The sequence below is a fragment of the Pararhodospirillum photometricum DSM 122 genome, from assembly GCF_000284415.1.
In the GTDB taxonomy this organism is placed as follows: Bacteria; Pseudomonadota; Alphaproteobacteria; order Rhodospirillales; family Rhodospirillaceae; genus Pararhodospirillum; species Pararhodospirillum photometricum.
In genome coordinates this window covers 3432584-3663269 of sequence record NC_017059.1, presented here as the reverse complement: position 1 = coordinate 3663269, position 230686 = coordinate 3432584, and the positions used below count along the sequence as shown (strand labels likewise).

The window sequence follows — 230686 nt, the reverse complement described above, 5'->3', positions numbered from 1 at the left end:
GGCCCCCTGGGGTCCGGGGGGCCGAGGTCCTCCGATGTTTCTTTTCCCGACACGCGGGTCTGTCATGAGCGCTTATTTGCTGCGCCGGCTTTTGTTGATCCCGGTGACCTTGTTCGGGATCATCCTGGTCAACTTCGTGATCGTGCAGTTCGCCCCGGGCGGCCCCATCGAGCAGGTGATGGCCGAGATGCGCGGAACGGCCGGGTCGGCCACCGGGCGCTTTTCCGGCGAGGCGCAGGGCGAGGCGATTGGCCCCGTGCGCTCCGATCCGACCCGGGGCGGCGAGAGCCTCTATCGCGGGGCTCGGGGGCTTGATCCGGCCTATATCAAGCGTTTGGAAGAACAGTTCCACTTCGATCGGCCGGCGCCCGAGCGTTTTGTGCGCATGGTGGCCGATTATGCGACCTTTGATCTCGGCGAGTCCTTCTTTCGCGGACGGCCCGTTTTGGATCTGGTGTTGGAGAAGCTCCCGGTTTCCTTGTCGCTTGGGTTGTGGAGCACCCTGATCATTTATGTGGTCTCCATTCCTTTGGGGATCTTCAAGGCGGTGCGCGATGGCTCGCGGTTCGACATTCTGTCCAGTTGGGCCATTATCATCGGCTATGCCGTTCCGGCCTTTTTGTTTGCCGTGCTGCTGGTGGTCGTTTTCGCCGGGGGGCAGTACCTGAATTGGTTCCCCTTGCAAGGGCTGGTCTCCAGCGATTGGCACACCTTGTCCTGGCCCGAGCGGGTGATTGATTACCTCTGGCACATGGTGTTGCCGGTCACCGCCATGGTCATCGGCGGCTTCGCCAGTCTCACCTTGCTGACCAAGAACAGTTTTCTCGACGAAATCCACAAACAGTACGTGGTGACAGCCCGGGCCAAGGGCTTGAGTGAAGGCAAGATCCTGCGCCGCCACGTGTTTCGCAATGCCATGCTCCTGGTCATCGCCGGCTTTCCCGCCGCCTTGGTGTCGATGCTGTTCACCGGTTCGGTCCTGATTGAAGTCATCTTCAGTCTCGATGGCCTGGGGCTGCTTGGCTTTGAGAGCACCATGCGCCGCGACTATCCGGTGATGTTCGGCACCCTCTATCTCTTCAGCCTGATCGGCCTGGTCCTGGCCCTCATCAGCGACCTGACCTACCACCTTGTCGATCCGCGGATTGATTTCGCGAGCCGGGAGACCTGACGTGCGCCGTCTTCGTTTGCCGCCCCTCTCGCCCCTGGCCCAGCGCCGGCTGGCCGTTTTTCGCGCCAACCGGCGGGGTGTGGTGTCCTTGTGGATGTTCCTGGCCCTGTTCGGCCTCAGCCTGGGCGCCGAGTTGATTGCCAACGATCGGCCGTTGCTGGTGCGCTACGACGGCGCCTTTTATCTGCCGGTGGTGCGCGATTATCCCGAGACGACCTTCGGCGGCCTGTTCCCCACCCCCGCCGATTACCGCGATTCCTTTGTCCGCGAGGCCATCGAGGCCAAGGGTTGGATCGTCTGGCCCTTGGTGCGCTACAGCGCCCAGACCGTCAACCGCGATACCAGCACTCCCTTCCCCTCCCCGCCCAGTTGGGAAAACCCGCTGGGGACCGACGACCAGGGCCGCGATGTCTTTGCCCGCCTGCTCTATGGCTTTCGCTTGTCGGTTCTGTTCGGCCTGATGCTGACCATCACCTCGTCGGCCGTTGGGGTGGTGGCCGGCGCCGTGCAGGGCTATTTCGGCGGCCTGATCGACCTCCTGGGCCAGCGCTTTCTCGAGATCTGGGGCGGGCTACCGCAACTGTTCGTGCTGATCATCGTCGCCAGCCTGATCCAGCCCGGCTTTTGGACCTTGTTGCTGGTGCTGTTGCTGTTTTCCTGGACCTCGCTGGTCGGGCTGGTGCGTGCCGAGGTCTTGCGCACGCGCAATTTCGATTACGTCCGCGCCGCCCGGGCGCTCGGCCTCTCCAACACCCGCATCGTGCTGCGCCACGTTTTGCCCAACGCCATGGTCGCCACCTTGACCTTTGCTCCCTTCTTGCTCTCCGGTTCGGTGACCGCCCTGACCGCCCTTGATTTTCTCGGTCTCGGCATGCCGCCCGGCGCTCCTTCTTTGGGCGAACTGCTGCGCGCCGGCAAGGAGAACTTGCAAGCGCCTTGGCTGGGCCTCACCGGTTTTATCGTGCTGGCCAGCCTGCTGACCTTGCTGGTGTTTATCGGCGAGGCGGTGCGCGATGCCTTCAACCCGCGCCAGGGAGGCCGGCGATGAGCGACGCCCCCCTCCTGCGCGTCGAAAACCTGTCGGTGTCCTTCGAGACCGGCGTGTCCTCGGTGGCGGCGGTGCGCGACGTCTCCTTCAGCGTCGCGCGCGGCGAAACCCTGGCCCTGGTCGGCGAAAGCGGCTCGGGCAAGTCGGTGAGCGCCTTGTCGCTGCTGGGCCTCCTGCCGCCCCAGGCCCGGACCCAAGGCGCCGTCTGGCTGGAGGGCGAAAACCTTCTCACGGCCTCCGAACCGCGCTTGCAGCAGATTCGCGGCGACCGGGCCGCCATGATTTTTCAAGAGCCCATGACCTCGCTGAACCCGCTGCACGGCATCGGGCGGCAGATTGGCGAGGTCCTGACCCTCCATAAGGGCCTGAGCGGGGCGGCGCTGCGCACGCGCGTCGCCGAGTTGCTCCACCTTGTCGGTCTGGAGGCCCTGGAGACCCGCCTCTCTGCCCTGCCCCACGAGTTGTCGGGGGGGCAGCGCCAGCGGGTGATGATCGCCATGGCCTTGGCCAACGATCCCGCCTTGCTCATTGCCGACGAACCAACCACCGCCCTTGATGTCACCATCCAAGCGCAGATCCTGGCCTTGCTCGACGACCTGCGCCGGCGCTTCACCATGGGGCTGTTGTTCATTACCCACGACCTGGGGCTGGTCCGCCGGCTCGCCGACCGGGTGGCGGTGATGAAGGACGGGGCAATCGTCGAAACCGGCACCACCGCCGAGGTCTTTGCCCGGCCCCAGGCCCCCTACACCCGAACCCTGTTGGCCAGTCGCCCCAAGGGCCTGCCGCCGCCGCCCGACGCCTCGGCCCCGGTGGTGCTGGAGGCCCACGATCTCAAAGTCCACTTCCCGGTCAAGGGCGGCCTGTTCGGGCGCCCCCGGGCCTGGGTGCGTGCCGTCGATGGCGTGTCGTTCCAGGTCCGGGCCGGCCAGACCGTGGGCGTGGTCGGCGAAAGCGGCAGCGGCAAGACCACCTTGGGGCTGGCCGTACTGCGTCTGGTCGCGGCCCAGGGGCGGCTCGTGTTTCTGGGGCGGTCGCTGGAAACGCTGTCGGCCCGCGCCTTGCGCCCCGTGCGCCGGCACATGCAAATCGTGTTTCAAGATCCGTTTGGGGCGCTGTCGCCCCGCTTGTCGATTGGCGAGATCGTCGGTGAGGGGCTGATGGTCCACGGCCTTGCCCGCACGCCGGCCGAGGTGCGGGCCCGCGTTTCCCAGGCGCTGCAAGAAGTGGGACTCGATCCCGAGGCCCAGGACCGCTATCCCCACGAGTTTTCCGGCGGCCAGCGCCAGCGCGTTTCGATCGCCCGCGCCCTCGCCCTCACGCCGTCGCTGATCATCCTCGACGAGCCGACCAGCGCCCTGGATGTCACCGTCCAGGCCCAGATCGTGGACCTGTTGCGCGCCCTTCAGGACCGGCACAAGCTGGCCTATGTCTTCATCAGCCATGATCTTCGGGTGGTGCGAGCCCTGGCCTCCGAGATCATGGTGATGAAAAACGGCCAAGTCGTCGAGGCCGGCCCCGCCGAAACCCTCTTCACCCGGCCTGCCCACCCCTATACCCAAGCACTCCTTCAGGCCGCTCTTGATCCTGATCTTGCGACGAGTGTGCGGGAAGGGATGAAAATTTAACGCGGGGCTGGCATGATGCCCTCGAAGACGAGTCCTTCCCAAGACGGGATCGAGCAATGGCCGACGATCAAGACGACAAGCGCCTGCCCAAGGAAGCGGTCTACTCCGTTCCCGTGGAAATCTCTGTGGTGCTCGGCAAGGCCGTGCTGCGGGTTCACCAGCTCCTTAAACTGGGCCGTGGCGCCGTCGTTGAACTGGAGCAGAAGATCAACGAGCCCGTCGAGGTCTACGCCAACGATGTTCTCATCGCCCGGGGCGAGGTCATCATCACCGATGGCGACAAAATCGGCGTGACCTTCACCGAATTGGTCCGCTCGGTCGCCCAAAAGCCCCGCGACTAAGCACTCGAGGGGTCTGGGGAGGCCGCGCCTCCCCAGCCTTTTTAAAAACAAGAAGACTGGGGAGGCGCGGCCTCCCCAGACCCCTCGATTCTTTTAAAGGTCGCTCCACTCGACGATGTGGTCTTCCAGGGGGCCAGCGTCGAGTTCGCTGACGGCGCGGCCGCGGGCGCTCATGCCGGCGCGGTGGACGCTTTCTGGGTCGCCGGTTTCCAGGGGATGCCAAGGCGGTAGGGGCTCGCCACGGGCTAGCAGGCGATAGGCGCAGGTCTCGGGCATCCAGGCGAGGCGGTGCAGGAGCCGGGGGGTCAACTTGACGCAGTCAGGGACCGTGTCCCAGCGTTTGACGTAGTCCGCGCACTGGCAAGAGGCAAGGTCCAGGAGTTCACAGGCCACATTGGTATAGTGAATGTGGCCCGTGTCTTCTTCCTGGAGTTTATGCAAGCAGCACTTCCCACACCCGTCGCACAAACTCTCCCACTCCGTTTCCGTCATCTCCGTGAGGCGTTTGACCTCCCAGAACCTCGGCGTGGCCGTGCGAGCCAGCGGCAGCGGGGGGAAGGACGCGGCCCGCCGCCGCGAAATCCGCTTCGATAATAAATTTGCGCACATGGGGCAGAATGTCCTCGCGCCAGCGGCGCCCATTGAAAATACCGTAGTGGCCTACTTTGGGCTGAAGATGGTGCTGACGCAAGGACGGCGGCAGGTTGGCGCACAGATCGTGGGCGGCGCTGGTTTGGCCGGGGCCGGTAATGTCGTCGCGTTCGCCTTCAACGGTCATCAGGAAGACATCGGTGATGGCGCCGGGATTGACGCGGCGGTTGTCCACCACCAGCTTGCCTTCGGCCAACTCGTGGTTCTTGAAGATACGCTCGACCGTTTCCAGGAAAAAGTCGGCGGACAGATCCATGACCGACAGATATTCGTCGTAGAAGGTCCGGTGCTGATCGGCGCTATCGCCGTCGCCTTCGACCAAGTGGTTGAAATAATCCAGGTGGGCGTTGACATGGCGGTCCATGTTCATGGCCATGAAGCCCGACAACTGGAGAAAGCCCGGATACACCTCGCGTCCCCGCCCCAGATACTGGCCCGGCACGGTGTGAATGAGGTTCTTGCTGAACCACTCCATATCGTGGCTGTCGGCGAAGCGGTTGACCTCGGTCGGGTTGACTCGGGTGTCGATGGGGCCGCCCATCAGCACCATGGACGCCGGCCGGCACGGGTCGTTGTCCTCGGCCATCAGTGAAACGGCGGCCAGCACCGGCACACTGGGCTGACACACCGCCAGAATGTGGGTGCCGGGGCCCAGGACCGTCAGGAAGGTGCGCACATAGTTGACATAGGTATCAAAGTCGAAGCGCCCTTCGTCCGGCGGCACCTCACGGGCGTTGACCCAGTCGGTGATGTAAATGTCGTGATCGGGCAGCAACGCCTCCACCGTGCCACGCAGCAAGGTCGCGTAATGCCCCGACATCGGCGCCACCACCAGCACCCGCGGCTGGCCCGGCGCCTCAAGGCCCCGCTTGAAATGCACGAGATCGCAAAACGGCAGATCATACACCGTCACTTCCTCGACCCACGTGCGGTGCCCGTTGACCTCAATGTGATCGAACCCAAAGCGCGGTTTGCCATAGCGCCGCGTCATGCGCTCGAACAAGGCGGCACCGGCCGCAATCTGCCGCCCGACCCGGGTGTACGACGCGGGGAGCCATGGGTTGGTGTACAGCCCGTGCATGGTGTGGGCCATGAAGCGCCAGGGCGTCAGGGCCGCATGTTGCATTTCGTGAAGGTCATAAAGCATTCGCGTCTCCCGGTACTCGGCTTGGGCGAGGAAGTGTGGCGTGGCCCGGTTGGCGAGCTCTGTCGTCCGGCTTCGCGACACAAAAGTGCGTGAAACCTCCCTGTTTTGAAAAGATCTTATCTTTCGGCGGTGCCAACGCAAGGGGAAACCCACGCCGACGTCAGAAAGAGGGCGGGAGAGCCGTGCCGGGGGGAGAGAATAGGTATTGTGGTGCGCAAATTAAAGGGGGAAAGGGGCGTTGGGCCTTTCCGGCGCACGAAATGCGCGGCGACTCGGCGGGGGGGAGGGAGGGAAAAGGGAAGGCTGGGGAGGCGTGGCCTCCCCAGACCCCTCGATTCCAGGAGGGGGTTAGGCGCTGGGGGGTTCGGTGGCGCGCATCGAGGGGCGGGTTTGGACCTCGGCATGCCACGCGGCCAAGCCGGGGCGGGTGTCCGGCCACGCGTCCCCGGAATAGCGGAAGCTGAGGTAGGAGAGCGCCACCGCGATGGTCAGGGGGCCGACCGAGAACGGCGCCGCCGCCAAGGTGTCGGCCTCGGCTTCCAGGACGTCGAGGGTGGCCTGAATGGAGGTAATCTGGCGGTCCAGCCACCACGCTTGCTGGGCGTCGGCAGCGCGGTAGCGGCCCTCGATGATGCGGGTCACGCACGCCGTCAGGATGCCGTCGCCCAGGGCCAGCCAGCGCAGGGCCGCCACCCGGCCCTCGCCCTCGGGAAACAGGCGCGGTCCGGTGTGCAGGTGGTCGAGGGTGTCGCAAATCAGGGTGCTCTCGGCCACCACCAAGCCATCGGGCATGATCAGGGCCGGGACCTTGCCCAAGGGCGTGTCGCGTCGGACATCGGTTTCGGGGTGCCAGACATCGGTGGGTAGAAGCTCGATCCGGTCGATCAGGCCGGTTTCGTGGGCGAACACCATGACCTTGCGGACAAACGGCGAGGTCGGGGAGTAGCGCAGGCGCAAACGGGGCTCGGACATGTCAGAAGTGATCCTTGCGGTGACGGACAGTGGCAAACACGGTCACAGGGTCGGCGCCAGCCAACCCCAGGGCGCGCAGCAAAACCGGATCATCGGCGCGCAAAAAAAGGATTGAGGGCGCGCTCGTCGGCGAGGCGGGAAGGCACCGAGGGCTGGCCTCGGGTGCGGCGTGCCTTGAGGTCGGCGGCATGGGCGTTGAGCGCCGGCGAGGCGGGCTCCAAGGCGAGGGCAAAGCGCACATTGCCCTCGGCATAGTCGTGCCCGCAATACACCAAAGTATCGGGATCCAGGGCGCGCAGCCGGGCCAGGGAGGCCCACATCTGCGCCGCCGTGCCCTCGAACACCCGGCCGCAGCCCATGGTGAACAGGCAATCCCCGGTAAACACCACCCCCGCGGCGGGGAAGTGGAAGGCCAGATGCCCGTGGGTATGGCCCGGGGTCGCCAGAGCCACCCCCTCGACCGCGCCGACGTGCACCCGGTCGCCATCGGCCAAGCCGTGGGTCAGGGGTGGCAGGCGGGCCCGATCCAGCGCCGCCCCCAGCACGGCGCACTCCGTCGTGTCGTGGATTTCCTCCACGCCATCGGTATGATCCGCGTGGTGGTGGGTGAGCAGGATCTGATGCAAAGGCCAGCCCAGCGCTCGGGCGTGGGCCAGCACCGGCGCCCCCGCCCCGGGATCGATGACCGCGCCCTGGCCGGTGGCCCGGCACCGCAGCAAGTAGGCATAATTGTCGGCGCGCAAGGGAATGATGGCGATGTCCAGGGTCTCCAAGACACGGTCCTCCAGGCGAGCGCCGGGCCGTCCCCGGATCGGGCGGCTCCTCGCTCGGGATGATGCCGGAGCGACGTGGTCTTGTGCAAGCACGCGCCGGACCTGTTATACTCGGCCCATGTGGACCGACGTGATGGACCTGGGCAGCTTTTATGCAAGCCGGCAGGGGCGGATGGCCCGGCGGCTGATCGGTCAGGCCTTGCGTGGCCTGTGGCCCGATGTCCGGGGCTGCCGCGTCGCCGGTTTGGGCTACGCCCCGCCCTTTTTGCGTCCGTTCCAGGCCGAGGCCGAGCGCGTGATCGCCTTGATGCCCGCCGGCATGGGTGCGCGACGCTGGCCTGCCCATCAGCCTTGCCTCGCCTCGGTGGTGGACGAGCGCCTGTTGCCCCTGCCCGATCGCTCGGTGGATCGGCTGTTGTTGGTGCACGCCCTAGAATACACCAGCGCCTTGCGCGAGGTCCTGCGGGAATGCTGGCGGGTCCTGACCGACGACGGGCGCCTCGTTGTGGTGGTTCCCAACCGCACCGGCCTATGGGCCCGCCTGGAGCACTCGCCCTTTGCCAGCGGCCGGCCGTTTTCCCAGGGGCAACTGGAAAAGCTGCTGCATGACAGCCTGTTTACTCCGATTCATTCCTCCACGGCCTTGTTCCTGCCTCCCGTGACCGGGCGGGCCCTGCTCGGCTCGGCGGCGACGGCCGAGCGCTTGGGTCGGCGCTGGTGTCGTGGGTTTGGCGGCGTGGTGGTGACGGAGAGTATGAAGGAAATTGCCGCTCCCGTCCTGCGCCCCACCCCTGCCCGTCCGGTGCGCCTTTCCCTGGCCTCGCCGTTGCGGGGGTCGTCGCGGGGGGTGCCCTAAAAGCAGGCAAGGCTGGGGCGGCGGGCCTCCCCAGGCCCCTCCGTTCCTGGGGAGGGAGGGCGTGCTGTCTCTTGCCTGGGGGGTGTCATGGGTTTATCATTTTCTCATTCGGGAAAATGATGGCAGTGTTGGGTGCATGCTTGAGATCTTCGAAATCGTTGCCAAGGCGGTGGCTGACCCGACCCGGGTGCGGCTGTTGAAGCTGCTGGAAGGCGGCGAGCTGTGCGTGTGCCAGATCACCGCGGTGCTGGACCTCGCCCCGGGCACCGTCTCCAAACATCTGAGCGCCCTCAAGGGGGCCGGTCTGGTGCAGCAGCGCCGGGACGGCAAGTGGGTCTACTACCGGCTGGCCGAGCGGGCCTTCAACCCCTATGCCCGCGCCTTCTTGGCGCTGGTGGCCACCAGCCTGGCCGACGATCCCACCGTGAGCGCCGATGCCCGGATCCTGGACCAGGTGACGGCCACCCCGGTGGCCAGCGTGTGTGCGCTGGGGCGGGCCGCCCTGCCCCCGGAGGCTCAAGCCGTTGCCAACCCATCCCACGGGGAATGCCATGGCTGATAAAATCTATACGGTCTTGTTTTTGTGCACTGGGAACTCGGCGCGAAGCATTCTGGCCGAGAGCCTTCTCAATCGTGAGGGCGCCGGCCGGTTTCGGGCCTTGAGTGCCGGCAGTCATCCCAAGGGGGCCATCGATCCCCAGGTGTTGGCGCTGCTCACTCAAACCGGTTTCCCGACCTCGGGCCTGCGTTCGAAATCCTGGGACGAGTTTGCGGCCCCGCACGGCCCCGCCTTGGATTTCGTCATCACCGTCTGCGACAGCGCGGCCGGCGAGGTGTGCCCGGTGTGGCCTGGGCAGCCGGTAACCGCCCACTGGTCGTTGCCCGATCCGGCGGCGTTTGTCGGTCCGGTGGCCGAGAAGAATGCCTTTTTGGGCGAGGTCATGCGCACGCTTCAGGCGCGCCTGAGCTTGTTCCTGGCCCTGCCGATTCCTGCGTTGGACCGTTTGTCTTTGCAAAGTCGCTTGGATGCGATTGGTGCGGTTCGGGAGGGGGAGCCGCCGGCTTGAGCGGTCCCTAAAGGAGGGCTGGGGAGGCGGGCCTCCCCCAGACCCCTCGGATTTTGCACGGAGGCCTGGAGTATGAGTCTGTTTGAACGGTATCTGACCCTATGGGTTCTTTTGTGCATCGGGATCGGGGTTGGCCTGGGGCATCTCTTTCCCGCGCCGTTCCAGGCCTTGGCCGGGCTGGAGGTCGCTCAGGTCAACCTGCCGGTGGCGGGGTTGGTTTGGGTGATGATCATTCCCATGCTGCTGAAAATTGATTTTGGTGCGTTGCACGGTGTCCGCGCGCACTGGCGGGGGATCGGTGTTACCCTGTTTGTCAACTGGGCGGTCAAGCCCTTTTCCATGGCGTTTCTGGGCTGGGTGTTCATCAGCCACCTGTTTCGCCCCTGGCTGCCCGCCGACCAGATTGACAGCTATCTTGCCGGGCTGATTTTGCTCGCCGCCGCGCCCTGCACCGCCATGGTGTTCGTGTGGTCCTCGCTGTGCCGGGGGGAGCCGCATTTCACCTTATCTCAGGTGGCGCTCAACGATCTGATTATGGTGTTTGCTTTCGCCCCTTTGGTTGGGCTGCTCAACATCTTGAAGGCGGTGGAAACACAGCCGATCTCATCGGCCAGCGCGGTACCGGGCAACAGGAGCGCCAACGCGACAGCCAACCCCCTGCCTCGTTTTGTCCAAAAACTAAAGTCATGTTCGCTCCCCGACTCTGGCGGAGTCTGACCTCCGCGCCAAAGGAAAAAGGACCGGGTTCCGTGAGAACCCGGCCTTCATGACTTGGGGCGAGAGATGGGACTCGAACCCACGACCTCATGGACCACAACCACGCGCTCTAACCAACTGAGCTACACCCGCCGTCGATGTGGGGCGCTTTTTACTGGGTTGGCCCGAGGGCGTCAAGGGCTTTGTTTCACGGCTGCGTCGCTTTGTTGAAAAACCGCCCCAGGCGGGCCAGAGCTTCGTCGAGATCGGCATCGCGCTTGGCAAAACAGAAGCGCACCAAGTGGGCGGGAGGCGGAGAATCGGAGGTGTCCTGCGCATAAAAGGCACTGACCGGCACCAAGGTGACCTTGGCCTCGGTGGTCAGCCAGCGGCACAGTTCGGCATCGGGCCGATCCACGCCAAGCGGGCGAAAGTCGGCACTGAGAAAATAAGTCCCTGCGCAGGCCAGCACGCCAACTCCCAGCGCCTCCAGGCCCCGGGCCAGCCGATCACGCCGGGCCTGCATATCGGCCTTGAGCCCGTCGAAATAGGCGTCGTCCTTGCCCAGCCCGTAGGCGACGGCGCGCTGCAAGGGAATCGGAGTGGTAAAGGTGAGATACTGATGAGCCTTGGCAATGGGCTCCAGGAGCGCCGGCGCCGCCACGATCAGGCCAACCTTCCAGTTGGTCAGCGAAAAGGTCTTGCCGGCCGAGCCGATCCGCACGCAGCGCTCGCGCATGCCGGGCACGGTCATCAGCGGCACATGGGGCCGACCATCGAACACCAGATGCTCGTAAACCTCATCGCAAAGGGCATAGGCGTCGTGGCGCTCCAGCAGGTCGGCCAGGAAGACCAACTCCTCGGGCGAGAACACCTTGCCACAGGGGTTCATCGGCGAGTTCAGGATCATCAGCTTGGTGCGCGGCCCAAAAGCCCGGGCCAGGGCCTCGCGCGGCAAGTCCCAGTGCGGCGGCTCCAGGCGCACCAGCCGGGGGATACCGCCGGCACGGCGCACGATGGGCAGGTAGCTATCATACAAAGGCTCAAGAAGCACGACCTCGTCCCCCGGCTCGATCAAGCCGAACAGGGCATCGGCCAGAGCCTCGGTCGCGCCCGAGGTGACCAGGACCTCGCGCTCCCAATCAATGTCGAGGCCATAAAAGCGCGCCTCGTGAGCAGCCACGGCCTGCCGCAACACCGGCTCTCCCATCATGGGGGGATACTGATGCGGTCCCGCCGTCAAGGCCGCGCGGGCCGCCTCGATGACGTCGGGGGGCTCCAGGCCCTCGGGGAATCCCTGCCCCAGGTTGATGGCGCCATGCTCCTGGGCCAGACGCGACATTACGGTAAAGATGGTCGTCCCAAGGGACGAAAACAGGGCGTTCGCCGCCTTCATGCCGAGTCCTCCTGACATCCCAGGGACTTGGGTCCTGGGCGGCCTCCAGGGTAACGCGCGTTGATTTCAAAAGCATGCCCAAAGAAGAAGCATCGTGCCCGTACCAAAGGCAGTAAAGCTTGCGTCAGGACGCCGTCGGGGGTAAAAAACCGTAAATTTAATCAGTCTGTTACCTGGAGATTGAACAGGTGGCACGGGACATGATAAGCATCCCGCCAAGCGGCCCGCGAGGGGCGCGCCCCGACCCATCCAGCCGGAGCAACCGCAGCCCATGAAAAAAATCGAAGCGATCATCAAGCCCTTCAAACTGGACGAGGTGAAGGAAGCGCTTCACGAAATCGGCTTGCAGGGGATCACCGTCACCGAGGCGAAGGGGTTTGGCCGCCAGAAGGGCCACACCGAATTGTATCGCGGCGCCGAGTACGTGGTTGACTTCCTGCCCAAGGTCAAAATCGAGCTGGTGATCGAGGATACCCTGGTGGAGCGCGCCGTCGAGGCCATCCAGCAGGCTGCGCAGACCGGTCGCATTGGCGACGGCAAGATCTTCATCTACCCCATTGAGGAAGCCATTCGCATCCGAACCGGGGAACGGGGCAGCGACGCGATTTAATAAGGGCGTCGCAGGGGACGCTCTCGCGGACGTTGACCCTCACCAGGCTTTGCCACCTGCCGGCCCGCTCCCCGGGATCGTCCGATGGACCCAGGAGCAGGAAAAGGTGGCCCGGCACAGTCCGCCGGTTGTTCGCCGGTGACCCCTTCCAGCAGGACCGGGCCGCCGCAGTTTTAGACAAGTCTCATGACAACGGGAACTCAAGGTCATGTCCGACGCCAAGACCATTCTCGAAATGATCAAGGAAAACGACGTTAAGTTCGTCGATTTCCGTTTTACCGACCCGAAAGGCAAGTGGCAGCACACAGCCCAGTACGTCTCGACCATCGACGAGGACGCCCTGAACGAGGGCATCATGTTCGACGGCTCGTCGATCGCGGGTTGGAAGGACATCAACGAGTCGGACATGATCCTGAAGCCGGATCTGAAGTCCGCGGTGATGGATCCGTTTGCCGCCCAGCCCCAGCTGATCCTGTTCTGCGACGTCTACGAGCCCTCGACCGGGCAGCCCTATGACCGTTGTCCGCGGTCGATCGCCAAGAAGGCACTTGCCTACCTGGCCTCCTCGGGCGTCGGCGACACCGCCTTCTTCGGCCCCGAGGCCGAGTTCTTCGTGTTCGACGACGTCCGCTACGACGTGTCGATGAACCGCTGCATGTTCGAGATCGACAGCGAGGAAGGCCCCTACGTCACCGGCAAGGTGTTCGACGAAGGCAACTACGGCCACCGTCCGCCGATCAAGGGCGGCTACTTCCCCGTGCCGCCGGTGGACAGTGCCCAGGACCTGCGCGCTGAGATGGTTTCGACCATGGCCGAGATGGGCATGCCCGTCGAGAAGCACCACCACGAAGTGGCGCCCTCGCAGCATGAGCTGGGCATTCGCTTCAACACCCTGATTGAAGCCGCCGACGACATGCAGAAGTACAAGTATGTCGTTCATATGGTCGCCCACGCCTACGGCAAGACCGCGACCTTCATGCCCAAGCCCATCGCCGGCGACAACGGCTCGGGCATGCACACCCATCAGTCCATCTGGAAGGACGGCAAGCCTCTGTTCGCGGGCTCGGGCTATGCCGACCTGTCCGACATGGCGCTGTACTACATCGGCGGTATCATCAAGCATGCGAAGGCCCTGAACGCCTTCACCAACCCGCTGACCAACTCCTACAAGCGCCTGATCCCCGGCTTCGAGGCCCCCGTGCTGCTGGCCTACTCGGCCCGCAACCGCTCGGCCTCCTGCCGCATCCCCTACGTCGCTAGCCCCAAGGGCAAGCGCGTTGAGGTTCGCTTCCCGGATCCGGGCGCCAACCCCTACCTCGCTTTCGCCGCCATGATGATGGCTGGCCTCGATGGCATCGAGAACAAGATCCATCCGGGCGACCCGATGGACAAGAACCTCTACGACCTGCCCCCCGAGGAACTGGCCGGCATCCCCACCGTCTGTGGCTCGCTGCGCGAAGCCCTGGACAGCCTGAACGCCGACCGCGACTTCCTCAAGAAGGGCGGCGTGTTCTCGGACGACATGATCGACGGCTACTTGGCTCTGAAGTGGGAAGAAGTGTACAACTTCGAGCACGCGCCGCATCCGATCGAGTACAAGATGTACTACTCGGTGTGATCTAAGCTCTGAACATTAGGGGGCACCGCGCCTATCGGGCAAAGTGGCCCCCTTCCGTCGAGCTAGCAAAGAGGACCCTATTGGCGCTAGGTGTCGGTGGGGTCCTCTTTTTTTTGAAGCGCTCTTTAACTCAGAGGATACTTCTCTGTCTCCACTCCCTTGGCGACATCCCCGTATGGTCCTTGAAAGCCTTGCTGAAGTGACTGAGGCTTGAAAAGCCGACCGCGTAGGCTGTTTCCGTGACGCTCCCCCCGTTTCCCAACAAGGTCATAGCCACCTTGAAGCGGATCGAGCGCAGGTACGCATGCAAGGACGCCCCCATGACGTGGCGAAACCCAGCCTGAAGTCGTTTTTCGCTGAGCCCGACGTGGCGCGCTAGCTGTCCGGTACTCCACCGCCTGCCGTAGTCTCCCTCCAGGAGGCGGCAGACCATGGCGATGCGCTTGCGCTCGCGCACCGAAATCGTGACCTCAGGGGACGGAAAACTATCGCGGAGTGCCAGGACCAACAACTCCAGGGCCTTGGCACGCAAAGACAGTTCTTTCAGGAAAGGACCCTCAACAGCCTCGCACGCCAGAATTTCGTTGGCGGTTCGTCGTACCTCGGGGGAGGTGGATCCGACCCGCAGCATCCCCCCGTCAGAGCCCTCGGTCTTGGCAAAAAGGGCTTCGTGCACAACAGTCATTGCGAGATCGGGGGCTCTGGGCAAAAAGATCCGCGGGGGAAAGCGTACATCCACAAAACGCAGCGCTCCTTGTGCCTTCACCACATCGTCGCCATGGGCCGCATGCCCCATGGCGTATAAAACCGTGGTATCTGGCCGCAGCGTCAACGCGGGACCGAGGGCCGGCTTCATGGCCACTTCGCCCTCAAGCAATACCCCCACACAAACCATGGGCGGAGCTTCGCCGGAGATCCCCCACTCCCGTTCCACGGGGCCACTCCAGGTTCCGAGGAGGATGTCTTCTTGAACGTCGTGGAGGCGCAAACGGCGGGCAGCTTCCTCGGCAGGAAGGGGCAACGCCGGCCACAGACAATGGCTCCCCAGAGGGAGAGAGCCCCGATCCGTCAGACCACAGTGGTTCATGAATTTTGCCCTAAAACCACAAAAACTGGCCGGCTACCGTTAGACGGCCTTCCAGGGGTTGAGATTAAATCTCATTGCCACATCGATAAAAGGGGTGTCCAGCCACGCGCCTGTGTCGGGGTGGTGCGTGTCGTATCCGACCGCATCCTTCCTGGAATGGAAAAAGGAGATGGGCTGATGCAGGGGCCTTTTCGCGCCGGTGGCGCCGTTTTACTGATGACGTTGACGTGGCCTGCTTTTGCGCAAGAAACCCCAGACGAAGGAACAGAATCCGCCTACGGTGTCATCATGTTGGCTCCCGTTTCGGTAACGGCCAACAAGCGCGACCAAACGGATTTCGAGGTCTCTGGCAGCGTGGCCGTGAAAACGGGCGAGGCGTTGGCAAAAGACCGGGTGAACAGCACCGATAAGCTCGACACACTGTTTCCCGAGCTGCAATCCATGGGGCGCAGCTCCCGGGTTTACAACAATTTTACATTGCGCGGCCTGTCGTCAGGCGATTTTTATGGGCCGGCGGTCGGCCTGAATGTGGACGGCGTTCCTCAGTTACCGCACGCGTATGCACAAGCCCTGGAAAATGTCGATCGGGTTGAACTCGTCAAAGGTCCGCAAGGCGCGGTTTATGGGCGCGGGGCCCTGGGCGGCGTGATCAATGTGGAAAGCGCCCTGCCCGACGACAAGCCAACGCTGTGGACCGACGTTCAGGCCTTCAGCCGGGGGCACCGGGTGTCGGGCGGGGCCAGCAGTGGTCTTCATGCCGGGTGGGCAATCCAGGGCATGGCCAATGACAGTATGGAGGGAGGCTCGCTCGACGATCCGAGTCGCGGCCTGGAAAACATCGACGACCGCCGCGTGACCAGCGGACGGGTCTCGCTTCATTACCTGCCCTCCTCCCAGCCGTTCAGCGCGCGCTTGAAAATCGGCACCGAGCGCTATCGGTCGGAAGAGGAATACTACGTGTCCTTGGATGATCTGTCGCGCGACAGGGTCAATCCGGTGGTGACAACGCCCAAACTCAACCGCCGCCTTGATGATATCAGCCTGAGCGCGACCCACGAAATCACCGATCGGTGGACAACCACAGGCATTGTCTCCTGGCAAGAAATGTTTCTGGAGCGCACTTTTGGCACCTACGGCATCGACACGGAGGAAGACCAAACGAGCCTGTATGGGGAACTGCGCGCCAATTACAAAGCCGATGACCTGTCCTTGATCGTTGGGTACAGCGGGCAAAGGCAACGCTACAAATACGAGGACGTGGGAGGTGAGGGAAGCATTGGGTCCATGGGCGGCCCCCTCTCCGACAACACCATGATGACCCACTCTTTCTTCGCTGATAGCACGTATCGCTTGGCACCGCGCTGGGAGATCAGCGCCGGCGCCCGTGTGGCCTGGGAAAAGGCTAAGTCCCTCATGAGCATTCCCGACGAAACCGGTGCAATCGGTGACCACCGCAATGAGGCAACGTTTTGGGCCATCACCCCTCACGCGGCCCTTGCCTACCTTCCTTCCGAGGAACATCGCCTTTGGGTGGGCATTGGCCGGGGGTACAAGCCTGGAGGCTTTAACAAAGCCGGTACCACAACTTTGGATACGGCCTCTTATGGCTCCGAGACCGTTCTCAGCTTTGAAACCGGCTGGAAGTATCAGTCACGGGATGGGAGGCTACGCACCGAAGCCACCGTGTACGATATCGAGAGCCACGAGGTGCAAGGCTACAGCGGACCGGCAGGCTTGATGACGCTCTCCAACATGGGGGATGCCCGTAGCCTGGGGGTTGAGGTCAGCGGCACGGCCGTGATTTTTGAGGATCAGGAAGTTTCTGTCGGTGGCATGGTCAACCGAAGCCGGTTTACCAAAGGTCCGTACGAGGGCAACACCACGCCTTATGCCCCGGCCTACAGCCTGCGGGCCTCGTGGACCGGCCATTTCGGTGAAGGTGGCCGTTGGCAGCCCACGGCAACCGTACGCCACGTCGGGGAGCACTATTTCGACGAAAACAACACCCTACGCCAGGGGGCTTACACGGTGGTGGACGCGGGGATGACCTATGAGACCGAGTATGGGGTGAAAATCGGCGTCTATGGCCGCAACTTGTCTGATACTCTTTATCAGGTTTATGCCAACAGCTATGTTGGGGCACAACTCAACGATCCGCGTGAGTTCGGATTGCAGCTATCCGCCCGGTTTTAAGGGCGGAAGACGGTAAAAGAAAGAAAGGCTGGGGAGGCGCGGCCTCCCCAAACCCCTCGTTTCCTTTAAGAGGGTGTTAAAAAGGAAAAAGCGTCTCCAAGATTAACCAGCATCAAGATCCCCGGGGCGGAGGTCAGGCGGCGTCGGGAGTGCGTCTGCCCCCCTGACCCCCCGCCCTGGAGGCAACCCCCTTTTTTCCTTCTCCAAAGGACCGGAGGGGTCTGGGAAGGCCCGGCGCCTCTCCAGCCTTTCCTCTCTTTTAAGCCGCCGCCAGGGCATCCACGGGCACATACGGCCCGAGATAGCCCAGGTCCTTCAGCGCGTCGCGGAAGCTGTCAAGAATCAGCCCCCCCGGTTCGGTCAACGGCGCCTCGGCCCGCCAAGCGAGCAGACTGGCCCGGCGGTTCATCACCGAGGGATCAAGGGTGCCGTTGCTCTGGATCAGGTCGCCATTGGTGTATACCGCCTGCCCCTTACCCTCCAGGAAGTAGGCGATGGAGTCGGGGGCCATGGCGATGGGGTGGGGCTTGGCGCTGTCCCAGGCCAGCAGGGACTCGTTTTCAAACAAAACCGTCACGGTCTGGCCGTTGGACTGCAACACCACCTTGCCCGTGTCAAAGCCGCCGCTGGTATCGGTCTGGACCGCCATCAAGCGCCCGGGCGGCATGATCGGCACGGCCTGGATATGGAAACGCTCGGCCAGAAACTCGATCATGGCATCGGTTGCCGTGATCTGCCCCGCTTGCAAGGCGCGCCCCAGGGTCAGGGCCCGGGCCACGGTGCCCCGGATGGGCAGGGCCTTGTCGAGCAAGGTCGGCGGCATCACCCACAAGGCCAGCCCACCAAACTGACCAAACTGCGGCGCCGCCACGATCGGACGCGTCATCTGCTCGACGATCACCGAAACATCTTGCTGATGCTGCAAGCCGCCGTCTTCGCCATAACGCGGGGTGACATCAAGCTCGACCCGCAGTTCGCCTTGGCTGACCAAAAAAGTCGGGCGCGGACTAACCCCGGCGGCGGCATAGGTCAGCATGGGCAAGGACGGAACAGCGCGACCGGCTCCGTCGCCATCAATCACCTTCAAGCCCAGCTTGGCGGCCACGAGCACCGCCACCACAAAGCCCAGGGCCCCGCTTTCCGGCGGCGCGATGTAGGCCAGGGTCCGTCCCTGGGACACCAAGCGCTGCTGCACGGCCCGGGCGGCTTCCACCGGACCAATGGGATAGGCCACGCTGTTGATGGCTTCGGGCGCCCCCATGTAGGCCACCATCACGGCCTCGCCCTCGGTCGCCTCGGCCACTCCCACGACCTCCACCCGATCGGTCGGGTAATACCGGCCTGGCTTGAAGTGGGCGCACAGGTGCCGGGCCGACTGAACGGTGCCACCGCCCCCACTCCCGAAAAAGGCTCCGCCCAGGAGCAGGGCTTCCATATCGTCCGTGCTCAGTTCGTATCCCATAGGGGTCCCCCTTCTATCCCATGATCTGCGGGTCCTTGTTTCGACCCGGCATGAACTTGCGGGGGAGGAAATGCACATGCTGTGCCATGTTGGAGAGAAAAAAGAAGAAAAGGCTGGGGGGCACGGCCTCCCCAGATCCCTCGGTCTTTGGGGCTTGAGAGCTAGTGATCTGCGTCGGTCGCCAGCAGGGCAAGAGCGCGCTGCACCAAAGGCGGCGCCTCGGACAAGGCCACCCCGCGCAGGGCCCGGGTCAGCAGCTCGGTCCCTGCCGCCGCCCGCCCGGTCTCGCGCAACACCTGAGCCAAGGCCGTGGCAGCCTCGACCCGGGCCGCAACCGAGCCCAGGGCCTGGGCGGTGGAGAGCGCACCGTACAGGTCCTGGCAAGCCTCTTCCTCCTCGCCAAGCGCCCGCCTAGCCCGGGCTCGCACGACGAGAAGCTCGCCAAGATAGGCGCGGTCTTGGGTCTGCATGGCCACCTCAACACCCAAATCAGCGGCGGCCAGGGCCTCCTGGGACCGCCCGGCGGCAAGTAAGGCTAAGGCGCGGTGCCACGCCTGAAAGGAATGGAACAAACGGCCCCCTCGGCGTACCAGCAAGGTATCGTAGCCCTCTTGGATGACGGCCTCGGCCACCCCGGGCTCCCCCTCCCAGCCTTCGTGAATCCCGCGGAAAATCTGACCCACGCCTTGATAGAATGTAAACCCATACTCGCGCGAAAGGGTTTCCAGGGCGCTCCCGTGGGTCCCGGTAGCCTCCCGTTCCTCGAACAGACACGACAACCACGCCGCGCCCTGAAGAGTCAGGGCATGATTGAAGGCATGGAAGCGCTGAGTTTCCAGGCGCCGTACCAGCATCGCCAGGGCTTTGCGGGCTTGGGCGAAGGATCCCAGACGAAAAGCGGCCAAGCCCTCCAGGGTGAGGGCAAGATTGGCCAAGTCAATCCCCTGGCCGCCCAGGCGTTCTTCGGTGCGATCCACGCCCAAAAGCTGGCAGCGGGCAAGACAGGCCAAGGCTTCCTCGGCATCGCCCAGCCAAAACAAGGTATTGGCCAAAGCCACATACGCATCGCCCAAGGCATCGCCCAAGGACTGGCTCAAAGCATGCTGGATCATGTCCTGGGCGCTGGCTCGGGCTTTCACCAGATCCAGCGCCATGAGCTGCGCCCCCCAGATCCCGAACTGGAGATGGGCCCGTTCCAGAGGGTCACCACGCCCCAGGTTCAAGGCGGCCTGGTAGCAGTCCTGGGCCTCGGCACACAACCAGCCGTTGACACTGCGTAAACTGATTCCCAAAAGGCGATAAACATCAAACAACAAGAGGGCCTCTTCCTCGCCCTCCCCGTCCCCCTCGCCCTGTAGCTTCAGACAACGGCGCAAGGTCACGATGGCCTCGCGATAGCGGGCGCTGTCCACCAACAAGCGGGCATCGTCCAGGAGATCGCGCATTCTTTGCAGCGGAGCATCCCGAGACTTCAGCCGGCGCTCGATGACCTTGCGACTCACGCCCAGGACCTTGGCTGCCGCGCTTTTGTTGCCATCACACCGTGCCAGGGCATGATCGATCAGCAGGTTTTCCGCCGCCAGGAGCTTGTCGTCACCGGGCAGGCGCAGCAGGGCCTCGGCGATCTCATCCTCGCGTAGGCGGGGCTCCGGGGCATGGGCCAGGAAGGGCTCCAAGACGGCCAAGCCAATCTCTGGCGTTTCAGCCAACACCCCCAACTGATCAATCAGATTGCGCAATTGTCGGATGTTGCCCGGCCAGGGCTGTTGGCGCAGCAAGGACAAGGCGGCGGGGGAAAAGCTCAGGGGCCGGGGCTGGCGCAGGGCAAAATGCCGCACTAGATCGGGAATATCGCCCCGGCGCTGCTCCAACGTGGGCAACTCCACGGTAAAGACGGCAAGCCGGTAATACAAATCCTCGCGAAAGCTGCCCTCGGCCACCATGGCCCGCAGATCGCGGTGAGTCGCGGCGATGATCCGCCCCTCGAAGTGCAAGGGCTCGGCCGATCCGACCGGCCGAAATAAACGGGTCTCCAAAACCCGCAGCAGCTTGGGCTGCAACGCCACCGGCAACTCGCCGATTTCATCCAGAAACAAGGTCCCCTTGGTCGCTTGGGAAAAGGTCCCGGGGCGATACGCCGAGGCTCCGGTAAAGGCCCCTTTGACGTGGCCAAACAACTCGGATTCCACCAAGGATTCCGGGATGGCCCCGCAGTTCACATCCACAAACGGCCCCTCGGCATAGCCGCTCAGGGCGTGGATGCGCCGGGCCACGACCTCCTTGCCGGTGCCTGTTTCTCCCAAAATGAGCAAGGGACGATCGGTCGGGGCGATCTTGTCGATCAGCGATCGGACGCGTTGGAGAGCCGAGGAACTCCCCACCATATCGGGTGCCCCTTCCGGGGCGGCCTGGGGCGTGAGCCGGGCCAACGTCCTTTTCCCCACCGTGGCTCTCCCGACATCAACGCACCCTCCCGGCGGTCAGGGGGTCTGGGCGCGCCAATTCCTGAAACGTGCACCCTTCGGAAAACCATCGTTCTCCGAGCGCCATTTTTGCCCGCTTAATTTACACTTGGGTCGTCCCCGGTGCAACACGGCAGGGGTAAACCACCGTCTCTTGGATGATTTCGTCCAAGATCCGGGGGAAACTGCGGACGATTTCGTCCACCTCGGATTTTTGAGGAAAAGGACGGGGAGGCCGGACCTTCCGAGCCCGTCGGAGACGGCGCAAAACAAAAAAGGCCCGGTTGTTGCCAACCGGACCCTGGAAATTCTGGTGGAGCCGAGGGGAATCGAACCCCTGACCTCAGCAGTGCGATTGCTGCGCTCTCCCAACTGAGCTACGGCCCCTTTGAGGGGTGGGCGTTGCCTGCCTGCTTTTCCTGGTGGAGCCGAGGGGAATCGAACCCCTGACCTCAGCAGTGCGATTGCTGCGCTCTCCCAACTGAGCTACGGCCCCGCCCTGGAAAAACAACCACTCAACACCTTACTCTAGCCTGACCCATCCTCTGCGGCAATGGCGAGGACCCTGGTGGAGCCGAGGGGAATCGAAACCCCTGACCTCAGCAGTGCGATTGCTGCGCTCTCCCAACTGAGCTACGGCCCCCAAGGGATCAGGGCGCGGAATTTCGCCGGATTGCCCCCGTGAGTCAAGAAGAAAAACACCCTCCGGCCCCTAGGGTCATCGGGGCTCCTGCCCGGCAACGGCAAAAAACAGCCCGCGTCTCTCCAGGCTTCCCTTTTCCTCTCGCCTGCCCCATCCCCGGCAGGACAAGACGTTAGCGGATCTGCCCCATGTCGAGCGCGCCTACCGAAGCCATCAAGGCATAAGAGGCAATAATAACATCAGCCTCGGCCGAGTAGGCATCCGCTTGCGCGTTGTACAGCGCGGTTTCCCCCGACAACAAGTCAATCAAGGAGCGTTGCCCCAACTGCCGCTCGCGGCGGGCCAAATCCAAGAACTCGCCCGCGATGTTGGCCTGATTGGCCAGGATACGCGCGTTGGCCCGCGACGTTTCCAACCGCTGCCACGCGTTGCGCACTTTTTCCTCAACCTGGGTTCGGGTATCGCCTTCGCTATGGCCGGCGGCCTGGGCCTCGGCCTCGGCGGCACGCAACGAGTTGACCGCGGTCATGCCCAGGTTAATGGACCACGTGGCCCGCACCTGCACCGAGGTGTTCATTTTGTCACCCTCAAGGGCATCAACGTTGTGCTTGAGAGCATTGCTAGCGACCAGATCAACCCGGGGGAACAGCCGCTCGCCCATCACCGACCCCGTCATCGCCCGCTGGGCCCCGGCCGCCGCCATGGCGGCCCGCAAGCTGGGGTTGGCGTCGCGAGCCCGGGCGAGGGCCGTGTCCAACGTGGTGGGCAGCACATCGCCCGCTGGGCCCTTGAGCGCCACCAGCCCCTTGGTGCTTGGGGGCACGAAGCCAAAGACCGCCTCAAACCGGTTGCGAGCAATCTGCACCGCGCCTTCGGCCTGCACGCGGCGGGCCTCGGCGCCGGCGAGCTGGGTCTTGGCCTGGAGAACGTCGGTGGACAGGCCGGAGCCCCGATCCACCCGGGCCTGTTCAAGACCCGTCTGCCGGCGCACATTGTCTTCGGACTGCCGGGCGTAGTCGAGAAGACGCTCGGCCCGCAGGAGGTTCACATAAGCGGTCAGCGCTTCTTGCATCAGGTTCTGGCGCACCGCCGTTTCTTCAGACGACGTTTGCTCAAGAACCAGACGTTGGGCTTCGATCCGGCTGTTGGTGCCCCCGAAATCCCAGAGTAACTGGGTCAAGGTCGCATCCGATTGCCATGTATGGTAGCTGGGGTCGGACATCCTTTGCGGTCGCTCGACGTGCTCATAGCCGGTCTGATTTTGCAAGGTCAGGACCGGAAACCACCCCCCCAGGGTTTCCCGGGCCCGGTTGCGCGCGGCCTCCACTCGGCTGTGGGCGGCGGCCACTTTGTCATGGGTGTCGATGATCTGGGGCAAGAGCTCTTGAATGGACTGGGCCCCTGCCAAGGTCGGCATCCCGGCGACCACTGTCACCAGGGCAAAAGCAAGGCTTCGTCTGCATCGTTTCACTGTCGCACGTCTCACTGTCGCACATCCCCCTTGATACCGCGCGCCACTTCTCAAGACGCCGTGAAGTTCCCTCTGCGCCGGCCTTTATTTAGATAGACTATCCTAGACGGTATGCCATCGAAGCTGTCTCGCGTCGAGGCTTCCCTTTCCCTGTGCCTCACAACGCCACCCCTACGACCAGAGGCGGCGAGCCCGGTGGATTGACCACACATCGCCCCCCGGGTAACCGGCGAGTAAACCATCCTCGACGGGCAGCCTCCGCCACCAAGACCGCCGGACGGGGCGCTTGAAAGCCTCGGGGATGGTTTCGACGATCCCCCCCTTGCGCCCAATGGCACAGGTCCGCCGCCAGGGCTCCGTCGTCGAGGGACGTCACCTCGCGGTGCTCCCACGCGAGTCCCAGGGCTTGACGCCCCTCCGAGCCCAGAGCCTGCAAGATCCCCTGGCGATCCAGATCAGCGCGCAGTTCTTCCCAGGTCCCAGCGCGGGACAAATGCTCCAGGGCTTCGCGCAGTACCGGATCGGTCGTGGCGTCACTCATGCCTTATACTCCCAACGGCCTTTACACTCCCAACGACGCCACGGCACGCGACCGGGCGGTCGCCACCGATGCGGGGTCAGGGGTATGCGAACGCCATGCCAACCGGGTGGGCGACGCCTCCAGTCCGGCCTGCCCCCCCACGAGCAGCAGCGGCCGCCCCTCGTCCCCGGGGCGCAGGGCATAAACCCGGCGGATATAGGTCCGCGCGCGGTCGCGGTCCCTCACCCGCCCTTCGGTCAGAAAATGGAAGCCATCGCAATAGAGGACGCCCGTGCCCGCCGGCAACCGGCACTGGGCACGCCGGGCCTCTTGAAGACTGGCAAAAGCAAACGGACGCTCTCCCCGGCCCAACAAAGCCGGCGCCTCCTCGTCCCCCACCGGTTCCGGCTCCCGAACCTCACGGGCGGGCTGGCGGCGCCCCCACAGCCAAAGGCCATGGGCCACCAGAGGCCCCAAGACCAAGACCACGGCCAAAATCATCCAGAGCCCTTCGCCCGAGCCCCCCCAAACGATCCCTCCAACGGTCACCCCGATGGAAGCCAAGGTCCCCAAAACGTAAAAGATAAAGGGTCATCGGCGGGCTCCAGTTGCTGGGCGGCCCGGTGCGGGGGCCGACATCCCTCCTGCCTACGCCGATGCTGTTAACATTCCGCCAAAAGGACACGCAAAGCCAAAGAAACGGCTCTGGAGGCGACCTCCTCAGCCCCTGTCCCTTCAGGCCCCGTTCACCTGCCCGCCGCCTCCAACGCCTTGAGCTTCAGGTAAATCATCCCGGCCATGACCGTGTCTTGAAAGGCATCGTGGGTACGAAAGGTAGGCAGATCAAGGGTCTGCAAAATCGTCGCAAAGCGTAAATCCACATTGCCCGTATACAGGCCATCGCGCCCTCGGGTACGCCAGTCATAGAACATCTCGGAGAGTTCGAGACGCGGGTTGGGCAGGCCGATCCCCAGCCAGGGGCGCGTCTGCCGCTCGATCAGGGCCACATCAAACTCGAGATAATAGCCGACCAAGGGCCGGGATCCGGCAAAGCGTAAGAAGCGCTCGACCGCCTCACGCGGCGCCACGCCCCGCTCCACATCCACCTCGCGCAGCAAATGAATCCGCACGGCGTCGCGGTCAATGGGACGGCTGGGCTTGACCACAAGGTCAAGCTTCTGGCTGGCCAGGATCCGGTTACCGCGCACCCGTACCGCCGCCAAGGTGATAATGTCATCGGTGCGGCGGTTGAGCCCGGTGGTCTCGCAATCGACGCACACCACCTCGTCGGGGGGCGGCGGGTCGAAAAGAAAGGCGAAGGCCGGATCCTTGAGGCGGCGCCGCGCGAGCGCCCGGCGAAGGCGCTGAAGCATCTCAGAACGCCCCCAAGTGGAAATGATGAGACAACAACGCCTTGAACCGCTTCACCACCAGCAAGGCATCGCGCAGGGCGTCATGCTGGGCCTTGCTCAGAGCGCCGGCCTCAATGCGGGTGTCGGCGCCCTCGCGGCCGGCCCGCGCCAAGCGCAGGGTCATCAAGGCCTGGAGCGCCTCGCCGAGATCGGCGGCCACCGTGTCTTCCAGCCGCCCCAAGGCGTTCAGGGCCTTGATGCGGTCGAAGGTGTTGGTTTCCGTCACCCCGTATTCCAGTGCCAGGGCCCGCACCCCATGAACGACCGGGAAAATCCCCCCTTTCTTGACATCCAGCCCGCCGCCCGCCTCCGAACGATCGACCACCAACTGGTGAAAAAAGCCAATGGGCGTATCAAACGCCAGAACAGGGCGGGCAAACAGGCTGAGAAAGGCATTGTTCCCGCGCAGCCGCTCGAACACCTCGTTCTTGAGACCCGCCAACAAGTTCACGTCACCGGCCACCGCCTCGGCATCCAAAAAAGCGGCAAGGTTGAGAAAGCCGGTTTCGCTGGGCTGGGTGATCCACCCGAGGAGATCATGGCGAAAGGCCGTCTCGTCTTGGGTCCAGGCCGGGTTGGACACCATCATGGCCCCGGGACACAGGGGATAGCCAAAGCTGACCATGGCCTCGGTAAAGCGCTGGCACAGGCCGCGCACGGCAACGGGGTCCCCTCCGTCGCGCAGAATCAAGGCGTTGTCTTGGTCGGTTTTGGTGAGTTGCTCGCCCCGGCCCTCCGACCCCATGACCACCAGACAACTCATACCTTCGGCCAGATCGGGCGCCGTCTCGGCGACCAGCAGGGCAAACAGTTTGGTTTGCAGCTTGCGCGACAGGTCGGACACCAGACGGGCCACGTCGCGCACGGGCACGCCCGAGCCGTTCATCCCTTGCACCAGGGGCTCCAGGGCCCGGGCCGCCCCGGCCAGATCGTCAATCGACTGGGCCCGGTCGACGCGCTGGGCCACCAGATGGGCGTGGCTCGACATATGCCCCAAGAGGTCGATCATTTCGAGCACGCCAATGATCTTGCCGTCGCGGCGCACCGGCAGGCGGCGAATGCCGTGGCGGGTCATGAGAATCTGGGCCGAAAACAAGAAATCGTCGGCCTCGACAAACACCGTGCGAAACGTGGCGCACACGCCGACCGGCGCCGTGGGGGCCAAGTCGCGGATAAACACGGCGTCGCGCAAGTCCGAACCCGATAACACCCCCAGCCGGCCGTCCTCGGCCTCGACCAGCAAGCTGGTCGCCCGGTGCTCCTTCATCAGCACCGCGGCGGAGCGCAACGACGTGCTGGCCGGAACGGTCAAGGGGGGATGCAAGTAGGCCTCCTGCACCCGGGCCACCATGAACCCGGCCATGCCCCGCACCTGCTGGGTCTGAGCATGGGCCGCCAGACGATCGCCCAGCGACGTGGCAAAAAAGCGCTCAAACCGGGGATTGGCCCGGCACAGATCAAGCACGAGTTGACGCGGCAAAACGTGGGCAATGGTCTCTTCCTGGGCCTCGGACACGTGGGGCGGCGCACCATGCAACAAGGCCATGGCCCCCACGCAGTCGCCGGCCCCGTGGACGGTCAGCAAATCATCACCGTCCCGTTCGGCCACCAAGCCCTTCAAAATAACAAAAAGCGCCTCACCCGGCCGATCCGGCCCGGTGAGACGCTCGCCTTGCTTAAAATAGGCGATATCCACCCCGCCTTGCAGCTTGTCACGCTCGCTCGGCGTCAAAGCGTCAAAGGGAGGCCCCCCAAAATCAAACGTCCCCATGATCGCACCTCTCCAGGAGTGGAGGGGTCTGGGGAGGCCCCCGCCTCCCCAGCCTTCCTTCTCTTGACTTAGTGGCTAGACGCCTGCTCGGCCCCCAAGCCCGTCTGCGAACGAACATACTGATCGTCGAAGGCCACCGCCTCGGCCCGGGCTTCATCCGAGGTATCCATCTTCGAAACAGCCCAAGCCACCAGGAAGGCGAGCGGCATGGAGAAGATGGCCGGGTTGGAGTACGGGAAGAGGGCTTCCGGGTGGCCCAGCACGCTCTTCCAGATCGGCGGGCCCAGGATCACCAGCACGGTAGCGGTGATAAGACCGGCGAACCCACCAAAGAACGCGCCCCGGGTGCTGAGGCCCTTCCAGAACATGGACAAGATCAGCACGGGGAAGTTGGCCGACGCGGCGATGGCGAAGGCGAGGCCGACCATGAAGGCGATGTTCTGGCTCTCGAAGGCAATGCCCAGGATAATCGCCACCACACCCAGAACCAAGGTCGTGATCTTGGAGACGCGGATTTCGTCGGTCTCGGCGGCGCGGCCCTTGCGGAACACCGAGGCGTACAGGTCATGCGACACCGCCGAGGCGCCCGAGAGGGTCAGACCCGACACCACCGCCAAGATGGTGGCGAAGGCGACAGCCGAGATAAAGCCCAGGAACACGTTGCCGCCCACGGCGTGCGCCAGATGGATGGCCGCCATGTTGGAGCCGCCCTGGATGCCCTTGCCGTCGGCCGCCATGAACTCGGGAACATTGAGCACCATGACGATGGCGCCAAAGCCGATGATGAAGGTCAGGATGTAGAAGTAACCGATAAACCCGGTGGCGTAGAACACCGACTTACGCGCCGCCTTGGCGTCGGCCACGGTGAAGAAGCGCATCAGGATATGCGGCAGGCCGGCGGTGCCAAACATCAAGGCGATGCCCAGAGAAATGGCGTCCACCGGATCCTTGACCAAGCCGCCCGGCTCCATCAGGGCAAGGCCCTTGGCGTGGACCTGGGTGGCCTTGGCAAACAGACCTTCCAGCGAAAAGCCAAACTGGACCATGACCATAATCGCCATGAAGGTGGCGCCCGAAAGCAGCAGCACGGCCTTGATGATCTGCACCCAGGTGGTGGCGAGCATGCCGCCGAACATCACATAGGCGACCATCAAGACGCCGACCAGGACCACGGCAATGGAATAGTCGAGGCCGAACAGAAGCTGGATGAGCTTGCCCGCACCGACCATCTGGGCGATCAGGTACAAGATCACCACCACCAGCGTGCCCGAGGCCGACATGGAGCGGATCGGCCCTTGCCCCAGGCGGAACGACGCCACGTCGGCGAAGGTGTACTTGCCCAGGTTGCGCAAGCGCTCGGCCACCAGGAACATGATGACCGGCCAGCCCACGAGGAAGCCGATGGAGTAGATGAGGCCATCGAAACCCGAGGTAAACACCAAGCCGGCGATCCCCAGGAAGGAGGCCGCCGACATATAGTCACCGGCAATGGCAAGGCCGTTTTGGAAGCCGGTGATGCCACCGCCAGCCGCATAAAAGTCCTTGGCCGACTTGGTGCGGCGCGCCGCCCAGTAGGTGATGCCCAGGGTCGCCACCACGAAGGCCACGAACATGGCAATGGCCGTGACGTTGACCGACTGCTTTTCAACCGCCCCATCCACCGAACCGGCGGCGAAGGCCACGGTGGGCAGAGCGAGGGAAACTGCGGCCGTCGTAACGGCCGCCAGGGTGCGTGCGGGATGGCTCGTCAAATTCGCCGTTGGCTCGGTACACATAGATCCCGGTCAGCAGGAAGGCCGACACGATCACCCCCAAGCCCACGGGAATGCCCACCGTGGTCACGGAGCCCTCGCCCAGCGGCTGGCCCAGGAGTTGGGGCCAGAAGGCGATGACCATCACGAAGCCGTAGTAAATGATCAGCATCACGGCAGCGAGGATCCAGGCAAAGCGCCCGCGCTTCTCGATCAGCTCGTGAAATTTTGGGTTCGCCCGAACCCGGTCATAAATCGTCCGAGACACTTTTACAGCCTCCCACAGAGGTCGGTCGGACGGTTTGCTGTCCGACTCTGTTCCGTTCCCCCGGGCGCCTCGCGGGGAGCTTGTTGCCCCTTCTACGATGCCCGAAATTTTGTGCCAGCGTCATAGCTGGGTTGCGTGCAGACGATACCTTACGCGCGCGGAAACACCAGCGGAATTTTGCCCTGGAGGGCGCCTTTCTGCGGGGCGACCCGGGACCCAAATGCCGCCAAGCGCCTCAAAGAAAAGGCAAAATTACACGGCGAAAGAATCAAACTCTCAACGGATTTTGTGCAGTGCCGTTACGGAAACAAAGAAACAAAAAATGAGCGCGACTTCCTTAGGGGTAAGACGATGTGACGCAACGGCAGGGACCATGAAAGCGAGAATTTCGGGAAATAAAAAAGGGGCGCGGCTTGTTTGGCCGAGCGCCCCGGAACGACGGTTTTCCCGACCACCGGTCGGGGAAGAGCCGGAAGGAAAAAAGGCAAGGCTGGGGAGGCTTGCCTCCCCAGACCCCTCGGCTTGCTAGGGTTTACTCCGGGGGGCGTCCTCCCGGCGGCGCAGGTCGGCCAGAAGGCGGGTGACCTCGGTGGACATGCTCTTGGTGGTTGAAGTGATTTCCCCGGCGCCCCCTAGGACTTGACCGGCCCCCCGGACGTTGTTGTGGGCTGCCTTGGTAATGGCCTCAAAGGTATCCGAGACCTGCCGGGTGCCCTGGGCCGCGCGCTGAACGTTGCGGGCGATTTCCTGGGTAGCGCTGCCTTGTTCCTCGACCGCACCGGCGATCCCCGACGAAATGTCGCACACCCGCTCGATCACCGTCCCGATGGCACGGATGGCCTCGACGGTATGCCGAGTCTCTTCCTGGACCGCCGAGATCTGGCCGGAGATTTCGTCGGTGGCCTTGGCGGTTTGATTGGCAAGGTGCTTCACCTCCCCCGCCACCACGGCAAAGCCCTTGCCCGTCTCGCCGGCCCGGGCGGCCTCAATGGTGGCATTAAGGGCCAGGAGATTGGTCTGACTCGCGATATCGTTGATGAGCTGTACCACCTCGCCGATCTTGTCAGCGGCGGTGGCCAGCCGCTCGACCATGGCATTGATGCGCGAGGTTTCGGCGGCGGCCTGGGACGACACCGCCGCCGCCTCGCCGACTTGGCGGCTGATCTCAAAAATCGAGCTGGAGAGTTCCTCGGCGGTGGCGGCGATGGCCTCGACGTTGCCCGTCACCTGCTGGGCGGCGGCCGCAACCTCGGCCGCCTTCTGAGCCGAGGTTTCCGCTTCGGCCAAGACGGTACGCGCCACCCCTTCCAGGGTTCCCGCCTGAGACAAAACCCGGTCGGTCAGCCCCACGGCGCTGCCTTGGATCTGGTCCGCAACCCGGTTCAGAGCGGCCTGTCGCTCTTCCAGGGATTTGTTGTTGAGAAACTCAAAGTAGGTATGAACAATAATGGCGATCTCTATAAAAAARAGAATCAMAAAAAAACTTCGATCGCCCGATCTTTTGATCCCTCAAAAAGGCTAGCCTCCTTAAGAAGAGACTTCATTGCCTCGGCGGCATAGGCAGGATAAGCCGATGACATATATGAAAATATATCATACTTACTAATAATGGCCTCGATCAGCACCTTTTCTTCAGCAATGAGTGCCTGATCAATTTGGCCGGCGCAGAGCTTTCTTAACTTGTTTCTTTCTTTTTCTACGATAGAGAACGGCAACACCCCAATCGATGGATCAAGAGTGGCGTAACCTTTATTAATTATTTTTTCAAAATGTTTGTTGATCCGATCGAAATTACGTCGGCCTATGTCGATTTTTTCCTGGGGCCACTTTTTAATCAGGTGGTCAAGGGAGGCCATCGGATATTCTCCTCAAGAGAGAGCACACCTCATCCCTAGACGAAGACTATAATATTCTCGCGGTCAGGAAAAGTCCCCCAACCACTCCCGCAGAGTGGTCGGAAGACAGAGGGCGTGCCATCTGGCGGAAGAAAAAAATAACGGAGACTGGGTCGGCATAGCCTCCCCCAAACCCCTCGTTCACGTTGGTCCTGCGCACGAGGCAATGCCCCAGAAATAGGGGGGACTGGGCAGGCGGCGCCGCCCCAGTCTTTATTGTTTTTTTCTTTCCCCACCCCACTTTTCGCGGCCTGCGTAAGCGACTCCATCCCGTCACAACTCGATCGTTTCGCTACCGACATTGGCGCCTGCGTTTGCAGGCCACTCGTTACCACCGAAGAACAAAGGGACGACGGCCCCCTTCAGGCCTCAGGCCTCCGCTTCAGTGGGGGGCAGACGGCGATACAGGGTCGGGTCCGCCAGGGCACGCACCGAGATCGTGCGATAACCTCCCGCCCGATCTCCCTGGCGGATCAGCCGGGCGTGCGGTGGCATGTTCGTGACCTCGATCACGCGGTCAACCACCCAGACACTTTTGGTTTCACCATCGGTCTTGGCGAAGCGGTCCCGGGGTTTAATGTCCCGAAACCAGGAGAAAGGTTTGTTCAGGCCAAACATCCACACGACTTTGCCCCCGTTCGCAAGAGCGCCCCTCGTCTTCCTGCCGCTCGCGTGGGCTGGGTCCGAAAGGCTCTTCTTCTTTTGGCGATCATCCCGCGAATTTGCGAAAGTTTCAAGGCTACGGCCGGTCGTTGCCAAGGCGTTTTATTTTGGCACTGCGGCACGAAGCGAGATAAACTCCGCGATACCCCGTTGTCGCCCCGGGGCGGGCGCGATACCCTAAAGCGCTTCCAACTGGCGGCGGCGGGCAAACCTGTGGGGGACGAGGGCCTGGGGCATGATTGAACCAAAGTATCGGCTGGTGACCCGATCAGACTTTGACGGACTCGTGGCAGCCATCTTGCTCCGCGAGCTAGAGTTGATAGACACCATCACCTTCGCTCACCCCAAGGACATGCAAGACGGCAAGGTGGCCATCAGCGCGCAGGATATCACGACCAATCTGCCCTACGTGGATGGCGTGCACCTCTGCTTTGATCATCACCTGTCGGAAACCGTGCGGGTGGGGCCACGTGATAATCACATTATTGATGCCGCCGCCCCCTCGGCCGCTCGGGTGGTCTACAACTACTATGGGGGAAAGCAGCGGTTTTCCGATATCTCGGATGAGCTGATGGAAGCCGTCGATAAGGCCGATTCAGCGGACTACACCGAGGAAGATATCCTGGCGCCCGATCGTTGGACCCTCCTCAACTTTATCATGGATCCGAGAACCGGACTTGGCCGCTTCAAAGATTTCACAATTTCCAATTATCAACTGATGATGGATCTGGTGATTTATTGTCGCCACCACCCCATTGAGGAGATCCTGACGCTGCCCGATGTGGTGGAGCGCGTCCACTTGTACTTTGAACACCGCGAAAAGGCCGAGCGGCAGATCGTGCGTAACGCCGTGTTGCACGACAAAACCGTCGTCTTGGATCTCCGGGGCGAGGACCCGATCTTCGCCACCAACCGATTTTTGATTTATGCCCTGTTCCCTCAAGCCAGCATGTCCATTCACGTGCTGGATGGGCGCGACAAGAAGAACACCGTGCTCGCCCTCGGCAAGTCCATCCTTGATCGCAGCGCCCGGGCCAATGTCGGGGCGCTCACCCTGCGCTACGGCGGCGGGGGACACGAAGCGGCGGGAACTTGTCAGGTGGACACGCACCAAGCCGATCGGGTCTTGGCCGAACTTCTCGAGCAGATCCGGCGCGACGGTTAAGCAGTTTTTTGCAAAGGAGCCCCCCATGGCCGCGTCCCTGGATCCCCGTACCGCCGTGGCCGTGGCCCGGGCCGGGTTGGAGCGTTCGCGTCGCCCTTCGACCCCCAAGCCCGGCGATCAGCACTGCCAGCGCTGCGGTGCCACCTTTGCTTGGGAGCGCGCCAACGGGAGCGAAGGCTGGGTCATGCGCTTGGTCAAATCGTCCGACAAGTGCGACTGTGGCTATGGCCGTCGCGGCGGTCCCGGGGGGTGAGCGCAAAAGAGCCTGGGGAAGAGGCGGCCTCCCCAGGCCCTCTCGCTGAGACCCCGGTGTGAGGTACGCTCAGGCCTCGGGGCGGCGCCGGCGAGAGGTCGCCGGGACGGTGCGCGACACCAAAGGGGACGGCGCTTCCGGTTCCGGCGACTCCATCAAGTCCGTCAGGTCCATCGGTTCGGCGGATTCATCCCCCTCGGCACAGGGCGTCAGGTCGAGGGGATCTGGCGCGAATAAGGTGCGAACCTTGTTGTCGAGCGCCTGCTCGTGGTGGCGCTCCAAGGCAAGCAAGGTGCTTTCCAAGGCCTCGGCCACCTCGCCACCATCACGCATCAAAGACGCGAAGCGGCGCACGATGTCGTGCTTTTCCGGGGGCAGACGCATCAGCATCTCGGTTGGCATGCTTGGTTCGGGGGACCCCGGAGGCGGCGTGGTCGTTCCGTTGAGATAGGGGACGTAGGCCATGTCCTCGCCCATGATATGCCCCATGATCCAGGTCACCAAAAAATGGCGGACCTTTCCCAGATCAATGGCATCAGGACTGCGCCGATACTGTCGGGCCAAAGCCCCAATCAAAGCCCGGAAATCGGCGTGGGCGCGACGGTGACGGTCAAACTCGGGAAAGTGAGCACTGATCATGAAGCGCTCTTCGCGCTCGAAGTGCTCGGCGGCATAGACCTCAAGGGCATGGAGCGTGGCCGCAACCTCGGCGAGGGACGATCTCCGGCGCTCGTGCTCGGCGATGGCCTCCATGAGATCGAACAGGCTGCTGTGGTCCTTGTCGATGGCCTTGATGCCAGTGGCAAACCGCTGCGACCATGCCATGCTTGTCATGGCGTCCTCCGTGGGTTGGCGCGAGGCCTTATTTTCTTCTTTATCGCCGATTCATCATGGGATCGACAAGACTCCACGCTCCATTGAGCAGCACAAAAGCACCGACGACGGTGACCAATAATCCCGTCAAAATAAAAATTAATTTTATGCTTTTCATCAGTTCGCGGCGCCGGCGCCGCTTGGTCTCGGCGATCAGTCGTTCCCGCTGAACCCGAAGCTTGGCCTGTTGCGCCCGCCGCTTGGCCAGTTGCGCCTGGGTCAGTCGCGTCGCCATGGCTCTTCTGGCCCTCCTTGTGCGTCGGCGGATCTTCCGGCCGGTCCGTGGCTCCCTGGGGTCGGGAGGGGTCTATTTCCCGTGGTGTCCCTGGCGTATAACACGATTTTGTCAGACGGGCGACCCGCGATCATGAGGAACGGGTCCTCCTGGACGAAGGCAAAAAGGGAGGCACGTTTCCAGCCCCCTCCGTCCTGGGGCCGTGTCCCGTCCGAGGGAGGGGCCTGGGATGGTGATTGCGTCCTCCCCCCCGGATCTGGTAGCGATGAAGGGGACAGGATGGGCGAAACGCCGCTGCCGCCTCCCCCCGAACGCCCGGCCACGCAGCCGCAGCGTCGTGTGCCCGCTTTTTAGCGACAGGCAAGGGACACCGGGCAGCAGAGGGTCGAGGTGGACCCGGACAAGGCTTCCGGAAATCGGCCCTCATTTGGCGTCTTTTCTTCCTGGATGGACAGGGCAGCCCGCCGCCTTGTCTCACTCAAGCGTGATCCGGATCCATGAGAACCGCAGAACCCCAAACGATCGACGACCTGGAACATTGGGCCAGGGAGCGTGGGATCACCGAGGTTGAATGCCTGGTCCCCGATACGTCGGGTATCCCCCGGGGCAAGATCCTGCCGGCGCAGAAATTCCTGTCGGGCTTGCGCGATCGCGGCCTGCGCCTGCCCGAGTCGGTGTTCACCCAGACTGTCACCGGGGATTACCCCGAGGATGACCCGATCGACATTGCCGATTCCGATATTTATTTGCGGCCCGATCCCAAGACCATCCGCCGTGGTGCCTTGGTACGAGGAGCCGACCGCCCAGGTCATTAACGACTGCGTTTATCGCGATGGCTCCATGGTGGGCTGCGCCCCGCGCCAAGTGTTGCGCTCGGTGTTGAAGCTCTACGAGGAAAAGGGCTGGCGGCCCGTGGTCGCGCCCGAACTGGAATTCTACCTCGTGCGCATCAATGCCGACCCTGACTACCCCCTGGAACCGCCCATCGGTCGCTCGGGCCGGGCCGAGACCGGACGCCAAGCCTACGGGATCGACGCCGTCAACGAGTTCGATCCGTTGTTCGAGGACATCTACGACTACGCCGAAGCGCAGGAGTTGGATGTTGATACCCTCCATCACGAGTCGGGCACCGCCCAGATGGAGATCAACTTCAACCATGGCGACGCGTTGGAACTGGCCGATCAGGTCTTTTTGTTCAAGCGCACGGTGCGCCAAGCGGCCCTTCGGCACAACCTGTATGCCACCTTCATGGCGAAGCCCCTGCGGGGTCAGCCGGGCAGCGCCATGCACCTCCACCAAAGTGTCGAGGACTTGGTGACCGGGCGCAACGTCTTCACCACCCCGGGCGGCACCGACGCCGACCTGTTTCGCTGGCACATCGGCGGGCTGCAAAAATACCTGCCCCAGTGCCTACTGATGCTGGCCCCCAACGTCAACAGCTACCGGCGGTTCCTGCCCGACCAGAGTGCGCCGATCAACATGCACTGGGGCCTCGACAACCGAACCGTCTCCTTGCGCGTGCCCTATGCCTCGCCTTCGGCCCGACGGGTAGAAAATCGGCTGTCGGGGGCGGATGCCAATCCTTACTTGGCGATCGCCGCCTCGCTGGCCTGCGGCTACCTGGGCATGATCGAGGAGGTGGAGCCCTCGGCCCCCATCACCGGCAGCGCCTACACCCGGGCCCACAACCTGCCGCGCCACCTCCCCGACGCCATTGAGCGCTTTGGCCGGGCGCGTCAGTTGCACGAACTGCTGGGACAGGATTTTGTCCGCGTCCTCATCTCGGTCAAGTGGGCCGAGTGGGATGCCTACCAGCACGTTATTTCCAGTTGGGAACGGGAATATCTCCTTCTCAACGTTTAGACACAGCGGATCCGTTTGATGGACAGCTCGATGAAGGGGCGCTTGTCGCTCGGCTTTTCCTGCGTGGGTCACGCGTTCAGCCACGTTTTTGAACCCGTGTTCTTCGTGGTGGCCCTGACCTTGCCGGCGGCGTTCGGCATTTCCTATGAGGCGGCCCTGGGCCTGATCGTCGTGGGCAAGATCTTGTATGGTCTGGCCTCGCCGATCTCCGGCTGGCTGGGCGACCGCTGGAGCGCCATGGGCATGATGACCCTGTTCTTCCTGGGGGTGGGGGGCAGCGCCATCTGGGCCGGCCTCGCCTCGGGCCCCGCGGAGATGGCCATCGCGCTCACCTTCATGGGGCTGTTTGGCAGCATTTACCATCCCGTGGGCCTTGCCCTTTTGGTCCGAACCGCCGTCAACCGGGGCAAGGCCTTGGGGATCAACGGGGCGTTTGGTGGGTTCGGCCCGGCCGTGGCCGGCATCGGAGCCGGTGCCCTCATCGACTTCACCGGCTGGCGCTCGGCCCTGATCGTTCCTGGGATCTTGTGTGTGGTGTGCGGGTTGGCCTTCTGGCTGGCCCAGGCCCGCGGCTGGGTCAGCGCCGGGGCCGAGAACACCAAGCCCGAGCCCGTCCCCGATCGCCGCGCCATGGTGCGGGTCAATCTGGTGCTGGCCGGGGTCATGTTGCTCGGTGGGATTATCGCCCAGGCCACCCAGGCCGCCATGCCAAAATTGTTTGAAGACCGGATGGGCGATCTGCTGGGGGGCGGCGCGCTGGGCGTTGGCGGCGCGGTGATGGCCGTTTATGGCTTGGCCGGATGCTTCCAGATTTTTGCCGGTCACCTCGCCGACCGCTTTCCCCTCAAGAATGTGTATATCGGCATGTATCTGGTCCAGGGACCGGCCCTGGCGGCGGTGGCCCTGCTGGCCGGCCTGCCGCTCGGCGCCGCCATGGCCATCGCCCTGTGCGCCAGCATCGGCGCCTTGCCGGCGGAAAACGGCTTGCTGGCCCGCTACACCCCGGCCCGCTGGCGTTCGACCGCCTTTGGCTTCAAGTACGTGCTGAGTTTTGGCATTAGTGGTCTGGGGGTGCCCCTGGTGTCGGTGATGCGCGGCGCCACCGGTGACTTTACCGCCTTGTTCCTGCTGCTGGGCGGCCTGACCCTCGTGGTCATCGCCCTGCTGGCCTCCCTGCCCTCGGAACGGCCCATTGTGGCCGAATCCCAGGCAGCCCCGGCCGAATAACATGGCGCTCTGCCTCCACCGGACGGAGCGCGCCCCTGCGATCACCCTGGTGCCGCTGGAAGAAGCCGAGGTTTCAGCCCGCCTCGCCGGCCCGGACGATCCGCTAGTGCCGGCTGTCGTCCTCCACGCCGCCCACCAACGGGCCCTGGCCGGCGTGGCTTGGTATTGGTGCGCTCCTTGCTTGTTCATCGCTCTCGATGACGGAAGCGTGCTGGGCTGCGCCTCCTTTTTGGACGCCGATGCCCCCGAGAACCACTCGGTGGAACTGGGCTACGGCATCTTGCCGGCGTTTCAAGGGCGGGGCGTCGCCACCCAAGGCGTGGCCCTAATGCTGGCGCGGGCGCGCTTGGCCTGTCCTCAGGTAATCGTGACCGCCCGCACCGCTGTGAGCAATCACGCCTCGGCCCGCGTGCTGGAGAAGAACGGCTTTCGTCCCTGGGGCCGAGCCCATGACCCCGACGACGGCGATCTGATCGTCTGGCGGACGGGATAAGGAAACGAGGGGTCTGGGGAGGCCGCGCCTCCCCGGCCTTCCTTTTTACTCCCCTACAGAACCTGCCTCAAACTTGCCGTATTTCCTTGACCGCTCCCAGACCTTGGGTTTTGGTGTGCGCTCTTTATCCGACGTGGCGAAAAGCCCGTTTGGTGCGTGCATCCCCCAGCCGGAGCGGTCTCGATGTCGAAGGTGAAGTTTTTTTCCGGGGAAAACGTCCCTCTGGAAATGCATAAGGTTCGGATTGTCCAAAAGCTGACCCTGCCGCCCATCGAGCGGCGTCTTGCGGCAATCCAGGAGGCGGGCAACAACACATTCTTGTTGAAGAACCGCGACATTTACCTGGATATGCTGACCGACAGCGGCGTCAACGCCATGAGCGACAAGCAACTTGGCGCCATGATGGAAGCGGATGACAGCTACGCCGGCTCCGAGACCTTTTCCAAGCTCCAAGACAAGATCCGCGATATCTTCGGCATGGAGTATTTTCTGCCCGTGCACCAGGGCCGCGCCGCCGAGAACATCGTTTCCAAGGTGTTTGTCCGCCCCGGAACCGTGGTGCCGATGAACTATCACTTCACCACCTCCAAGGCGCACATTGTGCTCAATGGCGGGACGGTCGAAGAGATCCTGATCGACGAGGGGCTGGCGGTGACCAGCACCCATCCCTTCAAGGGCAACATCGATCTCGACAAACTCCAGGCCCTGATCAACACCCATGGGGCCGACACCATCGCCTATGTCCGCCTGGAAACCGGCACCAACCTGATTGGCGGACAGCCCCACTCGTTGCAGAACCTGCGCGAGGTCAGCACCCTGTGCCGGGCCCACGGCATCTTGGTGGTCTTTGACGCCTCGCTGCTGGCCGACAACCTCTACTTCATCAAGACGCGCGAAGCCGCCTGCAAGGACATGTCGCTGCGCGAGATCACCCGCGAGATCTCCGGGCTGGTGGACGTGATTTACTTCTCGGCGCGCAAGCTGGGCTGTGCCCGGGGCGGCGGCATCATCACCAACAGCGAGGACGCCTACCTCAAGATGCGCGAGTTGGTGACGCTGTATGAGGGCTTCTTGACCTACGGCGGCATGTCCATTCGCGAGATCGAGGCCCTGACCGTGGGCCTTGAGGAGACCATGGACGAGGACATGGTGTCCCAGGGACCGCAGTTTATTGGGTATATGGTCGAGGAACTGAGCCGTAAGGGCGTGCCGGTGATTACCCCGGCCGGGGGCTTGGGGTGTCACCTCGACGCCATGCGCTTCCTCGACCATCTGCCCCAGACCGAGTATCCGGCCGGAGCCCTGGCCTCGGCGTTGTATTTGGTCAGTGGGGTGCGCGGCATGGAGCGAGGCTCGGTCTCCGAGCAGCGCGACGCTGAGGGCAACGAGACTTACTCTAACATGGAGCTGTTGCGCCTTGCCGTACCGCGCCGGGTGTTCACTTTGTCCCAGCTCAAGTACGCGGTCGATCGCATTAGCTGGCTTTATGAAAATCGGGCGCTGGTCGGGGGATTGCGCTTTATTGAGGAGCCCAAGATTCTGCGCTTCTTCTTTGGCAAGCTTGCGCCGACCACCGATTGGCAAAGCGCGCTGGTCGCCAAGTTCCGGGCGGACTTTGGCGATAGCCTTTAGAAGAGAAGAGAAGGCTGGGGAGGCTCGCCTCCCCAGACCCCTCTTTTCCTTAGTCCCGTGGCTCGCGCCGCAACAAGTCGAGTTGCTCGGCTCCCGGCTGTCCGGTCAGGGTCCCCTCGTCCTCCACATCCTCCAAGGCGTCGTCGCCATCGCGGGCCCGGGCGCCATAGGCCGCCAACGCGGGGCGGGCATCCAGCAGGCCGGCGGCTTTTAGTTCCTCTACCCCCGGCAGATCCTCCAAGTCGGCGAGGCCGAACTGGTCGAGAAAGCCTTCGGTGGTGCCCCAGGTCAGCGGTCGCCCCGCCGTCTGACGTCGGCCCCGGGGACGGATCCAGCCGGCTTCCAGGAGTTGGTCGAGGGTTCCCTTGGACAAGGCAACCCCTCGGATTTCCTCGATCTCGGCTCGGGTTACCGGTTGATGGTAGGCAATGACCGCCAGGGTTTCGAGGGCGGCGCGCGACAGCCGGCGAGGCTCGGGCGTCACCAACCGCAAATGGGGTGCCAGATCGGGGGCGGTGCGAAAGGCCCAGCGCCCGCCGAGGCCAACCAGGATCACGCCGCCTCCCGCATGGCGGGCCTGGATCTCGGTCAACAACCCGCCAACATCGGCGCCCGGCGGAAGGCGGGTCGCGAGATCGGCCACGGTGAGCGGCTGGGGGGAGGCAAACAGCAAGGCCTCGACCAGCCGGCGCTGGAAGGTCTCGTCCGTGGCCTCGGGAGGCGGCAGGGGGGGAACGTCAGTCATGCAGGGCCATCGGGCGTTTACGCACGAACAGCGGCGCGTCGGGCCCGCCGTCCTGGCGCAGGTCAAGAAGGCCCTGGCGTGTCAACTCCAGGGCGGCGACAAAGGTCGCGGCGACGGCCGAGCGCCGCACCAGGGCCACGGCCGACGGCTCGGGCAAAAACGCGGCGAGCGCCGTCCAGTCTCCCGCCGGCCCCAGCATGGCCTCAATGCGCTTGAGGGCATCATCGACGCTGTAGAGGTCGAAGGGCTCAACGGTCAACACGCGCGGCCGGTCGGCGGCGCGGCGCACGGCGCCATAGGCCCTCAACAGATCGTGCAAGCGCCCCTGATAGACCGGCTGGCGAATCATGGCGAGCCCTTCGGGAGCGCCGCGCGCAAACAGATCGTGGCCCAGGCGGGGCCGCGCCATCAAGGCCTGCCCGGCGTGTTGCATGGCTTCCAGCCGGCGCAACTGGAACTGCAAGGCGGACGCCATGGCCTCGCCCGAGGGCTCCTCGGCACTTTCCTTGGGCAGCGGCAGCAACAAGCGCGACTTGAGATAGGCGAGCCACGCCGCCATCACCAAATAATCGGCCGCCAAGTCCAGACGCAGCCGACGGGCTGCGGCAACAAAGGCCAGATACTGTTCGGCCAGTTGCAAAATGGACAAACGGGTCAGATCCACCTTCTGGTCGCGGGCCAGGGTCAGGAGGACATCAATCGGTCCTTCAAACCCTTGCAGGTTGAGGACCAGATCGATGAGCCGGTCCTCTTCCTCCCCTTGATCAGCCTCAAGGGGCAAGGGGATTTCCGGCGGTGACATAAACCGCCCCCATCAGGGCCCGAACCAGGGGCGTGACGATCCAGCCAAACGGATCGAAGTCCACCCCAAGGACCTGAAAGCCCATGGGCAGCAAAAACAACAGGCCAAACAGCAAGGCCATGCCGGCTTGCTCCAGGCGCATGAAGGCCCGCGCGGCCTTGAGCGGCAGCACTCCCGCCAGCAGCCGGGCACCGTCGAGGGGCGGCACGGGCAGCATGTTGAACACGGCCAGCACGCAGTTGATGAGCACCGACTTTTGCAACAGCGTCCCTAGCCAGCGCAGGGCTTCGTCGGGCAGAGCGAAGACCCCGTGCAGCAACACCGCCGACACCACGGCCAGAAAGACATTCATGGACGGGCCGGCCAGGGCGATCAGGGCCATGTCGCGCTGGGGATGGCGCAGGTTGCGCGTATCCACCGGCACCGGCTTGGCCCAACCAAACAGGAAGGGCGCGTTCAAGAGGAACAGGAGCGCCGGCAACCCCAGGGTGCCCATGGGATCGACGTGGCGCAACGGGTTAAGGGACAAGCGCCCCAGCAAGCGCGCCGTCGGGTCGCCTCGCCAGTTGGCCACGTAGCCATGGGCCGCCTCGTGCAAGGTGATCGCCAGCACAAGGCCGGGCAGCCAGGTCAGGACCTCAAAGATCACGTCACCCATTGAGCAGCTCCCCCAGGCGCGCCAGACCGCCGGCGGCATCGTAGCCGGGATCGGGCAGGCGGCGCTGTTGGCGGGCGGTGTCCCAGCGTCGCTGGGCGGCGGAGTCAAGGGGACGGGCGCCGCGCGCCGCCTGCTCCATTTCGGAGGCATCGCCGTTGCAATGCAACACCAAGTCGCACCCTGCCGCCAGAGAGCGCCGCGAGCGCTCCTCCATGGACCCAGCCAGGGCCTTCATCGACAAGTCATCGGTCATCAGAAGGCCGTCGAAGGCACAGGCGCCGCGAATCACCCGCTCGATGACCGTGGGCGACAAGGTGGCCGGGGCATCGGCATCAAGTGCCGTATACAAAATATGAGCGGTCATGGCGAACGGCGCCTGGGCCAGGGCCCGGAACGGCACCAGATCGTGGGCCACCAGATCATCAAACGCGGTATCGATGACTGGCAGGGCTTCATGGCTGTCGGCCTGGGCCCGACCGTGGCCGGGGATGTGCTTGACCACGGGATAGACGCCTCCCGCTTCCAACCCGTCGATCACCGCCGCCCCCAAGGTGGTCACCTCGTCGGGATCCTCGGAGAAGGCGCGGTCGCCCACGATGTCGTGGGCCCCGGGATGGCGGACATCAAGAACCGGCAGGCAATCGGTATCGATGCCCAGAGCCAACAGGTCGTGGGCAATCAAGCGGGCATTGAGCCATGCCGCCTCGCGGCCCAGGGCCGGGTCGCGGGCATACAGCTGCCCGAACACCTCGGCGGGCGGCGGGGCGCGCCACAGGGGGGGCTTCAGGCGATGGACGCGGCCCCCCTCCTGGTCGATGAGCACGGGCGCGTCGGGGCGACCGACCAAGGCCCGCAGGGACTCGGTGAGGGCGCGCACCTGATCGGGATCGCGGACGTTGCGCCGGAACAGGATAAAACCGAACGGATTGATTTCGCGCAAAAACGCGGCTTCCCAGGGGGTCGGGGTCAGGCCCGACACCCCGAGAATGAGGGCCAAGGGTTCAGCGGACAATGAGGCACCCCTGTCCCCGGGCCGCGAGGGCGTCACACAAGGTCTTGGCGTCGGCGCGCGAGGCTACCCCTTTGGCTCGAAGGCGATAGAACACCCCCTTGTCGCCGAGGTCGGCACGCACCACCTCGTGCTGCAAGCCTCCCACGAGATCGCGATGTTGCGCCATCAGCTTCTGCCAAACCGCCTCGGCTTCCTCGGCGGTGCGCAGGGCCACGAACTGGACCACGGCCGGACCGCCCGCCGCAGACGCCGCGGGGGCAGGGCCCGGCTTGGCCGCAACCTGCTCGGTGGTCTTGGCCGGCGCGGCCTGGGTCGCGGGGGGCTGAACCGGGGCCGGCTGGGCCTTGGCGGGAGCGGTCAAAACCTGTGGCGCCGGCTTGGCCGGGGTCGGCTGGGCCGCGGCTTGGACTGGAGCCGCCGGGGCCGGGAGTGGAGTCGGGGCCGGCTGGACTTTGGCGGTTGGCGGAGCGCTCACGGGGGCGGGAGCCGCAACCGCTGCGGCCGGAGCCGCAACGGAAGCGGGCGAAGGAACACTGGTCACCGGGGCCATGGGCTGCGGACGGCTGGTCAGGGCGGGAGCCAGCGCGGGCCGGGGGCSGAGACCATCGGCGGGCAGAGCCAAAGGCGCTGTCTCGTCGTCGTCAACGGCCGGAGCCGGTGGGGGCGGTGTCACCCCGGCCGCGGACAAAGCCGGAGCGGGAGCCGGGGACGGCAAGCGCGGCTGCTCGGGCTCGGGCAGCAGGGTTTCGGCCGGCAAGCTAGAGGGATCATCCTCGCTGAGGCGACCGTAGACGTGCTTATCCTTGTTCTCGACCTGGAGACCGCCCGGCTCTTCGGGGCGTTCCTTGATGGTCTGGGTCTCGGCCGTAACCAAGGGCACGAGGCTTTCGTCGTCAGCCACCTGGGCAGTCCCACCGCCCAGCAGATACCAAGCGGCCAGTCCGGCCACGAGAAGGCCACCGCCGATCCCGGCCACAATGGCGATGAGTCCGGCCTTGCTTGACGGCGCGGGATCGTCGTCGTCCAGATAGATTTCGTCGGTGTCGCGCAGTTCCTCGGGGAGAAGTTTAAGGAGCTGCTGCTCGTCCAGATCGACCTTGTCGTCGTCGTCGCTGGAGCGGCGGATCACCATCAGCGCATCTCCTCTTTGGGGTGGACTCCGAAGATTTCCAGACCGGAGGCGATCACCGTTGCCACGGCCTGCACCAAGGCGAGGCGGGCCAGGGATGTGGCTTCGTCGTCGGGCAACAGGAAGCGCAACTCCGCGTGTTCGTTACCACGGTTCCAAAGACCATGGAAGGCTGCGGCCAGATCCGCCAGATAAAACGCAACACGATGAGGCTCGTGGGCCTCGGCGGCACTTTCCACCAGCCGTGGCCAGCCTGCGAGCAAACGGATCAGGGCCAACTCCTCGGGAGCGCCCAGTCTGGCAACATCGCAGGTGGCGGCGAGCGTTGCCGGTGAAAGATCGCGTCCGGCGAAGGCCTCGGTGGCATGACGGCGCACCGAGCAGGCCCGGGCATGGGCATACTGAACGTAAAAGACCGGGTTCTCGCGGGTGGTCTCGGTCACGCGGGCATAATCGAAGTCCAAGGTGGCATCGTTACGCCGGGTCAACATGATAAAACGGACCACGTCCTTGCCCACCGCCTCGACCACCTCGCGCAAGGTGATGAAAGTACCGGCACGCTTGGACATTTTCACGGGCTCGCCGTTGTCGAGCAGCTTGACCAACTGGATGAGCTTGACGTCGAGACTGCCCTTGTCGTCGGACACCGCCTTGACGGCGGCGGACAAACGCTTGACATACCCACCGTGATCGGCACCCAACACGTTGATCAAATTGAAAAAACCGCGCTCGACCTTGTCGGCGTGATAGGCGATGTCACTGGCGAAATAGGTCCAACTGCCATCAGACTTGCGCAAAGGCCGGTCCACCTCGTCGCCGTAGCGGGTGGCGCGGAACAAGGTCTGGGGCCGGGGCTCCCAGTCCTCGGGCACCTTGCCCTTGGGCGGCTCCAGCACGCCGACATAGACCAGATCGCGCTCTTCCAGGTCCCCCAGCAGGCGCTCGACCCGTCCCGCCCGCACCAGGGCGCGCTCGGACGTGAAAACATCGTGGTGGACGCCGAGCAAGGCCAGATCCTCGCGGATCAGCTCCATCATGCGGTCGATGGCAAAATCACGCAGCGGAGCAAGCCACGCGGACTCGGGTTGGTCGAGCCAGCGGTCGCCCTCGGCCGCCGCCAGGGCCTCGGCCGCCGGAATGAGGTAGTCGCCGCCATACTCGATGGCCCGCTCGGCCAGCAGGGCCTGGAACCCCTCCTCGCTCAACGCACCCCGGGCCACCCGGTAGCGCGCGTGCAGGGCCCGGGCCAGGGCATCGACCTGGGCGCCGGCGTCGTTGACATAATACTCGCGGGTGACCGCGTACCCGGCCTTGGTCAGCAAGGCGGCCAGGGCATCGCCGAACACGGCACCGCGCCCGTGGCCGACGTGCATGGGACCCGTCGGGTTGGCCGAGACGAATTCCACGTTGACCCGCTCGCCAGCGCCCATTGATGACGCGCCATAGGCCGTCCCCAGGCGCAAGATGGCGCCCACGCTGGCCTGCCACAACGCTGGCTGCAATCTAAGGTTAATAAACCCGGGGCCGGCGACGCTCACCTCCGAAATCCCCGGCGCCTGGGCCAGGGACCGGACCAAGGCCTCGGCCAGGGCGCGGGGAGCAAGACCGGCGGGCTTGGCGAGGACCAGGGCGGCATTGGTGGCCATGTCCCCGTGCTCCGGGTCGCGCGGCGGCTCCACGGTCACGCGCGAGGCGTCGAGGTCGGCCGGCAGAGTCCCGGCGGCCTGAAGAGCCGCCACGGCCCCAAGGACAATCTCTTTGACGTCGTTAAAGATGTTCATGGTCTCACCAAGGGGTCAAACACTCAAGGCATGCTCGTCGAGCGCGAACAGGTCGGTCATGCCGGCGATAGCGTCACACACCTCATGCCCCGTCTGCTGGCACCCCTCTTCGGGCGCCCCCTCAAGTCTTCGACCAGTCGGGTAAAAAGATCCTTGACGACCCGCAAGACTGTGCCGGTCTTTCGGAGAAACAGAGGGTTTTGATTGAGGCTTTAGCGTAAATTCACCTTTAGATCGCAAGACCGCCCGCCCGGCGCGGGTTGAACGGCTCTGGAGTTGCCCCAAAGCCCCCCGACGGCGACCGACGCGGGGGCAAGAGTTTCGTGGATCCCCCACGGGGGCGCAAGACCGTGATCGCATGCCGCGGGGCAATGTCCCCGAGGCCCGGGCCAACGGGTGAGCGGGGCTCCTGGCGGGCGACGGCCAATATAAGGACAGGCTGAGGGAGGCCTTGATCCCTCGGCGTGCCCCTCCCATCTCGCCTTAAGACCAATAGGAGACCCTTTCTAGGAGACCCTTTCCCATGACCCTCGCCGCCCAGACCGCCCCCGCCGGTTCTCTGACCCTTTCCGATGCCGCTGTGGCCCGCCTCAAGGCCTTGCAAGAGGCGAAGCAGGAGCCCGGCCTCCTGCTGCGTGTCAGCGTCAGCAGCGGAGGGTGCCAAGGTTTCTCCTTGAACTTCAGCCTCACCGATGAGCGTTTCGACTCCGACCACGTGATCGACCGTGACGGGGCCCGCGTGGTCGTGGATGCGGACTCCCTGGCCCTGCTCGACGGCGCCGAGATCGACTTCACCGACACCTTGATGAGCCAGTCATTCATAGTGCGCAACCCGCACGCCACCAGCACGTGTGGATGCGGCAGCTCCTTCTCTCTTTAGCGTCTTTCTTTTTCGTATCCTCTGCCTTTTTCGCCCTACGGCCGCCTTGAATCGGCCACAAGACGCGCGCGCCCCCTGTAATGGCTCTGACCAGTATGGTAAGAGAAGGAGCCGCCACTATCCATGCGTCCCATGGCGGCATGKGGGGGGGGGCCCGTCGGATGCTGCGCGTTGCCACGTTCAATGTGAACGGCCTCAAGGCGCGCCTGCCCGCCTTGCTGGCGTGGCTGGCGGCCGAGCGGCCCGATGTTGTTTTGTTGCAGGAAACCAAGTGCCAGGACCTTGACTTCCCCGTGAGTGCCTTCGAGGATGCGGGCTATCAGGTCGCCTTCCATGGCCAAAAGACCTACAACGGCGTCGCCATCGCCTCGCGCCTGCCCCTGGAAGACATCGAGTCCGGCCTGCCCGGCGATGACGAGGATCCCCAGGCCCGCTACCTGGAAGCCCTGGTCGATGGTCGCCTGCGCGTGGCCAGCCTCTACCTCCCCAACGGCAACCCCACCGACGATCCGATCAAGTATCCCTACAAACTGGCCTGGATGACTCGGCTCATCGCCCGGGCCCGGCACCACCTGTCCCAGGCCCCTGACCTCCCCTTGGTGCTGGGCGGCGACTACAACGTGTGCCCGACCGATGACGACGTCTTTGATCCCGTCGGCTGGGCCGAGGACGCCCTGTGCCGCCCCGAAACCCGCGCGCGCTACCGTGCCTTGGTTCACCTGGGCTTCACCGACGCTTTGCGCGTCCGCCACCCCGCGCCCGGCTTGTTCACCTACTGGGACTATCAAGGCGGGGCCTGGACCAAAAACCATGGGCTGCGCATCGACCATCTATTGCTTAACCCAGCAGCCGCCGACCGGTTGCTGGAGGCCGGCGTGGACCTGTCGCCACGCGGCGAACCCAAGGCCAGCGATCATACGCCGGCTTGGATCAGCCTGGACGTGTGAGCCCCCTCCCCGTCTTGACAACGCAAAGGAGAAGACGCATGAACGATCAACCGGCCACCGAAGCCAAGAAGACGCCGGCCCCCAAAGCGAAGGCCAAGGCCGCCCCCGCCGAAGCCGTCGAAGCCCCAGCGACTGAGGCTCCGGCCCCGGCGGCCGACCCCGTCCCGGCGGCCGAACCCGCCCCGGCGCCCGCCCCCGCTCCCGCGCCGGTAGCCGAAGCAGCGCCCTTGGTGGCCACCGACGCCCAGAAGCGCCGCACCATGCTCATCATTTATGCTCTGTTCGCGGCGTCGATGTTCACCTTCGGGATCACGGCGGTGGTCGCCTACGTTCTCTACATTCGCAAGCAGCGCGACGACTTCAAGGGCACGATCTGGGAGAGCCATATCACGTGGCTGGATCGTACCTTCTTATTCTCGGCCGGCGCGGCGGTGTTGGGCGTGGTGTTGTCGTTCGCCGTTGGCGGTCTGATCTTGGTGCTGGCGCTGGCCTACCTGATGTATCGCGTGGTCAAGGGCTTCCTGGCCTACGACGAAAACAAGGCCATCATCGCCCCCAACGCTTATTACTAAGCCCCCGACGTGTTAGCGGCGGGAGAACGCCGCAACACCACCCCCTGATCCCCGTCGCGTCTCTTTGCCTTGCCTTTGTGCCATGGGGTGTGGGAATGGGGTGGGGTCTTTCAAAAGGCAGGACTGGGGGGGCACGGCCTCCCCAGTTCTCTAAGAACGAGCCCCGAAAAGGGGGAGCTCTTTTCGAAGACGTTGAGCGTCAAAACAAAGATCGAGAGCGCCGTCACTGGATCTGATGAAACACACGGTGCCTGAGAGGCACTCCCCCTGATCCAATCCTTGCGAGGATCTCTGTGGGCAGTGCTCTGTATGCTTCGTTTTTTCCCGGACAAGGATGTTCCGATGACCACCGATACCCCTGAAACACCGTCGTCCACCCCGCCGGTCGAGGAAGCCCCCGCCGCCCCGACGCCCAGCGCGTCGAGCGCGACCCAGCGCGGCTATATCATGATCGCGTATGCCCTCTTCGCCGTGGGCATGATGACCGGGCTGGCCATGATGCTGGGGGGGCGAGGCGGGATTTTTCTCGATCTTTTCGCTGCTGCCGGGGCCTTTCTTGTGTATCGCAACCGGGCCGATTTCATTGGCAGCATCTATGAAAGCCACGCCACGTGGCTTGTGCGCACCTTCGTGCTGACTCTGATCGGGTTGGGCGCCGGCTTTGTTGCCTTCTCCTTCACGATCAGCCGTGACTTTGGCGGCCTTGTCCTGTTGGTGGTGGGGCTGTACTATATCTACCGGGTTTTCAAAGGATTCCGAACCTTTGCGCGTGCACGCAAAATCGCCGATCCCCTTGCCTTCGTCTAAAACGACGCCCAAAAAGGAGAGGCTGCACGGCGCCCACCATGATGATGTTTTTTGCTGAGAGGTCTGGGGAGGCTTCGCCTCCCCGGGCCTTCTTGTTTCCATTCTGCCAGAAAGCCGCCGGCTCTGGCCGTTTCTCTTGTCAGTAAGGCCCTTTGACCATGCCCCGGAGCCCCCTTTTTTGCGCTGCCCTGGTCGCTCTTGGCCTCGGCGCCGTGCCCGAGGCCCGGGCCGATCTGCAACAGGTGGGAAGCTGGTTCGTCGTGGACGAACGCCAGCCTGACGGCAGCTTTTCACACTGCCTCCTGCTCAACGTCTATTACCGTGACACCGAGCGGGTCCTGTTGGGACTGTCCCTGGATCCGAGCCGCCACGCCCTCCTGAGCCTCAGCGACCCCGCCTTGACACGCGCTCGCCCCAAGGGAGAGAGGGGCAGCGTGGCGTTCAACGAAGGCTCCCCCCTCACCCTGCGCGCCACGGGGTCGGGATCCTTGCTGCGCCTTGACCTGCCGCCTTGGCCCGACATTGGCCCGCGCCTGCGTCAGGCCCAGACCCTGCGGATCACGGCCCGTGGATCAAGTGCCTTTTTCCGGCTGCACGACATGCCCCAGGCCCTGGCCGCCCTGGAAAGCTGCGCCGCGACAGGAAAACCGCCCCTGTCGTCTCAAACGCCTTTGGGTCCGCGTTAAACGCGGCCGCGTTCATCCCTCAAGGGGATAAAACTCGCGTAAGCGCTCCAAGATAGGGGTTTCGTAGAGCATGAGTGTCTCGAAGCCCCCAATGCCATGCTCTCCGATCACAATTTGGGGAATGGAGCGAGCCTCGGGCAAGCGCTCCTGCATCCGGGAGAAGTCTTCTCCCCGGGTGACGTCGTGCTCATGGAAGGGGATCTGGTGACCTGCAAACCACGCTTTGACGCGACGGCAAAGGACACATCCTTCGCGGGTATATATTTCCACCTTCATGCCAGTTTCTACCACGTCGCCCTTCAGGACTCCCCAGCCCCCGGGCCTTTCCTGCCAAGAGGGGCCGCACTCCCCTCTCTCGGTTTTCACGCCAGCCCCAGAGCGGACCACGCAGGGGCCTGACGGCAAAATGGGCAACACGGGACTGTGGCCCCGAGCCCTCTACGGAGGCATACGTCCTCAGCCTTCCCTCTTTTTTTGTTCCAGAACACCACGGGCCCGCGAACAGAGGCTTGATGGATCAAGGAAGGACTTCAGGAGGATATCGCTCCCTCATTTTAAAGCAAGCGATCGACCACGCCGCCGGGGTCTTTGCGCCCCGAGAACCGGGCATGAACAACGCGGGTATTGGAGTCATAAATGCCTGCCGCATCGCGAGAGGCATAAATCCCCCCCGACAAATAGCGCGCCGCGGGGGCCGTGGTCGGGCGGAGCTGAACCGAAAAAACGATCCGCGAGACATCGTTACTCGCTAAAATGGCCCCCAGGCGGACGGGGGGATACCCCTGGCGGGAGGAGTAATAGGCGCCGTTGTCGTGGCTGGCTGTTTCCTCGCGGTTGGGCAGAAAATTCTTGCTGCCCCACTCATCGTTGCGTAACCCCTGGTCTTTGAGCGAAACTTCTGCCGAGACGGGCGTCTCCGTGATGGGGGAAAACGCTTGCGGCGAGGCGGTCGCACGGATCCCGTCGCCCAACCGCGTATTGGCGGCGGAGGCATAGGTGGTGGTGGAACTTGTCACCTTGGGGGTGACCGCCATAACCCGCCTCCTCGCTTTTAGGTGGTTTCAAATGGAGATTCACGCGGTCATATAACAAACAGCCAGGGCAATTTTCAATATACGCTCGGGTCGGGCGGATTCCCAGCCTCTTGACCTCCCGTCATACGAAAAGATGTCTACAGGCCTGGAATCATCGCGGCCCCTCCCGCCTCTTGCGCCGGGGCGGGGGTTCTGAAAAACCTAAAGCAGATCTCATGGACGGAGGCGGGCATGACCCACACCTTGCGCATTGCCGTTTCTGGCCCCGACCGCACCGGGCTGGTCGCGGCGCTTACGGGCCGCTTGTTTGACCTCGGGGCTGAACTCGCCGACACCAGCTTTGCGACTCTGGGCCAAGCAGCCGAGTTCACCTTGGTTTGCGATCTCCCCGACGCCATCAGCGCCGACGATGTGCGCCAAGACCTCGCCGGTCTGCCGGCGCTGGCCGGCTATTCCTTGTGGGTCGGTCCCTTCGATCTGCCCGAGGAAGCCGGGGTGGGCAGCACCATCACCCACCGCCTCCTGCTCGCCGGCGGCAATCGCCCGGGGTTGGTGGCGCGTCTGGCCGAGGTTTTCGGCGAATTTGGCGCTGGAATCGTCCGGCTTGATTCAAACCGCCTGAGCGACGGCAAAACCCAGCGCTACCTGATCCGCTTCGAGATCAACCTCCCCGACGACCGGGAAATGGCCTGCCTCGCCACGATTAAAAACACGGCCGAAGACCTGGGGCTCACATTCAGCTTCGAGCGCCTCTGATCCCTCCCCCAGGGACCGTGGGGTCTGGGGAGGCCCGCCTCCCCAGCCTTTCTCCTTTTACCTCACCGACAGCGGCCAATTCCCCCGGGAAACAAGACCACCGACAACGAAGCGGTCCGGTTGGTTAAGGGGCCGCGCAAGGGCGCCTCGATCGCCACAGCGTCGGGCGTTTCCGGCAGTTCGCCCGTTTCAAGATGCTCGGTTATCCAGGGACGCAGCCGGGCCCAGTCCCGGTCCAAAGACGGGGTATCCAACACGATCAGGCAGTCGCTCCCCCCCCGGGGTGTCGCCTCCCCAGGCCAGGGAGCGGGTTCCGGCCTCGGGCCAGACCAGCCGGGATCCGGGAAACGCCCCCAAGAGGTTGGCGGCAGCGTCAAGATTTGCGGCAACCAAGGTTCCCCCGGTGAACCCCTCTGCCTGAATCCCCTCGACCCAAGCCGCGACGGGCAGGTCGGTCAAACATCGGTCACAGTGGAGCGGTCGCACGAAGACGGCCACCCCCAAAGTACCAAGGGGCACCAAGGCGCCAAGAATCATCAAGGCGCCGGCCGCGCGATCAAGGGATCGGGGCCCCGGGCGGGCTGCCGCCACCCGCAACGCGGCCCACACGGGCAAGACCAGGGCAACGGGCATCAGATAGTGCTCACGCAACCGCCCTCCCCCGGCAATCAGGGTCACGATCGACACCAGCGCCAGGGCCAGCCCAACATAGACCAGCAGAAGAATCCGCCAATGCGCGCAGGTCTCCTCGTCCTCGCCGCCAGCGCGAGGCAAGCGGCCGGGCCGAACCCCAGGAACCAGCAGCCCCAGCAGGAGCAGCGGCAACGCCACCCCGGCGACAGGATCAAGCCAGCCTGTGCGTAGCAAGTCCCACAAGCGCCCCGCCAAGGACACGGCGTGGGTCTGCACAAGGCCCGGGACATCATCAAGAATGGTCCGCTCCGCCGCCAGAACCCACAGACCATGGGGCAAGACGATAACCCCGGCCACCGCAAGAGTCAGGACCACCCTGAAATCAAGGAGCCGCTCCCGCAAACGGGGATGGGTCATGGCGGCCAGCAACAAAGCCGCCGCAAATATGACAAAGGTATATTTGGCGAGCGTCCCCCCTCCCAAAGCGATCCCGAGGAGCAAGTAAGGCGAGATCCTGCCTTCCTCCGGGGTGTCGAAGCGGGTCAGCACAAAAAGCAAAAAGGCAAAAGCCGCCACCAGCACGAGACTGTGTGTGAGATTGAGAAAGGCGGTGATGCCGAACAACGTGCTGCACAACAAGCCCAGCACAGCCAAGCCTGCCGGCAAGGTGGCGCCCCGGGCCATCGCCCGCGCTGCCAGCCAGACCAGCAAAAAAGTTGCCCCCAGCCCGAGCACACGGATCAGGGCAAAACTGCCCGGCCCCAGACCAAACAGGGCCAAGGCGCCCTGGGCCAGCCAGTTGTGCAAGGGGGGCTGCTGCGGGTCGTAGCCCAACGCCAGGGTTTGGCTCCAGAACACGGACTCCAGCTCGTCGCGGGGCAAGCCGGTGAACACGACGCCGAAAACCAAACCGGTCGCCAGCAGCACAACACCGACCTCCAGGGCGAGGACAACGGGTGTTGCAACCAGCCCTGCGGCCCCTTGAAAGAGCCCTCCCGAGGAGACGAAGCCCCGCGTCACGACGCCACATCCTCCCGCCGACGGGATTTGTGAATCAGCACGAGATTGCGCGCATAGATCACAAGGCCCAGCCCTTGACCGAAAATGAACACCGGATCCTCCTGGTGGATGGCATACACCAGCAACGTCACCCCGCCCAGCACGCTGAAATACCAGAACGCCACAGGCACGACGGACTTGCGGGCTTTCTCGGACTGGAGCCATTGTACCAGAAAACGCAACGAAAAGAAGAACTGCCCCAGGAAGCCGATGGCAGTCCACAGGGAAACGGTGAAGGCGATGAGGCCAAGGTCGATGATCATGGTCGGTCTCGACAGGAGGGCGGGCGGGAGCGTGGGCTGGGGTATAGCATGCGCCGGCTCGGACTCCACCTTTTCTCCCCAGGGCCATCGGGTGAAGAAAAAAGAGACGACGGCTGAGGAGGCGCGGCCACCCCAGACCTCTTCTTTCCTTTGGTCCTGCGCACGGGAACGATGCCCCGTGCCCCTGGTAAGGATCGCGCGTTGACCCGAGGTCGTCAGGGAGCTATGTCAACAGAGTGGTTTGTCCTGATCCCGAGGTCCCCGTCGCCCCATGGAGATCGACTTTGTTTTCGACACGGCTTGCCCGTGGTGCTACATCGGCAAGCGGAGATTGCGACTTGCCCTGGAAGCCCGCAATGGCCTCAAACCCTTGATGCGCTGGCGGCCGTTTTTGCTGAGTCCTGACATGCCGCTGTCGGGTATGGACCGCCGGGCCTATGTGGAACGCAAGTTCGGTGGCCCGCGACGGGCTGCGCGTATTTTGGAGGCGGCCCAGGCCAGCGCCGAACAGGTGGGCCTTGTGCTCAATTTCGATCGCATCACCCGGACCCCCAACACCATCGACAGCCACCGCCTTGTCCGCCTGGGCGAGACCCCCGCCCAACGCGAAGCCCTGCTGGAGCGTGTGTTCGCGGCTTATTTTGTCGAGGGATGCGATATCGGGGACAAGGACGAGTTGGCACGCATCGGCGCCGCCGAAGGCCTGGATCCCGACCGCGTTGCCGCGCATCTCGCCAGCTTCGATGACATTGCCGATATCATCGCCGAGAACGCCCGCGTGCATGCCATCGGCATGAGCGGCGTGCCGGGCTTTATTTTCAACAGCCGCTACGCCATTGCCGGCGCCCAGGAAACCAATATCTTCCTGCGCCTTGTCGATCTCGCCTTGGAAACCCAGGTGCCCGAACCGGTGACCAACCCCTAAAGAAGAAGGTGGGGCCTGAGGAAGCCTCCTCCCCAGCCTTCTCTTTCTCCCCTTACGACCGCCCGGGCCGCTGCCCGATCGACTGCACGTGGCGCACGAGAATCGCCACCGCCGTCTCCGGGTGCCCCTGACGCAACGCGGTCAGAATGGCCCGGTGATCGCGATCCGACGGGGCTTCCCATTCCGAACGCCACCCGGCGAACAAAAAGCGGGCGCTGGCCACGTGCAAATCGTCGATGAGCTGGAGCAAGCGGGGCATGGCGCAGGGCGTCAGCAACACGCGATGAAACACGCGGTTGGCCTCCTCCCAGGCCCGCACCGTCCCCCGCCCGATCGCCGGCCCGGATGGCTTCCTCGGCCTCGTCGAGGATGGCCTGGGTCAGATGGGGGGCGGCGTGACGCAAGGCGAGCGCTTCAAGAGCGGCGCGCATTTCCGCCACCTCGCGGACATCAGCCGGCGAAAAGGTGGCCACCCGCACCCCGCGCCGGGGCTCGCTCACGGCGAGTCCCTGGGCTTCCAACCGACGAAAGGCCTCGCGCACTGGCACATGGCTGGCGCCAAACTCGGCGGCAATGCTGTCCTGGCGCAAGGGGGCCCCGGGAGCCATGCCCCCGGCAATGATCCGCTCGGCCAAGGCCTGAGCGATGCGCAGCGCGATGGGTTCGCGTTTTTCCTCCACGCTATGCTTCCCGCTGTGATTGATCCCGCCGCAGCTTACCTTCCGCGACACCGTTGGGTCCAGGGGCCACAAAGGGGGCTGGACACTCGGGTAAACGAGCCCCCCGGCCGGCGAGGGCAGTCCCCTCCCTTGCTGGGGTATGCCTCACGCGAAGGGCCTGCGTGACCGAGGGGTCTGGGGAGGCCGCGCCTCCCCCGCCTTCTCTTTCCCCCTCGCCTGTTTTCCGCCGTCCTTCCCCCGATGGCCCTGGAACGTTTTGACCTCGCGCTCCTCCCGGGACCGAGGCGCGGCGGGCACGACCGGCTTGCCCTCGCCAACGCGCGGCCCCTTGGCAAAGGCCGGACGCCCAGCAGGAATCAGGTGGCGCTTGGACGGCCCGATGAGATCGGTGCGCCCCATGTGGCGCAGAGCCTCGCGCAGCAAGGGCCAGTTTTCGGGATCGTGCCAGCGCAAGAATGCCTTGTGCAAGCGACGTTGACGCAACCCCTTCGCTGTAACCACCCGCTCCAGAGCGCCACGGGCCACCGGCACCAAAGGATTGCCCTCGGCGTGGTACATGGCGCTGGCCGGAGCCATGGGGGTGGGCAGGAAAGTCTGGACCTGATCGAGCCGGTAATCGTTGCGCTTGAGCCACAGGGCCAGGGCCAGCATGTCCTCGTCGCGGGTGCCGGGATGGGCGGCGATGAAGTAGGGGATTAGGTACTGCTCCTTACCCGCCTCCTTGGAAAACCGCTCAAACAAGGCCTTGAAGCGGTCATAGGCCGCCATCCCTGGCTTGAGCATCAAGCGCAAGGGCCCGGCCTCGGTATGCTCGGGCGCGATCTTGAGATAACCGCCGACATGATGACTGACCAGCTCGCGCACATAGGCGGGGGAGCGCAAGGCCAAGTCGTAGCGCAGACCCGACGAGATCACGATCTTGCGAATGCCCGGCAGGGCGCGGGCCTTGCGATACAAGGCGATCAGCGGGCCGTGGTCGGTTTGAAGGTTGGGGCAGATGTCGGGATGCAGGCACGACCAGCGCCGACAGACCAGTTGCAGCGCGGCATCGCGGCACGACAGCCGCCACATGTTGGCCGACGGCCCCCCTAAGTCGGAGATCACCCCGGTAAACGCCTCGGTCTTGTCGCGAACCTCGGCGATCTCGCGTAAAATGCTGGCCTCGGACCGGCTTTGGATGATCTTGCCCTCGTGGGCGGTGATGGCGCAAAACGAGCAGCCGCCAAAGCAGCCGCGAACAATACTCACCGAATGGCGGATCATCTCCCAGGCGGGAATGCGCTGGCCGCCATAGGAGGGATGTGGGGGCGCGGGCGTAGGGCAGCTCGAACACCCGATCCAACTCGGGGGTACTGAGCGGCAGGGGCGGCGGCGTGATGAGCAGGTCGCGCTCGCCGTACCGCTGCACCAAGGCGCGGGCCGAGCCGGGATTGCTCTCCAGATGCATGAGCCGACTGGCATAGAGATATTGGGTGGGATCGCCGCGCACGGTGTCGAAATCGGGCAGACGCAGGATCCCTTCCTCCCCGGGCCGCGCCTTGAGGCCACGAAGCGGCGGTCCATCAACGCTGGAGGCATCAAAGAGGGTCAGACGCCCGGGAGTGTCCTCCACGGGCTCGGACAGGGCGAGGGCCACACCGCGCAGATCGGTCATGGTGCGCGGCGACTCGCCCCGGGCCAGCCGGTGGGTCATCTCGACCAGAGCGCGCTCGGCGTTGCCGTACAGCAAGATGTCGGCCTTGCTGTCGAGCAGCACCGAGCGGCGCACGGTGTCGGACCAATAGTCATAGTGGGCAAAACGACGCAGCGAGGCCTCGATGCCGCCCAGAATGATGGGCACGTCGCGGTAGGCCTCGCGGGCCCGCTGGGCATAAACAATGACGGCGCGGTCGGGCCGGTGCCCGGCCTCGCCCCCCGGGGTGTAGGCGTCGTCGCGGCGAATCCGGCGATCGGCGGTATAGCGGTTGACCATGGAATCCATGTTGCCCGCCGTGATGCCGAAATACAGGGTGGGCCGGCCGAGGGCGCGAAAGGCCTCGGCGCTGGTCCAGTCGGGCTGGCTCAAGATCCCCACCCGATAGCCCTGGGCCTCCAGAAGCCGGCCGATCAGGGCCATGCCGAAGGAGGGGTGATCGACGTAGGCATCGCCGGTCACCAGGATAATGTCACAGGCATCCCAGCCCAGGGCGTCCATATCGGCGCGTGACATGGGCAAAAACGGGGCCGGTCCCAGGCGGATGGCCCAGTGCGGCTTATACGAAAACAGAGCTTTAGGGGAGGTCATGCCGGCTTCCTGGCGCGAGAAGCCTTTCCGTATAGCATGGAACCATGGGCGTGACAAAGAAGGAAGGCTGGGGAGGCGGGGGCCTCCCCAGACCCCTCTGATCCTGGGCGCCCCGCCAAGGGCTTGTCTTCCTTGCACAGACCGACACACAAGAGTACGAAAAAGAACCGGAAATACGGTTTCCCTGCAAAATCTCCGACGTGAGGCCCCCCGTGAACATCAAGCGCAGAGCGGTGCTGCCCGTGACGGCCATGGCCGTTGTGGTGGTGTCGTCCAACTATCTCGTTCAGTTTCCCATCAACGATTGGCTGACCTGGGGCGCTTTCACCTATCCCGCCGCCTTCCTTGTCACGGATCTGACCAATCGCCTCGTCGGCCCGCGCATGGCGCGTGGCGTCGCCATGGTCGGCTTCGCGCTGGCCGTCGTGCTCAGTTTGTGGCTGGCCGATCCCCGGATCGCCGTGGCCTCGGGCTCGGCCTTCCTGTGCTCGCAGCTTCTTGACATCACCGTGTTCAACCGCCTGCGCCAACGGGTGTGGTGGTTGCCGCCACTGGTCGCCTCGACGGTGGCCTCGGTCCTCGATACCACGGTGTTCTTCTCGCTGGCGTTTGCCGGCACCGGCCTGCCCTGGCTGACCTGGGCCCTGGGGGACCTCGCGGTCAAGCTGGCCTTTGCTGTCTTGCTGGTGGCCCCCTTCCGGGCCGTGGTGTCGCTGGCCGAGACCCGGCGTCTGGCGGGCGTGCGCTAGTCCCCCCCTTGGTTGAGCAGAGGAAGGCAAGGGCATGACAGAACACGTGGACTGTGTGGTGGTGGGCGCCGGGGTGGTGGGCTTGGCCATTGCCCGGGCCCTGGCCCTGACCGGACGCGAGGTCCTGGTGCTGGAAGCCGCCGAGGCCTTCGGAACCCAGACATCGTCGCGCAACAGCGAGGTCATCCATGCCGGGGTGTATTACGCCCCGGGTAGCCTGAAAGCTCGGCTGTGCGTGGCCGGACGCCAAGCGCTCTATGCGTATTGCGCCGCCATGGGCATTCCCCATGTCCGGTGCGAAAAGCTCATTGTCGCCACGCCCGAGGGCGGCGCCCCTGAAATCGAGCGCCTCAAAACGGTTCAGGCCCGGGCGGCGGCGGCTGGCGTTTCCTTGCACTGGCTGGACGCCGCCCAGGCGCAGGCGCTGGAGCCCGCCTTGCGCTGTAGCGCCGCCCTGCACTCCCCCGAAACCGGGATTGTGGACACCCACACCCTGATGCTGTCGCTTCTGGGCGAAGCCGAGGCCCACGGCGCCACCTTGGTGACCCACGCCCCGGTACGCGGTGGCCGCGCCAGCGCCGAGGGGGTGATCTTGGACGTGGGCGGCGCCGACCCCTTGAGCCTTCAGGCCCGCTTGGTCATCAACGCCGCCGGCCATGGTGCCCAGACCCTGACCCGCGCCCTCGTTGGGGCCAGTCCCGCCGCGATCCCGCCGCAGCACTACTGCAAGGGCAATTATTTCAGCTTGTCGGGCAAGCCGCCGTTTTCGCGGCTGATCTACCCGACGCCGGGCGAAGACTCGCTTGGCCTGCACTATACCCGCGACATGGGGGGGACGTGGACGTTTTGGCCCCGATGCCGAATGGATCTCCCCCCCCGGCCCCGACGCCTTCGACTACACGGTGAACGCGGCGCGGGTCCTGCCCTTTATCGAGGCTATTCAACGGTACTGGCCCGACCTTACCCCCGATCGCCTGCATCCCGATTATGCCGGGGTGCGCCCCAAGATTCAGGCCGAGGGGGAACCGGCCCACGACTTTGTTTTGCAAGGCCCGGCCCAAACCGGCGTGGACGGCTACCTCGCCCTTTATGGGATCGAATCGCCGGGCCTGACCTCCTGCCTTGCCCTTGCTGATCTGGTCGCGGAGACAGTCCGATGCCTCTGAAGCCCTTTTCCCGTTTTGCCCTCGGGACCGGCCTCGCGCTGGCCTGCCTCGCGGCGGGTCCGAGTCATGCCCAAGACAGCCACTTGAAGCCGGTGATTATCGACGCCCGCGATATCACGCCCTGGGTCTACAAGGATCCGCCCTACAAGATCCTGCCCACCGACATTCCCGACCTGCGCGCCCCGGTGCGCGAGGTCATCAACATCCTCACCGAGTACGCCCACAAACGTGACCCCAACTTCAAGGTCTTCATCCGGGGGGGCGAGTTTTTAGCCACCCAAACCCAGCGCGACCTTGATCTGGCGGTGTTACGCAGCAAACCGGGCGACTCGGTCACCCAAATGGCGCAACTGCCCCTGGGCACGCCGCACAAGCGCTTTGTGCGCAACATTGCCGGCATCGTCTTGGACCAGCGCTATTGCGCGCCGCCAACCAACACGCTGGACGACGCGGGGCTGGCTCGGCTCAAGGCCCTGGACCTCAAGCTCATCGCCTTCGAGCGCTGTGCCGATGCCAAGGCGGCCGAGGAAGCCCACAAAAAGGGACAAGCGGATGGCGTGTGGGTGGCGACCACCGACCAGAGCGACCATCCTTTTGGTACCGTCCCCCGCGAGCGACCGGCCAACGAAACGGCCGCCAAAATTCAGACCCTAGATCAGGTCCGCTCCTTGCTGGTGGCCCTGGATCCCTACGGCTATGAGCGGATGGAGGACTGGCTCCGGCCGCTGATCAACAACAATTACGATATGCTGATCATCGAGCCCTTCTTTAACGGCAACATGGCCTTGACCAAGGAGCATGTGACACGACTCAAGTCCAAGGCCCTGGGCGGCCAGCGACTGGTCATGGCCCGCCTGACCCTGGGACTGGCGCAAGACACCCTGCCCTACTGGAAAGATGACTGGAAGGTGGGCAATCCAGCCTTCCTGACCGGCTATTTCCCGGGCCAGTCGGGCCTCTACTGGGTCAACATTCAGGACAAGGCGTGGCTGGAACTGATGGGCAAGGGCTTTGCCAGCCTCATGGACCTGGGCTTCGACGGCTTGGTCCTCGATGGCGTCACCACCTTCTTGCGCGACGAAGCCTTGATGCCGATTTAACGGCAGGCACAAGGGCGGGGGGTGACGAGGCCGCACCTCCCCAGCCCGGGCCTCGCTTGATGGCCTTCAGCCAACGCTATTTATCGTCGAGACGAATGATCAGTTCGTCGGGTCGAACGCGGTTGAGCATGCTGCGCGCCCGCTCGTCGAGCAAATCACGATCAAGACTCTCGGGGGAGAGCCGGGTAACCCGGGCCTGAAGGATGGCCTCCTCGGCCTTGCGCTCGTCGAGAATGCTACGGGCGTGCTCGATTTCCTTATTGAGCCGGGCCAAAGCCAGAACCCCCCGGTCCCCCTGAACCGCGTGATAGCCAAAATAGGCGACGACGAGCATCCCCAGCAGGGAGCCCAGAAAGCCGCGGAGCCGACCACGATGGGAATGAGGGGGCGAAGGTGCCATAGCGCCCATGCAACCATGCTCCAGGACGTCGGGTCAAGAACGAGGCGTCGCCTGGGGCACATTTTCCGCCACCCCCAGCCCCCCGACGCCCCAAGGTCAGGACCGCCCGTCCTCCCCGGCCACCGCCCGCAAGGCGGCATCGTCACACACAAAAACATTGGGTCGCTGCTCGACCAAAATGCCCGCCCGACGAAACTCGGCAATCACCCGGCTTGCGGTTTCGGTGGTGACCCCCAGCATGGCCCCAATATCTTCCCGCCCCAAAATCTCGCACAAGGGCTGGCCACCGGCCCCGCGCTCTCGAGGAATGTCGAGCAAAAAGCGCGCGACCCGAGCCTTGGCCGATCCGGTGGACAAGGCCGTGAGCCACGTATCGGCCTGTCGCACGGTGTTGTGCCAGCGCACCATGAGCTGACGATGCAACCGAGGGGTCTCCTGACTGAGGCGAGTCACCACATCCACGGGAATGCGGCACAACAACACTCGGCGCAGAGCAACGGCGGTGTGCTCGTAGCTCTCCCCCAAGGTCGCCTCCAGCCCCAAGGTATCGCCCGGACGCAGCAGCCGGACAATGCGTTGCGAGCCATCGCCCAGGTATTGAACCAGTTTGACCAACCCGGTGCGCACGGTCAGTAGGGCCCGAGCTTCATCACCCGCGTTATACAGCACGGTCCCCGCCTCAACTTCCAACTCGTCGATGGGCAGATGGATAAGGTTGAAGTCGGCCTCCTGCAAGTCGGCGAACAAGGCGAGATCGCGCAAGGAACACCCGGAACACTCGGCCTGGCCTCGCCATGCGGCCTCAATGCGGCTTCGTTTCACGCTGCTTGGCTCTCCCGGGGGCGCCCCTGATTTTCCGACCATGGCGCTATGGTGCCGCCCCCCGTTCCCGGGGTCAAGCCCCGGGGATCCGGGCTTCAGGCCGCCAGGGCGATCCCTGCATAAAAGATCAGCACGACAGCCTCCAACGCCGTCATGAGGCACAAGGAAGGGGGAGAAAGGGAAGGCTGGGGAGGCGGGCCTCCCCAGACCCCTCGGTCTTTTTTTGGGGGTTACTCGGCGGCGAGGCGCGAGGCCTCGACGAGGGAAAGCGGCGGGACCGGGCGGGACGGACGGCGCGGCCATGCGGTCAGCGGCTGCGGACTGTCGAGCTTGGTCATGTAGGGCCGCAGCCGGGGATTGGCAAGAAACTGCCTCATGGCCATCTGATAGCCCGCCTGCCGGCACTGCGTGATGTTCTCGTGGGTCCAGTGAGGCTTGGCGTCGGGCTGGGCCTCAATCACAATCCACTCGACCTCCCGGCCCTGCCGGGCCAGATGATTTTGGGCTTGGGCGATGTCGTCGTCGCCGATGGTGGCAATCATCTCGGTGACTTGCAGGGCGTAGTTGTCGTGATTGCCCTTGTCCAGACTCAGCGTGCCCGTGTCATTGCTGTGCATGATCTGCACGCAAATCAGCACCTCCAGCGACGGCAAGGCATCCAGAGCGGCCGGCGACAAGGTCGCGACGTCGCGCACCGCGCTCTCGCGATACCACGTGTCGTTAATTTTGGTTTCGCCAATCAGCCAGGGCAAATTGCTCGCGGAGGCCAGCCGCCGCCCATCAAGGGGAGCGAAGTCCGGGTGATCAATGCAATTGGTGGCCAGGGACACGCGAGGCTGGCCAACTTCCAGCAGGCTCATAAGATAGAGCGGCGCCTGCTTGCTATAAACGCTGCCCCAATTGACGGCGGGATCAATCCAGCCTTCCGGGTTCTGGGGATCGTACAACTCGCCAAAGGGACCAATGGGGGCGAAGTAGTATCCGCCCATCATGAACCGCATCATCGGATGCCAAACGCAGAAATTCCGCGTCAAAACGCCGAGATTGCGGTCGGTCGGGTGCAGGAGATAGTCCATACCCGCCTTGAGCACATCAGGAAACAGCTCGGGCGCAAACAGATCCTGATAAGCCTGGGGACTCGTGTAGTACTGGGTGAAGCCTCGCATCCAGGCGGCCACCCGCATGGGAAACAGCGGCGGCAAGGGCGCCTTCAGGTAGTCTTTTTCTGCCATCAGGCCCGCCTTGGAGAAGCGGTCGATGTACGCCGTCGGCGCTCCCCCTTCCACCAGGGCCATCAGGTAGAACAGGGCAACAAAATTGCCCACGCATCCAGGCAGCATGGCATCGGGGACAATGCCCAAGTCGTGCATCGCATCAATCACCCCGACTTCGTAGCCGTAATAGGGCCCCCCCCCGAACGGCACGAAAGCCACCTTGGCGGCATCAGCGCGCTGCTTCCACGCGGCGTAGTCCATCAGATCAAGGGCTTTGGTGTCAAAATCCACATCCATGGGACAGACTCCTGTGGGATTCGGCAGGCGCACCGCTGGTCAAGATCTTTCTTCAAAATCGCGCTAAATTGATCATTCCGCGCATTTTTATCAAAGATCATCCATAACGGGCATTAACGGGAGTGTGCCCCACTTCCCTCTCGCTTTCCAGCTTTTTCTTAAGATCGACACTCTTTTTCGTAGTACAATTCTATGCAAAATATTTCATTACATTTTTTCTTTTCTAAGATGACAGGTCTGCTAAAGCGGCTCTTCTTGCAGGACCTCTTCTCCAAGAATAAGGATCACCTCGCCCGACCACGGGCTGGTCTTGAGACCAAGTGTCGGGAGAACTCTGAAGACACTTCTTCCCTCAGTTCATCACCCCCTCCCCTGCCCGACCGGTTAACACCCGGGGAAATGGCAATTCCCTTTTGTTTTTCTCGCTATTCAAGAAAGATTCCCGGGCATGGCACATCGCAGCCCCCGGGAACCGACATGGCGCTCCGCGCCACCGCCAAAGGGTCTGGGGAGGCTTGACCTCCCCAGCCTTCTCGTTGCTCTCGAGTCCGAGGCAAGCCCGGGAAGCGGCCTCAAGCGCCGCCGCGGCCCGCGTCGAGATGCGCCTGATGCAACACACTGACATGGCGTGGCTGGGGCACCGACACGGGGGCGTTGCGCCGGGAACGCGGTTTGAGGCGCCCCCGCAGTTTGGGGCTGGCCAGAAACTGCGCCATGGCTATCTCGTAGCCCTCCCGCCGGCAGCGCTCCATGTTCTCCACAGTCCAGAAGGGCTCGGCATCGGACTGGGCCTCGATCACGATCCACTCCACATCCCGCCCTTGCTGGACGAGGTGGGTCTTGGCCTGTTCGATGTCGTCATCGCCGATGGTGGCGATCATCTCGGTCACTTGAAGGGCATAATTGTTGTGGTTGCCGTTGTTGAGGGTCAGCGTCCCCGTATCGTTGCTGTCCATGATCTGGACACAGATCATGACGTCGAGAGACGGCAAAGAATCCAGGGCCGCCGGCGTCAGGGTCGCCACATCGCGCACGGCGCTTTCGCGATACCAAGTGCCATTGATATTTGTCTCGGCGATCAACCAGGGCAGATTGCTGCCCGACGCCAGCCGCCGGCCATCCAAGGGGGCAAACGCCGGATGGTTGATGCAGTTGGTGGCCTGAACCACCGTTGGCTTCCCCACCTCTAGCAGGCTCATGATATAGATGGGCGCCTTGTCATTATACACATTGCCCCACTGAATGGCCGGCGCGATCCACCCCTCCGGGTTCTGGGGGTCGTAGAGTTCGCCAAAGGGACCGATGGGAGCAAAATAGTAGCCACCCAGGCCAAAGCGGATCAGGGGATGCCACACTGAAAAATTGCGGGTGAAGATTCCCAGATTCCGCTCGGTAGGGTTCAGGAGATAGTCCATCCCCGATTTGACAACATCCGGGAACAACTCGGGGGCAAAGAGATCCTGATAGGCCTGCGGGCTCATGTAATAGCTGGCAAAGCCGCGCATCCAGGCGGCAACCCGCATAGGAAACAATGGCGGGATGGGGGCCTTGCGGTAGTCCTTCTCCCGCATAAGACCCACTTTGGAGAATTGGTCGATATAGGCGGTGGGGGCGCCCCCCTCGACCAACGCCATGAGATAGAACAGACCGACGAAATTGCCGACGCAGCCCGGTAACAAGGCATCGGGAACAATGCCCAGTTCATCCATGGCGTCGATCACCCCCACCTCATAGCCGTAATACGGCCCTCCCCCGAAGGGAACGAAGGCAATGCGGGCGGCGTCGGCCCGCTCCTTCCAGGTTGTATAGTCGCGTAGCGTCAGGTTTTTAGTATCGAAATCGACATCCATGGGGCAGACCTCCTGCTCGTTTGACGGGGGTTCTTGCACCAAAGAGGGCATCCCCTGCTGGGGAGTCCTTCGAAGGGCATGCCGACGATCTTGGAGGAAACGTTTTTCCCTTACCAGATTTGTATTTTTATCGTTTCGCGTCTCATCCCCGGACACTCGGGTGAATGCCGCTGGGACATCGCCTTGCCCGCACAACCAGGCACCGAGGGGTCTGGGGAGGCCGCGCCTCCCCAGTCGTCTCCCCTTCTTTCGCCGCCGATCACGTCCCTCGCACGTGGTTGAGGAAGGCATGCACCTCGGCATTGAGCACATCGCCGTTGCGCTGGAGATTTTGAGCCGCATTCAACACGGTATCCGAGGACACCGAGAGATCTTTGGCGGCCTCGGCCACGTCGTCGATGATGCCCGACAGCGAGGTGGTGCGCTGGGCGACATCCTGGGAACGCCGGGCGATATCCTGGGTGGCCTCCCGCTGGCCGATGACGGACTGGGCGATATCGTGGCTCAGGGTATCGATCCGGCGCATGGTCTCCACCACGCCCTCGATGGACTGGGCCGAGGTTCGGGTGGCCTCCTGGATCGCCTGCACTTGCGCGGTAATTTCGTCGGTGGCTTTGCCGGTCTGGTTGGCCAGGGTTTTGACTTCGTTCGCGACCACCGAGAAGCCCTTTCCGGCCTCACCGGCGCGGGCGGCCTCGATGGTGGCGTTGAGGGCGAGAAGATTGGTCTGGGAGGCAATGTCAGAGATCAGCTTGACCACGGCGCCAATGCGATCGGCGGCGGCGGCCAGGGCCTGAATCTGCTCGTGGCTGTTGCTGGTTTCGCGCACGGCCTGCTCGATCATGCCCTTGGACTGCTGCATGTGATGGCCGATCTGCTCGATCGAGGCGGTGAGTTGGGAGCCCGCGCCGGCCACGGCATTGATGCTTTCCATGGCCACCTGGGCGACCTGGGCGGCTTCCCCGGACTGGGAGGAGGTCCGGCTGGAGTGCCCGGTCATATTTTTGGAGGTGACTTCGAGTTCCTTGGCGGCGCTGCCGACTTGGCCCGAAACGTCGCGAATGGTCGCCTCGAAAGCCTCGATCCGTTTTTCGACCTCCAGGGCCCGTTCGAGCCGGCGCTGTTGCTCCTCGGCCGTTCTGGCGCGTAACGCCTCGCCGTTTTGCAGCTCTTGCTGGAACGAGCGCAACGTATCGGCCATGCGGCCGATTTCGTCGCGCCGCTCGGGCACGTCAATGACCACGGAAAGATCGCCCGCCGCCATTTGCCGCATGCGGGTGTCGATGGTGTTGATGGGGCTGCGAATGTTGCGGGCGATGGCCGTCACCACGGCCACGACCCCGGCCTGGAGAACAACGACAAAAGCGATGATTCCCAAGGTGGTTCGCCAGAAGAGACGGTCTACATCCTCGATGTAGACGCTAGACGCGATGAACATGTTCCAGGGATCGAAGCGCATCAGATAATTTATTTTGGGAAGAGGCTCGCCGCCCCCCGGTTTTTGAAACTTAAACCGATAGGTTGCTTCTTTTTGCTTGCGCATCAACTCGACTTGATCAGCAATAATCAGCCGCCCCGTCGCATCCTTCAGCCCCATCAAGTTACGCCCGACCAAGTTGGGATTGGCCGGGTTGATCATCAGGGTGCCGTCCATGGTCGCGGTGGAGACGTAGCTTTGACCATCGTCGAACCAAAGCTTGTTCATCGCCTCGCGATAGCGGTTTTGGGCCTCTTCCCGCGAGAATTCTCCAGCCACAACCCTATCTTCATAGGATTGTGCTAGGTTTTTGGAGATCTCAACAACAGCTCTTAACTTTAAAAAGCGATCGCTCAACATCTGGTCACGCACCACATACAGCATGACCACCGAGATAAGAGCTGTTGATATCAATCCCAGGCCAACGAGTATTCCGAGCTTTCGCCCCACACTCAAATGGTTCAACATTCTTCGTCTCCGACGCACGGGGAGAAAAGGGCCGGACGGAAGGGGCAAGTTGCGCCTACCGACTCCCCTTCTCCCCGCAGCTCGATGGGTGGTGAGGGTTTGACGGGAAGGTTAATCGGCGAGAGGGTAGTGCCAAACAACACCCTAACACCGCCTCCTCCATCCCGTAAACGTCCCCGAAAGGAATTTGGGCCCTTTCTTGTTGACCAGGACTGGCATTACGGGACCTGCTCGACACTTCGAGGTAAGCTGTTGCCACGATTACTCGCGTCAAACATTTCCCTTTACCTTTTTTTGCCCTCTCCCCCCCCTCTGGCACAGGCTGGGCCGCTTCCCTTATGCACCCGCTACACGGGTGCCTCTTGGGGATGTCACAAACAAGAATCAAGAACAGCTCGCAAATCAACCCTAGCCTTAAGTCGTGTCGCCAGCATGTAGACCCCCGCGAACTTGCGCTGCATAAAAAGGGTATCCATGGGCGGAATGTGCCAGAAATCCCGATCGGCCCCCAGGGCATGACCGGCGTCGCGCATGCGAAGCGCCAGATCATTATCGGCAAAATCGAACGCACCGGGGCGCTTCAGGGGCTCAAAAGACATCTCGACCATCTCCAGCATCAGGCGCTGGTGATGCACGGCAGTGTCCTCGGCAAAAAAGCCGATATCGAGAAGGCTGGCGCGCATCGCCTCACGCCCCCCCGCAAACCCGGCATGCATCAGCCGGCGGAACTGGTCCGCCATCAGGGGACTGAATTCCCGTGTCGCCCCGAAGTCCAGCAGCACAACCCGCCCCGTGGTCGGTTGATAGCGGTAGTTGGCAAAGTTGGGGTCGGTTTGCATGAGCTGAAACTCGAACAATTCGCGAAACAGCAACCCAATCAGCACGGTCATGACGCGGTCACGGGTCGCCTGCGGGGCTTGCACCAAGGTCTCGATCGGCACCCCCCTCGACAAACTCCATAGCCAGAACTTCATGGGTGCTAAGATCGGAGGCGAAGGCCGGCACCACAAAGTCGGGGCTCTCGCGCAACAACTCGGCAAAGCGCACGAGATAGCGGGCCTCGCGCTCGTAGTCTGCTTCCTCATGCAACTGACGCTTGGCCTCCTCCAGCAAGGGAGCCACGTCCAGTTCCTTGGGCACCGCGCCTGAAAACCGCATCAAGGCAGCGACATTGGCCACATCGCTGTCAATGCTGCGCCGCACACCGGGATACTGCACCTTGATCGCCAGATCACGCCCGTCCACCGTGCGGGCGCGGTGCACCTGACCAATGGACGCGGCCGCGATCGGCTGCAAGGGGAAGGTCTCGAAGCGATCAAGCCAACCCGCCCCCCAGTTTTGTTTCAACATCCGGCGCAACTGGCCGCTTGGCATGAAGTGAGCGTCGGCCCGCAGCCGCCCCATGATCTCGGCCAGCTCCGGGGGCAGCACATCCCCCGCATCCATGGAGAGCAGTTGCCCCACCTTCATGGCCGCGCCGCGCAGGTGCGCCAACTGATCCGCCACCTTGCGGGCGTTGGCCGGCGTCAGCAGCAGATCGCTCGCCTTGGGGCGCTTGCCCTGGGCGATCTGCCGCGCCCCGTTCACGGCCACACTGCCCGCCAGAGTCGCGGCCAGCCCCCCAAAGCGAGCCATGCGCACCAGCGGCCCCCGGGGCACGGCCAGGGGACGGGAGGAAGAGGAAGACTGAGTCATGGTGGGGGTCCTTTGTCTGCAAGGGGCACGGCCCGAGCATAGCTCTCGCACGCGCCATCCCTTGTGACATAGGCACACAAGCGGCTCCCGCAAACCAATCAGCGCCGGGCGATGTAGCGATCGGCGCGGTGGTTGATGGCCACAAACAAATTCAAAACCAACGCTCCCACCGCCGAGTAGAAGACGATGGCCGGAGCGGCGACCAGGAACGCCAAGGCCAGGATGGAAAGGTCAAACGCCAGTTGAACCAATCCGGCCCGCCAGCCCAACCGTTCTTGCAGATAGACCGCAAGAATGCCAATCCCCCCCAGGCTGGCCCGGTGGCGATAAAGCGCCAACAGGCCAAACCCCAAAAGAAGCCCGCCCAAAACACTGGCCCAGGCCGGATGGATCCAGGAGATGGTCAACAGGTGGGGCTGAAGGTCGGTCAGGACCGAGGTCACGGCGATGGCCAGAAAACTCTTGCCGCAAAACGCCGGCCCCAGGCGACGGTACGCCAAGTAGGCAAACGGCAGGTTCAGAGAAAAGAACAACACCCCAAAGGGAAGCCCCGTCGCATAATGCAACAAGAAGGCAAGGCCTGCGATCCCCCCCGTCAATAGCCCGACACTGGCCAAAAACGACAGCCCCAACGCCGAGATCAAACATCCGGCGGCCAGCCCCTGCGCATCCTCAAGGGGCGCATGACGGGCCGGGTCGCGGCTCCACATTTCCAGCAAGGGCTTGATGGTGTGGCTCATGGTGACCTCCGGGCAGCGTCATTCCTGCCCCAAAGGTGAGCGCCTCGACGCCGGGCTGCAAGAAAAATACACAAACAATCAAAGCGTTATCAAAAAAGCCTCCGCGCCGCACAATCGTTGCCCAAGCTCCCCAGGATACGCAAGAGCCTGTCTTGAGCGGTTGGGGACTTGATGGGGGAACGCGGGGCTGCCGCCCCTGGCGGGGCCCGGGGCGGTACCCCCCCATCAAGCCCCAACCGTCAGCGCCGGCCGGCGGCTTCGTCGCGCACTTGGCGGATGAGGGCATCCAGCAGGTCCTGGACTTTTTGGGAAGGGCCATCGACCTGTCGGACGAGGGCAACGGCGCTTGCGTAGTCTTGGCGAGTCCAGGCTTCGACGGCCTGAATACCGAGGGCGTGCACTTGCCGGTGGGGTTCCAGGAGATCGCGGAAGGCCTGGGTGCGTTTGAGGGCCTCGGGCGCGGCGGCGTACCAGTGACCCAGGCGGCAGGTGGTATGATCGGACAACTCGCGGGGGTTCAGGGTGACGCGCCCGACCAGCATGTCGGCCAAGTGCTTGCGCCAAATCATATGGTCGGCCTTGGCGCGCAGGAGGTCGCGGGCGGGGAACGGCGTCCTGGCGAGAACCTCGATCTGCTCCTCTGTCAATTTTTCCAAGCGATCAATGGCTTTAAGGATATTCTCTATTTCGTCTACATTTTCGTGCGCGAGCGCAACAATGGACGTGACTCCCTCGGCGATTTCGCCGGACGCGGAGCGTTGCTGCCCCAAGAGATCGAGCACCTCGCCAACCCCGTGGCTGACCGCCTCGGCCCGGTGTTCGATGTCGTGAAGGGAGCGAATGGTGGCGGTAATCACCCCGGCCCCTTGAAGGACCGCCTCGGAGCCCGCGGCCATGGAGGTGCGGATCTTATGGGTTTCTTCCCGCAGGGCCTCAACACGCCGACGAATATCCTCGGTCGCCCGCGAGGTCTGATTGGCCAGATTCTTGACTTCCGAGGCGACCACGGCAAAGCCCTTGCCCGCCTCCCCGGCCCGGGCCGCCTCGATGGTGGCGTTAAGGGCCAGCAGGTTGGTCTGGCTGGCAATATCGTTGATCAGGGTGACCATGCTATCGATCTGCGCCGACGCCTCGGCCATGGCGCCGACCTTGTCGGAGGCGTCGCGCACGGCCGAGGAAATGGCGTCCATCGCCTGAATGGCCCGGTCGGAGTCCCGGCGGCTGTCGCGGGCCAGATCGAACACGCCTTGGGCTTCGACAGCGGTGGTGGTGGTGGCTTCGGCAATTCCTTCGATGGCCGAGGACATTTCCTCGGAGGCGGCCGCCATGGCCTGAACCCGCTCCAAGGTCCCCACCAGTCCTTTCTTGGCCCCGGCGGCGGCGATCACCGTTGAGTTGACGTTAATGGAAAGGAGAACCGATCGTTCCAGGTGGGCTTCAAGAGCGCTGCACAGTTTGTCCGAGAGCAGGGCAATCTCGCGCGTCAGTTCCAGGCTTCCTCCGTGCACATCAACATACCGGCCATCAATCATCACCTGTATCTGCTGGCGGGCCAGGGCATGCTCTGCCTGAAGGGGATCCGGGGAGGGGTCAAACCCCAGAGTTGATTGATCCCCTTTAGAGCGAAACAATGATAAAAGGCTTCCCTGCCCCATCATCCACCTGTTCCTTGCCTTACCTTTTTCATAAAATGATAATAAAGACTGATCTCTCTCGCATCAAGGGAGAGTTTTTCATTCTTATAATCAACTTTTTCGAGGAAGTTTCCCCCCATAAACCATCAACGATGGGGAACCGGGGGGCCGCTTTACAGGGGGATGATTTTCACTATCAACAACCACATCGCCTCATCCCTTCCAGGTTTCCCGCCGTGACAAGCCCCTGCGCCCCATGACACCATCACGCCTCTCTCCCGTTAACCCCAGGAAGACCGTGTTGCCCTCCACGCCCCACCGCCTTTGCGTGGCGCCCATGATGGACTGGACCGACCGTCATGATCGCTGGTTCTTGCGCCAGATCAGCCGCCATACTTTATTATATACTGAAATGGTCACCTCCCAAGCCCTGCGCCACGGTGATCCCGAGCGGCTCCTGGGGCACGATCCCGAGGAAGCCCCGCTGGCCCTGCAACTGGGGGGCAGCGACCCCGAGGATCTGGCGCATGCGGCCCGGCTGGCCCGGCCCTGGGGCTTTTGCGAGATTAATCTCAATGTGGGCTGTCCGTCGGACCGGGTGAGCAAGGGCCGCTTTGGGGCATGCCTGATGGCCGAGCCTGCTCTGGTCGCCGAGTGCCTGAGCGCCTTGGCCGAGGCGGTGCCGGGCCTGCCGGTGACCATCAAACACCGCATCGGCATTGACGACCTTGATACCTACGACCACCTGACCCGCTTTGTGGACCACGTGCGGCGCTCGGGAACCACGACGTTCATCGTCCACGCCCGTAAGGCTTGGCTGCATGGCCTGAGCCCCAAGGAAAACCGTACGGTCCCACCGTTGCGCCATGACGTGGTCCACCGGCTGAAGGCCGACTTCCCCGACCTGACGATCGTCTTGAATGGCGGCATCACCAGCCTGGACGCGGCCCTGGCGGCCCTGACCGAGGGCCAGACGCCCGAGGGCCTGCCCCCGGTCGATGGCGTGATGATCGGGCGGGCAGCCTATGAAACGCCCTATATTCTGGCGGAAGCTGACCAACGGGTGTTTGGCGCCGAAACCCCGGTCCCCGACCGTGCGGCAATCGTGCGGGCCCTGATCCCTTACGGCGAGGCCCTGGTGGCGCGCGGCGAGCCTATCACCCGCCTGACCCGCCATGTGCTGGGCCTGTTCCATGGCGTGCCTGGGGCGCGGGGCTGGCGCCGGGTGTTAAGCGAGGAGGCGTTCCGCCCCGGGACCGATGCCCGGGTCCTGCTGGCGGCTCTGGCCCAGGTGGAGCGGCTGTCGCACGACGAAATGAGGACGTGACATCTCGGAAAAGAGAAAGGAGAAGACTGGGGAGGCGCGGCCTCCCCAGACCCCTCGGTCGTTTGGCACTTGGCCTCGTCCGAGGGACTTCAACAGAATGCGGGGTCTGGGGAGGCCGCGCCTCCCCAGTCTTTTTCCCCAGGAGATCCCTCATGAGCCGTCCCCCTGCCGCCATCACCGCCCACGTCGCTTCTTTAGGCGACCGGGGCGACGGGGTGACCGAACCGGTCGCCGGTCGGCACTATTATGTGCCCGGCGCCTTGCCCGGCGAAGAGATCCGCCTGATCCCGGGACCGCGCCGGGGCGACGGCTGGGCCGCCACCTTGGAGAGCGTTCTCAGCCCCTCCCCCAACCGGGTCGCGCCCCCCTGCCCCCATGCCGCCCAGTGCGGGGGCTGCGACCTGCTCCACCTGGATCCGGCGGCGCAGGCCACCTGGAAGCGGGCCAAGGTCGAGCGCGCCCTGGCCCATCGGGGTCTTGACGATGTCATGGTGCGGCCGCTGCTCTCGGTCGGCCTGGGCACGCGTCGGCGCTTGGCCGTGGGACTGCGCGGGCGCAAGGCCGGCGGCGTGGCCGGATTTCACGAGCGGGCCTCCTCGCGGCTGATTGACACCCCAAGCTGCTGCCTGCCCACCCCCGCCTTGCACCAAGCTCTGGCCGTGCTGCGTCACCACGCCGGGGACTTTCTGGAACCGGGTGAAGAGGTCCAGGCCCTGCTGACCGAAACCGAGACCGGGGTAGATGTGGTGATCGACGCGCCACGGGGCCCGGATCTAGCGGTCCGCGAAGCCCTGGTGGCGCTCGCGCAAACGGCCGATTTCGCCCGCGTTGCCCTGCGTCGCAAAAGCACGGTGGATCCGGTGGCCGAGCGTCGCGCCCCCACCTTGACCCTGGGCGGGCAGGAACTCCGGCTGCCGCCCGGCCCTTTCCTGCAACCCAGCCGCGAAGGCGAGGGCCATCTGGTGGCTTTGGTGCTGGAGGCCCTGGCCGGCCTAGCCCCGGGCAGCCGGGTGGTCGATCTGTTTTGCGGCGTGGGCACCTTTAGTGTGCCCCTGGCGGCGACCGGACTTCAGGTCGAGGCTTACGACGAGGCGGCCACGGCGGTGGCCCCGCTGTCCCGGGCAAGCACTCGGATCCGGGCGCAGGCCCGCGATCTGTTTCGCAACCCCTTGGCGGGCGGCGAGTGGCAAGGAGTGACGGCGGCGGTCCTGGATCCGCCCCGGGCCGGCGCCCAAGGGCAGACCCAGGCCCTGGCCGAGGCGGGGCCGGCTCATCTCGCCTTGGTGTCCTGCGCGCCAGGGACGTTTGCCCGCGACCTGCGGGTGCTGGTGGAGGCGGGCTATGAGGTGGCATGGGTCCAGCCGGTGGATCAGTTCACCGGCTCGCATCATGTCGAGGTGGTAGCCAAGGTAACACGGGGATAAGGGGGAGAAGAGGAAGGCTGGGGAGGCAAGGCCTCCCCAGACCCCTCTCGAGTCTTTTAGGGGTCTTTGCGGGCTTTGGGGACCCAGGGCATGGCATTGACGGGGCGGCCCTTGTGCGAGCGCAAGACGCGGGGGCGCAGCACGGTTTCCAGGGCGGGCGCCGCGTCGGCGTCGTCCGCGCCGGGGTCGTCGCGCAAAGCCGGGGTCTTGCCGGCCTGAAACTGGCCGTAGAAGGCCACCATCGCCTCCTCGGTGATCACGGTGCGCGGTCCTTCGGTCCAGGCATCAACATAAGGGGGGTGGCGGCGCACAGCCCGCGAGAGATGGTCGGCCGAATGGGCGCCAAAGCGTCGCCAAATGCTGTCCAAAACCTGCTTGGCCGCCTCGGACATCTTGACTTCGCTGATCCAGGGGCGTTCGTTCTCAAAGGCGCGGTAAACGTTGGGCTCGAGAGGCCCCATGGCGTCGGCGACAAACACGGCGGGCATCAAGCGCCGCCCGTTGTGAGCTACGGCGCAATAAGCCTGGGCCAGAAACATCAGCCGATGCAGCTTCTGGGGCTGGAGGTATTCCCCATCGTTGAGGGCGCGGTCAAGAAACCAGTTGACCACATCGAAGGTCGAATCGACCAGGGGAGATCGGATCGAAGTCATGCGTCCCGCCTCGTGCTGCTCACTCCGCCCGAGAGGACGCTTCCGCCCGGGCGGTCTTCCCTGTTATCCACGGGCGCCTAACTCATTGCAACCCTCCTGCCGGAGCCTCTGGTCGTGCCCCGCCTGCGTCCCCATCCCTCTGCGCATACCTTGCTCCGGGTTCTGGCCCTGGTCGGACTGGGCGCCGGAGGAGTCACCTTGGTGGCCACCCGCTTGTCGATCGCCGAGGGGCTGTTGGCCCATGCCCTGCCGCTGGCCGGCCTTCCAGCGATTGAGGCCCAGGTCAGCACTTGGGGTCTGGATCGCCTTGTCATCGAGCACGCGCGCACCTCGGACGGCCGCTTGGGCTGGCGACGCCTCGACATAACGCTGGCTCTGGACACCTTGTGGACGGGCCGAGTACGGGAGATTGCTCTCGAGGCGCCGCAGGTGACCATCGATCCCTGGACCCCCGGCGACACCCCCCTGGGTCTTGCGATTCCGGCGCAGCGTCTGAGCGTGACCGAGGGCCAGATCACGGTGAAGGCCCCCGAGGGGGACAAGCCGCTGCTCATCGCCCATGTCGAAGGGCAAGTGGAAAGCCCGGCCGAGGGCCCCCGTCTCAGCGTCCCCCATCTGGACGTGCGGGTGCTGCCCGAGGAAACGGCGGGCCTCGCCGGCTGGACCCTGGAGGCCCCCCTGACGTTGCGCCTCGATGGCCCGGCGCTGATGGAAACCGGTCCCACCGGCACCCCCACCCAAGGCCAAGCGGCGGTGATGACCCAAGCCCCGGTGCGCCTGGGTACCCCCTGGGGGCCCCTGACCCTGGCCGCCCCCCGCCTCGACATCCGCTACGAGACCGGAGCCCCGCCGGCCCTGGCCCTCGTGGCCGACAGCGTGCGCTTGGGCGGGGGGGAGGCCCGGGGGGTGGAGGGTCACGTCACGGTGAGCGAGGGCCTGCCCACGGTGCGGGTGACGGCCCGCCTGGAGCGCCTACCGGGCGAAACCTCCCGGCGCACCGAGGACAGCGCGTCCCGCCCCCTCCCCGTGCGCGTTGACCTTGTGCCACAACCGGCCGATGGCGAGGCCCCTCGCCGCCTAGCCCTGACCGCCCGGGTGGATCTCCCGGCCGATGCCCCAGCCCTGACGGTAAGCGGGTGGACCTCGGCCGATGGCGCGACGGGCGACCTGCGCCTTGCCAACACCGTGGTGCCCCTCTCCCCGCAGGGGATGCGCCCCACCGATTTCCATCAGGCCCTTGGTGAGGTGTGGGACGAGGTCACGGGAGGTCTACGGGTCGAGGGCGGCCTCGCCTGGGATCGCCGGGGCCTCCATCCGGCCCTCACCCTAGGCCTCGAAACCCTGGACGGGCTGCTGTTTGGTCTCCCCGTCACCGGTGTGAACGCCCAAACCCGCCTGGATCGCCTGTGGCCCGTCCAAAGCCCCTGGTTCGAGGCCCGTGTGGCCTTGCTATCGGTGGGCTTGCCCCTGCGGGACGGCCTGATCACCATGCGCTTCGACGGACGCGGGAAACTCGCGATTGATGAAGCCCGCTTTGTCCTGGCCGGCGGCACGGTGAGTGCGCAAAAAGTTTCCTTCTCCCTCAAAGGGGGAGCCTTCACGCTCCCCATGACGGTCTTACGGGTCTCTCTGGCTGAAATCGCCGACGTGCTGGCACTGGAGGGGCTGGACGCCTCGGGCCATCTGAGCGGCCAGATCCCCTTGCGGCGTGCCGCCGATGGCACCCTTTGGATCGACCAAGCCCGGCTCGACGCCGACCAAGCCGGCACCTTGCGCTACCGCCCGCCCAGTTCCCCCGGCGCCATCGCGGCGGGACCTCAGGGCCTGGACATGCTGTTGGCAGCCCTGGACAATTTCCAGTACAAATCCCTTTCCCTGACCCTCGACGGTCCGCTGGAGGAACGCCTGAAGGGAGGTCTCACGATTGAGGGCGCCAATCCTGACCTCTATAATGGCTACCCCTTCCACCTCACCATTGCCCTGGACGGCGCGTTAAGCCAATTGATCCGGCAATCGTTGCGGGCCTATACCCTCCCCGAACGCTTGAAAAGCCTAAAACCTTGGTTGCGATCTCAGCAATCACCGTCGGTCCATCCTTAAGAGAGGAGAGATCCGGGAAGGCCATCTCTCCCCCGACTTTATTGTTCCAAGGACCCAGCCCGCCCTCGTGTGAACTCTAAGCTCTTGTCAGAGGACCCTTTCAGCCCCAAACTAGAAGGGACGAAGAAATAAGGGGGGCGTTTTTTCCTCCTTCCTTCGGTGGCGCCTCGCGAGGATCTGCGTGCTGCGGTATCAGGCAGGCAAACTCTCGGAGATCACTTTTTTCTTCCCCCTGGCCCAGGAGGCCCCATGCGCCCGGCCCGCTCGTCTCTCGGTCCTGTTGCCCTGGCCCTGCTGTTGAGCTCGGCCTGCCAACCCACGCTGCGCGTGGAAGCCCCCGACAAGCCGATCCGCATCGATCTGAATGTCAAAATCGAGCAAGATGTGCGCATTCGCCTCGAACAGAGTGTTCAGGATCTGCACAAGGCAAATCCCGACATTTTCTAGCGAGCGGCTTCGGGTGCCCTCTCTCCCAGAAAAAGGACTCTGCGCATGAAAGCCCTCGGTGGCCTTGCTCTTGGTGTGTACCTCTTTGGACTCGCAGGAGCGGCCCAGGCCATGGACCTCGAAACCGCCCGCGCCCAAGGAATCCTCTGCGAGGGGCAAGACGGCTTGGTGCGGGTCCTGACAGGCGGTCCCGAGGCCACGGCCCTGGCGGAGACCACCAATGCACGGCGCCTCCAAATCTACCGCGACTCCGCCCAGCGCCAGGGCGTAGGGGTGGAGCAGGTCCAAGCGGTGAGTGGCGCATCCCTCCGGCAAAAACACCCGGCGTGCCCCTGAATGGGGGAGACGGGGCTACCGCCCCGAACCCCGCCTGGAGGGGAGAGCCATGAACAGAAGAAAAAGGGGTCTGGGGTCGCCCCAGGCGGAGCCCGGGGCAGCAGCCCCGCATTACCCCAACACCCGATAGATCTTTAGAAGAAAAGTCCTCTTCCAGAGAAAAAGAGTTCTCTATTATCGCGAAAAACTAGATTTTTTAGAAAAATTTGTTTCTGGGCGAAACACTTTAGAGATTTTTATTGTTGTATTTAGAAATTCCTAATTGAAGTCGTGGCCTTCGAGAAGGATAGTGGGGGCGAATCAGGACAACTTCCCCGAGTTGTTTAAGGGACAGTCATTCCGGTTCATCCACGTTGCCGGTCTGCCAGCGGTTCAGGGGGGGACCTTGCCCGCTCCCGGTCCGGCCCACACCATGAGGTTCCCATGACCGAGATCTTGGAACACCCGACCGCGTTGGGTGATGTGGCCGCACGCCAGTTGGCCAACGCCACCAAAACCGCTCCGCAGATGACCAGCATCTCGCCGCGCTGGCTGGTGCGGTGCTTGGAGTGGGTGCCGGTTGAGGCCGGCATTTTCCGCGTGAACAAGGTCAAGGATCCGTCGGCGGTGGCGGTGGAGTGCTCGGGACGCGACGAGCGAGCCCTACCCCAAACCTTTGTTGATTACGAAGAAAAACCGCGGGAGCTGATGTTGAGCGCGGTCAACACCGTGGTCGATATTCACACGCGGGTCTCGGATCTCTATTCCGTTCCCCACAACCAGATTGCCGAGCAGTTGCGCCTGTCGATCGAGGCCATCAAGGAGCGGCAGGAAAACGAACTGATCAACAACCCGGAATACGGCCTGCTGTCCAACGTTGACCCGGCTTTTACCCTGTCAACCCGCGTCGGGCCGCCGACCCCCGATGATCTGGACGAGCTGATCTCGCGGGTCTGGAAACAGCCCGGCTTTTTCCTGGCCCACCCGCGCACCATCGCCGCCTTTGGCCGTGAGTGCACGCGCCGGGGCGTGCCGCCGGCCATCGTCACCTTGTTCGGCTCGCCCTTCCTGACGTGGCGCGGCCTGCCCTTGATCCCCTCGGACAAGGTCCGCATCGAAAACGGCCGCTCCAAGATCCTGCTGCTGCGCACCGGGCAAGCCCGCCAGGGCGTGGTGGGCTTGTTCCAGCCCAACCTGCCGGGCGAACAGAGCATGGGCTTGTCGGTCCGCTTCATGGGCATCAACCAGAAGGCTATCGCGTCCTACTTGATTTCGCTCTACTGCTCGCTGGCCGTCCTGACCGAGGACGCGCTGGGCGTGCTGGAGAACGTCGAAGTGGACAAGTACCATGTCTACGCCTGAGCTTGACCCGGCGGGGCCCGACTTTGTCGCGACCCTGACGCGGCTGGCCAATGCCTTTTTCCTGGCTCCTCCTGAGCCCGGGCTGCCGCTGACGCCGCCGGAACCCGGCGCGCCTCAGCCGCCGCCGCGTCCCTCGGTGGGGCCGGCGCTCGGGGGCTACGGCCGGCCGGGACCGGGGGCAACCCCGTTCCCCGGCGCCGTGGATCCGGGGCCCGGCGTTGGCAGCGAGGCCGCACTCCAGGCCCTGGTGTCGGGTTTACCTGTGAGTTTTCCCGAGGCTTGGCCGCTCGACGTTGCGCCGGCGAGTGGGGCGCCGCTGACGGCCTCGCCCGCGCCCCCGGCCTTGGGGGGAGCGGGGATCCCGCTGACCCCGCCGACAGCGCCGGCTCTGCCCTTCTCCGACCTCGGTGCGGTGCTGGCACCCGTCGCCCCTGTGGCGGGGACGCTGCCGTCCGGCCTCACCCTAGGCACCGACACCGCCACGCCACCGTCGCTCCCGGGGGGAGGCCTGTCCGGCCTCTGGGCAGATACCGCCTATCGCTCGCGCAAGAACGAGGAGTTCATGGCGAACGGGCTGCGCTCGAAGGTCCATTTTCGCCGGGCACCGGGCAAACCACTGTCACAGGCCCACGCTAAGGCCAACGCCGCCCGCTCCAAGGTGCGCTCGGCCGTCGAGCATGTCTTCGCGTGCCAGAAAGGGCCGATGGCCCTCTTCGTCCGCACCATCGGCATCGCCAGGGCCAAAACCAAGATCGGCATGGCCAATCTCGTCTACAACATGCGCCGCCTAGTCTGGTGGGACGGGAGAACTGCGCCCGCATGACGGCCGAAAGGCCGAAGAGGGGGCCGTAACGGCCCAAATACCACGGAATTCAGACCGAAATAGCCCCCAGTCTCAGCTCGGGCGCCCCGTTTTCCTATCCAAACCGTCCAAAAACTCGGTTCTTCGAGGTGTCCGAGAGGCTGCGCCTTCGCCTTTCAGAGCATCCTTGAAAAAATTGTGCCGTGCGGCTATATTACTGGAAATATCTAGGAGGTAGCCGTGGGCAGCTCGCAAAAACGTGCCATTCAAAACTATCGATCTCGCTTGAGCGAGCGCGGTCTGGCGCGCTTTGAAGTGCTGGCGCGGGATGCCGATCGCGACCTTATCCGGTCCTTGGCCCGTCGCCTTGCGGAAGACGGCCCAGAGGCGTCGCGTCTCCGCGCGGCAGTAAGCCAGACCATCGGCGGCGAGCCGCCGAAGAAGGGTGGAATCTTGGCTGCGCTACGACGCTCCCCTCTCGTGGGCGCGGACCTCGATCTCGTCCGAGTCCGTGAAGAAGGGCGAGACGTCGAAATCTGATGCGCTATCTGCTCGACACCAACATCATCAGCGACATCGCGAAGCCGGCCCCGTCGGAATCCTTGCTCGCATGGATGGGGGAACAAAACGACGAAGACCTTTTTATCGCCTCGCTGACCGTCGCCGAAATCCGTCGAGGTGTTCTGCAGAAGCCGGCCGGCAAACGCCGCAATCAGCTTGAGGCATGGTTCTCTGGACCGGAGGGGCCCCAGGAACTTTTCGCGGGCCGCATTCTCTCCTTTGACGAAAACGCCGGCCTGATCTGGGCGCGCCTGATGGCGGAGGGAAAATCGCAGGGTCGGCCCCGCAGCGCGCTCGACACGATCATCGCCGCCGTCGCCGAGGCTCACGGATGCATCGTCGTCACCGATAATGAGAAAGACTTTGCCGGCGTAACAATCATCAATCCGCTGCGCGCATCAGGTCACCTATGACCTCGACAGGCGCGCGCGACGATTTCACGAAGCCGACGCTCAGGTTGATGGCGCAACGCGCCGGATACATCTGCTCCTACCCCGACTGCCGCCAATTGACGATTGGGCCGTCCGAAGACCGCAAGTCAGGCCTCACGATGGTTGGAGTGGGCGCGCACATCACAGCCGCGTCGGCAGGAGGGCCGCGCTACGACGGCAACCTCACATCTGAAGAACGCGCGAGCGAGGCCAACGGCATCTGGATGTGCCAGCTCCACGGAAAACAGATTGACGACAATGCCAGCCGACACACCGCCATCGACCTGAAGCGCTGGAAATCGCAACACCAAGAATGGGTCTTCGCGCGCATTGCCAGCGCCGACAGCTTGCTCAAGCACGGGATCACCAACGTCTCTATCGAGAACATTGGCCCGTTTCGCCAACGGACCAGCATCTCCCTTGGTCGGCACAATGTCGTTTTCGGACTGAACAGTTCCGGGAAATCCAGTCTTTGCGAGAGCATTGCGGCCTTTGCAGGCGGCGCGAACTTCGAGAATTTCCGCAAGCGCTGGCGCCTGTTCGGGGCTGGCTCCCCGTCAATGACGATCGAGGCGGCCGTCTCAGTGAACGGCGCGAGAACAACCGTGCGGCTCAGCGAAGAGCCTGTGGCCCTCAAACGTGTCCCGAAACTCCATCAGACCCGGCTTCATATAGAGGTGAACGGGAACGTGGCGGCGCACTGGCCTCGATCGCTGTTCAACATCGTATACTTGGATAGTCAAAGCCTGAAACCCAACCGGATCAAAGACCCTTTTCGTCGGGATCTGCGCGCGCTCGCGCCGCAGCTTGGAATGAGCGAGGATCAGGTTTGGGACGCGCTGCGCGAAGAGTTGTTCTGCAGCTCGACCTTCGGATCGCGAATTCGCCGGATCGGCGAGTATCGCGCGGAGGTCCGCTCCGCCGGCAGTGATTTCTTTTATGAGACAGGAGGATTGGCTGGTTCCGAACATAGCTTCGCGCTGTTCGACGTCCTTCTCCGAATGATCCGGGCAGACCCAAGGCCGACGCCCTGGATGATCATCGTGGATTCCAGCCTGTTTTTGGGCCTAGATAGCGACAACAAGCGCCGTCTCGTGGAGGCTTTGACACAGCTCGACGAGCCAGCCGTCCAGACGCTCGTTTGCGTCAACTACGAAACCGATGCGATCGACCTCAAGGCCGCAGACGCCGAGAAATGGGTCGGCTCCAGCGTCGCGGGCGCGCTGACCGTGCATTCGTTTTTATAGGCCCACCCCGGAATGAGCACGAGATCCCAACGCTACATCATCGATCCTCCAGGCGCGTGCCCTGCCCATCTGCGGATGCCAAGCGGTCGTCCCATGAGTCAGATGTCCTTCGACATGGACGACGTCGCGCGATGCGCATGGAATGAAATTCTCCAGACCGCGCCGCGAGCGACGTCGCTTTTTGCATTCCTCGACGATCTGCTTGAGCCGGGCGCCAATCTCGTCTGGCGCGAACAGGGGCCAGGCCGCGGTACGGAAATGCGCCGTGCGTTCTCCGCTCTCTTCGGACGCTTCTTCGCGCGCGCCTATCTCCAGCTCAACCATGATTTCGTCTGGTTCGCCGCCATCGATGGCGACAATTTCCACCTCTCGCCAAACTGGCGCGTCAGCCGGAAACCGCGCTCGCTTACAGAAATGCCTGATTGGATATGCGCCCGACCAGGCGAACTCGCCATCGGCGAGGCAAAAGGTTCGCATCAAAAGGGCAATGCCACGCGCGGCGGTAAACCTGGTCCGATCAAGACAGCAGAGGGACAAATTACGGGTGTCCGTGTGCAAAAGCGTACACCGACTGTTCGCGGTCTGCGCTGGCGTTCCAAGAGCGTGAAAGGTTGGGCCGTCATGTCGCGATGGGGTTTGGCGTCACCGTCGCGTGATCCCTATCTCTATGTGCTCGACCCTGAAACGGAGGGAGAGCAACCGACGCCGGAGGAGATCGAAGACCTGGTACAGGCCGTCGCTCGCACCCACGTCGCACAAACAGCGATTGGTCTCGGGTTATTGAAGCCCGACGGAGAGGATGGAAAAATCCTGACGCCGCGTCGGCGCGTGCGGGTGCAGGGCGACGATCAGAAGCGCCATTTCTCGGGTGTGGTGATTACGCCGTTTGGGCCGCTCGATCTTGACCTCGATCAGGCCAACGAGCTGTCGAAACTCCTTCCCGATCCTGGGCTCGTTCGTTTCGTCGGCCTGGATGAAGAATTGTTCTCTACGTACCTCCAAGGACAGCCCCTTGTGCCGCAACAGCAAGAACGGATCGGCGATCTCGCGCTCGTCGGAAAGGACGGCCTCATGATCGCGCCTGTCAGCCAAATCCTGGACGGTGGAATTCAGACCGGATTGGCATGAGCATTGTTTACCGCTGATGCCAAGGCGGCCCTCGCCGAGGCCGATTGCGATGGGATTATTTTGGCACGCATGTGCATCCGCCAAGCCTTGCCAGAACAACGCCGCACACGGTTCTCGTCAGCGATCAACGTCGTCGAAGATTGACTGAATGTTGGAGCGTGCGTTGGCCGTTCGGCCGACGGGTGTTTCCACTCGATCTTCAATGTCAGGCTCGCGGGCTTCATTCAGATCCTCAATTGCTTTTCCAATCGCGATTCTCCCACTATCGATCTTACCGCGGTCGGAGTCGTCGATCTGAAGCGCGTCCTCGACACCGCCCAGCAAGCTCGATAACTCATCGAAGTGACTATCTGGGTCGCTATCACCGCAATTCGATTTCCAATCCGAAATGTGGGTGTCGAGCCGATCAATAACGTCCCCCCTTACTCGTATCAGGAGATCTTCAAACTCGGCATCAGTCATGAGCGAACGCAGGGATTCGTCACGAAAAATACCGCCATCGGGGACTGTGAGGGTCGTATCGACGATGTGCTCGACCAAGCTAAGGCGCTTCTCCTCGGGGAGGAGTTTCGCCTGATGCAGCTTTGCCAACAGTCGATTTTCGGAGGAGTACGCCATAAACGCGCCCGGACGAAGATCAAGAACAGCCGGCACTTGGTCCACCACCAACCGCAAGAATGCAGCGTCGCAGCGCTGACCGAGAAAATAGCGTATGCGGTAGTCAATGGGATGGACGAGCAAACGGTTGAGAAGCGCCGGATACAGCGAAGGGCCGACCCGCACGCTCGCACCACGTAACTCGACCCCGCCGCACACGACCTCCTCAAGCAGCCGTTCGAACTTTGCGCCGCGCAAGTAGATTTCTGTCAATTCGGGTGAATTAGCGACGAGCGCAGCATAGGCATCGCCGATAGTCGGATGCTTGAACGTCCATTTTGGACCCTCGGTCGTATCGACGAGTAGGGCAAGACTGCCGCGAAGTGAATCAAGTGCGAGCCGGATTTCGGCGGCGGTGACGCCCAGAAGTTCCGTGATCAACGCTATACGATCATCATTCTCGATCGGTGACGCAAGTTGCCCGCCGTGCATGAAAATCAGTGCGACTGCGGCCGCTTCGCCCCGATCGAGATTACGCAACACGTCTTTCAGGAAATCGACGGGTCGCCGTGCGAAATCGAGCAAACCTTCCTCGTCGGGTGTCACTTTCTCCGTAAAGAATGCCGAACCGAGACGACGAGCTGTCTCAGGAAGAAAAGACGCATCTTCCGCAAGCGTCGCCAAGTGTGGCTTGATGGCCTTCTTGAACGAAGCAGGCTGATCACCGCGCTTGATGTGATTGTACAGGATTTGGGCCTTTTCGGCGGTCGCTAAGCCCTGGACATTGATGACCACCTGCGATTTGTCGAAGAGCGGAAACGCGCCGGTCTTGAGATCACGATGGGCTGATCGCCAGATGTACGTGCGGGATGTCAGTAGAAATCGGGCGCCCTTGCGCAACGCGGCGGCCATCAGGGGCATCTGCCGATTCCAGGCATCGGCAATATGGCGTTGGTACTGCGTGGCGCCGAAAGCATCATCTATCCAGAAGAACTGCTTGGGGTCATCGGGATTCCAATGCCGCATGATGTCTTCAGGACTGGTCACACGGATCGTCGGCGCGCGCCAATGATCAAGCGCCCCCAAAGCGAGGCTCGCCGCGATGGTCGATTTGCCGGAAGCTGGATCTCCAAGCAGCAAGACAAAATTATGATCGAGTAGCGCGTCCACGCTTTGACGATGCGCATCTGTAACAACGAAACATGCCAGATCGTCCCCAAGTGCGCTCAGGACCGCGCGAGATTGCGCATAGGCCCGCTCATCAAGGATCTGGGAAAGATCTCCCAATCCATAGACTCTCGGCACCATCACCCGTAGCCGTGACGATTCCCGAATTTGTTGTGCTACCCAGTCACGCCCAAGAATTACACAGTTCTTCACGCCCACCGCTTCGAACGCGGCAGCGATTGCGTACGCCTGCGTACCCGATACGCCGTGGTTTGTGAGGAGGATGTAGTCTTCAGCCAAACCTCTGGCTGCAAGCTTTCCGGCCTTGGTCAATTCGCCCTTCACGGCGCTCAGGCTTAGTGGGGCATCCGCCTTGCTCGTGAATTTGCATTGGATTGTCGAGCGACCGGCTGAATCTCCGTTGGACCAACGACCGAGAAATGCACCATCGCGCCCGCCATCCTTTGAGGGCAGAAATGTCTCAACCGACCGGACACCTCGAAAAACCCTGGCTCTGAGCGGTGTCTGCTGATTCAATAAGCCCCAGGCCGTGTTGGAGGGAACGATGGGTCGGCAGCCTGGGTTCTTCGATCTTGAAGAGCGGTATGCGGAGTTGTCGAAGGCGGGCGACCCGCTGGAGAAGCTGCTGAGGGTGGTGAGCTTCGAGGCGTTCCGCTACCGGCTGGACAAGGCGTTGAACCGCAGCGACCGAGCCCGGGGCGGCCGTCCGCCCCATGACGCGGTTTTGATGTTTAAGATCCTGGTGCTTCAGGCGCTGTACAACCTGTCCGACGATCAGGCGGAGTTCATGATCAACGACCGCCTGACGTTCAAACGCTTTCTCGGCCTAGGGCTGGCGGACAAGGCGCCGGACGCCAAGACGATCTGGCTGTTCCGCGAGACGCTGACCGAGGCCAACGCGATCGAGAAGCTGTTCGCGGTGTTCGACGCCAAGCTGAAGGAAGGCGGCTATCTTCGCTGATGCGCTGGTTTGGTCGAGGCAAAAAGGAAACGCGGGGCTGGGGCGAGTTAGAGCGCCTGATCCTGGCCGCGAATGAGACGGCGGCGGGGATCAGTGTTTCGCCTGACTCGGCGCTTGAATACGCCCCGGTGCTGGCAGCGGTGCGCTTGATTTCTGAATCCGTCGCTATGCTTCCCGTCCACCTGTACGAAAGCGACGGTGGCGACAAGCGACGTGCGGACGATCATCCGCTGGAACGCTTGATGACCCGACTCCCGAACCCCTGGACTACCGCGTTTCAGATGAAAGCGGACCTGACCGCCGCGCTGTTGCTGGATGGCGAGGCGTTTGCCCTGGTGATCCGGGGGCGCGATGGGTCCGTGATCGAGGTCACGCCATTGCCCAGGGGCAGCGTGTCGGTGGAAACCCTCGAAGACTTGGCGCCCCAGTACCGGGTTTCGCTGGCTTCGGGCGAACAGCGGATCCTGGGGCCGGGCGAGGTGCTTCACCTTCGCGGCTTGGGCACGCTCCCCAACAAGGGCTTGAGCTTGGTCCACCAGGGCAGGCACGCCATCGGCCTCGGCATGGCCCTTGAGCGGCACGCCTCAACGCTGATGGCAAAAGGCGCGCGCCCTGGCGGCGTGTTGGAAGTACCGGGCATGTTGTCGCCAGAAGCGCTTGGCCGGATCAAGGCTGGTATGGCGCAAGGGCATGGTGGTTCCGCTTCTGGCGGGACGCTTGTTCTTGAGAACGGGACAAAATACAACCCGCTTACTTGGAACAGCGTTGACATTCAATTTCAAGAGATGCGCACATTTCAGGTGGCGGAAGTATCGAGGATCTTCAGGGTTCCACTTTCGCTTCTGTCTGAAATGTCGCGCGTCACACATGCCAATGCCGAAAGCCTTGGGCAACAGTTTTTGAGCCTGACTTTGCTTCCATATCTGCGGCTGTGGACGGAAACTATTTACCGCGACTTGCTCAAGCCCCAGGAACAGGAACGGTATTACGCGGAGTTTACTACCGGAGCGCTTGAGATGGCCGATCTGGCGGGGCGGGTGGACGCTTACGTCAAGGCGATTGGCGGGGGGCTGATGACCCCTTCAGAAGCACGCCAACGCGAGAACCTACCTCCGGTTGCCGGTGGCGACGTGCTGCGCGTGCCGCTGAACACCGAGAGCATCGGAGGGGCCAATGCCTGAGGCGGTGGAATGCCGGTTTACCCCCAGTGATGAGGCCGGGCTTGTCGCAGGGTACGGGGTCGTGTGGAACGTCCTGGACCGGCACGGCACCGCTTTCGCCCCTGGCTCCCTGGACGCTTCCCTGGCCGATATCCGAGCCTCTGGGCACCGCGTGCCGATGCTTTGGGCGCATGACCCCGCGCGGGTGATTGGTGCGTGGGATCGCCTGGAAGCCGACGAACACGGTCTGCGGGTCGAAGGCCGGCTGGTCACGGACACCCGCGACGGTGCCGACGCGCTGGCGCACCTGCGGGCCGGATCGCTTAACGGCCTGTCGATCGGCTTTCGCAGGCTGGCCGACGAGCCACGGGCCGGTGGTGGTCGAACGATCACGCGGGCGGAACTGGTCGAAATCTCTCTTGTTGCAGTGCCATCGAACAATGACGCCCGGACGACGGAAGTCCGGGGCACCCCCGAAGAAGGAACGATCACCATGTTGAACGCCGCGCCCGTCGAGCACCGGGCCGAACCGAACACCGGGGCCGACGACGGCGCCGGGAATGAAACCGACCTGGGCGCCCGTGTCGCCAAGGTGGAAGAGGCTGTTGCCAGCATCGGGCAGAAGGTGGACGCCCTGGCCGAGAAGGTGGGGCAGACCGAGCAACGCGCCGATCGCATCGAGGCCCGTTCCGCCCGTGTCGGGCTGGGCAGTGGTGCCGGTGCCGGGCCGGACCCGGAAACCCGCGCCTTCGGGGTCTACCTCCGGCGCGGTTCTAGCGCTGTTGAGGCGCATGAGATGCGCGCGATGTCGGCCAGCACTGATTCCCAAGGCGGCTTCCTCGTGCCCGACGGGTTCCGGGCCGAGTTGCTGAAGCGGCTGATCGAAGTCTCGCCCATGCGCACCTTGTGCACCGTGACGCCCACGGGGACCGATGCGCTGATCCTTCCGAAGGTCACGGCCAACCCCACGTCGGCTTGGGTTGCGGAACTGGGCACGCGCACTTCTTCCGAGCCTACGGTTGGACAGGTCAAGATCGACGTTCACGAGGCGAGTATCTACACGGATATCTCCCGCCGTCTTCTTGAGGACTCGGCAATCAATCTTCAGTCCGAGCTTGCTGCTATTCTCTCTCAAGAGTACGCGAGACTTGAAGGGCAGGCTTTCGTTTCTGGTGATGGCACCGGCAAGCCGCGCGGCTTCTTGTCGCATCCTGATTTCGAGACGGTGGCGGCTGGCAGCACGTCGGCCCTGTCGGCGGATAAGCTGATCGAAGTCATGCACTCCCTGCCCGCACAGTATCGCAACAAGGGCACTTGGGTCATGAATGGGACCACCACCTTGGGCAAGGTGCGTTCTTTCAAGAACTCGTCCGGTGATTATCTCTGGCGTGATGCCTTGAGCGAAGGAAACCCTGGGACCATCCTTGGCAGGCCCGTTGTTGAACTGCCGGACATGCCGGACATTGCTTCGGGTGAAGTGCCCATTGCGTTTGGTGACTTCAAGGTTGCTTACCGTATCGCGCAACGGGTCGAGTTTTCGATCTTGCGGGATGACTACACGCAGGCCGTGTCGGGGCTGGTGAGGTTTTTCTCCCGCGCCCGACTGGGGGGCGATCTGGTCCAGGCTGCCGCCATCAAGGGCATTTCGATGACCGCGTGATGATCCGTTTCCGCTCCGGGTGCTGCGGCCTGGGGCGGGATCGGTGGGCCGGTGGTGGTGGTCTTGGGCATTCCCCCACTGCCGGCCCGCTTCCTCGAAGGAGAACGTCATGAGCATTAAATCCCGCCGCGCTTACGCTTCCCTGCCTAAGGTCCGCAAGATTTTGCGCGAGTTGCCCGACGAGCTGACCAAGGCGCTCAAGACGACCTTTGCCGAGGGCGCCGAGGAAATGGCCCAACAGGCGACGGCGAACGTGGTTGAGGCTGGCCTGATCGACAGCGGGGAACTGGTCCGATCCATGAAGGCAAAGACCAGCCGCGACGGCCTGACCGCGAAGGTCGGCATTGTCGGGCAACGCGACAACAAATTGGTCTGGTACGGGCACTTTCATGAGTTTGGGACGCGCGGATGCCCAGAGAAAAACATCCCGCCCCTGCCAGCCCAACACTTCCTCGACGACGACGACGACGACGACGACGACGACGCGCGCGCGNGNGNGNGACGGATCGACGCGGTGGTGGACCTGATCACCGATATCGCGGCCCAAACCAACCTGCTCGCCCTCAACGCCACCATTGAAGCGGCCCGAGCCGGGGATGCTGGCAAAGGCTTTGCCGTGGTGGCCGGGGAAGTCAAGCAACTGGCCATGCAAACGGCCCGCGCCACCGACGAAATCCGCCGCCAGATTCAAGATGTCCAAACGGCAACCCGCGATTCGGTCGAGTCCATGGGCTCGGTCGGCTCGGTAATCCGCGAAGTGGACGACATCTCGGCCTCGATTGCCGCCGCAGTGGAGGAACAAGGCGCAGCGACCCGGGAAATCGCCCGCAGTGTCGAACAGACCGCCCAAGATACCAAGGCTGTCACGGCCGCCATTGAAGAGGTCCGCCGGGCCGCCGAGGATACCGACGAAGGGGCCCGTGACATTCAAGACGCCTCCAATCGCCTCTCGGACCAGACCGCCACCTTGCGGATGAAGGTAACGGATTTCCTGCGCCAAGTCCGAGGCGGCCCCGCAGAGACCCCCGAGGCCGAACCGGCGACCTTGCTGAATTGGGAAGACGCCCTCGCCTTTGGCATCCCCAAGGTTGATGAAGATCACAAACACATCATGGGCTTGACCAACACCTTGTATCAGCGGATGAAGAGAGGCGAGGAACTCCAGCGCTTGGACGAGGCCTTCCAGGATCTGGAAGCCTACACACGGCGCCATTTCGTCAACGAGGAAGAGATCATGGCGCGCGCCGACTACCCGGAGATGCGGGCTCACTGCACCGCGCACGAGCGCTTCATCACCCGGTTGCAGGCGCTGTACGCCGACTTCCGGGCCGGTCGTCCTGAAGCCGGGGTCGATCTGCTCGCCTTCCTCGGCAAGTGGTGGCTTGACCATATCCGGGGAGCGGACAAGACCCTGGCTTTGTACGTCCGGCATCAAAGGCGTGCAGCCTGATCTCTCACCCCGGCCGGGGGAAAGAATGCCCCCACTCAAATACCCTATAAGGAATGAGGGGTCTGGGGAGGCCGAGCCTCCCCAGACTTTTTCTTAAGCAGAACCCCGGACGAGCCACGGCATCCGGCACAATAACCCGAACGGGAGTGGGAAACCATGGATCAGGATGTTTTGGCCCTTGATCTTGAGGCCTTGCAGAATTTGGTGGGCCTCAGCCGAAACGATCTTGCGGTCCTCCCGGAATTTCTTCGGGCCGTATGCCCGGTGTTGCCGGAGATCGTGGACAGCGTGTGTCGCGAGCGGGACAGGCCCCCTCCCCTGCCCGGCTTTCCCGCCCGCGCCCCCGACGTGGCCAGCCTGACGCAAAGGGAAAGTGCCCACTGGCTGGCCCTGCTGGGCTCCCCCCTCGACCAAGGCACGGTGACGCGAGCCTGGGCGCGCAGCGCGTCTGACCTTGTGGAAACGTTGAGTCTTTCAGCCCGGACCCTGGAGCGTTTCACCACGTTTGTCCTGTCGGGAGGGGCACGGCGCCGGCCTTTGCTCGCCGCCGTCCAGAAAGTCGTTCTTCTCGACATGATTCTTGCGGTTGTCCTGCACCAGAAGGAGGGGACCCTGCGGGCGGGAGAAGAGGCGGCGCCTGACGAGACGATCGACAACTTGCGCCACATCGCCAAAATGGCCGAGGTGGTGAACGATGCGATGATCCAGTTGGCGGATCTCAATCGAGAATCACGCGACATCCGCCAAGCCAGCCAGACCGTAGCGTCGGCCGCCGAGGAACTGGCGGCATCGGTGCACGAGATCGCTTCCAGCAGCGAGAACACCGCCTCTGACGCCCGCAGCTTGGAAGAGGCGGTCAGCCGGGGCCGAGCTAGCGCCGAGGAGGCGGTGACGCGGATGGAGAGGATCAACGAAACGGTCCTCGCCACGGCGGGCAAGGTCGCGGATCTGCGCAACGCCAGCGAGAAGATCGGCGAGATCCTGGTCTCGATCAATGCCATTGCCAAGCAAACCAACCTGCTCGCCCTGAATGCCACCATTGAGGCAGCCCGGGCCGGCGAGCAGGGCAAGGGCTTTGCCGTGGTGGCCAGCGAGGTGAAAAACTTGGCGACCCAGACCGGGCGAGCCACCGACGACATCCGCACCCGGATCGAGGCCCTGCGGGCCGACATGGCAACCATCGTCGCGGTCATGGAAGAAAGCCGTGACGCGGTGGCCCAGGGCAGCGAGGCCATCGCCCGCACGGGTGACGAGATGCGGGTGGCCTCGGATCGGGTGGCCGACGTCACCCGCCGCACCGACGACATCAGCGGCATCCTGGCCCAGCAAACCGAAGCAACCCGGGAGATCAGCGCCGGCATCAACCAGATTGCCGAACGCTCGCATCATTCGGGAACCCTGATGAGCGCTATCACCGGCTCCATTGGCCAAGCCAACGATGTGGCCTTGGAGCGGGTCAACCACTGGATGCGCGACGACTCGCCCCTGTATATGCTGGAGACGGCGAAGGTTGACCATATTCTGTTTCGCAAGAATGTGATCGACATGGTGGTGGGAGCCAAGCCCCTGCCCCCCTCCTTGCCCGATCATCACGGCTGCCGCTTCGGTCGCTGGTTCGACAGCCAGACTGATCCCCGCCTGACGGGGCATCCGCGCTGGCAGGCCATCATCCCCCCCCACAAGCGGGTCCATGCCCTGGCCCATGACGCCTTGGAAGCGTGTCGTCAGGGGCGGCAGGGGGAGGCCTATGGGTGCTTGCGTCAGTTGCACGACGAAAGCAAGGTGATCATCGCGGCGTTGGAGGACTTGGCTGGGAGTTATGAGCAGCGGCTTTTGGAAAGATAAGGGAAGGCTGGGGAAGCGCGGCCTCCCCAGACCCCTCGATCTTTATGGGATCAGCAGGGGTTTCAGGTAGCGCCCGGTATGGCTGGCCGGGCAGGCGGCGACCGCCTCGGGAGTTCCCTGGGCGACCAGGGAGCCGCCGCCACCACCGCCTTCGGGGCCCAGGTCGAGAAGATAATCGGCGGTCTTGATGACCTCGAGGTTATGCTCGATGACCAAGACGGTGTTGCCCTGATCAACCAGGGCTTGCAGTACTTCCAGCAGCTTACGGACATCCTCGAAGTGCAAGCCGGTGGTGGGTTCGTCGAGAATGTAGAGCGTGCGTCCGGTAGCGCGGCGCGAGAGTTCTTTGGACAATTTGACGCGCTGGGCCTCGCCCCCCGACAAGGTGGTGGCTTGCTGGCCCAGGTGGATGTAGGATAGCCCGACTTGCGCGAGAAGTTCCATTTTATCGCGCACCGAGGGCACGACCTGAAAGAACTCGGCCGCCTCCTCCACGGTCATGTCCAGCACATCGGCAATGGATTTGCCCTTGAAGGTAACTTCCAGGGTTTCGCGATTGTAGCGCTTGCCCTTGCAGACATCGCAGGTCACGTAGACGTCGGGGAGAAAGTGCATCTCGATTTTGATCAATCCGTCGCCCTGGCACGCCTCGCAGCGCCCTCCCTTGACGTTGAAGGAGAAGCGGCCCGGCTTGTAGCCCCGGGCCTTGGCCTCGGGCAGACCGGCGAACCAGTCGCGGATGGGGGTAAAGGCCCCGGTATAGGTCGCGGGATTGGAGCGCGGGGTGCGACCGATGGGGGACTGGTCGATGTCGATGATCTTATCGAGGTGCTCCAGCCCCTCCAGGGCGTCGTGGGCACCGGGCAGGTCGCGGGCGCCGTTGAGAGCGCGGGCCAGGGCCTTGTAGAGCGTTTCGATGACCAAGGTGGACTTCCCCCCGCGGAGACCCCGGTCACGCAGGTGAAGGTGCCCAGCGGGATCGAGGCATCCAGGCCCTTGAGGTTGTTGGCGCGGGCACCGCGCACCGTCAGCCACTGCCCGTTGCCCGGGCGGCGGGTGGTAGGCACGGCGATGCGCCGCGCTCCGGTCAGGTATTGCCCGGTTAGGCTGTGCGGCTGGGCCATGACCTCAGCCGGGGTCCCCGCAGCGACGACGTTGCCGCCATGGACGCCGGCCCCGGGCCCCCATATCGACCAGATAATCGGCGGCGCGGATGGCGTCCTCGTCGTGCTCGACGACGATGACGGTGTTGCCGAGGTCGCGCAGCCGCCGCAGCGTGTCGAGGAGACGGTCGTTGTCGCGCTGGTGCAGACCGATGGAGGGTTCGTCGAGGACATAGAGCACGCCGGTCAGGCCGGAGCCGATCTGGCTCGCCAGACGGATGCGCTGGCTTTCCCCGCCCGAGAGGGTGCCCGAGCCGCGGGCCAGGGTCAGGTAGTCGAGGCCCACATCGCCCAAGAAGCCCAGGCGGTCGTTGATCTCGCGCAAGATGCGTCGGGCGATCTCGCGCTGCTTGTCGCCCAGGCGCTCGTCGAGGCCGGCGAACCAGGCGCGGGCTTCGGCGATGGACAGTTCGGAGATTTCGCCAATGTGGCGGCCCTGGATTTTAACCGCGAGGGCGGCCGGTTTCAGGCGATAGCCGCCGCAGGCCTCGCAGGGCGCGCCGGACTGGTAACGGGACAGCTCCTCGCGCACGCCGACACTCTCGGTATCGCGCCAGCGCCGCTGAATGTTGGGAATCACCCCCTCGAACGGCTTGGTGGTGCGGTAGGCCCGAGTCCCGTCCTCGAAGGCCAGGGGCACGATTTCGCTGCCCGAGCCATGGAGCACGACATGGCGCACCGCCTCGGGCAAGTCGCGCCACGGGGTCTCCATGGCGCAGCCATAGTGGGCCACCACGCTGGCCAGGGCCTGGGCGTAATAGGGCGAGGGGGGGCTGTGGTTGGACCAAGGCGCGATGGCGCCGCCCTGGAGGGAGAGGCTGGGGTCGGGAACCACCAAGGCGGGATCGAAGTAGAGGGTCACGCCGAGGCCGTCGCAGGTGGGGCAGGCGCCAAACGGGCTGTTAAAGGAGAACAGACGCGGCTCGATCTCGTCGATGGTAAAGCCGCTGACCGGGCAGGCGAAGCGGGTGGAGAAGGTGTGCCGCTCGCCCGTGGTCGCATTCTCGGCCAGGACGAGTCCGTCGGAGTCGCCAACGTTCAAGGCGGTTTCCAGCGAGTCGGCGAGACGCCCTTCCACCCCAGAACGAATCACAAGGCGATCAACAACCACCTCGATATCGTGCTTAAGTTTCTTGTTGAGGGGGGGGACATCGCCCAACTCGTACACCGTGCCATCCACCTTGACCCGGCTGAAGCCGCGCCGCCCCAACTCAGCCAATTCTTTCCGAAACTCACCTTTGCGGCCGCGGGCAACGGGGGTCAAAAGATAAAGACGGGTCTCTTCTGGAAGAGTCATGAGTCGATCGACCATCTGACTGACGGTCTGGCTTTCGATGGGCAGTCCTGTGGCCGGGGAATGGGGAACCCCCACGCGGGCCCAAAGAAGACGCATGTAATCGTGGATCTCGGTCACGGTTCCCACGGTGGAGCGAGGGTTCCGGCTGGTTGTTTTTTGTTCAATGGAGATGGCGGGAGAAAGACCGTCGATGGCATCGACATCGGGCTTTTGCATGAGTTCAAGAAACTGCCGAGCGTAGGCCGACAGTGACTCGACGTAGCGCCGCTGACCCTCGGCATAAATGGTATCGAAAGCCAAGCTGGACTTTCCCGATCCCGAGAGGCCGGTCATGACGACCAGCTTGTCGCGAGGCAGGGTGACGCTAATGTTTTTGAGGTTGTGCTCCCGTGCGCCGCGCACGTGGATTTCCTGAGAACTCATGGGGCCCTCACAGACGGATGCGGCCCGGCGGGGCCCTGCCATGGTGATAAAGTGTTTTCGCGCCGATGGGAATTCCGATGTTCGCGATTTTCCCCCAGGGGCGGGAGGGCGGGCCTGAGGGCAAGATGGTGCCGTGATAACGCCGACTTACGAAACTTTATTTCCTGGCGCGCGCATTTTTGCGGTTTCCCCCTCCCAGGAACACGCTTCCTAAGGCCAATTTCTGGCCGAAAAATCGCGCCCGGCGATGGAACTGATGCTGAAACCCTGTGCATACAAGGAATTGCGCGCAACGGTGATCCTGTTGTAACACGCTTGATCGGCGCCTCGTGTTGTTCGCCTCAGGATGACCCGGCGAAGAGGCCGAGGGCGCGGCGAGATCGAACAACGGCGAGGTCCTGAGGGATCCGTCAAGGCACACGACCAAAACAAATAAGGGGGCGGGGTGGCCTATTTTCTACAACAGCTGATCAACGGGCTGACGCTCGGAGCGATCTATGGCCTGATTGCCATCGGTTATACGATGGTTTACGGCATTATTGGTATGATTAACTTCGCCCACGGCGAAATATACATGATCGGCGCATTTTTGACGATCATCACGTATCTGGTTCTCGGGGGGATGGACATGGCGTCCGTTCCCCTTGGCCTGATGGCCATGCTGGTGATTTCCATGGTATTCACGGCGGCCTATGGCTGGACGGTGGAGCGCATCGCGTACCGCCCCCTGCGTGGGTCGTTCCGACTGGCGCCGTTGATTTCAGCCATCGGCATGTCGATTGCCTTGCAAAACTACGTCCAGATCACGCAAGGCGCGCGGGTGAAGCCGATTCAGCCGGTGATTCAAGGCGGGTTCGAGGTGTTTTCCCAAAATGGTTTTGCGGTCAAGATCACCTTCTTGCAAGTCGTGATCTGGGTGTTGACCGTGGGCCTGATGATGGGCTTCACCTACCTCATCACCAACACCTCGCTGGGCCGTCAGCAACGCGCCTGTGAGCAAGACCGCAAGATGGCCGCCCTAGTGGGGGTGAACGTGGATCGGACGATTTCCCTGACCTTCGTCATGGGGGCGATCTTGGCGGCGGTCGCGGGGATGATCACCACCTTGTACTACGGGGTGATCGATTTCTACGTCGGCTTCCTCGCGGGCATGAAGGCCTTCACGGCGGCGGTTCTGGGCGGCATTGGCTCGCTGCCCGGCGCGATGATGGGCGGCTTGTTGATCGGCTTGATCGAGGCCTTCTGGAGCGCCTACTTTACGATTGAATACAAGGATGTGGCGACATTCGGCATTCTTGTGCTCGTGTTGATTTTCAAGCCGACGGGCTTCCTCGGCAAACCGGAAGTGGAGAAGGTATGATGCCTCCCCAAGTCACCTCCTCCGGCGGACCGTCGGCCCTGACGCCGGGCGCTCTTCTCAAGGAAGTGGGCCTGACCGCCCTTCTCGCCGCCTTCTTGTTCATCCCCTTCGTAGGCTTGGTGGCCGACAACCAAAGTGGCGCCTTGCACATCACCCAGCGCTGGGAGGTGTGGGCAATGGCGGTGGGGGTGGTCGCCGTGGGTCGCCTTGTGCTGATGGTGTGGCGCGAGCATCCCTCGCGACGCAACGCGACCTCGGGCCTGACCACCTTGATGCGTCCGGCAGGCCACTTCCTGCGCAAGAACATGACCTCGATCGCGCTGATTGCCCTGGTGGCCGCGATCGCCTTTCCCTTGAGCCCGTTTGGCAATCGCTATTCGGTCGATGTGGCCACCACCTGGATGATTTACATCATGCTGGGCTGGGGCTTGAACATCGTGGTGGGGCTTGCGGGTCTTCTCGACCTCGGCTATGTGGCCTTTTATGCGGTGGGCGCGTATTCGTATGCGCTGCTTTCAACCCAGTTTGACTGGTCGTTCTGGGTCTGCCTGCCCTTGGCCGGTGTTTTTGCCGCGTTCTTTGGCATTGTCCTGGGCTTTCCGGTGCTGCGTCTGCGCGGCGATTACCTGGCAATCGTGACCTTGGGATTTGGTGAGATCATCCGGGTAATTTTGCTCAACTGGGGCGAAGTGACGGAAGGGCCCAAGGGGATCAGCGGCGTTCCGCGGCCGACCTTTTTCGGCTTCGACTTTGCCCGCACCGCGCCCGATGGCGGCATGACCTTCCATCAGTTGCTAGGGATTGAGTACTCCCCCCTGCACCGGGTTATTTTCCTGTTTTACCTCATCTTGGCCCTGGCGGTTTTGACCAACCTGTTCACCCAGCGCATTCGGCGCCTGCCGGTGGGCCGCGCCTGGGAAGCCCTGCGCGAGGACGAAATTGCCTGCCGCTCGCTCGGCATCAACCCGACCAACGTCAAGCTCTCGGCCTTTGCCTTGGGCGCCATGTTTGGCGGCTTTGCCGGGTCGTTCTTCGCCACGCGCCAAGGCTTCGTGAGCCCGGAAAGCTTCACGTTCATGGAAAGCGCGGTGATCTTGGCCATTGTGGTTTTGGGAGGCATGGGCTCGCAGGTGGGCGTGGTGATCGCGGCGTTCTTCCTGGTGGTTTTGCCGGAAATTTTCCGCGAGTTTGAACAATACCGCATGCTCTTCTTCGGCGTGGCCATGGTGGTTGTCATGGTGTGGCGTCCGGGAGGGCTGTTGTCCTACCGTGACCCCACGATTTTGATGGGCGCCCGGCCCACTCCCGCCCCCGCAGACGCAAGAGGCCGAGCATGACGGCACCCCAATCCCGGACGTCAGGCACCCCCCGTCCGGTGCTCCTGAACGTCGAACACCTGAGCATGCGTTTTGGCGGCCTGATCGCCGTGGACGATTTGTCCTTTGCCGCCCGGGCGGGCGAGATCACCTCGATCATCGGGCCCAACGGTGCGGGCAAGACGACGGTGTTCAACTGTCTGACCGGCTTTTACAAGCCAACGGTAGGCCGCCTGACCCTGGAGCACCCGCGCAAGAACAAGCGGTTTTACCTGGAGCGCATGGAGGGCTTCCGGGTCGCCCAGCAGGCGGACATTGGCCGCACCTTCCAGAACATCCGTCTGTTTGGCCGCATGTCGGTTCTAGAAAACCTGATTGTGGCCCAGCACAATGTGTTGATGCGCGCCTCGGTCTTTTCGCTGGCTGGCCTTTTGGGACTGCCCATTTACCGCAAGGCGGAGCGCGCGGCCCGGGACCGGGCGCGGTATTGGCTGGATCGGGTGGGCCTGACCGAGCGGGCCGACTGGGAGGCGCAAAACCTGCCCTATGGCGACCAACGCCGCTTGGAAATTGCCCGGGCCATGTGTATCCAGCCGGTCCTTCTTTGTCTTGATGAGCCGGCGGCGGGTCTCAACCCCAAGGAATCCCTCGATCTCAACACGCTGTTGCTGGCGATTCGCGACGAACACGGCATCGGCCTGTTGCTCATCGAGCATGACATGAGCGTGGTCATGGGCATTTCCGACCACATTGTGGTGCTGGACCATGGTCGCAAGATCGCCGAAGGGGATCCGCGCACGGTGCGCGAGGATCCGGCGGTGATCAAAGCCTATTTGGGTGAAGCGGAAGAGGAGGAGCTTCCCGCCGAGGTCGCCCAGGATCTGGGCGCCACGTCTTCGCGCAAGGGGGCCAACCATGCCTGACACCCACACCGACACGCTGCCCATCCTGAGTGTTCAGGACGTGCACACCAACTACGGCAAGATCGAAGCGCTGCGTGGCGTGAGTCTGGACGTGGCCGCCGGGGAAATCGTGACCCTGATCGGCTCCAATGGAGCGGGCAAGACCACCTTGCTCAACACCATTTGCGGCGAACCACGGGCCCGCGCCGGCAAGGTGATCTTCGACGGCCAGGACATCACCACCTTGGCCACCGACAAGATCGTGCGCCTGGGCGTTGCCCACTCGCCGGAAGGTCGGCGCATTTTTGGCCGCATGACGGTGTATGAAAACCTCCAGATGGGGGCCCTCACCGCGCCGCGCGAACACTTCGAGGATGACCTGCGCCGGGTGTTTGCCCTGTTCCCCCGCCTGGAGGAACGGCGCGAGCAGCGCGGCGGCACCTTGTCGGGCGGCGAGCAGCAGATGCTGGCCATGGGCCGGGCCCTGATGAGCCGCCCCCGGGTCCTGTTGCTCGACGAACCGTCCCTGGGCTTGGCCCCCTTGGTGGTGCGCCAGATTTTCACGGCAATTCGCGAGATTAACGAGGCCCAGGGCATGACGGTGTTCCTGGTCGAGCAGAACGCCTTCCACGCCCTGCGGCTGGCGCACCGGGCGTATGTGCTGGTCAACGGGCAGGTGACCTTGAGCGGCAGGCGGGGCCGAGCTTTTGGCCAATCCCGAGATTCGCGCGGCGTATCTGGAAGGGGGACACGGATCATGACCAGCCTTCTGGGGTCTCAGCCCCTGGTTTTTCTCCTGTTCACCGTGGGGTTGGTGGGCTGGTGTGCGTTCATGACGGGGCAGGCTCTGGCCACGACGTGGCGCCCGGCATGGCATGCCCTGCCCTACGGGGTTCTGATGGGCGTGGCGGATCGTTTTTTTGCCTATGCCCTGTTTAAGAGCGACCTGTTGTCACCGACAGGCTTGGTGATCGACGCAACTTTGCTTACTGTGATCATTTTGATCGCTTATCGCGTGACACAGGTTCATAAAATGGTCTCGCAGTATCCTTGGCTTTATGAACGCACTGGCCTGTTTGGCTGGCGTGAGAAGGCCTCCGGCGGCTGAGGGATCGGGAGTGCTCCCTGCCCTTCCAGGGACCGGGGATAAAGAAGACACAGGTTATCGACACAACACTGGTTAACGACACAAGAGGAGAGTGGTTCACATGCGTGGATTCAAGACCGGACTTCTTGCTGCCGCCGCGACCGTGATTCTGGGCACCGGGGTGGCCCAGGCTGATATTACCATTGCCGTGGCCGGCCCCATGACCGGCCAGAACGCCTCCTTCGGCGAGCAGATGTCCAAGGGCGCCGCCATGGCCGTCAAGGACATCAACGCCAAGGGCGGCCTGATGGGCCAGAAGCTGGTGCTGAAGGTGGGCGATGACGCCTGCGACCCGAAGCAGGCGGTGGCTGTGGCCAACCAGTTCGCCAACGAAGGGGTGGTGTTCGTGGTCGGCCACTTCTGCTCCGGCTCGTCGATCCCCGCCTCGGCGGTGTACAACGAGGAAGGGATCTTGCAGATCTCCCCGGCCTCGACCAACCCCAAGCTGACTGAACAAGGCTTTGGCGTGGTGTTCCGCACCTGTGGTCGTGACGATCAGCAAGGCGTGATCGCCGCCGACTACATCAAGGACCACTACGCCGACAAGAAGATCGCCATTTTGCATGACAAGTCGGCTTATGGCGAAGGTCTGGCCAAGGAAACCCAGGCCGCTCTGAACGCCGCCAACATCAAGGAAGTGATGTTCGACGCCATCACCGTGGGCGAGAAGGACTACTCGGCCCTGGTGACCAAGATGAAGAACGAGGGCGTCCAGATCGTTTACCTCGGCGGCTACTACACCGAGGCCGGTCTGATCGTGCGTCAGGCCAAGGACCAGGGCCTGAACATTGTTCTGATGTCGGGCGACGCCACCGTGGCCTCCGAGTTCGGCTCGATCGCCGGCCCGGCGGGCGATGGCACCTTGTTCACCTTCTCGCCCGATCCGCGCAAGAGCCCTGAGGCGGCCCCGGTCGTGAAGGCCTTCGAGGGTGAAGGCTACAACCCTGAGGGTTATACCCTGTACACCTACGGCTCGATCCAGGCCTGGGCCCAGGCCGCCACGACCGCCAACAGCACCAAGGCGGCTGACGTGGCCAAGGCCCTGCACGCCGGCCAGTTCGAGACCGTTCTGGGCAAGATCGGCTTCGATGCCAAGGGTGACGTGTCGGCACCGGGCTATGTCGTGTACCAGTGGATGGGTGGCAAGTACGACTACGTGAACAACTAAGAAACTCTGTCAGCGGATCGAAAGGCCGGGGTCCCCGCCCCGGCCTTTTTCTTTTTCGTCAGGGCAAAGGGACGCCTGGGAAGGTGCAACCTCCCCACAGCCCCAGGTCACGCTTGCGCCGCACCAGCAGGCGGGGCACAGTACCTGCGTTACGACATTGATATGAGGATGAGCATGGCCGGTTCGGTCAACAAAGTCATTCTGATCGGTCATCTGGGCAAGGACCCGGAATCCCGTACATTCCAGAATGGCAACAAAGTCACACAGCTGCGTCTGGCCACGTCGGAGACCTGGAAAGATCGCACGACCGGCGAGAAGCGGGAAAAAACCGAGTGGCACGCCGTTTCCATCTTCGGTCCCCCCGCCGATATTGCCGAGCGCTACCTTAAAAAGGGATCGCGGGTGTACGTCTGCGGCTCCTTGCAGACCCGCAAATGGCAAGACCAGAGTGGTCAGGACCGGTACACGACCGAGGTGGTGGTCCAGGGCTTTGGCAGCGAAATTGTGTTGCTGGATCGGGCCCCAGGCGGCGGTGGTGAGGGCGGCGGCGACCATGGCGGCGGCTATGGTGGCGGAGGCGGCTACGGCGGCGGCGGTCGCGACAAAACCCCGCCGTCTTCGGGCGGCGGTCAGGGATGGGATCGCAGCCCGGGGCCGGCCGGAGGGCCTGGGGACTTGGACGATGATATTCCGTTCTGAGTAAATCCGCCGGGAGGGAAAGAGGCCCGGGGGGGAGAAGAAAGGCTGGGGAGGCGAGGGCCTCCCCAGACCCCTCGGAAATTTTTTGGTGTGGCAGGAGACCGGCATGTTTTCCCTCTCGCTCGGGCCCGTTTTAGCGCTCGTTTCCGCGGCGTTGTTCGGCGCCAGCACACCCTTTGCCAAAGCGCTGTTAGCGGGGGTGGATCCCTGGCTGCTGGCGGGGATTTTGTATCTTGGCTCGGGAGTGGGGCTCGGTCTGCTGTCCCTGGCGCGGCGGCGTCGGGGGCCTCTTCCCGATCGGGCGGACCTGCCCTGGCTGGGCGGGGCGATTCTGGCCGGGGGCGTGGTGGCCCCAGTGCTGCTGTTACTGGGTCTTCAGGGCTTGGCGGGCAGTACGGCGTCGTTGCTCCTTAATGCTGAAGTCGTTTTGACGGCTTTGATCGCTTGGGGGTTATTTCGCGAAAACGCGGGGCGACGGGTCATGGTGGGCTTGGGAGCCATTGTGGCCGGCGCGGTCATTTTGTCCTGGCCTGGGGCCTCCGAGTCCGGCCCGGACGGGACACCATGGGCTGTCCTTGCCCTTTTGGGGGCCTGCCTGGGCTGGGCCATCGACAACAACCTGACGCGCAAGGTCTCCCTGAACGATCCCCTGGTCCTCGCGGGCCTCAAGGGGGGGGCGGCAGGCCTGACCAACGTAGTGCTGGCCCTGGGGGTGGGACACGCCGCCCTCCCGTCCCCGAGTCTGGTGGCGGCGGGGGCTGGGCTGGGCTTTTTGGGCTATGGACTGAGCCTGGTGGCGTTCGTCGTGGCGCTGCGCTTGTTGGGCACGGCCCGAACCGGCGCTTATTTTGCAACGGCCCCGTTTATTGGCGCCCTGATGTCGGTCCTTGTCCTGGGAGAGCCTCTTTCCGGGCCCTTGCTGGTGGCGGCGGGGTTGATGGGCTGGGGCGTTTGGCTGCACTTGACCGAGCAGCACACCCACGCCCACGACCACCCGGCCCTAACCCACGTCCACACCCACGACCACGCCAACGACCCTGATGGCCACCATCGGCATGAGCACCCGCCGGGGAATGAGGGACTCCCCCACTGTCACCCGCACACCCACCCCGCCCTGTCCCATCGCCACGCGCACGTCCCGGACGCACACCATCGCCATGCCCATTAAAGGGAGGAGCGCGGCCTCTCGCCCCTTCGCACGAGCCGCGACGAGGAGGCTGGGGGGACCCCGGCTCCCCAGCTTTTTTTGACCAAACCGGCACCTCCAGAGAGTAAAGAACACACCATTTCGAACAAAGGGATGTAGCCTAGAGCACCACAAGCCCCCTGTCTCTTCCCCCCCTAACCTTTTGCGTGTTTGACTGGTATGAAAGACGGCCAGATGGCGCGTTTTTTATTGAAAATTGACATCTGTCTCTCAATCTTTCCAGGATGAGAACGATCCCTCGATGAGGATCGTCCCCCCTGGGAGTGTGACCGTATGCCCCCTGCCGCAAGCTCCCCTTCTGTCATCACCCGCGCGTCGCAACTGGTGGCAGGTCAACGGCGCATCGGCGAGCTTCTGCTGACCTCACTGCTGATCAACGTGGTGGGCTTGGCGATGCCCTTGGCCATGCTCCAGGTCTATGACCGGATTTTGCCAAATGCCAATGTCGCCACCTTGGACCTTCTGGTCTTGGGCGTGGGGGCGGCCATCGTTGTTGAGATGTTTTTGCGCCACCTGCGCGAGGATATCGCCAATACCATCGCTGCTCGGTTCGAGTCTCGGGGGCAGGTTGAATCCCTGACGCGTTTGTTGCGCATGCCGATGAGTGAATTCGAGCGGGTTGGGGGGGGCACACACCTGGAGCGGCTCACCGCCGTGGACCAGATGCGCGATCAGGTCGGAGGCCGGGCTTTTCTGGCGTTGATGGACCTGCCTTTTGTGGGCATCTATCTGGGTGTGATCTATTTCCTGGGCCAGAAGCTGGTTTTGATTCCAGTGGGTCTTGCGCTTCTTTTTGCCATCATCACCGTTATTCAGAGCATTTTTTTACGGCGTGTTGTCGAAGAAACCTCACAGCAAGACGAACGGCGCCACAATTTTATGATCGAGACCCTGGGCGGCATCCACACGGTCAAGGCCCTGGCGGCCGAGGCCCAGATGTTGCGCCGCTTTGAGCGCCTGCTGGAGAACACCATTGGCCAGCGGCGCAAGGCGGCGCTGCGCACGTCGTCGGTGCAGATCTCGGCGGCGCTGTTTTCTCAGGCGACCTCGGTGATCCTGGTGGCCGGGGGCGCGCTTTTGGTGATGGACAACCGGATGACCGTGGGCAGCTTGGCGGCCTGCACCATGCTGGCAGGCCGCATCACTCCCATCATTCAAGGGGCTCTCGGGGTGTGGCAGCGCCACCAGACCACGCAGGTCGCGCAGCGCCGGGTCGCCTCGACGCTGGCGATCCCCGACGCCACCCAACGCCCCCCCTTCCCGCCCGCTAGCGGCGCCGCCCGATTGGTTCTGGAAAACCTGACCTACGGGACCCATGGCACCGACAATGCGGTGCTCAACAACGTTAACTTGACCCTGGAGCCCGGCGACTGCATCAGTCTGCGGGGCGGCAACGGCAGTGGGAAGAGCTTGCTGCTATGGTTGATGACGGGCCAGATCTCGCCGGACAAGGGACGGGTGTTGCTCGATGGCACGGACCTTGGTACCGTGGACCCGTCGAGCCTCGACGCCCACATTGGGTACGTCTCGGATCAGGGACAGCTTCTCCAGGGCACCTTGATCGAGAATCTGACCCTGTTCGACCGTGACCGCGAGGCGGCGGCCATGGCGGTGGCGGAAGAGCTTGGCCTGAACGATGTGGCCGCTTATCTTTCCCAGGGGTTCGAGGCTCGCCTGGGCGGACGCATCGCCGATATCCTGCCGCGCGGCGTGGTCCAGCGCGTGGCCATTGCCCGCGTGCTGACCCACGATCCCCGTCTGATCTTGTTCGATGATGCGGCCATGCTGCTTGATGGATCGGCGGAAACCTTGCTGATGGATGCGATCCGCCGCCGCAAGGGAACCCATACCCTGGTGATCGTCAGTCACCGTCCCTCGACCTTGAAAATTGCCGATCGTCACTTTGAAGTGGTTGATGGCACCTTGAAGGAAAGCCCCCTGCCCGGTCGCCCGGTCCTTCCCCCTGCCGGAGGACCAATCTCATGATCCCCCAAGCCGTTGTCGAGATGCCCCGCGATCTGCCCCCCGACTCCCAGCCCCTGGTCCTGCCCGACGACGATGAACCCTATCGCCTGGGCTTGCCGCCGGAGAGCGTGCTGCCGCGCAACGACCTTGCCCTGTGCCTGCCCGTGTTGCTGCGCACGCTGGGGTGGGCCGGTGACACCCGCCACCTGACAGAGGCTCTGCCCTACTTTGGCGGGCCGTTGGACCTAACGGCCTTGCGCCGCGTTATGGCCGATTTGGGGTATCGCAGTCAGATTCGCCGCAGCAAGCTGCACAATCTGGCCGATATCGAAGTTCCCTGCTTGTTCCTGCCCAAGGGACGCTCGGCGTGCGTGGTAATCGAGCGGCGGGACAAGGCGTTGAGTTTGTTCACCCCTCGGGGTCTCCAGCGCGGCCGACCGCCCCGCGCCCGCGGTCAGGCGATTGTTTTTACGTCCATTGTCGATCCCGAACAGGCCCTGGTGCCGACGGGCCAGACCTCGTGGCTGCTGGGTATCTTGCGCCGTTTCACCGGCCACTTGTGGCTGGCCTTGTTCCTGAGCACCGTGATTGCCCTGCTGTCGACGGCGGGCTCCTTGTATGTGATGGCGGTGTATGACCGAGCGGTGGGGGCCGGGTCGTCGATCACCTTGGTCTCGCTGATTATTGGCGTCACGCTGGCGGTGGGCGGGGAGATGGTGATGCGCTCCCTGCGCTCGGCCCTGTTGGCCCGGGTGGGGGCACGCATCGACGTTTTGGTGGGGCGCTCGGTGTTCGAGCGCCTGATGCGGCTGCCACCGGCCTTGACCGAGGGCTCGACGGTGGGGGCCCAGTTGGCCCGGGTCAAGGATTTCGAGACGGTGCGCGAGTTCCTGGTCGGCCCGATGGCCGGTTCGGTGCTCGACGTCCCGTTTTCGGTGCTGATCATCGGCCTTGTCTACCTGCTGGCCGGTCCCTTGGGGCTGGTCCCAACGATCGCGGCGCTGGCTTTGGTGGTCTTGGGTCTGGTGGCACGCAGCGGTTTGCGCCGTCGGGTGGGCGAGAGCGCGCGGTCGGTGGCGGCCCGTCAGGATCTGGCGCTCGAAGCTCTGACCCATCACCGGCTGCTGCGTACGACCGGCTCCATTGCCACGTGGCTTGCGCGCTACCGCGTGCGCGCCATCAACGCCGCCCGGGCCACCCACGCAACCAACAGCTACATTGGCCTGTTGGGAGTGATTGCCCAAGCGCTGGTGGTGAGTTCCGGGGTGGCGACCTTGTGGTTTGGGGCCTCGCTGGTGATGGCGGGCGGCTTGTCGGTGGGCGGGCTGATCGCCTCCATGATTTTGCTCTGGCGAGCGCTGGCCCCGTTCCAATCCTCGTTCATGGTCCTGGCTCGCTCGGAACAGGTGCGCTCGTCGGTGCGCCAGATTGACCGCCTTATGGAACTGGTGCCTGAGCAGGCCGACCGGGCGACGGTGCGCCCGGTGCGCGGCGTGCGCGGCGCGGTGGGGGTGACCCGCTTTAGCATGCGCTATGGGCCAGACAGCGAGCCGGCCTTGCTGGGGGTCAGCCTGGAGGTCGAGGCGGGCGAGGTCGTGGCCGTGGTCGGCGCCAACGGCGCCGGCAAATCGACGCTGATCAAGGCGGTGGCCGGCATGGTCCGGGGCCAAACGGGCATGGTCAAGGTCGATGGCATGGATATCAGGCGCTTCGATCCGGTGGAGTATCGCCGGGCCATCGCCTACGCCCCCGACGAAGCCACGGTGTTCCGCGGCACGGTGTTGCAAAACATCCAGTTGGCTGACGCCGCCGCCACCCCCGAGCAGGTGACCGAGGCGGCCCGGGTGGTGGGCCTGCTTGACGAAGCCGACGCCTTGCCCCAGGGCCTAGAGACCCGCCTGGGCGACCAGTCCACGGCGTCGCCCAGTATCCGCACCCGCATTGCGCTCGCCCGCGTTCTGCTGCGCCGGGCTCCCATCGTGCTGCTCGACGAGCCGGCCGGTGGCCTCGACGCCGCCGGCGACGAAGCATTGATGACCGTGATTCGGCGCCTCAAGGGGCATTCGACGGTGTTCGTGGTGACCCACCGGCCAAGCCATGTCCGGCTGGCCGACAAGATCCTTGAACTGAGCAAGGGGCAGGTGGTGCGCTTTGGCGCCGTGCCCGACCTGAAGGGAGAACCGCGCCCGCCCGAGGCCAGCGTTGCCCTTTCAACCGAGGCCTCTGCTTCCGAGTCTTCCTCTGCATCCGGGAGTCTTTCTATGTCCGGCCCTGAAAAAGTCGTCGCGCAGGCTTTGGCAAGCCCGGAGTTGCGCCGGGGCAGCCGCAAGCCGCGCCCTGGCGCCCACATCGCGGACATGGAGGAAGAACCCATCCACCGTCACCGCCGCACGGTCATTCTGGTTCTGGTGGGCGTGATTGGTGCCTTGTTGATCTGGGCCGCCCGCGAGCCCATTGCCGAGACGGCGATGACCCAAGGTCAGGTGGTCCCGCGCCAGCAAGTGCAGCGCGTGCAGCATCTGGAAGGCGGCATTGTCGCCGAAATCTTGGTGGAGGATGGCAGCAAGGTCGAGGCGGGTGATCTGCTGGTCCGCCTCCAGCCCGAGGCCGCCTTGGGTGACGCGGGCCAGATGCGCGCCCGCCGGGATGCTCTCCAGCGGCAAGCCGAACGTCTGCGCGCCGTGGCCGAGGGCGACAGTGCCCCGGATTTCTCAGGGATGAGCACCATCGACGCGGGACTGGACGCGGGACAACAAGCCTTGTTCAAGGCCCAGCTCAAGACCCTTGATGACCGACGCGCCGTCCTAGAAGCCCGCTTGACCCAGCGTCAGGCCGAAATTTCTGGACTGATCCAGGAGCGCGACGCTTGGCAGCGCCGCATTGATGCCCTGCGCAGCGAGGCGGACATGTATCAGCAGTTGTTCAACAGCGGGCACGGAACCAAGGTGACCTTGCTCAAGGCGTTGAGCGATCTGGCCGAGGCCCAGGCGGAGCGCGAGCGAGTCGTGGGACGGCTGGAAAGCCTCGAGGGAGGCCTCACGGAACTGCGCGAACAACTGAACGAAATCGTCTCCACCAGCCGTGAGCAAGTTCTCGATCGTTTGGGACAGGTCCAAGCCGAACTGGCCGAGGTGGACAAGATCTTGGTGCGGGCCGAGGATCGGGTGGACCGCCTCGCGTTGCGGGCCCCCGTTGAGGGCATCGTCAAGGGCCTTAGTGTCAAGGCGCCGGGCGAAGTGATCACCCCAGGACAAGTCGTGATGGAAATCGTGCCAACGGCGGGCGGCCTCCTGGTCGAGAGTCGGGTCTCACCGCGGGATGTAGGCGCTCTCAAAGTGGGTCAGGAAGTGAAAATTAAGGTCTCGGCCTTTGACTTCGCCCGCTATGGCGCGATCAGGGGAGCCCTGGAAAGCGTCTCGGCCACAACTTTCGTCGATGAAAACGGCCAACCTTTTTACAAAGCTCGGGTAGGAATGACCCAAGATTGGGTTGGTCGTCCGGGTAATCGCGTTTTGCCGGGAATGGTGGTACAAGCAGATATCACCACCGGGGAAAAAACTCTGATAGAGTACCTGCTCAAGCCCATTTACATCGCGGCCACGCAGGCCTTCACCGAACGGTAATCTCCCTTTCCAAAAAGTACCCAGGGGCAAAAAAAGTCAGGGGCAAGGAGAGTTGAACATGGCCGACGAGACCCAGAAGCCCGACACCGAGGACACGGTCGAATTCGAGGAGCTGGAGCTTCAAGGAGAGCAAGGCGCAGACGCAACTCCCCTTCAGGCGGTGGACGAAGAGCGCCCGATTGACGCGCCCCTGGCCGACGATGAAACCGAAAACCCGATGGACGCCATCGAGCGGGCCATTGACGAAAACCAGGGGCAAGTCGGCGGCGACAACACCGTTTTGGGAATGATCCACACGGGAGGCACCCGCGACGGCGGCGCCGGCCTCGAAGCCGGCACCGTACCGACCGAGGCCCCGCCGGACGTCCAGACAGACACCCAGGGCCAGAGCCCAGAAGCCCAGGCCGCCGGGGAGGAAACGGCGTCGGAAGAGCCCGCAGCCCGCGCCCGCTCTTCCCGGGAGGAAGGGGCGGCCGCCCCCGAGGAAGAGCCAACCACACCGCCTCCCTCGCCTGCCGACCTGAGCAGCACGGCCGATGTTCCTTCTCCCCCGCCCCCTCAACCGGCCCCTCTTCCTCAACGCCGCCGGTCGCCGACACCCCCTCCCCCGCCGATACCCCGACCCCGTCGCCCTCTGAAGCCGAGGCTCCTGCCGCCCCGGCCGCCTCTGATCCCCCCTCCTCCCCCCTCCCGCAGACGCCGACCTCACCCGAGGAAGACACCGCCCCCGGCGCCCCGGTGGTGGTGGCTGGCGAGGTGCGCGGCGATGAAGATACCGCTGTGGCCGTTCCGTTGACCGTGGCCCCGGCCGGAGACGGCAGCACTCTCGTGTCCGTCGTGGTGGCGGGCCTCCCCGCTGGCGCCACCTTGTCGGCAGGAACCCGCAACCCGGATGGCACCTGGACACTTTCCCCCGATCAGCTTTCCGGCTTGACCCTCACCCCGGGACCGAACTCGGACGACGATTTTACCCTGACGGTCAGCGTCACAGCCCGCGATGCGGACGGGGACACCACAACCACGACCACCGCCGTCCCGGTGACCATTGAAGCCGTGGCGGATGCACCCGAGGTGGTCGCCCCCGCCGCCGAGGGCGACGAGGATACCCCGATTCCCCTCGCCATTGACGTTGCCCTGACCGATCTCGATGGATCGGAAAGCCTGACGTCGGTGACCATCACGGGGGTCCCGACCGGCGCCAGCTTATCGGCCGGCACCCAAAACCCCGATGGAAGCTGGACGCTGACCCCGGCCCAACTGGCCGGCCTCACCATCACCCCGCCCGAGAACAGCGACGTTGACTTCACCTTGACGGTGAGCGCAACCAGCGTCGAAGCCGCCAATGGCGACCGCGCAACCACCACGATCCAGGTCCCGGTGACGGTCAACGCCGTGGCCGATCAGGTCACGGTGGAGGTTGAGGGAGCCACGACGGCGGAAGACGCCCCGATTGCGCTCACCATCACCACAGCGACGCCCGATACCGATGGCTCCGAGACGATCTCGCTCACCATCAGCGGCCTGCCCACCGGCGCCACCTTGTCGGCCGGCACCCTGAACCCGGATGGCAGCTACACCCTGACCCCGGCCGAACTCTCGGGCCTGACCATCACGCCGCCCGTCAACTCGGACGTGGACTTTAACCTGACCGTCACCGCCACCAGCCAGGACGGTACCTCTACGGCCAACACCACCATCACCGTGCCCGTGACCGTCAACGCCGTGGCCGATCAGGTGACGGTGGACGCCCAGAACACGACGGCGGCGGAAGACACGACGATTCCGCTCACCATCACCACAGCGACCCCCGACACCGATGGCTCCGAGACGATCTCGCTCACCATCAGCGGCCTGCCTACCGGCGCCACCTTGTCGGCCGGCACCCTGAACCCGGATGGCAGCTACACCCTGACCCCGGCCCAACTCACCGGCCTGACCCTGACGCCTCCCGCCGACTTCTCGGGCACCATTGATCTCACCGTGGTCTCGACGACCACCGAGGCGGAAAACGGCGACTTCACCACGGCCACCGACACGCTCAGTGTCACCGTCACCCCGGTAGCCGATGCCCCGGTGCTGCCGGCCGCCAGCGCGGTGGGCAATGAAGACACCGCCATTCCGCTGAATCTCGCGCCGGTCCTGACCGACACTGATGGGTCGGAAACCCTGTCCATCACCATCAGCAACGTGCCCACCGGCGCCACCTTGTCGGCCGGCACCCTGAACCCGGATGGCAGCTACACCCTGACCCCGGCCGAACTCTCGGGCTTGACCATCACGCCGCCCGTCAACTCGGACGTGGACTTCAATCTGACCGTCACCGCCACCAGCCAGGACGGTACCTCTACGGCCAACACCACCATCACCGTGCCCGTGACCGTCAACGCGGTCGCCGACCAAGTGGCGGTGGACGCCAGCGCCCCGGCGAGCGTTGCCGAAGACGCCCCGATTGCGCTCACCATCACCACAGCGACGCCCGACACCGACGGCTCCGAAACGATCTCGCTGACCATCAGCGGCCTGCCCACCGGCGCCACCTTGTCGGCCGGGACTCTGAACCCGGATGGCAGCTATACCCTGACCCCGGCCCAACTCACCGGCCTGACCCTGACGCCCCCCACCGACTTCTCGGGCACCATCAGTCTCACCGTGGTCTCGACCACCACCGAGGCGGAAAACGGCGACTTCACCACGGCCACCGACACGCTCAACGTCACCGTCACTCCGGTGGCCGATGCTCCGAAGTTCCCGGCCGCCAGCGCGGTGGGCAATGAAGACACGGCCATTCCGCTGAATCTCGCGCCGGTCCTGACCGACACTGATGGGTCGGAAACCCTGTCCATCACCATCAGCAACGTGCCCACCGGCGCCACCTTGTCGGCCGGCACCCTGAACCCGGATGGCAGCTACACCCTGACCCCGGCCCAGCTTTCGGGCCTGACCATCACGCCGCCGGTCAATTCGGACGTGGACTTTAACCTGACCGTCACCGCCACCAGCCAGGACGGTACGACCACGGCCAACACCTCCATTACCGTGCCCGTCACCGTCAACGCCGTGGCCGATCAGGTGACGGTGGACGCCCAGAACACGACGGCGGCGGAAGACACGACGATTCCGTTGACCATCACCACGGCGACCCCCGACACCGATGGCTCCGAAACGATCTCGCTGACCATCAGCGGCCTGCCCAGCGGCGCCACCTTGTCGGCTGGCACTCTGAACCCGGATGGCAGCTATACCCTGACCCCGGCCCAGCTCACCGGCCTGACCCTGACGCCCCCCACCGACTTCTCGGGCACCATCAGTCTCACCGTGGTTTCGACGACCACCGAGGCGGAAAACGGCGACTTCACCACGGCGACCGACACGCTCAACGTCACCGTCACCCCGGTGGCCGATGCCCCGGTGCTGCCGGCCGCCAGCGCGGTGGGCAATGAAGACACCGCCATTCCGCTGAATCTCGCGCCGGTCCTGACCGACACTGATGGGTCGGAAACCCTGTCCATCACCATCAGCAACGTGCCCACCGGCGCCACCTTGTCGGCCGGCACTCTGAATCCCGATGGCAGTTATACCCTGACCCCGGCCGAACTCTCGGGCCTGACCATCACGCCGCCGGTCAACTCGGACGTGGACTTCAATCTSACCGTCACCGCCACCAGCCAGGACGGTACGACCACGGCCAACACCTCCATTACCGTGCCCGTGACCGTCAACGCCGTGGCCGATCAGGTCACGGTGGATGCCGAGAACACGACGGCGGCGGAAGACACGACCATTCCGTTGACCATCACCACGGCGACCCCCGACACCGATGGCTCCGAGACGATTTCGCTGACCATCAGCGGCCTGCCCAGCGGCGCCACCTTGTCGGCTGGCACTCTGAACCCGGATGGCAGCTATACCCTGACCCCGGCCCAGCTCACCGGCCTGACCCTGACGCCCCCCACCGACTTCTCGGGCACGATCAGTCTCACCGTGGTTTCGACGACCACCGAGGCGGAAAACGGCGACTTCACCACGGCGACCGACACGCTCAACGTCACCGTCACTCCGGTGGCCGATGCTCCGAAGTTCCCGGCCGCCAGTGCGGTGGGCAATGAAGACACGGACATTCCGCTCAATCTCGCTCCCACCTTGGTGGATACAGACGGCTCGGAAACCCTGGTCTCCATCACCATCGGCAACGTGCCCAGTGGGGCCACCTTGTCGGCCGGGACTCTCAACCCGGATGGCACCTATACCCTGACCCCGGCCCAACTCACGGGCCTGACCATCCGGCCGCCGGTCAACTCGGACGTGGACTTTAACCTCACCGTCACCGCCACCAGCCAGGACGGTACGACCACGGCCAACACCACCATCACCGTGCCCGTCACCGTCAACGCCGTGGCCGATCAGGTGACGGTGGACGCCCAGAACACGACGGCGGCGGAAGACACGACGATTCCGTTGACCATCACCACGGCGACCCCCGACACCGATGGCTCCGAGACGATTTCGCTGACCATCAGCGGCCTGCCCAGCGGGGCCACCTTGTCGGCTGGGACCCCGAACGCCGATGGCAGCTATACTCTGACTCCGGCCGAACTCTCGGGCCTGACCCTGACGCCACCGGCCAACTTCTCGGGCACCATCGACCTCACCGTGGTTTCGACGACCACCGAGGCGGAAAACGGCAGCTTCACGACGGCCACCGACACGCTCAGTGTCACCGTCACCCCGGTGGCCGATGCCCCGGTGCTGCCGGCTGCCAGCGCGGTGGGCAACGAAGACACGGCCATCCCCCTCAATTTGGCGCCGGTCCTGACCGACACCGATGGGTCGGAAACCCTGTCCATCACCATCAGCAACGTGCCCGCTGGCGCAACCTTGTCGGCCGGCACCCCGAACCCGGATGGCAGCTATACCCTGACCCCGGCCGAACTCTCGGGCCTGACCATCACGCCGCCCGTCAACTCGGACGTGGACTTCAATCTGACCGTCACCGCCACCAGCCAGGACGGTACCACCACGGCCAACACCACCATCACCGTGCCCGTGACCGTTATCGCCGTGGCCGATCAGGTGACGGTGGACGCCAGCGCCCCGGCGAGCGTTGCCGAAGACACCCCGATTCCGCTGACCATCACCACGGCGACGCCCGACACCGATGGCTCCGAGACGATCTCGCTCAAGATCAGCGGCCTGCCCACCGGCGCCACCTTGTCGGCCGGCACCCCGAACGCCGATGGCAGCTACACCCTGACCCCGGCCCAGCTTGAGGGGCTGACCCTGACACCGCCGACCAACTACTCGGGCACCATCACCCTCACCGTGGTTTCAACGACCACCGAGGCGGAAAACGGCAGATTCAAGACGGCAACCGACACGCTCAGTGTCACCGTCACCCCGGTGACGGACCTGCCGACGTTGAGCGTGCCCGCCGCCGCGTCCGGGGTCGAGGACAAGAGCTTCCTCCTCAATATTTCGGCGGGTCTGCAAGACACCGATGGGTCGGAAATTCTGACCGTCACCATCTCCGATATTCCCAAGGGGGCCAGCCTCGTCTTGGGATCAACCACGGTCTATTCGTCCTCGAACACCTCGGGCACGCTAACCCTGAGCACAGCGCAGTATCCCAACCTCTCCACCCAGCTGGCCACCTTGAAGATGACGGCGCCCAGTAACTTCTCGGGGGAGTACAACCTCCAGGTCAGCGCGACGAGCCAGGAAAAGGGGACGACGGATATCCAGACCTTGAGCGGCAGCCTGTCGGTCAACGTTACGCCGGATGCCGATGGCGTGTCGGTGTCGAGCAACTCGGTGGTGACCAACGAAGACACGACCTTGACCTATCAGCCGGTCTTCACCCTGAAGGACAAGGATGGCTCGGAAAGCCTGGATGTGTCGCGGGTGACCATCACCGCCGCCGACACGGAAACGCTCAACGCGACCTGGGAAGTCAAGCTGGGCGACACCTGGACCAAGTTGAGCTTCGTGGGCGGAGTCTTGACCATCCCAGCTTCGGCGGTGGTGGTAGCCTCGCGCGATAGCGCCGGCAACCCGCTGACCTACACCTTCCAGGACGTTCGCGTCACGCCGGCGACCGACAGTGACAAGGATCTTGATTTCACCCTCAAGGTTTACACGGACGATCAGGCGGTCATCGACGGTAATACGGCGACCAGTACCAAAGTCAATACGTTCTCCAGCAAGATTACGGTCAACGCCGTGACGGATGAAGCCAAGTCCAATACCCTGGTCGCGGCCAATGTCACCGGGGTCGAGGATCACGGCAACACGGGCACCAACACCTTCCCCCTGTCTTTGACCTTTACCGAGCCCGATAGCGACGGATCGGAAACACTGACCAAACTGGTCCTGAAGGGGGTTCCGGCGGACTGGACCATCGAGGGGGCGACCAAGGTTGGCGATACCTGGGTCGTCAACAACCTGTCCAATCTCTCGACCCTGGCCGTCACCCTGGACAAGCACGACTCGCAATTTACCCCAACGACAATCACGGCGGAAGCAACCTGGATCGACGCCAACAGCGACGCCTCCAACTACGCCGGCAAGTCTCCCCTGATCTCGCAAACGACCTCGACCACCTTTACGGTAGCCATCACCCCGGATGCGGACACGCCGACCCTAACGGTTCAAGCGGCGCGAGGCCTGGAAGACACGCCGATCGCCCTTGATATCCGCTCGGCCCTGGTGGATCAGGACGGCTCGGAAACGCTGGCAATCATCATCAGCAATGTGCCCCCGGGCGCCGTCTTGTCGGTGGGCACCGACAATCACGACGGCACCTGGACCCTGACCCAGAGCCAGTTGACGGGCCTGACCATTACGCCGCCCAAGGACAGCAACGTTGACTTCACGCTGAAGGTCACGGCGGTGGCCACCGAGGGCGCCAACGGCGATCAGGCCCAAACCGCCGCTGATCTCACGGTGACGGTGCGCGGCGTGGCCGATGCCCCCCTCGGGACCTCAACCAAGGCCGACGGCACGGAGGATCAGAGCCAGGGCATCGCGCTCAACTTGTTGAGCAAGGTCAGCCTCGCCGACACCGATGTCGGCCGGGCCTTTGCGTCCGAAGAGTTGACGGCGGTGATCCGGGGGCTGCCGCCGGGCTTCACCCTGAGCGAGGGGCACTTCAACGCCGATGGCTCCTGGGCCTTGACCGCCTCCGAGTTGTCTACCGTGCGCCTGATTGCGCCAAAGGACTACTCCGGCACGGTTGATCTCGACATCACCTTGGTCTCGACCGAGGTGAAGGACGACAACAACACCCTGGGCTCGGGCGACGTGGCGACCGCCCCCCCCCCCATGACGCTCAGTGTCAAGGTCACACCGGTGGTGGACCAGGAAGGCGGCTTTAGCGGCGCCTCGGGCCTGGAAGACAGCCTGATCAAGTTGACCCTGGATCCCCACCCGGGGGATACCGACGGCTCGGAAAGCTGGACCGGTGCGGTCACGCTGACCGGCGTTCCGGCGGGGGCCACGATCCTGGTCGCCGATGGCCACGGGGGCTATGACACCGTGACAGCCAACAGCGATGGCGCCTTTGTCCTGACCCATGCCCAGGCCCAAAACGCCTACATCCAGCCGCCCGAGGACTCCAACGCCGACTTTACCTTGACGGTGACCACCACCATCACCGACAGCAGCAGCGGCGGCACAGCCACCAAAGAAGTCACGGGCCCCCTGACCGTCACGGTGACCGGTGTTGCCGATGATCCCACGGTGGTGGCAAACGACGCGAGCGGCACGACGGGCGCGTTTATTCCGCTCACCATTACCGGAGGCACGGGGGATGCGGACGGATCGGAGACGGTTCATTACCTGATCTCCAGCCCCTCGACGTTTGTTTTGTCGGCGGGCCACAACAATGGGGATGGCACCTGGACCCTAACCCAGGACGAGTTGGACTCGTTGAGCACCGGCGGGGTGCGCTTGCCGACCGGGGGAACCGCCGAGTTCACGGTGCGGGCCATTGCCGTTGAAAACGACGGCGACACCAACCTGGACGCAACGGACCGGGTGATCACCGACACCTTCACGGTTACCGCCAGCGGCGGCCCGGGCGGCGGCACCGGTGGATCGGGCGGATCGGGCGGCAGTTCGGCTCTGACCACCTTGACCGTCAACGAAGACACGGCGGGGGCCTTGGGCACGTCTTTGGCCAGTGTGGCCGGGACGTCTGGGGCCAGCCTGGTGGTCATCAGCGGTGTGCCGACCGGGGCCACCTTGCAAGGGACCTACAGCGACCTCGGCGGTGGCACGATCCAGGTAGCGGCCGGCGATCTGGCCGGGCTCACGATCACGCCCCCCGCCAACTCGGGCGATGATTTCCCCCTGACGGTCTCCTACCGCGATGGCAGCGGCAGCGAGATCAAGGCGGGCAGCGTGGCGGTGGACGTGGTGCCGGTGGCCGACGCGCCAACCGTCACGGTGGCGAGCGCCACCGGCGTGACGGCCCTCACCCAAACGGGCAACACCAGCTCTTCGGGAACCCCGCTGGCCGGCACCGAGGATACGGCCCTGACTTTCACGGTGGATGTGGACCGGGTCGATGACGATGGCTCGGAACTGCGCTATCTGGTTGTTGAAAATCTGCCGGCAGGCGCGACGCTGAGCAGCGGTACGCCCGGCGTGAGCCTGTTGCAGAACCCGGATGGCAGCTACACCGTGACCCTGCCGGCCGATGTCACCAACGCGAACAACACCCCGGTGACTCTGGTCTTGCATCCCCCCGCCGATGTCTCGGGCCAGATTTCCTTGACGGTGGTGGGCGTGTCGATGGAGTTGGAAACGGGCGAGGTGGCCAAGACCACCGTGACCCAGGTGCCGATTTCGCTTGATGCCCAGGCCGACAACGCAACCATCACCGTGACGACCACCACGGCGGCCGAGGATCAGGCTCTTACCCTGGGCCTCTCGGTCGGCGTGACCGACACCACGGGAACGCCGGAAACGGTTCAAACCGTGCTGATTTCCGGCCTGCCGGCGGGCTATGGGCTGAAGACCAGTGATGGTCCGCTCAATACCACGACGCAGACCTCGATCACGGTGGACGGTCAGACGGTGACCGGCGTTCTCGTCCCCCTGACTGCCCTCGCCTCACTGGCCGTGATCCCCAAGGAGAACGTCGCCGGGACGGTGAGCCTCACCGTTCACGCTGTCACCCAAGATGGCAGTGATCAGGCCCTGACCAGCCAAGTCGTGTCCCTAACCTTCTCCCCCGTGACCGACGAGGCCACCGTCACGGCGACCACCGTCTCGGGCACCGAGGACCAGGCGGGCGGGATCGCGCTCACCTTGTCGGGCGCCCTCACCGATACCGATGGCTCCGAGGTGATCTCGTATACGCTGTCGGGTCTGCCCGAGGATGCCTTGCTGTCGGCGGGCATCAACAACGGCAACGGCAGTTGGACCCTGACCCAAGATCAGTTGACCGGCCTCAAGTTCTACAACCCCACCAACGTCAGCGGCTCCTTTGACCTGACGCTCACCGCCTCGACCATGGAAAAGGCCACGGGCGAGATCGTTTCCGTGGACAAGGCCTTCACGGTCACCGTGGACGCGGCCGCCGACCAGCCGGTGTTGATCGTGCGCGAGACCGCCCTCGCCACCAAGGAAGACACCTCGGTCGGCGTCCACATCGACACGGCGTTGATCGATACCGATGGCTCGGAAACCCTGTCGCTGATCATCAGCAAGATGCCGGCGGGGGGCAGCTTTGACCTGGGCCACGTGGACCTGAATGATGCGACGCGGTGGATCCTTGAGGCGGACGACGTGGCGACCCTGGCCAGCAGAAAGGCCAGCTTGCTCACGTTCACGCCGCCGCCCAACGGGTCGGGCACCTACGCCATGGACGTGACGCTGAACGCTACCGAAACCAGCAACGCCAGCACGGCCAGCGTGACCACGGCGTTGACGGTTTCGGTTTCCTCGGTGGTAGACACCCCAAGCCTGTCACCGGTCGCGACCTCGGGCAACGAGGACACGGCAATCCGGCTGGACCTGGGGGCAGCCCTCACCGATACGGATGGCTCGGAAACCTTGAGTGTGGTCGTGGGCAACATCCCGAACGGGGCGTCGCTGGCGGTCAACGGCGTCACGGTCTACACGTCGAGCAGCAGCACGGGCAGCTATACCCTGAATGGGTCGCAGCTCTCCGCCCTGACGTTGACACCGCCCAAGGATTACGCCGGAGATGTCACCTTGTCGGTCAAGGCGATCTCGACCGACTCCGACACCGGAACCACGGCCAGCGTCTCTTCGTCGGTGACGGTCACGGTCGCCCCGGTGGCCGACACCCCCACCCTGACGGTCTCGGCCGCATCGGGGGCCGAGGACACGGCCATCGCCCTGACCATCTCGGGAGGGGTGACCGACAGCTCCGAAACCCTGAGCGTGGTCATCAGCGGCCTGCCCAGCGGGGCCACCTTGTCGGCCGGCACCCCGAACGCCGATGGCAGCTACACCCTGACCCCGGCCCAGCTCTCGGGCCTGACCCTGACGCCGCCTGACGATTTCTCGGGTACTCTTACCCTGACGGTGAAGGCGATCTCGACCGATGGCACCTCCACCGCCGAGACCACGGCCCCCTCACCGTCACCGTCACCCCGGTGGCCGACGCCCCACCCTCGACCGTCACCCGGCCACGGGGCGGAAGACAGTCCCCATCGGCCTTAGCATTGCCAGTTCGCTCGACCGGACAGCTCCGAGACCCTGAGCGTGATCGTCAGTGGCCTGCCCTCTGGCGCCACCTTGTCGGCCGGCACCCCCAACCCCGATGGGAGCTACACCCTAACCCCGGCCCAGCTCTCGGGCCTGACCCTGACACCGCCTGACGATTTCTCGGGCTCCCTCACCCTGACGGTGAAGGCGGTCTCGACCGATGGCACCGCCACCGCCGCGACCACGGCCCCCCTCACCGTCACCGTTACCCCGGTGGCCGACGCTCCCACCCTGACCGTCACCCCGGCCACGGGGGCGGAAGATATGCCCATCGGCCTTAGCATTGTCAGTTCGCTCACCGACAGTTCCGAGACCCTGAGCGTGATCGTCAGTGGCTTGCCCTCTGGTGCCAGCTTGTCGGCCGGCACCCCGAACCCGGATGGGAGCTACACCCTGACCCCGGCCCAGCTCTCGGGCCTGACCCTGACGCCGCCTGACGATTTCTCGGGCACCCTTACCCTGACGGTGAAGGCGATCTCGACCGATGGCACCGCCACCGCCGAGACCACGACGCCGCTGACCATTACCGTTACCCCGGTGGCCGACACGCCCACCCTAGCGCCGGTCGATACCTGGGGTGCCGAACATACGGCCATCAGCCTGACCACCGGCGCGGCGCTCACCGATACCGATGGCTCGGAGACCCTGAGCGTGACCTTGTCCAGCATCCCGCAAGGGGCGTCGCTGGCGGTCAACGGGACGACGGTTTACACGGCGAGCACGGCCAATGGCTCCTTCACCCTGAGTGGGGATCAACTCCATGGCCTGACCCTGACGCCGCCGGAGAATTTTTCTGGCGAGATCACCCTTGGCGTGGCGGCGACGGCGACCGACGGCAGTTCAACCACCACAACCCAGGACACCCTCACGGTGGATGTGCGCGACACCCTCACGCTCACCCATCTGGACGAAGCCCTGGGCCTGAGCGACAGCGCCACGCCGCAAACGGTGACGGTCAGCGACCTGCCCACCGGCTCGGTGCTGTCGGCGGGAACGACCAGCGATGGCGGGCAGACCTGGAGCTTGTCGTCGGCCGATCTCGAGGGCCTTCAGGTAACCGCCGCGACCGACACCGACTTCCAGTTCAAGGTCGAGGCGACGCCCGCCGCCGGAGAGTCGGCGCCGGCGGCCTCGGTGGAGGTGTCGGTTGATGTTGGGGTGTTCGAGCACGACACCATGGAGGATTTCCTCAATGCGATTTCCGCCTCGGTGCCCCCGGTGACGGTGGCCGGACCGGAAGGGGCGCTGGCACCTTCCGCGCTGTCGGAGGACATGATCAATACGATTTACGAGCAGATCGTCGTCTACGAACACCTGACGACCGACACCACAACGGGCACGAGCACCCTGACCAGCACGTATGAAGCCCATTACGACGGGTCGGATGCCGTGACCTCGGCAACCTTGTCCTCGGAGCCCAGCACCGGCACCGGGACCAACGACACCAACGATCCGTCTGGAGCCAGTAGCGGTCACGAGCACGCGGTGGCTTACACCGGCTGATTGCAGGACATCCCTTACCGGGGGGCACGGGAGGCCCCCCGTTTTTTTGCTCTGGGGGAACGCGGGGGGCCCGCCAGCCGGGGGGGGCTGCTGCACGTTACCGAGACAGCCCCTCTACCGGCACGTGTGGATCGCTGTCGTCCGCCCGTTGCGCAGCTCGATCAGTTGGAAGGCCTTCTGATCCGCCAGGGCCTGGAAACGGTAGCGGGCATTTTCGTAGGTCGTGGTCTCGGCCTGGGAGTCGATCAACAGCAACTGCGGAGGATCTTCCCCGAGGGTCAAGGTGGCGGTGCGACCGGGCCCGCCGCTGGCCTCAGGCCTGAGGGAAAGCTGAAACGACAAGCCATCGTCGCAGGACACCCGGAAGGTCCGGGCCGATTGAGCCCAGGCAGGGGAGGCCATCATCACGAGGGCCACGCAGAGAATGGTCGGCTTCAAGGACATGACAGGCTTCTCCTCAGAACCTCAGGCGCCGGCCACCATCATGTCGCCCAGGAAGACGGTCGGGGCATCGACCCCATGGCGGAACACAAGGTCGTTGGCCGGCACCAGGGCGGCAAACATGTCTTGCAAGGTTCCGGCGATGGTGACCTCGTTGAAGGGAGTGGTGAGTTGACCTTTCTCGATCCGCAGACCGGCGGCGCCCCGGCTGTAATCCCCGGTCAGGCCGTTAACGCCCTGGCCCACGAGATCGGTCACATAGAGGCCGTCGTCAATGGCCCCAATCAAGGCGTCGGGCGTGAGCACCCCCGGTGCGAGCCAAACGTTGGAGGTGGTGGGGCTGGGGGCCGAGGAGGGTCCGCGCCCGGCATGACCGGTGCTTTCCAGGCCCAGGGCGCGGGCGGTGCGCAGATCCAGAATCCAGGTGGTCAGGCGGCCATCGTCGATCAGGGAGCGGCGACGACAGGGCAAGCCCTCCGCATCGCAAGGCCGCGAGCGCAGGCCGCGCGGCCGCAAGGGATCCTCGATCACCTCGATGCCGGGGGCAAACACGGCCTCCCCCCGCTTGTTCTTCAAAAACGACGTGCCACGCACGATGCTCGCCCCGTTGATGGCGCTCAACAGATGACCAATCAAGCCGCGGGCCACACGGGGGTCGAACACGATGACCCGCCGCCCGGTGGGCACGCGGGTTGCGCCAAGGCGCCGCACGGCCCGCTCGCCCGCGTCGCGCCCCACTTCGACCGGATCGCGCAGGTCGGCCCCATACACGGCGGCGCTGGAGGCGTAATCGGATTCCATCCCGTGGGCGTCGCTCCCGGCGACGACGGCGACCCCGAGGCTGCTTTGGCTCGTATGATACGCATGCGCGAAGCCGTTGGAGCCGACGAGGGCCACCGTAGAGCGCCCCCAGCTCGCCTCGGCTCCTTCCGAATTGGTCACGCCGGGCACGGCCCGCGCGGCGTCTTCAAGAAGGCGGGCCCGCTCGCTCAGGAGTTCCACCGAGGGCTCATCGGGATCACAGCCATCAATATCGGGCAGATCGCGAGCCACCAGGGCAGGATCGGCCAACCCCAAGGTGGGATCCTCGGGCACGGCGCGGGCCATGGCCACGGCGCGCTCGACCAAGGCATCCAGACCCTGGGGGCTGCGATCTGCGGTCGAGACCAGGGCTTGGCGGGTGCCGACCAGAACCCGCAACCCTAGATCACCGCCCTCGGCCCGCTCCAGTTTTTCCGGCCGCCCCATGCGATAGGCGACCGAAACCGAGACGCCATCGACCACCACCGCGTCGGCGGCGCTGGCCCCGGCCCGCATTGCCCGGCGCACAAGGTCGTCGAGAATGCCAAGGGCGGCGGCGGATTTGTCGGTATCGGTCATGGACGGCTCCCGCAAGAGGAAAGGGATGGTTCCCAAAATCGGGCTTTATTTTATCGAGGCGGCGGCCCTCGTAAAGGCATCAGAACACGACGAAAGAGACAGGTCACCCTCGCCGTGTTCGAGAGGGTCAGCCCGGCGGCAAGGCCTGTCCCAGGCGCCCGGCAAGGTCTTGGATGAACTGCCAAGCGGTCCGGCCCGACCGGCTGCCCCGGGTCATCGCCCATTCGCGGGCCTCGCGCTCGACCTGGGCCGGGTCGGCCTTCAAACCATAGGCCGCGACGTAGCCGCGGACCATGGCGAAATAGGTTGCCTGATCAATGTTGTGGAAGCCCAGCCACAGCCCGAAGCGATCCGAGAGGCTGACCTTCTCCTCGACAGCCTCGCCGGCGTGCAAGGCGGTGGACTGCTCGTTTTCCACCATCTCGCGGGCCAGCAGGTGGCGGCGGTTCGAGGTGGCATAAAAGATGACGTTGGCTGGCCGCCCCTCAATGCCACCTTCCAGCACCGCTTTCAGCGACTTGTAACTGGTGTCCTGCCCATCGAAGGACAGATCGTCGCAAAACAACAAGCACGGCCGGGCAAAGCCGGCCAGAATCTGGAGCAGCTGCGGCAAGGTGGGAATGTCCTCGCGGTGGATTTCGATCAAGGCGAGACGGGGGCGCCCCTCCTGGTCCAAGGTGGCGTTGATGTCGGCGTGCACCGCCTTGACCAGCGACGACTTTCCCGTGCCCCGTGCCCCCCACAGCAGGGCATTGTTGGCGGGCAGGCCGCGGGCAAAGCGCAAGGTATTGTCGCGCAAGGTGGCCACGTGGCGGTCGATCCCGCACAGCAAGCCCAGATCCACCCGGTTGACCCGGGCCACGGGATCGAGAAACGAGCGCTGGGCCTGCCAGACGAAAGCATCGGCGCCGGATCCGTCGGGGCGAGGCGGCGGCGGCGGAGCCAGACGCTCCACAGCCTCGGCTAACCGGGTCAAGACGGCAAGAAGGTCGGCGTTTCCAGACACCTCGGGCATGCTTCTTTCCTTTTTTCCCCAAAAGAGCCCCAAGGGGCTGGTGAGTCCTGGAGTAGCGCGCGGCCTTGGGTGTTTGCAAGCCCGGCCGGGCTGGGTATAGTCCCGGCTTCCAGGCGGGAGGGCGGCGCGCGCTCCCCTCCATCGTCGCACGCGCACCACACGAGGACCCGATGTTCATTTCCCCGGCGTTTGCCCAGACCCCCGACGCCATGAATATGATGGGCAGCCTGCAATCCTTTTTGCCGCTGATCCTGATCTTCGTGATCTTCTACTTTCTGCTGATCCGTCCGCAGCAGCGTCGCATGAAGCAGCACAAGGCGATGCTGGCCTCCATCCGCCGCGGCGACAAGATCGTGACCACGGGCGGCCTGATCGGCACCGTGTCCAAGGTGGTCAACGAGCAGGAATTGAGCGTTGAGATCACTGAAAACGTCCGCGTGCGCGTCATGCGCGACATGGTTGCCAACGTTCTGTCGCGCACCGAGCCCGCCCCGGGCCAAGTGAGCAACGAAAATGGCGGCGGCGATGGCTCGGACAACGGCGCCAGCCGCCTGAAGTCGCTGCTGACCAAAAAGTAACGCAACGACAACGGCCAGCCCCACACAAATACCCGCGTGGCAGCCGCCCAAAACGCATCGTCACCAGAACCGAATACGCCTACGCCATGACCGGCCGGGGGGGGAAAGGGGAGCAATCCCCGGTCCACCCCGGCCTTTTTATTGAAAAAAAGAGCCCCGGCGTGCTGGCCATCCCCAGTCATCACGCCATGCGTTATCCTGTTCCATCGTGATGGATGATCGTGACGAGAGGTTTGCGTCAATGCACTCTTTCGGCCCTTTTAAAACCTGGCTGGTGATCGTGGTCACCCTGGCAGGGATCTTGTTTACTCTCCCCAATGCCCTGCGCGAGCAGGCGGATCGCTTGCCCTCGTGGTGGCAACCCATCACCTTGGGGCTTGACCTTCAAGGAGGCTCCTACCTTCTCTTGCAGGTTGACGTTGATTCTCTGATTACAGAACAGCTCGACGGCTTGGTTGAGGCCATGCGCGCCGGCCTGCGCGAAGAAAAGGTCCGCTACCGCGACCTGCGCCGCGACGGGCAGAGCGTTGTTGTGACCATGGAGACCCCCGAGGATCGCCCCACGGCAGTGCGCGTCGCCCGGCAGGTGGAGAACGGCACTACCGTGACCATGGATGACGCCGGGGTCCTGCGTTTGGTATTCACCGACAAGACCCTGGCCGACAAACGCACTCAGGCGGTGGACCAGTCGATCGAGATCGTCCGCCGGCGGGTGGACGAAACCGGCACCCGCGAGCCGACCATTCAACGCCAGGGCCAGGACCGGATCATCGTTGAGCTGCCCGGGGTGAGTAATCCCGAGCACATGAAATCCCTCATCGGGCGCACGGCCAAGCTGACCTTTCACCTCCTCGACGACGCGGTTTCTCCCGAAGATGTGGCCCAAGGACGGATCCCCCCCGGAGCGCGCCTGCTGCCCAATGCCGAGGCCGGCCGGCCGGGCCAACCCGCCCAGTTGGTGGTCCGTAAGCGGGTCGAGGTCAGCGGTGACCGCTTGGTGGGCGCCCAGGCCACCTTCCAAAACGGTGAGCCCGTGGTGTCATTTCGTTTTGATACCGTGGGCGGGCGCAAGTTTGGCCAGATCACGTCGGAAAACGAGGGCCGCTTCCTGGCCATTGTCCTGGACAATCAGGTGATCAGCGCGCCGCGGATCCGCGAGCCCATTTTGGGCGGATCGGGGATCATCTCCGGCAGCTTCTCCACCCAGGGCGCCCAGGATCTCGCCTTGTTGCTGCGCGCGGGTGCGCTGCCGGCTCCGCTCACCATGCTAGAAGAGCGAACCATTGGCCCCGGCCTGGGGGCTGACAGCATCGAGGCCGGCGCGGTGGCCAGCGTGATCGGCGCTTTCGCCGTGGTGATCTTCATGGTGGTGGCCTATGGCTTGTTTGGGATTTTCGCCAACATCGCTCTGGCGGTGAACGTGATCTTGCTTCTGGCGGCGCTCTCGGTGCTGGGGGCAACCTTGACCTTGCCCGGTATTGCCGGCATTGCCTTGACCATTGGCATGGCTGTTGACGCCAATGTGCTGATTTTTGAAAGAATTCGTGAAGAATCCCAAGCAGGTCGCACGCTCCTCAACGCGCTGGAAACCGGCTTCAGAAATGCCCTCTCGGCAATTTTGGATTCTAATATCACCACCATCTTTGCGGCGGGTCTGCTCTACTACTTTGGGTCTGGACCAGTCCGCGGTTTTGCCGTGACCCTCACTTTGGGCATCCTGACCTCGATGTTCACCGCCATCACGGTGACCCGCTTCATCATCTTCGTGTGGCTGCGGCTGGCGCGGCCCAAGACCCTTCCGCTGTGAGGTCACGGCCATGCTGCGTCCCGTTCGTTTTCTCCCCGACAACACCGCCTTCGACTTCATCAGCAAGCGGGTGTGGTTCATCAGTGCCTCGGGGGTGTTCTTGCTAGGCTGCTTGCTGTCGGTGGCCGTGCAAGGCCTCAACTTCGGCATCGACTTTACCGGGGGCATCCTGGTGGAGGCCCGGACCCCGGCCTCGGTGGATCTGGCCCAGGTCCGCGAGACCCTGAATACCCAGGTCGCCGGCGACATTGCCTTGACGACTTACGGCAGCGAGGGACGGGATCTCATGATCCGCGTTCCCGAGCAGCCCGGGGGCGAAGCGGCCAACAACGCCGCTCTCACCCGCTTGAAGGGCGCCCTGGGGGACGGGGTCGAGTACCGACGCACCGAAGTCGTCGGGCCCAAGGTCGGCGACGAGTTGGTCACGGCGGGCGCTCTGGCCATGGGTCTCGCTATCCTCTCCATCGCCGGTTACATCTGGTTTCGCTTCGAGTGGCAGTACGCCATCGGCGGCGTCATCGCCCTGCTGCACGATGTCATCGCCACCATTGGTTTGTTTTCCCTGTTTCAGGTGCAGTTCGACCTGACCAGCGTCGCGGCGGTGATGACCGTGGCCGGCTACTCGATCAACGACACGGTGGTGATTTTCGACCGCGTGCGCGAGGAACTCCGCCGCCACAAAAAGATGGGCATGGGCGAGGTCTTGAATCTGGCGATCAACCGGACCTTGTCGCGCACCATTCTGACCGGCGGCACCACCTTGCTGGCTCTCCTCTGCCTCTTCTTGTTTGGCGGCGAGGTGTTGCGCGGGTTTAGCATCGCCATTATTTGGGGCATCGTGGTCGGTACCTACTCCTCCATCTATGTGGCGGTCCCGGCTCTCATCTATTTCCGGTTCGAGCGCAGTGGCGAGGGGGACGCACCGGTCCCGGTCGAGGAGAAGGAGGGCTTGGGGAAGGAGGCCTCCGGGGCGGATCTGGCAGCGCGGGCGGCGCAGGCCGAGGCCGAGGCGCGCCGGGCCATGCCGTCGCGTCGTGTGACGGGCAAGGTTAAGCCCCGGCGGTGAGCCGGTATAAGAGAAAGAAGGCTGGGGAGGCGGGCCTYCCCCACGACCCCTCATCGAAGGGGTGGCGGGACAAGGAGGACGCGGGTGGATCTTAATTTTCAGGTGCCGCGCGGTCGGCGCGTGGTCGAGGCGTATGGCGAGGGCGGCTTTCGCATCAGTGGCGAGGCGGTCAGCGGGTCGGTTCTGGTGTTTCCCACCGAGGTGCTGGCCTGGGCGCCCGCGACCTTGAGCGCCGTGGACCCGGATGCCCTAGCGCCGATTCTAGCCCGGGCGGCGGACCTTGATTTGCTGCTCATCGGCTGCGGTCCCCGGATGGAAGGCCTGGCGCCGATGCTGCGCCAGAGCCTGCGAGCCGCCGGTCTCGGGGTCGAGACCATGGACACCGGCGCCGCCTGCCGGACCTATAATGTGTTGATCCAGGAGGATCGCCGGGTCGCGGCGGCGTTGATCGCGGTATAGAAAAGGCTAGGCCCGCCCCCTCTCGCGAGGGCGGGCGCCGTCGCCGCCCAAAAGGCGCACGATCCCGGCCAAGCCGGCGCACAAGACATAGTACAGAACCCCGGTGGCCAGGAAAATCTCGGCGGCGTACACCAAGGTCCGGCTATTGACCTGGGTTGCAACTGTCGTGAGATCGGGCACGTTAACGATGAACGCCAGCGACGTGTCCTTGATCAGCGACACGAACAAGCCGACGTAGGACGGGACCAAGTTACGCAAGGCCGGGGGGAGCAAGATCAGGCGCACGACCTGGATCTCGGACAGGCCGCTAGCCAGCCCCGCTTCCCGCAGGCCCCGGGGCAAGGCCTGAAGACCGGCCAGGGTGGTATGCATGACCGCCGCCCCGGTAAAGGCGGCCAGGGCGAGGATCACCGAGAGCACGTTGGGCACCGGCCGGTTGAACAAGGCGGGCAGCAGGAAATAAATCCAGAAGATCACGAAGATCAAAGGAATGCCGCGAATCAGGTCAGCGCCTGCAAACAATAGGCGCCGGACCGGGCCGGGTTTAAACCACGCCAGCAACGCCAGCCCCACCCCCAGGACCAGGGCCAAAGAGCCGGCTCCCAGGGCGATCAACACGCTGAGGAGCAGGCCGCCGATCTCGCCTTGCGGGGTTCTTCCCCACAGCAGATAGTCTAGATTGTTCCAAACGACGGTGAAATCAAAGGCCATGGCGGCGAGCCTCCGCTCCTTGCCAGCGCGGGCGCCCGTGGTCCAGAACCCGGGCCAGGATGAGACCCAGCCCCAGGTAAAGAGCGGTGCCGACGGCGAAGGCTTCCAAGGCGTGGGCGTTGAAACTTTCGATCTGGCGGACTTGGTAGGTGATCTCAGCCAGCCCAATGGCCGAGGCGAAGGACGAGAGTTTCATCAAGTTCAGGTACTGCCCGATCACCGGCTGGCGGGCGTTGGCCAGGGCTTGGGGCAGCAAGACGAGGCAAAGAGCCTGCCAAGAGCCGAGTCCCTGACTCTGAGCCGCCTCGCGTTGTCCCGCCGGCACCGCGCCCAAACCGGCGCGGATTTCCTCGGCCAGATAGACCGCCGTGAACACGGCCAGGGCCCAAACGGCGGTCAGGGCCTCGGGACTGAGCAAGATCACGTCGCCCGGCAACGCAACCACATCGGCCTTGTCTTGAAGCCATCGGCGCAAGGGGCGGGGCACCAGGGGATAGAGGGCGAAATACCAAAAAACATCTGCACGAGCAGCGGGCTATCGCGCACGGCGGAAATCAACGCCCGCCCCAGGCCGCGCACCGGCCCGACCGGCGACAGCCGCAACGCCAGCAAAGGCACCGCCAGAACGCTGGCCAGCAGGCTGGCGATCAGGCTAACCGCCAGGGTCATTACGAAACCGGACACCAACCAGTTGGCGGGCGGCCCTTGCAGGACCCCCGCCCAGTCCAGGGAAAGGCTCATGCGGGCTCCGCCGTATGCAGGGGGGACAGCAATTGGCTGAGAAAGCGGCGCGCGCGCGGATGGCGGGTGGCGTGGAAAAAATCACGCGGCGAGGCATCTTCCAGGATCTCGCCTTGGTCGAGAAACAAGATCCGGTCGGCAACTTCGCGCGCGAAGCCCATTTCGTGGGTCACCACCATCATGGTGATGCCCTCGGCGGCCAGTTCGCGCATGACCGCCAGCACCTCGCCGACCATCTCCGGGTCCAAAGCCGAGGTTGGTTCGTCGAACAGCAATAAACGCGGACGCATGGACAAGGCCCGAGCGATGGCGACACGCTGTTTCTGTCCGCCCGACAGGGCCTCGGGATAGGCGTCGGCCTTGTCCTCCAGCCCGACCCGACGCAACAAGGCCCGGGCCCGCTCGCGAGCGTCGGCGTCACGCCAGCGCAGCACCTTGCGCAAGGCGAGGGTGATGTTTTCCTCGGCGGTCAGATGGCCGTACAGATTGAAGTGCTGGAAGACGAAACCAATTTCCTGGCGCAGGACCCGCAACGCCTCGCCCGAAAGGCGGCTGGTGGGTTGTCCCCCGACCAGGATTTCCCCGGCACTCAGGGTTTCCAAACGGTTGATGAGCCGGATCAGGGTTGACTTGCCCGAGCCCGAGGGGCCGCACACCACGACGGTCTGACCTTCGGGAACGACGAGGGAGATGCCATTTAGAACCGGGGCGGCGCCGAATGTCTTGTGGACGTCGCGAAATTCAATCAGGGGGGCGGGCATGGAATCCTCGGGGGGGGGAAAGCAATGAAGAAAGGCTGGGGAGGCAGGGCCTCCCCAGACCCCTCGGGTCCTGGGAAGGTTCCGCCCCCTCAGCCTGCTTTTATTTCGGGGCAACGATCGTAAAGTCGCGCGCCCGGGGCACCGACGTCTTGGACCCGAACCACTGATCAAAAATCGCCGCAGCCCGGCCATTGGCCTCCACCTCGACGAGGGTCGCGTTGACGAAAGCCAGCAAGGCCGGCTCGCCCTTGCGCACGCCGATCCCGATCTCCTCGCGGCTCAACAGCTCGGGCAGGATCTTGTACTTGTCCTTGTCCGGTGCCCCGGCCAGGAGCCCGACCAGAATCGTGTTGTCCTGGGTGATGGCATCAACACTGCCAGCGCGCAGGGCGGCAAAGGCCAACGGCAGGTCGTCGTAGGACACGGGCTTGGCCTGGGGCAGGCGGACCTTAATCTGCTGCTCGCCCGTCGTGCCCTTGACCGCGCCAATGCGGGCGCTGGCTAGGGCGTCCACCGAGGCGGCCCCCTCGACCGGCACCACAACCTGTTGGCCCGACACAAAATACGGTGTGCTGAAATCGATCACCTGCGCCCGTTCGGGGGTAATGGTGATGTCGGCTACGATCAGATCCACCTTCCCTGATTGCAGCAGCGGAATGCGGTTGGCCGGATTGGTCGGCACCAGTTCCAACTTGACGCCCAGCTTGTCAGCGAAAGCCTTGGCGAAATCGATGTCGTAGCCCACCAACTCCCGGGTTTTTTCGTCGATGGCACCGAACGGCGGGTTGGCGTCGAACACGGCGGTTCGCAGGACGCCCGCCTTGCGGATGTCCTCAAGCTGGTCGGCATGGGCCACGCCACTCAGGGCCGAAACCCCGACCAGGGCAACCAGCGCAAGACGCCGAAGAGTCACTTTCATGGGGGAATACTCCGTTTTTACAAAAGGTTGCCGAGGATGAGAGGAACGGGGGCTCCCGGGCACGGCCCCGATGATGACAGCGTTGGGCCGGGGTCGGCAATGATCTGTATACAAAATTTATCGACAAATAGTATTTAGAAAAACTGAATCGACCCTCTTCCCCCCCCAGGGATAATGTCTATCGAATTTATAGGTAAAATGGGGTAAGCCGACATGATCAAGGGGGTTCCGAGAACGGTGGGATCAAGGCGAGGCCCAGACGCCCCCACCGCCCTGTTCTGGCGCAAGGCCGATCCGGCGCCGGCCTACGACGTGATCGTGGTCGGCGGCGGTGCTCACGGTCTGGCTACCGCCTTTTCCTTGGCCCACACCCACAAGATCTCGCGCGTGGCGGTCCTGGAGCGGGGCCTCATTGGCGGCGGCAACGCCGGGCGCAACACCACGATTGTGCGCTCCAACTATTGGCTGCCCGAGACCATCCGCTTTTACGAATACAGCCTAAAATTGTGGGAAACCCTGAGCCAGACCCTGGACTTCAACGTCATGTTCAGCCCCCGGGGCGTGGTGTTCCTGGCCCACGACCGGGCCGACGAAGACGCCTTGATCGCTCGCGGCAACCGCATGCTGGCCGAAGGCGTGGACGCCGAATGGCTGGACCCGGCCGCCTTGCGCCGTCTGGCCCCGGCCCTCGACCCCGTACCCGGGGCGCTTTTGCCGGTGCGGGGCGGCTTGATGCAGCGCCGCGCCGGGACCGCCCGCCACGACGCCGTGGTGTGGGGCTATGCCCGCGCCGCCAGTCGCCTCGGGGTTGATGTGATCGAGCACTGTCCCGTCACTGGCTTCGTGCGCGGCGCGGGAGGCCAAGTGGAGGGGGTGGAAACCCCGCGTGGGGTCATTCGCGCTCCGGTGGTCGGCCTGTGTACCACCGGCCAGACGGGGACGCTTCTGGCGCGGGAGGGGATCCGCCTCCCCTTGGCGTGCCACGTCCTGCAAGCCTTCGTCACCGAACCGGTCAAGCCGGTTTTGTCGCCTGTCGTCATCTCCAATGCCGCCCACGTCTATGTGAGCCAGACCGAAAAAGGCGAACTGGTGGCCGGCGGCTCTTTGGATGCGGCGCCGGGCTGGCAGCAAGCCGGGCCGCCCGAGCGTCTGGCGGAGGTCGCCGCTGGCCTAGGCGCGTTGTTCCCCCGCTTCCGGGGGCTGCGGATCATGCGCTCGTGGGCCGGGGTGGTTGACATGACCATGGACGGTTCCCCCCTGATCGGCCCCACCCCGGTGCCCGGCCTCTATATCAATGCCGGATGGAACTACGGCGGCTTCAAAGCCACGCCCGCCTCGGGCCAGCTGTTCGCGACCTTGCTGGCGACGGGAACCGCCCCCCCCTTGATCGCGCCGTTCGCCCTGGAGCGCTTCGAACGGGGCGCCCTTCTGGACGAGGGCGGGGCCGGCCCCCGGCCGTGGCTGCAATAGCGCGACAGCCAACCGCGTGAAAAGGGAAAAACAGCATGCGAACCCTGACCTGCCCCCGGTGCGGCCGTCGTCCGCTGCGGGAGTTCGATTTCGGTGGCACCCAACCCCGGGCATGGCCCGACGCCGATCCACCCCTCCCCCCCGACGCTTGGGCGGCTCTGGTCTACCTGCGCGACGCCTCCCCCGAACTGCAACAGGAGTGGTGGTGGCATGGCGATGGGTGCGGCTTGTGGCTGCATGTCACCCGCGATCCGCAAGACGGCCGGGTGGTTGATGTTCTTGCGGCAGGAGACACGCCATGACCGGACGTTCTGCCGGGGCTGGGATTGATCCCGCCCGACCGATTCCCTTTTCCTTCGACGGCCGCCCTCTGGTGGGAGTGGAGGGGGACAGCCTAGCCTCTGCGTTGTACGCCAACGGAATCCGTGTCATGGGACGCTCGGTGCGCCGCCACCGGCCCCGAGGCCTGTTTGGCGCCGGGATCGAGGATCCCTCGGCGCTGCTGACGGTGGATGAAGGCGGCGGGCGGATCATCAATACTCCAGCCGCGATGGTTCCCTTACGGCCCGGCTTGGCTGCTTGGTCCCAAGGGCGCCGGGACTGGGATCCGCTGGCGGTGCTGGATCTGGCCGCCCCCTGGCTGCCGGCGGGCTTCTATTACCACACGCTTTTCGGCTTCCCCCGGGTGTGGCGGTGGGCCCGGCCGCTGTTTCGGGCCTTGGCCGGTCAGGGTCGCGTTCCCGACACCAGCCCCCACAGCGCGGCCGTGGCCCGCTCGCTGACGGTCGATGTGCTGGTGGTCGGGGCCGGTCCGGCTGGACTGGCCGCTGCCCTGGCCGCCTCGGCCTCGGGGGCGCGGGTTTTGGTGGCTGAACAGGATTTCACCCTGGGGGGCAGCCTGCTGGCGGGAACGGCGGTCATCGAGGGCCGCCGCGCCGCCGACTGGGTGGCGACCGCCCAAGCCACCCTGGCGGCGCGTCCGGGAACCACGATCCTGACCCGAGCCCCGGTCTTCGGGCTGTACGACGACGGGTTGGCCCTGATCGCCCAGTCCGGCGAGGGCGGCGGAACCTGTTTATGGTCGGTTGAGGCCGCCCGGGTCATCCTGGCCACGGGGGCGCTGGAACGCCCCTTGCTGTTCGCCGGCAATGACCGGCCGGGGGTCATGCTGGCGTCGGCCGCCGCCACCTTGGCCGGGCGCTTCGGCGTGGCGCCGGGGAAGCGGGCGGTGATCCAGACAGTCACCGGGGCCGGCTATGCCCTGGCCGCCCGCTTGGCCGCCGTCGGCACAACGATCGAAGCTATCGTGGACCCGCGGCCCGATCCCGGACCCGCGGCACACCGGGCCCAGGCGGCCGGTTTGCGGGTGTTGAGCGGCCATACGGTACGCTCGACCTTGGGGGCGCGGCTCTCGTGGGGAACCGCCCCGGTGCGCGGTGCCCGGGTGGGACCGGTGATGGGAACCGGGCCGGTCCAGGATCTGCCGTGCGATGTGCTCGCGGTGTCGGGGGGCTGGTCGCCGGGACTGGGGCTCTGGCCCGGTGGCCGGGGATGGGACCCAAGCCTCGGCGCCTTCCGAGCCACCGCCACGACGACCGAGGACGAGACGGTGGTTTTGGTTGGAGCCGCCGCCGGCGCCGGGGGACTGGCCGCAACCCTGGCCAGCGGGACCCGTGCCGGGACACCGCCCGGGGTGACAGCCGTTCCACCCCAGAGCGAAGACCCGGAAGAAGACACCGACCGGGCGGTGTTCTGGGGTGAACTACCCGGCCCGACCCCGACGACCGCCGAAGGCCGCACGTTTGTCGATCTGCAAGGCGACGTCACGGTGCATGATCTGCGCGTCGCCTGCCGGGCGGGTCTGGCCTCGATTGAGCACGCCAAGCGGTTCACCGGCCTGGGGATGGGCACCGACCAGGGCCGCACCAGCGCAGTCCTGGGGGCGGCGGTGGTGGCGGCGCTGGATGGCCGCGACATCGGCGCGGTGGGCCTGAGCCGGGGGCGCTTCCCTGTCGTGCCGGTACGGGTCGATACCTGGGCGGCGGGCCATGTCCTCCCCCCGCTGCCCCCGCCCGACGAACCCGAGGCCGAGGCCTTCCGCCTGGCTGGCACGGCCCGACACGATCTGGTCGTGGTCGATGAGAGCGACCGGGGCCGCCTGCTCCTCACCGGTCCCGATGCCCGGGCCTTGTTGCGCCGGGCCAGCGTCACGGTCTTGGACGATCTGGCGCCGGGCTGCTGGCGCTGGGCTCTGCTGCTGCGTGAGGATGGGCATCTCGTGGCGCCCGTGCAGGTCGGGGCCTTGGCCGAGGACCGGATCGCGGTGGTGACACCGGCCGGGATGGGGCGCTCCGTTCGGCGCCACCTGAGCTTTATCCATCACGTGCTGTCGCCGGGGCTACGGGTCGAGATCCAGGAGACGGAGGCACTGTCGGTGGTGGGGGTGATCGGGCCGCGCGCCGCTCTTCTGCTGCCCAGCCTGGAGCCGGGGCGGGTGGTGGACACCGACCTGGGCGACGGGCCGCTCCGTCTGTGGGGGGGCCGGTTGGGCGCCTTGCCCCGCGTGTTGATCGAAGGCCCGCCCAGATCGGTGGCACGGGCACGCGAGCACGCCGGCCAGGGAGGCCAAGCCCCCCTCCTAGGACCGTTGGGACTGGAGGTCCTGCGGGTGACGGCGGGCGTGCCGGGAGCCGCCGAACTGTCCGGCCGGCGTATTCCCGCCGACCTGGGCCTAAGCGGCCCGTGGGTTGCGAACCGCGAAGGGCTGGGGACCCGCGCCTTGTCCCTGCCGGCCCTGACCGATCCCAACCGGCCGCGCTTGGTTCATCTGCGCGCGGTTCAGGCGGCGCGGCGGGTGCCGGCCGGGGCTTTGTTAGGCCGCGACGGGGAAGACGCCCTGGCGACCTCGGGCGAGGTGACGTCAGCCCAGGGCGGCTGGGGACTGGGCTTTGTCCGCCCCGGCAGCGGGGAGCGCCTGCGTGCCGTCTCCAGGGTACGGGGAACGCGAGAAGACATTGACGTCACAGTGGTTCCGGCCCCCGGCTTCTGAGGCGCCAGACGTGGGGAGGGGGGACCTCCCCACATCCGATCTGTTAGCGGCTGGCCCGCTCTAGGGCGGCGATCCAGGTTCGCACGCGGGCCGCGTTATCCCCCAGATCCCAAGCTCCCGGCCGTGAGCGGCTGAGGAGGATCACGCTCGACGCCCCCTCGCCAACGGCAACAACCCGCAGCGCAACACTCTCGGGAAAGCCCAGGATGGGGGTGCGCTGCACCACGTCCAGACGGCCAGCCGCGGCATCCTCGGCGACGACCCGAACCAGCGGCTGGGCCACCACGAGGGCGCGCACCGTGGCGAAGAGGGCGTCGGGGGCGACGGGCAGGACCGGGCTTTCCACGTCCACCGTGACGCCGGCACACAGGCCGGGCGGACAGGCCAGGGCGGCGGGTCCGTCGCCGCGATCGGGCGGCACACCGGGCGCCAGAACGAGCGGCGGGGGATCGGGATAGAGCGCCGCTGTGGGCAAGGGCTGGCCACTCCACGCCGCCCAGCCAAACGCCGCCAGCGCCAGCACCGCCACACTGACCAGCAGGGGAAGAATCCGGTTCATCATCGCCTCAAAGCAAGCCAGTCGCCCGGGCCTCATCCTTGAGCGCATCGCGGAACTTGGGATGAGCCAAGCCGATCAAGGCCCGGGCCCGTTCGCTCACGGTCAGCCCCTTGAGGCACACACACCCATATTCCGTCACCACGTAGTGACTCTCCATGCGCGGATCAGTGACCGGCCCGGACAGGTCACAGACAATGCGCGACAAGGTGCCGTCCTTGGCGGTTGAATGCAAGGCGATGAAGGATTTGCCACCCTTGCTGGCATAGGCACCGCGAATGAAATCAAGCTGGCCGCCGGGGCCGGAGAATTCGACGCCGCCCAAGCTCTCGCTGTTGATCTGACCGGTGAGGTCGATCTCGATCGCCGAATTGACACTAATCATGGTGTCGTTCTTGCGGATGACCGAGGGGTTGTTCACCCACATGACCGGATAGCCCACGATGCTGGGGTTATCGTTCATGAACTCGTACATCGCCTTGTCCCCAAGGGCCAAGGTGAAGACGTGCTTATAGGGCATGACGTTCTTGCGCCGGCCATTGAGCACGCCCTTGCGAATCAGCTCCACCATGGGCGGGCTAAACAGCTCGGAGTGCAAGCCCATGTCGTTGTGGTTGGCCAGAAAGTTCATGACGGCGTTGGGAACCCCGCCAATGCCCATCTGCAAGGTGGCGCCATCGGGGATCTGATCGGCGATCATGCGACCGATCACCACGTCTTCGTCGGTGCCCTCCTTCTGCATCACTTCCATCAGGGGGGCTTCGTGTTCGACGATGGCATCCACATCGGCAACGTGCAGCAGGTTCTCGCCGAACACCCGGGGCATGTGAGGGTTCACCTCGACAATCACCCGTCGCGCCCGACGAACGACCGTGGCGCCGTAGTCCGAGTTGGTGCCCAGACTAAAAAAACCCGCCCGGTCCATGGGAGAAACCGTGAGCAAGAAAACATCGGGAGAAATGTGTTCAGTCAACAAGCGAGGCGCGTGGTGGAAGGTACAGGGCACATAGTGAACCCACCGCTTGCCAGCCTCATAGCCCTTCTTGGCCAGCGACCGGTCGTGGGCGCTCATGAACAGCGGGCAGGGCTGCACCACGTCCATGAGATCCGGCACCAACAAGGTCCGCACGGCCGCCTCGCTGGCGTGCATGTAGTAGACCCTGATATCGGTCAGGGAGCCGGAGCGGGCCCGGTCGGCCAAGGCCCCCATCAGCGCCGGGGGTTGCGACACCCCCATGGACAAGATCACATTGGTCCCACTGCGAATCGGCGCCACGGCGTCCGAGGGCCTCACCAGCTTGCGCTGATACTCGTCGTCGTATTGGGTCACGGGGGCGTCCTCCTGGCTGGAAGGCGGGCTGGCTGGAAGGCGGGGTCGGCTCTCTCACGGTAGCGAGATCCCGGGCCGCTGTGAACCGCCCTTTGCACCGCACCAAACCTCCCGCCTCCCCGCTGCGTCACCAGGAGCGAATATCCCCCACATCAACGTGAACAAAACCGCTTTTGGGGTAATACCCCACCCCACCGCCTTTCAGCGACAAGGCCGCGCCGCGCAGGTCACGCAAGGGGCGGTCTTCCACCGCGACATCCACGGCCATGCCCTCCATGTGCAAACTGTTGCGGGCGACCCCGGCGCTGCGCCGCCGCAACGAGGCGTTGGTCTCGGGAGAGCGATAGCCGCAAATGATCTGGAAGGGCCGCCCGGTCTCCAGGCGGCGCTGCAAAGCGTAGAGCAGGTCAAGCAAGGAGCGATCAATGCGATGCACTTCGCCGGAGCGATGGTCGCGCAACACGTGATCAAATTCCCGCAGTGTCTGGAAATCGTAGTRACCGTTAGCCCAGTAGACCCGGCGGATGCGCTCCCCGGTGTGAATGTTCTCAAGAGAAAGGGTCCTTTCGAAGGACCCTGTTTTGCTGGCAAAAGCGCTGGGGGAGTAGAGCGCCGCGGCGGCGCCGCCTAAAAGGCCCACAAAGCCGCGGCGGGTGACGGTGGAATGCGCGGATCGCTTCATTGACACGTCCCGTGCCTCCTTTCCAATCCAAGAGCGTCGTCGGAGTATCGGTTTTGCTGTTTTTGTACACAGGGGGTGCCCCTTGAGGCAACCCGGAAAAACGCCCGTCCCGGGCATTAGGGTGGGGATCATTCAGCCAAAAGGGTATTGGTTTCGCCTCCGAGCACCCGAAAACAGGCCTCTGGCAAGGTCCTGGAGGAAGGCTTGGAGGACGCAACCAACTCGGCCTCGGTCTTGGCCCGACCCAGCCATGGCGCCAAGGTCTCGGCGTCACAGCCATCCCCCTGCGGCACCGGCTTTCCCGGGCGACAGTCAGGAGAGTCGGCCGGACAGGTCAGGCGGACATGGACATGGCTGTCATGCCCCCACCACGGCCGCACCCGCCCCAAAACGGCGGTCATGCCGGGGCGAGAGGCCTGGGAGCGGCACAAAGCTTCCTTGAGCCGAGGGTGAACAAACAGGCGCTCGACCCGGGGATCAGCGGCCATGTGCATAATCAACCGCTCGACAGCAGGCGTGAAAACCCGGTGATCCACCCGCTGACCATCGGGAGTCAGAGCGGAACGCGCCTTGGGTGCCTGCCGCCACGCCGCCGACCACGGCGGCCCGCGATCGCCGGCGAACCATAGATCGGCGTCCAGGCCGTTCATGTGGCTCTGGTGCCCCCCGGGCATGGGTCCACCCCGGGGCTGCCCGGCATCCCCCAGCAACACCGGCCCGTCTCCTGTAGCCCGCCGCCACGCGGTGAGATCAGCCAGAAAGGCCGCGAGGGCCGGATGACCCCAGATCCGATTGCGCTGCGGCCGCAAGACCACCAGATCATCGCGCCCCGGCACCGCGACCGTCACCGCCCCTTGGACGCAGCCCTGGGCCGCGCCGCCAATGACCCGAGCCGGCCCCGCCGTGGGCTGCGTTACCTTGGACCACGCCAACGGATCAGCGCCCCACCCGGGACCACTGACCGCCAACACCGCTCCCAAAACCACCGCGCCCCAGACCGCCCGCCCGACGCGTTTTCCCCGGGGAATCGAGGGGTCTGGGGAGGCTGCGCCTCCCCGGCCTTTCTTTTTTACCCGAGCGCCGTGGTTCAGACTTCGTAAAAACTGGCTCACTAGAGCCCCACCGCCGCCCGATAAATGGCCAGCAGTTCCTCTTCTTCCGCCAAATCATGCTTGCTGCGCTTGCGCATGGAAATCAGCTTGCGCAAAATCTTGACATCGAAGCCGGACGACTTGGCCTCGGCGTACACTTCTTTGATGTCGTTGGCGATATTCGCCTTCTCTTCTTCCAGCCGCTCGATACGCGCCACGAAGGCCCGCAACTGATCGACAGCGACGCCATCGATATCCACGGGCCCCTGCCCGCTGGTCGGGGCCTCACCTTCTAGCACATCCATGCCCGGTCTCCCTTGCGATGCCGTTCCCGGATCGTTTGAAGCGCCGGACACTACCCCTCCCCACGCCGCACCGCAAGCCCGGGCTCGCGCCAACAAAAAGGGGATGGCCCGCAGGCCACCCCCTCTTGCCGGAAAACCGGAGACTGTCGTTGGATTAGAACGACAGAACCATGCCGGTGACGGCGCCAGCGCCAGAACGGTAGGTGTTGGCGGCGGTGTCGTCGTCCACGTTGCCGTAGAACACGTTGCCGACCACCTTCACGCCCGGGCCCATCTCGTAAGCGCCGCCCAGGATGTAGGAGGTGGCGGAGATGTTGGCGTCAGACTGAGCGTAGGTGAAGCTGACAGCGTAGGGGCCAGTGGCGTAGGAGGCGCCGGCTTCCCACACCGAACGCTCGGCGTTCTTGGTGTTGTCGCTGGTCAGGCCCATGTAGCTACCGCCAACCTCGAAGCCGGCGTAGGACACGGCCAAGCCGCCACGGTAGGCCCAGGACTCGTCCTTGGCCAGGTCGGTGATGAACGAGCCATCGGCCTTGAGGCCAACGCCACCGAAGGTGTTGTCGTAGGACACGGCGGCCTGGACTTCGTCGCGGAAGTATTCGCCGGTCGGAACGCTGGCGCCGCTACGGCTACCAATGCCCGGCTGGTTGGGCTTCGGCGCGTAGGACATGCCGGCGCTAAAGCCGTAGAAGGCCGGGGTGTAGTAGGAGACGCGCAGCGAGTCGTCATCCAAGGTGGTGTCGAGGCCGTAGTGAGCCCCGGAGTTGCCGTTGTTCAGCAGCCAGATCGAAATGGTGTCGTCGGGGGAGACTTCACCAACGTTCGGAGCGCGGAGGCCATCGGCGAACACGCCGTAGCGCTCACCGAGGACCAGCTTGCCGAAGGCGCCGGACACGTCGATGTGCTGCTCGTCAACGTTGCGGCCACCGTTTTCGTTGGCCTCGGACTCAAACTGGATCAGGGCGGAAACGGTCAGGCCGTTGTCCAGCTTGGTGGAGCCCTTCACGTACACTTCCGTGTCGGTGTCCATGCCGAAGCCGTCGCTGTTCTTGACGCCGCCGTCTTCGAAGGTGCCGAAGCCACCGAAGTAGACTTCCTGCTTGCCGCCCAGGGACAGCTTAATCTTGTCGGCAGCGGAAGCGCCGCCAGCAAGGAGACCAACGGCCACCAGGGTCGTCGTCCCGAAAAGAATCTTCTTCATCTGCCTATCCTCTTGATCAGACTTGCTAAAGGTACGAAACTAGAAATTTCCGTCGTTCAGCGCCGGTTCAAAGAGAGCCAGGGGGAGCTACCCCGTCCCCGATTCCCCTCCCCCGGGCAGAGAGACAGGAAGCGTGAACGGACCAGCACCCGGCGCGTTGTCCCGCGACGGTTCGGACCCGAGGTCAACCCCCGGCTCCGCAGGAAGGACCAGAGCCGCCGAAGCGGCCCTGGAAGAAGAAACCGGGGGAACGAGTGAGGCGCTGACCCCCGGCCTCTTCCAGACTTTTAGAACGCCAGAACCAGACCGGTCACGGCGCCGATACCGTCGCGGCTCCAATCTTTGGCGCCGCTACGCTCAACCGTGTTGTCGGCGTAGAACACATGGCCGATCACGTTGATGCCCGGGCCCATGGTGTAGGTGCCGCCCAGATTGTAGACGGTGCGCGAGGCGCCGGACTCGGCGTCGTTCTGGGCATAGGAGAAGCCCACGCCGTAAGGACCGGTGGCGTAGTGCAGACCCGCTTCCCAAATGGAGTATTCACCCGGGTTGGTCGCGGAACCGTTGGGAACGTCCTCGCCCGAGCGCCCCATGTAGCTGCCGCTCAGGGTGAAGCCAGCGTAGTTCACGCCCAGGCCACCGCGGTACAGCCACTCGTCGCCATCGTCCACCAGGGTCGAGAACGACCCGTCGGCGAACACCTTCACGCCGGAGAATTCCTTGTTCAGAGCCAGACCGACCTGGACTTCGTCGCGACCCGTCTCGCCGGTGGGAACGCCCGTGGCACCCGAGGCCGAGCCCGGGGTGGACAGGTTGGAACGGGTGATGTCGCGGTTCGGAGCGTAGGACACGCCGGCCTGAACGCCCCAGAACGCCGGGGTGACGTAGGTCACGCGCAGGGTGTCGTCAGCCGGACGGGTGTCCAGGGCCGCGAAGTAGTTGGCGGTGGAACCACCGGTGGAGGTCAGCGGGGTCTTCAGCCAATCGGCCGCATTCACCATCGAGAAGTAGCCGAGGTAGTCGTCGGCCAGGGGGGCGCGCACCGCGAAGCGGTCCATCACGCCTTCCTTCTCACCCAGTCGAAGGGCACCGAAGGCACCGGAGGCCTCAATCCACTGCTCGTCCACATTGCGGGCGCCGTTGCGGTTGGCTTCGGCTTCCATCTGGATCATCGCCTTGATGGCGATGCCGTTGTCGAGCTTGGTGCTGCCGGTCACGTACACCTCGGTGTCGGTGTCCATGCCGAGACCGTCGCCGTCCTTCACGTTGCCGTCATCGAAGGAGCCGATGCCGCCGAAGTAGACTTCCTGCTTGCCGCCCAACGACAAAGCGATCTTGTCAGCGGCGAAAGCGTTGCCCCCCACCAGGGTCAGGGCAACCAGAGCCGTCGTCCCAGCCAAAATCTTTTTCATAACCGTGTCCTCTTCACCAGTTCCGGAGCTTGGCGCTTTTTTATCGCCAACGCCCATCTCAAGGCCCACGGCGAGTTAGCCACCAATCCCCCTCCCCGGTCAATCGAGCCCTGAGCCTGGGCGTGTCATTCGGCAAACACTGTTGCACAAGAACCACAGCCCTGGTGCGGCTCGGCTTTTTCCGCCCGGCGCCCCTCGGAGTCGCATCCATTTCCCCTCGGTCAGACACGCCTTGGCCTTTGTGTCCTTCGCAAGGGGATGGGCGCCTGCCTGTCCTTCTGCCTTCGCCGCCCCCGCAAGGCCCCGTTCCCCGGGCCTTGCCAAGCAGGACATCCGGGTGTACACCCGCTCTCCCGCCGCCGGACATCCGGCGGCGCGGTCGGTGCTGGCACCCCTGGAGGCCGGGCCGAATCCTTTTTAGCTCCGTTGGAGAGTAAGATAATGACCGATATCGGAACCCTTGCCGTCAAGGGTCGCGACCGGGCCGGTAAGGGGGCAGCCCGCGCCACGCGTAGAGAAGGCCTGATCCCGGGCGTGATCTATGGTGGCCGGCAGGCGCCTGCGCTGGTCGCGATCGACCCGCGCGTTGTTCTTGGCGAAATGAAGCGCGCCGGCTTTTCCACCCGCCTGTTCGACATCCTCGTGGATGGCGAGAGCGCGGGCCGCGTGATGATCCACGACGTGCAGATGCACCCGGTGACCGACATGCCCATCCACGCCGACTTCCTGCGCGTGGATGCCGAAACCGAGGTCACCGTCGAGGTGCCCGTCCACTTCATCAATGAAACCCGTTCGCCCGGCCTCAAGCGCGGCGGCGTTTTGAATATCGTGCGCCACGAGGTGGAAGTGGTGGGCAAGCCCGACCTGCTGCCCGCCGCCCTTGAGGTGGACCTGACCGGCCTGGAGATCAGCGACTCGGTGCACATCAGCGCCGTCGCCATTCCGGCCGGCGTGCGCCCGACCATCACCGAGCGCGACTTCACCCTGTGCACCATCGCCGCGCCGTCGGTCCTCAAGGCCGACAGCGAGACGACCGAGGCCTAACCCCTCGACGACGCGGGGGCTCCTAAAGCGTCCGCGTCTTGGGTCCCTGAGGAACCGAGGGGTCCGGGGAGGCCTCGCCTCCCCGGCCTTGCGTTTTCCCTCGCAAACAGAGCCAAAGACATGAAACTGGTTGTGGGTCTTGGCAATCCCGGCCCGCGCTACAGCGCAAACCGCCACAACATCGGGGCGATGGCTGTGGACCGCGTGGCCCGCCGCCTGGGCCTGGGGCCGTTTCGCAGCAAGTTTCAAGGCCGGATCGCCGAGGGCAGCCTGGAAGGTCAGCGCGCCTTGCTGCTGTTGCCCGAGACCTACATGAACCTCTCGGGCCAATCGGTCGCCGAGGCCGTGCGCTTTCACAAGATCGCGCTGGCCGACGTGGTGGTGCTGCACGATGATCTCGATCTGGCGCCCGGAAAAGTCAAGATCAAGCAAGGCGGGGGGCACGGCGGCCATAATGGCTTGCGCAATATCGACGCCCACCTGGGTCCCGAGTACTGGCGCATCCGCCTGGGCGTTGGCCACCCTGGCCATAAGGACAAGGTGAGCGACTACGTTCTCTCGGACTTTGCCAAAGCCGAGCAGGTCTGGCTGGATCCCTTGCTTGATGCGGTGGCCGATACCTTGGCGCTGGTCCTACAAGGCCGGGCGTCGGACGCTATGAGCAAGATCGCTGCGACCTTGACACCGCCCCGTCCCCATCCCCCCAAGCCGGCCGAGCCTGCCCAGGCCCCGCGCCGCGCTGCCCCGCTGGCCCCTGGGGCCTCTTCTCCTCCCGACACGGGTCTGGCGGCCGCCCTGGCCCGGGCCCTCGACTCCAAGAACCAGAAAGGGACCGGCTGACCCATGGGTTTCCAATGCGGTATCGTGGGACTGCCCAACGTGGGCAAGTCCACTTTGTTCAACGCCCTGACCTCAACGGCTGCCGCCCAGGCCGCTAACTTTCCGTTTTGCACCATCGAGCCCAACGTGGGCCGGGTGGCGGTGCCGGATCCCCGGCTGGAGCGCTTGGTCCAGGTGGGCAAAAGCGCCAGCATGGTGCCGACCCAGTTGGAGTTCGTGGACATCGCCGGCTTGGTCCGGGGCGCCAGCAAGGGCGAAGGACTGGGTAACCAGTTTTTGGCCAACATCCGCGAGGTCGATGCCATCGTCCACGTGCTGCGCTGTTTTGAAGACGACGACATCACCCACGTCGATGGCGCCGTTGACCCCTTGCGCGATGCCGAGACGGTCGAGACCGAGCTGATGCTGGCCGACCTCGACAGCCTGGAAAAGCGCGTGGTCGCCACCGCCAAAAAGGCCAAGGGCGGCGACGCCGACTCCAAGGCCTTCCTGGCGGTGATGGAGCCGGCCCTGGAGGCCCTGCGCGCCGGCCAGCCGGCCCGGGTCGCCACGCCGACCGAGCCCGAGGCGCTGCGCTTGTTCCGCCAGTTGCAGCTTTTGACCTCCAAGCCGGTGTTGTATGTTTGCAACGTCGAGGAAAGCGCAGCGGCCACAGGCAACGCGTTGTCGCAGAAGGTGGCCGAAAAGGCGCAGGCCGAGGGCGCCGTCTCTGTGGTGATCAGTGCCGCCATCGAGTCCGAGGTGGCCCAGCTTGACGACCCGGCGGACAAGGCCGAGTTTCTGACCAGCCTAGGGCTGGAGGAAACTGGGCTGTCCCGGGTGATTCGCGCCGGCTACGAGTTGCTCAACCTCCTCACCTTCTTTACCTGCGGCCCCAAGGAGGCCCGGGCCTGGACGGTGATGAAGGGCTCGCGCGCCCCGCAGGCGGCCGGGGTGATCCACTCCGACTTCGAGCGCGGCTTCATCCGTGCCGAGACCATTGCCTATGAGGATTACATCGCCTTCGGCGGCGAGGCGGGGGCCCGCGAGGCCGGCCGTCTGCGCTCGGAAGGCAAGGAATATGTGGTGCGGGACGGCGATGTGCTGCTGTTTCGCTTCAATGTTTGAGTGAGAAAGGCCTCCGATGAGCAAGAGTGACATCAAGAAGGTGGTGCTGGCCTATTCCGGCGGCCTCGACACCTCGATCATCCTGCGCTGGCTGCGCGACGCCTACGACTGCGAGGTGGTGACCTTCACCGCCGATATCGGCCAGGGCGAGGAGTTGGAGCCGGCCCGCGAGAAGGCCCGGTTGATGGGGATCAAGGAGATCTACATCGACGACCTGCGCGAGGAGTTCGTGCGGGACTTCGTGTTCCCCATGTTCCGCGCCAACACCTTGTACGAGGGCACCTACCTCCTGGGCACCTCGATCGCCCGGCCGCTGATCGCCAAGCGCCTGATCGAGATCGCCAACGAGACCGGCGCCGACGCCATTGCCCACGGCGCTACCGGCAAGGGCAACGATCAGGTCCGCTTTGAACTGACGGCCTATGCCCTCAAGCCCGACATCAAGGTCATCGCCCCCTGGCGCGAATGGGACCTGACCAGCCGCACCAAGTTGATCGACTATGCCCTCCAGCACCAGATCCCCGTGCCCAAGGACAAGCACGGCGAGGCGCCCTATTCCATGGACGCCAACCTGCTGCACATCTCCTATGAGGGCAAGGCGCTGGAAGATCCGTGGGTGGCTCCCTCGGAGGACATGTTCCGCCTGACCGTCAGCCCCGAGTCGGCGCCCGATACCCCGGAAATCATCGAGATCGACTACGAGGCAGGCAACCCGGTCGCCGTCAACGGCGAGCGCCTGAGCCCGGCCGCCCTCCTGACCAAGCTTAACGAGCTGGGCGGGCGTCATGGCATCGGCCGCCTCGATCTCGTTGAAAACCGCTTCGTCGGCATGAAGAGCCGGGGCGTTTATGAAACCCCGGGCGGCACCATCATGCTGGCCGCCCACCGGGCGGTGGAAAGCCTGACCCTGGATCGGGAAGCCCAGGCCCTGCGCGACGACATCATGCCGCGCTATGCCCGCCTGATCTACAACGGCTTCTGGTTTGCCCCCGAGCGCGAGATGCTCCAGGCCCTGATCGACCAGAGCCAGGAGCGCGTAACCGGCACGGCCCGCCTTAAGCTCTACAAGGGCAACGTGACCACCATCGGCCGCAAGGCACCGCGCCCGCTGTACCGCATGGACTACGTGACCTTCGAGGAAGACGCTGTCTACAACCAGAAGGACGCGGAAGGCTTCATCAAGCTCAATGCCCTGCGCCTGCGCCTGGGCGCCATGGCCCGCAACGGATGAGCCCGCGTGCTCGGGGGCTTCGGCCCCCGACTCTGGCCGGTGTGGTGCTGCTGGGCCTGGTGCTGGCCAGTTGCGCCAGCCGCCCCGATCCCGAGGCTGGCCTGACCCCGACCGAGCCCTGGCTGACCGGCCCGCCGGAGCCCATGCAGGTGATCGGTCCCGAGTTGAGCCGGCTGTTGCTGGCCGTACCGCCCGACCACAATCGGGGTCTGCGCTATACCGCCTTGCCGGCCCGGGGCGTGTTTGTGCAAAAGCTCGACGATGGCGCCATCCTCTATGCCCGCTACGTCGAGACCGCCCACCTTCCGACCCGAGTCGAACCGCCCGCCCTGGCCGACAGCCTGTATCGCCGCCCCTTGGCCCAACGCACCGGGATCCCGGACAAGCAGGTCCAAAAGAGCGCGGCCGAGCTGCCCTTTGGCACCGCCCACCTTCTCGAAGCGCGTGGCGCCAAGGTCGGCTGCGTCGCCTTTTTCGCCCCCTTGCGTGTGGGCAAAGACGCCCCCCCCGGCACCTGGGACGCCACCTTGCGCGGCGCGTGGTGCCAGCCCCCCACCATCGACGTGCGCGCCGCCCTCATTACCCTCCTCCGCTCCCTGGTCTTGCGCGAATAACTCTAGGAACCGAGGGGTCTGGGGAGGCCCGCCTCCCCAGTCTTTCTCTCCTCTGTCTCCCTCCTTTTACCCGCTAGAACCATTCCAAGGATGGAGATTTCTGACAAAAGAGTGTACACCTTGGACTGAAGCGCTTCCCTTCCCCCTCGCCTTCTCAAGAAAGGTTAGATCGATGAGGTATGCTGCTCTGTCCACCGCGATGATCCTGGGCCTCCTCTGTGCCGCCGGCCCCGCCGCCGCTGGCGCGGACGATGCCAAATGGATCTCCCAATGCCTCCAGGATAATGCGAGCGCCAACGTCCCCGTCGAAACCATCACCAAATATTGTTCGTGTATGAACAGCAAGATGGACGATAACGAAACCCAAAGCATTACCCAGTGGGAAAAGACCCACCCTGCCGAACAAAAAGAATGTGACGCCGTCGCTGGCTGGAAATAGGGCTTTGCCGTTTGCCTCCTGGGCGCTTCGAGGGAAACGGCCCCCCCTTCTTTCTGCCCAATGGGACCGAGGGGTCTGGGGAGGCCGCGCCTCCCCAGCCTTCCTCTTTTTCCGTGCCCGACCACCGGCGTCCACGTTTCCCTCTGGCCTTTGAAGCGTGGCTTGGGTAAACCCCGCCCTCGCCTTTTCGTAGGGAGACTCTGCCCGTGCGTCGTTCCATTGCCCAGATCATCGCCGACGATCTTGGGGTCCGCGAGGCCCAGGTTGCCGCCACCATTGAGTTGCTCGACGGCAACGCCACCGTTCCCTTCATCGCCCGCTACCGCAAAGAAGCGACCGGCGGCCTGGACGATACCCAGCTGCGAACCCTGGAAGAACGCCTCTCCTACTTGCGCGAGATGGAAGACCGGCGCAAAACCATCCTGACGTCGATCGAAGAGCAAGGAAAGCTCACCGACGACCTGCGCGCCCAGATTGAGACCGCCGACACCAAGGCCCGCCTGGAAGACCTGTACCTCCCCTATCGCCCCAAGCGCCGCACCAAGGCGATGATCGCCCGCGAGCAAGGCCTGGAGCCGCTGGCCGATACCCTCCTCACCGATCCCCGCCAGTCCCCCGAGGCCACCGCCCAGGGCTTTGTCGATGCCGACAAGGGGGTGGCCGACGTCAAGGCTGCCCTGGACGGCGCCCGGCAGATTCTGATGGAGCGCTTTGCCGAGGATGCCAGCTTGGTGGGGGCGTTGCGCGAGCGGGTGTGGACCGAGGCCCGCCTCAAGTCGCGCGTCGTCGAGGGCAAGGAAAAAGAGGGAGCCAAGTTCTCGGATTACTTCGATTGGTCCGAGCCCCTGCACAAGATTCCCTCGCACCGCGCCATGGCCTTGTTCCGTGGCCGCAAGGAAGAAGTTCTGACCCTGACGGTGTCGATTGACGAGGCGGACGGCGGACCGGGCCGCGCCGCCTTCGAGAGCGCCGTGGCCCACCGTTTTGGCATCAGCGACACCGGCCGCCCGGCCGACGCTTGGCTCATCGAGACAGCCCGCTGGACGTGGCGGGTCAAGATGGCCCTGCATATCGAGCTTGACCTGATGGGCCGCCTGTTCGAGCGGGCCGAGGAAGAGGCGATCACGGTGTTCGCCCGCAATCTACGCGATCTCCTGCTGGCCGCGCCGGCCGGCATGCGCCCGACCCTGGCCCTCGACCCCGGCTACCGTACCGGCGTCAAGGTGGCGGCGATGGACGCCACGGGCAAGGTCCTGGCAACCGGGGCCTTGTATCCCCACGAGCCCAAGCGTCAGTGGGATCAGAGCATCGCCGCCCTGGCCCAGTTGTGCCGGGCCCACAAGATCGAGTTGATCGCCATTGGCAACGGCACCGCCAGCCGCGAGACCGACCGCTTGGCGGCCGACCTAATCAAGCGCCATCCCGATCTGGGCGTGGTCAAGGTGGTGGTGTCCGAGGCGGGCGCGTCGGTTTACTCGGCTTCCGAACTGGCGGCCCGGGAATACCCGGAGTTGGACGTGACCCTGCGCGGCGCCGTGTCCATCGGCCAGCGGCTGCAAGACCCCCTGGCCGCCCTGGTCAAGATCGAGCCCAAGAGCATCGGCGTTGGGCAGTATCAGCACGACGTCAGCCAGAGCAAGCTGGCCCGCGCCCTGGACGGCGTGGTCGAGGACGCGGTGAACGCGGTGGGTGTCGAGGTGAATACGGCCTCGGTTCCCTTGCTGGCCCGGGTGTCGGGCCTGAGCGAGAGCTTGGCGCGCAACATTGTCGCGTGGCGTGATGCCAACGGCCCCTTCCGGCGCCGGGCTCAGTTGCGCGAGGTGTCGCGCCTGGGGCCCAAGGCGTTCGAGCAGGCGGCCGGCTTCTTGCGCATTCAAGACGGCGAGGATCCCCTGGATCGCTCCGGGGTGCACCCCGATGCCTACCCGGTGGTGCGTCGGATCCTGGCCGCCACCAAGACGACGATTCATGAGCTGATCGGCAACACCGCCCTGGTGCGCAGCCTGGATCCCGAGCGCTTCACCGACGAGACCTTCGGCGTGCCCACCGTGCGCGATATCTTGAAGGAACTGGAAAAGCCCGGCCGCGACCCCCGTCCGGCCTTCCAGGTGGCGGCGTTCAAGGACGGGGTCGAGACCCTGGAGGATCTGAGGCCCGGGATGATCCTGGAGGGCGTGGTTTCCAACGTGGCGGCGTTTGGCGCCTTCGTGGACATTGGCGTCCACCAAGATGGCCTGGTGCACGTCTCGGCCCTCTCGGAGCGCTTCGTCAAGGACCCGCGCGAGGTGGTCAAGCCCGGCGATATCGTCAAGGTCAAGGTGATGGAGGTCGATCTGCCACGCAAGCGCGTTGGCTTGTCGATGCGTCTGTCGGATGAACCGGGTCAGGATCGGAGCAAGATGGCCCGTGATACTGCTCCGGTTGCCAAGAATGCCGCCAAGAGGGGGGCAAGCCGGAGGCATCCAGTGCGGGGAATGCGTTGGCCGAGGCGTTTGCGCGGGCGCGGAAAAACTAACAAAGGTAAGGCTGGGGAGGCGGGCCTCCCCAGACCCCTCTTCCACAAAGAGGGGGAAGTTAGGAGGCGACGGTTAGGGCAGCGCCGTCGATTTTTTCCAGGCGCTTGTTGGCCGAGGAGTCGGCGACCACGACTTCGGCCGGCACCGGCAAGCGGCGGCAATGGCCTTCCATGTAGGCGCCGGGTTCGATGGCGAGGCTTTCATGGACGATGTCGCCGGTCATGCGGGCGGTCGAGGCCAGGAACACCGACTTGGCATTGACCTGCCCGTTGACCGAGCCGTGCATGCGCAGCCGCTCGGCCCGGATCTCGCCGGTCACGGAGCCGGAAATGCCGATAATCAGGGTGACACAGCGAATGTCCCCCTCCACCCGGCCATCAATCTGGATTTCGCCGGCGCTGGCAAGATCGCCAGTAATGGTAAGATCGGCGCTGATAATGGAGGGCACGCTGCGATCCCCCGCAGCATCCGCCTTGGCATTTTTTCCGTTCTCCGCCGCCTGCCTGTTAGCCTTTGAGAACATTGATCCCCGCTTTCATGAAGTCCACCGGATCGAACGGCTTGCCGTTGACTCGGATTTCGTAATGGAGGTGAGGCCCGGTGCTGCGGCCACTATTACCAACCGTGCCGATAACCTCGCCCCGTTTGACGGACTGCCCCAGAACGACACCAAAAGAATTCAGGTGGGCATAGCGGGTCGAAATCCCCATGCCATGATCAACTTCAATCACACGACCATACCGCCCGCGCCATCCGGCGTAAACCACCTTTCCGGGCGCGGTGACTTTGATGGGTGTTCCAGGCGGCGCCCCCATGTCGGCCCCCTCGTGTAGCGAGAGAAGACCGTTCATCGGGTCGGGCCGCACGCCAAAAATCGACGTGATGTCATAATCGGGGGGCGAACGGGCGGGTCAGCGGCAAGCTAAGGACCACCGCGCGCAACCGCGCCCATTGGTCAAGGTGATCACTCAGCCGGGCCTCGGCGGCAGAAGCAGCCCCCGGCGCAACAGGCAAGAACGGCCCCCCTTGCCCCCCAGACCCCGCCCCGGAGCCCCGCGCCTGCGACATCAGGGGATCCACCTTGAGGCCGGTCTTTTCCAAGGTCGTGCGGATCTCGCCAATACGGCCTTCGGCAACGTCGGCAAACTGCTCGACAAGGCCCTGCTGCACGCCTTCCATGGCCCGCACATGGTCTTCCAGGCTGGCGATCCGCCCGTGCAGCTCCCGGGTCTCGGTTTGCGCCAAATCGCGCTGGAGCACCACCTTGCGCAGTTCCACTTCCAGGCCGTCAAACTCACTGAGCAAAAGACGGGCTTGGGACAGGTCTTGCAGACCCTGGTCCAAGGTCGCCAACCGCGCCACCAAGGTTTGCTGCTCGCGGTCGAAGCGGCGCTGCTCCTCGTCCAAGCCCGCCTCGCTGTCGCGCCCGGTCCCGGCGGCCAAGTGAGCCGGGGCAGCGGGCGACGCGGCCTCCACCAACGTGCGAAACTGGGCGCGATTGGCCTCCAAGGCCCGGGTAATGTCGGCCACATTGCCCTTGTAAACACTGACCTCGGCCAGCAGATCCTTATAGGCCTGATTGGCATCGGCGATCCGCGCCTCCCGGGCGCCAAGAACCGCGTCCATGCGCACCAAGGCAATCGCGCTGGAGGTCAGCACGCCAAAAACGGCCAGCCCAGCCAAGCCCATGCCAATCTGGTGCGCGCTGGTCAAGGTGATGCCGCGCGTGCCATGGATCGAGCGCACCAGGAAATGCCGCTCGGGCACCCAGCGGCGCACCCGGCGACGCCATGCGGAGAGGGCTCGTTCCTGGGGGTCAAACTCCGACATACGCTCACCCTTCTTGTCGCTCTTGCTCCCCCACAGGAAAGCCCGGCCGCGAAGGTTAGATGCCGCCGAGTGCTTGTCTTAAAATTCGCGGGGCACGGACACAAGCAAAAATCAGCTATTCCGGGTGGAACCGCGTGCGAGATCACCTGCCAAGGGACAGTCCCCCAGACCAGGCCCTCCCAGCGCACACCCCTCCCTCTCGCTTTCGGGTCTCGTTCTTTCAAGCGCCGTGCGCTACATCGGGGGCCGGAACAAGAGGCCTCCCCCCCCCTCTCGCCCAAGGCCCAGACCATGCCCCCTCTGCCCTCCCGCCCCATCTGGCTGCTCACCACATGGTTCGGCGCCGGCCTCAGCCCCAAGGCCCCCGGCACCATGGGCAGCCTCGCCGCCCTGCCCTTCGCCTGGATCATCACCTGGGCCACCGGCCCCTGGGGCCTGTTCATCGCCGCCGTCCTCATCACCCTCGTCGGCATCTGGGCCAGCGAGCGCCACGTCCAGGCCACCGGCGAAGCCGACCCCGGCCGCATCGTCATCGACGAAGTCGCCGGCCAGTGGTTTACCCTGGTGCCCGCCCCCCTCGATCCCCTAAGCTATCTCGTCGGCTTCGGCTTGTTCCGCCTGTTTGATATCACCAAGCCTTGGCCCGTCAGCTTTTTTGACCGCAAGCTCTCAGGCGGACTGGGAATCATGCTGGACGACGTGGCAGCAGCGGTCTATGCCTCGGCGATCCTCGCCTTGCTTCACGCCCTGGTCCCCGCCTGACCCGGCATTCCTCTGACCGAGCGCTGCCCATGCCCCCCCTGCCCGCCCCCTTCCCCCGCGACTTCCTCGATCAGGCCGACGCCGTCCTCACCGCCCTGCGCGGCGCCGGCCTCATGCTCGCCACCGCCGAATCATGCACCGGCGGCATGATCAGCGCCGCCCTCACCGCCATCCCCGGCGCCAGCGCCGTGCTCGATCGAGGCTTTGTCACCTACTCCAACGCCGCCAAAATGCGCATGCTCGGCGTCCCCGAAGCCCTCCTCGCCACCCACGGCGCCGTCAGCGCCGAAGTCGCCCGCGCCATGGCCGAAGGCGCCCTGCGCGAATCCGACGCCGGCCTCGCCCTCGCCGTCACTGGCATCGCCGGCCCCGATGGCGGATCCGCCGAAAAACCCGTCGGCCTCGTGTTCATGGCCTGCGCCCTCAGCGACGGCCCCGTCACCGTCCGCCGCCAAGTCTTCGCCGGCAACCGCCACGACATCCGCCACGCCACCGTCAACGCCGCGTTCGAAATGGTTCTGCGGTCGTTGGAGGGGGTGTCGGCGCTTTAGGGGAAGGGGAAGGGAGAGGGAGGAAGGGGAAGGCAAGGCTGGGGAGGCGGGCCTCATTTCGGTCGGGCTACGCCCTCCCTCCATGAGGCCGCCAGGGGCAAAACCAAGCGGAAACCGGCAGGTGATCCACTTATAATCCGCAGAACCCCACCAGACAATCCCGACTAGATCTCTGGAAATAGGGAAAATCGGAGCGAAGAATTTTCTCGGTTAGGTGAACAAGAAAATTCGAATACTTTCCAAGAGACTATTCTAAGCGGATCGTCGGCGATTGCATACGCTCCAGAACACGTCGGCAATTGTCAAGATCTGCGTCTGAAACACCCGCAGGCGCTTCGATCCTGTTTCCGTATTGATCCTGGATAACGATCGTCTTGCCCCTGTGTGCAACTAACCATGCGGACAGCCCGGCTATTAGCGCGGTTAACGTCTCGCCACCAACCTCGACCAGCTTGAGAATCACTTCGGTTTCGAGTTGTCGTGTCGCGCCTGGGCGCCCCAAGACCTGAATGGCACCGGACTTCTCCGAACTCACCTCGATTTCGGCAAGCATGCTGCGGAGCTGCGCTTCGCTATAGCGTGGTGAGATTATTTTTAGCCTCATGATGTTCCTTTAAGGTGATGTTGGGGTTTCCCAATAGTACAAACGGGCTCCATTGATCGAACCGCTCGGTCTGAAGGCGAGCCAATTCCCTGGCGTCATGAAAAGCTGCGCCCAATACTGCGCCATCGGCTAAGCGTTCATAAAGCCTGGACATGAATATCCCGGTTGCCCTGTCGTCACTTTTCCATACCGAGCCGATAACGGCTTGTGCGCCCGCTCGGAATACGTCGAGACCGAAGCTGTGCAGCCTCCCGGCATGGTCGATAGTGACCTGTATGCTCTCGCAGCCGGAAAGGACCACAAGCATGGTCTGGTGAAGATTAAGCCTTTGAAAATCGTCACCATTTAAAATTCCATTGCCGAAAAAATCGGCGTACTCCTCTGCGGAGCCAACCAAACTGCGACCGGCCCCGGTTAGGGCGATCATTCGTTGCAACTCGGCCTCCTTTTTTGTCGGTGTGCCGCTGTACACTCCGACGAACAACGCATCTTCGTCGGGCTTAATCAAGCGCTCGTCGCGCACACCCATATGGGTGATGATGTGTAGGAACAGGGGATTGCTCAAGGCCGCAAGAGCTTGCTTGTGCGCTCTTCGGCCGGTGAGGCGCTCAATTTCAAAATAGCGGGCGACGCTCTCCGCCTCGTCAGCGGCATGGACAAGGGGATCCAGGGCGCAAGGGTGCTTCCCGGCGAGATCATAGTCCGGGCTATCAACGACAACTCCCCTTGTGGAACCTTCCGGAGAAACAATTCTGGACCAGGATGCGCATTGACGTAAGCTGTAGGCGACCGAAGAATAGAGATAAGGGCCCCTCTTGTTATCATCGAAGCTTTGAATAATTGCGTCCCACGGAAGGCGAAACATCTCTCCGTCTGGAACAATATAAAATATTTTAGTCATATCTATCGCCGCGAAAAGCTGTTTCGCTACCCGATTGCATTTATGCTTCGCCCAAAACTTATCCTTTTGGTCAGAGCTTTCGCCAACCGGATTGCTCGATCCTTGGAAAATGATTACGTCGATGATCTTGGGAGGGATCAAACTCGCACGCTCCTCGGCTCCTTCCTGCCCAAGTATCCAGCCACGAAAATCGGAAATCATGCGGTCGATCTCCGCGCTAGCGCCGATGGGACGAAAACAGGCAGCCCCACTGTCGAGTGACACATCAAATTGTACATATTTAAAAAAATTTTCTTGGTTTGTATTTTGGGCGTTTTCCAGTCTCTGCTTCTTGATGTATTCAAAAGCCTCACTCGGGTCTCCACCCTCTTTTATGAATTTCAAGACGTCTATTTTTTCTTGCATTTGCATGTCTGCACGCATATCGACGCTTAGCATGGTCAACATATAGGTCCGGCTCTTCCATGCGCTGAAATAGTCCAGAATCCGGAAGTATACGACGATAGTCACGCAGGCCCCTTCTTCCCCGTCCAAACCGGAAGGAGTACATGTTAAGTCGGTGCTGCCCGTGCGGATATAATCGCGCAGGGCGCAAATTCTCCATAAAATATTCTTCATGGGTCTGCGTGTCAAAAAAATAAGATTTTCCCTAGCTTCGGTTAAAAGTATGGATACGACGCCGATAATTCCTTCAATGCAGGATTCATCTAGGCGGAAATCCTCTCTTAATAGGTAGCCAGTACCTGCAATTTGCTCAACAGCGATCTTGGTTACATCGGCCATGGTGGCCAACCCCCGCTGAAGACGTCCCGCCCGCACCTCTCTGTCTGGCGGACCGCCTGCCTGATTACTGAAGTCGCAATCCAATTCGGCTAGGCGGCGCCACAACACCATCCAGCCGGTAGGTGTTATGATTGGCAGTCGCTCGGTGCGCTCCAGCGCGCTCCGTCCAACTAGATCATGCAATTCCTCAACAATATCTGGAATATAATGGGGAATACTGAGGCCGTAGATCAGTTTTTTCCTAAGGCAGCAGCATTCTTTCTTAATATCAATTATCGGGTTGTCCAGTAGGTCAATACCTGAAAAATAGAGTCCGTGATGAATGGCCATCATAGCGGCCCGCGCGAGGTCTGAACTGTCATTGGTTACCTTGACGAACTGCGCATCAATCTGGGCCGCGTGACAAAGCATTTCCGCTCTCGCCGCCATCGCAGCCAAGGGGTCGATCTGGCTTAACGACGGAAGAATTATGTGGATATTGACCACCGCCTGCAGTATTCGCAATGCCTCCAGGCGCAAGGGATGGAGAGCCAATCCCGAAAGATTCAGCAGAGTGATAGAAAATAACGCGCGCCGAAAAACTAAAAACGCCAAAAAATTTACATCGCTGCCCTTTGACAACAACGTCTCATATTCTCGCATATATTCGTCAACCATAGGACCATACAATACTGAGAAAATACTATTTGATAGGTCGCGACACCAAACCATCAACCGCTCCATCACCGCGCGGGCATCGGCGCTCGTCACAGACAACATCATCCGGTCAAGGATGACACCATCCCAGGGAGCATCAAATACAGTCGGCGCGTCGGGACGTACATCGACCCGCTCCTTCCAGGGGGTGTTCGATAGGGCAAGGTTGTCATAAAAGGGGACTGACGTCTTATCGGCCGAATGAAATATCTCGATGAATATATTGAAAATGCTCAGACCGTAACCGTCTTCGTCATAATCATCGAAGTATCTGCGGTAAACCTCCTTAGCCCGGAGCATGTAGATCTCGCCAACCTGCCGCTGGCGGCCTAGGTCGTCGAAGCGGGGCATGATCTCGTTCGTTAAGACGCATAAGTCATAAGCAGCACCTTCCACAAAGCCAACATTGTGCCAATAGCCAGGATTTGCCATTTTCTCCTTAGCACGCCTTTCGACGTCAGCCAGCGCCTTGTAGCAGGCCGCCACCAGATCGTTTTGGATGGGGCGGAATTCTTCCGCTGGTTCCGGGGCTGGGTCGCGGCTAGAGTTACGCCGCAGGCCTACAGCTATCGCGTCCGCCCCCCGCACCCGATGTTGCCTTTTGGTTCGACGACAAAACAACCTAGAGATAAATCTCAGCACAGTATAAAACTCCAAAGTTTTTCGACAAAATTGCTCGGCGGCCAAGACCCCCGCCACCGACCGACCGTTGTTTCTCCCGCAAAACATCCGCACGTCTACTTAAAACAAAAAACGCCTTCAGAGCATCCAATAACCTCCTAAGGTGCACCATAGCACACCTAAAGATAAATTACATCACTATCACACCATTAACCAGAAGCTGTCCCTATTGATAATACGGAACGCATCGGAGACGACGCTCCTGATTGGGTCCCATTGTAGAGTCCGTCGGGAATTTTTATATCGCCCGACATCAGAAGTGACTCGCATGGAATTCCCCTATAGGGCCTGTCGTGATCCACTGGTTCCACCATTTGGACACCTCCGGAAACTGGCGTCTGGGTCTGGTTCGTGATTCCATAGGCGATCGGCTATTGGGGGGCGGCAATGGCGGTTCAGATTGGGTTCTGGGATGTCGAGCGTCGTCTGGAGGAACTTTCGGCGGAGGGCGATCCGCTGGAGACGCTGTCGAAGACGGTGGATTTCGAACTGTTCCGGCCGGTTCTGGAGCGTGCGGTCCGGCGACGGAGTGCGCCCTCGAAGGGCGGTCGGCCCGGCTTCGACGCGGTTTTGAAATTCAAAATGCTGGTTTTGCAGTCGCTGCACGGTCTGGCGCTGGGTCGGACGACGTACCTAGTGCGCGACCGGCTGAGTTGGATGCGGTTCTGCGGCCTGGGGCCGGGCGATGCTGTGCCGGATGCCAACACTCTTTGGGATCAGCCGCCAAAAAACCGTCCCGCGTCGCCAGCACCTCCCATGGCAAATCAAGCAGAGCCGCCTCCTCAGAGGTCGGCGTAGCCGTGTGACTGAAGATTTCCAGCTCACGGGCCCCCCCCTCCTCGGTCCATGCCGTCAACCAGCCATCCCGGTCCAGCCAGTCGGCCATCTCCCGTCCAACCGCAAGAACCGCGCCCTGATCCCGGGCCCGAACCGCCCCGCCATACCGCTGCGCCCACGCCTTCATCCGCGCCAACGCGTCGGACAGCGGCAACCGAAGCTCACGACACCCTGCACGGCGCAGGACATCCGTGCCGTAGATTTGAAGGCTGGCTTTCATGCTGTCTCCCGTCAGGCCCGAAAAAGAAAGGCTGGGGAGGCTCGCCTCCCCAGMCCCCTCATTCCTGAAGGCGAGAAACTCTCCTTAAATTATTTTAATTCTATAGGCGGGCGGGTTTTCGGTGGCGAGTGTCTCGTAGATCTTTGTGGCGCGTCGGGAGTTTTGGAGGGCGCTCTGTGGGTCTCCGGTCTCGCTCTGACTCTTGGCGAGGGTGTTGAGGCTCATTGCCAAGTCTGGGAGATAGGCGGGCGGGTTTTCGGTGGCGAGTGTCTCGKAGATCTCTGCGGCGCGTCGGGCGTTTTGGAGGGCGCCCTGTCGGTCACCGGCCTCGCCCTGACTCTTGGCGAGGGTGTTGAGGCTGGCTGCCAAGTCTGGGAGATAGGCGTGCGGGTTTTCGGTGGCGAGCGTCTCGTAAATCTCTGCGGCGCGTCGGGCGGTTTGGAGGGCGCCCTGTCGGTCGCCGACCTCGCTCAGAACGATGGCAAGGTTGTTGAGGCTCCCTGCCAAGTCCGGGAGATAGGGGGACGGGTTTTCGGTGGCGAGTGTCTCTCTGATCTCTGCGGCGCGTCGGGCGGTTTGGAGAGCGCCCTGTCGGTCGCCGGCCCCGCTCAGTCTATTGGCGAGGTTGTCGAGGCTCGTTGCCAAGTGCGGGAGATAGGCGGTCGGGTTTTCGGTGGCGAGTGTCTCGTAGATCTCTGCAGCGCGTCGAGCGGTTTTGAGGGCGCCCTGTCGGTCGCCGGTTTCGCTCTGCTTATTGGCGAGGTTGTTGAGAATCCTGGCCTGCTCCGGCTCGCTCAAACCCTCTTGATCCAACAAGATCCGGCCAAGGGCGACGCCAACCGGTGCCAGACGAAAGGGTGTGGGTGAGTGGAGAAGGTCTTGCCATGCCATCGCCCTCTCCGGGTGTTTTTTCAGGGCAGCGACAAGGCATTGGATGAACGCATCGGCCGTGGAGTGAAGGGTGGCTATGTCATGGGAAAGGCGGGCGAGGCGGTTGAGATCAATCGTCTCGCGGGTGGTGAGAGCATGGGCAACCCAATCGGGGGCCGCGTCCGGGCGCTCGCCGATGACTTGATGAAGAAGTTCGGCGGCAATGATGTCTGGCTGCGGCGCCGGTACTTGGTTGGAGATCCACCACCCCAGGTCCCGAACCCGGTCCACAACGCGATCAGCCGGGGGCAGTCCAAGGTTTGACGCGGCCTCGGCGAGGGTTGTGAGGGCGGTGGCGTCAAGGCCATTGCGCAACGCCGCGAGCGCATGCAGTCGGGAGGCGGCTTCGGCCTCGGGCCAGCCGGCGCCCCGTGCCGCACCATCAAAACGGCGGCGCTCCCGGTCAACCAGCGCGGCAATAATCTCGGCACCACTGAGGTCAAAGGTTGAGCTTCTCTCCCACGCGGCATGAAGGGCGGCAGCCGTGGCAAACAGCGGGAGACCGTGGTGTTGGGGATTTTTTGCGTGCCAAGCTTCGATGGCTGCCGCCTTGGGAGGAAGCGCCCGCGTGCCGAACAGCTTGGTCAGCCGGGCAAAAGCCTCTTGGACAAGGCGGCAGGTATCGGGGGCGTCAAGGGTGCCTGCAGAAAAGTCGTTGATATCGCAGCATCCGGCGGCTCCGGTTTCCCTCAAAAGGCGATCCCACCAAACCTTGGGCTGGCGGCTGAGGAGGAGGATCCTTAGACGTGCAGGCGATTCCAGAGTGCCGATTTCTTTAAGGAGATGGCGCAGTTTTTCCTGATCCTCCTCGGGATAATCAATGATCAGGAACAAACCAGCTTGGGGGAGAGAGAGGGTATAGTCTTTATCAAGGCGGATAAAGCCGGCGTTCCAGTGTTCCTGTCGCAGGTCTTTTGCCACTTCCGCCGCCAGACGCGACTTGCCGACCCCTCCAGGCCCGGTCAGCAAACGAAGGGCGACCGGGCGCGAACGATCCCGGGCCCAGGACAGCAGAGCCTCTCGCTCGGTGTCTCGGCCAATCACATTTTCGACCAGCCGTGTTTTCCACGACAAAAGATTGAAAGCAGAAGCGGTGTCGATATGCAGGCCTTGCCACGGGAGACTGAGAACAACGGGAGGAGGCCCGCTGCCAATAGTCTGAATCACAATCCCCGAAACAGGACCATTAACAACAGCCGACCCAACAATTTTTCTTGCACCAAATCTCCAGCCGAAAACCATGACGGGATCTCCAGCCTATTTTGTGAAAAAAACATCATAGGAAAACTGACCCGCCATAATCAAAACACCGATGATCCCAATAACCCACGCAACACGATCACCAGCCGGGGGAGAGGACAAAGGAGGCGACACAGTCACCGTCTGCGTCACGCTCCCCTTGACGGAACCATTGACAAGAGCACTGTTGGAAATATTTTTCGCCTTAAACGATTTCGCGCGAAAAACCGCAACGATTAACACAAACGCCCCAATAAGATAGAAATACTCGCCCATTCCCATTCTCCTCCCACCCGCAAGGAGAACAAAATACCCGCCAAAGCACCAGACCTCAACCCTATAACACCCCACACACCCCCACCCCCCAGGAATCGAGGGGTCTGGGGAGGCCGCGCCTCCCCGGCCTTCCTTACCGGGCCTCAAAAACCCCAGCAAGACGATGCCCGCAGGCCAAGCAGCGTCCCGCAGCATCGAGCGACCATGTCACCAAGCGAAAGCCTTCGCGGCCGATGAGCCGGGCATGGCACGCAGGGCAAAAAGTGGTGCCGGCGTCGGGATCGCGGACATTGCCGAGGTAGACATGGGCCAAACCCTCGGCCTGGGCCAGGGCGCGGGCGTGGCGCAAGGTAGCGAGCGGGGTGGGCGGCAGGTGGCGCAGGCGGTGCGCTGGGTGGAAGGCGCTGAGGTGCAAGGGGACATGGGGCCCCAAGGTAGCGGCGACCCAGGCGGCCAGGGCCTTGATCTCGTCGTCGCTGTCGTTAAGCCCGGGGATCAACAAGGTGGTCAGTTCAAGCCAAACGGCGGTCTCGCGGGCCAGCCACGCCAAGGTATCGAGCACCGGGGCGAGGTGGGCCGAGGCCATCCGGCGATAAAAGCCCTCGCTGAACGCCTTGAGATCAACGTTGGCGGCATCAATATCGGCGAAAAAGGTGGGGCGGGCCTCAGGCGTGATATAGCCGGCCGTCACCGCCACGGTGCGCAGGCCCTCGGCATGGCAGGCGCGGGCCACGTCGGCCACGTATTCCAGCATAGGCACGGGGTCGTTGTAGGTGAAGGCGACGGAGCGGCATCCGTGTTCCCGAGCGCCAGCGGCCAAGTCTTCCGGCGCCACCGGGCGCCCCAGACGGTCGAGATCGCGGGCGCGAGACAGATGACTGTTCTGACAAAACAAGCACGTCAGATTGCAGCCAATGCCCCCGAAGGAAAGAACCGGCGTGCCCGGCAAAAAGTGATACAGCGGCTTTTTCTCGATGGGATCGACGGCAAAGCCAGACGAGCGCCCCCAGGCGGTGAGCACAATCCGGCCGCCCTCGTTGGCCCGGACCACACACAGGCCGCTTTGACCGGGCCTCAGGGCACAGGCACGCGGGCAGACCGAACACACCACCGCATCTTGCCGGACCGGATCCACCACCATGCCCCTCCCCTGACTTTTAAGAGACCGAGGGGCCTGGGGAGGCCCGCCTCCCCAGCCTTCTCTTCTTTTTTCTTTTTGCCAACGCCCCCCCTCGTTCCGCCGAAGCCCCCACCTCCCTTGGACCAAGACGATGGTCACACCGGAAACTTGTGCTAAAGTGAGGTATCCTTGAAGCGCTAAAAAGGCGAATCCGCGATGCTCCCCCTGCGCCCCACGGCGGTGGCCGGCATCTTCTATCCCGACGCCCCAACCGCCCTGGCCCGCGCGGTCGATGATCTGTTGGCCGAGGCCCCGGGCAGTGACGCGCCGGCACCCAAGGCCCTGATCGCGCCGCACGCTGGCTATGTGTATTCCGGGCCAACGGCGGCCGCCGCTTATGCCCGGCTGGCTCCGGGACGCGACACCATCGAGCGGGTGGTCCTGCTGGGACCGTCGCACCGGGTGCCGTTTCGCGGCCTCGCGCTGACCGAGGCCCAAGGCTATGCCTCGCCGTTGGGACCGGTGGCCATTGACCACGCCTGGGCCGACCGGCTGCGCGCCCTGCCCTACGCCGGCACCCTTGAAGACGCCCACTTGCCCGAGCATGCGCTGGAGGTCCACCTCCCCTTCCTGCACCGGATGCTAACGCGCTTCACCCTGGTGCCGGTGGTGTGTGGGCAGGTATCGGTGGCGCAAATGGCGGCCGCCCTGGCCGAGTTGTGGGGCGGTCCCGAGACGCTGATCGTGGTCTCCTCCGACCTCAGCCATTATCTCCCCTATGATCAGGCCCGCGCGCTCGACGACGCGACGGCCCAAACCATCGAAGCCCTGGACGCCGAGGCCCTGGGACCGCGCGAGGCCTGCGGCCACATTCCGGTGGCTGGCCTGCTGGCCCTGGCCCGCGCGCACGGCGGCCGTCTGGAGCGCCTTGATCTGCGCTCGTCAGGCGACACCGCCGGCTCACGCGAGCGCGTGGTGGGCTACGGCGCCTGGGCCCTTGCGCCCCTTTCCCTTTCGCCCCAACCGAGGCCGTAATGAACGCAGTTTCCTTATCCAGCGTCCCCGACACCGATCTGGCGGTGCGTGTGACCCGGGACCACCCCGACCGGCTGATTGCCTTGGCCGTGGAGGCGGTGCGCCAGGGCTTGAACACGGGCGCGCCGCTGCCGCCTGCCCTGGATCTGGAGCCGCCGGCGCTGCGGGAGAACGGGGCGGCCTTTGTCACCCTGACCCGCACCGATGGCGGCTTGCGCGGCTGTATCGGATCGATGGTCGCCCATCAGCCGCTAGCGCGCGACATCGTGGCCAATGCCTGGGCGGCGGCCACCCGCGACCCCCGGTTTGCCAAGGTGCGGGCCGAGGAGTTGCCGGATCTGTCGGTGTCGGTGTCGGTCCTCACCCATCCCCGGGCCTTTCCCGTCGCCAGCGAGGCCGAGTTGCTGGAGCGCCTGCGCCCGGGGATTGACGGCCTGATTTTGTCCGATCGCGGACGGCGGGGCCTGTTCTTGCCGCAGGTGTGGGAAAGCCTGCCTGAGCCGGCGCAGTTTGTAGCACACCTTAAATTGAAAGCGGGCCTTCCAACCACCTACTGGTCGCAGACCCTGATGATTGAGCGCTTCGAGGCGCGGGCGGTGAAGGGCCCCAGCCCCTGGCGCGAGGAGACCCCCGCATGAGACGCCTTGCCCTTGCCTTAGCCCTGGCCCTGGTCGCCCCCGGCAGCCCCGCCCACGCCCAGGCCACCGCCGGCGCCCTGCCCTGGTTCGACGACCCTCCGGCCACCCTCGACGGCTTTTGGGCCGTGAATGGCCGCTGTGACACCGCCAGCGCCGAAATGCTGATCTTCTCCTCGGGCGGCTATCGCTGGCGCAAGGCGGACGGCAGTTGGGGCTTCGCCCGCGGCAGCTTCAGCTATGGCGCCGGCCAAAGCTACCGGGTGCTGTTCAAGGTCCGCCGCCTGTTCGAGACCGAGGGCTACGATGCCGTCCTCAACGTCTCGGGCGATACCCTGCGCAAATCGAACATCATGACCAATTCGGAAAAGATGTATCGGCGCTGCCCAACGGCTGACGGGGAATAGGGAGCGCTTGCCCCGCCTCGCCGAGGCAGGCCCCCCGCAGCAAAAAAAGCCGACCCTCTGTCGAGGATCGGCTTTTTTGGAATTTGGCTCCGGAGGAGGGATTCGAACCCCCGACCAACCGGTTAACAGCCGGTTGCTCTACCGCTGAGCTACTCCGGAATAAGACAACGCACCTGATTCTTCGAAAAAGTGGCTCCGGAGGAGGGATTCGAACCCCCGACCAACCGGTTAACAGCCGGTTGCTCTACCGCTGAGCTACTCCGGAACACGTACTTTTTCGACAACCCACGACTGGAGGCCGGAGCCGGACTCGAACCGACGTACGCGGATTTGCAGTCCGCTGCATAACCCCTCTGCCATCCGGCCCTGTCTTGGGCCGAAACCGGATCACTCCGGCTTCGCTCGCTGCGGCGATGTCCGTCGCGGCGAGGGCGTCCTTATACGCAGCGGTCTCCAAAGGGTCAAGCGGGTTTTTCCCCCCTTTGAAAAAAAGATCGGATCGGGGGGAGTCGTTGTCAGGCGCGGCTGGGCGCACTATAAAACCCGACTAGGATACTGGACGCCGGGGGGAGCGAGATGGACACCAATACGGCCCGCGTGAACATGATCAAAAACCAGATCCAGACCAGCCGGGTCAGTGATCCCCTGGTGCTGGAAGCCCTGGAGGCCGTGCCGCGCGAACTATTCGTGCCCAAGGCGCGCCGGGCCGTGGCCTATGTGGACGAGGATATCCCGGTGGGCGGCGGGCGCTCCTTGCTGGAGCCGCTGATTTTGGCGCGCATGCTCCAGGTGGCGGCGGTGGCTCCCACCGATGTGGTGCTGGATGTGGGCTGCGCCACCGGCTACTCCTCGGCGGTGCTGTCCCATATGGCAAGCACGGTGGTCGCCCTGGAATCCGACCCCGACTTAGCCACCAAGGCCGAAGCGACCCTGAGCGAGTTGGGCCGTGACAACGCGGTGGTCATCACCGGCCCTCTGGCCGAGGGCTGCCCGCGTCAGGCCCCGTTCAACCTGATTTTCATCAACGGCGCGGTGCCGGCTGTCCCGGTAGCCCTGCGGGACCAACTGGCCGACAAGGGCCGGCTGGTGGCCGTCATCCGCCAGGGCGCGGTGGGACGCCTGACTGTGGTCGAGCGGCATGGCGCCGCGTTCAGCCAGCGCGTTCTCTTCGACGCCGACGCCCCCTTGCTCAAGGGATTTGCCCCGGCGCCCGCGTTCATTTTCTGAGCCGCCCCATGCTAACCATCCGAGAGACGGTCCTTTTTGCGTTGCATGGAGACCGTGATCGTGCACACTTCCTGAGATGGTGGGCGCTTCCCTGACCTCGGGGAAGCGCCGTCGCTGTCCCGCGAACGAATTTTGGAGCGTTTCGAGAGAAAAATCATGATGAAACCTGTGTCCATCGCGGTTGCCACGCTCCTGGTTGGCGGAGTCGGCCTCGTCGCTCCCGTCCACGCCGAAACGTTGTCCGAAGCCTTGGTGTCGGCCTACCAATCCAACCCGACCCTTCAGGCCCGACGCCTTTTGGGACGCGCCACCGACGAGTTGGTGCCGCAGGCGCTGTCGGGCTGGCGGCCCACCGTGACTCTGGAAGGCAGTGCCGGGTACGAAAAGATCAATTACGATCTGAAAACCTATACAGACAAAACCCTGAGCCCCTTGTCTGCGGGAGTGACGGTCCAGCAAAATATCTTCCAGGGCTTTCGCACCGTTGCCGCCGTGGATCAGGCCGAGGCCAATGTCGCCGCCGAGCGCGCCGCACTGAAATCGGTTGAGCAAACCGTTTTGCTCGATGTGGTCACCGCCTATTTCACGCTAATCCGCGATCAGGCGGTTTTGGACCTCAACAAAAACAACGAAGAAGTCCTTCAGCGGCAGTTGGAAGCCGCCCAGGACCGCTTCCGGGTCGGCGAAATCACCCGCACCGACGTCGCCCAGGCGGAATCCCGGCTAGCGGCAGCGGTGGCCTCGCGCATTGCCGCTGAGGGCACCTTGGCAACCACGCGGGCCAACTATGAAAAAGTGGTGGGCCACACCCCAAAGCAACTGGAAACGCCGCGCCTTGAGGTGAAGCTGCCCCAGACGATGGAAGATGCCGTGGATGTGGCTCGACGCTCCAACCCGGACATCACCTCGGCGGAATATACTTGGGACGCAGCCAAGGCCTCGATCCGCGACGCCCGGGGGCAGCTCTTGCCAACCGTGAACGCCAAGGCCGCAGTTAGTTGGGATCAGGGAAGCTCGGTTGAGGACCTAGACACCACATCCGTGGGCGCCTCGTTGGTGGTCAGCATGCCCCTCTATGAGGGCGGGGCGACCTACTCGGCCATCCGGGACGCCAAGCACCGAGCCGGCCAGCGCCGGGTACAGGTGGATGAACAGCGCGATACGGTGATCGAGAAAGTGTCCTCGACGTGGCAGAGCCTGGAAAGCGCCAAAGCCCGGGTCACCTCCTATGGAAGCCAGATCGACGCCGCGACCATCGCCCTAGATGGCGTGAAACGCGAAGCCCAGGTCGGCTCGCGCACCACCTTGGACGTGCTTGATGCCGAGCAGGAACTCCTGCAAGCCCGCGTCAACTTAGCCGGCGCCCAGCGCGATACCGCCGTGTACACCTACCAGCTTCTGGCAGCGATTGGGCAGATGACGGCCGACACCCTGGCCCTGAATACCCCGCTGCATGACCCCCAGCGCCACTATGATGACGTGCGCGGACAGTGGCTGGGCGGCAATGCGTGGGCCGATCGTGATGCGGCCTTGGGCCAAGACAAGGACATCACCGACGACGTGACCCAGGAGAACATCAGCATCGACAGCGGATCGGTTCGCTAACCACTCCTTTGGAGTCGCACTGACTTTCGGCCCGGGCCGCCTTCCCAGCGACCCGGGTTTTTCTTTGAAAGAAAGATCCCAGACGCGTAAAAATGCCGAGTAACGGAGTTTTTACAGACCTTGCCTTATGCTAACATCATGTCAAGAGCACTCAGGCCGGGTAGCCGAGGATCATGAGCGAAGAGAAAACCAATCAGGAACCCTCCATGGAGGACATCCTGGCATCCATCCGGAAGATCCTTTCCGAGGATGAAGAAAAGGCTGAGGATCCCGCACCCGAGTCCGTACCGGCGGATGATTTCTGGGAGACTCCGGCTGAGGAAGAGGACGAGGAACCTCTCCCCCTGCCTCTCCCCGAGCCCGAGGAGGACGTGCTGGAGCTGACCGAGGCGATGGCCGTGCCGGAACCACCCCCGCCGCCACCACCCCCGCCGCCGCCGCCCCCTCCGCCACCACCACCGCCGCCTCCTCCCCCTCCTCCCCCGCCGCCGCCCCCTCCCCCTCCGCCGCCGATGATCCCCATGTTTGAGCCTGAGCCCCAAGACGACCGACTGATGTCGCTCAATACAGAAAATACCGCCGGTGGTTTGCTGGCCGAGCTGGCTACGGCCGTCGCGCGCGAACGCTCGGCCGCCCTGGGCAACGGCTCGCTCACCATTGAGGAGATCGTGCGCGAGATCCTGCGCGAGCTGCTCAAGACTTGGCTCGACGAGAACCTGCCGGGCATGACCGAGCGCTTGGTGCAAAAGGAGATCGAGCGCTTGGTAGCCCGCTCCGAAAAGCTTTGATTCACTCCGGCACGCCCTTATGATGACCGGCCCTTCGGGGCCGGTTTGCTTTTGGGGGGGTGCCCCGGCCGGCCCTGGCAGGGTTTATCCCCCTCTTGCCGTGAAATAAGGGACCGGCCCATCATGCTGGACAAGACCTACAACGCCGCCGACGTCGAAGAGCGGCTCTATGCCCGCTGGGAACAGTCGGGCGCGTTTGCCTGCGCTCCCACGAGCGAGGCCCGTCCGTACACCATCATGATGCCGCCCCCCAACGTAACCGGCAGCTTGCACATGGGTCACGCCCTGACCTTCACGCTGCAAGACGTGCTGATCCGCTACAACCGCATGAGCGGCCGCGATGCCCTGTGGCAGCCCGGCACCGACCACGCGGGCATCGCCACCCAGATGGTGGTGGAGCGCCAGTTGGCCGCCCAGGGTAAGACCCGCCACGACCTCGGCCGCGCCGCCTTCATCGACAAGGTGTGGGAGTGGAAGGCCGAGTCCGGTGGCACCATCCAGCGCCAGCTCCGCCGCCTGGGCGCCTCGCCCGACTGGGCCCGCGAGCGCTTCACCATGGACGAGGGCCTGTCGCGCGCCGTGCGCAAGGTGTTCGTCAAGCTGCACAAGGACGGCCTGCTCTATCGCGACAAGCGGCTGGTCAACTGGGATCCCAAGCTGCACACCGCGATCTCCGACCTGGAGGTCGAGCAGCGCGAAACCGTGGGCAAGCTCTGGCACCTGCGCTACCCCCTCGCCGATGAAGAGGGCCGCTTCTTGGTGGTGGCCACCACCCGGCCCGAGACCATGCTGGGCGACACGGCGGTCGCCGTCCATCCCGAGGACGAGCGCTATAAGGACCTGATCGGCCGCGAGGTGCTGCTGCCGCTGGCCGGCCGGCGCATTCCGGTGGTTGGCGACCTGCACGCCGACCCGGAGAAAGGCTCGGGCGCGGTCAAGATCACCCCGGCCCACGACTTCAACGACTTTGAGGTCGGGCGCCGCCATAACCTGCCCTTGATCAACATCTTGGATCGCGACGCCAAGCTCAACGACGCGGTGCCCGAGCCCTATCGCGGCCTCGACCGCTTCGTGGCGCGCGAGCGCGTCCTCGCCGACTTGGAGGCGCTGGGCCTCGTCGAGAAGGTCGAGGACAACCCGATGACCCAGCCCTACGGCGACCGCTCGGGCGTGATCATCGAGCCCTGGCTGACCGACCAGTGGTTTGTCGATGCCGCCACCCTCGCCGCCGGCCCGGTCAAGGCGGTGCAAGAAGGGCGCATGCGCTTTGTGCCCAAGCAGTGGGAAAACACCTTCTTCGAGTGGATGCGCAACATCCAGCCCTGGTGCATCAGCCGCCAGATCTGGTGGGGCCATCAGGTGCCGGCGTGGTACGGCCCCGACGGCACCATCTTTGTCGAGGAAACCGAGGAAGAAGCCGAGGCGGCGGCCCGCGCCCACTACGGCAAGGACGAACCCCTGACCCGGGACACCGATGTCCTCGACACGTGGTTCTCCTCGGCCCTGTGGCCGTTCTCGACCCTGGGCTGGCCCGACCAGACCCCGGAACTGGCTCGCTACTACCCCGGCGACGTGCTGGTCACCGGCTTTGATATTATCTTCTTCTGGGTCGCCCGCATGATGATGATGGGCGAGTACATCATGGGCGATGTGCCCTTCCGCGACATCTACATCCATGCCCTGGTCCGCGACGAAAAGGGCCAGAAGATGTCGAAGTCGAAGGGCAACATCATCGACCCGCTCGACCTCGTGGGCCAGTACGGCACCGATGCCTTGCGCTTCACCCTGATCGCCATGGCCGCCCAGGGCCGCGACATCAAGATGAGCGAGCAGCGCGTCGCCGGGTACCGTAACTTCTGTACCAAGCTGTGGAACGCCGCCCGCTTCTGTCAGATGAACGGCTGCGAGCCCCAGCCCGACGTCGATCCCCGCCAAGCCCGCCTGCCGCTCAACCGCTGGATCGCCGCCAAGGCCATGACCTGCGCCGCCCAGGTGGCGGAGGCCATCGAGGCCTACCGCTTCAACGACGCCGCCCAGGTCGCCTACGCCTTCGTCTGGAATACCTTCTGCGACTGGTACCTGGAAATGGCCAAGCCGCTGCTCCAGGGCGAGGCCGAGGCCAGCGTCCAGGCCGAAACCCGGGCCATGGCCGCCTGGGTCCTCGATACGGTGCTGCACATTTTGCACCCCTTGATGCCCTACATCACCGAGGAGCTGTGGGGCAACATCGCGCCGCGCGCCGGTCAGTTGATGACCCAGCCCTGGCCCACCGGCCATGATCTGGCCGCTCTCGATGCCGAGGCGGCCATGGATTGGGTGGTTGCCCTGGTCTCAGCAGTGCGCTCGGTGCGCGCCGAAATGAACGTGCCGCCCGGCGCCCGCCTGCCGCTCCTGGTGCAAGGCGCCAACGCCGAGACCCTGGCCCGCCTGGAGGCGCATGCCCCCTTGCTCACCACCTTGGCCCGACTGGCCAGCCTGACCCCGACCGAGGCCGCCGCCACCAAGGGCTCGGCCCAAGTCGTGCTGGGCGAAGCCACCTTGATCCTGCCCCTCGACGGCATCATCGACCTCGACCAGGAGCGCCAGCGCCTCGCCAAGGAACTGAAGCGCCTGGACGGCGAAATCGACCGCCTGGACCGCAAGCTCGATAACCCGGGCTTCGTCGCCAAGGCCCCCGAAGAAGTGGTGGCGGAACAGCGCGAGCGCCGGGCCGACTATCAGGCCCAGCATGCCCGCGTGACGGAAGCGTTGGCCCGCATCGCCTGATCCGGCCATGCTTTTTGTGTCGTTTGAGGCGGCCTGGGCGGTGTATACCGCCGCCCGGCCCTTCCTCCCGCCCTTCCCTGCCCCGCCCGCCGCCTCGCAGCGGGTAAGCGGCTTGGCCGAGGTTCTGGACCAGGGCGACGTTGATCTGGTGGTGCTTGATGCCTATGGCGTCCTGCACGAGGGCAATGGCGCCTTTCCCTGGGCCCTGGACGCCGTGGCCGACCTGCGCGCGCGCGGCCTGCCGTTTTGCGTTGTCACCAACGACGTGACCCACCCGCCGGAAGACGTAGCCGCGCGCTTGGCCGCCCTGGGCTTTCCCGTGGGGGCCGAGGCCGTGGTGTCGGGCCGCTCCTTGCTGCCGGCCGCCTTACCCAACGCCGGTCAGGGCTTCGCCGTGCTTGGCAGTCATCCCGACGCCGTGGTCGCCCGCTGCCCCGGCAGCCGCCCCGGCACCGATGCCCCCGCCGACCTCGACGACGCCGCCGGCTTCGTGTTGGTGGATACCAACGACTGGGAGGACGACGGCCCGGCCCGCCGTCTGGCCGAAAGCCTGGAGCGCCGCCCGCGCCCCTTGGTCGTCTGCAATCCCGATGTCACCTGTCCGTTTCGCGGTCGCCTCAGCCTAGAGCCCGGCTTTTTCGCCTTCCCCCTGGCGGCGCGCCTGCCAGCCGGCTACGTGCGCTTTGTCGGCAAGCCGTGGCCGGGGGTTTATGGCTTGGTTCGCCAGCGTTTCCCGGCTGCTTCCCCAGCTCGCATCCTCGCCGTGGGCGACAGTCCCCACACCGACGTTCTCGGCGCCCGGTCCCAGGGGATGCGAGCGCTCTTGGTGGGGGATGGTCTTTTGCGGGGGGGGGATGCGTTGGAGAGGGCGATCGAGGTCGGGTTGGCGCCGGAGTATGAGGCGGGGCGGATTTAAGGGACCCGAAGAAGGGAAAAGGGTAAGGCTGGGGAGGCGCGGCCTCCCCAGACCCCTCGGGTTGTTTTGAGGGGGGAGGCGTGTCGGAGGGTTTTAATCCCCGGACAGGTGCTGGCAGGCAGCTTGCAACGGCCAAAGGCCACGACGGCAAGAAGCTCCAGCCGTGATCTGAAACAGCCCAGGCTGTCACGCGGGGCTGTTTCTGTGGCGACCCGATCTTGTTACACGCAGGGCTGATGCGGAAAGCCTGATGCTGCCGCCCTTCCACGCCCCTCCCTGTCACGCGGCCTGTCCGAACGCCTGGGCCAGAAGCGACTGCGCCGTCTGCTCCGCTGCCGTGGCCGCGCGGTCATTGAGGGACAAAATACCCTCCACTTCTGCAACCCGCTCGGCGAACTCTTGCTGGAGAGCGATGGGTGGTAACAAGATGCAGGCGCGTTTGACATTAGAAGTGCTAATAGTGTTCAGCCCCGAAGTTGTCTTACCCTGGCGAAGTAGCTGCTGTCTTCCAGTCTGTGAGTTTAGGAAGGCGGACAAGAATTTTGGTAAAGAAATACCTTCGCGACAGCGCGCTCGTATCAAATGATTCTGGTGAAGACATTCGGGAATCGACCCATCCCAGACTGCCACACGCCCAATCTCCTCTGGGTTGCCGTGCCCCTCTACAATTAGCAGGTCGCCACCGTGTAGCTTGACCCTCTCTTTCTCTACCTCCGTCACCCGAATGGTTTTTATCTCGTCCAGAACAAGCAGATTGCGATGGACATTTGCGACCCGAAGATAGGGCATCTCCAGCAGCAGAGCATCTCGCTTCTTAGTAAGTTGAAGACCGCCTTGGACATCAGCTACCTCTCCGACATTCGTCTCGGGCCACCCCTTGGGGTTCGTGGCCGGATCGCCGAACATCTCCACGAACAGCGCGGGGATGATCTCGCGCGCCTTGGCCCGCGCTTCCTCCCGCAGCCGCCGGATGCTGGCCGCGTGGTTGAGGATGTCCACGATACGGCGTTGCTCGTCCAGGGGGGGGATAGAGATTTCCCACTCTTCCACCTCGGTCTTGCGAATGGACGGCGGGTTGGAGTCGGAGGCGAAATCCGAAAGGTTCTTCCTGCTGAACAGGTAAAGTAGAAACTCCGGCAGAAGAACGCCTTCACGCGGGATTACCGCCATCACATTGTTGTCTGCACAAGAAGGGCGCGTCAGAACGCGCTTTTTGTTCGTGGCAATGGCAGCGCCAATCTTAGGAAAAATGACCGAACCCTCAGGGAATGGCTTTGCGCGCAGTTTCTTGCGGACTTCCTCGGAAATCGCATTGTTGTGCGATCTCATATGAATTTCATTCCCCGGCAAGTTCATATCGCTGACTTTGTAGAATGGGAAATCACCCTCCTTTTCGCCCTGGTAGGCAGTGGGGAAGCCTACACCCGACGCGACATCGGCCACTTCAACGAGGCGGACGCGCGACCAAACTGGAGCGCCCGACATTAGACCCGCTCCTGCAACTTGTCCGCCAGCGCATCCAGTTCCGACAGGATCTCGCCTTCAAGGGCGCGAAGCTCGTCCAGCAGGTCCAGCGGATTGCGGTGCTCCACCTGGGTCTGGGACTGGGGACGATAGCGCCCGGCCGATAGGTTGAAGTCGGCGGCCCGAATGGCGTCTAGACCAGCAATCCACCATTTTTCTGTCCATTCGGCCTTCTCGTCGCGCGCCTGCCACTGGTCCCACAGTTCGGCGCGGCGGTGGTAGGCCTCCACCAACATCGGCAGATCATCGGCCTCAACCGGGGTGTCGTGGTTGGCGTCCAGCTTGTAGCCATCGGCGTCGGCGTGGAGGAACAGAACCTTGTCGGTGGTGCCGCCCTTTCTGAACAGCAGCGCGGAGGTCTTCACACCGCTATAGGGCTGAAATACGCGGCCGGGCAGGCTCATCACCGCTTCCACGGTGTTGTTCTCCAACAATTGACGGCGCAGTTCCTTATGCGCCCCGGCGCTGCCAAACAACACGCCCTCGGGCACCACCACGCCGCACCGCCCGCCCGCTTTCAGGGAATTCAGCATATATTTCAAGAAAAGGATTTCGGTGGCCGTGGTCGTGCCCACCTTCACATCGTCCACCACCCGGTCCTTGTCCAGCTTGCCGGAGAAGGGCGGATTGGCAAGCACAACATCATAGCCATCCAGGGGAAGGCCAAGCTTGACCTTCTCCGTCCGCTCCATCGTGGTGGTCAGCGCATTGCGCTTGAGGATTTGCACATTGGGCAGGCCACGCAAAGTTAAATTCATCGTGGCGAGGCGAACCATCTTAGGGTCCACATCGTTACCGTAAAAGGTGGCGTTGGTCAGCTTGTTGGTCATCGCCGCTGAAAGCCGGTCACCCCAGCCGCGCGTCACCAACTTTCCGTCCAGTTCTGTCTCGAAAATGCCAGCCGGCGAGGAATTGGCGAGGCGGATGTGGTTGTAGGCAGCGACCAGGAAGCCCGCCGTGCCTGCCGCCGGGTCGTAGATGGTCTCCGTCACCTTGGGGTCCACCATCTCCACGATGGCGCGGATGATGTGGCGGGGCGTGCGGAACTGGCCCAACTCACCAGCCTGCTTGACCTGCTTCAGGACATATTCAAACAGGTCGCCCTTGGTGTCTGCGTCGGCCTCATCCAATCGCAGCCTGTCAATCAGGCCGACCACCTGGGTGAGCACGGTCGGCTCGTCAATGCCCAGTCGCGCCCCGGTCATAAAGTTCATTGCCGAGCGTTCGGCCACCTCGGTGAAGAAGGGAAACACCTCGTCACGGACCCACCGCACCAGGGTTTCACCCGCCATCACACTCCACTGCGACCATTTCATCCGCTCGGCCGGGAGTGCGGCCTGCCCAGGCGCATTGAGGGGGTTCCTGATCGCCCAATCGCCCGCGAACATCGAGGTGTAATCGCGCTTGGTCGCCTTCGCCCGCATCAGGCTATCAGCGTCCATCCCTTCCACAAGATAGAAGAAGAACAGGAACGAAAGCTGTTCGGCGTTGGTCAGCGGGTCGGGGAAGCCGCCGCCATAGAGGTAGTCGCGAATTTGGTCAATGCCGCGCCGAAGCTCGGGAGTAAGGGGCATCGTCGGGTCCTGTCTCAATGCGCCGCAGGCTGTTCCGGGGCAGGGTCGCCACCACCGGGAGGGGTAGGAAACACAGCAGCGTTCAGGCTGGCAAGCATCTCGTTCAGGGCCTCCTCACCACCAAACACTTGACGCGCTCGCGGATAACCACCGTTGAGAGAAAAGGGCGCTATCGTGAACCGGTACGCCTCGAACGCCTCCATCTCGCCGGCATTGGCGCGGATTTGGCTTTCCACCATCCGCAGCCAGCGCAGTTGCTCGGTATCAAACGAACGCCCAACCAGCCACGCCTCGAAACACAAGCCCAACTCGGTCGCCTTGGCTTCCTCCTCGTCGGTGCGGATCAGGTTGCCGTCCTCGTCCACGGTGAACCACTCACGGGTGGACGGGTCAATGTGATCGTAGATATCCAAGGTGAGCAACATGCGCGGCTGTGCCACGGGATCGCGGGGCTTGGCCGCAATGACGACCCCACCCTCACCGGCATCCTCGTTGTCACCATGGAAGTCGGTGACACCAACAAAATCAAACATCGTAAACGCGGATTTCTTGATATGCGGGGCCAGCCTCGTGCCGCGACCGCGCATTTGCTGATAAAGAATGGTGGATCTGGTAAATCGGGCCATCACCAGATTGACCACCTCGGGCGCGTCAAAGCCGGTATCTAGCATGTTCACCGACACCAGGATCTTCGGGAATTCCTCGTCTTTGAACCGTTTGATCTTGGTGAAACCATCCACAGTGTCGTCTTGACCCAGCCCCGATACCACGAAGTCCGCGTAACGGGTCTGAGGAGTCGGCTTCTTGTCCGCGAACTCCTGGTCAAACATGTGGGCCAGCGTCTCCGCGTGCTTTTTCGTCACCGCAAACACGATGGTCTTGCCCCACAGGGGCGCGCGCTTCAACCCATCCTTGCCAATAAAGCCCTTCTCCATCACTTGACGAAACTCGCGCACCATGGCGCGGTTCCGCTCCGGGATGGTGAACTTGCGCTCCAACACCGATGGATCCACGATAATGGAATCCGCACCATTGAAATGGACCTCGAACTCGGCCTTCGTCGCCTTGTCCATCGCCGACCAATCAAGTTCGTCCCGCCTCACCTCAAACCCACCCCGGGCAGCGGTCTTGACCGTCAGCGCCCGATAAATGTGGTAGGGGAGCAGGTTTCCTTCCTGGATGGCCTGTTTCAGGGAGTAGGTGAAGGTCGGCTCGGCCACCTCGAAGAACTTCAAGGTGTCGCGGATAAACTGGCCATCCTCGGGATCGGGCAGGTCATCGGGATCCATCATCACGCACGGAGTGGCGGTCAACCCCACCTGAATGCCGTCGAAGTGCCGCAGCGTACCCGACCACTTGCCATAAATCGAACGATGGCACTCGTCCACGACAACAAGCTGAAAATACGAGGCGGGAAGATTGGCATACTCACCAATAAAAGTCTGAAGGGTGGAAATGGTGATGCGCTTTTCGTCCTGAAAACGGCGACCACCGCGCAGCACATAGGCGGGATAGCCGGGCAGATGCTCGGCGAAAGCATCCTCAGCCTGCTTCGCCAGAGTAATGCGGTCCACCAAAAACAGCACCCGACTGACCACATTGGCCTCAAACAGCCGCTTGATGAAGGCGGCGGCTGTACGGGTCTTGCCGGTGCCGGTTGCCATCGAGACCAACATCTTGCGCCGCCCCAGGGTGATCTCTTGGCACAGCTTGTTGATGCATGCCTTTTGGTAATCGCGACCAGCAATCTTAGTGTCAATGGCCACCGTCATCGGGTCAACGCGCAACTTTCGCAGGGCTTCGGCCCGCTCAAGATCAGCCTGGGACGAGAACGTGGCGACCTTGCGGGGATGGGCTTCTTTCTCCCATTCCCAAAACCAAACCTCTTCGCCATTCGCGAGGAAGATGAACGGGACGCCAAGGTGCCGGGCATAAGCCAGGGCTTGCCCCTCGGCCTCCACGGGATTGATGGACGCCTTCTTGGCCTCAACGACAGCCAGGGAATGACCGTGCCGGTTACACAGCACATAGTCGGCCTTGGTTCTGTCGGGCAGGACATACTCGTATCGGACGCTCTTCCCGTCTGACAGCCTCCAGCCGACATCCTTCAACTGAGCATCAATCTTGACCCGGCTGAAAGCCTCATTGGCCGACATCACGCCTCTCCCACATCGACTTCAACAGTCTACAGAGGCGGCATGGTGAGAACAACAACCAATCCCGCAAAACGGGAATTGCGGATAAAATCGCGCAGATGCTGCGCCTGCATAAAGGCTGGGGAGGCCGCGCCTCCCCAGCCTTAACCTTTTACTCTTCCCCTCACCCCTCCCTCGCCACAGCATCGGCCGCCCAAATCGCAGCCTCAACCCGCTCAGGCGTAACAGTGAACCACGCGGCGTGACTAGACTCGCCGGGCGCGGTGGCGGCTTCGGCGACGGTGCGGATGTCGGCGCGGGTGGCTTGGGCAAGACCGAGGTCGGCGAGGCAGATGGGGAGGCCGACCGAGCGGCAGAAGGCTAAAACCTCGCGAACCTGGGTATCGGGGCGGCCTTCCAGCACCAGCTGGACCAAGGTGCCGAACGCTACTTTCTCGCCGTGCAGGCGGTCATGGCAGGCGGAGAGGCGGGTCAGGCCGTTGTGGATGGCGTGGGCGCCGGCAAGGCCAGCACTCTCGAAGCCCAGACCACTCAGGAGGGTGTTGGCCTCGACGATGGCTTCCAGAGCCGGGGTCACGCCGCCGGTCTCGGCGGCCCGCTTGGCCTGAACCCCGTATTCCAGCAAGGTGTCGTAGCACAGACGCGCCAGGGCGAGGGCGGTGCGCAGCGGGGCGTCGCCCCCGGTCAGTGGGTTGGGCCGGCCGCTGCGGGCACAGGTGTCGGCCTCCCAGTAGGTCGAAAGGGCGTCGCCCATGCCGGCGACCAGGGTGCGCACCGGGGCGCGGGCGATCAGGCCGGTATCGACCAGCACGCAATCGGGATTGTGCGGCAGTTGGACATAGCGATCGAACCTCCCGTCTTCGGTATAGACCACGATGACGGTCGAACAAGGGGCATCGGTTGCGGCAATGGTGGGGAACACGACGATGGGCAGGCCCCGGGCCAGGGCGACGGCCTTGCCGGTGTCGATGGCCTTGCCGCCGCCGGCGGCGATCACCAGATCGGCGCCTTGGTCGCGCGCCACCGCCGCCAGCCGGTCGATTTCGCGATCGCAGCATTCCCCGCCGAACGGTTCGGTGTGCACCGTGAGCCCGGCCGCGCCCAGCGAGGCCGAGATCGCGCTGGCGCAGGCGGCCAGCGCCCGGGTCCCACCGATCAGCAGAGCCCGCCGCCCGAGCCGGGCCGCATGGGTGCCGATGCGATGAACCGCTCCATCGCCTTGGACATAGCGCCTGGGCGCCAACAGCACGCCGGCCATTGGGTCACGCCTCCCCCAGTCTTTCAAAGAAACCAAGGCTGGGGAGGCTCGCCTCCCCAGACCCCTCATGCCAAAGCAAACGGGGGGCCCTCGGGGCCCTTGTGCCTTCGCCAAAACCTATAAGAGCTTTCTTGCTCCCAAACGGTTCCCTGCTTGAACCGTGCCCCCTTCTTGGCCGCTGGATCTCTCCGCGGGGGGGGAGTTAGCCGACCCGCTGCTCTTGCACGCCACCCGGCGCTGGCTCGCCGCCGCGCCGCTTGGTGCCACCGCCCTCGCCCGCTGGCACGCCCAGCGCCGCGCCCTCATTACCCTGGCCATGACCGACACCCCGGTCGGCCTGATCCTCGACAGCCGCGCCGCCTGCCTGCCCGGCCTCGCTGCGGCCCTGAGCACTCTCGACGCCCAGGCCGCAACTCTAGACGTGGTGCTGCTGCACACCCCGGGTCCCGGCCTGCCGTGGCCGCTTGATCCCCTGCCATCGGGCCCCCTGCCCGGCTATGCCCTCACCCGCCGGGCCGCCCTGCGTTTTCTCGCCCTGACGCCTTGGCTGGTCCGGCCCTTCGACGACACCTTGTTGCGGCCCTGGGCCACCGGCCTTGCGGTCTCGGCCCTCGCCGAGCCGGTGTTGGGGGAGCTTGCGCCAGAGGCCGAGCCCGAGACAGCCCCTTATCCCGAGGCCGAGCGTTTCTGGTGGCGGGCCAGTCGGGGTGTGGTCGCCGGCGCCGAAACGGCCCGCCGGGCGCTGTGGCGTCGGCGCTTGGGGGTGGGGGCCGGGTAGAAAAAGGAAGGCTGGGGAGGCGGGGCCTCCCCAGACCCCTCGATTCCTGGGAGTCCGGCCCGCCCTTTAAGAACCGGAACGCACGAGGAGGCGAGCATGCGAATTGATCAACTTCGGTTAAAAAATTATCGCATGTTTGAGGAAATTAATTTTTCCTTTGATCCTTCTTTCAATTTGTTCATCGGTGACAATGGGTCGGGAAAGACTTCCCTTCTTGAAGCCCTCAGCGTGGCAGCCAGCAGTTGGTTCCTGGGACTGAGAGGGTATGACAGTCGGCACATCCAGCAAGAAGACGTGCGACTGGTGGCCTGCAAGCATCCAGGCGGTATCCATTTTGAGGCGTGCTTCCCCGTGGAGGTCATTGCGCTTGGCGATGTTTCCCGCTTCCCAGTGGAGTGGTCTTGCGCTCTCGCATCAAGAACAGGAAGAGCCACGGTCAGGGGAGCAAAACTCATCAAGAGCCATGCTTTTGAAGCAGGCAATGACGTCCTGGCCGGAAAGGAAATCGTTCTCCCCGTCATCTCCTATTACGGCACCCAGCGCCTTTGGAAAGAACCTCGTCCCTCCCAAAAAAAGAACATCATCAAGCTCCCCGAGACCTTGCCTCAGCAACACGGTCTCTCGCGACTAGAGGGCTACCGCGACAGCGTTGATCCCAGGATTTCCATTCTTCAGCTCGAAAAATGGATCGCACGGCAGTCGTGGATCAGTTTTCAACAACGCCAGGACACGGCGCTGTTCGTCGCGGTTAAGCAAGCCATTCTGGCCTGCCTGGAGGGAGGACAGGATCTGTATTTCGACGCGGAGCGCGGCGAGGTGATTGTGGTGTGCGAGGAGAGCGGCGCCCTTCCCTTGGCCCAACTCAGTGACGGACAGCGGGTGATGGTTGCCCTGGTCGCCGATCTGGCCCAGAAAATCGCCCGCCTGAACCCGCATCTGGGCGAGGCGGCGCTGGTAGAGACGCCGGGCGTGGTGCTGATTGATGATTTGGATCTCCACCTCCATCCCCGCTGGCAGCGCCGGGTCGTCGGTGATTTACGCCGCACGTTTCCCCGGGTTCAATTTTTTGCCACCGCCCATTCGCCCCAGATCATCGGCGAGATCGAGCCTCGGCATGTCATTGCCTTGGATCGCCGCTCCCTCCAGTCCAGCGAGACCTTGGAACACGAAAGCGGCTGGATTCTTCGCCCGGTCATGGAGGCCAGCGAGCCCCCCTTGGATCTGCGAGACAGCCTGGAGGACCTGGAGCGTTTACTGAAGGCGGGTGACCTCGTGGCAGCCAAGGAGTGTCTCGAGCGCCTGCGCGATGGTTACGGCCCGAACCGGCCTTGAACGAGCGGCAGCCGCACCTGCCCAGCCTTCCCGATCTCTCGCGCCCCCTTCCTTGACAAGGCCCTGGCCAAAGCCTCTTCCCAAAGCGTCGTTTGCCCCTTATATGGATGGGGCCGGTGCAAGCCGGCTATGACACTAAACCTCACGCGGAATAAGCGTTGCGGACCCGGGGGCGGTACCCGGCGCCTCCACCATTTCCGGCTTTCGGGCGGGATCTGGGGGCGAAATAGGATCGACGTGCGTGGTAAAGGCCTGAGCTGTGTTCGGCATGGTACCCACCGTTATCGGGCCAACTCTGACAAGTGCCAACGACAACGTTGAACTTGCCGCTGCGGCGTAAAACACCGTAAGCGCGGTTCGGGGGGGCACCGGGCAACAGAAGCCCCCCCACTTCCTTTCTCTGTTCCTTTTCCAAGCATGGTGCGGCGCCGGTCCTCGCGCGGGGGGCCAGCGCGTGGCGTGACCTTGCGGAAAGGACGCCCTGATCGTGCCCATAAATAAGTCGGCATGCAGCGGGAAGGGCGGCCCATGCGCAAAACGCACGACGTCTTGCATGAGCTTGGTTGCGCTCGCGGACCCAGACGCTATGCTGTGCCGGGGTCCGACGTGACGCTGGCGCCCGGGCCGGATGAGCCGGCCGCGCCCCCGACGGACCCATGGCATGACCAGGGGACCCAAGGAGCGCCTGTGGAAGACCGGATCACCCAATTCGCCTATGACCAAATGGTCGAACGAGCCCTTCGCGGTGTCATGCGCGAGGCCCTTTTGGTGACGGAACGCCAGGGTTTGCCAGGGCAGCACCACTTCTACATCACGTTTCGCACCGATCACCCGGGCGCCGTGGTCCCGCCGCGTCTCAAAAGCCAGCACCCCGACGCCATGACCATCGTCTTGCAAAACCAGTTCTGGGATCTGGCGGTGAACGAGGAGGGCTTTGTGGTCAGCCTGTCCTTTGGGGGACGGCGCGAGCGCCTTGAGGTTCCTTTCGAGTCGGTGACGGCCTTTGCCGACCCGCATGCCACCTTCGGCTTGCAGTTCCACGTCACCTTGGATGACGGGGTCGAGGAAGAAGGGTCGGAGGACGAGCCCTCGGAGACCCCCGATAGTGGCACCGCGCCCGCCGTTCCCGATCCCTCAACCGATCCCAACAACGTCATTACCTTGGATCGCTTCCGCAAGAAGCCCTGATCCCAGGCCCCCGTCGTGTTGATCCCCAGGGGCCACAGGGTCTCCGGGGATGGTTTATTATTGTCTGGGAGAGCCCGTGGCATGATTGATCCCGCCTTCGCGGAAATGTTTCCGTTGAGCCCCGACACCACGGCCTATCGGCGCCTTGAGGCGGCCGACGGCTTGGTGGGCCAGGATACGTTCCGGGGCCGGCCCGTGGTGGTCGTCGAGCCCCGGGCCCTCACCGTGCTGGCCGAGGAGGCCTTCCACGATATCGCGCATTTGCTGCGCCCGGCCCATCTGGCCCAGGTGCGCGCGATTTTCGACGACCCCGAGGCCTCGGCCAACGACCGCTTCGTGGCGCTGGAACTGCTCAAGAACGCCAACATCTCGGCCGGCGGCATCTTGCCCATGTGCCAAGACACCGGCACGGCGATCATCATGGGCAAAAAGGGCCAGCAGGTCTTTTCCGGCGAAACCGACGCCCTCGCCCTGACCGAGGGCGTGGCGCGGGCGTATGCCAACAACAACCTGCGCTATTCCCAAATGGCCCCCCTGACGATGTTTGAGGAGGTCAACACCGGCAACAACCTGCCGGCGCAGATCGACCTCTACGCCACACCGGGCAGCGCCTACAAGTTCCTGTTCATGGCCAAGGGCGGTGGCTCGGCCAACAAGGTGTACTTGTACCAGCAGACCAAGGCCCTGCTGAATCCCGCCTCGCTGGTGCGCTTTGCCGACGAGCAGATCCGCACCCTGGGCACCGCCGCCTGTCCGCCCTACCACCTCGCGGTGGTGATTGGCGGCACCAGCGCCGAGACCTGCCTGAAGGCGGTCAAACTGGCCAGCGCCCATTATCTGGACGGCCTGCCGACCCAGGGCTCCAAGGCGGGGCATGCCTTCCGCGATCTGGAAATGGAAGCTACCATCTTGGAGCTGACGCGCCGCCTGGGCCTGGGCGCCCAGTTTGGCGGCAAGTATTTCTGCCACGACGTGCGGGTGATTCGCCTGCCACGCCATGGGGCGAGCTGCCCGGTGGGCATCGGCGTGTCGTGTTCGGCCGACCGGCAGGCGGTGGGCAAGATCACGGCCGAGGGCGTGTTCCTGGAGGCGCTGGAAACCAATCCGGCGGCCTATCTCCCCGATGTGCGCACCGATCGCCTGTCCAGCGACGTGGTCGAGATCGACCTGTCGCGGCCGATGGACGAGATTCGCGCCACCTTGTCGAAGTACCCGGTGCGTACCCGCGTGTCTCTGAACGGCCCGATGATTGTGGCGCGCGACATTGCGCACGCCAAGCTCAAGGAACGGCTCGACCGGGGCGAGGGGCTGCCCGACTACTTCAAGAACATGGCGGTGTACTACGCCGGCCCGGCCAAAACGCCGGCCAACTATGCCTCGGGCTCGTTCGGGCCGACGACGGCGGGGCGCATGGACGCCTACGTTGATCTGTTCCAAAGCCACGGCGGCTCCATGGTGATGATCGCCAAGGGCAACCGCTCCACCGCGGTGACCGAGGCCTGCCACAAGCACGGCGGCTTTTACCTGGGCTCGATCGGCGGCGCGGCGGCGCAACTGGCGCTCACCAGCATCCGCAAGGTTGAGGTTCTGGAATACCCCGAGCTGGGCATGGAGGCGATCTGGCGGATCGAGGTGAAGGATTTCCCGGCGTTCATCATCGTGGACGACAAGGGCAATGATTTTTTCAAGCAACTCTGAGTTCTCGGCCGGGCGGCGCTCCCAAGGGGAGTCCTCTTCGTCCGAGGATCTCCAACAAACCCGCATCGCCCACGCCCTGCTTCCGTTGCTGCGCGCCGCGCTAGGCCGGGTGGACCTGTGCGAAATGACCGACGCCTGTGGGTTCTACCTGGATGGCGTGCTGTTTGGCTTGGTCTCGGGGGGGCAGTTGCACTTTCGGGTCGATGCCGGAAATCGGGCCGACTACGACGCCTGGGAGCGGGAAACCGCCTCCCAGGATTTTTTCGCGGCGCCGCAAACCACGGGGGGGCTCAAATTCCGGGGGGTGCCGCCCTTCGTGCTCGATGACGAAGCTGTGCTGGTGACCTGGGGGCGCAAGGCCTTCGAGGCGGCCAAGCGCGCCCGTCAGGCGGCGGGATAGGTTTTTGTTCTCCCCCTTGTTTTCATCACTCACCTTCCGAGGAGCTTGGCAGACGCATGGATAACGTCGTCCCGGACCCGATGGTACGCAAACGATCCGTCACCATTGCGGGACATCGCACCAGTGTTTCCCTGGAGGAACCCTTCTGGGATGCCCTGAAAGATCTCGCGCGCCGGCGCGGGATCTCGGTCAACGATCTGGTCACCGATATTGACGCCCGACGCACGGGAAACCTGTCGAGCGCCATTCGCATTCACGTTCTGGCCGCCTATCGCAGCGACGGCGAGGGGGCCAGTCCGGACCTTCGCGCGGAACTCTAGAGGGTAAGGGAAGGCTGGGGAGGCTCGCCTCCCCAGGACCCCTCTCTCCCCAGGACGGTGGGGTCTGGGGAGGCGAGCCTCCCCAGCCTTCCCTCGTCCCATCCCTCCTTTAAGCATTGAAGGCGCGCGCGCTTGTGGGCTATCCATGACCATCCCGGCCGGGCGGGCGTCCGGCGGGGGTGGTTTCCGTGCCCCTGATGGTTGAGATCAAGCGCCATGACCGCTGATTACAAGTCCACCGTCTTCCTTCCCACCACCGCGTTTCCCATGAAAGCCGGCCTGGCCGACAAAGAGCCGGAGATTCTCGCGCGCTGGGAACGGCTGGACCTGTATGCCCGCCTGCGCGATGCCGCGCGCGGGCGCGACAAGTTTGTCCTGCACGACGGCCCGCCCTACGCCAACGGCCACCTGCACAACGGCCACGCCCTCAACAAAATCTTGAAGGACGTGATTACCCGCTCGCAGCAGATGATGGGCAAGGACAGCAATTATGTCCCGGGCTGGGACTGCCACGGCCTGCCCATCGAGTGGAAGATCGAGGAACGCTACCGCGCCAAGGGCCAAAACAAGGACGACGTGGACGTCGTGGCCTTCCGCCGCGAGTGCCGCGCCTTCGCCGAGGAATGGATTGCCATTCAGCGCGAGGAGTTCAAGCGCCTGGGCATCGTCGGCGACTGGAAGACCCCCTACACCACCATGGCCTATGCCGCCGAGGCGCGCATCGTGCGCGAACTGGGCAAGTTCTTGATGAACGGCGGGCTCTACAAGGGCGCCAAGCCGGTGTTGTGGTCGGTGGTGGAAAAGACCGCCCTGGCCGATGCCGAAGTGGAATACCAAGACCACACCTCGACCACCATCTGGGTACGCTTTCCCGTGGTCACCCCCGCCCAGCCGGCGCTGGCCGGGGCCTCGGTGGTGATCTGGACGACCACGCCGTGGACCATGCCGGGCAACCGGGCGGTCGCCTATGGCGCGGGCCTCTCCTATGCCGTGGTCAAGGTGACGGCGGTTGCCGAAGGCGCGCTGGCCCGGGTTGGCGAAACCCTGGTGGTCGGCGAAGACCTCCTGGCCGATGTTCTGGCCCACGCCAAGATCAGCGGCCACGAGGTGAGTGCCACCCTGCCGGGCACCGCGCTCGCCGGCACGGTGTGCGCCCACCCCTGGCGCGGCCGGGGCTATGACTATGACGTGCCGCTGCTGGCCGGCGACTTCGTGACCGCCGATCAGGGAACAGGCTTTGTCCACATCGCCCCGGGCCACGGCGAGGACGACTATTTCCTGGGGCGCGCCCATGGAATCCAGCCGCCCGACACGGTGGACGGCGACGGCCTGTATATGGCGCATGTGCCGCTGTTTGCCGGTCAGCACGTGTTCAAGGTGGCGCCGGCGGTGCTGGCGGCGATGACCGAGGCCGGGGCCTTGCTGGCGCATGGCAGCCTGACCCACAGCTACCCCCATTCCTGGCGCTCCAAGGCGCCCTTGATCTTCCGCAACACGCCGCAGTGGTTCATCTCGATGGAGACGAACGACCTGCGGGCCAAGGCGCTTCAGGCGATCGAGGACACCCGCTGGGTGCCGCCGCGCGGCCGCAACCGCATTGGCGCGATGATCGAGAGCCGGCCGGACTGGTGCGTGTCGCGCCAGCGGGCCTGGGGGGTGCCGATTGCCTTGTTTGTCAACAAGAAGACCGGCGAGCCCCTGCGCGATCCGGCGGTGATCGAACGCATTGCCCAGGCCTTCGAGGCCGAGGGCGCCGATGCGTGGTACACTGAGGATCCGCGTCGCTTCCTGGGCCCCGACTACGACCCGGCCGACTTCGAGCCGGTGCGCGACATTGTCGAGGTGTGGTTTGACAGCGGCTGCACCCATGCCTTCGTGCTGGAAGCCCGCGAGGACCTGAAGTGGCCGGCTGATCTGTACCTGGAGGGCTCGGACCAGCATCGCGGCTGGTTCCACACCTCCTTGCTGGAAAGCTGCGGCACCCGTGGGCGCGCCCCCTATGACGCGGTGCTGACCCATGGCTTCTTGCTCGACGAGAAGGGCGACAAGTTCTCCAAGTCGAAGGGCAATGCCGAAAGCCCACAAAAGGTGGTCTCGACCCTGGGCGCCGACATTTTGCGCCTGTGGGTGGTGTCGTCGGACTATACCAATGACATCCGCTTTGGCCCCGAAATCCTGAAGCAAACCACCGAGACCTACCGCCGCCTGCGCAACACCTTGCGCTTCTTGCTCGGCGCCTTGGAGGGCTTCGACGAGAGCGAGCGGGTCACCGACGTGGCGTCGATGCCGGAGTTGGAGCGCTGGGTGCTGCACCATCTGGCGGGACTCGACGAGCAGGTGCGCGCCTGCTGCCAGTCCTTCAGCTTCCATGAGTTGTTCCAGGCGCTCAACACCTTCTGCACCTTGGACCTCTCGGCGTTTTACCTCGATGTCCGCAAGGACGTGCTCTACTGCGACGGTCCCACCTCGCCGACGCGCCGGGCCTGCCGCACGGTCATTGATCTGGTGTTCAACCGTCTGGTGACGTGGCTCGCGCCGTTTATCTGCTTCACGGCGGAAGAGGCGTGGCTGACCCGCTTCCCCAGCGAGACCGACTCGGTGCATCTCCAGCTCTTCCCCGAGACGCCGGCCGGCTGGCGCGACGAGGCCCTGGCGACGCGCTGGGCTCAGGTGCGCGGGCTGCGCCGGGTGGTGACCGGCGCCTTAGAGCGGGCCCGTGCCGACAAGGTGCTGGGCGCCAGCGTTCAGGCCCACCCGGTGGTGTATGCCTCGGCCGAACGGCTGGCCGCGTGCGCCGGCCTCGACATGGCCGAGTTGTGCATCACCTCGGGCCTCTCCCTGGTAGACAGCGCCCAAACCCCGGCCCCCGAAGGCGCCCACACCCTGGAGGACGTCACCGACGTGGCGGTGGTCGTGCAGGTGGCCGAGGGCGACAAGTGCCAGCGCTGCTGGAAGATCCTGCCCGATGTTGGCACCCACGCCCATCCTGGGACCTGTGGGCGCTGCGACAGTGTCCTGACCCAGGCCTCGGCATGAGGGGTCTGGGGGCCGCCTTGCTCCGACGCCGCCTTGCCAGCGGCCTCGGGGTGGCCGGGATCTTGATGGGCCTTGACCAGCTCCTCAAGACCTGGATCCTGGACGTGGTGATGAACCCACCCCGGGTCTTGGAGATCACCCCCTTTTTCAATTTGGTGCTGGTGTGGAACCGGGGGTAAGCTTCGGGGTCATGAACAACGACGGCCCATGGAACGCCTGGATCTTGTCCGGGCTGGCCGCAGGCATTACCGTGTTTTTGTTGGTGTGGCTCCGCCGTGCCGAGACATCCTTGCAGGTTTTCGCCCTGGGCCTTGTCATCGGGGGCGCGCTGGGCAACGTAATCGATCGCGTGTTGTACGGCGCGGTGGTGGATTTTCTTGATGTCCATGGGTTTGGCTATCACTGGCCAGCCTTCAACCTTGCCGATGCGGCCATCAGCACGGGGGCGGCGCTTCTGATTGGGGAAGCCCTGCTGCGTCGCGACGTTGGCCCTCGGCGCAGCGCCGGGGACTAACGTCCAGAGCCCGGCGTCGCCTTTTTCTTCCGGTTGCCTCCAGGAGATAGACTCCCGCCATGAGCCCGTTCACCCCTTCGCGCGCGTCTGTTGCCGTGCCCCTTCTCGTGGTCGCCGCCCTCGCGCTGGGAGCGTGCGGCGAAACCAAGAAGACCCTCGGCCTGGAACGCCAGCCTCCCGATGAATTCAAGGTTGTCACCCGGGCCCCCCTGGCCCTGCCGCCCGACTTCAACCTTCGCCCGCCCCAGCCCGGCGCCGAGCGGCCGCAGGAGATCTCGCCGCGCGATGTCGCCCGCACCGCCTTGATGGGACAAGCCGGCGCCGCCCCCTTGAGCGGAACAACGCCGGGGGAAAATGTCTTGTTGCGTCAGGCGGGAACCGACCGGGCCGTGCCGGGTATTCGCGACATCGTCAATCGCGAGACCTCGGTCCTGGCCAAGGAAGAGCGCACATTTACCGACCGCCTGGTGTTCTGGCGGGCGCCGGAGGAGGATCCGGGCAAGGCCGTCGATGCCGAGGCCGAATTGAAGCGCTTGCGGGAAAATCAGTCGCTCGGCCGTCCCGTCACCGAGGGACACACGCCGACCATCGAACGCCGGGAACGCGGCCTGCTCGAAGGCCTGTTCTAAGGAACAAAGCGGTCTGGGGAGGCCAAGCCTCCCCAGCCTTTTTTTACTTCTTCGCCACAGGCTTCTTCTCAGGAGCCTTGGCCGCCTTTTTGGTCGGGGTCCCCTTGCCTTTGGTCGGCGTGATCGGGGTGTTGTCGGCCGTAGCGGTCGAGCACGCCGGAGCCTGGACGGCGAACGGGTGCTGGGCAACCACGAAGTCCACCAGACCACCGGAGCGGACAGCCTGAAGGGCTTCAAACGCGGCCTGGGCCTCGCCGCAGTACCCGGAGCGGTCCTGCATGAAGCGGGTGGCAGCCTCATTGGCCATGCGGGTGACGGCGGTATTCAACTGATTGGCACCCTTGCCGCCGTACTGCCGGCTATAGTAGCCGGTGAGCGACTGGCCGTGGCTGGCCAGATCGGACTGGAACTTCGTCACAAACTGGTTGTAGGACGCGGACTGACCACACGACAGCCCGGCCACCATCAGATGGCTTTGCAAGGCCCGCACCGCGATCGCGGCGTCGTCGCGCGACGGATGACACGGGGCGGACGAGGCAGCGGCAACCTGCGTCGGGGTGGTGGCGGCGGACGCGGGCAGGGTCGGGGTCGCCTGGGAAACGGTCGGGGCCGGGGTGGGATCCGAGGCACACGCGGCCAGCAGGAGCAGAGCCGCCCCCGCCGACGAGATCGAAACAAAGGAAGATCGAGCCGGGCCGCGCGAACGCAGGCCGGACAAGACGCGATGAGCCATGAGCGGCGTCCTCCGGGGAGCATGAAAACGTGACTCTGGTACCACACCCCGGGCGTCCTGACCAGCCGTCTCGGGGTCGGTTCATGGAAGACCGAAGGAAGGCTGGGGAGGCGGGCCTCCCCAGACCCCACCTCGCATGAAGGAAGCCCCAGGATTGGAGGGGTCTAGGGAGGCCCGCCTCCCCAGCCTTCCTTTTTTCGCCCCGCCCATTTTGCGCTGCGCTGTTGCCGGAAGGCCCCCGGTTGTGCACCCTTCGGCCTGAGCGCCGGGAGGGGAAGGCCCGGCCGCCCCATCGGGAGAAAAGCGCATGACTGTCTACAAAGCACCGATTGCCGACCTAACCCTGGCCCTGCGCACGGCCGGCCTCGCCGAGGTGGCCGCGTTGCCGGGCTGCGAGGAGGTCAGCGATGATCTGGTGGCCGCCATCTTGGAAGAAGCGGGGAAAGTCGCCGAAGGGGTGTTAGCCCCCCTGCACACAGTGGCCGACCGCCAGGGCTGCCACCTGGAGGACGGGCGGGTCATCACCCCCGAGGGCTTCCCCGACGCCTACCGCCAGTTCTGCGAGGGCGGCTGGAACGGCGTGCCCTTTGATCCCGAACACGGAGGCCAGGGCCTGCCGTGGCTGGTGGCGACCGCCGTGCAAGAGATGTGGCAAAGCGCCAACATGGCCTTTGCCCTGGCGCCTTTGCTGACGGCGGGCGCCGTGGAACTGTTGAGCCACCACGGCACAGCCGCGCAAAAGGCCTTCTGGCTGCCGCGCCTGATCAGCGGTGAGTGGTCGGGCACCATGAACCTGACCGAGCCCCAAGCCGGCTCCGATCTGGCCGCCGTACGCACCCGGGCCGAGCGGGCGCCGGACCTGGGCCCGGGGATGTACCGGATCTTCGGCACCAAGATTTTCATCACCCACGGCGACCAGGACATGACGGACAACATCGTCCACATGGTGCTGGCGCGCCTGCCTGATGCCCCGCCGGGCATCAAGGGGATCTCGCTGTTCATCGTGCCGCACCGGCTGGTGGACGACGCCGGCACCCTGGACGCGGTCAACGACGTGCGCTGCGTGTCCTTGGAGCACAAGTTGGGCATCCACGGCAGCCCGACCTGTGTGATGGCCTTTGGTGATCAGGGCGGGGCGATCGGGACGCTGGTAGGCGAGGAAAACCACGGCATCGAGTACATGTTCACCATGATGAACAACGCCCGGCTCGGGGTGGGCGTCCAGGGGGTGGGGGTGGCCGAGCGCGCCTGCCAGGCGGCCTTGGCCTACGCCACCGAACGGGTGCAGGGCCCCAACGTGGTGACGCGCGGCCCGGGGTCGGTGAGTATCGTGCATCACCCGGACGTGCGGCGCATGCTGCTGACCATGCGGGCCCTGACCCAGGCCGCGCGCCTGATCACCCTGGCCACCGCCGCCGCCCTCGACGGGGCCGAGCGCCATCCAGATCCCGTGGCCCGGGCCGAGGCCGAGGCCCGCGCCGCCCTGCTGACCCCGCTTGCCAAGGGCTGGTCCACCAACATGGGGGTGGTGGTCGCCGACCTGGGCGTCCAGGTGCACGGCGGTATGGGCTATATCGAGGAAACCGGCGCCGCCCAGTTGTTGCGCGACGTGCGCATCACTCCGATTTACGAGGGCACCAATGGCATTCAGGCCCTGGACCTGATCGGGCGCAAGACGGTGCGCGACGGCGGCCAAGCCCTGGCCCGTCTCCTGGGCGACATGCGCGTCACCCGGGACAAGGCGGCCCCGGCCCTGGCGACGGCCCTGGAGCGCGGGATGGATGATTTGGAGGCGGCCCGCGCCTGGATTTTGGAGCATGCCGACGCTGTGACCACCCAGGCGGCGGCCACCCCCTTCCTGGCCCTGGCCGGGCTGGTGGTGGGCGGCTGGCTGCTGGTCGAGCAGGCCGAGCGGGCGCCGCAGGACGCACCGGGGCGGGCCAAGCAGGCCCAGACCGTGGCCTCGTTCTTCGTGCACCAGCTTCTTCCCGCCACGTCGGGCCATCTGGCCGCGATCAAGGCCGGAGCGGCTGATCTGCTGGCGCTCGACGCCGACGGCTTGGCCTCGGCCTGAAGTCCGCCCAGGGTAAAAAGACAGGCTGGGGAGGCGCGGCCTCCCCAGACCCCTCATTCCCGCTGGTCCGCACTCCCCTTCTTCCCTCAAAATCTCCTAGCAGACATCGGTCTTTTCGGCACAGGAACCATAATGGTTTGATTGTGATCGAAAAAATCCACCAACAGGCAAAAAAGAACGGGAAAAACGGCGCAAATGGGTGTGTACTGCCGCTCTCCTCGACGGTCCCAGCGAAAGGATTTTTGGAGATGGCGACGCTGACCGGCCGGCTGACCGCCCTTGCCCGCGACATGTCTATCGGACGCAAGATCACCCTGGGGTTCGGGATGATCGTGGTGTTGCTCCTGGGCCTGGGCAGCGGCGGGGTGTTGGGCCTGTTCGTGGCCCGCGATCAGGTAGACACGGTGCGCCGCTTGACCGAGGCCCGCTTTGCCCTGGATCACGCCCAAGCGTTGTTGCAGCGCGACATTCAAGGGGCCCTCGCCCTGTTCCTGGCCACCAGCACCCTCCAGACCTTGCAAAAAACTCCAGACGCCGTGGCCGAAGTCTCGGCGATCCTGGCCCGGGCAACGCCCCTCGTCGCGCCGGAGGATCGGGCAGCCCTGGCCGACCTCAAGGGAACCTTGGACAGCCTTGATGCAGGCCTGCGCGCCCTGGCCACGGTCCAGCTCAGCGCCGAGGCTCAGTTTGCCGAGGTCCGGGCCTTGGGACAGGCCCTGGAGCAAGTGTTTGCCGAGGTCAACGCCGACGCGGTGGCCACCGGGTCGGCCAACACGGTTTACATGGCCCAAGAAGCCCGCATGCGCCTGATCACGGCGCGCATGACCGCCGATGCCTATTTCATCCACCCCGAGAGCGCCGATTTCAGCATCGTCGGCCCGGCCCTGGACGCCGTGGGCGCCAAGATCAGCGCCATGAAGCGCATCGCCCGGGGCACGCCGGGAGAAACCCGCCTGGATGGCGCCCGCGCCGCCCTTGAGACCTACCGCAATGGTCTGCATAAGGCCCGGACCCTGCTCGACTCACGCACCGAAACCGTGACCACCCACCTGATCCCGGCCGAACACCGGCTGGTCGAGACCTTGCAGCAGGTCAAAACCCACGCCGAAACCACCCAGGAGGCGATGAGCCAGGAGATCGAACGGGCCTTGCACCGCAACGCCTTGATGGCCGTGGGCGTCACCACCGCCGTGGTGGGGCTGGCCGTGGTTCTGGCGTGGCTGCTGGGGCGCAGCATCACCGGCCCCATGGGGCGGCTGATCACCACCTTAGGACACCTGGAACGCAAGGATCTGGAGCACCGCGTGCCCGATGGGGAGCGTGGCGACGAAATCGGCCGGCTGGCCCGGGCCCTGGAGAGTTTCCGTCAGGCCATGCAGGCCACCGAGACCCTGGAACGCGACAACACCCGCGAGCGGGCCCGGCTGGCCGAACACACCCAGGCCCTGGCCGGCTTTAATCATGTGTTCGAGGAAACTGCCCACGAGTTGCTGGCCGCCACCCAAACCCAACTCGATCACCTGCGCACCCTCGCCCAGGCGGTGGATGGGCTGGCCGATCGCACGGGGGGCGAGGCGCGGGCTGCCTCGTTGGCGGTGGATCAGGCCAGCCGCGACACTGACCAAGTGGCGGCGACGGCGGGCGAACTGGCGGCCTCGATCCAAGAGATTGCCCAGCAGGTCCAGCGCTCGGCCGGGATCAGCGACGAGGCGGCCAGCCAGACCCAATCGGTGGTCGAGGCCGTGGATGCCCTGTCCCTGGACGCCGAGCGCATCGGCGAAGTGGTCGATCTCATCACCGCCATTGCCGCCCAAACCAACCTGCTAGCGCTCAACGCCACCATCGAGGCGGCGCGGGCCGGCGAAGCAGGCAAGGGCTTTGCCGTGGTGGCCGGCGAGGTCAAATCACTGGCCACCCAGACCAGCCAAGCCACCGAGGAGATCGGCCAGCGGGTCGCGGCGGTCCAGGGCAAAACCCGCGATACGGTGGCGGGGATCCGGCGTATTGCCGAGGCCATCGCCACCGTGCGCGACACGGGAACCGCCATTGCCGCCGCCGTCGAGGAACAAGGCGTGGCGACCCGTGACATCGCCGCCACCGTGCAGGCGGTGTCCAGCGGTACCCACGACGCGGCGCGCAATGTGCAAAGCCTACGCGAACGGGCCGCCGACACCCGCGAGCGCGCCGCCGGTCTGGTGGAGGCGGTGGCCGCCCTAACCCGCGAGAGCCAGGCCCTGCGCGAGGCCATCGACCGCTTCCTGGCACAGGTGGCCAGCGTGTAAAAAAGGGAAGGAGGRGTCTGGGGAGGCCCGCCTCCCCAGCCTTGCTCTTGCGAATTCTCAAGAAAACACTCTGCGTCCCTTGCGTTTGGACATGCCGCCGCCGCGTTAAAGGCGCTACAGCAAGAGCACGGCCCCAGAGCCGGCGTTGTCAGGAGAGCATCCATGCGTATCGGTGTCAGTAGTCAGAATTTTCGCACCATTACCGCCCATGCCGGCCGGTCGCGGCGGTTCCTTGTTTACGAAACCGCCCCCGATGGCACGGTGAGCGAACTCGAACGCCTCGACTTGCCGCCGGGCATGGCCATGCACGATGTCGAGGGCGATGCCCCCCATCCCTTGGATCAACTTGATGTGATCCTGACCAGCGAGGCCGGGGCCGGGTTTGTGGCCAAGATGCAGGCCCGGGGGGTGCGCGTCCTTCTCACGCAGGAGAGCGATCCGCTCCACGCGGTCCATCTGGCGGCCACGGGGCGTCTGCCTGAGGCCCAGGCGGCGTGCCGGCCCGAGGGCAAGGGGCATGAGCACGCGCATGAGCATGAGCATGAGCATGAGCATAAGTGCTGCTGCGGGCATTAGGGAAGAAAGGGAAGGCTGGGGGAGGCGGGCCTCCCCAGACCCCTCTTGGGGGGTTAGCCGCCGTGCAGGACGATCCAGGGGAAAAGGATCAGCAGCAGCAGGCGCACAAGATCGGCCCCGACAAAGGGCAGGACCCCCTTGAACAGGCGGCGCATGGGCACGTCGGGCGCCATGGCCTTGAGGACAAAAACGTTCATACCGACCGGGKGGGTGATGAGGCCCATCTCGATGGTCACAACGGTCATCACCCCGAACCACACCGGATCAAAGCCCGCCGCCAGGATCACCGGATAGACCACGGGGACGGTGAGCAGCATCATCGCCAAGCCGTCCATGACGCAGCCCAGGCCAATAAACAGCGCCATCACGCACAAGAGCACGGCATAAGGCGGCAGGGCCAGGGCAGTGATCGTCTCGGCCAGGGACGCGGCCAGCCGCGACACCGACAGGAAGGTCCCGAAGATGTCGGCGCCGATCAGCATGAAAAAGATCAAGGCGGTCAGCACCAGGGTCTCGCGCAAGGCAGCGCGCAGGCCAGCCCAAGTCAGCCCCCGCACCACCGCCAGGGCCAAGGTCGCCCCGGCCCCCACGGCGGCCGCCTCGGTGGGCGTGAACAAGCCGGCGTACAGGCCGCCCAGGATCAGGGCAAAAATACCGGCAAAGGGCAGCATGCCGGCCAGACCCTCGAGCTTTTGCCGTCCCGTGGTCGGCTGCCCTGGGGCGGCCAGATGGGGCTTGAGCCCCACCACGACCACCACCGCCACTCCATAAAGGAACAGTCCCAGCAGGCCCGGCCCGATGCCGGCCACAAACATCGCGCCCACCGACTGCTCGGTGATCAGGGCATAGAGCAAGAGCGCGATAGAGGGCGGGATCATGATCCCCAGGGTTCCGCCTGCCGCCAGAGTCCCGGCCGCCAGCGAGGGGGCATAGCCGTTGGCGCGCATTTCTGGCAGGGCCACCCGGGCCATGCTGGCCGCGGTGGCCAGCGACGAGCCGGAAATAGCCGAAAACGCGGCGCACGACCCCAGCGCGGCAAAGGCCATGCCGCCGCGCCAGCCGCCACACAAGGTCCGCGCCCCGGTGAATAAATCCGCCGAGAGCCGGGCATGGCTGGCCAGCACCCCCATGAACAAGAACAAGGGGATCGGGCTGAAGGCGTAGGTGGAGACGGTCTCGATCGGACCATCGAACAAGGCCAGGGCCGGGCCAAAGGCCACGATCACCCCAAAGCCAACAAAGCCGGTGGCGGCCAGGGCCAGGGCAACGGGGCAACGCAGGGCAATCAGCCCAATCATTGCCGCCACGCACAAGGCCCCGATCACGGGCGCGCTCACCGGGGCAAAGCCCCCGCCGCCCGCCACGTGCGCCCGGCAACCAACAAGGCGCGCAGGGCCAGAACGAGGGTAGCAAAGGCGGCCGGGCCGAAGAGGGCGGCCATGGGCACCTGATAGACCTGGGTGGTCAGGCCCGAGTTGAGCGCGTCCAGCGCCCCCACAATCAACCGAAAGGCCAGACCGGCACCGAGCAGGGCAAAGCCCAGGTAATAGAAGGCGGCCATCCGCTCCTTGGTGCGTTCGCCCACTTTTTCGGTAAAGACATCAACCACCACCTGACCGCGATCCACGGCATGGGGCAGGCCGAACAAGACGGTGAACATCAGGGTATAGGCCACCACTTCGGGGCCGCCGACAAAGGTCATGTCGATGCGGCCATCGCTCAGGCGCAGTAAGGCGCGCCCGGCGACGTCAACCAAAACGGCGCCTCCCATGATCAGGAGCAAGACCCCGGCCAACCGGAACATCCAAAGGGCCAGGGCATCGAAGGCGTTGGTCAGGGTCGTCATGGGCAGTTTCCTTCGTGGGCGTGGGAGGGAAGGCCGGGGAGGCGAGCCTCCCCAGACCGCTCTCTCCTTTTAGGGGGAGCAGGACGCGGCCAAGGCCTTGGCGCGGGCGTAGACGGCCCGGGCCGGCAAGCCACGGGTTTCCAGGTCGGTCAGATAGGCGTCGGTCGCTTGATCGAGGGCCGGCTTCCAGGCCGGGTTATCGGCGCCGCCCTCAATGGTGACGACGGTGTGGCCGGCTTTGAGGGCCTCGTCGCGCCCCACCGTGTCGAGACCGTCGAACACGCGGCCAGCCTTCTCGGCCCAGGCCGCCCCGCTGTGAGCCGTCAAAACCGCCTTCAGGTCAGGGGGAAGAGCGTTGTACACGTCGGAATTCATGGTGACGACGAACGCCAGGGTATAAAGTCCCCCCACCTCGGTATGATAAGGCGCGAGTTCGTTCAGGCGAAACGACCCCATGGCCTCCCACGGCAGGGCCGCGCCGTCGATCACGCCGCGCTGCATCGCCGGATAGGTCTCGGGGGCCGGCAAGGCCACGGGCTTGGCCCCCAGACTTTCGAGCAAGGCCCCGGTCACCACCGTGGGTCGGCGCAGCCGCAGGCCGGCGAGATCCGCCGGGGTTTTCACGACCCGCTCGCGGGTATGCAAATGACCGGGGCCATGGGTGAAGAAGAACAAAGGATGCGTGTCGCGGTACTCGTCCTTGATCAGACCATCGTCGTACAGGGCTTGCAGGATGCACGCCCCGTGCTTGCCGTTTTTCACAAGTCCCGGCAGTTCGACAATCTGGCTAAGGGGAAAGCGATTGGCGGTATAGCCCTGGATGGTCGCCGTGACATCGGCAAGGCGCGAGCGCACCGCGTCGTACTGGGCCGGCGCCTTGGTCAAGGTGGCACCCGGGTAGAGTTCCACCGCGATGCGCCCGCCCGAGGCCTGGGTCACGGCGTCGGCCCAGGCCTGATAAACGTCGCGATGGGGTCCCGACACCGCCGGCCAGAAGTGGGCAAAGCGCAAGGTGACCTCAGCGGCCGATGCCGGGGCCATGCCCGCCAGCAGCGCGGCCAGGACACAGGCCCCCCACGCCAGACAAAACGACGACAAACGCTGGGATACCATCGGGATACTCCTCCTTGCGCGAGCGAGGCGAAACGGGGTGGCGCTGTTATGCGCCGAGAGCCCGCGCATTTCCACCGACTTACCACCTTGCCCCAGCCTTCCCTTTTGGTTTTTCGCCCGTCAAGGAGCCGCCCATGGGTCATGACACCGCCCTGATCGAAATCCTGACCTTGCTCACCGCCGCCATCGCGGCGGCCACCGTGTTCACCCGGCTGCGTTTGGGGCCTATTTTGGGGTATCTGGTGGCCGGCGTGATCTTGGGCCCCTCAGGCGCGGGCGTAATCACCGAACCCGAGCTTGTCGCCCAAGTCGGTCACTTCGGGGTGGTGTTTCTCCTGTTCTTGATCGGCATCGAACTCAAGCCCTCCCGGTTGTGGGTGATGCGCCGGCTGGTATTTGGGCTGGGCACGGCCCAGGTGGGGCTCACCGGTGCCGTTCTTGGCGGGCTCGCCTTTGTGGCCCTGCCCGTGGCGTGGGAAGGTGCCTTGGTGGTGGGGCTGGGCCTCGCCCTGTCCTCCACCGCCTTCAGCTTGCAGATCATGGCCGAGCGCAATCAACTGGCCAGCCATTGGGGGCGGGCCGCCTTTTCGGTGCTGCTGTTGCAGGACTTGGCCGTGGTCCCCCTGCTGGCGTTGGTGCCCTTGCTCGCCCACTCGGCGGCGGCCATGCCGGCCGGGGAGATCGTGGGCGCCATCGCGCGGACCATCGCGGTGGTGGGCGGGGTGATCGTGGGCGGACGGGTCATCCTGGGCCCGCTGCTCAAGTTGGTGGCGGCCAATCAAAGTGCCGAGGTGTTTACCGGCTTTGCCCTGCTCTTGGTGCTGGGGGTGGGCTGGCTGATGGAAACGGTCGGCCTGTCCATGGCCTTGGGGGCATTTTTGGCTGGGTTGCTGCTGGCCGATTCCGAATACCGTCATCAGGTCGAACTGGACCTTCAGCCGTTTCGCGGCTTGCTGCTGGGCCTGTTCTTCATGAGCGTGGGCATGGAGCTGGATCTGGGGGCCTTGCTGCGCACCTTGCCGCTGGTGGGGGCCATTTTGGCGGGTGTCCTGGCGATCAAGGCCTTGATGCTGGGCGCTCTGGGGCGGCTGTGGGGCTTGGATCGGGCCGAGGCGGCGCGCCTGGGCTTGGTGCTGGCCCAAGCCGGGGAATTCGGCTTTGTCCTGTTTGCCTTCGCCATCGCCCAGGGCCTGTTCTCGCCCAGCTTGGGGGCGACGCTGGTCTCGGTTATTGCCCTGTCCATGGCTTGCACGCCCTTGCTGGCCCTGGCCGGCGACCTGCTGGCGCCGCGCTTGAAAACGCCGGTGCCGGTGCCCGCCCTAACCCCCGACGACACCGCTGCCGCCCCGGTGCTGATTGCCGGCTTCGGCCGGGTGGGCGAAACGGTGGCGCGCTTTTTGGTGCATGTCGGGGTGCCCTGCCGCGCCATCGACCTCAACCCCGACAACGTTCAGCGCGGCCGACGCGACGGCCTCAAGGTCTACTACGGCGATGCCAGCCGGCCGGAGATTCTGCGCGCCCTGGGAGCCGACTCGGCACGGCTTCTTGTCATCACGTTGGACACAGCGGCGGTCGCCGAACGAACCGTGCAAAGCGCCCGACGCCATTTCCCCCATCTGCCGGTGCACGTGCGGGCCCGCGATCGCGCCACCTCGGCGCATCTGCTGGGCTTGGGGGCGGCGCTGGCCGTGCCGGAAACCCTGGAATCGAGTCTGCGGCTCGGCGCCGAAGCCGCCAAGGCGGGGGCAGCCAATCCTGAGGACGTCACCAAGCTGCTGCGCGACCTCCGGCAGAATAATTATCGGGGGCTGGTTCAGGAGCTTGACCCGCTGGCTTAACCCCCTTCCCCATTCCAGCCAAAAAGGATACAGCTTGTTGGTCGTATTTTCTGGTAAACCAAAAGTCCTCTCCCGGAAGAAGCCTTTTCGGCCGGATCCCTCTTGAATTCCGACAAAGGGAGCGTTTCTTATAGGACAGGGGCGCGGGAGGCGCCGGCCCCGGGAAGCCACTGGCATGGGAGGGGGCACCGGATGATCCGCTCGCTTCCGGACGATCTCCAGACCGATATTCCCTCCTTGTCTCTGCGCACCATGACGGTGGAGATCAAGCGTCTGCGCGCCCTTGTCCAATCCCTGGAACAGCATAATTCCGATCTCGAAATCGCTCTGACCACCGCCGTAGAACACGGCGACGCCATTGAGATCGAACTCAGGGCGACCAACGACCGCCTGCGCACCGAAGTGCGTGAACGCGTGGTGGCCGAACGTCGCCTGGCCTGCGTCTTGGAGGCCGTGTCCCAGCAGAAACAGGATCTGGAAGTGCTGGTCCAGACCATTACCCAGCACAGCGACGATATCGACCTGCAATGGTTGACCCGTTACACCGAGGTGGAGGCCCTGACCCGTCTGGATGGCCTGACCGGCATCGCCAACCGCCGGATGTTCGACCGCATGTTGGAAAAAGAGTGGTCCCGGGCGTTGCGCGCACGCCAGTCCCTGGGACTGCTGATTTGCGACCTCGACCACTTCAAGGCCTACAACGACCGTTACGGGCATCTGGCCGGCGATGAGGTGCTGGTGGCCTTCGCCGGGATCTTGCGCGATGCCTGTCGGCGCGCCCCCGACCTACCGGCCCGAGTGGGCGGCGAGGAGTTTGCCATTCTCATGCCTGATACCCCGCTCGATGGGGTGTGTCAGGTCGCCGATAACGTCCGCCTTGCCCTGCGGAGCCAAGGGTTGGTCCATGCGGGATCGCCGGCCGGGGTGGTAGGAGTCAGCATTGGCGTCGCCAGCTTGGTTCCCCTGGAGGCCGACGCCCCCTCCACCTTGTATAGTATGGCGGATCGACGGCTATACCGTGCCAAGACGGAAGGACGCGATCAGGTGTGCGCGTCGTGAGCCCCCCGAACACCAGGACCCAGGCATGATCGAACAGATTGGCGTTGCCGATGACCCGGCCCCCGGAGCCATTTTGGAGACATTGTCCCTTAGTTTCTCCCCCAGTCTGTTGCCCTTGCGTCAGCGTTGGCGCAACAACGGCTTGTCGGCCGACTTCCTCGGCGATTACGTGACAACGTTTTTTCCGGCCGAGGCCAATGATCCGGCGACGCGCTCGCGTCAGGCCCAGGCTCGCGCGGCGGTGGCCTACGTGGCCAACGAGCTGCTCGAAAACGCCATGAAATACAGCCTGCCCCAAGCCCGCGAGCCCATCACCTTGCGCTTGATCCTGGAACCCACGCGCATCACCGTGGTCTCGACCAACCCGATGGCGGCCGACCGGGTGGAGCCCTTTCGCGCCTTGGTCGCGCGTCTGGCCGAAACCGACCCCCTGGAAGCGTATCTCGCCGCCGTTGAGGAAAAAGCCCTCCATCCCGAGGTCCCCGGATCGGGGCTGGGCTTGGTCACCATGAGGAATGACTACGGGGCTTGCCTCGGTTGGCGCTTTGCCCCCCAGGAAGAAGGGGTGACCGAGGTGACAACCATCGTCCAACTCATGGTCTGAGAGCCGTCCTCGTTTTGCGTCCCGCGCCTTTGTTCCGTGCTGAATCCCTTTGCATCTTCTCCCGAGATCCGTCCTCCATGACCGAAATTACTGGTGATTTGTTCCATGTCCACTACGACTCGGCCCAGAGTGTCGTCACCCTCTCCGGCACTTTGCGCCTGAACGGCCTCGTGGAATACGAGCCGGTCGCGGCACTGTTGCGCACGGCCCTTGAAGACAACGAGGTCCTGACCCTTGACCTGCGCGCTCTGGAGTTCCTCAACAGCTCCGGCATTGCCATGCTCTCCAAGTTTGTCATTGAGGCCCGCCAACGCCAGGGCGGATGCGTCACGGTGCTGGGCTCGCGCGAGGTCGCGTGGCAGGGACGCTCGCTGGTCAACCTACAACGCCTGATGCCGTCCCTGACGCTGGACTTCTCGTGAGCGTGCTGGCCGACGCGACCAGCCTGTTGCGTTACCTCCCGGTCGGACGGCGAATTTTTTTGGTGTTGTTGTTCTACGGGATCGCCATGGCGGTGGCCGTGGGGGCCGGAGGACGCATTCTTGGCCTTGTGGACCACCACGGGACCACGGCCGAGGCGTTGCGCCATCATCTGGACACCATCGCCCGGGTCCGGGAAGCCTCGGGGCATTACCAAACCCTGTATGACACCTACGCCAAGACCCGCGTGCCGCTGCTCGGCGACGACATGGCGTTTCAGCATCTGATGCTGGTGCGTGCCCTGGACGCGGTGTCCCTGCCCGGTCCCGATGTCGCCGAGGCCCTTGCCGCCCTGCGCCATGCCGTGGACGATGCCCAAACCCACCAAGCCCTGCTGCCGCCCCTCAACACACGCATCGAAGCCGATCACCTAGCCCTGGCCCAAACCCTAAGCGAGGCCCAGGGGCTGATGGCCCTGCTGCAGGAGCGTTTTCCCGATCTGCCCAACCACCACAATGCCTTTGCTGTCTTAGAGAGCCTTCGTTTCGATTTTAAGGTGTATTTACGCTTGTCCACCGGCGTGCAGATGCAAGACATCTTGGCACGCCTGCGCCACTCTTTACCCCTCGCCGTCTCCCGCCTGCCGGCCGCCGACCAGCACACGGTGCACCTGATCGACGCCCATCTGGCCGACGCCGAGGCCACCTTGGCCGACCTTATCGACGCCAGCCGGCGCTGGATGCAGCGCTCGTTGTTTATCGACTTCATTTCCCTGCCGCGCCTGTACCGCACGACCGAAGCCCTGGTCTCCCTGGCCCGGGAGCGGGATCTGGCGGCGCGCCGCGCCTTGGAGAGCGCCACGCGCACCGTGGTGATCACGGTGGCGGTGGTGGGGGCCGCGGTACTGCTGGCGGGGTTTTTGGCGGTGGTGGTGATCGCGCGCTCTTTACAGCGCCCCTTGAGTGAACTGGTCGAGGATATTGATGCCCTCTCGCAGGGCGCACAGAACCATGTGGTCCGCGGAACCGCGGCCGGGGACGAAGTGGGGATCATGGCCCGCACCGTCGAAGCTTGGCAGCACAACAGCCGCCGCCTCACCGCCTTGGAAATGGAAAAGCGGGCGATCCTGGCCCGGGAGAAAGAAGAAACCGAGCGGGCCTTACACCGCCTGGATCAAGCCCACGCAGAAATCCGCGCCCTCAATGACCGCCTGTCCCAAGAAAACCTCCGCCTAGGCGCCGAACTGGATGTCTCGCGCCGCCTGCAACGCATGTTGCTGCCCCGCGACGAGGATCTGAAGGCCATCCCCTCCTTGGATATTGCCGCCTTCATGGAGCCGGCCAACGAGGTGGGGGGAGATTATTACGACGTGTTGACCCAGGCCGATGGGACGGTTCGCTTCGGGATTGGCGATGTCACTGGGCATGGCCTGGAAAGCGGGGTGGTCATGCTGCTCACCCAATCGGCCATCCGGGCGCTCACCGAGAGCGGGCCCACCGACCTGCCCACCTTGATCACCACCTTGAACCGCGCGGTGATGGCCAGCATGCGCCGCCTGGGCAGCGGCAAGACCGTGACTCTGGCCCTCATTGACCACCACCCCCGGTCCGATGGACACCCCGGGGGAGAACTGGTGATCGCCGGGCAGCACGAGTCGGTGATCGTGCGCCGCACCGATGGCCGGCTCGACGATGTGGACACCTTGATGCTGGGCATGCCGCTGGGACTGGAGGACGACATCGGCGCCTACCTCGGCCAAACCACCGTGCTGCTCGACCCGGGCGACATGGTGGTCTTGTATACCGATGGCATTACCGAAAGCGTCAACGCCGCCGGCCAACTCTATGGCCTTGAGCGCCTGCACCTCACCGTGCAAAAACACGCCGACGGCCCGGCCCGCGCGGTCGTGCAGGCGGTGCTTGATGACGTGCGCGCCCATCAAGGCGATCAGGTGGCGCTCGATGATGTGACGCTGGTTGTGTTCAAGCAAAGGGCGGCGGAAGAGAACGGCCGGGAAGGCGCAGCCTCCCCAGACCCCTCGGTTGTTTAGGGGAGCATGGAGAGGAGGCCGTAGCGGGCGGCGGCGGCGCGCAAGCGGCCATCGGTTTTGACGTGATGAACGAAAGCGTTGACCCGGGCAAGCCACACGGGTTCGCCGCGGGGCACGGCGTAGGCGTAAGGCGTGGGGGCGACCGGAGCCGGCGGCTCGATCAGGCGGGCCCAGTCGGTGTGATCGACCATACGCCGGCCGTAGGGATAATCGGTCATAAACACATCGGCGCGGCCGCTACGCACCTCCTGCTCGCGCTCCTTGAAGGCCTCGACCACCGTCAGGTCGGCTGCGTGCAGGCGCTGGCGCATTTCGCCTTCCATGTAGGTCCCTTTTTGCACCACCACCACGTGGCCCGGCTGGTCGATGTCCTCCCAGGTGCGCACGGAGGGATGGTTGCGGGTGGTCACGGCGACTATACCGCTCACCAAGGTCGGCTCGCTGAAGTCCATATACGCAATCCGAGCCGGGATCACCCCCACCGCATGCATGGCGATATCGCAACGATCCTGGGTCATCGCCTCGATCAACGCGGCAAAGGAGCTATCGACAAAGCTCACGGCAACCCCCAGATCGGCGGCGAACGCCTGGGCCATCTCGATATCAATGCCCTCCAGAGTCTGGGTCCGGGGATTGCGATACGTAATGGAGTAGTAGTCCGGCCAAATACAGACCCGCAGGGTGTGGGTTGCCTCAATCCGGGCCAGCCGGTCGGYCCCGTCCCCGGCCCACACGGGGCGCTGTGCCAGCAGCAGGCCCAACAACAAGACGGCGTGCCACCCCTTCATCGGCTCCCTCCCTGCCGTCGCTGGCGGGATGGCCTCCCCGACAGGATTCGAACCTGTGGCCTTTGGATTAGGAATCCAACGCTCTATCCTGCTGAGCTACGGGGAGACCGTCCGCTCGTTATAGCGAGAGCCGTTCGCGGGCGCAAGACGGCCAACTCAAAGCCCCAGGAAAGGAGGGGTCTGGGGAGGCCCCGCCTCCCCGGCCTTTCCTTATTTTTTCCCACGCCGGAACAGGCAGGTCCAGGCCGGTTTGTTTCGCGCGTGACGCGACTTTTCCTTGGGTCAAGGCTGGTTTTTGCCATAATCCTAAAGTAATGTCCCCCGCTTCAAGGGGGGGGGATCCCCGTCGGCTTCAACACAAATACGGCAGCGGGAGGCGTTCATGGCGCGTGACGCAACCATCGACCTTGGCTTGGCGACAGCGCAGGGACGGACGTTGCCCTCGCGGTCCCGCCCCCGAGGTCGCCGGGGCGCCATTTTGCTCTCCCTGGTGATGACCAGCCTCTTGATCCTGCCGGCCTCGGCCCAAACCCCGGCCGGCGGCAGTGGTCGGGTCCTGAGCGACGCCCCGGCCGCCGGCCGCGCGGTCACCACCGAAGCGGCCCCCAGCAAAACCTCGGTGGAGGAAGCGACGGTCTTGCGGGTGCTGGCCGAGCAGGCAACGGCCCTGCGCACCGAGATCCTGACCAACGCCACCAGCGATCCCCAGGCGGCCGCCCGCTTTGTGCGGGAGTCCCGCCAAGCGGCGGCGCGGGGCGACTGGGAGACGGCAGTCTCCCGACTGCGCGCCGCCCTGCGCACCGGCTACACCGACCCCGGGCGCTGGTTGACCTTGGCCGACCTTTACCAGAAGGCCGAGGGCCCCGAGCCCCATGCCTATCTGGCGGCCTACCTCCATGCCTCCGAGTCCCTGGCCGCCGGGGCCCGAGCCGAGGGCTTGCTGCGCACCGCTGACCTGCTGTTGGCCGCCGACCGCGACGACACCGCGCTGTTGCTCTACCGCCGCGCCAACACCACCTTGCCCAGCCCACGCGCCGCCAATGCCATTGCCGCCCTGACCGGCGGCGGTCTTGCGGTGCGCCGGACCCAGGTCGAGGCCGACCGCGACCTCGCGCGCCTATGCCTGGAACTGACCGGCGCCCCGGCCCTGAGCGCCCAGAACCCGTTGCGCGATTATGTCACCGTCGATCCGCCGGTGGACGTTGGCCTGAGCGTCACGGGCAAGCGCTTGTGCCTGGATGGCCTGCCCCATGGCCGCGAGGTCACAGTGACCCTGCGCCCGGGACTGCCGACCCAGGCGGGGGCGCCGCTCGCCACCGAGTTGTCGGTAACCCAAGCCATTCCCAACCGGGCGCCGCGCGCTGCCTTTGCTGGTGACGCCTACATTCTGCCGGCCCGAGGGGTGCGCGAGGTCTCGTTGCGCACGGTCAATCTGTCGCAGGTGTGGCTCACCTTGTCGCGGGTCAACGAACGCGGTCTGGCGTTTGTGCTGCGCGATCCCAGCTTGCGTACCAGCGTCTCGGAAAGCGATGTCGAAACCCTGGCCGAGGAAGCGGGCGAGCGGGTCTGGCAGGGCCGTCTCGATATCGAGGGGCAGCCCAACCACGAGGTGGCCACGGCCATTTCCATGGACCGCCTGCTGCCCCACCCCCAGCCCGGCCTCTACCTTCTCACCGCCGAGGACCGGCTGGGCGAGGCGACCCCGTGGGGCCAGCGCCCATTCCAATGGCTGCTGATCACCGACATCGGCGTGCAGACCGCCACCGGCCAGGATGGCCTCAGCGTGTTCGTGCGCTCGCTGTCCACTGGCAAGCCCCTGACCGGCGCCACCTTGACTCTGGTCGCCCGCAACAACGAGGAGCTGGGCGAGGCAACCACGGATCGCAATGGCATGGCCCGCTTTCAGCCAGGACAACTGTCTGGCACCGGCGGGCGGACCGCGTCGTGGGTGATGATCCATGGCCCCGAGGGCGACTTTGCCTATCTTGATCTCGCCGGCCCGGCCTTCGACCTCTCGGATCGCGGGGTCAGTGGGCGGGCGGTGCCCGGTCCGCTCGATGCCTTCTTGTATACCGATCGCGGCATCTATCGCCCAGGCGAGACCGTGCACCTGACCACCTTGTTGCGCGACGAAAGCGCCCGCGCCCTGCCCGGCCTGCCCCTGACCCTCAAGGTGATGCGTCCCGATGGCGTGCAGGTCGATACCCGGGTGATCGCTGAGAACGCCCTGGGCGCGGCCACCCTTGACCTGCCCTTGCTGTCCGACGCCCGCACCGGTGCTTGGGAAGTCACGGCCCATGTGGATCCCGACACGCCGGCCGTTGGCCGGGTCCGCTTCCAGGTCGAGGACTTCGCCCCCCTGACCATGAGCCTCGCCCTCACGCCCGACGCCCCGGTCATTGACCAGACCACCGAAACGCCGGCCCCGGTCACGGTGGGCGTGCAGGCCGACTATCTCTATGGCGCCCCGGCGGCGCAACAGCCGGTCAGCGCGGCGGTGACGCTGGATGTGGATCCCGAGCCCTTCCCGGCCTACGCCGCCTATCACTTCGGGCTGGCCCAGGAGACCCTGGAGCCCCGCCGCCTCGCCCTCGCCGATACCCGCACCGACGCCTCGGGCGCCGCCCAGGTGACGGTGGCCTTCGACGAGCCCCTGCCCGATACCTCCCACCCCTTGCGTGCCCTGGTCCGCGCCGAGGTGGTCGATGCCGGCGGCCGGGGCGCGGCCCGCACGGTGATCTTGCCGGTGCGCACCCAGCCGGTCTCCCTCGGGATTCGGCCGGCCTTTACCGGCGGCACCCTCGACGAGGGCCGCGAGGCCGGGTTCGCCGTGGTGGCCCTGTCGCCCAACGGACAGCCCTTGGCCGATCGGGCCGTGGACTGGATCTTGTACGAGGAAGTAAGCCACTTCACGTGGTTCGAGAGCGACGGCACGTGGTCCTACCGCCGCACGGTCAGCGATGAACCCCGAGCCTCGGGCCGGATCACCACGGGGACCGATGGCGTGGCCCAAATCACCGCCCAGCCCCAGGTCGGCGCCTACCGGTTGGAAGTTTCCGATGCCTCGGGCTCCTTGGCCGCGTCGTCAGTCCGCTTCCGCACCGGCTGGTGGGCCACAGCGGCCGATGAACGCGATACCCCGGACACCCTCAAAGTCGTGCGCGAGGGCGAGCGGTCCTATACCCCGGGGGATCGCGCCCGGGTCCGCCTGGAGGCCCCCTTCGCCGGGGAAGCCTTGGTTGCCGTGGTCTCGGATCGTGTGCTTGATGTCCTGAGCGTGTCCCTGCCGCGCGACGGCCTGACGGTGGAACTGCCGGTCACCGAGGCCTGGGGCGTGGGGGCGTATGTGGTCGCCACCGCCTTCCGCCCGGGCAATGGCGCCGGTCCCCAGGGACCGGGCCGGGCCATGGGCGTCTCGTGGCTACCGGTCGATCCGGGCAACCGCCTGCTGAACGTGGCGCTTGAGGTGCCCGAAAAGGTCCAGCCGCGCACGACCTTGGAGGTTCCGGTGAGCGTGAGCGGCGCCCAGGGGCCGGTCCACCTGACCGTGGCCGCCGTGGACGAAGGCATCTTGCAGCTCACCGATTTCACCTCGCCCGACCCAGTGACCCACTTCCTGGGCAAGCGGGCCTTGGGCCTTGACTTCCGTGATGCCTACGGCCGCTTGCTGCGCGCCCCCGACGCCCGGCCGGGCCGCCTGCGCGAAGGCGGCGACCAGGGCCGGGCCTTCGCCGGCCTGCCCGAGACCTCGGTGCGCACCGTCGCCCTGTTCTCGGGCATGGTGAACACCGACGCCAAGGGCAAAGCCACCGTCCGGCTCGACCTGCCTGACTTCAATGGGCGCCTGCGCCTGATGGCCGTGGCCTTCTCGGCCGAGGCGGTGGGCAAGGCCGAGGCCTCCGTGGTGGTGCGCGACCCGGTGGTGGCCTTGTCCAGCCTGCCGCGCTTCCTGGCCCCCGGAGACACGGCCGCCCTTGGCGTGACCCTCGACAACCAAGATGGGCCCGAAGGGGCTTGGACCGTGGCCGTCAAGGCCGAGGGCGCCGTGGGCACCGAACCGGCGGAGACCGCCCAGAGCGTTCCCCTGGCCCGGCACGCCCGGGGCTCGGCCCGCTTTATCCTCAAGGGCCTGCGCCCGGGGCAAGGCCAGATCACCCTGACCCTGACCGGCCCCGATGGCCAGAGCCGGGCGAGCACCTGGACGCTGGGCGTGCGACCAGCGGCGCCCCGCGTGACCGCCGTTCACGCCCTGGACCTCGCGCCGCGTGGGCAGGCCGAGTTGGGCGTGGCCCTGCTTGATGGCCTGGACCCGGCGACCACCAAGGTCAGCCTGGATCTGGCCTCGGTGCCCAACTTGGCGCCCCGCGCCCACGCCACCGCCCTGGCCGCGTATCCCTATGGCTGCTTGGAGCAGACGGTGAGCCGGGCCCAGGTCGCGCTTGCCGTGCTGGATGGCACCGTGACCCTTGAGGCCACCGACGCCAGCAAAGGCACCAGCAAGGAGGGGGGCAAGGACGGGAGCAAGGAGGGGGGCAAGGACGGGAGCAAGGAGGCGGCCCGCGATGCCCTGGCCCGCGACATTGCCCGCCTCATCGCCTTGCAGCGGGCCGACGGCGGCTTCGCCCTGTGGAGCAGCAGCGGCCCGCTGGAGCCCTGGCTGTCGGCCTATGCCGTGGATTTCCTGCTGCGCGCGCGAGAGACCGGGGTCGCGGTACCGGCCTTTGCCCTGGAGCGCGGTCTGGCCTTCCTTGATTCCCTGGCCGCCGGCAGCGATCTCGCCGACATCGAACTCCCCACCGCCGCCTATGCCCAGTGGGTCCTGGCCCGGGCCGGGGCCGGCGACCTGGGGGCCTTGCGGCACTTCCACGATACCTATGGCCCCCGCCTGCCCACCTTGCTGGCGCGAGCCCAGACGGCGGCAGCCCTCAGCCTCCTGGGTGATGCGACGCGCGCCAGCGCCGTTTTGGCCCCCACCGGGCTACCGGGGATTCAGAAAGCCTCGACCGCAGCCGCCCCGCCGCTCCCCGAGGTGCTCGACCCGACCGATGGCGACCCGGTGCAGTGGAATTATGGCTCCGTGATCCGCGATCAGGCCGGCGCCCTAGCCCTCGGCCTGGAAGCGGGCCTGCCCGGCTTCGACCCCCTGGCCGCCGCCGATGCCCTGGCCCTGGCCGCCCACGCCCTGCCCTCCCCCTCGACCCAGGAACGGGCGTGGCTGCTGCGCGCCGCCCAGGCCCTGGGCAAGCGCCAGGGCACGGTGGCTGCCTCGCTTGATGGGACCCCGGTGGGGGCCGAACGCGCCCAGGTCAGCGTGCCCCTGAGCGCCGCCGCCCTGGCCAAAAGCGCGACCCTGGTCAACGACAGCAACCGTCCCTTGCGGGTGGCGGCGGTCATTGACGGTCAGCCCCTGGCCCCGCCCCCGGCCAGCAGCACCGGCTTGGAGATCACCCGCCGTTACATGACCCTAGAGGGCCGGGCCGCCTCCTTGAGCGACCTGCGCCAGAACGACCTGTTGGTCGCGGTGGTCGAGGGCAAGGTGCAAGACCCCCGCACCCTGGACCCGAGAGGGCAGGCCCTGCTGGTGGTCGATCTGCTGCCAGCCGGCGTGACCTTGGAAAATCCCGCCGTGGGCCAAGGCCAGGACAGCACCGGCCTGGAGTGGCTGCCCGAGCTCACCCCGGTGGATCACGCCGAGCGTCGCGACGACCGCTTTGTCGCCGCCCTCACCGTGCGGCCCGACACCCCGACCTTCACCCTGGCTTACGTGGTGCGGGCACAAACCCCGGGCACCTACACCCTGCCCGGCGTGGCGGCCGAGGTCATGGCCCGGCCCGGCCTGCGGGGCAATCAGGCCGCCGGCAAGATCACGGTCAGCGCCCGGTGAGGGTCCCCCCCCGCACGCAGAGCGGGACAGGACCTCGACAGAAGCGCCGAACCCGGCGCCGCTGGCGGGTCCTGGCCGGGCTCGGCGGGGGGCTGGTCGGCGCCTTGGCGGTCCTGGCCGTGCGGGAGGGGCCGCCCCCTCTGACCCGCCTGACCCCCTCCAGCGTGGTCCTGGCCGCCGACGGCAGCGTGTTGCGCCCCTTCCTGACCCGGGATACCCCGGCGGCGTGGCGCTTGCCCACCGCCCCGGACACCGTGGACCCCCTGTATCTGCGCATGCTCATCGCCATCGAGGACCGGCGTTTTGCCCACCACATCGGGGTCGATCCCCTGGCCCTGGCCCGAGCGCTCGGCCAGCGCCTGACCCGGGGACGGGTGGTCTCGGGCGCCTCGACCCTGAGCATGCAGACCGCGCGCCTTCTCGATCCCCAGCCCCAGCGCACCCTGGCCACCAAGGCCCGTGAGATGGTCCGGGCCCTGCATCTGGAGGCCCGCTGGACCAAGGACCAGATCCTCGCCGCCTACCTGACCTTGGCCCCCTTCGGCGGCAACCTGGAAGGGGTGCGGGCCGGGGCCCTGGCGTGGCTGGGCAAGGAGCCGCGCGGCCTGACGCCCGGACAAGCGGCCTTGCTCGTCGCCCTGCCCCGCTCGCCCGAGGCCCTGCGGCCCGACCGCCACCCCGAGGCCGCCCGGCAGGCCCGCGACCGCGTGCTCGACCGCCTGGAGGCGCTGGAGATCCTGAGCCCGACCCAAGCCGCCGAAGCCCGGGCCGAACCCCTGCCGCACACCCGCCTCCCCCTGCCCCGCCTCGCGCCGCACCTGACCGAACGCCTCGCCCGCGCCCACCCCCCCGGCACCGCCGTGCGCACCACCGTAGACGCCGGCCTGCAACGCCGCCTTGAAGCCCTGGCCCGCGAGAGCCTCGCCGACCTTGGCCCGGCCCAATCCCTGGCCGTGATGGCGGTGGCGTCGGCCACGGGGCGGATCCTGGCCTCGGTCGGCTCGCCCGACGACCTCGCCCCGGACCGGGCCGGCGCCATCGACATGACCCAGGCGGTGCGCTCGCCCGGCTCGACCCTAAAGCCGCTGATCTATGGCATGGCCTTCGAGCGGCGCCTCGCCCACCCCGAGAGCATCATCACCGACCGCCCCATGCGCTTTGGCGCCTACACCCCCTCCAATTTCGACGACACCCACTGGGGCGAGGTGACCTTGCGCGACGCCTTGGCCCAGTCCCTCAACGTTCCCGCCGTCATGCTGCTCGATCGGGTGGGACCGCTGGCCCTGGCTGGGCGCCTGGCCCAGATCGGTATTCCTTTGCGCCTGCCAGCAGGCAGCACCCGCCCCGGCCTCCCCTTGGCCCTGGGCGGCCTGGGCCTGACCTTGGAAGAGTTGGTGGGGATCCTGGCCGCCATCGACGCCGGCGGACAGGCGCCCCGGCCCTCGGCCCTGCCCCGCCCCGCCGAGGCCGATCCCCCCTCCCCCCTCCTCGACCCGGTGGCGGCTTGGCAAGTCGCCGACATCCTGGCCGGCAGTCCGGTGCCGCCCGGCTACAGCCTGGGGCGGGGCGGCCATGCCGGACGACGTCTGTCGTACAAGACCGGCACGTCCTACGGCTATCGCGATGCCTGGGCACTCGGCTTTGATGGCGCGGTGACGCTGGGTGTCTGGGTCGGGCGGCCCGATGGCTCCCCCAGCCCCGGAGCGTTTGGCCGAGGCACCGCCTTGCCCATTTTGTTTCGCGCCTTCGAGCGGCTGGACGGACCGGTGCCGGGACCGCGCCGCCGCCCCGACGACCCCTTTGCCGCCCCCACCCGCACCGGCGACCTGCCTCCGCCCTTGCGTCGCCTCGAAGGCATGCGCCCCCGCTTCCTCGCCGACCCCGAGGCGCCCCGGGTGGTCTTTCCCCCCGATGGCGCCACCTTGGACCTCAAAAGTCTGGAAGGCCCCCTGGTCCTCAGTGCCCGAGGCGGACGGCGCCCCTTGGTGTGGCTGGTCGATGGCCGCCCCCTCGCCACCCCCGCCCACGCCCGCCAAGCCCTGTGGATCCCCCCAGGCCCCGGAGCCGCCGTCGTCACCGTGGTCGATGCCCTAGGCCGAAGCCATACCGCCCGTGTCTGGCTCGCCCTGCCGCCCCGCTGACGCAGGCAAGCGACGACGGAACACCGCTGCCGCAGGGGAGGGATCTCGGGGCTGCTGCCCCGAACCCCGCCTGGGGCGATGCCCCAGACCCCCTTTTTCTTYTGTTCATGGCTCTCCGGCGGGCTGGCGAATGGAGCCGCCCGTATCGGTGCCGGTGGCCCCCCATGGCGAGGCGGGCCGAGACCGCCGCCGCCGAGCCGCCCGACGAGCCGCCCGGGACCAGGGGGGCGTCGTCGCCGGTGCGCGTCCATGGGCTGAGGCAAGGGCCGGCGGCGCTGGTCTTGTTCGACGAGCCCATGGCGAACTCGTCGAGATTGGTCTTGCCCAGCATCACGGCGCCGGCCTTGAACAGGTTGGCCGTAACCGTGCTCTCGTAGGGCGGCACAAAGGTGTCCAAGATGCGCGACGCGGCGGTTGTGCGCACGCCTTCGGTGCAAAACAGGTCCTTGATCCCAAGCGGAATGCCCTCGAGGGGCCCGTGGGTGCGATCACGCAGGCGCTGGGCCGAGCGTTCGGCCTGGGCGCGGGCCAGATCGACGGTTTCGGTGATGTAGGCGTTCAGAACCCGGCCCTGGTCGAGCCGGGTGACATGGGCCTCCACCAGCTCCAGGGGCGAGAAGTCGCCGCGTTCCAGGCCCGCGCGCGCGTCGGCGATGCTGAACTCGGTCAGGTCGGTGGGAAGGGACGATTCCATGGACTCTTACTCCACCACCTTGGGAACGACATAACACCCGTCTTGCTGCTCGGGCGCATTGGCGAGAACCCGCGTGGGATAGCCGCCATCGGTCACCGCATCCTCCCGCCAAGCGAGCGCCAAATCGGCAACGCAGGTCATCGGGGCAACGGTACGGGTATCGACCTCGCTCAATTGCTCGATCCAGGTCAGAATACCGGACAGTTCGCCGGCCAGGGCTTCTTGCTGCTCCGGGGCAACCTCAAGGCGCGCCAAGGAAGCAATGTTGGCAACGGTGGTCTTGTCCAACGCCATGGGATAAACATCTCCGTCTGAGGGCGAGGGTCGGACTTCTGTTTAGCCGATGGCCTAAACCCCTCGCAATGTCATATTCCCGGGCCAAGGCAGGCTGGGGTCATCTTGAAGGGCGAGAACGCCCGGTGTGAGAAAGGGAAGGCGTCATGCCTCAGGTCAGTTTGCCCGAGTTCCTGGCGGCTCTGCCGCGCCGAGGGGCGCTGTTGGGCTTTGATCTCGGGACGCGAACGATCGGTGTGGCCGCCTGTGACGTGTCCTGGCGGATCGCCACGCCGGTCACCACCGTGCGCCGGACCAAGTTTGGGGCCGATGCCAAGGTCCTGCAAGCCCTGATCGACGAGCGGGGCGCGGTCGGCCTGGTGTTGGGCTTGCCGGTGGAAATGGATGGCTCGCAGGGGTCACGCTGCCAGTCCACCCGGGCCTTCGCCCAGAATTTTCTGGCCCTGCGGGATCTGCCCCTCGTGCTGTGGGACGAACGCCTGTCTACCGCCGCCGTCGAGCGTTTTTTGGTGGGGGAGGCCGATCTCTCCCGGGCCAAGCGGGCCCAGGTGGTGGATCGGGCCGCCGCGGCCTACATTCTTCAAGGCGCTCTTGATGCCCTGGCCCGGTTGGCCAGATCGGACGACGACACCCCCGACTTCTGAAGCGGCTGGTTGTTCACATAGGCGGCGAAGTCCATGGGCAGGACCTCGGCGCTCATGCGGGCAATGGCCTCGGTCTTGGTCGTTGCCCCCAACTTGGCCAGCAAGGACCGTATTTGGGTGCGCACCGTCCACTCACTGCGGCCTAGGGTCTCGGCCAAGTCGGCCCCACTGGTCTGGCCGGTCAGCATGGCCGCCGCCAAGCGCCCTTCCGCCCGGGTCAGGCCGTACACTTGGCGCAGCACGTCGGGTAACAACGTGGCGTCCGGCGCCACCACCACCCGAGGAACCTTCACCATCACCCGGCCTGGCACGTCGGCCAAGGTCAGGATGTGGACCAAGGTCCCACGAGCCGTCTCGTCCCCGCCCACCAGGAGGGCGGTGGCGTGGGGGCGGTGCGGATCTTGCTCCGCTAACGTCAACAGACGCTCCAAAGCCTCCCCCAAAGCCTGATCGCCGCGCCCTGAGCGGGTGATCAGGACCCCCTGGGCATCCACGCCGAGGACACCGCCTTGGCGATCAAGATCTCGGGCTGCTTCGTTTCGAGCCAAAACGATTCGTCGGGGATCAACCAGATAAAACGCCGCGCCGAAGGCTGCGACGAGAGTATCAAATGCATGCTCGAACTGATCGATCTGGCCCATGCCGTCGAATCCCCACTCGTCCATAATGTAGACTTATTGCCGTTTAGCTGTCAGTACCTTGACCCTTCCGCATACGTTGCCTTGTATCTGTCTGCAGCGCATCCTCCATTTTTGGTATTTTCCATAACAAAAGGGGAAAATTTGCGCTTGGTTTGGGTCACGGCGCGCCGATCGGCTGGGGGGAGGGCGGGGAAAGGCAGGAAAAATCAATTAAAAAAGAGTAAATTGCTCATTAAAGCGTTTTAAAGGGTTTTTCGAAGCGACCTCACCGCGCATCGGCTCCGCCACACGCGGTGAGCGGGTCGAAACTTACGCCCTTGGAGGGCGCAGAGGAAGGTCATCCCCGGGGAAGGGTGCAGGGGAAGGGGAAGGGGAAGGGCTGGGGAGGCGTGGCCTCTGGAAACCTCTCCTTTCTTTTTATGGCACGTTCTCGGGTTTTTGCGGTCCGGGCTCGGTGAAGGCCGCGATGGCCGTGAGGGCATCGTCCAGGGCATCGGCCAGAGGGTCGAGGGGGGGAGGCGCGATCGGCGTTTTCAAAGCGTCGCCAACCCGTGCCGCCTCTCGCTCCAGCCGCTCCAGGGCCAGCGATCCCGCCGTCCCTTTCAGACGATGGGCCAAGGTGGCGGCCTCTTCTGCCCGGCCCTGGGCCAGATGGCTGGCCATGCACCGGCCGGCGTCGGCGTACTCGTCGCAAAAGCGCCGCAAAGCGGTTCGATACGCCCCAAGGTCGCCCCATAGCCGCAGGCCCCGGCCCGGATCAAGGGCCGTCGACGGGGGCTTGACCAGCCTGAGTGTGTCCTTGCCACAACACGAGAGGGTGAGAATCGTGGCAACAAGGTCGTCGATCTCAAAAGGCTTGGCGAGAAAGCCCGTCATTCCGGCCGCAAGGGCGGCGTCGCGCTCGGTGGGAAGGGCGCCGGCACTGAGGGCCACCACCGGCAGCGCCACCAGCCCGAGATCCGAGCGCAGGCGTCGGGTGGTTTCATAGCCGTCCTGGCCCGGCATCTGCACATCCATCAGCACCACATCCACGCTGTCGCCCATGGTGCGCAGCTTCTCCAGGGCTTCCTGGCCGTCATTGGCCACCACCACTTCGGCGCCCTCGGCCTGGAGGATCAGGCGGGCGACATCAAGGTTTATTTCGGAGTCATCAACAACCAATAGTCTTTTTCCTACCAGCCGGGCCGATGGATCGGGGGCCGACGCCTCCGTTCCCTGGTCCCCGCCGCTTTGGCGGCGCAAGGCCTCACGCACCGCGTCGCGCAGGGAGGCCGGCGTGACAGGCTTGCTCAGGCTACTGTCGGGCCCGTGGGCCCGGGCGAAAACGCAGGGCTGGGCACCGGCCGGCAGGAGAAGGACGAGGGCCACCGAGCCCAACAGCTCGCGCAGCGCTCGGCAGGTGGCAAGTGCGTCCTCGTTGGGGATCACCGCATCCAAGAGGATCACCTCGAAGGGCGTGCCGGCCAAGACCGCGGCGTTGGCTCGGGCCAGGGCTTCTTGTCCCCGGGCGACACTGTCGGCGGACCAGCCCAGGCTTTCGGCCGAGGCCACCAGGGCGGCGCGGGCTTGCGGATGGTCCTCGACGATCAGCAGGTGTTGGACAGGAGCGGGCAGGGGGGCCGGCGGTGCCGCGACCCGTCCAAACGGGACCTCGATCCAGAATTCGGAGCCGGCGTGAGGGGCGCTGACCACGCCGATCGTGCCTCCCATCAGTTCAACCAAGCGCTTGGAGATGCTCAGACCCAGCCCCGACCCCCCGTAGTGCCGGGTGGTTGAGCCATCGGCCTGGGCAAAAGCCGAAAAGATTTCGGCTTGCTTGGCAAAAGGAATGCCAATCCCGGTATCGCGCACCGAAAAGCGTAAACGAATCATCCCAAGGCTGCTCTCCACGGGGCGCGTCCCCACGCTCACGCTGCCTTCCGCCGTGAACTTCAAGGCATTGCTGACCAAGTTCACCAGGACTTGCTCCAGGCGCAGGGGGTCCCCTTCCAAGATATCGGCGTCGGGCGGGGGCGGCTCCAAGATCAGCTCGATCGGCTTGCTGCCGACAGCGGCGGCCATGATGGTGGCGATGCGCCCGAGCACCTCGGCCAGGGAGAAGCTCACCACGTCGATGGTCAGGCGCCCCGCCTCAATGCGCGAGAAATCCAAGATGTCGTTGATGATCCCCAGCAAGGAATGCCCGGCTTGGCGTAACTTGCGCACCAGATCGCGTTCTTCTGGTCCCAGGGAGGCCCGGTCAAGAAGGTTGGCGAACCCCAAGATCACGTTCATCGGCGTGCGGATTTCGTGGCTCATGTTGGCGAGGAACTCGCTGCGGATCCGCGCGAGGCGTTCCGCTTCGATGCGTGCGGCGTCGGCTTGGCGCTCGGCCTCCTTCAAGGTGGTCACGTCATCAATCACCGCAAGCACGCCGCGCACCGTGTCGCCCTCCCAGTCCGGCAGGAAGGATTTGCGCACAAAGCGCAGTTCGCCGGTTCCCTGGTGGAGCAAGGTGGTCTCATAGCTGCTGGTTTCGCCGTTCAGGCCGCGTTCGATGTAGGGCTGGGTGTTGCGCTGGCACTCCTCACCCAGGATGTCGAGCAAGGTGCGGCCCGTCATAGAGGTCGGTTCCAGGCCCAGCCACGTCTTGAATCCGCCGTTGGCGAAGCGGTTGGTAAAGTCGGGATTCCAGTAGGCTACCAGGGAGGGCATGGTATCGAGCACCACCTGGAGATCGGTGCGCGTGCTGCGCAGGGACTCTTCCATCGCCTTGCGTTCGCCAATGTCCATGAAGCTCAGGACCGCTCCTTTGATTTCATCGCCGTGGATCAGGGGACGGGTCGCGTAAAGGACCGTCAGGCGGTGGCTTTGGGCGGTCCAGAACACATCTTCGCGTCCCTCCGAGGCCCGGCCATCACGAAGGGCGGCCAGCAGCGGGCAATCCTCGGCCGGGAAGGGGCCGCAGCCATCGGCGCGCCGGCCGTGAATCAGGGCGTGCAGGGATTGGCCCAAGGCGGTGTGGGCGGTTGTTTCCAGCAAGGTACAGGCCACCGGGTTGATAAACGTGATCAACCCCCGGATATCGACGCCCACCAAGCCCCCGGCGCTTGATTCCAAGATCAACTGGGCCTGGGCCTCGGCGGCCACCAGATCGCGGGTGCGTTCCTCAACCAAGGTTTCCAGGTGACGGCGGTAGCGGTCCAGTTCCCGTTCGGCGTCCTTGATCTCGGTAATGTCGGCGATCATGGCCAGCAGCAAAGGCTGGCCTTCCAGGTGGACGAGGTCGGTCGAGCACAGGCCGGTGAAAATCCCGCCGTCGCGCCGATGGAAGGAGATCTCCAGATTGCGCACCGGATCGCCGCGCAGCACGGGACCCACCAACTCCTGCCGGTCGGAGGGGGTCAGGTAGAGGCTAAGATCAAGGGACTTCTGCCCCAGCACCTCGGACTTTGAATGCCCAAAGAGGGCTTCCCACGCCGGGTTCACGTCCACCAAGTGTCCTTCGGGGGTGGCGAGACTGATGGCGAGGGGGTTGGCTGTGGAAGATTCTTATAAATCTTAGATTGCTTTCTTCCAGGGCTTCGCTGGCTTGGCGCTGTCGGGTGACATCAAGGAAGGCCCCGACCGCGCCGCGCATCTGGCCGTTGCGACCGAGCAGGGGGGCCGCACCGCCCATCAGGAGCAAGGGGCGTCCGCCCGGCAGAGTCACTTCCAGATCATCGATCGTGATCTCCCGACGCTGGGTTACGGCTTGTTGCATTGGCAAGTCATCCAACCCCAAGTCCTGGCCTGCGCGCCGGTAGGAGCGTCCCGAGGTCAAGGTGGCGAGGTTTTCGCCTTCTGCCGCATCGAACAGAAGATTGGCGGCTCGATTGCCCAGGATTTCGCGGCAACTGGGGTCGCGCGACAGCAAAATAGCAATCGGGGCGGCTTGCATCACCGCTTCCAGTTCCTCGGCGCGCTCGCGGGCGACTTCGTCGCTGCGAGTTTGAGCTTCCTCGGCCCGACGGCGCTCGGTCACGTCAAGGGCCATGCCCCCTACGAACCAGTCCCCCGTGCCATCCTGGAAAGGAAATTTGATGCTGCGCCAGTAGAGTTCCTCGCCATCAGGTCCCACGGTCCGTTCGTCGGTCTCCAGGGCGTGGCCGCGCGCCAGGACAAGGTGATCTGTGCGGCTGAGGTCGGCGCCAATTTCGCCGGGGAACAGTTCTTCGTTGGTGCGACCTTGCCAGTCGTCGGGTCCCAGGTGCAGGCGCTTGAGGAAAGGGCGGCTACAGTAAACGTGCCGCCCGGCGCTGTCCTTGATCCAGGCAATGGAGGGGCTGTTGTCCATGAACAGCTTGAACCGGGCTTCGCTGGTGCGCAGTTCTGTTTCAACCCTCTTGCGTTCGCTGATGTCGGCCAGGGAGAGCACGCCCATGACCGGGCTTCCCTCCGCCGACATGACCAGCCGGCCGCCGCAACTGAAGGTCCGGCTCCAGGTGCCGTCGCGGCGTCGGCTGGTAAATTCAAGGTCGCGCAGATGCTCGCCCCGGATAATGCGCGACATCGGCCATTCCGACGGGGGGAGCGGGGTACCGTTGGTATCAAGCAACTCATAGAGTTCAAAAAAAATCTCAAGGTCGCCGGTGGTGGACGCAGAAGGGGGAAACTCGTGCATGGCCAGCGCCGCCCGGTTCCATGACAGGACCTTGCCGTCCAGCGAGAAGGTGACCACGCCCTCATTGATATTATCGATAATGGCCTGGAGCTGATCTTCGCGTTCACGCAGGCGCTGCTCGGCGTTTTTGCGCTCGGTCACATCGCGGCTAATGCCGTAAACCCCCGCGATCTTGCCCCAATCGTCGGCGAGCGGTCCTTTGGTGGTCCACACGGTGCGGCGCTGGCCATCGGGGTCAACGAAAATGGTCTCGAAGCTGGCCAACTTGCGCTCGCGCATCACCTCGGTATCCGAGCGCTGCATCGCCTGGGCCGTGGCCGCGGGAAACAGGGCGTCGTCGGTATGGCCCAGAATCTCCCCCGGGGCATGGCCGATCATGGCGGCGATGGCCCGGTTGGCCATGCGGTAGCGACCTTGGGGATCCTTCACGAACACCCCATCGGAGGTGCTGTCCAAAATCGCCTGGATCAGACGCTCCTGACGCGCCATGGCCATTCCCACCCGGCCCAGGCGGGCCACCAGGGCCAAGGCGCCCAGCAGCACCGCGCCCCAAAGGGCGATTTCGGCCCGATGCTCCTGGAGGCGGTTGCCCACTGCTCGGGCCAAACCATGCGTCAGCTCGGTTTCAATCTGCTCGCCCAGGCGGTCCGCCTCGTAGAACAGACGCAACTGGACCACTAGGCTTTCTTCCGAGAGGGGCCGTGTTGCGTCGCGGGGGGCTATCAGGGAGCGGCGCAGACTTTGATCCAAGTCAAAAATGACGCGTTGGTATTCCTGAAGCTGTTTCAGAAGGACGCCTTCGGGAGGATGGCCGGCGATGCCAAGAAGACTACTTTCCCCGGCGATGGCATCGGAAAGCTTGAGAGCGGCCTTGTCGAGCAGGGCTTCCACCGAGGGACCGTTAAAGGCCCGGTCCTCGCGCCGACGCACCTGGAGCAAAAAGGCCTGGGTCATTGCTTGACGGGTCTGGCGCACGTTATCGGCCGTGGGGCCGTAGGCCGCATAGGAGTTTTCCCATCCGTCGTTGATCCGCCACAACAAAAATGCGGAGGCCAGGGCGAGGAGAACAAGGACCAGGGTGACCAGAAAGCCGCGTCGTCGGTTGCCCAGGGGGGCAGAGGGAGGGTCAGGGAGGGGGGCCAGAGGGACCATGAAGGGCATCCTGGAAAAGAGCTGGGGAAGCACAGGACTTCCATCGCGTCCGTCCCCTTAGGCTGTGTGCGTCTGCGTAAAATTCCACCAGAAGGTTTTTTGGGGGGCCTGTCGGGAAGAGTGCAGCCCTCTGTCGCTCATTACCTTCTAGGGGTGTTCCCCGCGCGGGGCGGGAAGGTCCGTGCGTGCAAACCCGAACGGTCGAACCAATTGAACGTGCTCGGAACTGCCGATGAACGAGTCCATCTCTCGGTTGAAAGCATTCAGAAATATACTATCTTCTTGACGGAAAGCAAAGGCAGAGCACCCATTCTTTTTGCTAGAGGCGAGGAAGGGGTGGGCCCGCTCCGTGTCGGGGGTGGCCCGGGCTAAGGTATCGATGGTTGGGCTGGTCAGGGCCAACGCATCCACCATCCCCTGGCGCAGGGCATCCAGGGCCAGGGGGGGATCGGGAAAACCGAGCAGGCGTTGGTCGGGAATGCCGGCATCGCGCGCCATTTTCCCTTCCATGGCGCCACTGAGAACGGCAAGCCGGGCTTGGGGGGTGCGGGCAAGGTCTTCCAGGCTATGCAAACCCAGCGGATTGCCTTGTTTCACCAGCAGCGCCAGCCCGACGCAGGCCGTTGGGAGGCTGAAGGCGACTTGGGTTGCCCGTTCGGGGGTGTCAAACATCCCAGCCGCGATCAGGTCGAAGCGACCCGCCTGCAAGTCTGGAATCAAGCTGGCAAAGGTTGTTTGGATCCATTCAATTGAGGTGAACCCGAGGCGGGTCAGGATCACCCGGGCGACCTCGGGGCTCTCTCCGGTCACGTGGCCGGCGGTGTCGCGGTAGGCGTAGGGAGGTTCCCAGGCATACCCGACCCGGACCACGCGGGTCCGCGTCAGGCGCTCCCAGGTGGGATCAAGGGGGGGGCGAAACAGGGCCGCGATTGCGGCGACGAGGAGGCCGACGCCTGCCAGACTTGCCCAAAAACGGCGTGACAGTCTCATGAGGGCTCGGCTCCTCTTCTACTGACCGAATTGTTTCGACTGTATCTCGCCTTCCAGGACACGGGAAGCTGCGATCATAGGGCAATCGGGGAACGGGCGGGGACCGGGTCATCCTGTTGGGCCGCGCCACCTCTGCCTTCAAAAAAAGCATTGACCTAACCCCGAGCGTGTCGCACACCTCGGCTTGCGCTGGTGCCCCGCAAGGGGCTTGAAAGGGAATCCGGTGGCACCTCGTCAGGAGGTGGAGTCCGGAGCTGTCCCCGCAACTGTCAGCGGCGAGTGTGTCTCCTTTATCGGCCACTGGGCAACTGGGAAGGCCGGAGACCCGCGATGACCCGCGAAGCCAGGAGACCTGCCCGCGCACGCGTCGCCGCTCCGCTGGACGGGTGATCCCTCGGAACAAGGCCATCTTGGATGGCGACGACTGGACGTTGTCGCAAGGCATTCAAGGAGGCCAGGAACGCCATGAGTCCGTTTTTCCGCCAAGGCTTGTCTTGCGACGACCTCCCCTGCGCCGGCTTTCCTCTCTGAGGAGGGCCTTTCCATGGCTGGGCAAGGATGGTGTCACATGACCCATGGTTCCCTTCCGTTCCGGGCGCTGGCCCGGCAACGGTCCTTTACCTTTTCACTGGTGACGCTCACGATCGGTTTTGCCAGCGCGGCAACCGCCGCCGAGGATACCGTCACGATTCCCGAGCTTGTCATCACCGCAAGCCGCGTGCCTGTGGCGAGCGAGCAGGTGGGCAGCGCCTTGAGTGTGTTGACCCGCGACGACCTGGAATCGGGCCAGATCCGCGTGATTTCCGATGCCCTGCGCCGTGTTCCCGGCCTTTCCGTCAATCGCACCGGCGGGGCAGGCAGCCAGACCGAGTTGTATCTGCGCGGCGCCAAGGCCAACCAGACCCTGGTGCTCATCGACGGGATCGAGGTCAACAACCCCGGCTCGGGCTCGGCCTTCGACTTTGGCGATCTGGTGGCGACCGACATCGAGCGCATTGAGGTGCTGCGCGGTCCGCAAAGCGCCTTGTGGGGCAGTGATGCGGTGGGCGGCGTCATCAACATTGTCACCCGCAAAGGCCAGGGCGTTCCAACGGTGCGAGGCATGGTCGAGGGGGGATCGTTCGGGACCTCCCAGGTCCAGGCGGGCCTCAGTGGCGCCACCGATCTGGCCCACTATGCCCTGTCAGCCAGTCGATTCGCCACCCAGGGCATTTCCTCCGCGCGCTCTGGCACCGAGGCCGATGGCTACAAGAACACTGCCCTGGTGTTGCGTGGCGGCGTTTCGCCCACCGACACGCTCGACATCGAGGTGGCCGGCCGACTGGTCAGTGCCACCTTGCAGTATGACGACTTCGGCGCCGATCCGGCCCTGGGGCTGATGCGGGCTGTCGATGCTGATATCAAGGAGTATCGAGAGCAAGCGTTCGGGCGTCTCTCCGCCGAGTTGCGCTCCTTCGACGACCACTGGCGCAACAAAATCGACCTGTCGGTGGCCAGCTTCAACGCCACCGGTGATCAAAACAACGCCTGGAATTACACCCAAGACGGTCTCAAGACCAAAATCGGCTATCAGTCCTCGGTGTCGTTTGCCACGGATACCCTGGTGCCGGCCCAGCATGTCCTGACCGCCCTGGTCGAGCACGAAGCGGAGTCGGCCTACTACAAGAGTGCGTGGTCCAAGGTCGCCCCGGAGGTGGAAACCACGGGGGTGGTCGGCGAATACCGCCTGACCCTGTTCGAGGCCTTGTCGCTGTCGGGGTCGGTGCGCCAGGACTTCAACGAGCTGTTCGACGACGCCACGACCACCCGCGCCACGGCCGCCTATGTCGTGCCCCTGATCCAAACCAAACTGCGCGCCTCGGTTGGGACCGGTGTCAAGAACCCGACCTTGTTCCAGCTGTACGGGTATACCTCGACGTTCAAGGGCAATCCCGACTTGCGGCCGGAAAAATCCTTCGGCTGGGATGTGGGCGTCGATCAACCCCTGCTCAACAAGCGCCTGACCTTGGGGGCTACCTTCTTTCACACCGAGATCGACAAGCTGATCCAGGGCTCAGGCGTGTCGGCGGAGAACGTCTCGGGGGTTTCGACCATCAACGGCGTCGAACTGACGGCCCAGGCCGAGCCCCTGGAGCACCTGCACGTGGCGGCCAGTTACACGTTTCAGAACGCTGAGGATGCCGACGGCAAGGATCTTGTGCGCCGGCCCAATCATCTGGCCAGCCTCGACGTGTCCTATCGTTTCCTCGACGAGCGGGCCCAGGTGTTCTCCAGCCTCCAGTATAACGGAGCGCGCCAGGATACCACCTATGACCTGAGCTACACCCCGGGCAGCACCACCTTGGACGGATATACCCTGGTGTCGTTCGGCGGCTCCTATGCCCTGGTCAAGGACAAGGTCGAACTGTTTGGCCGGGTCGAGAACGCTCTCGACCAGGATTATCAGGAGGTCTTCAGCTATGGCGCGCCGGGCATCGCCGGATACGGCGGCCTGCGTCTCAAGCTGTGAGGCTTCTCCCCCGGGACCGAGGGAGGTGGGGGGGCAAGCCTCCCCAGTCTTCCCTTTGTCCACGCCCCCAAACCCGCCGAGGGTTCCCGGCCTGGGTGGCTCTGTGCCTTGGGCTCGCCGGCGCGTCCCTCGCCCACGCCGCCCCCTTGCCACGCGTGGCCTCGTTGGGGGTCTGCACCGACCAACTCGTCTTGGCCCTGGCCGTGCCGGAGCAAATTGTCTCCCTCTCGGCCCAGGCCACCGACCCTTACCTCTCCTGGCTGGCCGAGGCCGCCGCGCCCTATCCGCGCAACCGCGGCACGGCCGAGGAGGTCCTGGCCGCCGGCGCCGAGGTAGTGCTGGGCGAGGCCGGCTTGAACACGCCGGCCTTGTCCCTTTTGCGCCGGTTGGGCGTGACCACCCACGCCGTGGGCCTCACCGACGACCTCGCGGTGATCGACGCCGAGACCCTGCGGGTTGCCGCGCTGATCGGGCGTCTCGAGGCTGGCCAAGCCCTCGTCGCCCGGGGCCGGGACCTCTATCGAGCCTTGCAGGACACCCGACCGTCCCGCGCGCCGATCGCCGTTTATCTCCAACCCGGCGGCGGCAGCGCCGGCCAAGGGACCTTCGTCAACACCTTGATGGAGGTGGTCGGCTTGAGCAACCTGACCGCCGCCCTCGGCCGTTCGGGGTGGGGGCGGCTCGACTTGGAGGTTTTGCAGACCCACCCGCCGGAGCGGCTGGTCCTGAGCTCCTTTGACAACGGAGCTCAGGCCCGCCTGACGGCCCTTGGGCGCCATCCCGTCTTTCGCCGTTTGAGCGCCACCACCCCGGTCACGGTGGTCGAAGGGCGGGCCTGGGTCTGTTCCTCCTGGATCCTGAGCGAGGCGGCGCGCCAACTTGCCCGGGCCCGTGCGCCCGAGGGGGGAGGGGGCTTGCCATGACGCTTTCCGTCCGGTCGTCGGCCTCCCCCGCCGCCGTGAGCGTGGTCCTGGGGGCGATCTTAGGCGTGGTGGCCGTGCTTTCCCTGCGGCTTGGCTACACGGCCCTCGACTGGTCTGATTTGGTGCAGGCTCTTTGCCACCCCTCCAGCCCGGCCGGGATTATCGTGACCGAGATCCGCTTGCCGCGCATCACGCTCGCGGCCCTGGTGGGGGCGGCTCTCGGGGGGGGCGGCGCCGCCTTGCAAGGCCTTTTCCATAATCCCCTGGCCGAGCCCGGCCTGACCGGGGTGTCGTCGTGCGCGGCGCTGGGTGCGGTGGCGGCCCTGTATTTTGGCGCCGGGGCAGTGTGGCCGTGGGCCGTGCCTGTGGCCGGACTGCTCGGCGCCGCCCTGGCCACCAGCGCCCATCTGGTCCTAGTGGTGCGCGGAGCCGGCCCGCTGACCCTGATCTTGGCGGGCATCGCCTTGTCCAGTTGGGCCACGGCGCTGATTTCTCTTGCCCTTAACCTAGCGCCTCACCCTTACGCCTTGGGCGAACTGGTGTTGTGGCTGCTGGGCTCGGTGCGCGATCGCAGTGGCGAGGACGTGATGGTGTGCCTGCCCTTTGTCGTCGCCGGGGTGGCCTTGCTCCTTGCGTGCCGGCGCGATCTCGATGCCCTGGCGCTGGGTGACGAAACGGCGGCCAGTTTGGGGGTGCCCTTGGCGCGCCTGCGCTTGCAGGTGATCCTGGGCAGTGCCCTGGCCGTGGGGGCGTGCGTGGCTGTGGCCGGGGCCATTGGCTTTGTTGGCCTCATCGTTCCCCATCTGCTACGGCCTGTGGTCGGCGCCCGGCCCGGCCGGCTGCTGCTGCCCTCGGCCCTGGGCGGTGCCGTGCTGCTGGTGGTTGCCGATGCTGTGGTGCGTCTGATTTCCGTGGGGCCGGAGTTGCAAGTCGGGGTGGTCACGGCCTTGGTGGGGGCCCCGTTTTTCCTGATCCTGATCCTCAAGACCGCGCGAGGCGGCGCATGACCTGTCTGGATGTCCAGTCCCTCCAGGTTGATCTCGACGGCCGCACGCTGGTGCGCGACGTCTCCTTGCGGCTGGCGCCGGGCGACTTGGTGGGGCTGATCGGCCCCAACGGCGCCGGAAAAAGCACCCTGGTGCGGGCCCTGGCCGGGGTGATACCGGCGCGGGGGCGGCTTTTGCTAGAGGGCGTGCCCCTGCCCTCCTTGTCGCGTCGCGAGCGGGCCCGGCGCGTGGCGTATTTGCCGCAGGAGCGGGGCCTGTCCTGGCCGCTTACGGTGCGCGAGGTCGTGGCGCTGGGCCGGGTTCCCCATGGCGGCGACGAGACCGACCCCGCCGTGGACCGGGCCCTCGCCGCTACCGGCTTGGAGGCTTTCGCTGGGCGTCTGGCGACGCGGTTGTCGGGGGGCGAACGGGCCCGGGTGCTGCTGGCCCGTGCCTTGGCGGTCGAGGCGCCGGTTTTGCTGGCCGACGAGCCGGTGGCGGCCTTGGATCCCCATCACGCCCTGGCCGTGCTCGATCTTTTGCGGCGGCATGCCCGGGCGGGGACGGCTGTTCTCGTGGTGCTGCATGATTTAGTGGCGGCGGCGCGGTTTTGTGACCGGGTTTTGCTGCTCGATGCCGGCGCGTTGGTCGCCGAGGGGCCTCCCGACGCCGTGCTGACCCCGCCGATCCTGTTGCAGTATTATGCCATTGATGCCCGCTTTCCCGTGATTGAGGGGAAGCGGGTGCCGGTGCCGTGGCGTCTGCCCTAAGAGTCTGTCCGGAAAGTTATTTTATTCGATGTGTCGGTTGTTATTTCCTGTCTCCCAGGCGACTCCTCGGGGGGCAGGATGTGGACGCAGGAAAACCGGCGGGTCTATGAGCAGCATGGGCTGCGCTACCCCAGCGACCTGACGGATGATGAGTGGGCGCGGGTGGAGCCATTGATCCCACCAGCGAAGCGGGGTGGCCGCCGGCATGATCCTGGTCGCCTCACATCCAGCCCGCCAAATATCTAGGACCGCGACGGCGCCTTGCCGGTGTTGAAAGAGGTCCGCCGCCTGTTCTGGTTCATCCTCATGCTGCGCAGAATCACAAGACTCAGGAAATCAAAATAAACTTCGCGGACGGACTCTAAGTAGCATGAAACGGATATCGTTCGTCGGGTGAGGAGGGGTGAATATATTTCTCTCAAGGGGAATATATTGAAGATATCCCAGGCTTTTTATGGATGCAATGTTGCCTTCCGCCCAACGCAAAAAGAAGATGTGTGGGCTATCTATTTCGCCAGGTTCGCTGTCGCGCACGCCGATCTCCGCGACAGCGATCCCATCGTTCAATCGGTCAGGCATGTCTCCGGTCTAAACACCTCCCTAGGCCCCTCCTTGGGGGGATTCCCCTTCTTTCGTGCTCAGTCACGCCGTAGTTCGGCGACAAAACCGCTGACGCGCCCCCGGAGGTCGTTGGCCTTGTGGGCCAGCAGGCCAGCGGCGGCGCGCACATCCTTCGCCGACGTTCCTGAGATATCGGCGGCTTGTTGCAGGCCCTCGGCATTGTGGGCCACGTGATGGGTTCCGGTGGACGCCTGCTGGATGGCGCGCGAGATCTCGTGCGTGGCCGCGCCTTGTTGTTCGATGGCGGCCGCGATGCTGGCCGAGATGTCGTTCACCTGGGCAATGGCTCGGGTGATTCGCTCCAGAACCTGGACGCTTTGCCCGGTCTGCGCCTGGATGTCGGTGATTTGGCGGGCAATTTCATCGGTGGCCTTGCTGGTCTGGTTGGCCAGGGCCTTGACCTCGCCGGCCACCACCGCGAACCCCTTGCCGGCATCACCAGCGCGGGCCGCTTCAATGGTGGCATTGAGGGCCAGCAGATTGGTTTGGCTGGCCACGTCGGTGATCAAGGTCACGACTTGGCCGATCCGTTCGGCGGCATCGGACAAAGCACGCACGCTGGTATTGGTCTCGCGCGCCAGCGCGACCGCCTCGCCCACCACGGCCGTCGAGCGGGTGACCTGAGAGGAGATCTCATTGATCGAGGCGGTCATTTCCTCGGACGCGCTGGCCACGGCCTGAACGTTGGCCGAGGTGTCGCGCAGGGCGCGGTTGACCTCGGTGGTGCGCTCCTGGGTCATGTGGGCGGTGTCGCTCATGGCCTGGGCCGTGCGATCCAGTTCTTCGGCGGCTGCCGACAGCCCAGCCAGGATCTCGCCCACCTGGGCATCAAAGGTGTCGGCCAGGGTTACCCGGGCCTGGCGGCGTTCAACAAGCGTGCGCTGTTCCGCAGCCCGCGCTTCGTCCTGAAGGCGCCTGTTGCTCTGGGCATTGTCGCGGAAGACTTCCAGGGCTTGGCCCATGGCGCCGATCTCGTCACCACGCTCGCCCCCTTCAATGGAGACCTCCAGGGATCCTTGGGCGAGTTGGGTCATGGCGGCGGTCATGCGCCGCAGGGGGGAGGACACCGAGCGCACCACGACGAAGGACGCCGCCCCGGCCAGGGCCAGGATCAGGCCGCCCACCCCGAGCAGGGCCAGGGTTTGGGAGAGCATGGCGCCTTCCAAGTCATCCATGTAGACCCCGGCGCCGACGATCCAGCCCCAGGGCGCAAAGGGGGTGACGTACGCCAGTTTTCGCACTTCCTTCTGGCTGCCCGGTCGGGGCCAATAATACTCGATAAGGGCCGAGCGCCCTCCCTGGGTGCGTTCCACCATGGCCCGGACATGGGCAAAACCCCGGGCGTCCTTGGCTTGGGAAAAGTCCTTGCCTTCGGCCTGGGGAGCCCCTCGGTTGATAACGCCGCGTGCGTCCCTGTCATTGACAAAAATGTAGTTATTGTCACCAAATGAAATGCTGCGAATGACTTGGGTTGCCTCCTTTTTTGCCTGCTCATCGCTCATTTCTCCTTGCTTGATACGCGCATAGTATCCCTCAAGGATGCTCAGGGCCGCGTTGACCTGATCCTTGATGAGGGTCTCGCGTTCTTCAAGCATGCTTTGGTGCTGTCGGGTAAGAGCGACGCCGGCAAGAATGATCAGCCCCAGGGCCATCAGGAGGACCGGGAGGGCCATTCTTGCCCCCAGAGTAAATTTCCAGCTCATGGCATGTACCCCTCAAGTCCCATAAAGGCCATAATTTTACGCCGGTTTTTAAGAGGTCGGTATGAACTTTCGGCCGGAAAGAAAAACCGAGGCAGCTCTCCGGGGGCGGTGAACCTAGAGGGATCTTGTCGGGGGGAGTTGAGAGCATCAGGAGTAGAAAGGTGCGCGTCAAGACAGAAAGGCTCTTATTGTTCCCGGAGTGTTCATGCAGGAAAGGCTCGTGTTGAACGGGTAAAATGGATTGATAACGCCGGTTCAACAGGGCGACTCGACAGAAACTGCCTCAAGAAAAAAGACACGCTCCGTGCGTCTTTCAGCCCTGGTGATTTTGAGAAATGCGGGTGACGTAAGGGAAATGAGGGTGACCGGTCTTATTTTTTCGCTTCTTGAGAAAATGAAAAGAAATTAAGGAAAATAAAAATTAATAAATATTGCATTATTGCTTATTGGGTTTATTTTACAAGCAATATTTTTTGCGAAACAAGGTGGCGGTCAAATTTTTATATTACAAAACAGTAATGATAAAGTATTTTGATTATTTTTGAAGAAACGCGTAGTAATTAATTTTTTAATCAACAAAAATAATTTTAATTGGTGCCAATAAGATGTTGATCTCTAATTTTTKGGGTGAAGCACCCGGGGTGCTCAAGATTCCGATCCGCTTGGAGGTGGTCGGGCAAGAGGCATGGGCCCGTCGTTACCATCATCGTTCGCGCTTGTGCTGTCCGGGGGTACCCTCGGCCATTTATCCTGTTTGGGGGAAAGAAGGAGGTCTCGCATCTTTTTCGTTTTCAGACCAAAGGATATATCTCCCTTGAGCATTCCGATTCGAAATCATATGTGAGCCGAGGTGTGTAATGCAGACACGTCAGTCTTGGGAGGCTTCCGCCATGGCCCTGTGCAGCAAACAGTGCCCCACGTGCATCCAAAGGGTCACGGTCCGAATCGAGCACGAGGAAAAAGGGGAGGCTTTGAGCCATGTCACGGCCTTCAGGGAAACCGCCTCGGTTCTCGATCTCTATCACCAGATGGCGCAGGATCTGGGGGAGGCGGACGGCGTGGCGGTCATCCTGAGCGTTTCCGGGGTTGAAATCGCCGTGTCCTGCCCTCGGGCTCGCTCTCCGATTGAAATGGAGGCGGTGTTTTTCTGAAAAAGCGCTTTTCCCAGGCGTTTGGGGCGATCCTTCTGGACAGTCAGGAAAAAATATCGAACATTTACCAGGATAAGGAATGGCGGTTTATGGCTATTCCAGGGTAGGAGGAGCCCGTCCGGCGCCGGTCGGACCTGCGTGCAAGGGAGACATGCCCCGTGGTCAAGGCGAGTGCGCTGGGCCTCGGCCTTTATGGTCTGTGGCTTTTGATGTCTGGGTATTGGGACGATCCCTTGCTTCTGGGGTTCGGCGTGCTGTCGGCGCTGGTCTGCGTGGCCTTGGCCCTTAAAATGCAGATTGTGGATGACGAAGGGGTGCCCCTCGCTCTTCTGGCTCGTCTTGGCAGCTACCTGCCCTGGCTGGCGTGGCAGGTCGTGCTCTCCAATCTCACGGTGGCTCGGGCCGTCCTGGCCGGGCGCGCTGGGATCTCGCCCAGTCTCGGCTGGGTTAGGCCCAGCCAGCGCACCGACCTTGGCCGCGTGATCTACGCCAATTCCATCACCCTCACGCCGGGCACGTTCTCCCTTGATCTGGGGGAGCGGGGCATCTTGGTGCATGCTCTTCAGGCCGGGGGGCTGGAGGACTTGGAAGCCGGCGCCATGGATCGCCGCGTTACGGCGGTGGAGGGATCTTGATGTTTGTGGTCGCTGCCGCCGCCGTGCTGGTCGGAATGGCGCTGGCCTTGGTGCGCGCCGCCTTGGGCCCCACGGTCTATGACCGGATCCTGGCCGTCAACATGATGGGTACCAAGACGGTGTTGCTCATCGGCGTGATGGGTTTTCTGACCGGACGGCCGGACTTCCTCGACCTTGCCTTGGTCTATGCCCTCATCAACTTTGTCGGCACCATCGCCATCCTCAAGTTTCACAGCCCGGGCGGGCTGGCAGGGCCGGACAGCCCGGGCCCCTCCGCAAAACGCGAAGACGGCTGACCCTTTCCCTTTTGTTGTGGAGGCCCCCATGGACCTTCTTGTCGATGGCGCATCGTGGATCACCCTCGTGGCCGGCGGCGTTTTTCTCATTTTGGGCGCCGTGGGGGTGTTGCGCTTTCCCGATCTGTACACCCGTATGCACGCTGCCAGCCTGATCGACACCCTGGGGGCGGGCCTTATCACGGTCGGGCTCATGCTTCAGGCCGGGCCCACGCTGGTGGCCGTCAAGCTTGCTCTGGTCTTTGGCTTCTTGTGCTTGACCGGGCCGATTTCGACCCATGCCCTGGCCGGGGCGGCCTGGAACGCCGGGGTGCGGCCCCAACTGGACCAGGACCAGACCCAAGATCAGCCTGGGGGACCGCTGACCCGGGCGGCTCCCACCGATCCCACCGTGCTGGGCTGAGGAGGCCTGGGATGGAACTGATCCTTGATTTTTGCCTGTTTGCCTTCCTGACGGTAACGGCGGTTTTGATGCTGCGCCTGCGCTCCTTGTTTGCGGTGGCCATGCTGTCGGGGATTTTCAGCCTGCTTTCGGCTGCCTTGTTCACCTTGATGGACGCCGTGGACGTGGCTTTCACCGAATCGGCGGTGGGAGCCGGCATGTCCACCTTGCTGTTCCTTGGCACCTTGGCCCTGACCGGTGCCAAGACGAAGGCCGTCACCACCTGGAACATTCCGGCCCTGGCGGCCGTGCTTGTCACCGGGGGCCTGTTGATGTGGGGCACCCTGGACATGCCGTTTTATGGCGATGCCGAGGCGCCGATTCATCACCATGTGGCCGATCGCTATGTCGAAGCCAGCGGCGACGAGGTGGGGCCGCCCAACATCGTCACCAGTGTCCTGGCCAGCTATCGCGGCTTCGACACCTTGGGCGAAACCACGGTGATCTTCACGGCGGGCATGTCGGTGCTGCTGCTGATCGGCGCGCCGTTCCTCGGGCGCCGCAAGGGGGGAGATCAGTGATGCAAGAGCGGCCGATCCTGCGCATTGGCGCCAAGATCATGACGCCGATCCTCCTGCTGTTTGCCCTTTACGTTCAGTTTCATGGCGATCTGGGACCGGGCGGCGGCTTTCAGGCCGGCGTTCTCTTTGCCGTGGGCGTGATCTTGTATGCGCTGCTGGTCGGCCTGGAGCGGGCACGCCGGGTGGTGCCGCTCTCGGTGCTGCTGCCACTCAGTGCGCTGGGCGTTTTGATCTATGCCGGCACCGGGGTGGTCTCCTTGCTGCTGGGCGGGCAGTACCTGGACTATTCCCTGCTGGCCCACGACGTGCATCACGCCCAGCATTTGGGCATCTTCATGATTGAACTGGGGGTGGGGATCACCGTCTGCTCGGTGATGCTGATCTTGTTCTTCAGTTTTGCGGGGCGGGGCCGATGACCTGGGATCATGTCGCCGGATTATATAATTACTGGATCTTCATCGTCTTGATGATGATTGGCTTTTATATCGTCATGGCCAGCGGCAATTTTGTCAAAAAGCTGGTTGGCCTCAATATCTTTCAAACGTCGGTCTTCATGCTCTACATCTCCATGGGCGTGGTGGACGGCGGCACGGCGCCCATCTTGTCGGAGGCCTTCACCGTCTACACCAACCCCTTGCCCAGTGTGCTGATCCTGACGGCCATCGTGGTGGGTGTGGCCACCACCGCCCTCGGCCTCGCCTTGGTGGTCCGGCTCAAGGAAGCCTATGGTACCATTGAGGAAGATGAGGTGCTGGCCCTCGACCGGGCCGAGGACGCCGTCGGAGAGCCATCATGACGATGGCCGCCCACCTGCCTGCGCTGCAAATGGTCCTGCCCCTCATGGCCGGCCCGGTGTGCCTGCTTTTGCGTCGGCCTGTCCTGTGCTGGGCCTGGGCCTTTTTTGTCTCGGTGATCTGCTTCCTGGTGGCGTTGGGCTTGGCCGCTCAGGTGTGGGAGGCCGGGGTGATCTCGTATCACGTTGGCAACTGGCCGCCACCGTGGGGGATCGAACTGCGCCTCGACGCCTTGTCGGTCCTGATGCTGCTGTTGGTCTCGGGCGTGGGCGTGGTCGTGATGTTCTACGCCCGGGCCAGCGTGGCGCGCGAAATTCCCGAGGGTCGGCGCCCCTTATTTTATACCCTTTTCCTGCTCTCGCTCACCGGCTCGCTGGGCATGTGCACCACGGGCGACGCCTTTAACTTGTTCGTGTTCCTTGAGATTTCCAGCCTGTCCACCTATGCCCTGGTCGCCCAGGGCCACAGCCGCCGGGCCGTGCACGCGGCCTACACCTATCTCGTGCTGGGGACCGTGGGCGCCACCTTCTATGTGATCGGGCTCGGTCTTCTCTACATGATCACCGGCACCCTCAACATGATGGATCTGGCCCAGCGGCTGGTCAGTGCCGACAACCCGCGCACCCTCATCGTGGGGGCGGCTTTCCTGGTGGTCGGGGTATCGATCAAGCTGGCCTTGTTCCCGCTGCACAAGTGGCTGCCCGGCGCCTATACCCATGCGCCCAGTGTTATCTCGGCCTTTCTCGCCGCCACCGGCACCAAGGTCGCCCTCTATGTCCTGCTGCGCCTGTGCTTCACCGTGCTTGGGCCCGCCTTTGGCGCCCTGGCGTGGCCGGCCCCCGTAACCCTGGATGGGGTGATCTTGGTGTTGGCCTTGGTGGGCATGCTCACTGCCTCGCTCACCGCCTTGTTTCAGGTGGATCTCAAGCGCATGCTCGCCTACTCCTCGGTCGCCCAGATCGGCTTGATGGTGGCCGGGGTCGCCCTGGTCACGCCGCTCGGGGTCGAGGCCGGCCTGATCCATTTGCTCAACCATGCCCTGTTGAAGCTCACCTTGTTCCTGGCCCTCGGTCTGGTGGTCTTGCGTCTGGGCTCGGTGCGGCTTGATGCCCTGGCCGGGGCGGGGCGTACCATGCCGTGGAC

At 64.4% G+C, this 230686-nt stretch carries 187 protein-coding genes, 6 tRNA genes, 3 other RNA genes, 14 pseudogenes and 1 riboswitch (1 of these 211 only partly in view); of the genes and pseudogenes, 117 read left to right on the top strand and 93 right to left on the bottom strand.

Annotated elements, in window-relative coordinates:
* Positions 1-64 precede the first annotated feature (64 nt).
* From RSPPHO_RS16295 to RSPPHO_RS16280, 4 genes are read left to right on the top strand one after another with little or no spacing between them, the layout of a single operon-like run.
* Entirely contained in the window at positions 65-1171 is a 1107-nt protein-coding gene (locus tag RSPPHO_RS16295; protein ID WP_041796022.1) for a microcin C ABC transporter permease YejB, read from the top strand.
* A gap of 1 nt (position 1172) precedes the next feature.
* Positions 1173-2219, top strand: coding sequence for an ABC transporter permease (locus tag RSPPHO_RS16290; protein ID WP_041796020.1), 1047 nt, complete (start codon positions 1173-1175; stop codon positions 2217-2219).
* On the top strand, positions 2216-3847 hold the full coding sequence (locus tag RSPPHO_RS16285; RefSeq protein ID WP_041796018.1) for an ABC transporter ATP-binding protein: 1632 nt from the start codon (positions 2216-2218) through the stop codon (positions 3845-3847). The genes RSPPHO_RS16290 and RSPPHO_RS16285 overlap by 4 nt, the downstream gene beginning before the upstream one ends.
* 56 nt (positions 3848-3903) lie before the next feature.
* Positions 3904-4188, top strand: a complete 285-nt coding sequence (locus RSPPHO_RS16280) for a FliM/FliN family flagellar motor switch protein (protein WP_014416297.1) — start codon at positions 3904-3906, stop codon at positions 4186-4188.
* Positions 4189-4281: 93 nt separating this feature from the next.
* On the opposite strand, the gene RSPPHO_RS16275 is transcribed toward RSPPHO_RS16280, so the two are convergent.
* From RSPPHO_RS16275 to gloB, 4 genes and pseudogenes are all read right to left on the bottom strand, one after another.
* A complete protein-coding gene (locus RSPPHO_RS16275; protein WP_041796016.1) occupies positions 4282-4680 on the bottom strand; it encodes a YcgN family cysteine cluster protein in 399 nt (132 codons plus the stop codon).
* A complete protein-coding gene (locus RSPPHO_RS16270) occupies positions 4622-5986 on the bottom strand; it encodes a polyhydroxyalkanoate depolymerase (protein ID WP_157879284.1) in 1365 nt (454 codons plus the stop codon). Before RSPPHO_RS16270 ends, RSPPHO_RS16275 begins: the two co-directional genes overlap by 59 nt.
* Positions 5987-6334: 348 nt before the next feature.
* Positions 6335-6958: a glutathione S-transferase family protein gene (locus RSPPHO_RS16265; protein ID WP_041796014.1), complete on the bottom strand. Its 624-nt coding sequence runs from the start codon at positions 6956-6958 to the stop codon at positions 6335-6337.
* Between the two features lies 1 nt (position 6959).
* Positions 6960-7731, bottom strand: a pseudogene (gene gloB / locus RSPPHO_RS16260) (hydroxyacylglutathione hydrolase).
* Positions 7732-7864: 133 nt separating this feature from the next.
* On the opposite strand from gloB, the gene RSPPHO_RS16255 reads away from it, so the two are divergent.
* From RSPPHO_RS16255 to RSPPHO_RS16240, 4 genes and pseudogenes are all read left to right on the top strand, one after another.
* Positions 7865-8587, top strand: coding sequence for a class I SAM-dependent methyltransferase (locus RSPPHO_RS16255; protein ID WP_242390527.1), 723 nt, complete (start codon positions 7865-7867; stop codon positions 8585-8587).
* A gap of 61 nt (positions 8588-8648) precedes the next feature.
* On the top strand, positions 8649-9146 hold the full coding sequence (locus RSPPHO_RS20465) for an ArsR/SmtB family transcription factor (protein WP_242390526.1): 498 nt from the start codon (positions 8649-8651) through the stop codon (positions 9144-9146).
* Positions 9139-9654 carry an arsenate reductase ArsC gene (locus tag RSPPHO_RS20460; protein ID WP_041796012.1) on the top strand — a complete coding sequence of 172 codons (516 nt, stop codon included), beginning with the start codon at positions 9139-9141 and terminating at the stop codon, positions 9652-9654. Before RSPPHO_RS20465 ends, RSPPHO_RS20460 begins: the two co-directional genes overlap by 8 nt.
* A gap of 72 nt (positions 9655-9726) precedes the next feature.
* A pseudogene (locus RSPPHO_RS16240) lies at positions 9727-10242 on the top strand (arsenic resistance protein); the annotation flags it as partial.
* A 184-nt stretch (positions 10243-10426) separates the two neighbouring features.
* Here RSPPHO_RS16240 and RSPPHO_RS16235 read toward each other — a convergent pair.
* Positions 10427-10503, bottom strand: a tRNA-His gene (locus RSPPHO_RS16235).
* A gap of 55 nt (positions 10504-10558) precedes the next feature.
* Positions 10559-11746 carry an aminotransferase gene (locus RSPPHO_RS16230; RefSeq protein ID WP_041796010.1) on the bottom strand — a complete coding sequence of 396 codons (1188 nt, stop codon included), beginning with the start codon at positions 11744-11746 and terminating at the stop codon, positions 10559-10561.
* A gap of 271 nt (positions 11747-12017) precedes the next feature.
* Here RSPPHO_RS16230 and RSPPHO_RS16225 point away from each other — a divergent pair, with 271 nt between their 5' ends.
* A complete protein-coding gene (locus tag RSPPHO_RS16225) occupies positions 12018-12356 on the top strand; it encodes a P-II family nitrogen regulator (protein ID WP_014416288.1) in 339 nt (112 codons plus the stop codon).
* A gap of 208 nt (positions 12357-12564) precedes the next feature.
* Entirely contained in the window at positions 12565-13974 is a 1410-nt protein-coding gene (gene glnA / locus RSPPHO_RS16220) for a type I glutamate--ammonia ligase (protein ID WP_014416287.1), read from the top strand.
* A gap of 130 nt (positions 13975-14104) precedes the next feature.
* On the opposite strand, the gene RSPPHO_RS16215 is transcribed toward glnA, so the two are convergent.
* Positions 14105-14869, bottom strand: a complete 765-nt coding sequence (locus RSPPHO_RS16215) for a helix-turn-helix transcriptional regulator (RefSeq protein ID WP_162138102.1) — start codon at positions 14867-14869, stop codon at positions 14105-14107.
* A 369-nt stretch (positions 14870-15238) separates the two neighbouring features.
* On the opposite strand from RSPPHO_RS16215, the gene RSPPHO_RS16210 reads away from it, so the two are divergent.
* A complete protein-coding gene (locus RSPPHO_RS16210; protein WP_041796008.1) occupies positions 15239-17254 on the top strand; it encodes a TonB-dependent receptor in 2016 nt (671 codons plus the stop codon).
* 259 nt (positions 17255-17513) lie between these two features.
* Here the strand turns inward: RSPPHO_RS16210 and RSPPHO_RS16205 are convergent, their stop codons facing one another.
* The 15 genes and pseudogenes from RSPPHO_RS16205 to RSPPHO_RS16130 all read right to left on the bottom strand — a co-directional run bounded on the left by RSPPHO_RS16205 (position 17514) and on the right by RSPPHO_RS16130 (position 31527).
* The gene (locus RSPPHO_RS16205; protein ID WP_041796006.1) at positions 17514-18716 is read right to left on the bottom strand and encodes a DUF917 domain-containing protein; all 1203 of its coding nucleotides are present in this window, start codon (positions 18714-18716) and stop codon (positions 17514-17516) included.
* 161 nt (positions 18717-18877) lie between these two features.
* Positions 18878-21100, bottom strand: coding sequence for a sigma-54-dependent Fis family transcriptional regulator (locus tag RSPPHO_RS16200; RefSeq protein WP_051013956.1), 2223 nt, complete (start codon positions 21098-21100; stop codon positions 18878-18880).
* Positions 21101-21489: 389 nt separating this feature from the next.
* Positions 21490-21565, bottom strand: a transfer-messenger RNA (tmRNA) gene (ssrA, locus tag RSPPHO_RS16190).
* A gap of 33 nt (positions 21566-21598) precedes the next feature.
* Positions 21599-21674, bottom strand: a transfer-messenger RNA (tmRNA) gene (gene ssrA, locus RSPPHO_RS16185).
* Between the two features lie 70 nt (positions 21675-21744).
* Positions 21745-21821 (bottom strand) — tRNA-Ala (locus RSPPHO_RS16180).
* Between the two features lie 172 nt (positions 21822-21993).
* Positions 21994-23292, bottom strand: a complete 1299-nt coding sequence (locus tag RSPPHO_RS16175) for a TolC family protein (RefSeq protein WP_157879283.1) — start codon at positions 23290-23292, stop codon at positions 21994-21996.
* A 157-nt stretch (positions 23293-23449) separates the two neighbouring features.
* Positions 23450-23833: a hypothetical protein gene (locus RSPPHO_RS16170; protein WP_041796001.1), complete on the bottom strand. Its 384-nt coding sequence runs from the start codon at positions 23831-23833 to the stop codon at positions 23450-23452.
* Between the two features lie 21 nt (positions 23834-23854).
* The gene (locus RSPPHO_RS16165; protein ID WP_157879282.1) at positions 23855-24313 is read right to left on the bottom strand and encodes a hypothetical protein; all 459 of its coding nucleotides are present in this window, start codon (positions 24311-24313) and stop codon (positions 23855-23857) included.
* A gap of 245 nt (positions 24314-24558) precedes the next feature.
* Positions 24559-25185, bottom strand: a complete 627-nt coding sequence (locus RSPPHO_RS16160; RefSeq protein ID WP_014416281.1) for a 3'-5' exonuclease — start codon at positions 25183-25185, stop codon at positions 24559-24561.
* Position 25186: 1 nt separating this feature from the next.
* Entirely contained in the window at positions 25187-26995 is a 1809-nt protein-coding gene (locus RSPPHO_RS16155) for a putative nucleotidyltransferase substrate binding domain-containing protein (RefSeq protein WP_014416280.1), read from the bottom strand.
* 68 nt (positions 26996-27063) lie between these two features.
* Positions 27064-28770 carry a cation acetate symporter gene (locus tag RSPPHO_RS16150; protein ID WP_014416279.1) on the bottom strand — a complete coding sequence of 569 codons (1707 nt, stop codon included), beginning with the start codon at positions 28768-28770 and terminating at the stop codon, positions 27064-27066.
* Positions 28730-29014: pseudogene (locus RSPPHO_RS16145) on the bottom strand (DUF485 domain-containing protein); the annotation flags it as partial. The gene RSPPHO_RS16150 and the pseudogene RSPPHO_RS16145, both read right to left, overlap by 41 nt.
* Positions 29015-29539: 525 nt before the next feature.
* Complete coding sequence (locus RSPPHO_RS16140; protein WP_014416277.1) at positions 29540-30364, bottom strand: methyl-accepting chemotaxis protein; 825 nt, start codon at positions 30362-30364, stop codon at positions 29540-29542.
* A gap of 122 nt (positions 30365-30486) precedes the next feature.
* Positions 30487-30870 carry a hypothetical protein gene (locus RSPPHO_RS16135; protein WP_041795998.1) on the bottom strand — a complete coding sequence of 128 codons (384 nt, stop codon included), beginning with the start codon at positions 30868-30870 and terminating at the stop codon, positions 30487-30489.
* Positions 30871-31278: 408 nt separating this feature from the next.
* Positions 31279-31527: a hypothetical protein gene (locus tag RSPPHO_RS16130; protein ID WP_157879281.1), complete on the bottom strand. Its 249-nt coding sequence runs from the start codon at positions 31525-31527 to the stop codon at positions 31279-31281.
* Between the two features lie 280 nt (positions 31528-31807).
* Here RSPPHO_RS16130 and RSPPHO_RS16125 point away from each other — a divergent pair, with 280 nt between their 5' ends.
* Both RSPPHO_RS16125 and RSPPHO_RS16120 read left to right on the top strand, forming a co-directional pair.
* The gene (locus RSPPHO_RS16125; protein ID WP_014416275.1) at positions 31808-32737 is read left to right on the top strand and encodes an exopolyphosphatase; all 930 of its coding nucleotides are present in this window, start codon (positions 31808-31810) and stop codon (positions 32735-32737) included.
* Between the two features lie 25 nt (positions 32738-32762).
* On the top strand, positions 32763-32990 hold the full coding sequence (locus RSPPHO_RS16120) for a hypothetical protein (RefSeq protein WP_014416274.1): 228 nt from the start codon (positions 32763-32765) through the stop codon (positions 32988-32990).
* A 69-nt stretch (positions 32991-33059) separates the two neighbouring features.
* On the opposite strand, the gene RSPPHO_RS16115 is transcribed toward RSPPHO_RS16120, so the two are convergent.
* Entirely contained in the window at positions 33060-33824 is a 765-nt protein-coding gene (locus RSPPHO_RS16115; protein ID WP_014416273.1) for a bacteriohemerythrin, read from the bottom strand.
* A 40-nt stretch (positions 33825-33864) separates the two neighbouring features.
* Positions 33865-34098, bottom strand: coding sequence for a hypothetical protein (locus tag RSPPHO_RS16110; RefSeq protein WP_041795996.1), 234 nt, complete (start codon positions 34096-34098; stop codon positions 33865-33867).
* 497 nt (positions 34099-34595) lie between these two features.
* Between RSPPHO_RS16110 and RSPPHO_RS16105 the strand changes: the two are divergent.
* The 4 genes and pseudogenes from RSPPHO_RS16105 to RSPPHO_RS16090 all read left to right on the top strand — a co-directional run bounded on the left by RSPPHO_RS16105 (position 34596) and on the right by RSPPHO_RS16090 (position 39313).
* Positions 34596-35961: pseudogene (locus tag RSPPHO_RS16105) on the top strand (glutamine synthetase family protein).
* Between the two features lie 18 nt (positions 35962-35979).
* Complete coding sequence (locus tag RSPPHO_RS16100; protein ID WP_157879280.1) at positions 35980-37188, top strand: MFS transporter; 1209 nt, start codon at positions 35980-35982, stop codon at positions 37186-37188.
* A 1-nt stretch (position 37189) separates the two neighbouring features.
* Positions 37190-37681 carry a GNAT family N-acetyltransferase gene (locus RSPPHO_RS18215; protein WP_051013955.1) on the top strand — a complete coding sequence of 164 codons (492 nt, stop codon included), beginning with the start codon at positions 37190-37192 and terminating at the stop codon, positions 37679-37681.
* Between the two features lie 183 nt (positions 37682-37864).
* Positions 37865-39313, top strand: coding sequence for a tryptophanase (locus RSPPHO_RS16090; RefSeq protein WP_041795994.1), 1449 nt, complete (start codon positions 37865-37867; stop codon positions 39311-39313).
* A gap of 49 nt (positions 39314-39362) precedes the next feature.
* Here RSPPHO_RS16090 and scpB read toward each other — a convergent pair whose 3' ends face one another.
* The 7 genes from scpB to RSPPHO_RS22095 are packed head-to-tail and all read right to left on the bottom strand — an operon-like array spanning position 39363 to position 45800.
* Positions 39363-40058 carry an SMC-Scp complex subunit ScpB gene (scpB, locus tag RSPPHO_RS16085; protein WP_051013954.1) on the bottom strand — a complete coding sequence of 232 codons (696 nt, stop codon included), beginning with the start codon at positions 40056-40058 and terminating at the stop codon, positions 39363-39365.
* Positions 40051-40860, bottom strand: a complete 810-nt coding sequence (locus RSPPHO_RS16080; protein WP_014416266.1) for a segregation and condensation protein A — start codon at positions 40858-40860, stop codon at positions 40051-40053. The genes scpB and RSPPHO_RS16080 overlap by 8 nt, the downstream gene beginning before the upstream one ends.
* Complete coding sequence (locus tag RSPPHO_RS16075; protein ID WP_041795992.1) at positions 40829-41518, bottom strand: site-2 protease family protein; 690 nt, start codon at positions 41516-41518, stop codon at positions 40829-40831. The genes RSPPHO_RS16080 and RSPPHO_RS16075 overlap by 32 nt, the downstream gene beginning before the upstream one ends.
* Positions 41511-42530 (bottom strand): beta-N-acetylhexosaminidase, encoded by a 1020-nt coding sequence (nagZ, locus tag RSPPHO_RS16070; RefSeq protein ID WP_041795989.1) that lies wholly within the window; start codon positions 42528-42530, stop codon positions 41511-41513. The genes RSPPHO_RS16075 and nagZ overlap by 8 nt, the downstream gene beginning before the upstream one ends.
* A complete protein-coding gene (locus RSPPHO_RS16065) occupies positions 42520-43662 on the bottom strand; it encodes an SPOR domain-containing protein (RefSeq protein ID WP_014416263.1) in 1143 nt (380 codons plus the stop codon). Before RSPPHO_RS16065 ends, nagZ begins: the two co-directional genes overlap by 11 nt.
* Positions 43662-45440, bottom strand: coding sequence for an arginine--tRNA ligase (gene argS / locus RSPPHO_RS16060; RefSeq protein WP_014416262.1), 1779 nt, complete (start codon positions 45438-45440; stop codon positions 43662-43664). Before argS ends, RSPPHO_RS16065 begins: the two co-directional genes overlap by 1 nt.
* Positions 45441-45455: 15 nt before the next feature.
* On the bottom strand, positions 45456-45800 hold the full coding sequence (locus RSPPHO_RS22095) for a hypothetical protein (RefSeq protein ID WP_422610577.1): 345 nt from the start codon (positions 45798-45800) through the stop codon (positions 45456-45458).
* A gap of 163 nt (positions 45801-45963) precedes the next feature.
* Here RSPPHO_RS22095 and RSPPHO_RS16055 point away from each other — a divergent pair, with 163 nt between their 5' ends.
* From RSPPHO_RS16055 to RSPPHO_RS16035, 5 genes are all read left to right on the top strand, one after another.
* Positions 45964-46320: a HesB/IscA family protein gene (locus tag RSPPHO_RS16055; protein ID WP_014416261.1), complete on the top strand. Its 357-nt coding sequence runs from the start codon at positions 45964-45966 to the stop codon at positions 46318-46320.
* A gap of 161 nt (positions 46321-46481) precedes the next feature.
* Positions 46482-47267, top strand: a complete 786-nt coding sequence (locus tag RSPPHO_RS16050; RefSeq protein ID WP_041797740.1) for an exodeoxyribonuclease III — start codon at positions 46482-46484, stop codon at positions 47265-47267.
* Between the two features lie 38 nt (positions 47268-47305).
* Positions 47306-47839, top strand: a complete 534-nt coding sequence (locus tag RSPPHO_RS20455; RefSeq protein ID WP_051013953.1) for a DUF4870 family protein — start codon at positions 47306-47308, stop codon at positions 47837-47839.
* 342 nt (positions 47840-48181) lie between these two features.
* Positions 48182-48646 (top strand): DUF4870 family protein, encoded by a 465-nt coding sequence (locus RSPPHO_RS18205; RefSeq protein ID WP_051013952.1) that lies wholly within the window; start codon positions 48182-48184, stop codon positions 48644-48646.
* A gap of 158 nt (positions 48647-48804) precedes the next feature.
* Positions 48805-49332 (top strand): hypothetical protein, encoded by a 528-nt coding sequence (locus RSPPHO_RS16035; RefSeq protein WP_041795987.1) that lies wholly within the window; start codon positions 48805-48807, stop codon positions 49330-49332.
* A gap of 12 nt (positions 49333-49344) precedes the next feature.
* On the opposite strand, the gene RSPPHO_RS16030 is transcribed toward RSPPHO_RS16035, so the two are convergent.
* A complete protein-coding gene (locus RSPPHO_RS16030) occupies positions 49345-49608 on the bottom strand; it encodes a glutaredoxin family protein (protein WP_041795985.1) in 264 nt (87 codons plus the stop codon).
* 278 nt (positions 49609-49886) lie between these two features.
* Entirely contained in the window at positions 49887-50366 is a 480-nt protein-coding gene (locus tag RSPPHO_RS16025; protein WP_014416255.1) for a hypothetical protein, read from the bottom strand.
* 231 nt (positions 50367-50597) lie between these two features.
* On the opposite strand from RSPPHO_RS16025, the gene RSPPHO_RS16020 reads away from it, so the two are divergent.
* Positions 50598-51122, top strand: a complete 525-nt coding sequence (locus RSPPHO_RS16020) for a glycine cleavage system transcriptional repressor (protein WP_014416254.1) — start codon at positions 50598-50600, stop codon at positions 51120-51122.
* A 189-nt stretch (positions 51123-51311) separates the two neighbouring features.
* Here the strand turns inward: RSPPHO_RS16020 and RSPPHO_RS16015 are convergent, their stop codons facing one another.
* Both RSPPHO_RS16015 and RSPPHO_RS16010 read right to left on the bottom strand, forming a co-directional pair.
* Positions 51312-52775 carry a glycosyltransferase family 39 protein gene (locus tag RSPPHO_RS16015; protein ID WP_051013951.1) on the bottom strand — a complete coding sequence of 488 codons (1464 nt, stop codon included), beginning with the start codon at positions 52773-52775 and terminating at the stop codon, positions 51312-51314.
* The gene (locus RSPPHO_RS16010) at positions 52772-53077 is read right to left on the bottom strand and encodes a lipid-A-disaccharide synthase N-terminal domain-containing protein (RefSeq protein ID WP_041795978.1); all 306 of its coding nucleotides are present in this window, start codon (positions 53075-53077) and stop codon (positions 52772-52774) included. The genes RSPPHO_RS16015 and RSPPHO_RS16010 overlap by 4 nt, the downstream gene beginning before the upstream one ends.
* A gap of 271 nt (positions 53078-53348) precedes the next feature.
* Between RSPPHO_RS16010 and RSPPHO_RS16005 the strand changes: the two genes are divergently transcribed.
* Positions 53349-54002 carry a DsbA family oxidoreductase gene (locus tag RSPPHO_RS16005; RefSeq protein WP_014416251.1) on the top strand — a complete coding sequence of 218 codons (654 nt, stop codon included), beginning with the start codon at positions 53349-53351 and terminating at the stop codon, positions 54000-54002.
* A gap of 52 nt (positions 54003-54054) precedes the next feature.
* On the opposite strand, the pseudogene RSPPHO_RS21795 reads toward RSPPHO_RS16005, so the two are convergent.
* From RSPPHO_RS21795 to RSPPHO_RS21785, 3 genes and pseudogenes are all read right to left on the bottom strand, one after another.
* Positions 54055-54610: pseudogene (locus RSPPHO_RS21795) on the bottom strand (GntR family transcriptional regulator).
* 216 nt (positions 54611-54826) lie between these two features.
* A complete protein-coding gene (locus RSPPHO_RS21790) occupies positions 54827-55945 on the bottom strand; it encodes a DUF3362 domain-containing protein (RefSeq protein WP_339325390.1) in 1119 nt (372 codons plus the stop codon).
* Between the two features lie 100 nt (positions 55946-56045).
* Positions 56046-56876: pseudogene (locus RSPPHO_RS21785) on the bottom strand (YgiQ family radical SAM protein); the annotation flags it as partial.
* 302 nt (positions 56877-57178) lie between these two features.
* On the opposite strand from RSPPHO_RS21785, the gene RSPPHO_RS15990 reads away from it, so the two are divergent.
* The 4 genes and pseudogenes from RSPPHO_RS15990 (at position 57179) to RSPPHO_RS15980 (ending at position 59981) form a co-directional block, all read left to right on the top strand.
* A complete protein-coding gene (locus tag RSPPHO_RS15990) occupies positions 57179-57715 on the top strand; it encodes a queuosine precursor transporter (protein ID WP_339325389.1) in 537 nt (178 codons plus the stop codon).
* Between the two features lie 34 nt (positions 57716-57749).
* A pseudogene (locus RSPPHO_RS15985) lies at positions 57750-58496 on the top strand (NAD(P)/FAD-dependent oxidoreductase); the annotation flags it as partial.
* Between the two features lie 121 nt (positions 58497-58617).
* Entirely contained in the window at positions 58618-58881 is a 264-nt protein-coding gene (locus RSPPHO_RS21780; protein WP_422610576.1) for an FAD-dependent oxidoreductase, read from the top strand.
* On the top strand, positions 58872-59981 hold the full coding sequence (locus tag RSPPHO_RS15980) for an Extracellular endo alpha-1 4 polygalactosaminidase or related polysaccharide hydrolase-like (RefSeq protein ID WP_014416244.1): 1110 nt from the start codon (positions 58872-58874) through the stop codon (positions 59979-59981). Before RSPPHO_RS21780 ends, RSPPHO_RS15980 begins: the two co-directional genes overlap by 10 nt.
* Before the next feature lie 76 nt (positions 59982-60057).
* Here RSPPHO_RS15980 and RSPPHO_RS15975 read toward each other — a convergent pair whose 3' ends face one another.
* The 9 genes from RSPPHO_RS15975 to RSPPHO_RS15940 all read right to left on the bottom strand — a co-directional run bounded on the left by RSPPHO_RS15975 (position 60058) and on the right by RSPPHO_RS15940 (position 70602).
* Positions 60058-60390, bottom strand: coding sequence for an FtsB family cell division protein (locus RSPPHO_RS15975; protein ID WP_014416243.1), 333 nt, complete (start codon positions 60388-60390; stop codon positions 60058-60060).
* Positions 60391-60477: 87 nt separating this feature from the next.
* The gene (locus RSPPHO_RS15970; protein ID WP_051013950.1) at positions 60478-61245 is read right to left on the bottom strand and encodes a Crp/Fnr family transcriptional regulator; all 768 of its coding nucleotides are present in this window, start codon (positions 61243-61245) and stop codon (positions 60478-60480) included.
* A gap of 188 nt (positions 61246-61433) precedes the next feature.
* Positions 61434-62714, bottom strand: coding sequence for a hypothetical protein (locus RSPPHO_RS15965; RefSeq protein ID WP_041795973.1), 1281 nt, complete (start codon positions 62712-62714; stop codon positions 61434-61436).
* Between the two features lie 572 nt (positions 62715-63286).
* Positions 63287-64564 (bottom strand): hypothetical protein, encoded by a 1278-nt coding sequence (locus RSPPHO_RS15960; protein WP_041795972.1) that lies wholly within the window; start codon positions 64562-64564, stop codon positions 63287-63289.
* 259 nt (positions 64565-64823) lie between these two features.
* Complete coding sequence (locus RSPPHO_RS15955; protein WP_242390714.1) at positions 64824-66401, bottom strand: methyl-accepting chemotaxis protein; 1578 nt, start codon at positions 66399-66401, stop codon at positions 64824-64826.
* A 479-nt stretch (positions 66402-66880) separates the two neighbouring features.
* Entirely contained in the window at positions 66881-67450 is a 570-nt protein-coding gene (locus RSPPHO_RS21610) for an AarF/UbiB family protein (RefSeq protein WP_197535619.1), read from the bottom strand.
* Complete coding sequence (locus RSPPHO_RS21605; RefSeq protein WP_197535618.1) at positions 67407-68204, bottom strand: AarF/UbiB family protein; 798 nt, start codon at positions 68202-68204, stop codon at positions 67407-67409. Before RSPPHO_RS21605 ends, RSPPHO_RS21610 begins: the two co-directional genes overlap by 44 nt.
* 98 nt (positions 68205-68302) lie before the next feature.
* The gene (locus tag RSPPHO_RS15945) at positions 68303-68944 is read right to left on the bottom strand and encodes a YitT family protein (RefSeq protein ID WP_014416236.1); all 642 of its coding nucleotides are present in this window, start codon (positions 68942-68944) and stop codon (positions 68303-68305) included.
* A 239-nt stretch (positions 68945-69183) separates the two neighbouring features.
* Complete coding sequence (locus tag RSPPHO_RS15940; protein WP_014416235.1) at positions 69184-70602, bottom strand: methyl-accepting chemotaxis protein; 1419 nt, start codon at positions 70600-70602, stop codon at positions 69184-69186.
* Between the two features lie 232 nt (positions 70603-70834).
* On the opposite strand from RSPPHO_RS15940, the gene dusA reads away from it, so the two are divergent.
* Together dusA and RSPPHO_RS15930 are read left to right on the top strand one after the other, a co-directional pair.
* Positions 70835-71905 carry a tRNA dihydrouridine(20/20a) synthase DusA gene (dusA, locus tag RSPPHO_RS15935; protein WP_014416234.1) on the top strand — a complete coding sequence of 357 codons (1071 nt, stop codon included), beginning with the start codon at positions 70835-70837 and terminating at the stop codon, positions 71903-71905.
* A gap of 152 nt (positions 71906-72057) precedes the next feature.
* Entirely contained in the window at positions 72058-73329 is a 1272-nt protein-coding gene (locus tag RSPPHO_RS15930) for a class I SAM-dependent RNA methyltransferase (protein ID WP_041795966.1), read from the top strand.
* Positions 73330-73385: 56 nt separating this feature from the next.
* Here RSPPHO_RS15930 and RSPPHO_RS15925 read toward each other — a convergent pair whose 3' ends face one another.
* Positions 73386-73982: a Panacea domain-containing protein gene (locus RSPPHO_RS15925; RefSeq protein WP_014416232.1), complete on the bottom strand. Its 597-nt coding sequence runs from the start codon at positions 73980-73982 to the stop codon at positions 73386-73388.
* Between the two features lie 114 nt (positions 73983-74096).
* Here RSPPHO_RS15925 and RSPPHO_RS15920 point away from each other — a divergent pair, with 114 nt between their 5' ends.
* The 9 genes and pseudogenes from RSPPHO_RS15920 (at position 74097) to RSPPHO_RS15880 (ending at position 82375) form a co-directional block, all read left to right on the top strand.
* Complete coding sequence (locus RSPPHO_RS15920; protein ID WP_014416231.1) at positions 74097-76082, top strand: intermembrane phospholipid transport protein YdbH family protein; 1986 nt, start codon at positions 74097-74099, stop codon at positions 76080-76082.
* A 249-nt stretch (positions 76083-76331) separates the two neighbouring features.
* The gene (locus RSPPHO_RS15915; RefSeq protein WP_014416230.1) at positions 76332-76529 is read left to right on the top strand and encodes a YnbE family lipoprotein; all 198 of its coding nucleotides are present in this window, start codon (positions 76332-76334) and stop codon (positions 76527-76529) included.
* A gap of 45 nt (positions 76530-76574) precedes the next feature.
* A complete protein-coding gene (locus RSPPHO_RS15910; RefSeq protein ID WP_041795965.1) occupies positions 76575-76865 on the top strand; it encodes a DUF1318 domain-containing protein in 291 nt (96 codons plus the stop codon).
* Positions 76866-77288: 423 nt separating this feature from the next.
* The gene (locus RSPPHO_RS15905) at positions 77289-78206 is read left to right on the top strand and encodes a family 2A encapsulin nanocompartment shell protein (protein WP_014416228.1); all 918 of its coding nucleotides are present in this window, start codon (positions 77289-77291) and stop codon (positions 78204-78206) included.
* A gap of 511 nt (positions 78207-78717) precedes the next feature.
* Positions 78718-79029: pseudogene (locus RSPPHO_RS21355) on the top strand (IS5/IS1182 family transposase); the annotation flags it as partial.
* A 219-nt stretch (positions 79030-79248) separates the two neighbouring features.
* A complete protein-coding gene (locus tag RSPPHO_RS15895) occupies positions 79249-79548 on the top strand; it encodes a ferritin family protein (RefSeq protein ID WP_041795963.1) in 300 nt (99 codons plus the stop codon).
* Positions 79548-79982 carry a type II toxin-antitoxin system VapC family toxin gene (locus RSPPHO_RS15890; protein ID WP_014416226.1) on the top strand — a complete coding sequence of 145 codons (435 nt, stop codon included), beginning with the start codon at positions 79548-79550 and terminating at the stop codon, positions 79980-79982. The genes RSPPHO_RS15895 and RSPPHO_RS15890 overlap by 1 nt, the downstream gene beginning before the upstream one ends.
* On the top strand, positions 79979-81247 hold the full coding sequence (locus RSPPHO_RS18200) for an AAA family ATPase (protein ID WP_051013949.1): 1269 nt from the start codon (positions 79979-79981) through the stop codon (positions 81245-81247). Before RSPPHO_RS15890 ends, RSPPHO_RS18200 begins: the two co-directional genes overlap by 4 nt.
* Positions 81248-81340: 93 nt before the next feature.
* On the top strand, positions 81341-82375 hold the full coding sequence (locus RSPPHO_RS15880; RefSeq protein WP_041795958.1) for a hypothetical protein: 1035 nt from the start codon (positions 81341-81343) through the stop codon (positions 82373-82375).
* A 117-nt stretch (positions 82376-82492) separates the two neighbouring features.
* On the opposite strand, the gene RSPPHO_RS15875 is transcribed toward RSPPHO_RS15880, so the two are convergent.
* Positions 82493-84484, bottom strand: a complete 1992-nt coding sequence (locus RSPPHO_RS15875; RefSeq protein WP_051013948.1) for an nSTAND3 domain-containing NTPase — start codon at positions 84482-84484, stop codon at positions 82493-82495.
* 220 nt (positions 84485-84704) lie between these two features.
* Between RSPPHO_RS15875 and RSPPHO_RS15870 the strand changes: the two are divergent.
* The 5 genes and pseudogenes from RSPPHO_RS15870 to RSPPHO_RS15845 all read left to right on the top strand — a co-directional run.
* A pseudogene (locus RSPPHO_RS15870) lies at positions 84705-85115 on the top strand (transposase); the annotation flags it as partial.
* Positions 85116-85120: 5 nt separating this feature from the next.
* Positions 85121-86302 carry a phage portal protein gene (locus RSPPHO_RS15865; RefSeq protein ID WP_014416223.1) on the top strand — a complete coding sequence of 394 codons (1182 nt, stop codon included), beginning with the start codon at positions 85121-85123 and terminating at the stop codon, positions 86300-86302.
* Entirely contained in the window at positions 86295-87941 is a 1647-nt protein-coding gene (locus tag RSPPHO_RS15855) for a phage major capsid protein (RefSeq protein WP_014416222.1), read from the top strand. Before RSPPHO_RS15865 ends, RSPPHO_RS15855 begins: the two co-directional genes overlap by 8 nt.
* A 109-nt stretch (positions 87942-88050) precedes the next feature.
* On the top strand, positions 88051-89391 hold the full coding sequence (locus tag RSPPHO_RS21600) for a bacteriohemerythrin (RefSeq protein ID WP_051013947.1): 1341 nt from the start codon (positions 88051-88053) through the stop codon (positions 89389-89391).
* A gap of 156 nt (positions 89392-89547) precedes the next feature.
* The gene (locus RSPPHO_RS15845; RefSeq protein WP_014416220.1) at positions 89548-91236 is read left to right on the top strand and encodes a globin-coupled sensor protein; all 1689 of its coding nucleotides are present in this window, start codon (positions 89548-89550) and stop codon (positions 91234-91236) included.
* A gap of 42 nt (positions 91237-91278) precedes the next feature.
* On the opposite strand, the pseudogene uvrA reads toward RSPPHO_RS15845, so the two are convergent.
* Positions 91279-94119 (bottom strand): annotated as a pseudogene (gene uvrA, locus RSPPHO_RS15840) (excinuclease ABC subunit UvrA).
* A gap of 445 nt (positions 94120-94564) precedes the next feature.
* On the opposite strand from uvrA, the gene RSPPHO_RS15835 reads away from it, so the two are divergent.
* From RSPPHO_RS15835 to RSPPHO_RS15775, 13 genes and pseudogenes are all read left to right on the top strand, one after another.
* The gene (locus RSPPHO_RS15835) at positions 94565-95479 is read left to right on the top strand and encodes an ABC transporter permease subunit (protein WP_014416217.1); all 915 of its coding nucleotides are present in this window, start codon (positions 94565-94567) and stop codon (positions 95477-95479) included.
* Complete coding sequence (gene livM, locus RSPPHO_RS15830) at positions 95476-96816, top strand: high-affinity branched-chain amino acid ABC transporter permease LivM (protein ID WP_014416216.1); 1341 nt, start codon at positions 95476-95478, stop codon at positions 96814-96816. Before RSPPHO_RS15835 ends, livM begins: the two co-directional genes overlap by 4 nt.
* A complete protein-coding gene (locus RSPPHO_RS15825; protein WP_014416215.1) occupies positions 96813-97718 on the top strand; it encodes an ABC transporter ATP-binding protein in 906 nt (301 codons plus the stop codon). Before livM ends, RSPPHO_RS15825 begins: the two co-directional genes overlap by 4 nt.
* Positions 97711-98458, top strand: a pseudogene (locus tag RSPPHO_RS20615) (ABC transporter ATP-binding protein). Before RSPPHO_RS15825 ends, RSPPHO_RS20615 begins: the two are co-directional and overlap by 8 nt.
* On the top strand, positions 98455-98805 hold the full coding sequence (locus RSPPHO_RS20610) for a DUF6867 family protein (protein ID WP_041795956.1): 351 nt from the start codon (positions 98455-98457) through the stop codon (positions 98803-98805). The pseudogene RSPPHO_RS20615 and the gene RSPPHO_RS20610 overlap by 4 nt, the downstream one beginning before the upstream one ends.
* Positions 98806-98905: 100 nt before the next feature.
* A complete protein-coding gene (locus RSPPHO_RS15810; RefSeq protein ID WP_041795947.1) occupies positions 98906-100012 on the top strand; it encodes a branched-chain amino acid ABC transporter substrate-binding protein in 1107 nt (368 codons plus the stop codon).
* Between the two features lie 174 nt (positions 100013-100186).
* Positions 100187-100711 (top strand): single-stranded DNA-binding protein, encoded by a 525-nt coding sequence (gene ssb / locus RSPPHO_RS15805; protein ID WP_041795945.1) that lies wholly within the window; start codon positions 100187-100189, stop codon positions 100709-100711.
* Between the two features lie 106 nt (positions 100712-100817).
* Positions 100818-101879: a DMT family transporter gene (locus RSPPHO_RS15800; RefSeq protein WP_041795943.1), complete on the top strand. Its 1062-nt coding sequence runs from the start codon at positions 100818-100820 to the stop codon at positions 101877-101879.
* Between the two features lie 312 nt (positions 101880-102191).
* Entirely contained in the window at positions 102192-103904 is a 1713-nt protein-coding gene (locus RSPPHO_RS15795) for a peptidase domain-containing ABC transporter (RefSeq protein ID WP_014416209.1), read from the top strand.
* Positions 103901-107506: an HlyD family type I secretion periplasmic adaptor subunit gene (locus RSPPHO_RS18195; RefSeq protein WP_014416208.1), complete on the top strand. Its 3606-nt coding sequence runs from the start codon at positions 103901-103903 to the stop codon at positions 107504-107506. Before RSPPHO_RS15795 ends, RSPPHO_RS18195 begins: the two co-directional genes overlap by 4 nt.
* Before the next feature lie 58 nt (positions 107507-107564).
* Positions 107565-108302, top strand: a complete 738-nt coding sequence (locus tag RSPPHO_RS20285; RefSeq protein ID WP_157879278.1) for a hypothetical protein — start codon at positions 107565-107567, stop codon at positions 108300-108302.
* Positions 108263-118198 (top strand): beta strand repeat-containing protein, encoded by a 9936-nt coding sequence (locus RSPPHO_RS15780; protein ID WP_162138100.1) that lies wholly within the window; start codon positions 108263-108265, stop codon positions 118196-118198. The genes RSPPHO_RS20285 and RSPPHO_RS15780 overlap by 40 nt, the downstream gene beginning before the upstream one ends.
* Before the next feature lie 42 nt (positions 118199-118240).
* Positions 118241-119746, top strand: coding sequence for an Ig-like domain-containing protein (locus RSPPHO_RS15775; RefSeq protein WP_014416205.1), 1506 nt, complete (start codon positions 118241-118243; stop codon positions 119744-119746).
* Positions 119747-119860: 114 nt separating this feature from the next.
* Here the strand turns inward: RSPPHO_RS15775 and RSPPHO_RS15770 are convergent, their stop codons facing one another.
* The 3 genes from RSPPHO_RS15770 to RSPPHO_RS15760 all read right to left on the bottom strand — a co-directional run bounded on the left by RSPPHO_RS15770 (position 119861) and on the right by RSPPHO_RS15760 (position 122582).
* Positions 119861-120190: a hypothetical protein gene (locus RSPPHO_RS15770; RefSeq protein WP_014416204.1), complete on the bottom strand. Its 330-nt coding sequence runs from the start codon at positions 120188-120190 to the stop codon at positions 119861-119863.
* A gap of 21 nt (positions 120191-120211) precedes the next feature.
* Positions 120212-121567, bottom strand: a complete 1356-nt coding sequence (locus RSPPHO_RS15765) for a TldD/PmbA family protein (protein WP_041795929.1) — start codon at positions 121565-121567, stop codon at positions 120212-120214.
* A gap of 127 nt (positions 121568-121694) precedes the next feature.
* The gene (locus tag RSPPHO_RS15760; protein ID WP_041795927.1) at positions 121695-122582 is read right to left on the bottom strand and encodes an ATP-binding protein; all 888 of its coding nucleotides are present in this window, start codon (positions 122580-122582) and stop codon (positions 121695-121697) included.
* Between the two features lie 170 nt (positions 122583-122752).
* On the opposite strand from RSPPHO_RS15760, the gene yajC reads away from it, so the two are divergent.
* The 4 genes from yajC (at position 122753) to RSPPHO_RS15740 (ending at position 126492) form a co-directional block, all read left to right on the top strand.
* Positions 122753-123160 carry a preprotein translocase subunit YajC gene (yajC, locus tag RSPPHO_RS15755; protein ID WP_081581816.1) on the top strand — a complete coding sequence of 136 codons (408 nt, stop codon included), beginning with the start codon at positions 122753-122755 and terminating at the stop codon, positions 123158-123160.
* 241 nt (positions 123161-123401) lie between these two features.
* On the top strand, positions 123402-124967 hold the full coding sequence (secD, locus tag RSPPHO_RS15750) for a protein translocase subunit SecD (protein WP_041795925.1): 1566 nt from the start codon (positions 123402-123404) through the stop codon (positions 124965-124967).
* A 10-nt stretch (positions 124968-124977) separates the two neighbouring features.
* Complete coding sequence (gene secF / locus RSPPHO_RS15745) at positions 124978-126033, top strand: protein translocase subunit SecF (RefSeq protein WP_014416199.1); 1056 nt, start codon at positions 124978-124980, stop codon at positions 126031-126033.
* 84 nt (positions 126034-126117) lie between these two features.
* A complete protein-coding gene (locus RSPPHO_RS15740; RefSeq protein WP_014416198.1) occupies positions 126118-126492 on the top strand; it encodes an Mth938-like domain-containing protein in 375 nt (124 codons plus the stop codon).
* 6 nt (positions 126493-126498) lie between these two features.
* Here RSPPHO_RS15740 and RSPPHO_RS15735 read toward each other — a convergent pair whose 3' ends face one another.
* The 5 genes from RSPPHO_RS15735 to RSPPHO_RS15720 all read right to left on the bottom strand — a co-directional run bounded on the left by RSPPHO_RS15735 (position 126499) and on the right by RSPPHO_RS15720 (position 129624).
* A complete protein-coding gene (locus tag RSPPHO_RS15735) occupies positions 126499-127203 on the bottom strand; it encodes an amino acid ABC transporter permease (RefSeq protein ID WP_051013946.1) in 705 nt (234 codons plus the stop codon).
* Complete coding sequence (locus tag RSPPHO_RS20280; protein ID WP_157879276.1) at positions 127193-127648, bottom strand: ABC transporter permease subunit; 456 nt, start codon at positions 127646-127648, stop codon at positions 127193-127195. The genes RSPPHO_RS15735 and RSPPHO_RS20280 overlap by 11 nt, the downstream gene beginning before the upstream one ends.
* Positions 127624-127944 (bottom strand): GltJ protein, encoded by a 321-nt coding sequence (locus tag RSPPHO_RS20275; RefSeq protein ID WP_014416195.1) that lies wholly within the window; start codon positions 127942-127944, stop codon positions 127624-127626. The genes RSPPHO_RS20280 and RSPPHO_RS20275 overlap by 25 nt, the downstream gene beginning before the upstream one ends.
* Complete coding sequence (locus RSPPHO_RS15725) at positions 127941-128705, bottom strand: amino acid ABC transporter ATP-binding protein (protein ID WP_041795923.1); 765 nt, start codon at positions 128703-128705, stop codon at positions 127941-127943. Before RSPPHO_RS15725 ends, RSPPHO_RS20275 begins: the two co-directional genes overlap by 4 nt.
* Before the next feature lie 100 nt (positions 128706-128805).
* Positions 128806-129624 (bottom strand): ABC transporter substrate-binding protein, encoded by an 819-nt coding sequence (locus RSPPHO_RS15720; RefSeq protein ID WP_041795920.1) that lies wholly within the window; start codon positions 129622-129624, stop codon positions 128806-128808.
* Between the two features lie 213 nt (positions 129625-129837).
* Here RSPPHO_RS15720 and RSPPHO_RS15715 point away from each other — a divergent pair, with 213 nt between their 5' ends.
* Genes RSPPHO_RS15715 through RSPPHO_RS15705 form a run of 3 tightly spaced genes read left to right on the top strand, consistent with a single transcriptional unit; the run spans position 129838 to position 134143 of the window.
* On the top strand, positions 129838-131094 hold the full coding sequence (locus RSPPHO_RS15715; protein WP_014416192.1) for a sarcosine oxidase subunit beta family protein: 1257 nt from the start codon (positions 129838-129840) through the stop codon (positions 131092-131094).
* A gap of 35 nt (positions 131095-131129) precedes the next feature.
* A complete protein-coding gene (locus tag RSPPHO_RS15710) occupies positions 131130-131396 on the top strand; it encodes a sarcosine oxidase subunit delta (RefSeq protein WP_041795918.1) in 267 nt (88 codons plus the stop codon).
* Positions 131393-134143 carry a 2Fe-2S iron-sulfur cluster-binding protein gene (locus RSPPHO_RS15705; protein ID WP_014416191.1) on the top strand — a complete coding sequence of 917 codons (2751 nt, stop codon included), beginning with the start codon at positions 131393-131395 and terminating at the stop codon, positions 134141-134143. Before RSPPHO_RS15710 ends, RSPPHO_RS15705 begins: the two co-directional genes overlap by 4 nt.
* Before the next feature lie 43 nt (positions 134144-134186).
* Here the strand turns inward: RSPPHO_RS15705 and RSPPHO_RS15700 are convergent, their stop codons facing one another.
* From RSPPHO_RS15700 to RSPPHO_RS15670, 7 genes are all read right to left on the bottom strand, one after another.
* On the bottom strand, positions 134187-134705 hold the full coding sequence (locus RSPPHO_RS15700; protein ID WP_041795916.1) for a DUF1499 domain-containing protein: 519 nt from the start codon (positions 134703-134705) through the stop codon (positions 134187-134189).
* Between the two features lie 4 nt (positions 134706-134709).
* On the bottom strand, positions 134710-136029 hold the full coding sequence (locus RSPPHO_RS15695) for an acetyl-CoA hydrolase/transferase family protein (RefSeq protein WP_014416189.1): 1320 nt from the start codon (positions 136027-136029) through the stop codon (positions 134710-134712).
* Positions 136030-136156: 127 nt separating this feature from the next.
* Positions 136157-136711, bottom strand: coding sequence for a peptidoglycan L,D-endopeptidase MepK (gene mepK / locus RSPPHO_RS15690; RefSeq protein WP_041795912.1), 555 nt, complete (start codon positions 136709-136711; stop codon positions 136157-136159).
* A 128-nt stretch (positions 136712-136839) separates the two neighbouring features.
* Entirely contained in the window at positions 136840-137697 is an 858-nt protein-coding gene (locus RSPPHO_RS15685; RefSeq protein WP_051013945.1) for a penicillin-insensitive murein endopeptidase, read from the bottom strand.
* A 125-nt stretch (positions 137698-137822) separates the two neighbouring features.
* Positions 137823-138107: a DUF2312 domain-containing protein gene (locus RSPPHO_RS15680; protein WP_041795910.1), complete on the bottom strand. Its 285-nt coding sequence runs from the start codon at positions 138105-138107 to the stop codon at positions 137823-137825.
* A gap of 154 nt (positions 138108-138261) precedes the next feature.
* Positions 138262-139308: a porin gene (locus RSPPHO_RS15675; RefSeq protein ID WP_014416186.1), complete on the bottom strand. Its 1047-nt coding sequence runs from the start codon at positions 139306-139308 to the stop codon at positions 138262-138264.
* Positions 139309-139595: 287 nt separating this feature from the next.
* Entirely contained in the window at positions 139596-140720 is a 1125-nt protein-coding gene (locus tag RSPPHO_RS15670) for a porin (RefSeq protein WP_041795908.1), read from the bottom strand.
* Positions 140721-141161: 441 nt separating this feature from the next.
* Here RSPPHO_RS15670 and RSPPHO_RS15665 point away from each other — a divergent pair, with 441 nt between their 5' ends.
* From RSPPHO_RS15665 to RSPPHO_RS15635, 7 genes are all read left to right on the top strand, one after another.
* Positions 141162-141764 (top strand): 50S ribosomal protein L25/general stress protein Ctc, encoded by a 603-nt coding sequence (locus RSPPHO_RS15665; RefSeq protein WP_041795906.1) that lies wholly within the window; start codon positions 141162-141164, stop codon positions 141762-141764.
* Between the two features lie 120 nt (positions 141765-141884).
* The gene (pth, locus tag RSPPHO_RS15660) at positions 141885-142604 is read left to right on the top strand and encodes an aminoacyl-tRNA hydrolase (protein ID WP_014416183.1); all 720 of its coding nucleotides are present in this window, start codon (positions 141885-141887) and stop codon (positions 142602-142604) included.
* A gap of 3 nt (positions 142605-142607) precedes the next feature.
* Positions 142608-143711 (top strand): redox-regulated ATPase YchF, encoded by a 1104-nt coding sequence (gene ychF, locus RSPPHO_RS15655; protein ID WP_014416182.1) that lies wholly within the window; start codon positions 142608-142610, stop codon positions 143709-143711.
* A gap of 16 nt (positions 143712-143727) precedes the next feature.
* Positions 143728-144942: an argininosuccinate synthase gene (locus tag RSPPHO_RS15650; RefSeq protein WP_014416181.1), complete on the top strand. Its 1215-nt coding sequence runs from the start codon at positions 143728-143730 to the stop codon at positions 144940-144942.
* Positions 144939-145556 carry a hypothetical protein gene (locus tag RSPPHO_RS15645; protein WP_014416180.1) on the top strand — a complete coding sequence of 206 codons (618 nt, stop codon included), beginning with the start codon at positions 144939-144941 and terminating at the stop codon, positions 145554-145556. The genes RSPPHO_RS15650 and RSPPHO_RS15645 overlap by 4 nt, the downstream gene beginning before the upstream one ends.
* Before the next feature lie 172 nt (positions 145557-145728).
* Positions 145729-145995 (top strand): hypothetical protein, encoded by a 267-nt coding sequence (locus tag RSPPHO_RS15640; protein WP_041795900.1) that lies wholly within the window; start codon positions 145729-145731, stop codon positions 145993-145995.
* A gap of 206 nt (positions 145996-146201) precedes the next feature.
* Entirely contained in the window at positions 146202-148772 is a 2571-nt protein-coding gene (locus RSPPHO_RS15635) for a Tex family protein (protein ID WP_014416179.1), read from the top strand.
* On the opposite strand, the pseudogene RSPPHO_RS21775 reads toward RSPPHO_RS15635, so the two are convergent.
* The 3 genes and pseudogenes from RSPPHO_RS21775 to RSPPHO_RS15630 all read right to left on the bottom strand — a co-directional run.
* Positions 148729-149034: pseudogene (locus RSPPHO_RS21775) on the bottom strand (bactofilin family protein); the annotation flags it as partial. The gene RSPPHO_RS15635 and the pseudogene RSPPHO_RS21775 overlap by 44 nt on opposite strands.
* On the bottom strand, positions 149018-149362 hold the full coding sequence (locus tag RSPPHO_RS21340) for a M23 family metallopeptidase (RefSeq protein WP_242390523.1): 345 nt from the start codon (positions 149360-149362) through the stop codon (positions 149018-149020). The pseudogene RSPPHO_RS21775 and the gene RSPPHO_RS21340, both read right to left, overlap by 17 nt.
* A 34-nt stretch (positions 149363-149396) precedes the next feature.
* Positions 149397-150341, bottom strand: a complete 945-nt coding sequence (locus RSPPHO_RS15630; protein WP_014416176.1) for a DUF5930 domain-containing protein — start codon at positions 150339-150341, stop codon at positions 149397-149399.
* A 291-nt stretch (positions 150342-150632) separates the two neighbouring features.
* Between RSPPHO_RS15630 and RSPPHO_RS15625 the strand changes: the two genes are divergently transcribed.
* Together RSPPHO_RS15625 and RSPPHO_RS15620 are read left to right on the top strand one after the other, a co-directional pair.
* A complete protein-coding gene (locus RSPPHO_RS15625; protein WP_041795899.1) occupies positions 150633-151103 on the top strand; it encodes a phosphatidylglycerophosphatase A family protein in 471 nt (156 codons plus the stop codon).
* Positions 151104-151132: 29 nt separating this feature from the next.
* Positions 151133-151654 carry a CinA family protein gene (locus tag RSPPHO_RS15620; protein ID WP_014416174.1) on the top strand — a complete coding sequence of 174 codons (522 nt, stop codon included), beginning with the start codon at positions 151133-151135 and terminating at the stop codon, positions 151652-151654.
* A 247-nt stretch (positions 151655-151901) separates the two neighbouring features.
* Here RSPPHO_RS15620 and RSPPHO_RS15615 read toward each other — a convergent pair whose 3' ends face one another.
* Together RSPPHO_RS15615 and RSPPHO_RS15610 are read right to left on the bottom strand one after the other, a co-directional pair.
* Positions 151902-152207, bottom strand: a complete 306-nt coding sequence (locus tag RSPPHO_RS15615) for a hypothetical protein (protein WP_041795890.1) — start codon at positions 152205-152207, stop codon at positions 151902-151904.
* 19 nt (positions 152208-152226) lie between these two features.
* Positions 152227-155226: a CHAT domain-containing protein gene (locus RSPPHO_RS15610; protein WP_157879275.1), complete on the bottom strand. Its 3000-nt coding sequence runs from the start codon at positions 155224-155226 to the stop codon at positions 152227-152229.
* Between the two features lie 480 nt (positions 155227-155706).
* Here RSPPHO_RS15610 and RSPPHO_RS15605 point away from each other — a divergent pair, with 480 nt between their 5' ends.
* A complete protein-coding gene (locus RSPPHO_RS15605; RefSeq protein WP_051013944.1) occupies positions 155707-156117 on the top strand; it encodes an IS5 family transposase in 411 nt (136 codons plus the stop codon).
* A 343-nt stretch (positions 156118-156460) separates the two neighbouring features.
* Here the strand turns inward: RSPPHO_RS15605 and RSPPHO_RS15600 are convergent, their stop codons facing one another.
* The 3 genes from RSPPHO_RS15600 to amrS form a co-directional block, all read right to left on the bottom strand.
* Complete coding sequence (locus tag RSPPHO_RS15600) at positions 156461-158473, bottom strand: tetratricopeptide repeat protein (protein ID WP_041795887.1); 2013 nt, start codon at positions 158471-158473, stop codon at positions 156461-156463.
* 90 nt (positions 158474-158563) lie between these two features.
* Complete coding sequence (locus tag RSPPHO_RS15595) at positions 158564-158821, bottom strand: hypothetical protein (protein ID WP_041795884.1); 258 nt, start codon at positions 158819-158821, stop codon at positions 158564-158566.
* Positions 158822-158954: 133 nt separating this feature from the next.
* On the bottom strand, positions 158955-159962 hold the full coding sequence (amrS, locus tag RSPPHO_RS15590) for an AmmeMemoRadiSam system radical SAM enzyme (RefSeq protein WP_051013943.1): 1008 nt from the start codon (positions 159960-159962) through the stop codon (positions 158955-158957).
* 195 nt (positions 159963-160157) lie between these two features.
* Here amrS and amrB point away from each other — a divergent pair, with 195 nt between their 5' ends.
* The 3 genes from amrB to RSPPHO_RS15575 are packed head-to-tail and all read left to right on the top strand — an operon-like array spanning position 160158 to position 162018.
* Entirely contained in the window at positions 160158-160976 is an 819-nt protein-coding gene (amrB, locus tag RSPPHO_RS15585; protein ID WP_014416170.1) for an AmmeMemoRadiSam system protein B, read from the top strand.
* Entirely contained in the window at positions 160976-161614 is a 639-nt protein-coding gene (amrA, locus tag RSPPHO_RS15580) for an AmmeMemoRadiSam system protein A (RefSeq protein WP_014416169.1), read from the top strand. The genes amrB and amrA overlap by 1 nt, the downstream gene beginning before the upstream one ends.
* A complete protein-coding gene (locus RSPPHO_RS15575) occupies positions 161611-162018 on the top strand; it encodes a hypothetical protein (RefSeq protein ID WP_014416168.1) in 408 nt (135 codons plus the stop codon). The genes amrA and RSPPHO_RS15575 overlap by 4 nt, the downstream gene beginning before the upstream one ends.
* 84 nt (positions 162019-162102) lie before the next feature.
* Here RSPPHO_RS15575 and RSPPHO_RS15570 read toward each other — a convergent pair.
* The 3 genes from RSPPHO_RS15570 to RSPPHO_RS15560 all read right to left on the bottom strand — a co-directional run bounded on the left by RSPPHO_RS15570 (position 162103) and on the right by RSPPHO_RS15560 (position 162384).
* Positions 162103-162177, bottom strand: a tRNA-Asn gene (locus tag RSPPHO_RS15570).
* 31 nt (positions 162178-162208) lie between these two features.
* Positions 162209-162283: transfer RNA gene (locus RSPPHO_RS15565), tRNA-Asn, on the bottom strand.
* A 27-nt stretch (positions 162284-162310) separates the two neighbouring features.
* Positions 162311-162384, bottom strand: a tRNA-Cys gene (locus RSPPHO_RS15560).
* Between the two features lie 210 nt (positions 162385-162594).
* On the opposite strand from RSPPHO_RS15560, the gene RSPPHO_RS15555 reads away from it, so the two are divergent.
* The 5 genes from RSPPHO_RS15555 to RSPPHO_RS15535 all read left to right on the top strand — a co-directional run bounded on the left by RSPPHO_RS15555 (position 162595) and on the right by RSPPHO_RS15535 (position 169320).
* Complete coding sequence (locus RSPPHO_RS15555; RefSeq protein ID WP_014416167.1) at positions 162595-163245, top strand: protein-L-isoaspartate O-methyltransferase family protein; 651 nt, start codon at positions 162595-162597, stop codon at positions 163243-163245.
* Positions 163246-163401: 156 nt separating this feature from the next.
* Positions 163402-164850, top strand: coding sequence for a TolC family outer membrane protein (locus RSPPHO_RS15550; protein WP_041795882.1), 1449 nt, complete (start codon positions 163402-163404; stop codon positions 164848-164850).
* Positions 164851-165371: 521 nt separating this feature from the next.
* Positions 165372-165638: a DUF2497 domain-containing protein gene (locus tag RSPPHO_RS21335; protein ID WP_242390522.1), complete on the top strand. Its 267-nt coding sequence runs from the start codon at positions 165372-165374 to the stop codon at positions 165636-165638.
* A 123-nt stretch (positions 165639-165761) separates the two neighbouring features.
* Entirely contained in the window at positions 165762-168404 is a 2643-nt protein-coding gene (locus RSPPHO_RS15540; RefSeq protein WP_041795881.1) for a valine--tRNA ligase, read from the top strand.
* A gap of 7 nt (positions 168405-168411) precedes the next feature.
* Positions 168412-169320 carry an HAD hydrolase-like protein gene (locus RSPPHO_RS15535; protein WP_014416163.1) on the top strand — a complete coding sequence of 303 codons (909 nt, stop codon included), beginning with the start codon at positions 168412-168414 and terminating at the stop codon, positions 169318-169320.
* A gap of 279 nt (positions 169321-169599) precedes the next feature.
* Here RSPPHO_RS15535 and RSPPHO_RS18190 read toward each other — a convergent pair whose 3' ends face one another.
* The 4 genes from RSPPHO_RS18190 to RSPPHO_RS15515 form a co-directional block, all read right to left on the bottom strand.
* Positions 169600-170805, bottom strand: coding sequence for a restriction endonuclease subunit S (locus RSPPHO_RS18190; protein WP_051013942.1), 1206 nt, complete (start codon positions 170803-170805; stop codon positions 169600-169602).
* Positions 170805-172418, bottom strand: coding sequence for an HsdM family class I SAM-dependent methyltransferase (locus tag RSPPHO_RS15525; RefSeq protein WP_041795875.1), 1614 nt, complete (start codon positions 172416-172418; stop codon positions 170805-170807). Before RSPPHO_RS15525 ends, RSPPHO_RS18190 begins: the two co-directional genes overlap by 1 nt.
* A 14-nt stretch (positions 172419-172432) precedes the next feature.
* Positions 172433-174574 carry a DEAD/DEAH box helicase family protein gene (locus RSPPHO_RS15520; RefSeq protein ID WP_157879274.1) on the bottom strand — a complete coding sequence of 714 codons (2142 nt, stop codon included), beginning with the start codon at positions 174572-174574 and terminating at the stop codon, positions 172433-172435.
* Between the two features lie 163 nt (positions 174575-174737).
* Positions 174738-175832, bottom strand: a complete 1095-nt coding sequence (locus tag RSPPHO_RS15515; protein WP_041795873.1) for a glycerol dehydrogenase — start codon at positions 175830-175832, stop codon at positions 174738-174740.
* 160 nt (positions 175833-175992) lie between these two features.
* Between RSPPHO_RS15515 and RSPPHO_RS15510 the strand changes: the two genes are divergently transcribed.
* The 11 genes from RSPPHO_RS15510 to RSPPHO_RS15470 all read left to right on the top strand — a co-directional run bounded on the left by RSPPHO_RS15510 (position 175993) and on the right by RSPPHO_RS15470 (position 185727).
* Positions 175993-176610, top strand: a complete 618-nt coding sequence (locus RSPPHO_RS15510; RefSeq protein WP_157879273.1) for a hypothetical protein — start codon at positions 175993-175995, stop codon at positions 176608-176610.
* A 96-nt stretch (positions 176611-176706) separates the two neighbouring features.
* Positions 176707-177942 (top strand): AAA family ATPase, encoded by a 1236-nt coding sequence (locus RSPPHO_RS15505; protein WP_014416157.1) that lies wholly within the window; start codon positions 176707-176709, stop codon positions 177940-177942.
* Between the two features lie 73 nt (positions 177943-178015).
* Positions 178016-178334, top strand: a transfer-messenger RNA (tmRNA) gene (gene ssrA, locus RSPPHO_RS18420).
* A gap of 295 nt (positions 178335-178629) precedes the next feature.
* Positions 178630-179130 carry an SspB family protein gene (locus tag RSPPHO_RS15500; RefSeq protein ID WP_242390521.1) on the top strand — a complete coding sequence of 167 codons (501 nt, stop codon included), beginning with the start codon at positions 178630-178632 and terminating at the stop codon, positions 179128-179130.
* An 81-nt stretch (positions 179131-179211) separates the two neighbouring features.
* Positions 179212-180828, top strand: a complete 1617-nt coding sequence (locus tag RSPPHO_RS15495; protein ID WP_041795871.1) for a fumarate hydratase — start codon at positions 179212-179214, stop codon at positions 180826-180828.
* Positions 180806-181228, top strand: a complete 423-nt coding sequence (locus RSPPHO_RS15490; RefSeq protein ID WP_014416154.1) for a TfoX/Sxy family protein — start codon at positions 180806-180808, stop codon at positions 181226-181228. The genes RSPPHO_RS15495 and RSPPHO_RS15490 overlap by 23 nt, the downstream gene beginning before the upstream one ends.
* Positions 181229-181284: 56 nt before the next feature.
* On the top strand, positions 181285-181548 hold the full coding sequence (locus RSPPHO_RS15485; protein WP_014416153.1) for a ribbon-helix-helix domain-containing protein: 264 nt from the start codon (positions 181285-181287) through the stop codon (positions 181546-181548).
* Between the two features lie 216 nt (positions 181549-181764).
* A complete protein-coding gene (gene ileS, locus RSPPHO_RS15480) occupies positions 181765-184584 on the top strand; it encodes an isoleucine--tRNA ligase (RefSeq protein ID WP_041795856.1) in 2820 nt (939 codons plus the stop codon).
* The gene (locus RSPPHO_RS21770; RefSeq protein WP_014416151.1) at positions 184581-184763 is read left to right on the top strand and encodes a signal peptidase II; all 183 of its coding nucleotides are present in this window, start codon (positions 184581-184583) and stop codon (positions 184761-184763) included. Before ileS ends, RSPPHO_RS21770 begins: the two co-directional genes overlap by 4 nt.
* 11 nt (positions 184764-184774) lie before the next feature.
* The gene (lspA, locus tag RSPPHO_RS21765; protein ID WP_339325388.1) at positions 184775-185098 is read left to right on the top strand and encodes a signal peptidase II; all 324 of its coding nucleotides are present in this window, start codon (positions 184775-184777) and stop codon (positions 185096-185098) included.
* A 59-nt stretch (positions 185099-185157) separates the two neighbouring features.
* On the top strand, positions 185158-185727 hold the full coding sequence (locus RSPPHO_RS15470) for a DUF3035 domain-containing protein (RefSeq protein WP_014416149.1): 570 nt from the start codon (positions 185158-185160) through the stop codon (positions 185725-185727).
* Between the two features lie 43 nt (positions 185728-185770).
* Here RSPPHO_RS15470 and RSPPHO_RS20605 read toward each other — a convergent pair whose 3' ends face one another.
* The gene (locus RSPPHO_RS20605; protein WP_069187558.1) at positions 185771-186460 is read right to left on the bottom strand and encodes a hypothetical protein; all 690 of its coding nucleotides are present in this window, start codon (positions 186458-186460) and stop codon (positions 185771-185773) included.
* Positions 186461-186767: 307 nt separating this feature from the next.
* Here RSPPHO_RS20605 and RSPPHO_RS15460 point away from each other — a divergent pair, with 307 nt between their 5' ends.
* From RSPPHO_RS15460 to RSPPHO_RS15450, 3 genes are all read left to right on the top strand, one after another.
* Positions 186768-188534 carry an acyl-CoA dehydrogenase family protein gene (locus tag RSPPHO_RS15460; protein WP_014416147.1) on the top strand — a complete coding sequence of 589 codons (1767 nt, stop codon included), beginning with the start codon at positions 186768-186770 and terminating at the stop codon, positions 188532-188534.
* Positions 188535-188782: 248 nt separating this feature from the next.
* Positions 188783-190816: a methyl-accepting chemotaxis protein gene (locus RSPPHO_RS15455; protein WP_051013941.1), complete on the top strand. Its 2034-nt coding sequence runs from the start codon at positions 188783-188785 to the stop codon at positions 190814-190816.
* Between the two features lie 162 nt (positions 190817-190978).
* On the top strand, positions 190979-191392 hold the full coding sequence (locus RSPPHO_RS15450) for a NifB/NifX family molybdenum-iron cluster-binding protein (RefSeq protein WP_014416145.1): 414 nt from the start codon (positions 190979-190981) through the stop codon (positions 191390-191392).
* Between the two features lie 53 nt (positions 191393-191445).
* On the opposite strand, the gene RSPPHO_RS15445 is transcribed toward RSPPHO_RS15450, so the two are convergent.
* The 3 genes from RSPPHO_RS15445 to RSPPHO_RS15435 form a co-directional block, all read right to left on the bottom strand.
* Positions 191446-192729 carry a TRAP transporter large permease gene (locus RSPPHO_RS15445; protein WP_041797677.1) on the bottom strand — a complete coding sequence of 428 codons (1284 nt, stop codon included), beginning with the start codon at positions 192727-192729 and terminating at the stop codon, positions 191446-191448.
* On the bottom strand, positions 192726-193238 hold the full coding sequence (locus RSPPHO_RS15440; protein WP_014416143.1) for a TRAP transporter small permease subunit: 513 nt from the start codon (positions 193236-193238) through the stop codon (positions 192726-192728). The genes RSPPHO_RS15445 and RSPPHO_RS15440 overlap by 4 nt, the downstream gene beginning before the upstream one ends.
* Before the next feature lie 69 nt (positions 193239-193307).
* Positions 193308-194351 carry a TRAP transporter substrate-binding protein gene (locus RSPPHO_RS15435; RefSeq protein ID WP_051014063.1) on the bottom strand — a complete coding sequence of 348 codons (1044 nt, stop codon included), beginning with the start codon at positions 194349-194351 and terminating at the stop codon, positions 193308-193310.
* A gap of 134 nt (positions 194352-194485) precedes the next feature.
* On the opposite strand from RSPPHO_RS15435, the gene RSPPHO_RS15430 reads away from it, so the two are divergent.
* The 5 genes from RSPPHO_RS15430 to RSPPHO_RS15410 all read left to right on the top strand — a co-directional run bounded on the left by RSPPHO_RS15430 (position 194486) and on the right by RSPPHO_RS15410 (position 200322).
* The gene (locus RSPPHO_RS15430) at positions 194486-196189 is read left to right on the top strand and encodes a monovalent cation:proton antiporter-2 (CPA2) family protein (protein ID WP_041795855.1); all 1704 of its coding nucleotides are present in this window, start codon (positions 194486-194488) and stop codon (positions 196187-196189) included.
* Positions 196190-196381: 192 nt separating this feature from the next.
* Positions 196382-197248 carry a GGDEF domain-containing protein gene (locus RSPPHO_RS15425; RefSeq protein ID WP_041795853.1) on the top strand — a complete coding sequence of 289 codons (867 nt, stop codon included), beginning with the start codon at positions 196382-196384 and terminating at the stop codon, positions 197246-197248.
* 25 nt (positions 197249-197273) lie between these two features.
* Positions 197274-197852 (top strand): slr1658 family protein, encoded by a 579-nt coding sequence (locus RSPPHO_RS15420; RefSeq protein ID WP_041795851.1) that lies wholly within the window; start codon positions 197274-197276, stop codon positions 197850-197852.
* A 77-nt stretch (positions 197853-197929) separates the two neighbouring features.
* A complete protein-coding gene (locus RSPPHO_RS15415) occupies positions 197930-198274 on the top strand; it encodes a slr1659 superfamily regulator (RefSeq protein ID WP_041795849.1) in 345 nt (114 codons plus the stop codon).
* Positions 198271-200322 (top strand): PP2C family protein-serine/threonine phosphatase, encoded by a 2052-nt coding sequence (locus RSPPHO_RS15410; protein ID WP_051013940.1) that lies wholly within the window; start codon positions 198271-198273, stop codon positions 200320-200322. Before RSPPHO_RS15415 ends, RSPPHO_RS15410 begins: the two co-directional genes overlap by 4 nt.
* On the opposite strand, the gene RSPPHO_RS15405 is transcribed toward RSPPHO_RS15410, so the two are convergent.
* Positions 200319-201110 (bottom strand): substrate-binding periplasmic protein, encoded by a 792-nt coding sequence (locus RSPPHO_RS15405; RefSeq protein ID WP_014416136.1) that lies wholly within the window; start codon positions 201108-201110, stop codon positions 200319-200321. The genes RSPPHO_RS15410 and RSPPHO_RS15405 overlap by 4 nt on opposite strands.
* A gap of 29 nt (positions 201111-201139) precedes the next feature.
* Positions 201140-201216 (bottom strand) — tRNA-Arg (locus RSPPHO_RS15400).
* A 276-nt stretch (positions 201217-201492) separates the two neighbouring features.
* Between RSPPHO_RS15400 and RSPPHO_RS15395 the strand changes: the two genes are divergently transcribed.
* Positions 201493-206994, top strand: coding sequence for an alpha-2-macroglobulin family protein (locus RSPPHO_RS15395; RefSeq protein WP_014416135.1), 5502 nt, complete (start codon positions 201493-201495; stop codon positions 206992-206994).
* The gene (gene pbpC / locus RSPPHO_RS19400; RefSeq protein WP_242390520.1) at positions 206991-209135 is read left to right on the top strand and encodes a penicillin-binding protein 1C; all 2145 of its coding nucleotides are present in this window, start codon (positions 206991-206993) and stop codon (positions 209133-209135) included. Before RSPPHO_RS15395 ends, pbpC begins: the two co-directional genes overlap by 4 nt.
* A 117-nt stretch (positions 209136-209252) precedes the next feature.
* Here pbpC and RSPPHO_RS15390 read toward each other — a convergent pair.
* Together RSPPHO_RS15390 and gatC are read right to left on the bottom strand one after the other, a co-directional pair.
* A pseudogene (locus RSPPHO_RS15390) lies at positions 209253-209829 on the bottom strand (amidase family protein); the annotation flags it as partial.
* 6 nt (positions 209830-209835) lie between these two features.
* Positions 209836-210123, bottom strand: coding sequence for an Asp-tRNA(Asn)/Glu-tRNA(Gln) amidotransferase subunit GatC (gene gatC, locus RSPPHO_RS15385; RefSeq protein WP_014416133.1), 288 nt, complete (start codon positions 210121-210123; stop codon positions 209836-209838).
* A 146-nt stretch (positions 210124-210269) separates the two neighbouring features.
* Between gatC and ruvX the strand changes: the two genes are divergently transcribed.
* Positions 210270-210767 carry a Holliday junction resolvase RuvX gene (gene ruvX, locus RSPPHO_RS15380; protein WP_014416132.1) on the top strand — a complete coding sequence of 166 codons (498 nt, stop codon included), beginning with the start codon at positions 210270-210272 and terminating at the stop codon, positions 210765-210767.
* Here ruvX and RSPPHO_RS15375 read toward each other — a convergent pair.
* The 4 genes from RSPPHO_RS15375 to ehuB all read right to left on the bottom strand — a co-directional run bounded on the left by RSPPHO_RS15375 (position 210704) and on the right by ehuB (position 218192).
* Complete coding sequence (locus RSPPHO_RS15375) at positions 210704-211408, bottom strand: helix-turn-helix transcriptional regulator (RefSeq protein ID WP_041795847.1); 705 nt, start codon at positions 211406-211408, stop codon at positions 210704-210706. The two genes, ruvX and RSPPHO_RS15375, sit on opposite strands and share 64 nt — an antisense overlap.
* Positions 211409-211825: 417 nt before the next feature.
* A complete protein-coding gene (locus tag RSPPHO_RS18185) occupies positions 211826-214882 on the bottom strand; it encodes a response regulator (protein ID WP_051013939.1) in 3057 nt (1018 codons plus the stop codon).
* Complete coding sequence (locus RSPPHO_RS15365; RefSeq protein WP_041795845.1) at positions 214809-217202, bottom strand: PAS domain-containing protein; 2394 nt, start codon at positions 217200-217202, stop codon at positions 214809-214811. Before RSPPHO_RS15365 ends, RSPPHO_RS18185 begins: the two co-directional genes overlap by 74 nt.
* Positions 217203-217349: 147 nt before the next feature.
* Positions 217350-218192: an ectoine/hydroxyectoine ABC transporter substrate-binding protein EhuB gene (gene ehuB, locus RSPPHO_RS15360; RefSeq protein WP_014416128.1), complete on the bottom strand. Its 843-nt coding sequence runs from the start codon at positions 218190-218192 to the stop codon at positions 217350-217352.
* Positions 218193-218365: 173 nt separating this feature from the next.
* A riboswitch (cobalamin riboswitch) is annotated at positions 218366-218566 on the top strand.
* Positions 218567-218760: 194 nt separating this feature from the next.
* Here ehuB and RSPPHO_RS15355 point away from each other — a divergent pair.
* From RSPPHO_RS15355 to RSPPHO_RS20270, 5 genes and pseudogenes are all read left to right on the top strand, one after another.
* Positions 218761-220701: a TonB-dependent receptor plug domain-containing protein gene (locus RSPPHO_RS15355; protein WP_041795843.1), complete on the top strand. Its 1941-nt coding sequence runs from the start codon at positions 218761-218763 to the stop codon at positions 220699-220701.
* Positions 220702-220796: 95 nt separating this feature from the next.
* Entirely contained in the window at positions 220797-221624 is an 828-nt protein-coding gene (locus RSPPHO_RS18180) for an ABC transporter substrate-binding protein (protein ID WP_051013938.1), read from the top strand.
* On the top strand, positions 221621-222631 hold the full coding sequence (locus tag RSPPHO_RS15345) for a FecCD family ABC transporter permease (protein ID WP_014416125.1): 1011 nt from the start codon (positions 221621-221623) through the stop codon (positions 222629-222631). The genes RSPPHO_RS18180 and RSPPHO_RS15345 overlap by 4 nt, the downstream gene beginning before the upstream one ends.
* Entirely contained in the window at positions 222628-223380 is a 753-nt protein-coding gene (locus RSPPHO_RS15340) for an ABC transporter ATP-binding protein (protein ID WP_041795841.1), read from the top strand. The genes RSPPHO_RS15345 and RSPPHO_RS15340 overlap by 4 nt, the downstream gene beginning before the upstream one ends.
* Before the next feature lie 78 nt (positions 223381-223458).
* Positions 223459-223581 (top strand): annotated as a pseudogene (locus RSPPHO_RS20270) (transposase); the annotation flags it as partial.
* Between the two features lie 437 nt (positions 223582-224018).
* Here RSPPHO_RS20270 and RSPPHO_RS15335 read toward each other — a convergent pair.
* Positions 224019-225674 carry a methyl-accepting chemotaxis protein gene (locus tag RSPPHO_RS15335; protein ID WP_051013937.1) on the bottom strand — a complete coding sequence of 552 codons (1656 nt, stop codon included), beginning with the start codon at positions 225672-225674 and terminating at the stop codon, positions 224019-224021.
* Positions 225675-226594: 920 nt separating this feature from the next.
* Between RSPPHO_RS15335 and RSPPHO_RS15330 the strand changes: the two genes are divergently transcribed.
* From RSPPHO_RS15330 to RSPPHO_RS15295, 8 genes are all read left to right on the top strand, one after another.
* A complete protein-coding gene (locus RSPPHO_RS15330) occupies positions 226595-226855 on the top strand; it encodes a hypothetical protein (RefSeq protein ID WP_041795839.1) in 261 nt (86 codons plus the stop codon).
* A 158-nt stretch (positions 226856-227013) separates the two neighbouring features.
* Entirely contained in the window at positions 227014-227490 is a 477-nt protein-coding gene (locus tag RSPPHO_RS15325; protein WP_014416122.1) for a Na+/H+ antiporter subunit E, read from the top strand.
* Positions 227490-227786 (top strand): MrpF/PhaF family protein, encoded by a 297-nt coding sequence (locus tag RSPPHO_RS15320; RefSeq protein ID WP_041795837.1) that lies wholly within the window; start codon positions 227490-227492, stop codon positions 227784-227786. The genes RSPPHO_RS15325 and RSPPHO_RS15320 overlap by 1 nt, the downstream gene beginning before the upstream one ends.
* A 28-nt stretch (positions 227787-227814) precedes the next feature.
* Positions 227815-228189 carry a monovalent cation/H(+) antiporter subunit G gene (gene mnhG, locus RSPPHO_RS15315; protein WP_051013936.1) on the top strand — a complete coding sequence of 125 codons (375 nt, stop codon included), beginning with the start codon at positions 227815-227817 and terminating at the stop codon, positions 228187-228189.
* Between the two features lie 11 nt (positions 228190-228200).
* Complete coding sequence (locus RSPPHO_RS15310) at positions 228201-228749, top strand: DUF4040 domain-containing protein (RefSeq protein ID WP_041795831.1); 549 nt, start codon at positions 228201-228203, stop codon at positions 228747-228749.
* On the top strand, positions 228749-229165 hold the full coding sequence (locus tag RSPPHO_RS15305) for a Na(+)/H(+) antiporter subunit B (protein WP_041795830.1): 417 nt from the start codon (positions 228749-228751) through the stop codon (positions 229163-229165). Before RSPPHO_RS15310 ends, RSPPHO_RS15305 begins: the two co-directional genes overlap by 1 nt.
* Positions 229162-229545, top strand: a complete 384-nt coding sequence (locus RSPPHO_RS15300; RefSeq protein WP_014416118.1) for a cation:proton antiporter subunit C — start codon at positions 229162-229164, stop codon at positions 229543-229545. The genes RSPPHO_RS15305 and RSPPHO_RS15300 overlap by 4 nt, the downstream gene beginning before the upstream one ends.
* Positions 229542-230686, top strand: the 5' portion of a protein-coding gene (locus tag RSPPHO_RS15295; protein WP_014416117.1) for a monovalent cation/H+ antiporter subunit D family protein. It continues 358 nt past the right edge of the window; the window shows 1145 of its 1503 coding nt (coding positions 1-1145); it begins with the start codon at positions 229542-229544; the stop codon falls past the right edge of the window. Before RSPPHO_RS15300 ends, RSPPHO_RS15295 begins: the two co-directional genes overlap by 4 nt.

Coding starts and splice junctions, on each gene's coding strand:
- RSPPHO_RS16295 (WP_041796022.1), top strand. CDS start 65: ATGAGCGCTTATTTGCTGCGCCGGCTTTTGTTGATCCCGGTGACCTTG.
- RSPPHO_RS16285 (WP_041796018.1), top strand. CDS start 2,216: ATGAGCGACGCCCCCCTCCTGCGCGTCGAAAACCTGTCGGTGTCCTTC.
- RSPPHO_RS16280 (WP_014416297.1), top strand. CDS start 3,904: ATGGCCGACGATCAAGACGACAAGCGCCTGCCCAAGGAAGCGGTCTAC.
- RSPPHO_RS16275 (WP_041796016.1), bottom strand. CDS start 4,680: ATGACGGAAACGGAGTGGGAGAGTTTGTGCGACGGGTGTGGGAAGTGC.
- RSPPHO_RS16270 (WP_157879284.1), bottom strand. CDS start 5,986: ATGCTTTATGACCTTCACGAAATGCAACATGCGGCCCTGACGCCCTGG.
- RSPPHO_RS16265 (WP_041796014.1), bottom strand. CDS start 6,958: ATGTCCGAGCCCCGTTTGCGCCTGCGCTACTCCCCGACCTCGCCGTTT.
- RSPPHO_RS16255 (WP_242390527.1), top strand. CDS start 7,865: ATGGACCTGGGCAGCTTTTATGCAAGCCGGCAGGGGCGGATGGCCCGG.
- RSPPHO_RS20460 (WP_041796012.1), top strand. CDS start 9,139: ATGGCTGATAAAATCTATACGGTCTTGTTTTTGTGCACTGGGAACTCG.
- RSPPHO_RS16230 (WP_041796010.1), bottom strand. CDS start 11,746: ATGAAGGCGGCGAACGCCCTGTTTTCGTCCCTTGGGACGACCATCTTT.
- RSPPHO_RS16225 (WP_014416288.1), top strand. CDS start 12,018: ATGAAAAAAATCGAAGCGATCATCAAGCCCTTCAAACTGGACGAGGTG.
- glnA (WP_014416287.1), top strand. CDS start 12,565: ATGTCCGACGCCAAGACCATTCTCGAAATGATCAAGGAAAACGACGTT.
- RSPPHO_RS16215 (WP_162138102.1), bottom strand. CDS start 14,869: ATGGTTTGTGTGGGGGTATTGCTTGAGGGCGAAGTGGCCATGAAGCCG.
- RSPPHO_RS16210 (WP_041796008.1), top strand. CDS start 15,239: ATGCAGGGGCCTTTTCGCGCCGGTGGCGCCGTTTTACTGATGACGTTG.
- RSPPHO_RS16205 (WP_041796006.1), bottom strand. CDS start 18,716: ATGGGATACGAACTGAGCACGGACGATATGGAAGCCCTGCTCCTGGGC.
- RSPPHO_RS16200 (WP_051013956.1), bottom strand. CDS start 21,100: ATGGTGGGGAGTTCCTCGGCTCTCCAACGCGTCCGATCGCTGATCGAC.
- RSPPHO_RS16170 (WP_041796001.1), bottom strand. CDS start 23,833: ATGAGTGACGCCACGACCGATCCGGTACTGCGCGAAGCCCTGGAGCAT.
- RSPPHO_RS16165 (WP_157879282.1), bottom strand. CDS start 24,313: ATGATTTTGGCCGTGGTCTTGGTCTTGGGGCCTCTGGTGGCCCATGGC.
- RSPPHO_RS16160 (WP_014416281.1), bottom strand. CDS start 25,185: ATGCTTCAGCGCCTTCGCCGGGCGCTCGCGCGGCGCCGCCTCAAGGAT.
- RSPPHO_RS16155 (WP_014416280.1), bottom strand. CDS start 26,995: ATGGGGACGTTTGATTTTGGGGGGCCTCCCTTTGACGCTTTGACGCCG.
- RSPPHO_RS16150 (WP_014416279.1), bottom strand. CDS start 28,770: ATGTGTACCGAGCCAACGGCGAATTTGACGAGCCATCCCGCACGCACC.
- RSPPHO_RS16130 (WP_157879281.1), bottom strand. CDS start 31,527: ATGTTTGGCCTGAACAAACCTTTCTCCTGGTTTCGGGACATTAAACCC.
- RSPPHO_RS16125 (WP_014416275.1), top strand. CDS start 31,808: ATGATTGAACCAAAGTATCGGCTGGTGACCCGATCAGACTTTGACGGA.
- RSPPHO_RS16120 (WP_014416274.1), top strand. CDS start 32,763: ATGGCCGCGTCCCTGGATCCCCGTACCGCCGTGGCCGTGGCCCGGGCC.
- RSPPHO_RS16115 (WP_014416273.1), bottom strand. CDS start 33,824: ATGACAAGCATGGCATGGTCGCAGCGGTTTGCCACTGGCATCAAGGCC.
- RSPPHO_RS16110 (WP_041795996.1), bottom strand. CDS start 34,098: ATGGCGACGCGACTGACCCAGGCGCAACTGGCCAAGCGGCGGGCGCAA.
- RSPPHO_RS16100 (WP_157879280.1), top strand. CDS start 35,980: ATGGACAGCTCGATGAAGGGGCGCTTGTCGCTCGGCTTTTCCTGCGTG.
- RSPPHO_RS18215 (WP_051013955.1), top strand. CDS start 37,190: ATGGCGCTCTGCCTCCACCGGACGGAGCGCGCCCCTGCGATCACCCTG.
- RSPPHO_RS16090 (WP_041795994.1), top strand. CDS start 37,865: ATGTCGAAGGTGAAGTTTTTTTCCGGGGAAAACGTCCCTCTGGAAATG.
- scpB (WP_051013954.1), bottom strand. CDS start 40,058: ATGACTGACGTTCCCCCCCTGCCGCCTCCCGAGGCCACGGACGAGACC.
- RSPPHO_RS16080 (WP_014416266.1), bottom strand. CDS start 40,860: ATGTCACCGCCGGAAATCCCCTTGCCCCTTGAGGCTGATCAAGGGGAG.
- RSPPHO_RS16075 (WP_041795992.1), bottom strand. CDS start 41,518: ATGGGTGACGTGATCTTTGAGGTCCTGACCTGGCTGCCCGGCCTTGTG.
- argS (WP_014416262.1), bottom strand. CDS start 45,440: ATGAACATCTTTAACGACGTCAAAGAGATTGTCCTTGGGGCCGTGGCG.
- RSPPHO_RS22095 (WP_422610577.1), bottom strand. CDS start 45,800: ATGCGATCACGGTCTTGCGCCCCCGTGGGGGATCCACGAAACTCTTGC.
- RSPPHO_RS16055 (WP_014416261.1), top strand. CDS start 45,964: ATGACCCTCGCCGCCCAGACCGCCCCCGCCGGTTCTCTGACCCTTTCC.
- RSPPHO_RS16050 (WP_041797740.1), top strand. CDS start 46,482: ATGCTGCGCGTTGCCACGTTCAATGTGAACGGCCTCAAGGCGCGCCTG.
- RSPPHO_RS20455 (WP_051013953.1), top strand. CDS start 47,306: ATGAACGATCAACCGGCCACCGAAGCCAAGAAGACGCCGGCCCCCAAA.
- RSPPHO_RS18205 (WP_051013952.1), top strand. CDS start 48,182: ATGACCACCGATACCCCTGAAACACCGTCGTCCACCCCGCCGGTCGAG.
- RSPPHO_RS16035 (WP_041795987.1), top strand. CDS start 48,805: ATGCCCCGGAGCCCCCTTTTTTGCGCTGCCCTGGTCGCTCTTGGCCTC.
- RSPPHO_RS16030 (WP_041795985.1), bottom strand. CDS start 49,608: ATGAAGGTGGAAATATATACCCGCGAAGGATGTGTCCTTTGCCGTCGC.
- RSPPHO_RS16025 (WP_014416255.1), bottom strand. CDS start 50,366: ATGGCGGTCACCCCCAAGGTGACAAGTTCCACCACCACCTATGCCTCC.
- RSPPHO_RS16020 (WP_014416254.1), top strand. CDS start 50,598: ATGACCCACACCTTGCGCATTGCCGTTTCTGGCCCCGACCGCACCGGG.
- RSPPHO_RS16010 (WP_041795978.1), bottom strand. CDS start 53,077: ATGATCATCGACCTTGGCCTCATCGCCTTCACCGTTTCCCTGTGGACT.
- RSPPHO_RS16005 (WP_014416251.1), top strand. CDS start 53,349: ATGGAGATCGACTTTGTTTTCGACACGGCTTGCCCGTGGTGCTACATC.
- RSPPHO_RS21790 (WP_339325390.1), bottom strand. CDS start 55,945: ATGATCCGCCATTCGGTGAGTATTGTTCGCGGCTGCTTTGGCGGCTGC.
- RSPPHO_RS15980 (WP_014416244.1), top strand. CDS start 58,872: ATGCCTCTGAAGCCCTTTTCCCGTTTTGCCCTCGGGACCGGCCTCGCG.
- RSPPHO_RS15975 (WP_014416243.1), bottom strand. CDS start 60,390: ATGGGCGCTATGGCACCTTCGCCCCCTCATTCCCATCGTGGTCGGCTC.
- RSPPHO_RS15970 (WP_051013950.1), bottom strand. CDS start 61,245: ATGGTCGGAAAATCAGGGGCGCCCCCGGGAGAGCCAAGCAGCGTGAAA.
- RSPPHO_RS15965 (WP_041795973.1), bottom strand. CDS start 62,714: ATGGATGTGGATTTTGACACCAAAGCCCTTGATCTGATGGACTACGCC.
- RSPPHO_RS15960 (WP_041795972.1), bottom strand. CDS start 64,564: ATGGATGTCGATTTCGATACTAAAAACCTGACGCTACGCGACTATACA.
- RSPPHO_RS15955 (WP_242390714.1), bottom strand. CDS start 66,401: ATGTTGAGCGATCGCTTTTTAAAGTTAAGAGCTGTTGTTGAGATCTCC.
- RSPPHO_RS21605 (WP_197535618.1), bottom strand. CDS start 68,204: ATGACTCAGTCTTCCTCTTCCTCCCGTCCCCTGGCCGTGCCCCGGGGG.
- RSPPHO_RS15945 (WP_014416236.1), bottom strand. CDS start 68,944: ATGAGCCACACCATCAAGCCCTTGCTGGAAATGTGGAGCCGCGACCCG.
- RSPPHO_RS15940 (WP_014416235.1), bottom strand. CDS start 70,602: ATGATGGGGCAGGGAAGCCTTTTATCATTGTTTCGCTCTAAAGGGGAT.
- dusA (WP_014416234.1), top strand. CDS start 70,835: ATGACACCATCACGCCTCTCTCCCGTTAACCCCAGGAAGACCGTGTTG.
- RSPPHO_RS15930 (WP_041795966.1), top strand. CDS start 72,058: ATGAGCCGTCCCCCTGCCGCCATCACCGCCCACGTCGCTTCTTTAGGC.
- RSPPHO_RS15925 (WP_014416232.1), bottom strand. CDS start 73,982: ATGACTTCGATCCGATCTCCCCTGGTCGATTCGACCTTCGATGTGGTC.
- RSPPHO_RS15915 (WP_014416230.1), top strand. CDS start 76,332: ATGCGCCCGGCCCGCTCGTCTCTCGGTCCTGTTGCCCTGGCCCTGCTG.
- RSPPHO_RS15910 (WP_041795965.1), top strand. CDS start 76,575: ATGAAAGCCCTCGGTGGCCTTGCTCTTGGTGTGTACCTCTTTGGACTC.
- RSPPHO_RS15905 (WP_014416228.1), top strand. CDS start 77,289: ATGACCGAGATCTTGGAACACCCGACCGCGTTGGGTGATGTGGCCGCA.
- RSPPHO_RS15890 (WP_014416226.1), top strand. CDS start 79,548: ATGCGCTATCTGCTCGACACCAACATCATCAGCGACATCGCGAAGCCG.
- RSPPHO_RS18200 (WP_051013949.1), top strand. CDS start 79,979: ATGACCTCGACAGGCGCGCGCGACGATTTCACGAAGCCGACGCTCAGG.
- RSPPHO_RS15880 (WP_041795958.1), top strand. CDS start 81,341: ATGAGTCAGATGTCCTTCGACATGGACGACGTCGCGCGATGCGCATGG.
- RSPPHO_RS15865 (WP_014416223.1), top strand. CDS start 85,121: ATGCGCTGGTTTGGTCGAGGCAAAAAGGAAACGCGGGGCTGGGGCGAG.
- RSPPHO_RS15855 (WP_014416222.1), top strand. CDS start 86,295: ATGCCTGAGGCGGTGGAATGCCGGTTTACCCCCAGTGATGAGGCCGGG.
- RSPPHO_RS15845 (WP_014416220.1), top strand. CDS start 89,548: ATGGATCAGGATGTTTTGGCCCTTGATCTTGAGGCCTTGCAGAATTTG.
- livM (WP_014416216.1), top strand. CDS start 95,476: ATGATGCCTCCCCAAGTCACCTCCTCCGGCGGACCGTCGGCCCTGACG.
- RSPPHO_RS15825 (WP_014416215.1), top strand. CDS start 96,813: ATGACGGCACCCCAATCCCGGACGTCAGGCACCCCCCGTCCGGTGCTC.
- RSPPHO_RS20610 (WP_041795956.1), top strand. CDS start 98,455: ATGACCAGCCTTCTGGGGTCTCAGCCCCTGGTTTTTCTCCTGTTCACC.
- RSPPHO_RS15810 (WP_041795947.1), top strand. CDS start 98,906: ATGCGTGGATTCAAGACCGGACTTCTTGCTGCCGCCGCGACCGTGATT.
- ssb (WP_041795945.1), top strand. CDS start 100,187: ATGGCCGGTTCGGTCAACAAAGTCATTCTGATCGGTCATCTGGGCAAG.
- RSPPHO_RS15800 (WP_041795943.1), top strand. CDS start 100,818: ATGTTTTCCCTCTCGCTCGGGCCCGTTTTAGCGCTCGTTTCCGCGGCG.
- RSPPHO_RS15795 (WP_014416209.1), top strand. CDS start 102,192: ATGCCCCCTGCCGCAAGCTCCCCTTCTGTCATCACCCGCGCGTCGCAA.
- RSPPHO_RS18195 (WP_014416208.1), top strand. CDS start 103,901: ATGATCCCCCAAGCCGTTGTCGAGATGCCCCGCGATCTGCCCCCCGAC.
- RSPPHO_RS20285 (WP_157879278.1), top strand. CDS start 107,565: ATGGCCGACGAGACCCAGAAGCCCGACACCGAGGACACGGTCGAATTC.
- RSPPHO_RS15770 (WP_014416204.1), bottom strand. CDS start 120,190: ATGTCCTTGAAGCCGACCATTCTCTGCGTGGCCCTCGTGATGATGGCC.
- RSPPHO_RS15765 (WP_041795929.1), bottom strand. CDS start 121,567: ATGACCGATACCGACAAATCCGCCGCCGCCCTTGGCATTCTCGACGAC.
- RSPPHO_RS15760 (WP_041795927.1), bottom strand. CDS start 122,582: ATGCCCGAGGTGTCTGGAAACGCCGACCTTCTTGCCGTCTTGACCCGG.
- yajC (WP_081581816.1), top strand. CDS start 122,753: ATGTTCATTTCCCCGGCGTTTGCCCAGACCCCCGACGCCATGAATATG.
- secD (WP_041795925.1), top strand. CDS start 123,402: ATGCACTCTTTCGGCCCTTTTAAAACCTGGCTGGTGATCGTGGTCACC.
- secF (WP_014416199.1), top strand. CDS start 124,978: ATGCTGCGTCCCGTTCGTTTTCTCCCCGACAACACCGCCTTCGACTTC.
- RSPPHO_RS15735 (WP_051013946.1), bottom strand. CDS start 127,203: ATGGCCTTTGATTTCACCGTCGTTTGGAACAATCTAGACTATCTGCTG.
- RSPPHO_RS20275 (WP_014416195.1), bottom strand. CDS start 127,944: ATGAGCCTTTCCCTGGACTGGGCGGGGGTCCTGCAAGGGCCGCCCGCC.
- RSPPHO_RS15725 (WP_041795923.1), bottom strand. CDS start 128,705: ATGCCCGCCCCCCTGATTGAATTTCGCGACGTCCACAAGACATTCGGC.
- RSPPHO_RS15720 (WP_041795920.1), bottom strand. CDS start 129,624: ATGAAAGTGACTCTTCGGCGTCTTGCGCTGGTTGCCCTGGTCGGGGTT.
- RSPPHO_RS15715 (WP_014416192.1), top strand. CDS start 129,838: ATGATCAAGGGGGTTCCGAGAACGGTGGGATCAAGGCGAGGCCCAGAC.
- RSPPHO_RS15710 (WP_041795918.1), top strand. CDS start 131,130: ATGCGAACCCTGACCTGCCCCCGGTGCGGCCGTCGTCCGCTGCGGGAG.
- RSPPHO_RS15705 (WP_014416191.1), top strand. CDS start 131,393: ATGACCGGACGTTCTGCCGGGGCTGGGATTGATCCCGCCCGACCGATT.
- RSPPHO_RS15700 (WP_041795916.1), bottom strand. CDS start 134,705: ATGATGAACCGGATTCTTCCCCTGCTGGTCAGTGTGGCGGTGCTGGCG.
- RSPPHO_RS15680 (WP_041795910.1), bottom strand. CDS start 138,107: ATGGATGTGCTAGAAGGTGAGGCCCCGACCAGCGGGCAGGGGCCCGTG.
- RSPPHO_RS15675 (WP_014416186.1), bottom strand. CDS start 139,308: ATGAAGAAGATTCTTTTCGGGACGACGACCCTGGTGGCCGTTGGTCTC.
- RSPPHO_RS15670 (WP_041795908.1), bottom strand. CDS start 140,720: ATGAAAAAGATTTTGGCTGGGACGACGGCTCTGGTTGCCCTGACCCTG.
- RSPPHO_RS15665 (WP_041795906.1), top strand. CDS start 141,162: ATGACCGATATCGGAACCCTTGCCGTCAAGGGTCGCGACCGGGCCGGT.
- pth (WP_014416183.1), top strand. CDS start 141,885: ATGAAACTGGTTGTGGGTCTTGGCAATCCCGGCCCGCGCTACAGCGCA.
- ychF (WP_014416182.1), top strand. CDS start 142,608: ATGGGTTTCCAATGCGGTATCGTGGGACTGCCCAACGTGGGCAAGTCC.
- RSPPHO_RS15650 (WP_014416181.1), top strand. CDS start 143,728: ATGAGCAAGAGTGACATCAAGAAGGTGGTGCTGGCCTATTCCGGCGGC.
- RSPPHO_RS15645 (WP_014416180.1), top strand. CDS start 144,939: ATGAGCCCGCGTGCTCGGGGGCTTCGGCCCCCGACTCTGGCCGGTGTG.
- RSPPHO_RS15640 (WP_041795900.1), top strand. CDS start 145,729: ATGAGGTATGCTGCTCTGTCCACCGCGATGATCCTGGGCCTCCTCTGT.
- RSPPHO_RS21340 (WP_242390523.1), bottom strand. CDS start 149,362: ATGAACGGTCTTCTCTCGCTACACGAGGGGGCCGACATGGGGGCGCCG.
- RSPPHO_RS15630 (WP_014416176.1), bottom strand. CDS start 150,341: ATGTCGGAGTTTGACCCCCAGGAACGAGCCCTCTCCGCATGGCGTCGC.
- RSPPHO_RS15625 (WP_041795899.1), top strand. CDS start 150,633: ATGCCCCCTCTGCCCTCCCGCCCCATCTGGCTGCTCACCACATGGTTC.
- RSPPHO_RS15620 (WP_014416174.1), top strand. CDS start 151,133: ATGCCCCCCCTGCCCGCCCCCTTCCCCCGCGACTTCCTCGATCAGGCC.
- RSPPHO_RS15615 (WP_041795890.1), bottom strand. CDS start 152,207: ATGCTTGCCGAAATCGAGGTGAGTTCGGAGAAGTCCGGTGCCATTCAG.
- RSPPHO_RS15605 (WP_051013944.1), top strand. CDS start 155,707: ATGGCGGTTCAGATTGGGTTCTGGGATGTCGAGCGTCGTCTGGAGGAA.
- RSPPHO_RS15595 (WP_041795884.1), bottom strand. CDS start 158,821: ATGGGCGAGTATTTCTATCTTATTGGGGCGTTTGTGTTAATCGTTGCG.
- amrS (WP_051013943.1), bottom strand. CDS start 159,962: ATGGTGGTGGATCCGGTCCGGCAAGATGCGGTGGTGTGTTCGGTCTGC.
- amrB (WP_014416170.1), top strand. CDS start 160,158: ATGCTCCCCCTGCGCCCCACGGCGGTGGCCGGCATCTTCTATCCCGAC.
- amrA (WP_014416169.1), top strand. CDS start 160,976: ATGAACGCAGTTTCCTTATCCAGCGTCCCCGACACCGATCTGGCGGTG.
- RSPPHO_RS15575 (WP_014416168.1), top strand. CDS start 161,611: ATGAGACGCCTTGCCCTTGCCTTAGCCCTGGCCCTGGTCGCCCCCGGC.
- RSPPHO_RS15555 (WP_014416167.1), top strand. CDS start 162,595: ATGGACACCAATACGGCCCGCGTGAACATGATCAAAAACCAGATCCAG.
- RSPPHO_RS15550 (WP_041795882.1), top strand. CDS start 163,402: ATGATGAAACCTGTGTCCATCGCGGTTGCCACGCTCCTGGTTGGCGGA.
- RSPPHO_RS21335 (WP_242390522.1), top strand. CDS start 165,372: ATGTTTGAGCCTGAGCCCCAAGACGACCGACTGATGTCGCTCAATACA.
- RSPPHO_RS15540 (WP_041795881.1), top strand. CDS start 165,762: ATGCTGGACAAGACCTACAACGCCGCCGACGTCGAAGAGCGGCTCTAT.
- RSPPHO_RS15535 (WP_014416163.1), top strand. CDS start 168,412: ATGCTTTTTGTGTCGTTTGAGGCGGCCTGGGCGGTGTATACCGCCGCC.
- RSPPHO_RS18190 (WP_051013942.1), bottom strand. CDS start 170,805: ATGTCGGGCGCTCCAGTTTGGTCGCGCGTCCGCCTCGTTGAAGTGGCC.
- RSPPHO_RS15525 (WP_041795875.1), bottom strand. CDS start 172,418: ATGCCCCTTACTCCCGAGCTTCGGCGCGGCATTGACCAAATTCGCGAC.
- RSPPHO_RS15520 (WP_157879274.1), bottom strand. CDS start 174,574: ATGTCGGCCAATGAGGCTTTCAGCCGGGTCAAGATTGATGCTCAGTTG.
- RSPPHO_RS15515 (WP_041795873.1), bottom strand. CDS start 175,832: ATGGCCGGCGTGCTGTTGGCGCCCAGGCGCTATGTCCAAGGCGATGGA.
- RSPPHO_RS15505 (WP_014416157.1), top strand. CDS start 176,707: ATGCGAATTGATCAACTTCGGTTAAAAAATTATCGCATGTTTGAGGAA.
- RSPPHO_RS15495 (WP_041795871.1), top strand. CDS start 179,212: ATGATTGATCCCGCCTTCGCGGAAATGTTTCCGTTGAGCCCCGACACC.
- RSPPHO_RS15490 (WP_014416154.1), top strand. CDS start 180,806: ATGATTTTTTCAAGCAACTCTGAGTTCTCGGCCGGGCGGCGCTCCCAA.
- RSPPHO_RS15485 (WP_014416153.1), top strand. CDS start 181,285: ATGGATAACGTCGTCCCGGACCCGATGGTACGCAAACGATCCGTCACC.
- ileS (WP_041795856.1), top strand. CDS start 181,765: ATGACCGCTGATTACAAGTCCACCGTCTTCCTTCCCACCACCGCGTTT.
- RSPPHO_RS21770 (WP_014416151.1), top strand. CDS start 184,581: ATGAGGGGTCTGGGGGCCGCCTTGCTCCGACGCCGCCTTGCCAGCGGC.
- lspA (WP_339325388.1), top strand. CDS start 184,775: ATGAACAACGACGGCCCATGGAACGCCTGGATCTTGTCCGGGCTGGCC.
- RSPPHO_RS15470 (WP_014416149.1), top strand. CDS start 185,158: ATGAGCCCGTTCACCCCTTCGCGCGCGTCTGTTGCCGTGCCCCTTCTC.
- RSPPHO_RS20605 (WP_069187558.1), bottom strand. CDS start 186,460: ATGGCTCATCGCGTCTTGTCCGGCCTGCGTTCGCGCGGCCCGGCTCGA.
- RSPPHO_RS15460 (WP_014416147.1), top strand. CDS start 186,768: ATGACTGTCTACAAAGCACCGATTGCCGACCTAACCCTGGCCCTGCGC.
- RSPPHO_RS15455 (WP_051013941.1), top strand. CDS start 188,783: ATGGCGACGCTGACCGGCCGGCTGACCGCCCTTGCCCGCGACATGTCT.
- RSPPHO_RS15450 (WP_014416145.1), top strand. CDS start 190,979: ATGCGTATCGGTGTCAGTAGTCAGAATTTTCGCACCATTACCGCCCAT.
- RSPPHO_RS15440 (WP_014416143.1), bottom strand. CDS start 193,238: ATGACGACCCTGACCAACGCCTTCGATGCCCTGGCCCTTTGGATGTTC.
- RSPPHO_RS15435 (WP_051014063.1), bottom strand. CDS start 194,351: ATGGTATCCCAGCGTTTGTCGTCGTTTTGTCTGGCGTGGGGGGCCTGT.
- RSPPHO_RS15430 (WP_041795855.1), top strand. CDS start 194,486: ATGGGTCATGACACCGCCCTGATCGAAATCCTGACCTTGCTCACCGCC.
- RSPPHO_RS15425 (WP_041795853.1), top strand. CDS start 196,382: ATGATCCGCTCGCTTCCGGACGATCTCCAGACCGATATTCCCTCCTTG.
- RSPPHO_RS15420 (WP_041795851.1), top strand. CDS start 197,274: ATGATCGAACAGATTGGCGTTGCCGATGACCCGGCCCCCGGAGCCATT.
- RSPPHO_RS15415 (WP_041795849.1), top strand. CDS start 197,930: ATGACCGAAATTACTGGTGATTTGTTCCATGTCCACTACGACTCGGCC.
- RSPPHO_RS15395 (WP_014416135.1), top strand. CDS start 201,493: ATGGCGCGTGACGCAACCATCGACCTTGGCTTGGCGACAGCGCAGGGA.
- gatC (WP_014416133.1), bottom strand. CDS start 210,123: ATGGCGTTGGACAAGACCACCGTTGCCAACATTGCTTCCTTGGCGCGC.
- ruvX (WP_014416132.1), top strand. CDS start 210,270: ATGCCTCAGGTCAGTTTGCCCGAGTTCCTGGCGGCTCTGCCGCGCCGA.
- RSPPHO_RS15375 (WP_041795847.1), bottom strand. CDS start 211,408: ATGGGCCAGATCGATCAGTTCGAGCATGCATTTGATACTCTCGTCGCA.
- RSPPHO_RS15365 (WP_041795845.1), bottom strand. CDS start 217,202: ATGGTCCCTCTGGCCCCCCTCCCTGACCCTCCCTCTGCCCCCCTGGGC.
- ehuB (WP_014416128.1), bottom strand. CDS start 218,192: ATGAGACTGTCACGCCGTTTTTGGGCAAGTCTGGCAGGCGTCGGCCTC.
- RSPPHO_RS15355 (WP_041795843.1), top strand. CDS start 218,761: ATGACCCATGGTTCCCTTCCGTTCCGGGCGCTGGCCCGGCAACGGTCC.
- RSPPHO_RS15345 (WP_014416125.1), top strand. CDS start 221,621: ATGACGCTTTCCGTCCGGTCGTCGGCCTCCCCCGCCGCCGTGAGCGTG.
- RSPPHO_RS15340 (WP_041795841.1), top strand. CDS start 222,628: ATGACCTGTCTGGATGTCCAGTCCCTCCAGGTTGATCTCGACGGCCGC.
- RSPPHO_RS15335 (WP_051013937.1), bottom strand. CDS start 225,674: ATGGCCCTCCCGGTCCTCCTGATGGCCCTGGGGCTGATCATTCTTGCC.
- RSPPHO_RS15330 (WP_041795839.1), top strand. CDS start 226,595: ATGGCCCTGTGCAGCAAACAGTGCCCCACGTGCATCCAAAGGGTCACG.
- RSPPHO_RS15320 (WP_041795837.1), top strand. CDS start 227,490: ATGTTTGTGGTCGCTGCCGCCGCCGTGCTGGTCGGAATGGCGCTGGCC.
- mnhG (WP_051013936.1), top strand. CDS start 227,815: ATGGACCTTCTTGTCGATGGCGCATCGTGGATCACCCTCGTGGCCGGC.
- RSPPHO_RS15310 (WP_041795831.1), top strand. CDS start 228,201: ATGGAACTGATCCTTGATTTTTGCCTGTTTGCCTTCCTGACGGTAACG.
- RSPPHO_RS15305 (WP_041795830.1), top strand. CDS start 228,749: ATGCAAGAGCGGCCGATCCTGCGCATTGGCGCCAAGATCATGACGCCG.
- RSPPHO_RS15300 (WP_014416118.1), top strand. CDS start 229,162: ATGACCTGGGATCATGTCGCCGGATTATATAATTACTGGATCTTCATC.